At 60.1% G+C, this 230,686-nt stretch carries 189 protein-coding genes and 12 pseudogenes (1 of these 201 only partly in view); 90 read left to right on the top strand and 111 right to left on the bottom strand.

What is annotated here, in order from left to right; genetic code table 11:
- Positions 1-68: 68 nt before the first annotated feature.
- The 3 genes and pseudogenes from AB4O05_RS18295 to AB4O05_RS18285 form a co-directional block, all read right to left on the bottom strand.
- Positions 69-269: a hypothetical protein gene (locus AB4O05_RS18295; protein ID WP_460137760.1), complete on the bottom strand. Its 201-nt coding sequence runs from the start codon at positions 267-269 to the stop codon at positions 69-71.
- Positions 270-284: 15 nt separating this feature from the next.
- A pseudogene (locus AB4O05_RS18290) lies at positions 285-497 on the bottom strand (hypothetical protein); the annotation flags it as partial.
- On the bottom strand, positions 463-1,332 hold the full coding sequence (locus tag AB4O05_RS18285; RefSeq protein ID WP_460136150.1) for an SDR family oxidoreductase: 870 nt from the start codon (positions 1,330-1,332) through the stop codon (positions 463-465). The pseudogene AB4O05_RS18290 and the gene AB4O05_RS18285, both read right to left, overlap by 35 nt.
- 198 nt (positions 1,333-1,530) lie before the next feature.
- Here AB4O05_RS18285 and AB4O05_RS18280 point away from each other — a divergent pair, with 198 nt between their 5' ends.
- Complete coding sequence (locus tag AB4O05_RS18280; protein ID WP_460136151.1) at positions 1,531-2,424, top strand: LysR family transcriptional regulator; 894 nt, start codon at positions 1,531-1,533, stop codon at positions 2,422-2,424.
- A 44-nt stretch (positions 2,425-2,468) separates the two neighbouring features.
- Here the strand turns inward: AB4O05_RS18280 and AB4O05_RS18275 are convergent, their stop codons facing one another.
- Entirely contained in the window at positions 2,469-3,380 is a 912-nt protein-coding gene (locus tag AB4O05_RS18275; protein WP_460136152.1) for a LysR family transcriptional regulator, read from the bottom strand.
- A 90-nt stretch (positions 3,381-3,470) separates the two neighbouring features.
- On the opposite strand from AB4O05_RS18275, the gene AB4O05_RS18270 reads away from it, so the two are divergent.
- Entirely contained in the window at positions 3,471-3,908 is a 438-nt protein-coding gene (locus AB4O05_RS18270) for an ester cyclase (RefSeq protein ID WP_460136153.1), read from the top strand.
- A gap of 175 nt (positions 3,909-4,083) precedes the next feature.
- Here the strand turns inward: AB4O05_RS18270 and AB4O05_RS18265 are convergent, their stop codons facing one another.
- The 6 genes from AB4O05_RS18265 to pstS all read right to left on the bottom strand — a co-directional run bounded on the left by AB4O05_RS18265 (position 4,084) and on the right by pstS (position 9,170).
- Positions 4,084-4,674, bottom strand: coding sequence for a hypothetical protein (locus AB4O05_RS18265; protein WP_460136154.1), 591 nt, complete (start codon positions 4,672-4,674; stop codon positions 4,084-4,086).
- The gene (locus AB4O05_RS18260; protein WP_460136155.1) at positions 4,674-5,372 is read right to left on the bottom strand and encodes a hypothetical protein; all 699 of its coding nucleotides are present in this window, start codon (positions 5,370-5,372) and stop codon (positions 4,674-4,676) included. The genes AB4O05_RS18265 and AB4O05_RS18260 overlap by 1 nt, the downstream gene beginning before the upstream one ends.
- Positions 5,372-6,133 carry a phosphate ABC transporter ATP-binding protein PstB gene (gene pstB / locus AB4O05_RS18255; RefSeq protein ID WP_017847588.1) on the bottom strand — a complete coding sequence of 254 codons (762 nt, stop codon included), beginning with the start codon at positions 6,131-6,133 and terminating at the stop codon, positions 5,372-5,374. Before pstB ends, AB4O05_RS18260 begins: the two co-directional genes overlap by 1 nt.
- Before the next feature lie 76 nt (positions 6,134-6,209).
- A complete protein-coding gene (gene pstA, locus AB4O05_RS18250; RefSeq protein ID WP_460136156.1) occupies positions 6,210-7,103 on the bottom strand; it encodes a phosphate ABC transporter permease PstA in 894 nt (297 codons plus the stop codon).
- Positions 7,103-8,068 (bottom strand): phosphate ABC transporter permease subunit PstC, encoded by a 966-nt coding sequence (gene pstC / locus AB4O05_RS18245; protein WP_460136157.1) that lies wholly within the window; start codon positions 8,066-8,068, stop codon positions 7,103-7,105. Before pstC ends, pstA begins: the two co-directional genes overlap by 1 nt.
- Positions 8,069-8,141: 73 nt before the next feature.
- Entirely contained in the window at positions 8,142-9,170 is a 1,029-nt protein-coding gene (gene pstS, locus AB4O05_RS18240; protein WP_460136158.1) for a phosphate ABC transporter substrate-binding protein PstS, read from the bottom strand.
- A gap of 184 nt (positions 9,171-9,354) precedes the next feature.
- Between pstS and ppk2 the strand changes: the two genes are divergently transcribed.
- On the top strand, positions 9,355-10,275 hold the full coding sequence (gene ppk2 / locus AB4O05_RS18235) for a polyphosphate kinase 2 (protein WP_460136160.1): 921 nt from the start codon (positions 9,355-9,357) through the stop codon (positions 10,273-10,275).
- Positions 10,276-10,294: 19 nt separating this feature from the next.
- On the opposite strand, the pseudogene AB4O05_RS18230 reads toward ppk2, so the two are convergent.
- Positions 10,295-10,441 (bottom strand): annotated as a pseudogene (locus tag AB4O05_RS18230) (transporter); the annotation flags it as partial.
- 196 nt (positions 10,442-10,637) lie between these two features.
- Between AB4O05_RS18230 and AB4O05_RS18225 the strand changes: the two are divergent.
- From AB4O05_RS18225 to AB4O05_RS18215, 3 genes are all read left to right on the top strand, one after another.
- Positions 10,638-12,662: a methyl-accepting chemotaxis protein gene (locus tag AB4O05_RS18225; protein ID WP_460136161.1), complete on the top strand. Its 2,025-nt coding sequence runs from the start codon at positions 10,638-10,640 to the stop codon at positions 12,660-12,662.
- A 218-nt stretch (positions 12,663-12,880) separates the two neighbouring features.
- Entirely contained in the window at positions 12,881-14,374 is a 1,494-nt protein-coding gene (arcD, locus tag AB4O05_RS18220; protein WP_460164773.1) for an arginine-ornithine antiporter, read from the top strand.
- A gap of 81 nt (positions 14,375-14,455) precedes the next feature.
- The gene (locus tag AB4O05_RS18215; protein WP_460164772.1) at positions 14,456-14,998 is read left to right on the top strand and encodes an Hsp20/alpha crystallin family protein; all 543 of its coding nucleotides are present in this window, start codon (positions 14,456-14,458) and stop codon (positions 14,996-14,998) included.
- Between the two features lie 104 nt (positions 14,999-15,102).
- Here the strand turns inward: AB4O05_RS18215 and AB4O05_RS18210 are convergent, their stop codons facing one another.
- From AB4O05_RS18210 to AB4O05_RS18190, 5 genes are all read right to left on the bottom strand, one after another.
- On the bottom strand, positions 15,103-15,357 hold the full coding sequence (locus tag AB4O05_RS18210) for an Lpp/OprI family alanine-zipper lipoprotein (RefSeq protein WP_460136162.1): 255 nt from the start codon (positions 15,355-15,357) through the stop codon (positions 15,103-15,105).
- A 135-nt stretch (positions 15,358-15,492) separates the two neighbouring features.
- A complete protein-coding gene (locus tag AB4O05_RS18205) occupies positions 15,493-16,026 on the bottom strand; it encodes a c-type cytochrome (RefSeq protein ID WP_460136163.1) in 534 nt (177 codons plus the stop codon).
- A gap of 304 nt (positions 16,027-16,330) precedes the next feature.
- On the bottom strand, positions 16,331-17,038 hold the full coding sequence (locus tag AB4O05_RS18200) for a phosphoribosyltransferase (protein WP_460136164.1): 708 nt from the start codon (positions 17,036-17,038) through the stop codon (positions 16,331-16,333).
- A 43-nt stretch (positions 17,039-17,081) separates the two neighbouring features.
- Entirely contained in the window at positions 17,082-17,990 is a 909-nt protein-coding gene (locus tag AB4O05_RS18195) for a universal stress protein (RefSeq protein ID WP_460136165.1), read from the bottom strand.
- A gap of 199 nt (positions 17,991-18,189) precedes the next feature.
- Positions 18,190-18,750 carry a nitroreductase family protein gene (locus AB4O05_RS18190; RefSeq protein WP_460136166.1) on the bottom strand — a complete coding sequence of 187 codons (561 nt, stop codon included), beginning with the start codon at positions 18,748-18,750 and terminating at the stop codon, positions 18,190-18,192.
- 267 nt (positions 18,751-19,017) lie between these two features.
- On the opposite strand from AB4O05_RS18190, the gene AB4O05_RS18185 reads away from it, so the two are divergent.
- Together AB4O05_RS18185 and AB4O05_RS18180 are read left to right on the top strand one after the other, a co-directional pair.
- Positions 19,018-19,515 (top strand): BCAM0308 family protein, encoded by a 498-nt coding sequence (locus tag AB4O05_RS18185; RefSeq protein WP_460136167.1) that lies wholly within the window; start codon positions 19,018-19,020, stop codon positions 19,513-19,515.
- 48 nt (positions 19,516-19,563) lie between these two features.
- The gene (locus tag AB4O05_RS18180) at positions 19,564-20,133 is read left to right on the top strand and encodes an N-acetyltransferase family protein (RefSeq protein WP_460136168.1); all 570 of its coding nucleotides are present in this window, start codon (positions 19,564-19,566) and stop codon (positions 20,131-20,133) included.
- Between the two features lie 220 nt (positions 20,134-20,353).
- Here AB4O05_RS18180 and AB4O05_RS18175 read toward each other — a convergent pair whose 3' ends face one another.
- From AB4O05_RS18175 to AB4O05_RS18165, 3 genes are all read right to left on the bottom strand, one after another.
- Entirely contained in the window at positions 20,354-21,070 is a 717-nt protein-coding gene (locus AB4O05_RS18175) for a dienelactone hydrolase family protein (RefSeq protein ID WP_460136170.1), read from the bottom strand.
- A gap of 273 nt (positions 21,071-21,343) precedes the next feature.
- Complete coding sequence (locus AB4O05_RS18170) at positions 21,344-22,726, bottom strand: MBL fold metallo-hydrolase RNA specificity domain-containing protein (protein ID WP_460136171.1); 1,383 nt, start codon at positions 22,724-22,726, stop codon at positions 21,344-21,346.
- A gap of 35 nt (positions 22,727-22,761) precedes the next feature.
- On the bottom strand, positions 22,762-23,682 hold the full coding sequence (locus AB4O05_RS18165; RefSeq protein WP_460136172.1) for a universal stress protein: 921 nt from the start codon (positions 23,680-23,682) through the stop codon (positions 22,762-22,764).
- Positions 23,683-23,959: 277 nt separating this feature from the next.
- Between AB4O05_RS18165 and AB4O05_RS18160 the strand changes: the two genes are divergently transcribed.
- Both AB4O05_RS18160 and ftsH read left to right on the top strand, forming a co-directional pair.
- Entirely contained in the window at positions 23,960-24,607 is a 648-nt protein-coding gene (locus tag AB4O05_RS18160; RefSeq protein WP_460136173.1) for a BON domain-containing protein, read from the top strand.
- 61 nt (positions 24,608-24,668) lie between these two features.
- Positions 24,669-26,504, top strand: coding sequence for an ATP-dependent zinc metalloprotease FtsH (ftsH, locus tag AB4O05_RS18155; protein WP_460136174.1), 1,836 nt, complete (start codon positions 24,669-24,671; stop codon positions 26,502-26,504).
- Here ftsH and AB4O05_RS18150 read toward each other — a convergent pair whose 3' ends face one another.
- Positions 26,505-28,874, bottom strand: coding sequence for a phosphoketolase family protein (locus AB4O05_RS18150; RefSeq protein ID WP_460136176.1), 2,370 nt, complete (start codon positions 28,872-28,874; stop codon positions 26,505-26,507).
- Positions 28,875-29,075: 201 nt separating this feature from the next.
- On the opposite strand from AB4O05_RS18150, the gene fnr reads away from it, so the two are divergent.
- Both fnr and AB4O05_RS18140 read left to right on the top strand, forming a co-directional pair.
- Entirely contained in the window at positions 29,076-29,855 is a 780-nt protein-coding gene (gene fnr, locus AB4O05_RS18145) for a fumarate/nitrate reduction transcriptional regulator Fnr (protein ID WP_460164771.1), read from the top strand.
- A 30-nt stretch (positions 29,856-29,885) separates the two neighbouring features.
- Complete coding sequence (locus tag AB4O05_RS18140) at positions 29,886-30,869, top strand: zinc-dependent alcohol dehydrogenase family protein (RefSeq protein WP_460136178.1); 984 nt, start codon at positions 29,886-29,888, stop codon at positions 30,867-30,869.
- 1 nt (position 30,870) lies between these two features.
- Here AB4O05_RS18140 and AB4O05_RS18135 read toward each other — a convergent pair whose 3' ends face one another.
- Positions 30,871-31,791 (bottom strand): universal stress protein, encoded by a 921-nt coding sequence (locus AB4O05_RS18135; RefSeq protein ID WP_460136180.1) that lies wholly within the window; start codon positions 31,789-31,791, stop codon positions 30,871-30,873.
- A 51-nt stretch (positions 31,792-31,842) separates the two neighbouring features.
- On the bottom strand, positions 31,843-32,757 hold the full coding sequence (locus AB4O05_RS18130; protein WP_460136181.1) for a universal stress protein: 915 nt from the start codon (positions 32,755-32,757) through the stop codon (positions 31,843-31,845).
- Between the two features lie 188 nt (positions 32,758-32,945).
- Here AB4O05_RS18130 and AB4O05_RS18125 point away from each other — a divergent pair, with 188 nt between their 5' ends.
- On the top strand, positions 32,946-33,848 hold the full coding sequence (locus AB4O05_RS18125; RefSeq protein WP_460136183.1) for a diguanylate cyclase domain-containing protein: 903 nt from the start codon (positions 32,946-32,948) through the stop codon (positions 33,846-33,848).
- Between the two features lie 153 nt (positions 33,849-34,001).
- Positions 34,002-34,871 carry an isocitrate lyase/PEP mutase family protein gene (locus AB4O05_RS18120; RefSeq protein WP_460136184.1) on the top strand — a complete coding sequence of 290 codons (870 nt, stop codon included), beginning with the start codon at positions 34,002-34,004 and terminating at the stop codon, positions 34,869-34,871.
- 58 nt (positions 34,872-34,929) lie between these two features.
- Here AB4O05_RS18120 and AB4O05_RS18115 read toward each other — a convergent pair.
- Both AB4O05_RS18115 and AB4O05_RS18110 read right to left on the bottom strand, forming a co-directional pair.
- A pseudogene (locus tag AB4O05_RS18115) lies at positions 34,930-35,406 on the bottom strand (methyl-accepting chemotaxis protein); the annotation flags it as partial.
- 111 nt (positions 35,407-35,517) lie between these two features.
- Positions 35,518-36,285, bottom strand: a pseudogene (locus AB4O05_RS18110) (PAS domain-containing protein); the annotation flags it as partial.
- Positions 36,286-36,465: 180 nt separating this feature from the next.
- On the opposite strand from AB4O05_RS18110, the gene AB4O05_RS18105 reads away from it, so the two are divergent.
- Positions 36,466-36,846, top strand: a complete 381-nt coding sequence (locus tag AB4O05_RS18105) for a RidA family protein (RefSeq protein ID WP_460136185.1) — start codon at positions 36,466-36,468, stop codon at positions 36,844-36,846.
- 70 nt (positions 36,847-36,916) lie between these two features.
- Positions 36,917-38,896 (top strand): peptidase U32 family protein, encoded by a 1,980-nt coding sequence (locus AB4O05_RS18100; RefSeq protein WP_460136186.1) that lies wholly within the window; start codon positions 36,917-36,919, stop codon positions 38,894-38,896.
- Here AB4O05_RS18100 and AB4O05_RS18095 read toward each other — a convergent pair.
- Positions 38,874-39,776, bottom strand: coding sequence for a DMT family transporter (locus AB4O05_RS18095; protein ID WP_460136187.1), 903 nt, complete (start codon positions 39,774-39,776; stop codon positions 38,874-38,876). The two genes, AB4O05_RS18100 and AB4O05_RS18095, sit on opposite strands and share 23 nt — an antisense overlap.
- A gap of 109 nt (positions 39,777-39,885) precedes the next feature.
- Here AB4O05_RS18095 and AB4O05_RS18090 point away from each other — a divergent pair, with 109 nt between their 5' ends.
- A complete protein-coding gene (locus tag AB4O05_RS18090; RefSeq protein WP_460136188.1) occupies positions 39,886-40,326 on the top strand; it encodes an Lrp/AsnC family transcriptional regulator in 441 nt (146 codons plus the stop codon).
- A gap of 106 nt (positions 40,327-40,432) precedes the next feature.
- On the opposite strand, the gene AB4O05_RS18085 is transcribed toward AB4O05_RS18090, so the two are convergent.
- Entirely contained in the window at positions 40,433-40,693 is a 261-nt protein-coding gene (locus AB4O05_RS18085; RefSeq protein ID WP_460136190.1) for a hypothetical protein, read from the bottom strand.
- A 70-nt stretch (positions 40,694-40,763) separates the two neighbouring features.
- Between AB4O05_RS18085 and AB4O05_RS18080 the strand changes: the two genes are divergently transcribed.
- The gene (locus tag AB4O05_RS18080; RefSeq protein WP_460136191.1) at positions 40,764-41,222 is read left to right on the top strand and encodes an REP-associated tyrosine transposase; all 459 of its coding nucleotides are present in this window, start codon (positions 40,764-40,766) and stop codon (positions 41,220-41,222) included.
- A gap of 29 nt (positions 41,223-41,251) precedes the next feature.
- Here the strand turns inward: AB4O05_RS18080 and xylB are convergent, their stop codons facing one another.
- From xylB to AB4O05_RS18050, 6 genes are all read right to left on the bottom strand, one after another.
- The gene (gene xylB / locus AB4O05_RS18075; RefSeq protein WP_460136192.1) at positions 41,252-42,706 is read right to left on the bottom strand and encodes a xylulokinase; all 1,455 of its coding nucleotides are present in this window, start codon (positions 42,704-42,706) and stop codon (positions 41,252-41,254) included.
- 16 nt (positions 42,707-42,722) lie between these two features.
- Positions 42,723-43,715 (bottom strand): LacI family DNA-binding transcriptional regulator, encoded by a 993-nt coding sequence (locus AB4O05_RS18070; RefSeq protein WP_460136193.1) that lies wholly within the window; start codon positions 43,713-43,715, stop codon positions 42,723-42,725.
- A gap of 31 nt (positions 43,716-43,746) precedes the next feature.
- A complete protein-coding gene (locus tag AB4O05_RS18065; protein WP_460136194.1) occupies positions 43,747-44,679 on the bottom strand; it encodes an ABC transporter substrate-binding protein in 933 nt (310 codons plus the stop codon).
- Positions 44,680-44,713: 34 nt separating this feature from the next.
- Positions 44,714-45,691 carry an ABC transporter permease subunit gene (locus tag AB4O05_RS18060; protein ID WP_460136195.1) on the bottom strand — a complete coding sequence of 326 codons (978 nt, stop codon included), beginning with the start codon at positions 45,689-45,691 and terminating at the stop codon, positions 44,714-44,716.
- A complete protein-coding gene (locus AB4O05_RS18055) occupies positions 45,684-47,216 on the bottom strand; it encodes a sugar ABC transporter ATP-binding protein (RefSeq protein ID WP_460136196.1) in 1,533 nt (510 codons plus the stop codon). Before AB4O05_RS18055 ends, AB4O05_RS18060 begins: the two co-directional genes overlap by 8 nt.
- 164 nt (positions 47,217-47,380) lie before the next feature.
- Positions 47,381-47,923: a cytochrome b gene (locus AB4O05_RS18050; protein WP_460164770.1), complete on the bottom strand. Its 543-nt coding sequence runs from the start codon at positions 47,921-47,923 to the stop codon at positions 47,381-47,383.
- 178 nt (positions 47,924-48,101) lie between these two features.
- On the opposite strand from AB4O05_RS18050, the gene AB4O05_RS18045 reads away from it, so the two are divergent.
- The 7 genes from AB4O05_RS18045 to AB4O05_RS18015 are packed head-to-tail and all read left to right on the top strand — an operon-like array spanning position 48,102 to position 54,390.
- A complete protein-coding gene (locus AB4O05_RS18045; RefSeq protein WP_460136197.1) occupies positions 48,102-48,779 on the top strand; it encodes a thermostable hemolysin in 678 nt (225 codons plus the stop codon).
- On the top strand, positions 48,769-50,247 hold the full coding sequence (locus tag AB4O05_RS18040) for an AMP-binding protein (protein ID WP_460136198.1): 1,479 nt from the start codon (positions 48,769-48,771) through the stop codon (positions 50,245-50,247). Before AB4O05_RS18045 ends, AB4O05_RS18040 begins: the two co-directional genes overlap by 11 nt.
- Positions 50,244-50,918 carry a TenA family transcriptional regulator gene (locus AB4O05_RS18035; RefSeq protein WP_460136199.1) on the top strand — a complete coding sequence of 225 codons (675 nt, stop codon included), beginning with the start codon at positions 50,244-50,246 and terminating at the stop codon, positions 50,916-50,918. The genes AB4O05_RS18040 and AB4O05_RS18035 overlap by 4 nt, the downstream gene beginning before the upstream one ends.
- On the top strand, positions 50,905-51,714 hold the full coding sequence (locus AB4O05_RS18030) for an SDR family oxidoreductase (protein WP_460136200.1): 810 nt from the start codon (positions 50,905-50,907) through the stop codon (positions 51,712-51,714). Before AB4O05_RS18035 ends, AB4O05_RS18030 begins: the two co-directional genes overlap by 14 nt.
- The gene (locus AB4O05_RS18025; RefSeq protein WP_460136202.1) at positions 51,711-52,355 is read left to right on the top strand and encodes a tetratricopeptide repeat protein; all 645 of its coding nucleotides are present in this window, start codon (positions 51,711-51,713) and stop codon (positions 52,353-52,355) included. The genes AB4O05_RS18030 and AB4O05_RS18025 overlap by 4 nt, the downstream gene beginning before the upstream one ends.
- An 11-nt stretch (positions 52,356-52,366) precedes the next feature.
- A complete protein-coding gene (locus AB4O05_RS18020; RefSeq protein WP_460136203.1) occupies positions 52,367-53,029 on the top strand; it encodes a response regulator in 663 nt (220 codons plus the stop codon).
- A complete protein-coding gene (locus AB4O05_RS18015; RefSeq protein WP_460136205.1) occupies positions 53,026-54,390 on the top strand; it encodes a sensor histidine kinase in 1,365 nt (454 codons plus the stop codon). Before AB4O05_RS18020 ends, AB4O05_RS18015 begins: the two co-directional genes overlap by 4 nt.
- Before the next feature lie 76 nt (positions 54,391-54,466).
- Here the strand turns inward: AB4O05_RS18015 and AB4O05_RS18010 are convergent, their stop codons facing one another.
- The 3 genes from AB4O05_RS18010 to AB4O05_RS18000 are packed head-to-tail and all read right to left on the bottom strand — an operon-like array spanning position 54,467 to position 57,026.
- Positions 54,467-55,708 carry an MgtC/SapB family protein gene (locus AB4O05_RS18010; RefSeq protein WP_460136206.1) on the bottom strand — a complete coding sequence of 414 codons (1,242 nt, stop codon included), beginning with the start codon at positions 55,706-55,708 and terminating at the stop codon, positions 54,467-54,469.
- Positions 55,705-55,920: a hypothetical protein gene (locus AB4O05_RS18005; RefSeq protein WP_460136208.1), complete on the bottom strand. Its 216-nt coding sequence runs from the start codon at positions 55,918-55,920 to the stop codon at positions 55,705-55,707. The genes AB4O05_RS18010 and AB4O05_RS18005 overlap by 4 nt, the downstream gene beginning before the upstream one ends.
- A 32-nt stretch (positions 55,921-55,952) precedes the next feature.
- Complete coding sequence (locus AB4O05_RS18000) at positions 55,953-57,026, bottom strand: NAD(P)-dependent alcohol dehydrogenase (protein WP_460136210.1); 1,074 nt, start codon at positions 57,024-57,026, stop codon at positions 55,953-55,955.
- Positions 57,027-57,266: 240 nt separating this feature from the next.
- On the opposite strand from AB4O05_RS18000, the gene AB4O05_RS17995 reads away from it, so the two are divergent.
- The 4 genes from AB4O05_RS17995 to AB4O05_RS17980 all read left to right on the top strand — a co-directional run bounded on the left by AB4O05_RS17995 (position 57,267) and on the right by AB4O05_RS17980 (position 64,864).
- A complete protein-coding gene (locus AB4O05_RS17995; protein WP_460136212.1) occupies positions 57,267-58,190 on the top strand; it encodes a universal stress protein in 924 nt (307 codons plus the stop codon).
- A gap of 212 nt (positions 58,191-58,402) precedes the next feature.
- A complete protein-coding gene (locus AB4O05_RS17990) occupies positions 58,403-59,152 on the top strand; it encodes a helix-turn-helix domain-containing protein (protein ID WP_460137549.1) in 750 nt (249 codons plus the stop codon).
- 100 nt (positions 59,153-59,252) lie between these two features.
- The gene (locus AB4O05_RS17985; protein WP_460136214.1) at positions 59,253-59,816 is read left to right on the top strand and encodes an N-acetyltransferase family protein; all 564 of its coding nucleotides are present in this window, start codon (positions 59,253-59,255) and stop codon (positions 59,814-59,816) included.
- 212 nt (positions 59,817-60,028) lie between these two features.
- Complete coding sequence (locus AB4O05_RS17980) at positions 60,029-64,864, top strand: hypothetical protein (RefSeq protein ID WP_460136216.1); 4,836 nt, start codon at positions 60,029-60,031, stop codon at positions 64,862-64,864.
- A 75-nt stretch (positions 64,865-64,939) separates the two neighbouring features.
- On the opposite strand, the gene AB4O05_RS17975 is transcribed toward AB4O05_RS17980, so the two are convergent.
- The 3 genes from AB4O05_RS17975 to AB4O05_RS17965 all read right to left on the bottom strand — a co-directional run bounded on the left by AB4O05_RS17975 (position 64,940) and on the right by AB4O05_RS17965 (position 65,940).
- A complete protein-coding gene (locus AB4O05_RS17975) occupies positions 64,940-65,086 on the bottom strand; it encodes a hypothetical protein (protein ID WP_460136218.1) in 147 nt (48 codons plus the stop codon).
- A gap of 11 nt (positions 65,087-65,097) precedes the next feature.
- Positions 65,098-65,310, bottom strand: a complete 213-nt coding sequence (locus AB4O05_RS17970; RefSeq protein WP_460136220.1) for a hypothetical protein — start codon at positions 65,308-65,310, stop codon at positions 65,098-65,100.
- Positions 65,311-65,394: 84 nt separating this feature from the next.
- Positions 65,395-65,940, bottom strand: coding sequence for a hypothetical protein (locus AB4O05_RS17965; protein ID WP_460136222.1), 546 nt, complete (start codon positions 65,938-65,940; stop codon positions 65,395-65,397).
- 397 nt (positions 65,941-66,337) lie between these two features.
- Here AB4O05_RS17965 and AB4O05_RS17960 point away from each other — a divergent pair, with 397 nt between their 5' ends.
- From AB4O05_RS17960 to AB4O05_RS17950, 3 genes are all read left to right on the top strand, one after another.
- Positions 66,338-67,747 (top strand): circularly permuted type 2 ATP-grasp protein, encoded by a 1,410-nt coding sequence (locus tag AB4O05_RS17960; protein WP_460136224.1) that lies wholly within the window; start codon positions 66,338-66,340, stop codon positions 67,745-67,747.
- A 3-nt stretch (positions 67,748-67,750) separates the two neighbouring features.
- Positions 67,751-68,701, top strand: a complete 951-nt coding sequence (locus AB4O05_RS17955) for an alpha-E domain-containing protein (protein ID WP_460136226.1) — start codon at positions 67,751-67,753, stop codon at positions 68,699-68,701.
- A gap of 108 nt (positions 68,702-68,809) precedes the next feature.
- Positions 68,810-69,238, top strand: a complete 429-nt coding sequence (locus tag AB4O05_RS17950) for a nuclear transport factor 2 family protein (RefSeq protein WP_460136228.1) — start codon at positions 68,810-68,812, stop codon at positions 69,236-69,238.
- Positions 69,239-69,414: 176 nt separating this feature from the next.
- Here the strand turns inward: AB4O05_RS17950 and AB4O05_RS17945 are convergent, their stop codons facing one another.
- Together AB4O05_RS17945 and AB4O05_RS17940 are read right to left on the bottom strand one after the other, a co-directional pair.
- Positions 69,415-71,670, bottom strand: a complete 2,256-nt coding sequence (locus AB4O05_RS17945; protein ID WP_460136230.1) for an ATP-dependent DNA helicase — start codon at positions 71,668-71,670, stop codon at positions 69,415-69,417.
- On the bottom strand, positions 71,667-73,310 hold the full coding sequence (locus AB4O05_RS17940) for a VRR-NUC domain-containing protein (protein WP_460136232.1): 1,644 nt from the start codon (positions 73,308-73,310) through the stop codon (positions 71,667-71,669). Before AB4O05_RS17940 ends, AB4O05_RS17945 begins: the two co-directional genes overlap by 4 nt.
- Positions 73,311-73,496: 186 nt before the next feature.
- On the opposite strand from AB4O05_RS17940, the gene AB4O05_RS17935 reads away from it, so the two are divergent.
- The gene (locus AB4O05_RS17935; protein ID WP_460136233.1) at positions 73,497-73,721 is read left to right on the top strand and encodes a YgdI/YgdR family lipoprotein; all 225 of its coding nucleotides are present in this window, start codon (positions 73,497-73,499) and stop codon (positions 73,719-73,721) included.
- 59 nt (positions 73,722-73,780) lie between these two features.
- Here AB4O05_RS17935 and AB4O05_RS17930 read toward each other — a convergent pair whose 3' ends face one another.
- The 11 genes from AB4O05_RS17930 to AB4O05_RS17880 all read right to left on the bottom strand — a co-directional run bounded on the left by AB4O05_RS17930 (position 73,781) and on the right by AB4O05_RS17880 (position 91,249).
- On the bottom strand, positions 73,781-73,945 hold the full coding sequence (locus AB4O05_RS17930; protein WP_460136235.1) for a hypothetical protein: 165 nt from the start codon (positions 73,943-73,945) through the stop codon (positions 73,781-73,783).
- A gap of 214 nt (positions 73,946-74,159) precedes the next feature.
- On the bottom strand, positions 74,160-75,590 hold the full coding sequence (locus AB4O05_RS17925; RefSeq protein WP_460136236.1) for a polyurethane esterase: 1,431 nt from the start codon (positions 75,588-75,590) through the stop codon (positions 74,160-74,162).
- A 192-nt stretch (positions 75,591-75,782) separates the two neighbouring features.
- Positions 75,783-78,890 (bottom strand): autotransporter outer membrane beta-barrel domain-containing protein, encoded by a 3,108-nt coding sequence (locus AB4O05_RS17920; RefSeq protein ID WP_460136237.1) that lies wholly within the window; start codon positions 78,888-78,890, stop codon positions 75,783-75,785.
- Positions 78,891-79,064: 174 nt separating this feature from the next.
- Positions 79,065-82,022 (bottom strand): autotransporter serine peptidase EprS, encoded by a 2,958-nt coding sequence (gene eprS, locus AB4O05_RS17915; RefSeq protein WP_460136239.1) that lies wholly within the window; start codon positions 82,020-82,022, stop codon positions 79,065-79,067.
- A 30-nt stretch (positions 82,023-82,052) separates the two neighbouring features.
- Entirely contained in the window at positions 82,053-83,387 is a 1,335-nt protein-coding gene (locus AB4O05_RS17910) for a TolC family outer membrane protein (RefSeq protein ID WP_460136241.1), read from the bottom strand.
- A gap of 2 nt (positions 83,388-83,389) precedes the next feature.
- On the bottom strand, positions 83,390-84,703 hold the full coding sequence (locus tag AB4O05_RS17905; RefSeq protein WP_460136243.1) for an HlyD family type I secretion periplasmic adaptor subunit: 1,314 nt from the start codon (positions 84,701-84,703) through the stop codon (positions 83,390-83,392).
- On the bottom strand, positions 84,700-86,451 hold the full coding sequence (locus AB4O05_RS17900) for a type I secretion system permease/ATPase (protein WP_460136245.1): 1,752 nt from the start codon (positions 86,449-86,451) through the stop codon (positions 84,700-84,702). Before AB4O05_RS17900 ends, AB4O05_RS17905 begins: the two co-directional genes overlap by 4 nt.
- A 102-nt stretch (positions 86,452-86,553) precedes the next feature.
- Positions 86,554-86,922: a protease inhibitor Inh/omp19 family protein gene (locus tag AB4O05_RS17895; RefSeq protein ID WP_460136247.1), complete on the bottom strand. Its 369-nt coding sequence runs from the start codon at positions 86,920-86,922 to the stop codon at positions 86,554-86,556.
- A gap of 49 nt (positions 86,923-86,971) precedes the next feature.
- Positions 86,972-88,405: a serralysin family metalloprotease gene (locus AB4O05_RS17890; RefSeq protein WP_460136249.1), complete on the bottom strand. Its 1,434-nt coding sequence runs from the start codon at positions 88,403-88,405 to the stop codon at positions 86,972-86,974.
- 366 nt (positions 88,406-88,771) lie between these two features.
- The gene (locus AB4O05_RS17885; RefSeq protein WP_460136251.1) at positions 88,772-89,875 is read right to left on the bottom strand and encodes a DmpA family aminopeptidase; all 1,104 of its coding nucleotides are present in this window, start codon (positions 89,873-89,875) and stop codon (positions 88,772-88,774) included.
- A 9-nt stretch (positions 89,876-89,884) separates the two neighbouring features.
- A complete protein-coding gene (locus tag AB4O05_RS17880) occupies positions 89,885-91,249 on the bottom strand; it encodes an APC family permease (protein ID WP_460136253.1) in 1,365 nt (454 codons plus the stop codon).
- 199 nt (positions 91,250-91,448) lie between these two features.
- On the opposite strand from AB4O05_RS17880, the gene AB4O05_RS17875 reads away from it, so the two are divergent.
- Complete coding sequence (locus AB4O05_RS17875) at positions 91,449-92,234, top strand: helix-turn-helix transcriptional regulator (RefSeq protein ID WP_460136255.1); 786 nt, start codon at positions 91,449-91,451, stop codon at positions 92,232-92,234.
- Positions 92,235-92,309: 75 nt separating this feature from the next.
- Here the strand turns inward: AB4O05_RS17875 and AB4O05_RS17870 are convergent, their stop codons facing one another.
- On the bottom strand, positions 92,310-93,716 hold the full coding sequence (locus AB4O05_RS17870; RefSeq protein WP_460136257.1) for an NAD(P)/FAD-dependent oxidoreductase: 1,407 nt from the start codon (positions 93,714-93,716) through the stop codon (positions 92,310-92,312).
- 234 nt (positions 93,717-93,950) lie between these two features.
- Here AB4O05_RS17870 and AB4O05_RS17865 point away from each other — a divergent pair, with 234 nt between their 5' ends.
- The gene (locus AB4O05_RS17865; RefSeq protein ID WP_460136258.1) at positions 93,951-94,223 is read left to right on the top strand and encodes a DUF1652 domain-containing protein; all 273 of its coding nucleotides are present in this window, start codon (positions 93,951-93,953) and stop codon (positions 94,221-94,223) included.
- Between the two features lie 39 nt (positions 94,224-94,262).
- Here the strand turns inward: AB4O05_RS17865 and AB4O05_RS17860 are convergent, their stop codons facing one another.
- Positions 94,263-96,710 (bottom strand): UvrD-helicase domain-containing protein, encoded by a 2,448-nt coding sequence (locus tag AB4O05_RS17860; protein WP_460136259.1) that lies wholly within the window; start codon positions 96,708-96,710, stop codon positions 94,263-94,265.
- 219 nt (positions 96,711-96,929) lie between these two features.
- Here AB4O05_RS17860 and AB4O05_RS17855 point away from each other — a divergent pair, with 219 nt between their 5' ends.
- Complete coding sequence (locus tag AB4O05_RS17855; protein ID WP_460136260.1) at positions 96,930-97,625, top strand: pirin family protein; 696 nt, start codon at positions 96,930-96,932, stop codon at positions 97,623-97,625.
- 51 nt (positions 97,626-97,676) lie between these two features.
- On the opposite strand, the gene pgm is transcribed toward AB4O05_RS17855, so the two are convergent.
- The 4 genes from pgm to AB4O05_RS17835 all read right to left on the bottom strand — a co-directional run bounded on the left by pgm (position 97,677) and on the right by AB4O05_RS17835 (position 103,972).
- A complete protein-coding gene (pgm, locus tag AB4O05_RS17850) occupies positions 97,677-99,320 on the bottom strand; it encodes a phosphoglucomutase (alpha-D-glucose-1,6-bisphosphate-dependent) (protein WP_460136261.1) in 1,644 nt (547 codons plus the stop codon).
- A 99-nt stretch (positions 99,321-99,419) separates the two neighbouring features.
- A complete protein-coding gene (locus AB4O05_RS17845; RefSeq protein WP_460136262.1) occupies positions 99,420-100,826 on the bottom strand; it encodes an aminotransferase-like domain-containing protein in 1,407 nt (468 codons plus the stop codon).
- Positions 100,823-102,241, bottom strand: a complete 1,419-nt coding sequence (locus AB4O05_RS17840) for a hypothetical protein (protein WP_460136263.1) — start codon at positions 102,239-102,241, stop codon at positions 100,823-100,825. The genes AB4O05_RS17845 and AB4O05_RS17840 overlap by 4 nt, the downstream gene beginning before the upstream one ends.
- A 708-nt stretch (positions 102,242-102,949) precedes the next feature.
- On the bottom strand, positions 102,950-103,972 hold the full coding sequence (locus AB4O05_RS17835) for a zinc-dependent alcohol dehydrogenase family protein (protein ID WP_460136265.1): 1,023 nt from the start codon (positions 103,970-103,972) through the stop codon (positions 102,950-102,952).
- 268 nt (positions 103,973-104,240) lie between these two features.
- On the opposite strand from AB4O05_RS17835, the gene AB4O05_RS17830 reads away from it, so the two are divergent.
- Both AB4O05_RS17830 and AB4O05_RS17825 read left to right on the top strand, forming a co-directional pair.
- Positions 104,241-105,155, top strand: coding sequence for a LysR family transcriptional regulator (locus tag AB4O05_RS17830; protein ID WP_460136267.1), 915 nt, complete (start codon positions 104,241-104,243; stop codon positions 105,153-105,155).
- Positions 105,156-105,308: 153 nt separating this feature from the next.
- A pseudogene (locus AB4O05_RS17825) lies at positions 105,309-105,991 on the top strand (Arm DNA-binding domain-containing protein); the annotation flags it as partial.
- A gap of 160 nt (positions 105,992-106,151) precedes the next feature.
- Here AB4O05_RS17825 and AB4O05_RS17820 read toward each other — a convergent pair.
- Positions 106,152-107,807 carry a methyl-accepting chemotaxis protein gene (locus AB4O05_RS17820; RefSeq protein WP_460136269.1) on the bottom strand — a complete coding sequence of 552 codons (1,656 nt, stop codon included), beginning with the start codon at positions 107,805-107,807 and terminating at the stop codon, positions 106,152-106,154.
- 1,291 nt (positions 107,808-109,098) lie between these two features.
- Here AB4O05_RS17820 and AB4O05_RS17815 point away from each other — a divergent pair.
- Positions 109,099-109,401: pseudogene (locus tag AB4O05_RS17815) on the top strand (cupin); the annotation flags it as partial.
- Here the strand turns inward: AB4O05_RS17815 and AB4O05_RS17810 are convergent.
- The gene (locus AB4O05_RS17810; RefSeq protein ID WP_460164769.1) at positions 109,398-109,898 is read right to left on the bottom strand and encodes a CinA family protein; all 501 of its coding nucleotides are present in this window, start codon (positions 109,896-109,898) and stop codon (positions 109,398-109,400) included. The pseudogene AB4O05_RS17815 and the gene AB4O05_RS17810 sit on opposite strands and share 4 nt — an antisense overlap.
- A gap of 187 nt (positions 109,899-110,085) precedes the next feature.
- On the opposite strand from AB4O05_RS17810, the gene AB4O05_RS17805 reads away from it, so the two are divergent.
- The gene (locus AB4O05_RS17805) at positions 110,086-110,847 is read left to right on the top strand and encodes an OBAP family protein (RefSeq protein WP_460136271.1); all 762 of its coding nucleotides are present in this window, start codon (positions 110,086-110,088) and stop codon (positions 110,845-110,847) included.
- A 78-nt stretch (positions 110,848-110,925) separates the two neighbouring features.
- The gene (locus AB4O05_RS17800; protein ID WP_460136272.1) at positions 110,926-111,057 is read left to right on the top strand and encodes a hypothetical protein; all 132 of its coding nucleotides are present in this window, start codon (positions 110,926-110,928) and stop codon (positions 111,055-111,057) included.
- Positions 111,058-111,398: 341 nt separating this feature from the next.
- Here AB4O05_RS17800 and AB4O05_RS17795 read toward each other — a convergent pair.
- From AB4O05_RS17795 to AB4O05_RS17740, 12 genes and pseudogenes are all read right to left on the bottom strand, one after another.
- A pseudogene (locus AB4O05_RS17795) lies at positions 111,399-111,879 on the bottom strand (IS3 family transposase); the annotation flags it as partial.
- Positions 111,880-111,959: 80 nt separating this feature from the next.
- Positions 111,960-113,483, bottom strand: coding sequence for a group II intron reverse transcriptase/maturase (gene ltrA / locus AB4O05_RS17790; protein ID WP_460135029.1), 1,524 nt, complete (start codon positions 113,481-113,483; stop codon positions 111,960-111,962).
- A gap of 657 nt (positions 113,484-114,140) precedes the next feature.
- Positions 114,141-114,922 (bottom strand): annotated as a pseudogene (locus AB4O05_RS17785) (transposase family protein); the annotation flags it as partial.
- Between the two features lie 81 nt (positions 114,923-115,003).
- Positions 115,004-115,204 carry a hypothetical protein gene (locus AB4O05_RS17780; RefSeq protein ID WP_460136274.1) on the bottom strand — a complete coding sequence of 67 codons (201 nt, stop codon included), beginning with the start codon at positions 115,202-115,204 and terminating at the stop codon, positions 115,004-115,006.
- A gap of 392 nt (positions 115,205-115,596) precedes the next feature.
- Positions 115,597-115,980 carry a cysteine peptidase family C39 domain-containing protein gene (locus AB4O05_RS17775; RefSeq protein ID WP_460136276.1) on the bottom strand — a complete coding sequence of 128 codons (384 nt, stop codon included), beginning with the start codon at positions 115,978-115,980 and terminating at the stop codon, positions 115,597-115,599.
- Between the two features lie 159 nt (positions 115,981-116,139).
- A complete protein-coding gene (locus tag AB4O05_RS17770; RefSeq protein ID WP_102594239.1) occupies positions 116,140-116,493 on the bottom strand; it encodes a DUF596 domain-containing protein in 354 nt (117 codons plus the stop codon).
- Positions 116,490-117,779, bottom strand: coding sequence for a VENN motif pre-toxin domain-containing protein (locus AB4O05_RS17765; protein WP_460164768.1), 1,290 nt, complete (start codon positions 117,777-117,779; stop codon positions 116,490-116,492). Before AB4O05_RS17765 ends, AB4O05_RS17770 begins: the two co-directional genes overlap by 4 nt.
- Before the next feature lie 350 nt (positions 117,780-118,129).
- Positions 118,130-118,234 (bottom strand): annotated as a pseudogene (locus AB4O05_RS17760) (serine/threonine protein kinase); the annotation flags it as partial.
- Positions 118,227-118,544: a helix-turn-helix domain-containing protein gene (locus AB4O05_RS17755; protein ID WP_460136279.1), complete on the bottom strand. Its 318-nt coding sequence runs from the start codon at positions 118,542-118,544 to the stop codon at positions 118,227-118,229. The gene AB4O05_RS17755 and the pseudogene AB4O05_RS17760, both read right to left, overlap by 8 nt.
- Before the next feature lie 34 nt (positions 118,545-118,578).
- The gene (locus AB4O05_RS17750) at positions 118,579-119,946 is read right to left on the bottom strand and encodes a glutamine synthetase family protein (RefSeq protein ID WP_460136280.1); all 1,368 of its coding nucleotides are present in this window, start codon (positions 119,944-119,946) and stop codon (positions 118,579-118,581) included.
- Positions 119,947-120,015: 69 nt separating this feature from the next.
- On the bottom strand, positions 120,016-121,416 hold the full coding sequence (locus AB4O05_RS17745) for an aspartate aminotransferase family protein (protein ID WP_460136281.1): 1,401 nt from the start codon (positions 121,414-121,416) through the stop codon (positions 120,016-120,018).
- 246 nt (positions 121,417-121,662) lie between these two features.
- Complete coding sequence (locus tag AB4O05_RS17740) at positions 121,663-122,448, bottom strand: SDR family NAD(P)-dependent oxidoreductase (RefSeq protein WP_460136282.1); 786 nt, start codon at positions 122,446-122,448, stop codon at positions 121,663-121,665.
- A gap of 97 nt (positions 122,449-122,545) precedes the next feature.
- Here AB4O05_RS17740 and AB4O05_RS17735 point away from each other — a divergent pair, with 97 nt between their 5' ends.
- The gene (locus AB4O05_RS17735; RefSeq protein ID WP_460136283.1) at positions 122,546-123,451 is read left to right on the top strand and encodes a LysR family transcriptional regulator; all 906 of its coding nucleotides are present in this window, start codon (positions 122,546-122,548) and stop codon (positions 123,449-123,451) included.
- A gap of 146 nt (positions 123,452-123,597) precedes the next feature.
- Here the strand turns inward: AB4O05_RS17735 and AB4O05_RS17730 are convergent, their stop codons facing one another.
- From AB4O05_RS17730 to AB4O05_RS17715, 4 genes and pseudogenes are all read right to left on the bottom strand, one after another.
- The gene (locus AB4O05_RS17730) at positions 123,598-123,891 is read right to left on the bottom strand and encodes an ATP-binding protein (RefSeq protein ID WP_460164916.1); all 294 of its coding nucleotides are present in this window, start codon (positions 123,889-123,891) and stop codon (positions 123,598-123,600) included.
- Between the two features lie 564 nt (positions 123,892-124,455).
- Positions 124,456-124,776 (bottom strand): annotated as a pseudogene (locus AB4O05_RS17725) (response regulator transcription factor); the annotation flags it as partial.
- A 140-nt stretch (positions 124,777-124,916) separates the two neighbouring features.
- Positions 124,917-127,310, bottom strand: a complete 2,394-nt coding sequence (locus AB4O05_RS17720) for an ATP-binding protein (RefSeq protein WP_460164767.1) — start codon at positions 127,308-127,310, stop codon at positions 124,917-124,919.
- A gap of 23 nt (positions 127,311-127,333) precedes the next feature.
- Positions 127,334-128,431, bottom strand: coding sequence for a substrate-binding domain-containing protein (locus AB4O05_RS17715; protein WP_460136285.1), 1,098 nt, complete (start codon positions 128,429-128,431; stop codon positions 127,334-127,336).
- A 365-nt stretch (positions 128,432-128,796) separates the two neighbouring features.
- Here AB4O05_RS17715 and AB4O05_RS17710 point away from each other — a divergent pair, with 365 nt between their 5' ends.
- The 4 genes from AB4O05_RS17710 to tcuC all read left to right on the top strand — a co-directional run bounded on the left by AB4O05_RS17710 (position 128,797) and on the right by tcuC (position 133,844).
- Positions 128,797-129,732, top strand: a complete 936-nt coding sequence (locus tag AB4O05_RS17710; RefSeq protein WP_460136286.1) for a LysR family transcriptional regulator — start codon at positions 128,797-128,799, stop codon at positions 129,730-129,732.
- Between the two features lie 170 nt (positions 129,733-129,902).
- A complete protein-coding gene (gene tcuA / locus AB4O05_RS17705) occupies positions 129,903-131,354 on the top strand; it encodes an FAD-dependent tricarballylate dehydrogenase TcuA (RefSeq protein WP_460136287.1) in 1,452 nt (483 codons plus the stop codon).
- A complete protein-coding gene (gene tcuB / locus AB4O05_RS17700; protein WP_460136288.1) occupies positions 131,341-132,498 on the top strand; it encodes a tricarballylate utilization 4Fe-4S protein TcuB in 1,158 nt (385 codons plus the stop codon). The genes tcuA and tcuB overlap by 14 nt, the downstream gene beginning before the upstream one ends.
- 47 nt (positions 132,499-132,545) lie before the next feature.
- Positions 132,546-133,844: a tricarballylate/proton symporter TcuC gene (gene tcuC, locus AB4O05_RS17695; RefSeq protein ID WP_460136289.1), complete on the top strand. Its 1,299-nt coding sequence runs from the start codon at positions 132,546-132,548 to the stop codon at positions 133,842-133,844.
- Positions 133,845-133,943: 99 nt separating this feature from the next.
- Here the strand turns inward: tcuC and AB4O05_RS17690 are convergent, their stop codons facing one another.
- From AB4O05_RS17690 to AB4O05_RS17665, 6 genes and pseudogenes are all read right to left on the bottom strand, one after another.
- The gene (locus tag AB4O05_RS17690) at positions 133,944-134,699 is read right to left on the bottom strand and encodes a methyl-accepting chemotaxis protein (RefSeq protein WP_460164915.1); all 756 of its coding nucleotides are present in this window, start codon (positions 134,697-134,699) and stop codon (positions 133,944-133,946) included.
- A 102-nt stretch (positions 134,700-134,801) separates the two neighbouring features.
- Positions 134,802-135,572, bottom strand: a pseudogene (locus AB4O05_RS17685) (cache domain-containing protein); the annotation flags it as partial.
- A 126-nt stretch (positions 135,573-135,698) separates the two neighbouring features.
- Complete coding sequence (locus AB4O05_RS17680) at positions 135,699-136,952, bottom strand: OprD family porin (RefSeq protein ID WP_460136290.1); 1,254 nt, start codon at positions 136,950-136,952, stop codon at positions 135,699-135,701.
- A 91-nt stretch (positions 136,953-137,043) separates the two neighbouring features.
- Complete coding sequence (locus AB4O05_RS17675) at positions 137,044-138,348, bottom strand: CitMHS family transporter (protein ID WP_460136291.1); 1,305 nt, start codon at positions 138,346-138,348, stop codon at positions 137,044-137,046.
- 141 nt (positions 138,349-138,489) lie between these two features.
- Positions 138,490-139,809 (bottom strand): dicarboxylate/amino acid:cation symporter, encoded by a 1,320-nt coding sequence (locus AB4O05_RS17670; protein WP_460136292.1) that lies wholly within the window; start codon positions 139,807-139,809, stop codon positions 138,490-138,492.
- A gap of 43 nt (positions 139,810-139,852) precedes the next feature.
- Positions 139,853-140,935: a 4-oxalomesaconate tautomerase gene (locus tag AB4O05_RS17665; protein ID WP_460136294.1), complete on the bottom strand. Its 1,083-nt coding sequence runs from the start codon at positions 140,933-140,935 to the stop codon at positions 139,853-139,855.
- 167 nt (positions 140,936-141,102) lie between these two features.
- On the opposite strand from AB4O05_RS17665, the gene AB4O05_RS17660 reads away from it, so the two are divergent.
- Both AB4O05_RS17660 and AB4O05_RS17655 read left to right on the top strand, forming a co-directional pair.
- Positions 141,103-141,993, top strand: coding sequence for a LysR family transcriptional regulator (locus AB4O05_RS17660; RefSeq protein ID WP_460136295.1), 891 nt, complete (start codon positions 141,103-141,105; stop codon positions 141,991-141,993).
- Positions 141,994-142,094: 101 nt separating this feature from the next.
- Positions 142,095-144,938 carry a cation-translocating P-type ATPase gene (locus AB4O05_RS17655; RefSeq protein WP_460136297.1) on the top strand — a complete coding sequence of 948 codons (2,844 nt, stop codon included), beginning with the start codon at positions 142,095-142,097 and terminating at the stop codon, positions 144,936-144,938.
- A 127-nt stretch (positions 144,939-145,065) separates the two neighbouring features.
- Here AB4O05_RS17655 and AB4O05_RS17650 read toward each other — a convergent pair whose 3' ends face one another.
- The 6 genes from AB4O05_RS17650 to AB4O05_RS17625 all read right to left on the bottom strand — a co-directional run bounded on the left by AB4O05_RS17650 (position 145,066) and on the right by AB4O05_RS17625 (position 149,989).
- Entirely contained in the window at positions 145,066-145,353 is a 288-nt protein-coding gene (locus AB4O05_RS17650; RefSeq protein WP_460136298.1) for a cyd operon YbgE family protein, read from the bottom strand.
- Complete coding sequence (gene cydX, locus AB4O05_RS17645; protein WP_460136300.1) at positions 145,350-145,472, bottom strand: cytochrome bd-I oxidase subunit CydX; 123 nt, start codon at positions 145,470-145,472, stop codon at positions 145,350-145,352. Before cydX ends, AB4O05_RS17650 begins: the two co-directional genes overlap by 4 nt.
- A 22-nt stretch (positions 145,473-145,494) precedes the next feature.
- On the bottom strand, positions 145,495-146,631 hold the full coding sequence (cydB, locus tag AB4O05_RS17640) for a cytochrome d ubiquinol oxidase subunit II (protein ID WP_460136301.1): 1,137 nt from the start codon (positions 146,629-146,631) through the stop codon (positions 145,495-145,497).
- Positions 146,624-148,195, bottom strand: a complete 1,572-nt coding sequence (locus AB4O05_RS17635) for a cytochrome ubiquinol oxidase subunit I (protein WP_460136302.1) — start codon at positions 148,193-148,195, stop codon at positions 146,624-146,626. The genes cydB and AB4O05_RS17635 overlap by 8 nt, the downstream gene beginning before the upstream one ends.
- Positions 148,192-148,368, bottom strand: coding sequence for a cytochrome oxidase putative small subunit CydP (cydP, locus tag AB4O05_RS17630; RefSeq protein WP_460136304.1), 177 nt, complete (start codon positions 148,366-148,368; stop codon positions 148,192-148,194). Before cydP ends, AB4O05_RS17635 begins: the two co-directional genes overlap by 4 nt.
- A gap of 271 nt (positions 148,369-148,639) precedes the next feature.
- The gene (locus tag AB4O05_RS17625; RefSeq protein ID WP_460136306.1) at positions 148,640-149,989 is read right to left on the bottom strand and encodes a sigma-54 interaction domain-containing protein; all 1,350 of its coding nucleotides are present in this window, start codon (positions 149,987-149,989) and stop codon (positions 148,640-148,642) included.
- A 241-nt stretch (positions 149,990-150,230) separates the two neighbouring features.
- Here AB4O05_RS17625 and AB4O05_RS17620 point away from each other — a divergent pair, with 241 nt between their 5' ends.
- The 6 genes from AB4O05_RS17620 to AB4O05_RS17595 are packed head-to-tail and all read left to right on the top strand — an operon-like array spanning position 150,231 to position 154,776.
- Positions 150,231-151,109 (top strand): MBL fold metallo-hydrolase, encoded by an 879-nt coding sequence (locus AB4O05_RS17620; protein WP_460136307.1) that lies wholly within the window; start codon positions 150,231-150,233, stop codon positions 151,107-151,109.
- A gap of 52 nt (positions 151,110-151,161) precedes the next feature.
- Positions 151,162-152,832 (top strand): bifunctional protein tyrosine phosphatase family protein/NAD(P)/FAD-dependent oxidoreductase, encoded by a 1,671-nt coding sequence (locus AB4O05_RS17615; protein WP_460136309.1) that lies wholly within the window; start codon positions 151,162-151,164, stop codon positions 152,830-152,832.
- A 28-nt stretch (positions 152,833-152,860) separates the two neighbouring features.
- The gene (locus AB4O05_RS17610; protein WP_460136311.1) at positions 152,861-153,661 is read left to right on the top strand and encodes a sulfite exporter TauE/SafE family protein; all 801 of its coding nucleotides are present in this window, start codon (positions 152,861-152,863) and stop codon (positions 153,659-153,661) included.
- A gap of 56 nt (positions 153,662-153,717) precedes the next feature.
- Positions 153,718-154,152: a YeeE/YedE family protein gene (locus tag AB4O05_RS17605; protein WP_460136313.1), complete on the top strand. Its 435-nt coding sequence runs from the start codon at positions 153,718-153,720 to the stop codon at positions 154,150-154,152.
- A gap of 2 nt (positions 154,153-154,154) precedes the next feature.
- Positions 154,155-154,574 (top strand): DUF6691 family protein, encoded by a 420-nt coding sequence (locus AB4O05_RS17600; protein WP_460136314.1) that lies wholly within the window; start codon positions 154,155-154,157, stop codon positions 154,572-154,574.
- Between the two features lie 13 nt (positions 154,575-154,587).
- Positions 154,588-154,776 (top strand): YgaP family membrane protein, encoded by a 189-nt coding sequence (locus AB4O05_RS17595; RefSeq protein WP_460136315.1) that lies wholly within the window; start codon positions 154,588-154,590, stop codon positions 154,774-154,776.
- Positions 154,777-154,954: 178 nt separating this feature from the next.
- Here AB4O05_RS17595 and AB4O05_RS17590 read toward each other — a convergent pair.
- Together AB4O05_RS17590 and AB4O05_RS17585 are read right to left on the bottom strand one after the other, a co-directional pair.
- Positions 154,955-155,116, bottom strand: a pseudogene (locus AB4O05_RS17590) (OprD family outer membrane porin); the annotation flags it as partial.
- A gap of 156 nt (positions 155,117-155,272) precedes the next feature.
- Complete coding sequence (locus tag AB4O05_RS17585; RefSeq protein ID WP_460136316.1) at positions 155,273-155,791, bottom strand: SgcJ/EcaC family oxidoreductase; 519 nt, start codon at positions 155,789-155,791, stop codon at positions 155,273-155,275.
- A 167-nt stretch (positions 155,792-155,958) separates the two neighbouring features.
- Between AB4O05_RS17585 and AB4O05_RS17580 the strand changes: the two genes are divergently transcribed.
- From AB4O05_RS17580 to AB4O05_RS17525, 12 genes are all read left to right on the top strand, one after another.
- Positions 155,959-157,125: a sensor histidine kinase gene (locus AB4O05_RS17580; RefSeq protein ID WP_460136318.1), complete on the top strand. Its 1,167-nt coding sequence runs from the start codon at positions 155,959-155,961 to the stop codon at positions 157,123-157,125.
- Positions 157,122-157,772, top strand: coding sequence for a response regulator (locus tag AB4O05_RS17575; RefSeq protein ID WP_460136320.1), 651 nt, complete (start codon positions 157,122-157,124; stop codon positions 157,770-157,772). Before AB4O05_RS17580 ends, AB4O05_RS17575 begins: the two co-directional genes overlap by 4 nt.
- Positions 157,769-160,084 (top strand): ATP-binding protein, encoded by a 2,316-nt coding sequence (locus tag AB4O05_RS17570; RefSeq protein ID WP_460136322.1) that lies wholly within the window; start codon positions 157,769-157,771, stop codon positions 160,082-160,084. Before AB4O05_RS17575 ends, AB4O05_RS17570 begins: the two co-directional genes overlap by 4 nt.
- Positions 160,081-160,545 carry a response regulator gene (locus tag AB4O05_RS17565; protein WP_460136323.1) on the top strand — a complete coding sequence of 155 codons (465 nt, stop codon included), beginning with the start codon at positions 160,081-160,083 and terminating at the stop codon, positions 160,543-160,545. The genes AB4O05_RS17570 and AB4O05_RS17565 overlap by 4 nt, the downstream gene beginning before the upstream one ends.
- Positions 160,546-160,755: 210 nt before the next feature.
- On the top strand, positions 160,756-161,997 hold the full coding sequence (gene mexE, locus AB4O05_RS17560; RefSeq protein WP_460136325.1) for a multidrug efflux RND transporter periplasmic adaptor subunit MexE: 1,242 nt from the start codon (positions 160,756-160,758) through the stop codon (positions 161,995-161,997).
- A gap of 15 nt (positions 161,998-162,012) precedes the next feature.
- Entirely contained in the window at positions 162,013-165,192 is a 3,180-nt protein-coding gene (locus AB4O05_RS17555; protein WP_460136326.1) for an efflux RND transporter permease subunit, read from the top strand.
- Positions 165,189-166,604 carry an efflux transporter outer membrane subunit gene (locus AB4O05_RS17550; protein WP_460136327.1) on the top strand — a complete coding sequence of 472 codons (1,416 nt, stop codon included), beginning with the start codon at positions 165,189-165,191 and terminating at the stop codon, positions 166,602-166,604. Before AB4O05_RS17555 ends, AB4O05_RS17550 begins: the two co-directional genes overlap by 4 nt.
- A 585-nt stretch (positions 166,605-167,189) precedes the next feature.
- Positions 167,190-168,269 (top strand): SagB family peptide dehydrogenase, encoded by a 1,080-nt coding sequence (locus tag AB4O05_RS17545; protein WP_460136328.1) that lies wholly within the window; start codon positions 167,190-167,192, stop codon positions 168,267-168,269.
- 19 nt (positions 168,270-168,288) lie between these two features.
- A complete protein-coding gene (locus AB4O05_RS17540) occupies positions 168,289-169,116 on the top strand; it encodes a carbamoyltransferase N-terminal domain-containing protein (RefSeq protein ID WP_460164766.1) in 828 nt (275 codons plus the stop codon).
- Complete coding sequence (locus tag AB4O05_RS17535; RefSeq protein WP_460164765.1) at positions 169,089-169,877, top strand: carbamoyltransferase C-terminal domain-containing protein; 789 nt, start codon at positions 169,089-169,091, stop codon at positions 169,875-169,877. Before AB4O05_RS17540 ends, AB4O05_RS17535 begins: the two co-directional genes overlap by 28 nt.
- Entirely contained in the window at positions 169,877-171,091 is a 1,215-nt protein-coding gene (locus tag AB4O05_RS17530; RefSeq protein WP_460136331.1) for an MFS transporter, read from the top strand. Before AB4O05_RS17535 ends, AB4O05_RS17530 begins: the two co-directional genes overlap by 1 nt.
- Positions 171,092-171,377: 286 nt before the next feature.
- On the top strand, positions 171,378-172,562 hold the full coding sequence (locus AB4O05_RS17525) for an MFS transporter (protein WP_460136332.1): 1,185 nt from the start codon (positions 171,378-171,380) through the stop codon (positions 172,560-172,562).
- 12 nt (positions 172,563-172,574) lie between these two features.
- On the opposite strand, the gene AB4O05_RS17520 is transcribed toward AB4O05_RS17525, so the two are convergent.
- Positions 172,575-173,591 carry an AraC family transcriptional regulator gene (locus AB4O05_RS17520; protein WP_460137554.1) on the bottom strand — a complete coding sequence of 339 codons (1,017 nt, stop codon included), beginning with the start codon at positions 173,589-173,591 and terminating at the stop codon, positions 172,575-172,577.
- Positions 173,592-173,759: 168 nt separating this feature from the next.
- Here AB4O05_RS17520 and efeU point away from each other — a divergent pair, with 168 nt between their 5' ends.
- Genes efeU through efeO (AB4O05_RS17500) form a run of 4 tightly spaced genes read left to right on the top strand, consistent with a single transcriptional unit; the run spans position 173,760 to position 177,986 of the window.
- The gene (gene efeU / locus AB4O05_RS17515; RefSeq protein ID WP_460136334.1) at positions 173,760-174,605 is read left to right on the top strand and encodes an iron uptake transporter permease EfeU; all 846 of its coding nucleotides are present in this window, start codon (positions 173,760-173,762) and stop codon (positions 174,603-174,605) included.
- Positions 174,606-174,615: 10 nt separating this feature from the next.
- Entirely contained in the window at positions 174,616-175,818 is a 1,203-nt protein-coding gene (gene efeO, locus AB4O05_RS17510; protein ID WP_460136335.1) for an iron uptake system protein EfeO, read from the top strand.
- 14 nt (positions 175,819-175,832) lie between these two features.
- A complete protein-coding gene (gene efeB / locus AB4O05_RS17505; RefSeq protein WP_460136337.1) occupies positions 175,833-177,140 on the top strand; it encodes an iron uptake transporter deferrochelatase/peroxidase subunit in 1,308 nt (435 codons plus the stop codon).
- A 27-nt stretch (positions 177,141-177,167) separates the two neighbouring features.
- Positions 177,168-177,986, top strand: a complete 819-nt coding sequence (efeO, locus tag AB4O05_RS17500) for an iron uptake system protein EfeO (protein ID WP_460136338.1) — start codon at positions 177,168-177,170, stop codon at positions 177,984-177,986.
- Positions 177,987-178,027: 41 nt separating this feature from the next.
- Here the strand turns inward: efeO (AB4O05_RS17500) and AB4O05_RS17495 are convergent, their stop codons facing one another.
- Positions 178,028-181,471, bottom strand: coding sequence for a hypothetical protein (locus tag AB4O05_RS17495; protein ID WP_460164764.1), 3,444 nt, complete (start codon positions 181,469-181,471; stop codon positions 178,028-178,030).
- A gap of 147 nt (positions 181,472-181,618) precedes the next feature.
- A complete protein-coding gene (pssA, locus tag AB4O05_RS17490) occupies positions 181,619-182,962 on the bottom strand; it encodes a CDP-diacylglycerol--serine O-phosphatidyltransferase (RefSeq protein WP_460136341.1) in 1,344 nt (447 codons plus the stop codon).
- Positions 182,963-183,086: 124 nt separating this feature from the next.
- Here pssA and AB4O05_RS17485 point away from each other — a divergent pair, with 124 nt between their 5' ends.
- Together AB4O05_RS17485 and AB4O05_RS17480 are read left to right on the top strand one after the other, a co-directional pair.
- The gene (locus AB4O05_RS17485) at positions 183,087-183,689 is read left to right on the top strand and encodes a TetR/AcrR family transcriptional regulator (RefSeq protein WP_460137556.1); all 603 of its coding nucleotides are present in this window, start codon (positions 183,087-183,089) and stop codon (positions 183,687-183,689) included.
- A 1-nt stretch (position 183,690) separates the two neighbouring features.
- Positions 183,691-184,170, top strand: coding sequence for a nuclear transport factor 2 family protein (locus tag AB4O05_RS17480; protein ID WP_460136342.1), 480 nt, complete (start codon positions 183,691-183,693; stop codon positions 184,168-184,170).
- Positions 184,171-184,216: 46 nt separating this feature from the next.
- On the opposite strand, the gene AB4O05_RS17475 is transcribed toward AB4O05_RS17480, so the two are convergent.
- Entirely contained in the window at positions 184,217-185,365 is a 1,149-nt protein-coding gene (locus tag AB4O05_RS17475; protein WP_460136344.1) for a PQQ-dependent sugar dehydrogenase, read from the bottom strand.
- A gap of 11 nt (positions 185,366-185,376) precedes the next feature.
- Complete coding sequence (locus AB4O05_RS17470; RefSeq protein ID WP_460136345.1) at positions 185,377-185,691, bottom strand: hypothetical protein; 315 nt, start codon at positions 185,689-185,691, stop codon at positions 185,377-185,379.
- Positions 185,692-185,875: 184 nt separating this feature from the next.
- Here AB4O05_RS17470 and ku point away from each other — a divergent pair, with 184 nt between their 5' ends.
- A complete protein-coding gene (ku, locus tag AB4O05_RS17465) occupies positions 185,876-186,715 on the top strand; it encodes a non-homologous end joining protein Ku (RefSeq protein ID WP_460136346.1) in 840 nt (279 codons plus the stop codon).
- A gap of 24 nt (positions 186,716-186,739) precedes the next feature.
- On the top strand, positions 186,740-189,211 hold the full coding sequence (gene ligD / locus AB4O05_RS17460) for a DNA ligase D (RefSeq protein ID WP_460136348.1): 2,472 nt from the start codon (positions 186,740-186,742) through the stop codon (positions 189,209-189,211).
- 19 nt (positions 189,212-189,230) lie between these two features.
- Here ligD and lpxO read toward each other — a convergent pair whose 3' ends face one another.
- Positions 189,231-190,130, bottom strand: coding sequence for a lipid A hydroxylase LpxO (gene lpxO / locus AB4O05_RS17455; protein ID WP_460136349.1), 900 nt, complete (start codon positions 190,128-190,130; stop codon positions 189,231-189,233).
- Positions 190,131-190,378: 248 nt separating this feature from the next.
- The gene (locus AB4O05_RS17450) at positions 190,379-191,722 is read right to left on the bottom strand and encodes a Wzz/FepE/Etk N-terminal domain-containing protein (protein ID WP_460136351.1); all 1,344 of its coding nucleotides are present in this window, start codon (positions 191,720-191,722) and stop codon (positions 190,379-190,381) included.
- A gap of 365 nt (positions 191,723-192,087) precedes the next feature.
- Here AB4O05_RS17450 and AB4O05_RS17445 point away from each other — a divergent pair, with 365 nt between their 5' ends.
- Complete coding sequence (locus AB4O05_RS17445) at positions 192,088-192,471, top strand: TIGR03067 domain-containing protein (RefSeq protein ID WP_460136353.1); 384 nt, start codon at positions 192,088-192,090, stop codon at positions 192,469-192,471.
- Between the two features lie 53 nt (positions 192,472-192,524).
- Here AB4O05_RS17445 and AB4O05_RS17440 read toward each other — a convergent pair whose 3' ends face one another.
- Positions 192,525-193,337, bottom strand: a complete 813-nt coding sequence (locus tag AB4O05_RS17440) for a class I SAM-dependent methyltransferase (RefSeq protein ID WP_460136355.1) — start codon at positions 193,335-193,337, stop codon at positions 192,525-192,527.
- Positions 193,338-193,492: 155 nt separating this feature from the next.
- Between AB4O05_RS17440 and AB4O05_RS17435 the strand changes: the two genes are divergently transcribed.
- From AB4O05_RS17435 to AB4O05_RS17425, 3 genes are all read left to right on the top strand, one after another.
- Positions 193,493-194,731 carry an MFS transporter gene (locus AB4O05_RS17435; RefSeq protein WP_460137558.1) on the top strand — a complete coding sequence of 413 codons (1,239 nt, stop codon included), beginning with the start codon at positions 193,493-193,495 and terminating at the stop codon, positions 194,729-194,731.
- Positions 194,732-194,873: 142 nt separating this feature from the next.
- A complete protein-coding gene (locus tag AB4O05_RS17430) occupies positions 194,874-196,460 on the top strand; it encodes an ABC-F family ATPase (protein ID WP_460136357.1) in 1,587 nt (528 codons plus the stop codon).
- A gap of 255 nt (positions 196,461-196,715) precedes the next feature.
- Positions 196,716-197,891, top strand: a complete 1,176-nt coding sequence (locus AB4O05_RS17425; RefSeq protein ID WP_460136359.1) for an MFS transporter — start codon at positions 196,716-196,718, stop codon at positions 197,889-197,891.
- On the opposite strand, the gene AB4O05_RS17420 is transcribed toward AB4O05_RS17425, so the two are convergent.
- Positions 197,885-198,922 (bottom strand): alpha/beta hydrolase family protein, encoded by a 1,038-nt coding sequence (locus AB4O05_RS17420; RefSeq protein ID WP_460136361.1) that lies wholly within the window; start codon positions 198,920-198,922, stop codon positions 197,885-197,887. The two genes, AB4O05_RS17425 and AB4O05_RS17420, sit on opposite strands and share 7 nt — an antisense overlap.
- 211 nt (positions 198,923-199,133) lie before the next feature.
- Positions 199,134-199,745, bottom strand: coding sequence for an FMN-dependent NADH-azoreductase (locus tag AB4O05_RS17415; RefSeq protein ID WP_460136363.1), 612 nt, complete (start codon positions 199,743-199,745; stop codon positions 199,134-199,136).
- A 125-nt stretch (positions 199,746-199,870) separates the two neighbouring features.
- Here AB4O05_RS17415 and AB4O05_RS17410 point away from each other — a divergent pair, with 125 nt between their 5' ends.
- Positions 199,871-200,779, top strand: coding sequence for a LysR substrate-binding domain-containing protein (locus AB4O05_RS17410; RefSeq protein WP_460136364.1), 909 nt, complete (start codon positions 199,871-199,873; stop codon positions 200,777-200,779).
- Positions 200,776-201,132, top strand: a complete 357-nt coding sequence (locus AB4O05_RS17405) for an MmcQ/YjbR family DNA-binding protein (RefSeq protein ID WP_460136366.1) — start codon at positions 200,776-200,778, stop codon at positions 201,130-201,132. Before AB4O05_RS17410 ends, AB4O05_RS17405 begins: the two co-directional genes overlap by 4 nt.
- Here the strand turns inward: AB4O05_RS17405 and AB4O05_RS17400 are convergent.
- Entirely contained in the window at positions 201,121-201,504 is a 384-nt protein-coding gene (locus tag AB4O05_RS17400) for a DUF1294 domain-containing protein (protein WP_460136368.1), read from the bottom strand. The genes AB4O05_RS17405 and AB4O05_RS17400 overlap by 12 nt on opposite strands.
- Positions 201,501-202,331 (bottom strand): undecaprenyl-diphosphate phosphatase, encoded by an 831-nt coding sequence (locus AB4O05_RS17395; RefSeq protein WP_460136370.1) that lies wholly within the window; start codon positions 202,329-202,331, stop codon positions 201,501-201,503. The genes AB4O05_RS17400 and AB4O05_RS17395 overlap by 4 nt, the downstream gene beginning before the upstream one ends.
- 233 nt (positions 202,332-202,564) lie before the next feature.
- Here AB4O05_RS17395 and AB4O05_RS17390 point away from each other — a divergent pair, with 233 nt between their 5' ends.
- From AB4O05_RS17390 to AB4O05_RS17380, 3 genes are all read left to right on the top strand, one after another.
- On the top strand, positions 202,565-204,199 hold the full coding sequence (locus AB4O05_RS17390; RefSeq protein WP_460136372.1) for a methyl-accepting chemotaxis protein: 1,635 nt from the start codon (positions 202,565-202,567) through the stop codon (positions 204,197-204,199).
- A 253-nt stretch (positions 204,200-204,452) separates the two neighbouring features.
- Positions 204,453-205,016: a nicotinamide riboside transporter PnuC gene (gene pnuC / locus AB4O05_RS17385; protein WP_460164763.1), complete on the top strand. Its 564-nt coding sequence runs from the start codon at positions 204,453-204,455 to the stop codon at positions 205,014-205,016.
- Complete coding sequence (locus tag AB4O05_RS17380) at positions 205,013-205,534, top strand: AAA family ATPase (protein WP_460136374.1); 522 nt, start codon at positions 205,013-205,015, stop codon at positions 205,532-205,534. The genes pnuC and AB4O05_RS17380 overlap by 4 nt, the downstream gene beginning before the upstream one ends.
- Before the next feature lie 170 nt (positions 205,535-205,704).
- Here AB4O05_RS17380 and ggt read toward each other — a convergent pair whose 3' ends face one another.
- Entirely contained in the window at positions 205,705-207,429 is a 1,725-nt protein-coding gene (gene ggt / locus AB4O05_RS17375; RefSeq protein ID WP_460136376.1) for a gamma-glutamyltransferase, read from the bottom strand.
- Between the two features lie 224 nt (positions 207,430-207,653).
- On the opposite strand from ggt, the gene AB4O05_RS17370 reads away from it, so the two are divergent.
- Positions 207,654-208,799, top strand: a complete 1,146-nt coding sequence (locus tag AB4O05_RS17370) for a MalY/PatB family protein (RefSeq protein WP_460136378.1) — start codon at positions 207,654-207,656, stop codon at positions 208,797-208,799.
- A 77-nt stretch (positions 208,800-208,876) separates the two neighbouring features.
- Complete coding sequence (locus AB4O05_RS17365; protein ID WP_460136380.1) at positions 208,877-213,148, top strand: dermonecrotic toxin domain-containing protein; 4,272 nt, start codon at positions 208,877-208,879, stop codon at positions 213,146-213,148.
- 113 nt (positions 213,149-213,261) lie between these two features.
- Here the strand turns inward: AB4O05_RS17365 and AB4O05_RS17360 are convergent, their stop codons facing one another.
- The 4 genes from AB4O05_RS17360 to AB4O05_RS17345 all read right to left on the bottom strand — a co-directional run bounded on the left by AB4O05_RS17360 (position 213,262) and on the right by AB4O05_RS17345 (position 217,285).
- Positions 213,262-214,179, bottom strand: coding sequence for a FecR domain-containing protein (locus tag AB4O05_RS17360; protein WP_460136382.1), 918 nt, complete (start codon positions 214,177-214,179; stop codon positions 213,262-213,264).
- Positions 214,176-214,694, bottom strand: coding sequence for a sigma-70 family RNA polymerase sigma factor (locus AB4O05_RS17355; protein ID WP_460136384.1), 519 nt, complete (start codon positions 214,692-214,694; stop codon positions 214,176-214,178). Before AB4O05_RS17355 ends, AB4O05_RS17360 begins: the two co-directional genes overlap by 4 nt.
- A gap of 125 nt (positions 214,695-214,819) precedes the next feature.
- Complete coding sequence (locus tag AB4O05_RS17350) at positions 214,820-216,274, bottom strand: mechanosensitive ion channel domain-containing protein (RefSeq protein ID WP_460136386.1); 1,455 nt, start codon at positions 216,272-216,274, stop codon at positions 214,820-214,822.
- A gap of 144 nt (positions 216,275-216,418) precedes the next feature.
- Positions 216,419-217,285: a pirin family protein gene (locus tag AB4O05_RS17345; protein WP_460136388.1), complete on the bottom strand. Its 867-nt coding sequence runs from the start codon at positions 217,283-217,285 to the stop codon at positions 216,419-216,421.
- A gap of 300 nt (positions 217,286-217,585) precedes the next feature.
- On the opposite strand from AB4O05_RS17345, the gene AB4O05_RS17340 reads away from it, so the two are divergent.
- Together AB4O05_RS17340 and AB4O05_RS17335 are read left to right on the top strand one after the other, a co-directional pair.
- Positions 217,586-222,334, top strand: coding sequence for an RHS repeat-associated core domain-containing protein (locus AB4O05_RS17340; protein WP_460136389.1), 4,749 nt, complete (start codon positions 217,586-217,588; stop codon positions 222,332-222,334).
- Positions 222,331-222,687, top strand: coding sequence for a hypothetical protein (locus tag AB4O05_RS17335; RefSeq protein ID WP_460136391.1), 357 nt, complete (start codon positions 222,331-222,333; stop codon positions 222,685-222,687). Before AB4O05_RS17340 ends, AB4O05_RS17335 begins: the two co-directional genes overlap by 4 nt.
- Positions 222,688-222,885: 198 nt before the next feature.
- Here the strand turns inward: AB4O05_RS17335 and AB4O05_RS17330 are convergent, their stop codons facing one another.
- The 5 genes from AB4O05_RS17330 to AB4O05_RS17310 all read right to left on the bottom strand — a co-directional run bounded on the left by AB4O05_RS17330 (position 222,886) and on the right by AB4O05_RS17310 (position 227,091).
- On the bottom strand, positions 222,886-224,115 hold the full coding sequence (locus AB4O05_RS17330) for a M20/M25/M40 family metallo-hydrolase (RefSeq protein WP_460136393.1): 1,230 nt from the start codon (positions 224,113-224,115) through the stop codon (positions 222,886-222,888).
- Positions 224,116-224,161: 46 nt separating this feature from the next.
- Positions 224,162-225,220, bottom strand: coding sequence for a diguanylate cyclase (locus AB4O05_RS17325; RefSeq protein ID WP_460136395.1), 1,059 nt, complete (start codon positions 225,218-225,220; stop codon positions 224,162-224,164).
- 106 nt (positions 225,221-225,326) lie between these two features.
- A complete protein-coding gene (locus AB4O05_RS17320) occupies positions 225,327-225,959 on the bottom strand; it encodes a LysE family translocator (RefSeq protein WP_460136397.1) in 633 nt (210 codons plus the stop codon).
- Positions 225,960-226,029: 70 nt separating this feature from the next.
- Positions 226,030-226,899, bottom strand: coding sequence for a sugar phosphate isomerase/epimerase family protein (locus AB4O05_RS17315; RefSeq protein WP_460136399.1), 870 nt, complete (start codon positions 226,897-226,899; stop codon positions 226,030-226,032).
- Positions 226,900-226,926: 27 nt separating this feature from the next.
- Positions 226,927-227,091, bottom strand: coding sequence for a rubredoxin (locus AB4O05_RS17310; protein WP_460136401.1), 165 nt, complete (start codon positions 227,089-227,091; stop codon positions 226,927-226,929).
- 158 nt (positions 227,092-227,249) lie between these two features.
- On the opposite strand from AB4O05_RS17310, the gene AB4O05_RS17305 reads away from it, so the two are divergent.
- From AB4O05_RS17305 to AB4O05_RS17295, 3 genes are all read left to right on the top strand, one after another.
- Positions 227,250-228,662, top strand: a complete 1,413-nt coding sequence (locus AB4O05_RS17305) for an aminotransferase-like domain-containing protein (protein ID WP_460136403.1) — start codon at positions 227,250-227,252, stop codon at positions 228,660-228,662.
- Between the two features lie 233 nt (positions 228,663-228,895).
- Entirely contained in the window at positions 228,896-230,146 is a 1,251-nt protein-coding gene (locus tag AB4O05_RS17300) for a ribonucleotide-diphosphate reductase subunit beta (protein WP_150294091.1), read from the top strand.
- Between the two features lie 63 nt (positions 230,147-230,209).
- A protein-coding gene (locus tag AB4O05_RS17295) for a DUF1289 domain-containing protein (protein ID WP_460136405.1) crosses the window boundary here: on the top strand, positions 230,210-230,686 show its 5' portion. Its footprint extends 15 nt past the window's final position; 477 of the gene's 492 nt are visible here — the first part of the coding sequence; the start codon lies at positions 230,210-230,212; its stop codon lies off the right edge, out of view.

Raw genomic sequence — 230,686 nt, 5'->3', positions numbered from 1 at the left:
TGGATCAAATCAGGATTCAACTGCGCAACTGAATCTCCCCCCTGTCACGTGTGAAGCAATAAGCCCTCTTAAGCGGCTGATGACTGCTCATTGATCAACTCAACGGCGTCTGCGCCGGCGGCGATGCGCATCGGTGAATTCGCATCAACGGCCGCACGCCATACCGCCTCGGCGACGTCCTGGGCGTGTGTCACTACGGCAGACGTTGACCATTGGGCAAATACTTGCTGCGCGAGGGCCTCATAGGCGGGTGGAATGCTGTCCTGCATGCGAGGCTGCGCCTTTTTAGCGAAGTCGGTCCCAGGTGCACGGCCCGGCAAGACCAGTCTGGCCCGTATACCGAATGGCTCAAGTTCCAGCGCCAGGGATTCGGTGAACGCATTCACGGCCGCCTTGGTCGCGGTGGTCCCATAGGTAAGCCTGGGGTGCCGGGCGATGCATGACCGCCCTGTCCGTTCATGTTCAGATCGCGCCTGCCAGACGGGTGGCGAAGTCATGATAGCTATGCAGGTCGCGTCCAAGAAGCCTGGTCAGGCGCTCGACATCGCCCGCCTCGGGGATCATCCCGTCGCTGACATAACGCTCGGCCATCAGGCGCATTTCGTAGGCCATCCACTTGGGCATGAAATTGGCCACGGTCTGCTCAAAACCGCTCGGGTCGTCACCGCCGTAATTGACCGGGCGTCCCAGCACCTGGGTCCAGATCGCGGCAATGTCGGAACCGGTCAGCGTATCGGGGCCCACCAGGTTGATGGTTTCGAGCGCCAGCTTGCTCGGCGCCTGGTCGCGACGTACCAGCTCGATGGCCGCCACTTCGGCGATGTCACGGGCGTCGACCATGGCGATGCCCTTGCCGCCGATTGGCATCGGGTAGACGCCGTAGTCGAACATGGCCTCCTTGACCATCACTTCGTTGTCGATGAAGTAGGCCGGGCGCAGGATCGTGGCGCTGAAGCCCATCTGTTCGATCATTCGCTCGGCGCCCGACTTGACCGCAAAGTGCGGCACATTCACGAAGCGGTCGGCATGCAGTACCGAGAGGTACACGACCCGTTCCACGCCCGACTCTCGAGCGATGTTCAGCGCCAACAGCGCCTGGGTAAATTCGTCTGCGGCCACTGCATTGAGCAGGAAGAAGCTGGAAACACCTTTGAACGCACGGCGCAGCGAGTCGATGTCCAGCATTTCACCCTGCACAACTTCCACTTGCTCAGGAAAGTCAGCCTTCGATGGGTCGCGAACGAGGACGCGCACGTCCGCATGGCGTTTGAGAAGTTGCTCAACAACTTGGCTGCCGACTCGGCCGGTTGCGCCAGTAACGAGGATGGTCATGGTAGTTCTCCGTAGTGATTTGAATGACAGCCCCACTATCTCTGTTTACAAAATGCCGCGATAGTCGTCAGATTTGGACAGCTTGTTCCACCTGTGGAACACTCAGGAACAAGCCTTTATCATTCTGGGCGACGGGATAAACGGCTAGAACGTCTGTGCAATGCCCGCCGTCCTGCACGCCACCTCATAGGTGAAACCATGGATCTACTCGCGCTTGCCGATTTCAATCTTGTGGCCCGTCATGGGGGGATTGGCCGTGCCGCTCGTGCCAGCGGACGACCGAAGGCGACGTTGTCGCGCCGCGTGGCGGAGTTGGAGCGCAGCCTTGAACTGCGCCTGTTCGAACGCGGCACGCGAACACTCAAGCTCACCGAGGAAGGGCGAGCACTGTTCGACAGAACGGCCGCGCTGTTGACTGAACTGGACGAGAGCGTGGCCGCCATCGCTTCAGGTGGGGAGCGCCCACGGGGCACGCTTCGAATCAGTGCACCACTCTTTTTCGCCCAGGCGGCAATGGGCAAGCTCGCCGCAGGCTTCGCCCTCAAATACCCGGAGGTCCGCCTGGAAGTCACCACGGAGGACCGCATTGTGGACATGATCGAGGAAGGTTACGACTTGATCATTCGGGTCAATCCCGCGCCCGATGAGCATTTGATTGGTCGTGTTTTCCTGCGTGACAGGCTGGTAGTGGTGGCGAGCCCGGCGCTTGTTCGTCCAGAGGACGATGCGGCTGTACCCGCTGTGGTTCGAGGCAGCGGCGACCTGGGCCCGGTGTGGGCTATCACGACACAGAGTGGCAAGTCTCTGATCAATGTCGAACCGGTTCTGCGTCTATCGTCGCTGTTCATGGTCCGCGATGCGGTGCGGGCAGGGGTTGGGGTCGCGCGCCTGCCTGTTTCGCTGGTAAACCAAGACCTTCTCGACGGACAGTTGGTGCACTGGGGTGATATGGACGCACCGGAAGTTGCGCTTTGGACGCTCTATCCATCAAGGCGATTATTGAGCTCACGTGTTTCGGTATTTCTCGACCATTTGAGAGAAGCCTTCCCCACGGGGCACCCCGAGGAACTGACGGGCTTCATCACCACGTGATGTGTAGTAATAACCGGCATCGCGGCGATAGAGATCGGTGCCTCTTAGAGCCCCACCGCAACGGATTCGATCATCCCCCTGAACCACTCCTGAGCCGGATTCCCATCACTGCGACGATGCCAGATGAGATGAAAAATTATTTCCGGCAACGCCACCGGGGGTGGGAACAGAATCAGTTTTCCTGCAGTGGGCGAGCTGAGGGCGATGCGTTTCAGGACAGTGGCGGTCATCTGGGAAGAGGCGATGATCGCCGGCACCGCGAACATCTGCGGCAATGTGAGTGCCAGGGTGCGTTGCTTGCCTAGCTGCGCCAAGGCCTGATCCACAACCCCATACCGATCGCCTTCGGGAGAGACCAATACATGGGGCAGCGCGAGGTAGGTTGGCATGTCCATCCCGCGCCGGGCCGCCGGATGGTCGTGTGCGATGAGCGTGACGAAAACGTCGCGCAGTATCGGCCGCGAGAAAATGCGGCCGTCTTGATGGCTCGGCAATACGCCAATTGCGGCGTCAATCACCCCGGCATCGAGCAGGTCCACCACCTGGTCGCGGCCGTTGATGGCGTGAATGTTAATCGACAGGTTCGGCGCGTGTGTGCTCAACGTTTGCAACAGCTTGGGCAGCAGCACGAAGGCTGGGTAGTCCGACAGGCCAAGGTTTATCGTGACCACCGCATCAGCAGGAATGAAACCAGGCGTCGCCACCAGCACGGCCTTGATTTGGCTCAATGCCTGTGCAATGGGCTGGGCCAGCTCACGCGCCCGTGGCGTCGGTAAAAGTCCGTCAGGGCTGCGCAGGAAAAGCGGGTCGCCTAACAACTTGCGCAAGCGCGAAAGGGCTGCACTCATGGCGGGTTGGCTCACCCCGACCTGAGTCGCCGCACGTGTCACGTTACGTTCAGTCATCAGGGCGTTAAACGCCGCCAACAAGTTCAAGTCGATGCCATGAAAATCCATAAATCAAATAAACCTATATACAAGTCATTTGTTATACAGATGTTAGCCCTGCCCTCACACTCTCGCCATACCCACGACGAGAGCAACACAATGACTTGCGTAGAACTCGCAGCCCGCCTTCAAACCGAACGCCACGCCGTTGAGACGCTGTATCGCGCGTTCAGCGAAAACAATCCCGACCTCGTCGACAGCGTTCTTGCCGACGACTGGGACGACATTCCGCTGGCGCCTGGGCAAGGACCCGGTCCGGAGGGCATCAAACCCATTATCCGCAGCCTCGCCGAAGCGTTTCCGGACGTGCGCATCGTCATCGATGATATGGTCCAGGCGCCTGGCCAGATCGCGGTACGTGCGCAAATAACAGGCACCCATCTCGGCGAATTATTTGGCATCGCCGCCACCGGCAAAAACGTGAGCTTCCGCCTGCATGAGTTCCATGCACTGGAGAACGGACGCGTCGTGACCACTTGGCACATGGAGGACTGGTTTGGCTTGTTCCTGCAACTCGGTCAATTCCCTCAAGCCTGAGCAACCGCGAGAGACTTATCATGAAAGCAGTATCCATTTCTGCATGGGGCGGCCCAACATGACTTGCGATGTACAAAACATCTGCTCGCAGATGCAGCGCGCGTGCAGCCCTCTCCTCCCCCACTGGCTTGACTGGGCTGCGCCTGGATTGATCAAGCAGTCACGCCGCCCGCGTTCAGCCGTTAACGGATAACCCCGTATAGATGCGCACCGGCATCTTGTACCGCTGCGGCTGCTGACGCGCGAGTTGCGCCTGGACATGTGCGACGGCATCCAGCACGCGCTGGGCCCATTGCGCGTCCTGCGGGTCGACCACCACCACGCGAAAGCCGTGATCCAGGCCTTCAAGCTGTACGCCCTCGGAGTCATCGACATGCAAGTCGATGTCGAAGGCCGGTGGGAACTTCGAAGGCGTGATCGATAGACCACGCGCCACCAGGGCATGGTTGTGGCGGTCGCTGTTGACCACACCGTCCACATGGATGCCGTACAGCAACAACCAACGCCGGATGTAGGACGGTTTGCGACCGGATGAGGTGTAGACCCAGACACTGCACCCCTGGCGACGCAGTTCACGGGTCAGGGCGCGCGTGCCGCTGCGCAGCGGCTCACCCAGCCAGCGATGCAGACAGGCCGGCAAACGGCTGTGTTCGACGGCGCTGTGGTGAAGCTGGCAGGCAAGCGTGTCGTCGATATCGAACGAAATACGGATGCGCTGGCGCTTGAACGCACGTCTGATGGAACTGAGCATCGGATACCTTGCCATCAATGACCTCCCTGACGGACAGGCGCCGGTGTGTTGCTCAGGAAAAACGCCATGGGATCAGGTGCCTTATCTTCCAGGAATGCCGCATATTTTTTCTTGATCTTGGGCAACTCGTATAACGCCTTGACGCCGTGCTTGGCTGAATTGCGGATGACCGAGGACGGGTTGAAGTAGCCTTCGGCGTTATCCAGGGTCAGCACAAACGGCGACAGCCCATCGCGCATCAGCAGGTAGCTGACGATCAGCGACCCACTGCGGTGATTGCCTTCGATGAACAACTGCGGCTTGCTCAGGACTCGCACGTACACACCGGCCGCACGCTTCCACACCGATTCGCTGTGGTGCCTGCAGTACCAGTTGTACAAATCCTTGACGCCACCCTCGACGTTGTTGAAAAAGTGTTCTTCGGTGGCCGCCAGGTGTTGGGCATATTCCTGTCGGCGCGCCGGGTTTTTGCCGCAGAGCACGGTGGCATTGATCTCCAGCATCAGGTTCAGTTGCTGAAGATCGAACAGATCGACACCGCGCGCCACATAATCGTCAATCAGCGCATAACCATCAAGTACGTTCTGCAACACCTCGTCGGTCAACGGATCGCGAGGCTCGGTGAAATCCCGACTGAGCGCGGCGAAACGGCTCTGTACCTCACGCAGTGCGCGTTCAATGGCGAGCAAGTCCAGACGACGTGTCGCAGGCATTAACTGAACTTACCGCTGATGTAATCCCCGGTCATCTGCTCGCGCGGGTTGTCGAAGATCTGGGCGGTCGGACCCATCTCGACCAGATAACCGGTGCGCGTGCCCTGGGAAATATCCACCGAGAAAAACGCTGTGGTATCTGCCACGCGAATCGCCTGCTGCATGTTGTGAGTCACCAGCGCGATGGTGTAGTCCTTCTTCAACTCGACCATCAACTCCTCGACGCGGCGGGTGGCTATCGGGTCGAGCGCCGAACACGGCTCATCCAGCAACAGCACTTCCGGTTCGGTGGCGATGGCGCGGGCGATACACAAACGTTGCTGCTGGCCGCCGGAGAGCGACAGGCCGCTGACCTTGAGCTTGTCCTTCACCTCATCCCACAGCGCGGCACCTTGCAGGGCGTGTTTTACCCGGTCACCGAGGTCGCCCTTATAGCGATTGAGGCGCAGGCCAAAGGCGACGTTGTCGAAGATGCTCATCGAGAACGGGTTCGGCTGTTGGAACACCATGCCGATGTAACGGCGCACGACCACCGGGTCGACGCCCTTGCCATACACGTCCTGGCCGAGGAAGTGCACATGGCCCTCGAAACGGAACCCTTTCACCAGGTCGTTCATACGGTTCAGGCTGCGCAGCACGGTACTCTTGCCACAGCCGGAAGGACCGATGAAGCCGGTGATCTTGTTTTTTTCGATGGGCACATGGCTGTCACGTACCGCCATGAAGTTACCGTAGAAAATCTTGTCCAGTTTGCAGTCCATGACCACAGGTGCCTGGGTGACAAACGGGTCGGCAATGTGCGCAGTTGATACGTTCAAAATTCAGGTGCTCCCGTTCTTAGTACTTGGGCTTGCCGAAAATACGGCTCACGACATTCACAACCAGCACAATCATTACCAGCACCAGCGAGGCCGCCCATGCAAGCTCAAGCTGATTGTCGAAAGGCATGCCGGAGAAGTTGTAGATCAGCACGGCCAATGAGGCGGTCGGGTTCATGACGGCCAGGTTGCCGTCGTGGTAGATCCAGTAGTTGCTGAACAGCGCGGTGAACAGCAAGGGGGCGGTTTCACCGGCGGCACGTGCCACGGCCAGCATCACCCCGGTCAGGATCGCCGGCATGCCGGTAGGCAGCACGATTTTCCAGATGACCTGCGAACGGGTGCAGCCCATGCCATAGGCGGCATCCTTCATGATCTTGGGCACCATTTTCATCGACTCTTCAGCCGTGAGCACCACGATCGGCAGCATCAGCACAGCGAGGGCTACGCCGCCCGCCGGGGCCGAGTACGTCCCGGTGGTCATCACCACCAGGGCGTAGGCAAACACACCGGCCAGGATTGATGGCAACCCGGTGAGCATTTTCGCGGCAAAGCGCGCGGCATTCGCCAGTTTGCTGTCGGGCCCCAGCTCCGCCAGGAACACCGCCGCCAGGATGCCGACCGGCACCGCGATGGCCGCCGCGATCCCCACCATGACAAAGGTGCCTGCCATGGCGTTGCCGAAACCGCCGCCGGTCTCGAAGCCGGTGGGCGGCAGTTCGGTGAACACCTCCAGGCTCAGGCGTGCGCCACCCCGGGTGATCAGCATGTAGAGCACGGAAATCAGCGGCACGCTGGCCAACAGCGCGCCGAACCAGACCAGCGTGGTCAATACCAGACTGCGCAAGGCGCGGCCCTCGAACCGGCGTTGCAGGCTGGGCAGCGCGGCGGTCGGGGTGGTGAGATTGTTCATTATTTGGTCCCCCGCTGAGCGTAGAGCATGATCATCGAGCCAATGACGTTGACCAGCAGGGTGATGAACATCAGCACCAGTGCGGCGTACATCAGTACCTCGATCTCGTTCGGCCCGGCTTCGGGAAAGTTCAGCGCCAACAAGGCCGCCAGGGTATTGGCCGGTGCAAACAGGGAAAGGGAAATGTTGTTCGCGTTGCCCACCAGCATCGCCAGGGCCATGGTTTCACCCAGGGCGCGCCCCAGGCCCAGCACCAGCGATCCGAAGATACCGGTCGCGGCGGATGGCACCATCACCTTGAGGATCGCTTCCCAATGGGTGGTCCCCATGCCGTAGGCGGCCTGCTTGGTTTTCATCGGTACGCCGGTGAGGGCGTCCTGGGAAACGGCAGCGATGGTCGGCAGGATCATGATGGCCAGTACCAGCGCAGCCGGGAGTAACCCCGGCCCGCTCAGGGACGTGCCGAAAAACGGAATCCAGCCCAGCTCGGTGTTCAACCACGCGGTGAGCGGGCGAATGGCGGGAATCACGACATAGATGCCCCATAGGCCATAGACCACGCTGGGGATGGCCGCGAGCAATTCGACGATGGTGCGAAACACCGCCGCCAGCTTCGCGGGCAGGAAATCCTGGGTGAGAAAAATCGCCATGCTGACGCCGAAAAAGCCCGCGATCAGCAGCGCGATGAGCGCGCTGTAAAGCGTGCCCCAAATCGCCGGCAGAATGCCGTATTTACCTTGGTTAACGTCCCACACGCTGCCGAACAGCACGTCAAAGCCATGCTTTTCCATACCTGGAAGCGCCTTGCGGCCTACTTCGAACACCAGCGCAAAAACCAGTGCCAGCACCACCACCACGCCTATGCGTGCAAGCGCACGAAAGGTGCGATCCATCAGGAAATCCTTGGTGGACGGTGGCTGGCATGCTGAGTCCGGGTTAACCGGGACGACAAAAGGTGTGTTCATTGGCTAATTCCGAAACAGGGAGAGAGCGCTCCCGGCATGGTTGACACCCCATGCCGAGAGAGCCTGGCAAGCCTTACTGAATGTTGGCGGACGCTTTACGAACCTGATTGACAACCGAAGGTGGCAGCGGGATGTAGCCCATCGAGTCGGCGATTTTCTGACCTTCGGTCAGGCTGTACTCGACCATTTCACGCATGGCTTTGGCCTTGGCCGGGTTGCCGTTGTCCTTGCGGAAGATCATCCAGGTGTAGGACGTGATCGGGTAGGACTTGGCACCGTCCGGGTCCGGCAGCCAGGCCACCAGGCTTTCCGGCATCTTCACCGCAGCCAGTGCTTCTGCACCGCTTTCGGCGTTCGGCACCACGTAATGGCCGGACTTGTTCTGCAACTGGGCGAAGTCAACCTTGGCCAACTTGGCAAAGCCGTATTCGATGTAGCCAATTGCGCCCGGGGTCTGGCGTACGGTGGCGGTCACACCATCGTTCTTGGGCGATTTGATGAACTTGTCGCTGGCTGGCCAGTTGACGGTGTTGCCTTCACCCAAGTCTTTCTTGAAGTCCGGGTTGATGGCCGACAGGTGCTTGGTGAATACCGCAGTGGTGCCGCTGGAGTCCGCACGCACCACGACGGTGATCGGCGTATCGGTCAGTTTCAGTTCCGGGTTGGCGGCGACGATCTTCGGGTCGTTCCACTTGGTGATCTTGCCCAGGAAGATGTCGGAGTACACGTCGCGTGGCAGCTTCAGCCCTTTCGGATTGCCCGGCAGGTTGTAGGCCAGCACGATTTCACCGGCGGTCATCGGCAGCAATTGTGCGCCTTCGGCGACCTTGGCGATGTCTTCGTCTTTCATCGCGGAGTCACTGGCGGCAAAGTCGACGGTTTTGTTCAGGAAATCCTGTACACCCGCACCACTGCCCTTGGACTGGTAGTCAACCGTGACACCAGGGGTTTTCTTGCTGAAATCCTTGAACCACGTGAGGTAGATCGGGGCTGGGAAACTCGCGCCGGAACCGGTCAGGCGGATGCTTTCGGCAGCAAACACCGAGGTGGCACCAAGAGAAACCGCGACGGCGAGTGCAGCAGACTTCATCAGACGTTTCATTCAGGAAAATCCTAGTGATTTCGGGCTCGGCAACTTTGCAACATTCTTGTTACGGTTTCATGAATGCATAGTGGCAAAGCGCTGTTTTTTCCCTTTCCCCTCCTGCGTAACGAATTTTGCCGTCATTGATCAGTAACAAATTGAGTCTAAGACTCTGCCATCCCCCCACAACGCGAGCACGACCATGTCCTCACTGGAAGACACCTCGTTGATCCAGCGCATCCACCGCGAGCTGCTGGATCACAGTGACGAAGAGCTGGAACTGGAATTATCCGAAGATGGGCATGACCTCAATGCACTGTTCGACGAGCACATCAAGGACGGCAGCGAGAAGGAAGCGCGCAGGATCTATTTCAGCGAGCTGTTCCGCCTGCAGGGCGAGCTGGTCAAGCTGCAGAGTTGGGTCGTCAAGACGGGCCACAAGGTAGTGATCCTGTTCGAAGGGCGCGATGCCGCCGGCAAGGGCGGTGTAATCAAGCGCATTACCCAGCGCCTGAACCCCAGGGTCTGCAGGGTGGCGGCCCTGCCCGCACCGAATGACCGCGAACAGACCCAATGGTACTTCCAGCGCTACGTTTCGCACCTGCCCGCCGCCGGCGAAATCGTGCTGTTCGACCGCAGTTGGTACAACCGCGCAGGCGTCGAACAAGTGATGGGGTTTTGCAACGACGACCAGTACGAGGAGTTTTTCCGCACGGTGCCGGAGTTCGAGCGCATGCTGGCCCGTTCAGGCATCCAGTTGATCAAGTACTGGTTCTCCATCTCCGACCAGGAACAGCACCTGCGCTTTCTCAGTCGCATTCACGATCCGCTCAAGCAGTGGAAGCTCAGCCCCATGGACCTGGAGTCGCGTCGGCGTTGGGAGGCCTATACCAAGGCCAAGGAAATCATGCTGGAACGCACCCACATCGCCGAAGCACCGTGGTGGGTGGTACAAGCCGATGACAAGAAGAAAGCCCGCCTCAACTGCATCCACCACCTGCTGGGGCAAATGCCCTATGAAGAGGTGGCGGCGCCTGTGATCGAACTGCCGCAACGCGAGCGGCAGGAAGACTACTCGCGCAATCCGACGCCACCGGAACTCATCGTGCCTCAGCGCTATTGATACCCGGCAGCAGGCAAGGTTACTGCAACCCTCCTCCCATCACCTTGTACAAGGTCACCCGATGACTCTGCTCCGCCAGGCGCAGGGTCATCGGGTGCTGCTGCGCGCGGCACCACGAGCGCTGTGAATACAGTGCTTCGAGGCAGCTTTGTGAACCGCAAAAATAACTGTACAAAAAATAACTATATGTACAACTTTAACTAAAGTTCTCGATCTCAACGCCGACAGACTCACTGAAACGTTTAATCACACAAAAACGTAATTCGCCGAATGAGCCACGCAGAGCCAGGCACCCGAGAAAATGGAACGTTCTCAACTACAAACCCATTACAAACCGCCCCATTCCGGGCTGTGAGAACTCCATGAATATCCTTGCTCCTGCCGTGCACCTGGCGAACCGATTACGCTTTCCCACGAAATTCGGTGTACTGGCCATCATTGTCCTGATCCCTCTGGTTCTGCTCGGAACACGCGTCATTCATCAAATCAACGAAAGCCTTGAGGGCATTCGCTCGGAAGAATTGGGCCAGAGCTATCTATTGGACGTGACGCCCGTTCTGCGCTTATCGATGTTGCAACGCGCGCTCACCAACCGCTTGCTCAGCGGGGATAGAACCGCTCAAGCCGATCTATCAGCCAACCAGGTGAAGCTGGAGGACGCCTTTTCGAAACTGGCCGCCACCGACAGGCAATTGAACATGCAGCTGCAAACCGGTGATCGCGTGCAGCGCCTGCACACGGGGGCGCAGCGGTTGATCGAGCAGGCGAAGGCCCAGCCTAACCCCAGCGCGATGTTCGACGATTGGAACGACCAACTCACCGAGACGTTGAACTTCGTGTACTACATATCGGCCACGTCTGGCATGGTGTTGGATGAAGATTACGCATCGCTGTTCATGATCGACCAGAGCACCTTGAGACTGCCACGGCAAATCAACATCGTCGGGCAATTGCGCGGGCTGGCCAGCGGGCTGCATGACGGCCAAACGTTGAGTGCGGGTACGCGCAGCGTGATCAAGTCGATGCTCAAAACTGAGTTACTCATCCGCAAGGAACTTCAACAAAACCTGGCACTGTTGCGCCGCAGAGAACCCGCTCTGGCCGACCGTATTCAGGCACCGATCACCAATGCTTTCGCGGGGTTGGACAGCTTTCGCGCCGACCTTGAAGTATTGATCGGCGCGCCAGGCGACACCATCAGCGGCGTGCAGAACTTGCCGGCCAAGGGTAATGCCGTGGTGGCTGACTTGTACAAAGCGCAAGACACCCTGCAGGACGCACTGATGAATGCGCTCGAGCGCCGCGTTCAGGAAAAAATCTCGGAACGGTTATTCATCCTGGTGATGTTCGCTGTTCTTGGCCTGTTGCTGGTGTATGTATTCAGCGGCATCTACAGCGCCATGCGCCGAACCATCAACGACGTTTTGATTGCCACCCAACTGATCGCGCAGGGCGATGTGAGCGTGCGCATTCAAATCCGTGGCAAAGATGAAATGGCCGACATGAGCAATGGCCTTAACCATATGGTGCAAGCTTTTGGCTCCTCGCTGGCTCAGGTCGAACGGAGTTCACAATCAGTCTCCGATGCGGCTGAGCGCATAGGCGTGTCGATTGACCGGGCTAAACGCTCGATGAGCGCCCAGCAAAGCGAAACCGAACAAGTCGCCACAGCCATCAACGAGATGACCACCAGCGTTGCGGACGTGGCGCAAAACACCGAGGGTGCCGCCCATGCCGCCGAGCACGCCAGCCATTCCTCCAACGCCGGTCTGGCGAAGATGCAGGAAACCCGAGTGACTATTGAAGCCCTGGCCGATGAAGTGGAGCGCAGTGCGCAAAAGGTCTCGGCGCTTGCGCAACACAGCCAGCAGATCGGCGGCGTTATCGAGGTGATCCGCAACATCGCCGATCAAACGAACCTGCTGGCGTTGAACGCCGCCATCGAAGCGGCCCGCGCCGGTGAGCAGGGTCGAGGCTTCGCGGTGGTCGCAGACGAGGTAAGAACCCTCGCCTCGCGCACACAAAACTCCACCGAAGAAATCCGCCGGATAATCCAAGAGCTGCAATTGGCCACGGGCGACGCCGTCGAGCAAATGAAAGCGGGCAAACTACGCGCGCAAGAATGTATCGAGTCCGCTGACCAGGCCTCGACCAGCCTCGACGCTATCAATGACGGCGTAGATCAGATCGTCAGCATGAACACCCAGATCGCCAGCGCGGCGGTTCAGCAACACGCCGTCTCGGAAGATATCAATCGCAACGTGACCGAGATTCGTAGCGGCAGTATTGCGCTGATGGAGGGCATAGAAGACAACGCCGTGACAGCGAACGAGCTTTCTTCGCTGGCAGGGGAACTGCGTACTGTCGTTTCGCGCTTCAAGCTGTAAGGCGACACGGGGGCACTCCAATTTATTGGAGCCCCCAGCCTGATTACGCGCCTACCAATAGCCCATTCGCGATCTCCGAGCGACAGAGCCCCTGGATACTCTTTTCCCCCTTTCTGATTTAAATCAATCAGCCCTCGTACCTTCACGCAGACAGTAGACGCAGCAGTCGCACCCTCGCATTCGAGGTTGCAGAAACTCTCGTTTCGTGGAGGCTCGTTATGGCTACGCACCTGCAAGGCACTCAACCGATCGTCCCGCCATCCGCCCAACCTGTCGTTGCAGGCAGCCTGCACAAGGTAGAACCCAAGCGCCTGTCGCTGAGTCTGTTGATTGCCCTGGTAGTCGGTTCGATGATCGGCAGCGGTATTTTCAGCCTGCCGCAAAATATGGCCGCCAGCGCTGGCGCTGGCGCGATTCTGATTGGCTGGTTGATCACCGGCGTCGGCATGTTGTCGTTGGCCTTGGTCTATCAGATGTTGTCCAATCGCCAACCCGCGCTGGACAACGGGGTGTTCGCCTATGCCCGTGCGCTGGGCGGTGAATACTTGAGCTTCAATTCCGCCTGGGGTTACTGGATCAGCGCCTGGATCGGCAACGTCAGTTACCTGGTGATTCTGTTCGCGGCACTGAGTTACTTCTTTCCGGTGTTTGGCGAAGGCAACAACGAGGCGGCGATTGCCGGCGCGTCCGTGGTGTTGTGGTCGCTGCACTGGATGATCCTCAGGGGCATGCGCACCGCCGCGCGGGCCAATGCGTTGACGACCATTGCGAAGATCGTGCCGCTATTGCTGTTTATCGGCCTGGTGATTGCTGCGTTCCAGCGTGAGACCTTCAGTGTCGACTTTTGGGGCTCATCGACCTTGGGCAGCACCCTGGATCAAGTCAAAAGCACCATGCTGGTGACCGTATGGGTGTTTATCGGGATCGAAGGCGCCAACGTCTTTTCTGCCCGTGCCGCAAACCGCGCGGATGTCGGGCGCGCGACGGTGATCGGTTTTGTCGTCACGCTGTTGCTGTTGATCGCGGTGTCGCTGTTATCCCTGGGCATTCTCAAACAACCGGAGCTGGCGGTGTTGAAAAACCCGTCAATGGCCGGTGTGCTGCAGGCTGCGGCCGGGCCGTGGGGAGCGGTCTTGATCAGCATTGGCCTGATCGTCTCAGTGGGGGGCGCCCTGCTCGCCTGGACGCTGCTGGCCGCCGAGTCGGTGTTCACGCCCGCCAAGGAAAAAGTCATGCCCGGCTCGCTGGCGAAGGAAAACACCCGCGCCGTGCCAGCCAATGCGTTGTGGCTCACCAATGGTTGCATCCAGGTGTTCCTGCTGCTGACCCTGTATTCGAGCGCCAGCTACCTCGCGCTGATCTCCCTGGCCACCTCGATGATTCTGGTGCCGTACCTGTTCAGCGGTCTGTATGCGCTGAAGTTGACCTGGCGGGGCGAAACCTACGCCGGCCACCGCGCTGTGCAACTGCGCGACATGGCCATCGCCATTGTCGCCAGTGTGTATTGCCTGTGGCTGCTTTACGCCGCCGGGCCTAAATACCTGTTGCTCAGCGCCCTCCTCTACGCCCCGGGTTCCTTGATCTACCTGGGCACCATGCGAGCCCGCCAAGGCAAACCGCTGAACGGTCCTGAGACCGGGTTGTTGATCATTATCTGGGCTGCGGCGGCGTATGCCGGCTGGATGCTGTGGTCGGGAGCGCTGACCTTGTAACGATGGCTTCAGCCCCGTGTTCTGTCCTGGCAGGCCGCGCAATCCGCGGCCTGCCTTCAATCTGAAGAGGAGTACCGAAAGATGAGCAATTCCGTAAAAAAAATGCCGGTCACTACCGAACACAAATCAGACCAGCATCCAGTGATGACAGACCTGTGGCGGCCGCTGGAGAAACTGCGGCAACAGGTCGACCACCTGTTCGACGACTTCAATCTCGGTTCAAACCTGTCACCCTTCAGCCGCGGGCTGTTCGACGTTGAACCGTTCTGGCGTCGTGAGTTGGCCGGCCGTGGCATGCCCGCCGTGGACATCACCGAGAAAGAAAAAAGCTACGAAATCACCGCCGAAGTACCCGGCATGGATCAAAAAAACATCGAGATCAAACTGTCCAACGGCAGCCTGATCATCAAAGGCGAGAAACAGGAGGACAAGGAAGAAAAACGTAAGGGCTACCATCTCAGCGAGCGTCACTACGGTTCCTTCGAGCGGGTATTCAACCTGCCCAAAGGTATTGACGCGGACAAGATCGACGCGAGTTTCAGCAAGGGCGTACTGAGCATCTCGTTGCCGAAAAAGCCCGAAGCCATGAAAGCGGATAAAGTCGTGCCTATCAAAGGCGAGTAAATCCCAGGCTGCGCTGCCCCTTGGCGGGAAACCGACAAGGGGCTTTTTTTATCTGTGAGGGTTCAACGCTTGAGCGAATCAGAACCAATCGAACAGCGCATTGACTATTTACGGCTTGCTCTTTCGAGCATCCGGCTGGCGCGCTCATTGGCTTGATCGGCCGCTTGTTGCGCCTGATTGGCCGCTACCGCTGCCTGTTCCGCTTTCGAGTAGGCTTCATCCGCCCTGGCGCGTGCCGACAGCGCAGTGCTTTGGGCGGCCTCCAGGCGTGCATCCAGTTCTTTGGCGGGCTTGTTACTGCAGCCAGCCGACAACGCCAGGAGGGCACTGAGCAACACTACGGGTAAACGCATATTCATGGGATTCTCCTTGAGGGTCGCAGCAGGAAACGTCTGCTGCGGTTCAAGTATCCGGCGCCGCTGCCGCGGGGCTCTGATGTTTGTCAACTTTGCGCCAACAATCGGACCTTGACGCCTTGCGCACGCCCATACGCTTCATGGCTTCAGCGTCGCCATGTAATGGGCGACAGACTCGGCATCGGCATCCGACAGGGTATGCGCAATCTGACTCGTCAGGTCTCCCCGCTCACGCAGGTCGGCCTGTTGAAACGCCTTGAGCTGGCGCACCATGTAGGCCGCATGCTGGCCTGCCAGGCGTGGTGTCTGGCCATGGCCCTGCCCCTGCGCCCCGTGACAGGCGCTGCACTGCGCAATGCCTGCCTCGGGCACGCCATGGCGATAGATCAATTCGCCCCTCGCGTCAGGTGCTTCGGCTTCTGCCTGCATGGGTCGCTGGGTTGAAAAATACTCCGCCAGGTCAACGATCTGTGCATCGGTCAAATGGGTGAAGCCCCACATGTATTGAGTCGCGGCTTTATCCATGCGCACATGCGCTTTGAAGTCAACCAACTGCACCTTCAGGTAGTCTTTTTGCTGGCCGGCCAATTTGGGCGACAGCGGCGAAATCGACTCGCCCGTCAGCCCGTGGCACAGGGAACAGACGTCGTTTACCAGGGCCAGCGCAGGCATGGACGAGTGTTTTTGCGTGGCCCGATCAGATGGGCCGGTACACCCCGCAAGGGCCAGTACGCAGCAGGCAAGTGTCAAGCGCGAGCGATTGATAGAGCACCACATAGCACTTGCCTCCATGATCGGCATCGGTTACCGACGCGTACCGGTCCAGCCACGTTCGCGCAAGCGCGTGCTGGCTTTATTGATGAACCTCAATGATTAGCCTGGGCCTGGGTATAGGAATAGCTGAACACTCAAGGGGGAATCGCCATGACGACCGATGTCCAGGGACTGCGGGGTAAACGCGACGGCACCGCACGGCTCAGGTATCGAGCCGCCTCGACACCGCGCCGCCTTCAATCGACTCGCGCCGCCAGGCCCGCTGGAGTAACTCAATGACTTCTGCGTCGGTGGTCTGGGGGAAATTGGAGTACCAGTAACCGATGGACATCATCCTTTCCGGCATCAGCGGGCAGATCACTTCATTGACGATGCAACGCAGGGTCTCCACCGTATCCGGCGGCGCCACTGGAACCGCCACCACGATACGCGCGGGCGCCTGCAGCTGCACTGCCTGAATCGCGGCCATCATCGAGGCGCCGGTGGCCAGGCCGTCATCGATCAGGATGACCACCTGATCCTTCAACTGCACGGGCGCGCGGGCACCGCGGTACTCCTGCTCGCGGCGCGATAACTCGCGGGTTTCCCTGGCAACCACCGCGTCATACCGGTCTTGAGCGATCGAATGAGCTCCCAGCATCTCTTCATTGCGAATGTGGATACCGCCACTGGCGATGGCGCCCATGGCGAATTCCGGTTGGGACGGCACACCGAGCTTGCGCACCACGAGCAGGTCCAGACGCACCGCCAGGGCGGTGGCCACCTCGTATGCCACAGGCACGCCGCCACGGGGCAAGGCAAGGATGATCACATCGGCTCGACCGGCGTATTTGCGCAACGGCTCCACCAGCCCTTGGCCGGCCGCCGAGCGATCCTGCCAGAGGGTTTGCAGTGAGGGGCTATGCGTCATGAGTCACCTCATCAGGCGCTGAGACCTGTGGTTTGATTACACGTTAAACGGGGCTTCTGTTGTCGGCACGCACCGCCAACATGTCGCAGGGCACCTGGTAGAGGATGTGTTCAGTGGTACTGCCCAGTAGCTTTTCGATGCCGTGATATTGGACGCGGCCCATTACCACCACATCTACCTGGCGCTCCTTGGCAAACTGGCTCAACACCGAGACGGGATTGCCCAAAATGAAGTGAAGGCGGTCCGAAGGAACGCGGTAACGTCCGGCCAGTTCGCGCAACGCTGTTTCCTCCTTGCCCGCCAGTTCCTTGCTGAGAGTGGAAACGGCCATGCCGCCCACGTCGCCCATGTAGAGCGCGGTCAGGTCGCAGGCATACAGCAGGTGCAACTCGGCATCACATTGCAGCGCCAGGTCGGTAGCCTGCGCAATGATGCTCTCGTTCAACACGTCATTGGCATGTTGAACGTCCGACACGTCAACCGCCGCCACAATGATGCGCGGCAAGGCATGGCCACCGCCGCCGACCAGATACACTGGAACCGGGCACTCACGCAGCAACTTCCAGTCCAGTGGGGTGAAGAATGCGCGCTTGAACGCCGACTCGTGCTGCACTTGCTTGATCAGCAGGTCGGGCTGCATCTCCGCGACGTAATCCAGGATGTCTTGCTTGAGGTCGTTGGCCCACGCCACCTGCGCCGTTACGTCGAGGCCCAGCGCATGGAGATGCCTGGCCTGGTTGTCCAGCCAGGCGCGGTGATCCTCGAGGTAACTGGCGCGGGTCGTGTCCTGCACATCTTCGGCCAGTAACGACAAGATCTCCAAGGGGGTTGCCAGCCCGGCAATATGCAAGCGCGCGCCACTGGCCTTGGCCAGGGCGGCAGCGTGGCCGATTGCCGGGGAGTCGCGCAGGTCGGGGTTGATGATCAGCAACAAGCGGGTGTATTGGCTCATGATCTGACTCCAGAAAAGGAATGAAAAGCAGCCTGCACGACCGGTGCCGCGCGAACCTGCGCCGTGCCTCAGTTCCGTTACAGGATGGTGTGTTGCCGGGCGTCGAGGGTCAGCCCGAGCTTAGGCGCCGGCCTCGCGGCCGATCTGATCCACATCAGAAAACCGCAAAACCGGCCAAGCCTGGGATCAGCGTTAGCAATCAGTCTATCCAGTGGATCTCGGGGGCCTTGCGCGCGATGGGTTCCGGTACCGTTTTGGGGTGCCCCACGATAATCGGTGCCACGGGAGCCCAGTCGGCGGGCAGGCCCAGTGCGTGCTTACCCTGCGGCGTATTCAGAAAGCCCTGGGCGAAACCGATCCAGCACGTTCCAAGCCCCTCGGCATAGGCCGCGAGCATCAGGTTTTCGGCAGCCAAGGCGCAGTCTTCGACCACCCATTGGGTGGGGGCATTACCCGAAATCAGTACCAGTGCCGGTGCGTGGTAGAAAATCTGAAAATTCTCCTCACTGAGCAATGCCTGGAAATGGCTGGAATGCGTACCCGCAGGCGTGGTGGCGAGCAGCCAAGTCTTGGCTTCACGGGAAATTCGCTCCAGCAGCGCCTGGTCGCGGACCACCGTGAACGTCCACGGTTGTTGGTTCATCGCACTGGGTGCCTGGACAGCGGCATCGATCAAGCGACAGAGAAGTTTTTCATCGAGCGGTTCGGTCGTGTAGTCACGGGTCGAGCGCCGCCCGGAGATAGCCTTGGCTACATTCATGCGTGCAGGCCTCCAGGGAATTTCCTATCAGAACTCAGCGGTGGGTGTTGGGGCCGCTTCGCTGCCCCGGGGCAAGCCTGCTTCCCCACCCGCTCATTCTTCGTTGACCATGCTTCCCCGAAGTAGCGGTGGCCAGATTGACTTTTATCAACAAAGTCACACCCCTGCCGAACCCTCCCCGAGTTGACAAAAATCAATCTGCCCGGCTGTAAACGGCGTCCAAATCAACACGTGGCTCCCCCCTCTCGATACGCCAGGAGAAACACCATGGACAGCTATCAGCAAAGTCAGAAAAGCAAACTGTTCAAAACACCGCCCCATGACCCCTATTGCCAGCCACGGATGCAAGGTTCAGCCGTCTGCCCGCGGTGCGAGGCGGTGTATCAGGCCGGGAACTGGACCTGGAATCGTCCGGAAAACACCGTGGTGCACAACGCGCAGTCCGTGACCTGCCCCGCCTGCCGACGGATAGCGGACAACGTGCCCGCCGGCACGCTCACGCTGTCGGGCGGCTTCTTGCACCAGCACCATGATGAAATCATCCACCTGATCGAAAACACCGAAAAACAGGAAAAGGCCGAGCATGCACTGGAGCGCATCATCCACCTGACTGACGTGGCCGACGACCTGAAGGTGACCACCACCGGCATTCATCTCGCCAATCGCCTGGGGCATGCGCTGGAAGCCGCGTTCAAGGGCGAGGCGCGTTACTGCTACGACGATACTCAATACGGCGTGCAGGTCACGTGGGCACGTAATGAATAGCCCTGACCCAGGCCGCTCTCCGATTTCACCGTGCACTGGAGCCCTCCCATGCCCGACACCCCACACGCCGCTGCTCTGATTGCAGAACGGGATAAATCGTCGACCACCGAGCATTGGCTGGAGAAACTGCACGATGGAACCCATGTGCTTATTCGTCCCTTGTCGACTGACGATCACGCGGGCCTGTTGCGTTTTTTCCAACGGTTGTCGCCCTTGTCGCTGCGCTTTCGCTTTTTGGGTGAAGTGCCCCATGTCGATGCGCACACCCTCGATGCACTGCTGAGTGAACCTGGGGATGTTGGCCATGGCTACCTGGCATTGGTGCACCAGGATGGCGAGTTGCTGGTCATCGGTGTCAGCCGCTACAGGCGTGCCATGGATAACAGCGAGAACTGCGACTGCGCGGTCGCCGTGGCCGACACCTGGCAGCGCAAGGGCCTGGGTCGTTCATTGCTCGGGCATCTGATTGACGCCGCCCAGCGCAGGGGCTTTCGCAAAATGGTGTCGACGGACCTGTCGACCGATTATCCGATTCATGGCCTGTACAAGCAGTTTGGCTTTACCTCGGCGTATGTGGACCGGGATTTTGATCGCATCGTGCACGAGCGGGTGCTTTAGACGGTACCTCTGTGGCGAGCGGGCTTGTCGAATCGTCGCACCGCCCGCGTTGGGGTGCGAAGCGCCCCCTGATGAAGACGAATGCGGTGGATCAGGCACTTCTCTGCGCCTGGTTTTGGGGCTGCTGCGCAGCCCAACGCGGGACAAGCCCGCTCGCCACAGAAATGCGGTCGACTGAAATTGATCACCGCTTCCTCGAACGGATGCCAGGTGGCGGGGATCAAGCCCTGCCGTTTAATCCAGGCACTGGGCCAGTCGACGAAGGCTCCTTGTACAGGTACTTTTCGAACCAGTCCCTGCTCAGCCTGGCCACGTCCGCCAGCGCACCCGGCTCCTTGAAAAGATGCGTCGCGCCGTTGACGATCTCCAGGCTTTGCTTGCAGTGCAGCGCGAGACTGGTGCGCACATTCAGGCGCAGGATCATCGGGTCTTCCGAACCGACCACTTGTAATGTCGGTGCCTTGACCTGGCACAACGCCTCAGCGGCAAGGTCGGTGCGCCCTCCCCGGCTGACCACCGCACGCACCCCACTGGCGTGAGCGGCAGCGACCAGCACAGCGGCGGCGCCCGTACTGGCACCGAACAAGCCCATGGCCAGTGGGCGCAGCTCAACGTCCCGGCCGATCACTTCAATGACGCTGATCAGTCGTTCGGCAAGCAGCTCAATATCGAAACGCAGCGCGCCGGTCAGGGCATCCCAGCGCTGCTCCGTCCTGGTCAGCAGGTCGACCACCAAGGTGCCCATGCCCTGGCGCGCCAGGTACTCCGCAATAAACTGGTTACGCGGGTTGGGATGGCCACCGCCACTGCCATGCACGAGAATCACCAGGCATTCGGCGCCACGCGGCAATCGCAAATCACCGGCCAACTCATAGCCGACGAAGTTAAACTTTTTGTACTGAAGCTCAGATACTGCACCACCGCACTGAGAAGCCATTAGTTGAATACCTGTGTATGTAACCTTTTCGGGACGCAAGGTACTTCAAGAGTGGCTTCATCTTTCTTTTTGATTGTTCAATCAGCTCGATTGACAGGCATGAATGCCCATCCCGTTAAAACCGAAAAAAGCCCCGGCCTTCCCTGTTGAATCGACGACGCGGACCTGAAGCCTCTCGGGGGGTAAATTGCTCTTTTGCGGCGAGCCGTACTTGATAAAAATCAAACGCATGCCTATCCGGTGCCTCGAATCGGTCATTTGTCTTGGCGGGTACTAAGCGCTCAGGGACTGATCAACGGCCGGCAGTTCGACCTGGTCCCGATACTCCGGCACTGACACCGACCAACCCAGTTCCTGGCTGATGCGCCGCCGCAGTACATCCGAGGCATTCGGTTCGCCATGAACCACGTAGGTGTGTGTCGGCGCGTGCGTGAAGCCGCGCAGCCACTGCATGATTTCATCGGCGTCGGCGTGCGCGGACAGGGTGTCCATGGGCACCACCTCGGCGCGGATCGGCACGTCCTGGCCATGGATACGCACCGAGGGCGCGCCGGCGACGATCTGCGCACCGCGTGTGCCGCCCGCCTGAAAGCCCGGTACCAACAGGGTGTTGAGCGGGTTGGGCGCCAGCGCCTTGAGGTGGTGCAGCACGCGCCCGCCGGTGGCCATGCCGCTGGCGGCAATGATGATCGCGGGGCTGCGTTGCAGGTCCAGTGCAATCGACTGTTGCACGGACGTGATGAAATGCGTGCCGTCGCACATGCCCTGGCACTCTTCCAGCGACAGCCGATGCTCAGAGCGAAAGCGCTGGTACAGGCGGGTGACGTCGGTGGCCATCGGGCTGTTGAGGTAAATCGGCAGGTCAGGGATGGCGTGCTGTTGCTTGAGTCGATACAGGTGGTACATCAGCAATTGCGCGCGCCCCACGGCAAACGACGGCACCAGGGTGATGCCGTGGCGCAGCGCGGTGCGGTTGATCACCTCGGCCAGCGTCTGTTCGGGAGGCTCCACCACGTGGCGACGATCGCCGTAGGTGGATTCCACCAGCAGGTAATCGGTGTGCTCAATGGTCTGCGGGGCGAACATCAAGGGATCATTCGGCCGCCCCAAGTCACCGGAGCACACCAGCGTGACGCCATCGGCCACGATTTCAACCGTCGCCGCGCCGAGAATATGCCCGGCTTCGCGCAACAGAATGGTCAAGCCCAGGGCAATCGCCACGCGGTGGTGCAGTTCGATCGGCCGCAGCAGTTTCAACGCCCGCTCGGCATCCTGTTCGGTATACAGCGGCAGCGCCGGGTCGTGCTTGGAGAATCCATGGCGGTTGGCGAATTCGGCCTCTTCTTCCTGCAGGCGGCCGCTGTCACGCAGCAGGATTTTGGCCAGTTCACAGGTGGCCGGCGTGGCATAGACCGGCCCGCGATAACCGTTGCGTACCAGCAACGGCAGATAGCCGCTGTGGTCCAGGTGGGCGTGGGTCAACACGATAGCGTGAAGCTCGCGAACCGGCAGCTGGAAGGCATCCCAATTGTGCAGGCGCAATTGCTTGTAGCCCTGGAACAGGCCGCAATCGATCAGGACATGCAGGTCTCGATGCTCCAGCAGGTACTTGCTGCCGGTGACCGTGCCTGCCGCCCCCAGAAATGTCATGCGCATGGTTGCCTCCTTGAGAGGTCATGGACTCGCTGGTTTCAGTCAACCCAGGGCAGTGGCTTGACGATCATCAAACTGCTTGAAGTGCGGTTCAGCACGCTCTCGGCAGTGCTGCCAATCATCCGGTCAAGGCTTTGGCGATAGACCGTGCCAAGCACCACCACATCGAAGGCATTGCGCCGGGCGAACTGGCTGATCACCTTGTGGGGAATACCGCTCAGCACATGCTGGTGCTTGGGCTCGATGCCATAGCGTTCGGCGAGCGTGACAAAGGCTTCCGCCTGAGCGTCGTTGACCGCCTCACCCAAACTGCTATCCAGGCTCTGGGTCGGTACACTCCTTAATGCATCGCCCACTACCGACCAGTTGCAGACATTGAGCAGATGCAGTTGCGCATCGCACGCCTGAGCCAATGCCGTAGCCAGTTCGAGGACGCGCTCATTCGTTCCGTATGTCAGTTCTTCAAGGTGCGACAGGTCAATGGCGGCGAGTACCTTCAGCGGCTTCGGGTGCCGAGCGTCGGTAACCAGGTGCAGGCAGGCCGGACACTCACGCAACAGCAGCCAATCCAGGGGTTTGTGGAAGGTGCGGTCAAGGGCCGCGACATGCTGAACGTCCTTGATCACCAGGTCGGCATGAAAGTCGTTCACATAGGCCAACACGTGCGCCAGGCTGGGTTTGGCCCACACCACTTCACAGCTGATCTCCAGGCCCGCGCGCCGTTGAAAGCGAACGTGCTGCTCCAGCCAGTGGCGATGGATCTGAAGGTAACCCTCCCGCGCCTGGGCCATCGCGTCATGGTCGAACAGCCCGGCCAATGCCAGTGGCGTGACATAGTCGAACGCCACAATGTGCAACAGCGCGCCCGTGGCACAGGCCAACGCCTGCGCCCGGTCAAAGGCCGGGGTGAGCGTCATTTCGGAGGGTGCAATCAATAAGATACGTTTGAGTGCCAACATGGAATACCTCCGCCTGGACGCGCGTTGCCATTTGCCTGCGGCCCTTGTCTGTCCCGCTCATGCTCCTGCGTCTGGACTGAAGACCTTCAGTCAAGTATCTGGCGTCACAATGTGCACGCTCTGATCTTTATCAACTAATGGCTGGCTTTTATTCAACAGGCCAGTCACTCGAGCCTTATTGATATAGCTCAATGATTTTCCGTGGTTCGGGCGTAGAAACCAGTGACTGGCCATTCACGGCCTGTCGTAAGCCACGAATTCGACTGAGGACATCATCATGAGCGACTTGAGTTTGCGTAACGCCATTTTGGAAGAGCTTGAATTCCTCCCGCACATCGATGCAGCCAACATCGGTGTCGCGGTGGAAAACGGCGTGGTCACGCTGACCGGACATGTCGGCAGCTACGATCAGAAAGTCAGCGCCGAGCGCGCGGTTAAAGGCGTCAAGGGCGTGCGCGCGGTGGCCGAAGAGATTCAGGTCCGGCTGCACAAAGGCGCCGGAACGGCCGACGACACCATCGCCGCGCGCGCCCTGAGCATCATCAACTGGAGTGCCGACATTCCCCCGAACGCCGTTAAAGTCATCGTGCGCAACGGTTGGATCACCCTGGAAGGCGAAGTCGACTGGCAGTACCAGAAACAAACCGTGGAAAAAGCCGTGCGCAAGCTATCCGGCGTGATGGGGGTGGATAATCGCCTGACCCTCAGCCCCCGGGTGGACGTCGTCGATATCCGCAAGCGCATCGAAGAGGCGCTCACGCGCAATGCAGAAGTGGATGCCAAGGATATTCATGTCCGGGTCGACGGTGATGTGGTTCGGCTCGACGGCAAGGTTCATCTGTGGCGTGAGCGCAAGCTCGTAGAACGGGCGGCCTGGTCGGTGCCGGGTGTCATGCGGGTGGAAGATCACCTGCTGCTCGCGTGAGAGCAAGCATGCCCCGGCCGACGCGCCGGGGCTTCCAACGGTTGCGCGGGCGGTGCGGGTCATGAAAAAGAACCATCAATGGAACCTGTCGTACTTTTTGACCGCCTTTGTCGTGTTCACCGTGCTGCAATTTCTGTGGACGGAATACCGGGTGGTGCAAAACATCCCCTACAGTCAGTTCCTGCAACTGTTGAACGAGCACAAGGTCAGTGACCTGCGGGTCGAGAAAGACCAGATCAGCGGCAAACTGCAAGTGCCTATCGACGGCCACAGCCTGTTCACCACGGTGCGGGTCGAGCCGGCGTTGGCCGCAGACCTGGCGCAGGCGGGCGCCAGTTTCTCCGGCGTCAATGACAATACCTTCCTGAGCGGCCTGTTGGGCTGGCTGCTGCCGTTCATCCTGATCATGGTGATCTGGCACTTCATGTTTCGCGGCATCGCGCAAAAGCAGGGCCTCGGCGGGCTGATGAACATCGGCAAGTCCCGGGCCAAGGTGTTTGTACAACGGGACACGGGGGTGACCTTCGCGGATGTCGCCGGTATCGATGAAGCCAAGGCCGAACTGGTCGAGATCGTCTCGTTCCTCAAGGACAAGGCCAAGTACGCAAGGCTGGGGGCGCATATTCCCAAAGGCACGTTGCTGGTGGGGCCGCCGGGGACCGGCAAGACCCTGGTGGCCAAGGCCGTCGCAGGTGAGGCCGGGGTGCCGTTTTTCTCGATCTCGGGCTCCGAATTCGTCGAAATGTTCGTCGGCGTCGGCGCCGCCCGGGTGCACGACCTGTTCGAACAGGCGCGCGAGGCGGCGCCGTGCATCATTTTCATCGATGAACTGGACGCCCTGGGCAAGATGCGCGGCGTCGGCGTATTCGGTGGCAATGACGAAAAGGAGCAGACCCTCAACCAGCTCCTGGCCGAACTGGATGGCTTCGACCCTCGCGAAGGCGTGGTGCTGTTGGCCGCGACCAATCGCCCGGAAATTCTCGACCCGGCGCTGCTGCGCGCCGGGCGGATCGACCGCCAGGTGTTGATCGATCGCCCCGACCGCAAGGGGCGGCAGGCGATTCTCAACGTTCACCTGCAAAAGATCAGCGTGGATCCGGCCCTCGACAGCGCGCGCATTGCCGAGATCACCACCGGTTTCACCGGCGCCGACCTGGCGAACCTGGTTAACGAAGCGGCGATTGTCGCCACCCGGCGTGGCGCCGACGCGGTCAGCCTGGACGATTTCACCGCTGCCGTGGAGCGCCTGGTCGCGGGCATCGAACGCAAGAGCAGCGTGCTGCGCGCCGAAGAGCGCCAGGTGGTGGCATACCACGAGATGGGCCATGCCCTGGCAGCGAGTCACCTGCCGGCCATGGACCCGGTGCATAAGGTCTCCATCGTGCCGCGCGCCATTGGCGCCCTCGGCTACACCTTGCAGCGCCCGACCGAAGACCACTTCCTGATCAGTTGCCAGATGCTCAAGGACCGTATTGTCGTGCTGATGGCCGGCCGCGCCGCCGAGTTTCTGATGTACGGCCAGACCTCCACCGGCGCGGCGGATGACCTGGCTCACGCCACGGATATCGCCCGGCAGTTGATTACCCGTTTCGGCATGAGTGCCGAGTTGGGGCAGTCGGTGCTGGAACGCCAGAACACCACCTACCTGGGTGAGCAGATGCAGGTCACGGGGCAGAAAGATTATTCGGAGCAAACGGCCAGGGAAGTCGACCTGTGTATACGCGCCCTGCTCGACGAAGCCTACGCACGCGCCAAGACCTTGCTCCAGGCGCACCGTGCCGACCTGGAGGCCGGCGCGCGTCTGCTGATGGAAAAGGAGAGCCTGACGCCCGAGGAATTCGCGCCGCTGATGCCGATGAAGCCGCTGCCGGTCGCCGTGAATGGGGCGTCGCGCTGATCACTCGGCCGCGGTCCATTGCCAATCGAGCACTTCGGGCAGGTCTTCGCCATGCTCGATCAGGTACAGCTTGTGTTTCTCCATCATTGACCAGTACCGCGCCTGCGCAGCATGGCGTTGGTCGTGCAGGCGCGGTACGCGCTCAATGACGTCCAGCGCCAGCCGGTAGCGATCCAGGTTGTTGATCACCGCCATATCGAACGGCGTGGTGGTGGCGCCCTCCTCCATGAAGCCGCGCACATGGACGTTGGCGTGATTGGTGCGGCGGTACAGCAGCCGATGCACCAGCGCCGGGTAGCCATGGAAGGCAAAGATCACCGGTTTGTCAGTGGTGAACAACCCATCGAACGCGGCATCCGTAAGGCCATGGGGATGCTGCGAAGACGACTGCAGCACCATCAGGTCGACGACGTTGATCACCCTGACCCGTAGATCCGGTACGTACTCGCGCAACAACGTCACGGCGGCCAGGGTTTCCAGGGTCGGAACGTCACCGGCACAGGCCATGACCACGTCCGGGTCCTGGTCGTCCCGGCAGGCCCAGTCCCAGCGACCGATGCCCGCCAGGCAATGGCGCACGGCAGCGTCGATATCCAGCCACTGCCACTCCGGTTGCTTGCCCACCACGATCACATTGATGTAATTGCGGCTGCGCAGACAGTGGTCAGCCACCGACAGCAGGCAGTTGGCATCCGGTGGCAGGTAGATGCGCGCCACGTCGGACTTTTTGTTCGCCACCAGGTCGATGAAGCCAGGGTCCTGGTGAGAGAACCCATTGTGGTCCTGGCGCCAGACATGGGAAGTCAACAACAGGTTGAGCGACGCCACCGGCTTGCGCCAGGGCACGCTGGCGGCGGTTTTCAACCATTTGGCATGCTGGTTGACCATGGAGTCGACGATATGGATAAACGCTTCATAACACGACAACAGGCCATGGCGACCAGTGAGCAGATACCCTTCGAGCCAGCCCTCGCACACATGCTCGCTGAGGATCTCCATGACGCGACCGTCCGCCGCCAGGTTCAGGTCGTCGGCCTGCAGCGGGTCCAGCCAGGTTTTGGCGCTGACCTCATAGACGGCTTCCAGGCGATTGGAGGCGGTTTCATCCGGGCCGAACAGACGGAAGTTGGCGGCGCCCCGGGCGTTTTTCATCACGTCGCGCAAGAAGCCCCCCAGTACCCGGGTCGCCTCGGCGCGCCGGCAACCGGGGGCCGCCAGTGCCACCGCGTAGTCGGCGAACCGTGGCAGGTCCAGCACGCGCAGTAACTGCCCGCCATTGGCGTGGGGGTTGGCACTCATGCGGCGGTGCCCGGTGGGGGCCAGTGCTGCGATCTCCGGCAGCAAGGCACCGTCGGCATCGAACAGCTCCTCGGGGCGGTAGCTCTTGAGCCATTCCTCCAACTGCTGCACATGCCCCGGCGTCTGAAAGTTGGCCAGCGGCACTTGATGGGCGCGCCAGGTGCCTTCAACCCGACAGCCATCGACAAACTTCGGTCCGGTCCAGCCTTTGGGCGTACGCAGTACCAGCATCGGCCACAGTTGGCGCTCCGGCGTCTCGGCACGCCGGGGCTGGCGTGCCGCGCGCTGAATCTCGCGGATTTTCAGCAGCATGGTGTGCAGGGTCCGGGCCAGCGCCTGATGGACCTGCTCCGGCTCATCGCCTTCGACAAAATAGGCATCGTAGCCGTAGCCATACAACAGGGCGGACAACTCGTCCTCGCTGATCCTGGAGAGGAGCGTGGGGTTGGCGATCTTGTAGCCGTTAAGGTGCAGGATCGGCAGCACCGCGCCATCCCGCGCAGGGTTGATGAATTTGTTCGCGTGCCAGCTGGCGGCCAATGGGCCGGTCTCGGCTTCGCCGTCGCCGATCACACAGGCGACGATCAGGTCGGGGTTATCAAATGCCGCGCCATAGGCGTGGGCCAGGCAGTAACCCAGTTCACCACCTTCATGGATCGACCCGGGGATCTGCGCCGAGACATGGCTGGAAATTCCATAGGGCCAGGAAAACTGCCGAAACAGCCGCAGCAGGCCGTTGGTATTGCGCCCCACCGAGGGATAACACTCGGTGTAGGTGCCCTCCAGGTAAGTCTGGGCCACCACCGCCGGCCCGCCATGGCCGGGGCCGGCCACAAAGAGCATGTTCACATCGTACTGGTTGATCAGCCGATTGAGATGGGTATAGAGCAGGTTCAGCCCCGGCGTGGTGCCCCAGTGCCCCAGCAAGCGCGGCTTGATATGGGACGGCTCCAGCGGTGTCTGCAATAACGGGTTGTTCTTGAGGTAGATCTGCCCGACTGCCAGGTAATTGGCTGCGCGCCAATACGCATCCAGCCCCTCCAGTTCCTCTACCCCCAGAAAATCACTCATACACCCCTCCGCCAAGGTTGGACCTGTGGATTGTCATTCGTCGATTCTGGGTGCCTCAACTGCTCGGGACTTGATATACGTCAAGTCTTGAAGCCGACGCTTAAGTTCAAGTAGAAGCGGAGTCGGAACCGCCAAGTACCAGGGGAGCCGGCGCACTTTTCTTGCCCTTCCAAGAGCCAGGCCCATGCCTGGACGGAGCGCATGCATGAATGCCCCCTCCTGCGTCCAGCCGATCACTCGGTGGTGTTGCGGACCACACCGACTCCCGCCCTTAAAGCAGCCTGTTCCCGTTGCAGTGTGTCGGCATTCTGCCTGCCGACCGGTCTCGACGGGCCAGAGGTGATGCACCTGGACACGCTGGTGGCGCAACGTTTCAAGGTCAAAAAAGGCGCGGCCTTGTACCGTACGGGAGAACCCTTGCGTTCGCTGTATGCGGTGCGCACCGGTTCGTTCAAGACGTGCATCGTGTCGGTTGACGGCCGCGAGCAAGTCACCGGCTTTCAGCTCTGCGGCGATATGCTCGGCCTGGATGCCATCAGTGACGAAGCGTACGCCTGCACGGCGGTGGCCCTTGAGGACAGTGAGGTCTGCCCGATCCACTTCGCTCATCTGGAGAGCCTGGCGCGCAAGCTTCCGTCATTGCAGCACAACCTCAATCGGCTGCTGAGCCGTGAAATCGTGCAAGACCATACCCTGCTGATGCTGATGGGCAACATGAACTCGGATGAGCGCCTGGCGGCGTTTGTGCTGAACCTGTCGCAACGCTTCAGCCAGCGCGGGTATTCGGCCAGGCACTTTGTACTGAAAATGCGCCGCGAGGAAATCGGCTCTTACCTGGGCCTGCGTCTGGAAACCATCTGCCGCGGTATCGCGCACCTGCGCGACCAGGGGTTGGCGCAGATTGTCGGGCGTAACGTCACGATCCTGGACCCGGACGGGCTCAAGCGCCTGGTCGCGGGCTGCCGGCGGCCTATTATTTAGCGTGACTGCGCGAACACCTGGAGATGGGTTATGCGGGCGATGGTTTTGCACACCCCCGGCCAGCCGCTGCAATGCGAGGAGCGGCCGATCCCGACACCCGGCACCGGGCAGCTACTGATCAAGGTGCTGGCCTGCGGGGTGTGCCGCACCGACCTGCACCTGGTCGACGGTGAATTGCCCCAAGCGCTGTTGCCGCGTGTGCCGGGCCATGAAATCGTCGGTGAAGTGACGGCCGTGGGCGCCGCTGTCGCCGCTCACTGGCTCGGCCGCCGCGTCGGTGTGCCGTGGCTCGGTTGGACCTGCGGTGAGTGCGACTTCTGTCGATCGGGCCGGGAAAACCTCTGCGACCGGGCCCTGTTCACTGGCTGCCAGTTGGACGGCGGCTACGCTGACTACACAACGGCGGACTCGCGTTTTTGCCTGCCGATTCCCGACGAGTTATCGGACATTCAAGCCGCGCCTCTGCTGTGCGCCGGCCTGATCGGTTTTCGGGCCCTGCAAATGGCCGCCGGCGCCCGTCACCTTGGGCTTTATGGCTTCGGCGCGGCGGCCCATCTGGCGATTCAGGTGGCGCTGGGGCGCGGGCAACAGGTGTATGCGTTCACCCGCCCGGATGATCGCGAAGGCCAGGCGTATGCGCGTTCGTTGGGCGCCGTGTGGGCCGGCCCCTCGGATCAGCCGCCGCCCCACCCGCTGGATGCCAGCCTGATTTTTGCCCCCGTCGGCGCGCTTGTACCGCTGGCGCTGGCCGCCACCGCCAAAGGCGGCTGTGTGATTTGCGCCGGCATTCATATGAGCGATATTCCCGCCTTCCCCTATCGCCTGTTATGGGGCGAGCGCAGCGTGCGCTCAGTGGCCAACCTGACCCGGCAAGACGGTAGCGAGTTTTTCCAGATGCTGCGGCACACGCCCGTCCACTGCGACGTGACCCGCTTTGCCCTGGAAGAGGCCAACCAGGCGCTGGCGTACCTGCGCGGCGGGCAATTCAACGGGGCGATCGTGCTGACGCCCTAGCCTAGCGGTGGTCGCCGTTTTCGGGCTGCCGGATCGCCAGAATACTGCCCGGCACTGAATACAGCGCCCGTTCGGTGTTGCTGCCGATCATGCGCTCCAGCCCGACCCGGTGAACGGTGCCCATGACCACCACATCGGCGAGAAATTGCTCGACGAATTGCTGGATCACCGGCACGGGTTGGCCCATGACAAAGTGCCGGCGCTCCGCTGGCACCCCATAACGCTCGGCCAAGGTGACGAACGCCTGATGCAGCGACTGGCGCAACTCTTCAGCGAAGTCCAGGTTCCAGCCGCCCATCGTCATCGGCGCATCACCGTTGAATGCCGGCGACAGGTCATAGGCATACAGCAGGTGCAGCGGCGCGTCGCATTGCCGGGCCATGGAATAGGCACACTGAATAATGGTGTCATTCAGGCCGCTGATTTGCGTGGCAGCGTCGAACGGATCAACCGCCGCCACCACGCGATGGGGCAAACCGTAGCGCGCCTGGCTGACCAGGTGCAGGGGCGTCGCGCACTCGCGCAGCAGGTGGCAATCGAGCGGGGTCATGAACACTCGCTTGAGGAGGGGTTCGAGCTTCACGTCCTTGATCACCAGGTCGGGCTTCAGATCGGCAATCGTGCGCAGGATATCCAGCAACGGGTGGGTGGTGAACACCAGCTCAACCGACATTTTCAGCTCTACACCGCCCAGTCGCTGGACTTCTTCGACCAGCCAGTCGCAGTAACGGCGCAGGTAGTCGTTATGCGCCGACTCATCGAGATGCTCCTCCCACAAATGAATGATCGGCGCCGGTTCGATAAAGGCCCTGACGGCCAGGCTCGCGCGGCATGCCTTGGCCAGGGCCACGGCACGCTGCAGCGCCGGGGACTGATACAACGTACGGTCGGTGATCAGCAACAGGCGTTGGTATTGGCTCATTTCGCACCTCTTCAGGCACCGGGCGATCCCGGCGCCAGGTTCAATACGTAGTCAATTGCGTGTTGGTTTAATCGCCCACAGGCTGCAGGGTGCGTGGTGCAGGAGACTTTCAGCGGTGGTGCCCAGCAACTTGTTCAAGCCCCGGTGCTGCACGGTGCCCATGACGATGATGTCGCTGTGGTGATCGCGCGCAAAGTCGCAGATGTTGAGCAGCGGCACCCCTTCGATAAAGTGCCGATGTTCGACGGCAATCCCCTGGCGCTCGGCCAGAGACGCAAACGCCTCATGCTGTGCTTCATTGAGCGACTCATAGAGCCCGGCAGCCAGGGGCACGGCGCCGAAGCCCATGTCCTTGGCGTACACCGCGGCCCAGTCGTACACATGCAGCAACTCCAACTGCGCCTGGCATTGGGCGGCCAGCTTGACCGCCGCTTCGACAATCTGGTCGTTGAAGACCTGGTCCTGTTCCTCACTGCGCAACACATCGACAATCGCCAGCACCTTGCGTGGCAACGGGTGACGCGAGTCAGTGACCAGATGCACCGGCACCGGGCAATCGCGCAGCAGTTGCCAATCCAGCGGCGTGTAGAACACCCGCTTCAAGGCCGGTTCTTCCTCGGCGTCCTTGATGATCAGGGCGAGTGACATCTCATTGACGAAATGCAGGATCTCCTCGTAAGGATGGTGCACCCACACCACCTCGCTGGTGACCTCGACGCCGTGCTGGCGTATCACTTCTGCCTGCTCGGCGAGCCAATGGCGATGGGTATTGAGATACCCCTCCCGCGCTCGATTGATCTGTTCGGGGGCAAACAGCCCGGCGATCGCCAGGGCCTGCAGATAGTCGAATGCCACGATGTGCAAGGGCAGCTGCATCGCATGCGCCAGGGCGGCGGCACGCTCGAACGCCGGCGTGCGGGTCATGGGCGAAGGGGCAATCAACAGTAAACGCTGAGTCTGCAACATGGGGCACCTCGGCACGTGGCCATCTCACTCGGTGAATAGGCTTTCAGAGTGAGCGTTCCAGGCCGGCGGCCACTTGATCTTTATCAGCTGGTGCTGGCAAAAGTTGATTTTCATCAACAGCCGCCCAGCGCCTTGCCCCTAGCCTGCATCCAGGCTTTGCAGCGTCACCGGCTCTGTCGGAGGGCACCATGATCGAAGATGAGCAGCAAATATTGGTGAGGTCGCTGGACGCGGCGACAAACCCGGTGTTGATCACCGAGAGATCGGGTTGCATTGTGTGGATCAATAAGGCGTTTTGCCTGTTGAGCGGCTATTCCAAGTGGGAGCTGGTCGGTAAAACCCCGCACCTGCTGGCCTCGGGAAGGCAAACCACCACGTTTTATCGGGAGTTGTGGATGACCATCCTGGCGGGCCTGACCTGGCAGGGCGAGATGGTTGAGCGGCGCAAGGATGGCTCCAACTGTACGATCAATCAGGTCATTACCCCGGTGCTCGACACGCAGGGCGTGGTGACGCACTTCATCGCCATCCTGCACAATTTCAAGGTAATGGATGAAGAACGCGCGCGCATGCAACAACTGGCATTCCATGACGGCCTGACCGGCTTGCCCAATCGCAGCCTGTTCCTGAGCCTGCTCAACCAGGCAATGAATCACGCCATCCAGCAGCAACAGCCGCTGGCGTTAATGTTTATCGACCTGGACCGTTTCAAAGCAGTGAACGACACCCACGGGCATGCGTGTGGCGATAAGTTGCTGGTGGCGGTGGCCGAGCGTCTGAGCCAGTCGGTGCGCCGCTCCGATGTGGTGAGCCGCTTGAGCGGCGACGAGTTTGCGATCCTGGTGACCGGCATGGACCACGCCAGGCAAGTCGAGGTGCTGGCCGATAAACTGATCGGCGCGATCAACCAGCCCTTCATGATCGATGCCCACCGCCTGAGCACGCACATCAGCGTCGGCATCAGCCTGTACCCAGGGGATGGGGCGGATGTCGAACAACTGCTCGCGCGGGCCGATGACGCGATGTACCAGGCGAAAAAACGCGGTGGCAGCACCTGCCGTTTCAGCTGGGTCAGCCTGCCCGCCGACTGAAAGGCTCGCGCCTGGGCATACCTGCGAGGGTATGTGCCTTAGGCATGGCCCATTCTCAAACGTCATAATCCGCGGTTTTGCGTCGTGGTAATCTGCCACGACTATGAATAGGCATTGATCGTTAGTCGACAATGGCCCCAACCTGGAAAGATCATGCCAAAAAAGTCCCACTCAGCCCTGCGTCGTCATTTCCGTGAATTGCTGGCAACGCCTGTGTGCGTTGAAACTGCCTCTGTGTTCGACCCGATGTCGGCGCGTATCGCCGCCGACCTGGGGTTCGAAGTGGGCATTCTGGGCGGCTCGGTCGCCTCGTTGCAGGTACTGGCGGCACCCGATTTTGCGTTGATCACACTGAGTGAGTTCGTAGAGCAGGCCACGCGCATCGGTCGCGTTGCCCAGCTTCCGTTTATTGCCGACGCCGACCACGGCTACGGCAACGCCCTGAACGTAATGCGCACCGTCGAAGAGCTCGAGCGCGCCGGCGTCGCCGCGCTGACCATTGAAGACACGCTGCTGCCCGCGCAATTCGGGCGTAAGTCGACGGATTTGATTTGCATCGAGGAAGGCATCGGCAAAGTCCGCGCGGCCCTCAAAGCACGTGTCGACCCTGAGCTGTCGATCATCGCGCGCACCAACGCGGGGGTGTTGCCCACCGAAGCGGTGATCGAGCGCACCCTGGCGTATCAGCAAGCCGGCGCCGACGGGATTTGCATGGTGGGGATCAGCGACTTCGAGCACCTGGAACAGATCGCGCAGAACCTCAGCGTACCGCTGATGCTGGTGACCTACGGCAACCCCAAGCTCAATGATGCACAGCGCCTGGCAGACCTGGGCGTGCGCATTGTGGTTGCCGGTCATGGCGCTTACTTTGCCGCGATCAAGGCCACCTACGACAGCCTGCGCGCCCAGCGCCAGTTGACCCTCAGCACCTCGAACCTGAGCGCCACCGAGCTGACGCACACCTACACCCTGCCTGAGAATTACGTCGCCTGGGCCAAGGAATTCATGGACGTGCAAGAGTAATACCCGTGGGGATCGAGGGGGGCAATCCCCCCTCCTCCCGCGTGCAGTGACCGGCTGACTAGCCCACCCAGCCGACTGCGGTCTTGGGAATGACTTCCGACTCATCCAGCTTCGACGCAAACATGCTCACCGCTTTCACCGCATCGTTGGTGCTGGTGCGAATCTGCAAGATCACCGACCCCGCCTGATCGGCCAGATTGACACCGCGTTGCGCGCCCTCCTGGGTGGCACTCATGCTCGCCACCGCATCACGGGTTTCCGACAGGATCATGCCGATCATCTCGGCGATTTCCGCCGTGGAGCGGCTGGTTCGACCGGCCAATTGCCTGACCTCATCGGCCACCACCGCAAAACCACGCCCTTGATCGCCCGCGCGCGCCGCCTCGATGGCCGCGTTGAGCGCCAGCAGGTTGGTCTGGTCGGCAATGCCGCGAATGGTATTGACGATGGCGGTGATTTGCTCGGAGCGGTCACCCAGTTGCCCGACCAAACGCGCCGAGGCACCGATATTCTCGGCAATCCGACGCATCTCCGTGGCGGTTTCATGAATCACTTGGGTACCGTGCTCGGCAAACCGCTCGGTCTCGGACGAAATATGGTAAGCCCGCGAGGCACCGCGCGAGTCTTCCTCGAACTTTTCCACGCGTTCGGTGATGTCGCTGGCAAATTTGGCGATCTTGATCAACGTGCCGTCACCGTCGTAGACCGGGTTGTAACTGGCTTCCAGCCAGACCACGCGGCCATTTTTGCCGATGCGCTTGAATTGCCCGGTGAAGAATTCGCCGTTGTTCAGGCGGCGCCAGAAGTCCGCATACTCACTGCTGTTGACCAGCGCGGGTTCGCAGAACAGGCGGTGGTGTTTGCCTTTGAGCTCGGCCAGCGTGTAGCCCATCACGTTCAGGAAGTTCGCGTTGGCGTCCAGTATGTGGCCGCTCAAATCGAATTCGATCACCGCCATCGCTCGATCAACGGCCGCCAGCTTGCTGCGGGTAGCGGCGTCCTGCTCGACTTTACTGGTGACATCCAACGCGTACTTGACCACTTTCAACACCTGGCCACGTTCATCCAGCACCGGGTTGTAGCTGGCCTCAAGCCAGACCGTCTTGCCGCTTGAGTCCACCCGTTTGAAGGTGCCCGAGACGAATTTGCCAGCCTTGAGCTCATTCCAGAACTGCGCGTAGGCCGGGCTGTTGGTCAACGCTGGCAAGCAAAACTCGCGGTGGGACTTGCCAGCCAGTTGCTCGCGGCTGTAACCCAAGGTTTTGAGGAAGTTGTCATTGGCGCGAAGCACCTTGCCATTCAGATCGAATTCGACCACCGCCATGGAGCGTTCAAGTGCCGCAATCAGTCCTTTGTATTCGGTGGTTTCGGCCGTCCTGGCCGCCAGTTCTGTTTTAAGTGATGTGTTGAACATGACGTACCCTCGGCGGTGCGGAAAACATTGCATTAACATAGCTGTCGGCCGCGGAATCCGCGACTTTACGCGGCTGGAACATTTATTTTTTGGCGTCAAGAAACTGCTTGGCGATTTGCCCGTGCGGCGATTTTCAGGGACCATGGCGCCTCTCCAATCCAGCCCATAAACGAGGCGCCCATGGCCAACCACGATCTGTCCTATACCCCCGATCCCGATGCCGATTCCATCTCCTCCGACGTGGTCGGTTTCAATGGCATCCTGGTCTCTACCCAGATCCCGACCCGCGCCGACGGCAGCCTGGAACTGGGCGATATCACCGTGCAAAGCGAATGCACCCTGCAAGCGCTGAAAGTTGCCCTGGAAAAAGCCGGCAGCTCCCTGGACCGGGTCATGCACCTGACCATTTATCTGACCGATATGGCTGATCGCGCAGCCTTCAATGAGGTCTATAAACGCTTTTTCGCCAAGCCCTGGCCCGTGCGCGCGGCGGTTGGCGTCGCCGCGTTGGCGGTAGACGGCATGCGCGTGGAAGTCACCGCGATGGCCGCCAAGGCCTGAGGTGATGCCGCTCAGGCAATTCACGGCTACAATGCGCGCCTCAACCGTGACAAGCCTGACTAAAAAAACTATGTCCTTGCCCAAGCATCACCTGGAATTGCTCAGCCCCGCCCGCGATATTGCCATCGCGCGCGAGGCCATCCTGCACGGCGCCGACGCCATCTACATCGGCGGCCCGAGCTTCGGCGCCCGCCACAACGCCTGTAACGACGTGAGCGATATCGCTCAACTGGTCGAATTCGCCCGCCGTTACCACGCGCGCGTCTTCACCACGATCAATACCATCCTGCATGACAATGAACTGGAACCGGCACGCAAGCTGATCCATCAGCTCTACGACGCCGGCGTCGATGCGTTGATCGTGCAGGACCTGGGCGTGATGGAGCTGGATATTCCGCCCATCGAGCTGCACGCCAGCACCCAGACCGACATCCGCACCCTGGGCCGGGCCAAGTTTCTCGACCAGGCCGGGTTCTCCCAGCTGGTCCTGGCCCGTGAGCTGAACCTGCAAGAGATCCGCGCCATCGCCGACGAGACGGACGCCGCCATCGAGTTCTTTATCCATGGCGCCCTGTGCGTGGCGTTCTCCGGGCAGTGCAATATCTCCCACGCCCAGAATGGCCGCAGCGCCAACCGTGGCGACTGCTCCCAGGCGTGCCGCCTGCCGTACACCTTGAAAGACGACCAGGGCCGCGTCGTGGCCTTTGAAAAACACCTGCTGTCGATGAAAGACAACAACCAGAGCGCCAACCTGCGTGCCCTGGTCGAGGCCGGTGTGCGCTCGTTCAAGATCGAAGGCCGCTACAAGGACATGGGCTATGTGAAGAACATCACCGCCTATTACCGCCAGCGCCTCGACGAGATCCTGGAAGACCGCCCGGACCTGGCTCGCGCATCCAGCGGCCGTACCGCGCATTTCTTCCTGCCCGACCCGGAAAAAACCTTCCATCGTGGCAGCACCGACTACTTTGTCAGCGACCGCAAGATCGACATCGGCGCCTTCGACACCCCGACCTTTACCGGCCTGCCGGTGGGCGTGGTGGAAAAAGCCGGCAAGCGCGACCTGCAGGTGGTCACCCATGAGCCATTGTCCAACGGCGATGGCCTGAACGTGCTGGTCAAGCGTGAAGTGGTGGGCTTTCGCGCCAACATCGCCGAGCCCAAGGGCGAGTTCGAGGAAGACGGCCAGAAGCGCTACCGCTACCGCGTCGAACCGAACGAAATGCCGGCCGGCCTGCACCAGCTGCGCCCGAACCACCCGCTGAACCGCAACCTGGACCACAACTGGCAACAGGCGCTGCTCAAGACCTCCGCCGAGCGCCGTATCGGCCTGTCGTGGGTCGCGCGACTGCGTGAAGAACAGCTTGAAATCACCGCCACCAGCGAAGAAGGCATCAGCGCCGGCGTCACCCTGCCCGGCCCGTTCGGCGTGGCCAACAAGCCGGAACAGGCGCTGGATACCCTGCGCGACCTGCTCGGCCAACTGGGCACCACCGAGTACCACGCCACCGCCATCGAGCTGGATGCGCCACAGGCGTTCTTCATTCCCAACTCGCAGCTCAAGGCACTGCGCCGCGAAGTAATCGAAGCGCTGACCGCCGCCCGCATCAAGGCGCACCCGCGTGGCGGGCGCAAGGCCGAAACCACGCCGCCACCGGTGTATCCGGAAGCCCACCTGTCGTTCCTGGCCAACGTCTACAACCAGAAGGCCCGCGACTTCTACCACCGCCACGGCGTCAAACTGATCGACGCGGCCTTCGAAGCCCATGAAGAAACCGGCGAAGTGCCGGTGATGATCACCAAGCACTGCCTGCGTTTCTCGTTCAACCTGTGCCCTAAACAGGCCAAGGGCGTGACGGGGGTCAAGACCAAGGTCGCGCCGATGCAGTTGATCCATGGCGATGAAGTGCTGACGTTGAAGTTCGACTGCAAACCGTGCGAGATGCACGTGGTGGGCAAGATCAAGGGGCATATCCTTGGGTTGCCGCAACCTGGCAGTGCCGTGGAGCATTTCAACCCGGAAAACATCATCTATCAGGGGACGCACTGACCCTGTAGAAGCGGGGCCACCAGCCCCGCTGCAACCCCGCCGCCGCCAACAGAATCGCCGCCACGCCCAGCCACTGCAGCCAGCCGAGCTGATGCCCAAAGGCAACCCAGTCAACGAAAATCGCCGCGATCGGGTAGATAAACGACAGTGCGCCGGTGATCGCCGTGGGCAGTTTCTGGATCGCGCCATACAGCAACACATACATCAAGCCGGTGTGCACCACACCCAGCGTTACCAGGGCCGCCCAGGCATCGGTCGACGCTGGCAGGCTGTTCCAGGGCACCATCGGTGCCAGCAACAACGCCCCGGTGGTCACCTGGATCAAGGCCATCAGATGCGGCGGCACGTCTTTCAAGCGCTTGATAATCAACGCCGCCACCGCATACAAAAACGCCGCGCCCAATGCCAGTGCAATGCCTGTCAGATACGCCCCGCCACCGCTCTGCGACTCGCCATGGGCGCTGACAATCGCCAGCATCCCCAAAAACGCCACGCTCAACCACGCCAGCTTCTGCACGGTGATCTTCTCACCCAGAAACAACGCCGCCAGCATCACCAGGATGAATGGCTGCACGTTGTACACCGCGGTGCTGATGGCGATGGACGCCCGTGAATAGGATTCGAACAACAGCAGCCAGTTGCCGACAATGGCCACGCCGCTGAGTATCGCCAGGCCCAGCCCGGCCCAACTGAGCAGGTCCAGGCGCAGGTAACCGAGCAGCGCGCACACCAGCAGCAGCGTAAGGCCGCCAATCACACAACGCCAGAACACCACTTCGATCACCGATACGCCCGACACCAGTACAAACCAGCCAATGGTGCCCGAGATCAGCATGGCGGCGATCATTTCCCACGACCCGCGACGGATGGATGTGTCCATGATTGAAGCTCCTCAAGTGAGGCTCAATTATGGCAATCTGCTTATGCCCCGCTCCAGCGACTAAAAAAGGCCAAACCCTCGGATCACCTTTACTTATTAGGCAGACACCATGATTGACACCATCGACCAGCAACTCATCAGCGCTTTAATGGACGACTCGCGCCTGTCGCTCAAGGCCCTGGCGGGGATTACCGGGCTATCGTCGCCCAGCGTCGGTGAACGCCTGCGCCGCCTTGAGGAGCGCGGCGTGCTGACCCACTACACCGTCGACATCGACCCCAGGCATTTTGGCTACCTGTTGCAGGCCATCGTGCGTATCCGCCCCCTGCCGGGCAAATTGCAGGAGGTGGAGCGCCAGATCCAGGCGATCCCCGAGTTCACCGAGTGTGACAAGGTCACCGGCGAGGATTGCTTCATCGCACGCCTGCATGTACGCACCATGGACCACCTGGACAGCCTGCTCGACCGGATCAACGCCTATGCCGAAACCAATACCGCCATCGTCAAGAAAACCCCGGTGAAACGACGCTTGCCGCCATTGGCCGATTAATGATGCAGACCGCAAGGCAGCCTCCCGTGGCGAGCAGGATTGCCCTGCGTTGGGCTGCGCAGCAGCCCCAAAACAGCCACCGCGTTTTTCCAGGTGTATTACATCGTCAGCCACAATTTGCCGGCATTTCAAACCCCGCTGACAGACCGCAAAACAGCACCCCGTGGCGAGCAGGCTTGCCCTGCGTTGGGCTGCGCAGCAGCCCCAAAACAGTCACCGCGTTTTTCCAGGTGTATTGCAGCCTCAGGGGCAAGGGCCGCTTCGCGCCCCAACGCAGGGCAAGCCTGCTCACCACAGCAAGCCTGCTCACCACAAAAGGCCTGCTCACCACCACAGCCAATATGCCTTTATAGAAATATAGCGACACGCAAGTACCCTGGTGCGGTCCGTCTGCGCTGCTAGCGTCAAAGCTTTCTATCCATGCAGGGAGCAACGGATTGTCTCTTCAGCCTAATTCCCACCTATTGCGGCGTGGTCGATATTCAGAAACTGGTCGTGCTTATTTGGTGACTGCCGTGGTGCATCAACGACTGCCCCTATTCCGTGACTTTTACCTCGGTCGCTTATTGGTCGCCGAGTTCAAACGTGCTCATGAAGCAGGGCTGGTCAACTCATTGGCGTGGGTCGTGATGCCGGACCACTTTCATTGGTTGTTCGAGCTGAACCATTCAACGCTGCGGGATGTGATGCGCCAGACCAAGTCACGCAGCACGCTTAGCATCAACCGAGCGCGTGGCAGTCGAGAAAAGTTCTGGCAGCGTGGCTACCATGACCGCGCGGCTCGGGGCGATGAAAATCTTCTGAAAATGGCTCGCTACCTCATCGCCAACCCTCTACGAGCAGGGCTGGTGGAACACATTGGTGATTATCCATTATGGGACGCCGCCTGGTTATGAGGCCCTGCTCCGCTTATCACAGCAAGCGGTTAGTCGTGCAGCGCCTTAGCGGCCGTCAGCAAACCTTGAAACTTGCGATTACGCGCCTCCAGCACCGGTTGGAGCGTTGCATCAGGCATATAGCGCGTCTTGACCGGCATCCCTGCCGCCAGCAGGTCCTTGCCGATGGCCAAAAAGCCCAATTTCGCCGCGCCCATGCAGGCGCTCAGTTCACTGCCGTGCAGCGTAAAAACCTCCTTTTGCAGGATATTGGCCAGCAACTGCGCCCAATACTCACTGCGCGCGCCCCCTCCGACCAAGGCACAGGCACCGATATGGGCACCGCTCGACTGCACTGCATGCAACGCATCCAGCAAGCCGAACCCCACGCCTTCCATCACGGCATACCCCAGCATCGCCGGGGTGCAGTCATGGCCCAGGTTCATGAAACCACCGCGTAGCAAGGGATCGTTATGGGGAGTGCGTTCACCCGCCAGATACGGCAGGAACAGCGGAGTTCCCAGCGGCACCGGTTGCCCGATCGGCAACTGCGCCCGCACCTGGTCCAGCAGCGCCTGTTCGTCGGCCATGCCGGTCAACCGCGTGACCCAGCGCAGGCAACTGGCACCGGCGAGCATGGCGCCCATGGTGTACCAACGGCCGGGCAACGCGTGACAAAAACTGTGCACCGCGCTGGCCGGGTTGCCGGCGGCGTGATCGGTAATCGCCACAATCGCCGCGCTGGTGCCCAGGGTGATAAACCCGTCACCGGCGTTGATTGCACCGATGCCCACGGCCGCCACCGGGTTATCGCCGCCACCGCCGGCGATCACCACCTGCGTCGACAGGCCCAGCCCGCTTGCTGTGACCCGCGCACTTGCCGCCCCGCCCTCCACCAACCTGGGCATCTGCGCCAGCGTCAGGCCCGTTGCGCGCAGCATGGGGCTGAACCACTCGCGGCGCGCCACATCCAGCCACAAGGTGCCGGCGGCATCCGACATCTCGCTGATGCGTTCGCCACTGAGCCGCAAACGCAGGTAATCCTTGGGGGACAGCACGCAATCGATGGCGCTGAATACCTCCGGTTCGTGCCGTTGCAGCCACAGCAGCTTGGGCGCCGTGAGCCCGGCCATGGGCAGGCTGCCGGTCACTTCGGCAAAGCCTGGCCCCAAGTGCTCGGCCTCGGCGACAGCGCGGGAGTCGTCCCACAGGATCGCCGGGTACAGCACACGGTTGTCATCGCCCAGCAACACCGCGCCATGCATCTGCCCCGACAGGCCGATGCAGGCCACGCGGGCAAATGCCTCATGGGCGCGCAGTTGCTCAAGCGCCTGCACACAGGCCTGCCACCAATCCTGCGGCGCCTGTTCGGACCAGCCGGGCTGGCGCCGTGACACGCTCAAGCGCACTCCGGCATGGGCCAGCACGGCGCCGCTGGAGTCCATGAGAATGGCCTTGAGTTCGGAGGTGCCGAGGTCGATGCCGAGGGAAACGGGAGTGTTCATACGCAGGTCATTCCAATCAACGGCAGCCACAGGAGTTACGTAATTGCAGGGTCGGCGCCAGGCGCACGCTCTGCGGCGGTGCGTCGGGCGAAGCCATGCGTTGCAGCAATAGGTCGACGGCTCGCGCGCCCAGGGCTTGCACGGGCTGGGCGATCAACGTCAGGCGCGGGACGAAAAAGTCCGCCCAGTCAAAATCATCGAAACCCACCAGGGCCATGTGCTCCGGGACGTCGAGCCGCGCATCCCGCAGGGCGTGCATGGCGCCGAGGGTCATCAGGTTATTGCCGGCCATGATCGCCGTCGGCGGCGCGGCCAGGCCCAGCAACTGCTCCGTGGCCCGACGCGCAGGCTCAGTGTTGGAGCCGCCGTTGACCAGCAGTTGCGGATCAAACGTCAACGCCTGCGCCTGCAACCCCGCCTTGTACCCCGCCACGCGCTCATCCGTGGTACTGAACCCCGCGCGCCCGGCAATAAAGCCGATGCGGCGATGCCCGTGGGCAATCAGGTGTTCGATCAGCGCCTGGGTGGCGTGGGTATTCTCCACCCCGACCTGGTCAAACCGATCACTCATCATCCGGTCCACCAGCACCGCCGGAATCTGGTTGGCCTGCAGGTATTCCAGCGCCAGCGAACCGTTCGAGGGGGCCAGCACAATGCCGTCGACCCGCCGATGATGCAGCGCCGTGACCACCCGCAGCTCCTGCTCCGGGTCATCATGGGTGTCGACAAACAGCATCATGTAGCCATGTTTGGCGCACTCGGTTTCAATCGCGTGCACGGTTTCGCTGAAGTAGTGGTTGGACAGCGCCGAGATCGCCACGCCAATGGTGTTGGTACTGGAACGCGCCAGCGAGCGCGCCAGGGTATTGGGGATGTAGCCCAATTCCTGGATCGCGCGCTGTACCGCCTGCACCGTGGCCGGGCTGACTTTGCGGGTGCCGTTCAGCACATGGGACACGGTCGACGTCGACACCCCCGCCCGGCTTGCCACGTCGTCCATGGTGACCATGGCGCTGTTCCTCTCTATCAATGCAACTGAATCAACGCTTGCTCGACCAGCCGCTGTAGGTAGCGACGTTGTCGCGGGTGATCAGTTTCGGCGTGAGCAGGGTCACCGCTTCGGCCGGGGCTTTATCATTGAGCAGGTCATTGCCCACGTTCACGGCGGTCTGCGCCATGGCCCATGGGTCCTGGCTGGCGGAGGCCTGGATCTGCGTGTCGGTCTTCAGCGCGTGTTCGATATCCGGCGCACCGTCCACCGAAGTGATGATGATGCCGCTGCGCTTGAGCTGTTTGGCCGCCAGGTCACTGCCGATGGCTTGCGGGTCGTTGATCGCAAACAGGCCGTCGATTTTCGGGAAGCGCGTGAGGTAGCCCTGCATCACGTTCAGGCCGCCTTCGCGCGAGCCCTTGCCGTCCTGGTCGTCGGACAGCACCTTGATATCCGGTGCTCCCGCCAGCGCGGCTTTGCAACCTTTGACACGGTCGGTCACGGCGGTCACCTGCGGGCCGTTCTGGATAATCACGTTGCCCTTGCCTGCAAGTTTGTCTACCAGGAACTGGCAGGCCAGCTTGCCGGCTTCGACGTTGTCGGTCTGCACCGTGGCATTCACGCCTTTGGCGTCCACATCCACCGCCACCACCACGATCCCGGCGTCACGGGCTTTCTTGATCGCCGAGGCCATAGCCGACGGGTCGACGGCGTTGATCAGGATCAGGTCGACCTTGGACGAAATAAAGTTATCGATCTGCGAGAACTGCTTGCTCAGGTCATAGTCGGCCGACACCGAGGTGACCTTGACGTTGGGATTGAGCTCCTTGGCCCGGGCCGTAGCGCCGTCGGCCAGGGTCACGAAATACGGGTTGCCCAGCGAGCCCATGCTGATACCCAAGGCTTTAAGCTCTCGGGCTTCGACGGCTTGGGACATGAGGGCGGCCAAGGCCATGACGGGAAACATGCGTTTTAGGTTCATGCGGGTCTCTCTTGTGATTGTTGTATGAGTGAAATCAGGTGCGCGCACCGGACTGGCGATAACGATCCAGCGCCACCGCGCCAATGATCACGATGCCCTTGATGATGTACTGCCAGATGTCCGAGACGCCCAGCAGCACCAGGCCATTGGTGAGCACCGCGATGATCAGCGCGCCGATCAAGGTACCGCCGATGGTGCCGACGCCGCCGGTAAAGCTGGTACCACCGAGGATCACCGCGGCAATCGCATCCAGTTCATAGGATTGCCCCAGTTGCAGGCCATTGGCGGCGAACAGGCGCGAGGCGCTCATCACCGCGCCGAGCCCGGCCAAGGCTCCGGACATGGCGTAGACGAACAGCAACACCTTCCATACCTTGATGCCCGACAGCCGCGCCGCTTCCGGATTGCCGCCCACCGAATAGATCTGCACGCCCATCACCGTACGCCGCAGGATGAACCACGACAGCGCCACCACCGCCACGGCGATCACCACCAGCCACGGCACGCCGAGGATCGAGTCATTGCCGATAAAAGCAAATGGCAGGTCGGGGTTGAACACGGTTTTGTCGTCGGCCAGCAAACGTGCGAGGCCGCGCATGGCGGTCAGCGCACCCAGGGTGACGATAAACGGCGGCAGGCGCATAAAGGCGATCAACCCGCCGTTGACCAGGCCCAGCAACAGGCCGAAGCCGATGCCGGCGGCGATCCCGAACATGCCGAATTGCGGTGACATCGATGCCTGCAACGCCACCACCGCCGACGCCGCGAGGATCGCGCCGACGGACAGGTCGATGCCCGCCGTGAGGATCACAAAGGTCATGCCCGCCGCCAGCACCACGTTGACCGAAGCCTGTTGGGTAATGATCGACAGGTTCTGCATGGTCAGGAAGTTTTCGCTGGCCAGGGCAAAGCCCACCAGCAGCAACACCAGCACCGGCAACATGCCCACCGTGCGCATCAGCTCACGTACGCGCTCTGCCTTGCCTACTGTTGCAATCATCGAATCAGCCATTGGCAACCACCTGATCGCCACCGGTGGCGAGGTCAATAATACGTTCCTGGGAAATAGCGTGGCCCGAGGCCCCGCCGACTTCGGCCACCAACTGGCCTTCGCGCATGATCAACACGCGGTCGCAGGTGCCGAGAATCTCCGGCAGCTCGCTGGAGATCACCACAATGCCGACACCGGCCTGGGCCAACTGATTGATGATGCGGTAGATCTCGGACTTGGAACCGATGTCCACGCCCCGCGTGGGTTCGTCGAGGATCAGCACATGCGGCTTGACCTCCAGCAGCCGTGCCAGCAATACCTTCTGCTGGTTGCCGCCGGACAGCGCGCCCACATTGACCTTGCCCGACGCCACGCGGATCGACAGCGACTTGATCGCGTCATTCGAGCGTTGCGCGGCGTGAGCCCGGTCAAGCACACCACCGGCACGGGCATCCGGCACACAGGCGCAGACATTGATGTTGTCGGCCACGCTCATGTCCAGGAACAGGCCTTGGGCCTTGCGGTCTTCGGTGAGGTACACCACGCCGGCCCGAATCGCATCCGCCGGGTTGCGCAGTTGGGTGACGGTCTTGCCCACCACTTCCAGCGTGCCGCTGGTACGCGGGTCGGCGGCGAAGATCAGCCGCGCCAGCTCGGTGCGCCCTGCCCCGACCAGGCCGGCGATACCCAGCACTTCGCCGGCATGCAGGTCGAAACTGCAGTTGCGCACGCGCTTGCCGTCGGCCATGTCGCGCACGCGCATCACCACCGCGCCGGGGTCGTAGGCGGCATGCTCCTTCTTGTAGAAGCCTGACAGATCGCGGCCCACCATCATCTTTACCAGCACGTCGGCCGACAGCGCGTCGCGGCTCAACTCGCCAATGTACTGGCCATCGCGCAGCACCGACACACGGTCCGACAGCTCATAGATCTCGGCCATGCGATGGCTGATATAGATGATCGCCAGGCCCTGGCCGCGCAGCTGCTTGATCAGCGCAAACAGGCGGTCGGTCTCGCGCGAGGACAACGGTGTGGTGGGCTCATCCATCACCAGGACCTTGGCGTGGGCGTGCAGGGCACGAGCGATTTCCACCAGTTGGCGCTCGGCAATCGACAGGCTGCTGACCTTCGTGGCTGCCGTGAATTCGGCGCCCAGGCGTTGCAGCACGTCGATGCAGCCGTCGTGCATGGCCTTGCGGTCGATGGTCCAGCCACGGCGCAGTTCACGGCCCAGGTAGATGTTCTCGGCCACACTCAGGTTGGGGCACAGGCTCAGTTCCTGGTAGATCACGGCGATGCCGAGGGCTTTGGCGGTGGCGGGTGTGAAGGTGGCGACGGGCTGGCCGGCCATGCGGATTTCACCGCCGGGATCGGCCTGGTAAGCGCCGGAGAGAATTTTCATCAGGGTCGATTTGCCGGCGCCGTTCTCCCCCATCAAGGCATGGATTTCGCCGGGGTAGACCTTCAGGCCGACATTCTTGAGCACGCGCAAACCATTGAAGGTTTTGCTGATGCCCTGCATCTCAAGCAAGGGTTCAAGGCTCATGGCTGAGCTCCTGGTTTTATTATTTTTGTGATTCAGCCCCTTCTGATCAGAGCCGATTGCCACCGACTCTAGTCAGATACATTTACTTACGCAAGCGCTTGCGTTGCCCGTTTGTCGATTGAAGAAACGTTTCACCTAACGCAATAACAGTATTTTCGGCGTTTTTAACGTTTTGGCAGCATGCGCACCAAGGTGTTGTCGCCCACCCAGTAATGGTGGAACAGCCCAGCGGCGGCATGCAGGCCAATCAACCAGTAACCGGCACTGCCCAGCCACTCATGCCAGTGTTTGAATGACTTGGCCAGGTCGGGATCCACCGCCACCAGCGATGGCAATGCCCATTCGAAATACGGCACCGGCTTGCCCCCGGCGTTCAACATCAACCACGCCAACAGCGGCGTGATGATCATCAGGCCATACAGCGCCAGGTGCATCAGGTGCGCCACGGCGCTCTGCCAGGCCGGCGGGCGTGGCAGGATCGGCGGGCGCGGCGCCAGGCGCGCGAGCAGGCGCAGCCATACCAGTGCGAATATGCCGATGCCGAACACGGCATGGGCGCCCAGCAGCACCCCCTTCAATGCATGGCCGCGCGGCAGCAGGCCTTTGATTTCAATGCAGGCATACACACCGACAAACAACGCCAGCATCAGCCAGTGCAGGGTCATCGACAGCTTTGCGTACCGCTGTGTCATGGAGTGTTCAGTCATGGAAAGAGCCTTGTGCGCAAGTGATGGCCGGACTCGGCCGTGAAAAGACCCCGCCACCCTGCCCCTGAAGTCTTAAGGCAGTCTGAAGATCGCTGGAAGGCGCCTTTTTGCCACCTTCAGACTCCGTTAAGAAATGCCTCCGATACTCCTCCCAACTTCACTTGGGGGCCTTACGCCAATGCCCGATATTAATTGGAATATTTCCTTGCCCGTGCTGTTCGGCCAGGCCGACAGCACGCCGATGTGTCTGTCTCGTGCCCTGCCCCATGACCCTCAGCGCCCGGCGTTCGAGGCCTTCATCCAACAGCGTTTCCGCCTGGCCCACGGCGCCGATATCCGCCACTTCATGCCGCAGCTGTTTGGTGTCAGCCAGGGCAGCGGTGACCTGTGTGCCGTGGCGGGCGTGCGGCTGGCGAGCGCGGAACCGTTGTTCCTGGAGCGTTACCTGGACCACCCCATCGAGCCACTGATCAGCGCCGCCGCCGAACAATCGGTAACCCGCAGCGCCATCGCCGAAGTCGGCAACCTGGCCGCCAGCGATACCGGCAGTGCGCGCCTGAGCATCATCGCCATTACCTGGTTGCTGGCCATGGGCGGCCTGGAGTGGGTGGCGTTCACCGGCAATATCGGCCTGGTCAACAGCTTCCACCGCCTGGGCTTGAAGCCCGTCACCCTGTGCGCAGCCAACCCGGATCGTCTGGGAGATGAGCGTCAGCACTGGGGCAGTTACTACGAAAGCCAACCCTGGGTGCATGTCGGCAACATCCGCGCCGGCTTCATCCATTTGCGCAACATGGGCCTGTTTTCGCGCCTGGGGTTGCCTGCCACGATCGAGGACAGCAGCCATGTCGCCTGAAACCCGCCGTTTCCACGCAGTACTGCGCGGCCATGCCGAACGCAATGACGGCGCCGTCGCCCTGTGGGGCGACACACTGAGACTGGATTACGCCACGCTGTTCGCCGAGGTCGCCTTGCGCCGGGAACGCTTGCGCGATGAAGGGGTGAAGGTGATCGCCCTGGCCCTGGACAATGGCGTCGAGGCCATGCTGTGGGACCTGGCGGTGTTGTTCGAAGGCCTGACCTGCCTGACCCTGCCGCCCTTCTTCACGGCGGCCCAGCGTGCCCATTGCCTGGCGCAATGCCAGGCCGAACGGGTGATCGCCGAGCCTTACCTGGCAGATGAGCTGCACGCCAATGGTTACCGTCAAACCGGCGGCTTCTGGTGCCGCGCCTTCGAGGGGCGCCCGGCACTGCCGTTGGGGACGGCGAAGGTCACCTTCACCTCCGGCACCACTGGCACGCCCAAGGGCGTGTGCCTGAGCGCCGACAGCCTGCTGAGGGTCGCCCGCGAGTTACACCAGGCCAGCGACACCAGCGCCCCACGCCATCACCTGGCGCTGTTGCCCCTGGCCATTCTGCTGGAGAACCTGGGCTGCTATGCCGCGCTGTATGCCGGCGCCACCTTGAGCCTGCCCAGCCAGAAGACCCTGGGCATCCAGGGTGCCAGTGCGGTGGATACCGCGCAGTTGCTCGGCTGCCTGGCGGTGCGCCGGCCACACAGCCTGATCCTGGTGCCGCAGTTGTTGTTGATGCTGGTGATCGCGGCCGAGCAGAAGGCTTTCAACCCTCAGGGCCTGCGCTTTGCGGCAGTGGGCGGTGCGCGGGTGTCCAAAGCCTTGCTGCAGCGCGCCCAACAGCTGGGCTTGCCGGTGTACGAAGGCTACGGGCTGTCGGAGTGCGCCTCGGTGGTGTGCCTCAATCGCCCCGACGCCCAGCGCCCGGGCAGCGTCGGCAGACCGCTGCCCCACGTGGAGATTCGCCTTGCCGAGGACGGTGAAGTGCTGATCAAGGGCAGCGCCTTGCTCGGCTACCTCGGCCACACCGAGCAACCCGAAACCTGGTGGCCCAGCGGCGACCTGGGCGCCTTTGACGAGGACGGTTTTCTCTACCTCAAGGGCCGCAAGAAACATCAGTTCGTGACCAGCTACGGGCGCAACGTCAACCCGGACTGGGTCGAGGCCGAATTGACCCAGGGCGGTCACATCGCCCAGGCGTTCGTGTATGGCGAAGCCCTGCCGCAGAACCACGCCCTGCTCTGGCCCTATCGCGCCGATTGCACCGACGCTCAACTGGCCGCCGCCGTCGCCCAAGCCAATGCCGGCCTGCCGGACTACGCCCAGGTGCATCACTGGACACGCCTGGACGAACCCTTTACCGCCGCCAATGGCTTGCTCACCGCCAATGGCCGGCCACGGCGCGAGGCCATCGTCGCGCGTTATCACAGCCAATTCGCTCCTGTACTTAACGAGGAAATCCCATCGTGAACTTTTTCGACACTCTGCAAGACGCCACCCAACAGGAACGCCAGGCGCTGTTCAGCCTGCCGATCATTCGTGATGCGCTGGAAGGCAAGGTCAGCCTGGACAGCTATCGGGCCTTTCTCGCCCAGGCTTACTACCATGTGCGTCATACCGTGCCGCTGATGATGGCCTGCGGCGCGCGGTTGCCTTCGCACCTGGAATGGCTGCGCAAAGCAGTCTGCGAATACATCGAGGAGGAATATGGCCACGAGCAATGGGTGCTCAATGACATTGCCGCCTGCGGTGGCGATGCCGACGCCGTGCGTGACGGCCGTCCCGGCTTGCCCATCGAGCTGATGGTCAGCTACCTCTATGACCTGATCGCCCGTGGCAACCCCGTCGGCCTGTTCGGCATGGTCAATGTGCTGGAAGGCACCAGTATCGCCCTGGCCACCCACGCCGCCGGCAGCATCCGCGAGCGCCTGCGGTTGCCGGAAACCGCGTTCAGCTACCTGAGTTCCCACGGTTCACTGGACATTGGCCACATGCAAACCTATCGCGGTTTGATGAACCGCCTCGATGCCCCCGCCGACCAGGCCGCCGTGATCCATGCCTCCAAAGTGGTGTACGCGCTCTATACCGATATGTTCCGCGCCCTGCCGCGTATCGGGGAGGCCACCCATGCGCCTGTCTGATGCGCGTGTGGTGCTGACCGGCGCCAGCGGTGGCATTGGCCTGGCGATCGCCACCGCCTTGTGCGCCAGCGGTGCCCAGGTACTGGCGGTCGCACGCCATCGCGCGCCGTTGGAGGCCTTGCTCGAGAAGTACCCGCGCCAGGTCGGCTGGGTCAGTGCCGACCTGACCTTGCTCGCCGACCGTCGCAAGGTGCTGGCGGCCGCCGAAGCCCTGGGTGGCGTCAACCTGTTGATCAATGCCGCCGGGGTCAACCACTTCGCCATGCTCGAACAGCTGGACGACAGTGAAATCAACGGCATGCTGGCGTTGAACATCAGCGCGCCGATCTGCCTGACCAAGCTGCTGCTGCCCACCCTCAAGCAAGCGGCGAGCGCCATGGTGGTCAACGTCGGTTCCACCTACGGCTCCATCGGTTATCCCGGTTATGCCACCTACTGCGCCACCAAGTTCGCGCTGCGCGGTTTTTCCGAAGCCTTGCGTCGGGAACTGGCCGACACGCGCGTCGGCGTGCTGTACGTCGCGCCGCGCGCCACCCGCACACGCATGAACAGCCCGGCGGCGCAGGCACTGAACGATGCGCTCAAGTCCAATGTCGACGACCCGCAGACCGTGGCCTGGGCGGTGATCCAGGCCATTGCCGACGAGCGCCGCGATATGTACATGGGCTGGCCTGAGCGCTTCTTTGTACGCCTCAACAGCCTGCTGCCGAAGCTGGTCGACCGTGGCTTGCGTAAGCAACTGCCACTGGTGCGCCGCTTGAGCGAAAAACCTGTCAATAAGGACCTGAACCCATGAAACACCTCTTCGCCGCGCTGGTGCTCGCGCTCCTGAGCCCACTCACCTGGGCATTGGACGCCGCCGACCAGCAGCGCCTGAACGACATCCAACTGCGCTGGGCGCATATTCAGTACAACCTGCCCGAAGAGCAGCGCCCCCACGCGTTCGAGCTGCTCGCCAGCCAGGCCACGGCCTTTACCCAGGCGCGCCCGCAGGCGGCCGAGGCCTGGATCTGGTCCGGCATCGTCACCAGCAGCTGGGCCGGCGCCCAAGGCGGGCTGGGCGCGTTGAGCAAGGTCAAGGCGGCCAAGGCCGACCTGGAAAAAGCCCTCGCCCTCGACCCCAAGGCCCTGCAAGGTTCGGCCTATACCAGCCTGGCGGCGTTGTATGACCGGGTGCCCGGCTGGCCGATCGGCTTTGGTGACGCCGACAAGGCCGAAGCCCTGCTCAAACAGGCCTTGCAACTGAACCCGGCGGGCATTGATAGTCTGTACTTCTGGGGTGACCATCTCTATCGGCAAAAACGCTACGCCCAAGCGCGTGACGCGCTGCAAAAAGCCCTGCTCGCCGCCCCCCGGCCGGGTCGGGAAACCGCCGACGCGGGGCGACGTAAAGAGATCGAAAGCGAACTGGCCCAGATCAACCAGAAACTCAACTGACAGGAATCCGAGTGCGCCTATTACTGATCGAGGATGACGTCGCCCTGGGGGAAGGCATTCACCAGGCGCTGGTGCGCGAGGGCTATACCGTCGACTGGCTGCAGGACGGCAGCAGTGCCTTGCACGCACTGCTCAGTGAAACCTTTGACGTGGTGGTGCTCGACCTCGGCCTGCCGCGCATGGACGGCCTGGAGGTGCTGCGTCGCCTGCGCGACAGCGGCGCCACCGTGCCGGTGTTGATCCTCACCGCTCGCGACGCCACCGAAGACCGTATCGCCGGCCTGGACGCCGGTGCCGATGACTACTTGATCAAACCTTTCGACCTCGCCGAACTCAAGGCCCGCCTGCGCGCGCTGCTGCGCCGCAGCGCCGGCCGTGCACGGGTGTTGATCGAGCACGCGGGCATTTGCCTGGACCCGAGCACCCAACACGTCAGCTACCACGGCGAACCGGTGCTCCTGACCCCCAAGGAATATCAACTGCTGCACGAATTGCTCTCGCCGCCGGGCCGCGTGATGACCCGCGACCAGTTGATGCAGTTGCTCTACGGCTGGAACGAAGAAGCCGAAAGCAACACCCTGGAGGTGCACATCCATCACCTGCGCAAGAAGTTCTCCAGTGAACTGATCCGCACCGTGCGCGGCGTTGGCTACCTGGTGGAGGAACGTGGATGACCTCCATCCGCCGCCGCACCCTGACCCTGATCATCGGCCTGCTGCTCACCGGCCTGTTGGTAATCAGTGGGCTCAACCTGCATGACAGCAATCATGAAATCGCCGAAGTCTACGACGCCCAACTGGCGCAGAACGCCCGCCTGCTCCAGGGCGTAATGAGCATGCCGTTGGCCAGCAACGATCAGGCCGCCCTGTATCACGCGTTCAACAAAGCCCTGGGTGAAGCAATGCCCAAGGTGGACGGGCACCCGTATGAGAGCAAAATCGCCTTTCAGGTGTGGAACCCCCAGGGTGAACGCCTGGTGTTTACCAAAAGCGCACCGTCATTCACCACGCCACCGGCCCAGCCCGGCTACAGCAATGTCGAAGACGTCAGCGGCCGCCAATGGCGGGGTTTTGTGCTCAAGGACAAGGACAATGGCCTGCGCATCTGGGTGGGCGAGCGCGACGACGTACGCTCTGACCTGGTTGGCCGCATCGTGCGCCATACCCTGTGGCCGAATGTACTGGGCAGCCTGATCCTGGCAAGCATGGTCTGGCTGGCCATCGGCTGGGGGCTCAAGCCGCTGGCCGATATGGCCGCGACCCTGCGCGCACGCCATTCCGGCTCCCTGGAGCCGATGCAGCTCACGCCGTTGCCCACCGAGCTTGAGCCGATGCAGGCGGCGTTGAATCGCATGTTGGCGCAGATCCAGGAAATGGTCGGCCGCGAGCGGCGTTTCATTGCCGACGCGGCCCACGAAATGCGCACGCCCTTGGCGGTGCTGCGGGTACACGCGCAAAACCTGCTGGAGGCCGGCAGCGAAGCCGAGCGGCGCGAGTCCCTGGCGTTCCTGATCACCGGCGTCGACCGCACCAGCCGCCTGGTCAACCAGTTGCTGACCATGGCGCGCCTGGAGCCGTCCGCCGGGCAACGCCCGGTACAGGCCGTCGACCTCACCGCCACGGTGCGCGATACCTTGATTCAACTGACGCCCTGGCTCTTGAGCAAAGGCCTGGAGCTGGTGTTCGACGCCGACGACGCCCCCCATTGGCTGAACACCGACGCGGCAGCGATCAATATTGCCCTGACCAACCTGGTGACCAATGCGGCGAACTTCTCTCCGCAAAAGGGGGTTATCACCGTGGGCCTGGGTAAACATGCCGGGCGCTTCGAACTGACGGTTGACGACCAGGGGCCCGGCATCGACGAGAACGAACGCGAGCGCCTGTTCGAGCGTTTTTACAGTCGCGGCAACGCCCAGGGCGCCGGCCTTGGCTTGACCATCGTGCACACCATCGCCCAACGCCTGGGCGGCGAGGTCCGCCTGGAGAACCTGCCTGCAGGCGGGTTGAGGGCGACCCTCGATATTCCCGGCTAACCCGTCTATCCGATCAGCCTAGGTATCTACACAACTGTGTAGCAGCCAACGCTAACCACGATGCGAAACGCGCCGCTTATGATCCGATCAGGGTGCCCAGCCACAGTACCGCCATCAGCAACACCTGCCCGCCGATCACATACAGTGCAAAGCGACGGCCGCCGCTGACCCAGGCTACCAGGCACTTGCTCAGCGAGTTGCAACTGACCGCCAGCAGCACCGGCACCGACGCGGCCTCCATCGACAACTGGCCGCTGGTGGCCAAGGCAGCAATCGAGGCGATGGACGCATGGGCGTCGGCAAAACCACTCAGGGTGGCGGTCAATATCACGCCGGCCTGGCCGAAGTAATGCAGCATCAGCGACGACAGGAAGGTAATCGCGCTGAGGGTCAAGACCATGACCAACGCCAGCTTGAGGTCGAATGCGCCGCCCACCTCGAGGGGCTGGCTGGCCGCTGCCGTCGGCCTGCTCAACATCAGGCTCCCGCCGTACATGACGGTAATGGCAAAGCCGGCCACCAGCGGCCAGGCCATCTGCGCCAGCAATGCCGGTTCCACCGTGCCGAGGATCAGCGCCATCTGGGCCACTGTCGCAATATTCGAGAAAATGGCGGCCGCCGCGAGCGTACGCAGGTGTTCGGGTTCTTTGGCCGCAATATGGCCCATGGTGGCAACCGTCACGGTGCTGGAGGCAAACCCCGACGCAATGGCCCCCACGGCGTAGCCATAACGCGGCCCCAAGGTACGCACCGCCACATGGCCCACCGCGCCCACCGCCATCAACAACACCGTCAATGTGCAGATGGTGCGTGGGTTCAGGGCCCCATAAGGGCCCATAAAACGATCCGGCGCCAGCGGCAATACCACCAACGCAACGATCAGCAGCAACAGGCCGTCGCGCATTTCGGTATCGGTCAGTTGACTGCGGGCAAAGTTGTGCAGCTTGTCACGGTAGGCCAGCAGGCCGGCCGTGACCACGCCGATGGCCGTGGCCATTGCCGGGGCAGTTACACACCAGGCGCCCAGCACCAGTACCGTGAGCATCGCAACTTCACTGGTGATTCCCGGGTCTTTATCGCGACTCTTCCAGTAAGCGGTGCTGACGATCACGGCCAGGCAGCCGGCAAGCAGCCCAAGCAACAGGCCGCCGCCGACTTGCTGTGTCACGTAGCCGAGTAACGCGGTAATGGAGTAGGTGCGCAAGCCGGCAAATGCGCGCAGCTCGCCCTGGCCCTTATGGCGCTCGCGCTCAAGCCCGATCAGCATGCCGATGCCCAGCGCCGCTGCGGCGCCGGCCAGCCCGAGGGCTTGTGTCATCCGTACCTGCCGGTGCGAATCAATGCCGGGGCTGAAGCCTCGACGAGCCTTGGGGCGCTCACACTCGGCCATGGGTGAGGCGCGTCCAGGCGTGTGCGCAGGCGCTGCGCGAAGTCCTCGGCAGCGGCCAGGCTATTGAAGTGCGCGCACCAGCTGTCCATGTGTACGATCCAGCGCAGCGGCGCCGGTTGTTGCGTGATAGTGATCAGCATCCTTGACCTCGGTTGGCGCCCCACGGGCGCTTTCAAGGGGTGATCGCGACTTTCATGACGCCGTCGCGCTGATGGGCAAACAGCTCATAAGCCGCCTCGATATCGTCGAGTTTGAAGCGGTGCGTGACCAGCGGTGACAGATCCACCCCGCCGCTGGCCACCACCGCCATCAGGCGGCGCATGCGCTCCTTGCCACCAGGGCACAGGGTCGACACGATGCTGTAATCCCCCAGCCCCGCGCCAAACGCATCATAGGGAATGCGCAAGTCGCTGGAATACACGCCCAGGCTCGACACCCGGCCGCCAGGGCGCAGCACGCGCAAGGCCGACTCGAACGTACCTTGGGTGCCCAAGGCCTCGATGGCCACATCCACCCCGCGCCCATCGGTCAAGGCCAGGATCTGCTCGGCCACATTGCCTTTCTTGAAATCGACGATATGGGTGGCCCCCAGGCGGCGCGCGACGTTCATGCGTTCGCTGACGCCGTCGACGCCGATGATCATCGATGCGCCTTTGAGCCGCGCGCCCGCCACCGCGCACAGGCCGATCGGCCCCAGGGCGAATACCGCCACCGTATCGCCGATGCTCACCTCGCCACGTTCGGCGCCGGAAAAGCCGGTGGACATGATGTCCGGGCACATGAGCACTTGCTCGTCACTCAAACCATCGGGAATCGGGCACAGGTTGGCCAGGGCATCCGGGACCAGCACGTACTCGGCCTGGCAGCCGTCGAGGGTATTGCCGAATTTCCAGCCGCCCGCCGCACGGAAACCATGCCGGGTGTCGGGGCCGTCCTGGGAACCGCAGCCGCACAGGCAGGCATAACTTTGCCCGCTGGGCGTGATGGCGCCAGCGATCACCCGCTGGCCCTCGACGAAACCCGTCACCTGAGAGCCCAGCCGCTCGATCACCCCCACCGGTTCATGGCCCACGGTCAGCCCTTTGGCCACCGGGTACTCACCGCGCAGGATATGCACGTCGGTGCCGCAGATAGTTGTGGTGGTGATGCGCACCAAGGCGTCCAGCGGGCCGACTTCGGGGATGGGTTTGTCGTCAAGGACGATGCGGTTTTTTTCAACGAAGACAGCGGCTCTCATGGTTGCCATGGTGTGACCTCCTGCGTGTGGGAACCCGAATGAGCCCCAGCCTGCGCCGCGATAACCCCGTGCAAGTTGATCATGATCAACAATCCCCCGATTGATCGGGGCAGCCGACCGGATGTCGCCGATCGCGCCGTGGATCAAGCCGACTTGATGCAAGTCAAACCGGCGCTGGCGCCCGGCGCCATGATTTAAGGCAGGCATCACCGCCCGATGCTATCTGCTGGTTACCCAAGGAGGTTGCCCATGTCTGCCCAAGCCCGTTACCTGTTGCTGGTTTCGCCGCTGATGGAACACAGCCCGGCGTTTGAAAGAGCCGCCGCCCTGGCCAAGGCGCAAGGCGCCGCCTTGCACATCCTCGCCTTCGACTACCTGGAAGGCCTGGCCACCGCCGGTCTGGTCAATGAGCAGGCCCTGGAGCAGATGCGCATTGGCTACGTGGAGCGCCATCACCAATGGCTGGAAGCTCAGGCCATGCCCTTGCGTAAGCGCGGCCTGACCGTCACCACCGAAGTGGCCTGGGTGGAGCGCCCGTTGCAGGAGATCCTGATTCGCCTCAAGGAAGAGCCGATGGCGGTGGTGATCAAGGCACTGGAGCATGAGTCATTGCTGTCGCGCTTGATGTTTACCCCGATGGACGTGCACCTGATTCGAGAATGCCCGGTGCCGCTGCATTTTGTCAGTGCGGTGCAGCACGCTCTGCCGCGCAGGATCGTGGCAGCCGTCGACCCCTTCCATCACGATGAGCGCTACGACAGCCTTAACGATCGTATCCTGCATGAAGCCGCAAAACTGGCCACGGCCTGTGAGGCCGAGGTTGAGGTGGTCTACGCCCATGACTTGTCCGACCTGGGGGCCCGGGAGTACGGGTTGGGCAGCGGCGCCGGGTTCTTCTCTTCGGTGGCGGCAAAACGCCTGTTTGACGAACAGGGGCAGGCATTCAATGACCTGGCCGCGCGCAACGGGATTGCGCCGGCACAACGGCATATGATTCTGGGCAACCCGGCAAAGGTGCTGGCCAGCTATGCCGAAGCGTATAACGTGGATGTGATCGTCATGGGCCGGGTCGGCCATCGTGGCCTGTCGCGCCTGCTCGGCAGTACCGCCGAAACGCTGTTGTACAAAATGCCGTGCAGCGTCTGGATGGTGGCTCCGCAGATCCTCGACTGAACGTCATCGAGCGGCGGATACTCGCCAGTCCGCTCCTCGCCGCAGCGTTTGCAGCGAGGGGCTCCTGGATGGAATATTCATATGAATAGCTTTATCAGTGGCTGACATTCGAATACGGTCTAAGCATTTAACATATATCTCTTTTGCACCTATCTATTACTAGGGTTTCTATGTTTAGTTTAATGAATATAGAGGTGCAAGAGGCTTTTGAGATGAATTCAATACCGATTCTTGTACAAGTCCAACATTTAAAAACAACCTGTGCCAGTTGCAGCGTTTTAGAGTTGTGCTTGCCCCTTGGTCTGACCGATGTAGAAGTCGGTCGCCTGGATACACTGATTCCCCAACGCATCAAAGTCAAAAAAGGCGCTTCGTTGTATCGCACTGGCGATCCGCTGCGCTCGCTTTACGCAGTGCGTACTGGTTTTTTCAAGACCAGCATCCTGTCCGTGGATGGCCGCGAGCAAGTCACCGGCTTCCAAATGGCCGGGGAAATGCTCGGCCTCGATGGCATCAGCGGCGACGCCCATGCCTGCAATGCCTTTGCTCTGGAAGACAGCGAAGTGTGCCCTCTGCACTTCAACCAACTTAAGCGACTGGCCAGTCAAATACCGTCATTGCAACATAACCTGAATAAAATCATGAGCCGTGAAATAGTGCGTGATCACGGCATGTTGTTGCAGATGGGCAATATGAATGCCGATGAACGGCTGTGTGCATTTATATTGAATATAGCGATGCGTATGAGTACCCGTGGTTATTCATCGCGATCATTTATATTGCGCATGCGGCGCGAAGAAATCGGCTCTTATCTGGGCCTGCGCCTGGAGACGGTATGCCGCAGTATCGCGCACTTGCGCAACCTGGGCCTGGTGCATATCAGCGCGCGTAACGTCGAGATCCTCGACATGGCGCGACTCAAGACGTTTATCGCCGGCTGTCATCGACATGGCCCCGAGTAACAGGGCTTCATCTGATCCAAATCAGCTTTACCGGCCAGCAAAGGCGTAAAACCTGAGTCAACAGGGCGCCGTTCCATGCCCTCCCTTCGGAGGTCTTACCATGCCAACCATTGCAGAGCAAAACCGCCAGGCCGCTCCCCTCTATGCGGCAGTCGCGCATGAACATTGGATCGAAAAGCTCAATGACGGCCGCCACGTGCTGGTCCGCCCTTTGGGTGCCGATGACCGTGAACGGGAATACAACTTCATTAAGGGCCTGTCCCGGGAATCGCGGCATGCGCGTTTCCTGGGTGAAATCAACGAGCCCGGCAAGACCCTCATGGATCAGTTGATGAATGTCGATAATCAGCAACGTGTGGCCTTTATTGCCCTGGTGCACGACAACGGCAAGCTGATCGAGATCGGCGTGGCTCGCTACGCCGCCGCCAAGGAGCATGAATGCGAATGCGCGGTGACCGTGGCCGATAGCTGGCAACACCTGGGCCTGGGGCGCATCCTGATGCAGCACCTGATGACGGCGGCACGCGCCAACGGGTTCAAACGCATGTACACGGTCGACGCGGCAACCAATGCCCCGCTGCGCGACTTGAACCATGCCTTGGGGTTTCACAGCGTGATCGACCCGGATGACAGTACTCAGGTGATCAGCAGCATAACGCTTTAAACATTGCCCCCGGCACAGGGCGGCCTGCCGCCCTGTGCCGTAGCCTCGCGAACGCCTGGAGGGAGCGTGAGGCGTGCCAACCGGGCTGACACATGAAGTAAACATCCAGTCAGAGAGCAACGGAATCAAGTTGTTGGTGGTAGTTACTTAGGTGCAATGCTACGGGAGATGGATAGCCCGAGACGTCCCTAATCCATCAAGCGATCAAGCTCATGAACAGCCTATCCAGCTCTCTGTTTTCGCAACCTCGCATGCCCGCTCCACAGAACCTATCTGCCGCGCCCCACGTCGCCCGGCAAAAGCGTGAGGCGCCCTCCCCACCCGCACTGGCTGAAGCCCCCCGCACCCAGGGCGATCGAGAATTGGCAATGGAGTATCGCGCTGCACTGCTGCGCGCCGCCGATGGTGCGCGAGATATCAAACTCTCTATTGCGCCCGACTCCACCTTCGGCCAGTGGTGGGCACACCTGCGAAGCGCTTTCCAGTCGCCCGAGGTCCGTCAATGGATTCAAGATAAAGGGATCAACCCTCAATCGATCAAGCTCAATCCGCAAACAGGTCAGATCTCTTATACGCAAAAGCATGCGCTTGATCCCAAACATACGCTGCACACGGTTGGCCAGGACGACAAAGACTGGGCGGCGATCAGCGGGCCGATCCTCGAGGCCGCGCGCGTGATCTGCGCAGGTCGCGCCGATACCACGTTCACACCGCCTGCAACGGCTCTGGATGAGCCGGTTCCGTGGGCGTTGGTGGGGCAGTTCTACAATGAGCAGCTGGGCCTGACCGGCCCCGCGATGCGTACCCGTGCCGAACAAATCACCCGTGACCAAGGTTTCAGTCCACTCGATCCCATCACCTCGGCAGGGTTGATCGAATCGCGCAGCGACGATGCGCTTGAGGAACAAAAGGCGGTATTGGGCGATATTTCCGACCGCTATCAGATCATTGCGCAGCTGCGTCACCTGGCGGCGTCCGTAGAAAATGGCAGCGTGCCGCTCGAGCAGATCGAGGATGAATTAAAAAGCAGGATCGTTGACCTTTCCTCCGACAGCACCTATCAGGCGCCGAGTAAAGGCAAATGGAAGCAGGCCACCCTTCTACAACTGCTGCAGGATCATGGCTGGGATATCCCCACCAATCATGAACAACTGATGAACCTGGCAACCTCCCTGGCAATCCCACCCCCCAAGGCTGCCACGAATGGCAACCTGGCGGGCGCACTTGCCTGGCCCGAGCCGCTGGCCCAAGACAACATGGAACAACTGAGGGCGGACATACGCGCAGGTAAAATGGGTGGTATCCCCCTGAGCCCGTTTAGCAGTGTCCTGGAGTACCTGCTTAACAACAGGCCGATCTCACCCAAGGAGTACGCTGACCCGCGACACTTGATTGACACGCTGCTTCATTCACCCAGGGGCGTGACATTAGGCAATGCCATCCAAGCCGCGTTCGAGGCCCGCGGTGTCAAAGGCAGCCCCGCCGACTGGCTACTGGCGGCCTTGAACATTGAGTGTTCCCCTGGCGCTGGCAAATCAGCGAACACCACACCCGGCCACATTGAAGGTTATCGATTGGTTTCGGCGGACACGTTCGGTCAATCGCCTTCGGCAGTTATCAAGGCGCTGGAGAATCATCTGATCGCCAACGGCAGTGCACCATCGTGGCACAAAGCCGAAATCCGGGCTCATCTTCTGCTGGCCAGCCGAGCACCGGAGTTCCTGGTCAAGGACATTCCGGAGCAGCTTCGCGTCGGTACCCACAGCTGGGTCAGCTTCACCACGGCGGTCGCACGCATTGAAGCAAAAGCGCCAGGCGCGACGGCTGGGATGAGTTACGCACAAATCATGCTTGAAGCGGATAACGCGCCGATTTCCGAAGAGGAGCGCCAGCTCGAATACGCGGCACAGAACGAGGCGATCAAGGACTGGGGTGTCGCCAATGGCATGAGCTATCCGGTCACGGATGCGGCAATAAAGGCCGTGCGCGAGGCCTTCAGTGCGCAGATCCGCGAGCTCAAAGAGGCTGCCGAAACGCACGTCACAGAGATGCCCACCGCCAAAGCCCTGGCCTTGGCGCAACTGAAGACAGCCTTTCCAGACATGGACCCGGCACTGTTCGAGAAAAAATGCATCACGTTGCAGCCCTCCAACCGGTATTTTCCGGGGCCCTACTCCATATTGGATATGTATATCGATGGGCGAAGTCTGCTGGGTACACCAGATTCTGCCGATAATTGGGGCGCCGGCGGCCGTTTGTTTGTAGGAGCGATAACGCGTGGCCAGGTCATTATTGAGCCTGATGGGAAACCTGCGGCCTGGGTGTCTTCATCGAGCGAGATAAACGTTTCCGAGATGCTGGCAAAGCTCAAAGGCCTGCCGAGCCCGCTGGAAACACTTAAAGAACAATTCCCGGGTTTTGCCAGTGCCGTTAAAAAGGCAACGTCCGCGCAAATCAAACTGCTTATTTCGGCACTACCGCGCGAGGACCGAGAGAATCTGGAATTTGGCAAGTTAACCATCCGCCGGGAAGTTGATTACTACCTCGAAGACTATCCCCAGCGAGTGAAAGAGGGTGCGCTGTTGCTCGAAACACAGCGTAACGGCAAGGTCGTGACGTATGAAGTTGATCGGCTGAAGGGCACGATCACCAAGCTGCCGGAGAAGTCCAACGGGAAAGGAAGCGGCGAATCACCTCCGCCAGTGAGAAGGCTCGATGAGGTCACACCCGAAGGCCAGCACGCGCCAGGGATAACAGATGAAAGAAAAGGTGCGCAACGTGCATTTAATAGCTTCAGCAGCGCAAGGACCCAATACATTGTCGATGCGATGATTAAGGATTTGGACCTGCCTGCGGTAGAAAAATACGCCAAGGGCGTGACGACTTTCGATACGGAAGTCCCACTACATAAAGCACTGGCAGATTTCGCGCTGAATATGATCCCACTCCGGTCGGCCATCCAGAATTTCAAAGCGGGCAAAATTGGTAAAGGTGCCGTCGAGCTGGCCTTTGATATCTTCGGCTTTCTCTTGGTAGTCCCCGCAGCGGTCAGGGCCGCCAAAGCCTTGGCGGTTGGAGCATCTGTGCTGTCCAAAGCGCTTCATACGGGCAAGATTCTCGGGCGGGCCGCGATTGGCGCGCTTAATCCGGTTGGCGGCCTTGACGATCTGGGACGTGGGCTTTTGAATGCAGGCCATAAAGCCATCACCGCAGGCTACAAGGGTGTTAAACACTTACGCGGCTCTTACCGCACTATGAATTTGCTTGGCCTGGCAAAAAAGCCGGATATTGCCGAAGGGACCTACAAAGCGGCCAGTGGCACCTCTCAACGTAACGCCCTGGCCAAATACGATGAAGCCACGGGTAAGTGGCATGCCTTTGATCCGCGCACCCAACAAATGTACGGCAAGGCGCTGGATGATTTTGTCATCGCCCCGCCCGGCTCAAACCCTACCGATAATCTGCTGGGCATCGCCGGCAAGGACACTTTCTGGTCCAGAATGACCAAGGCCGTCGCGATGCTCAAGGGTACGGCCGGCAACTACGATCTGTTGAAAGCTGCCAGTAAGAATCATGACGTTGCCGCCATCGGCTCTATCAAAGTAGCGGGCCAGACCATCGACAGCGGTGCCGTGTTTCGAGACGGCAAATGGTACAAGTATGACCCCAGCACCCAACGCCCGTATGGCCCCGCGCTCAGCGACTTCAAGCCCAAGGTCGTCGCGTTCGAGGGGGAAATCAAAGGCTCGTTCGTCGATAGTTGGTTTGGAAAGATGATAGCGTCCGTCGTCGCACCGTCGGCGGATAACCCGAACTTCCGCCGGGACTACCTGGCTGCGATCGCCAAGGTCGAGAATGACTCCCCGGCCGCCTACCTCAAAGGGTTGAACAGCGGTAAGCCTGAGACAATCTATGGCTACTCCCCCGCCTTGAAAGTTGATGACCTCAAACGCCTGGCAGTGGCTGAACGTCGTACGGCCGAAGAACTCGGCAGCCTGGCCAGACGAATAAACGAGCTCGAGATTCTCCCCAAGCAATTGGAAAAAGCCATGGATAGCGCCAAACGCGGTGCTCAAGCGGCGGCCTATAAAAAGGGGTATGACAAAGGTAACCCGGATGGGTACAAGAAATCGGATGACGCGGTTGACTCTATTGTGTCCCAGGCTGGGGGGGCCGCGGATAACCCCGTCGGGATTAAAGGTTTCTCGGAGACCTTGACCCTCAACCAATTGGCCGAACTGGCGACAGCGCCAGGCCGTACCCCCGCCGAGCTAGGTCACTTGGTCAGGTATATGGAGAAACGCAGGATCAATATCAGCCTGGAAAACTACACCGTCTTCAACGCCGAAATAGCCGCCGCAGGTGGCAAGGCAACCCCCCTGCCCCAGGGTTTCTACCTCAGCCAGGCCGCACTGCTGTCGGAGGGCGAGTGCGCGGCCCTGTCGAACGTGATGGCTGCGGCCGTCAGACAGGGCAGGCAAGATACCTTCATCAAGAATCTGTACAACGCGATGGTGCCTACGCTCACCCCGGACGAAATTGCCGCGCTGAAAAAAATCAACCCGCAAAAAGCCGCAGTGGAACAACGCAGGGCAATCACTGTTCCCCGGTTCCGCAAGCAGCTGGATGAGCTACAAGACGTACTGGGCAGCAAATTTCATTTGGGCATGCAGTCAAAGCAAGTGCCCTACACCGAGATCATTGAGAAACTGAAAACGGCAAGCAGTTCGACCACGTTATTGATCAACGGCCCCGGCCATGGCATCACTTCCGGCGTGGTAGTGACCGGCGGCAAGAAGCAGTGGTTCTATTTCGACCCCAACTTCGGAAAAGCCACATTTGACTCGGCGGAAAAAATGAGTGCTGCGCTGGAAAGTACCTTGAAGTCTGGGCGCAGCAAAAACCTGTTGGCGCACTATGGCGATAACCCGAATCTGCCCGAGTATAAAATTTCAGTCTTCAATGAAGTGGAGCTCAACATTACCCTCAGAGCCAAGCTTTCGGCAGGCTCGTCCGAAGTGTCAAGCTTGTTCCTGGCGGAGTTGTGATGGCGCGCAGGCCAGGCTGCGTTGACGGTGTATCAGGCGTACCGTCGACGCGGCCTGGCTTGCGCTCGGCGGTCACTACGGGGTGGCAGACCCAGGTTTTCCGGTAGTGTCGGCATCTGCCGCTTCATCCGGTTCGTTCAGCGGCACTTCGGCATCGTCCATCAATGAACCCGGATCTTCGTTGCCGGGGTCGTTGAGTTCTTCGTCCAATTCTTTTGACATGACCGTCTCCTCTAACCGCCTTGGGTGTCGATATCGGCATCGGTTTCAGGCTTGGGCTCACGCTCGGGCTTGAAGTCTGGACTGTAGTCGTTTTCCCGAGCCTTGGGGTCGCCCTCGGCCTTAGGGTCTTTGGGGGCGTCGACACCGGTCGCCGGAGCCGGTTCGCCGCCGTCGATTGCCGGATCGTTGCGGCCACTGACTTGCGGATCGTTGCTTGTGCTCATGGGTCACCTCTTCGCAGACTTGGGGAAACCATTGCCCCGTAAGGTTCAGGCGCTGCGCCGAGGGTTGAAGTTCCGTCCGATTGCTCAGCGGATCGGATTATCCACCTGGATATAAAACGCATACACGCCCAGCAGCAGCCAGAACACCATGAACAGCCACGGCGCACGCATCGAGAACAGCAGCGACTTGCGATAGCCCTTGTGCGACGACTCCATCTCGGAGAACAGCGGCGATTCGTCGTAGGCCATGCCCATCAACGGCTCGCTGCGCAACAGTTCGCTCTGCTTGTAATGCCAGTGGTCGATGATCTCGTACGCGGCACGAATGCCCGGCCAGGCATTGAGCGAGCTCAGGATGCCCAGCGCCACCAGGAATATCGGCACCACCAGGGTAAACAGCTTGCCCCACTCGGGGTTGAGGTTGCCCATGCCGGAGACAAACGCGATCACCAGGAATGACTGCGCCGTGAGGTACGCGTCGGTACGGTTGGCCAGGATCGAGGTTTCGTACTGGATCTCGCGCCGATAGAAGTCCAGGCGATCCTTGGGCGAACCGAAGAGCTTCGCGTTATGTTCGCTGTGATCGGTGAGGGCCGCTTCGGGCGTCTGGGGGGAGATAATTCTAGGCACGGCGGTGTTCCACTGGGTTTGGAGTGCCATTAGAAGAATCAGGCCTGGGCGAAGTTCAAGTTTGTTGCGCACCAATTCGGGGCGCCTTGGCTGGGCAGATTTCTTCGTGGTGAGCGGGCTCTTCACAAGCAAGCATGCTCATCACCACAGGCAAACTCGATCCCCACTGGGATTAGCACGCAAAATCGCGTTTCGGCACACGCATTGCTTAAACCTTTCACTACCCACCTGCCAGGCCGCAATACAGGAGCATTCGTTACCCCCCGACCCAGAGCCGACTCCATAAGAAAATAAGGACCAGGCCTGTTGGCACCATCAGCCACGGGCTCATAAAAACATGCGTTTTTCAAAGCGGCAGTGCCACCCAGGCAACACTGGGCACTGACAAGGTACTGGAATGGCTCGATCTTTCTTCGATGAAATGAATGACGCGCAAGGCGTGTGCCGCGCGCACTATCAGGAATTCTCCCGCTGGCTGGCCAATACGCCACCGGAATTGCTGGCCCAGCGTCGCCGCGAAGCCGATTTGCTGTTTCACCGCGCGGGGATCACCTTCACCCTCTATGGCGACGAGCAAGACACCGAACGCCTGATCCCCTTCGACATCATCCCCCGCAGCATCCCCGCCAGTGAATGGAGCGTGATCGAACGCGGCTGTATCCAACGCGTCAACGCACTGAACATGTTCCTGGCCGACATTTATCACGACCAGCGCATCATCAAGGCCGGGATCATTCCGGCGGACCAGGTGCTGGGCAACGAGGGCTATCAGAAGGCCATGGTTGGCCTGGATCTGCATCGCGATATCTATTCACATATCTCCGGTGTCGACCTGGTGCGCGACGGTGATGGCACTTACTACGTGCTGGAAGACAACCTGCGTACCCCCAGCGGTGTGAGCTACATGCTCGAAGACCGCAAGATGATGATGCGCCTGTTCCCCGAAGTGTTCGCCAAACAGCGCATCGCGCCGGTGGACCACTACCCCAACCTGCTGCTCAAGACCCTGAAAAGCGCCAGCCGCCTGGACAACCCCAACGTGGTGGTGCTGACCCCAGGGCGTTTCAACAGTGCGTTCTTCGAACACGCGTTCCTCGCGCGGGAAATGGGTGTGGAACTGGTGGAAGGCGCCGACCTGTTCGTGCACGACCTCAAGGTCTTCATGCGCACCACCGATGGCCCCAAGGCCGTGGACGTGATCTACCGGCGTATCGACGACGCCTTCCTCGACCCGCAGGCGTTCAACCCCGAGTCGATGCTCGGTGTGCCCGGCCTGGTGGCGGCCTATTGCGCCGGCAATGTGGTGTTGGCCAACGCCATCGGCACCGGCGTCGCCGATGACAAGTCGATCTACCCCTATGTGCCGGAGATGATCCGCTTCTACCTGGACGAAGAACCGGTGCTGCAAAACGTGCCGACCTTCCAGTGTCGCAAGCCGGATGAGCTGTCTCATGTGCTGGCCCACCTGCCGGAACTGGTGGTCAAGGAAACCCAGGGCTCCGGCGGCTACGGCATGCTGGTGGGCCCGGCTGCCAGCGCCGCCGAGATCGAAGACTTCCGCCAGCGCATCAAGGCCCGGCCTCACGCGTACATCGCCCAGCCGACCTTGAGCCTGTCCACCTGCCCGACCTTTGTCGAAAACGGCATCGCGCCCCGGCATATCGACCTGCGGCCCTTCGTGCTGTCGGGCAAGGAAACCCGCCTGGTGCCCGGTGGCCTCACCCGCGTGGCCCTGCGTGAGGGCTCGCTGATCGTCAACTCGTCGCAAGGCGGCGGAACCAAGGACACCTGGGTGGTGGAGGGCTGAATCATGTTAAGTAGAACCGCCGCGGACCTGTACTGGATGTCCCGCTACCTGGAGCGCGCCGAGAACCTGGCGCGCATGCTGGAAGTCAGTTATTCGCTGTCGTTGATGCCCCAGGCCGGGCGCAGCGATGGCCTGGACGAACTGGCCATGTCGCTGCTCAGCAGCGGCACCCTGGACAGTTACCTCGAACGCCACGAAACGCTGGATGCCGAGCGCATGCTGCACTTCTTCGCCCTCGACGAAGAAAACCCGGCCAGCATCTACAATTGCCTGCGCGCCGCCCGGGGCAACGCCCATGCGGTACGCGGGCGCATCACCGCCGACATGTGGGAAAACCTCAACGCCACCTGGCTGGAAATGCGCAGCATCGCCGCCGGTGGCCTGGCTCGGCATGGCATCAGCCACTTCTGTGACTGGGTCAAGCAGCGTTCGCACCTGTTCCGTGGCGCAACCTCGGGCACCATCATGCGTAATGACGCCTACCGGTTCATTCGCCTGGGCACCTTTGTCGAACGCGCGGACAACACCCTGCGTTTGCTTGATGCGCGCTACGAGATGTTTGGCGAGGAGTCCGAGGAAGTCAGCGACCTGTCGGCCCGTGGTTATTACCAGTGGAGCGCCCTGCTCCGCGCACTCTCGTCGTTCGAGGCGTATACGGCGCTGTACCCCAATGCGCTGAACGCCCGCTCGGTGTCGGAGTTGCTGCTGTTACGCAGCGATGTGCCGCGGTCGTTGCATGCGTGCATCGAGGAGCTGAGCCATATCCTCGCTGACCTGCCCGGCAGTTATGGGCGCACGGCGCAGCGCTTGGCCGCCGAATTCGAAGCGCGCCTGCGCTATACCGGGATCGATGAGATTCTGGAGGACGGGCTGCACAGCCGTCTGACGGAATTTATCGACACCGTGCGCGAGCTGGCCCGGGCAATTCATAGCTCCTACCTGGAAGTGGTGTGAGTTCATTGCAGTCACTTAACTGTCAATTCGGGTGATTGACCCTGCTGTGTTACCGCTCTTATGTTGGCGAGGTGAAATACCTTTCCACCATAAGAACAGGTACACAGCATGTCCGAACTGAAACTGCACCCCGCCGCCGCCCACAGCCTGCAACGCTGGCATGCCATGCTGGCGGCTCACGACCTCAAGCCCCTTCCCGAATTGCTGGCGCCCGACGCCATCTTTCGCTCGCCCATGGCCCACACGCCCTACCCTGGCGCGCCTGTGGTGTCGATGATCCTCAACACTGTGTTCAAGGTGTTTGAAGACTTTGCCTATCATCGCGAACTGGCCACCGGTGACGGCTTGAGTGTGGTGCTGGAGTTCAGTGCGCGGGTCGGTGACAAACAGTTAAAGGGCATTGATTTGATCCGCTTTAACGAGCAAGGGCAGATTGTTGAGTTTGAAGTGATGGTGCGGCCGTTGAGTGGCTTGCAGGCGTTGGGTGAAGAGATGGGGCGGCGGTTGGCGCCTTACCTGGCAAAAGCCAAATCCTGAGCCGTAGTGGCGGCTAATCCAAACTCCCACAGCTGCACGCCGTGCGACTTTACGTTCTGCCTAGAAACGCGAGCATCAGCGCGTTGACCCGCTGCGCCTGCTCGTTCTGGATCCAGTGACCAGAATCGGCGGCGGGCATGCCAGTATCATTGATCGCGGGAATAAGCCGAACGTACTTAATCAACTGCCCACCAGCGCGGCAACAATTGCCGCACCCGCGCCTCGCCAAAACGGTCATCGATCAACATCACCACCCCCCGGTCGTGTTGACTGCGGATCACTCGGCCCGCCGCCTGCACCACTTTCTGGATGCCGGGATACAGATAAGTGTAATCGTAGCCAGCGCCGAAGATCGCGCCCATGCGCGCTTTCATTTGCTCGTTGATCGGGTTCAGTTGCGGCAAGCCCAAGGTGGCAACAAACGCCCCGATCAAGCGCGCGCCGGGCAAATCAATGCCCTCGCCAAACGCACCGCCCAACACTGCAAAGCCGACGCCCTGGCTGTGCAGGGTGAACTGCTCAAGAAATGCCTGCCGCTCGCCCTCAGCCATACCGCGTGATTGCAGCCACAGCGCGACCTGCGGGTGCCGTTCGGCCATCAGCTGCGCCACTTGCTGCAAGTAATCGAAACTGCTGAAAAACGCCAGGTAGTTGCCCGGTTGCGTCGCGAACTGCCGGGCAATCAACTCGACGATGGGTTCCAGTGAGGCTTGGCGATGCACAAACCGCGTAGAGATTTCATCGACGATACGCACCTGCAATTGCTCGGCCTTGAACGGCGATTCCACATCAATCCAGGCGGTATCCGCCGGCAGCCCCAACAAGTCGGTGTAATAGTGACGCGGGCTCAGCGTCGCGGAAAACAACACGCTGCTGCGCGCCGCCGTCAGCCTGGGACGGATGAATTCGGCGGGCACCACGTTACGCAGGCACAACGTTGACGCACTGCGCTTGCCGCCGAACTGACGCTTGCTGATATCGAAAATGAACTGTTCATTGAACAGCTCGGCCACTTTGGCAAATTGCAGCGCCTCGAAATAGAACGCTTGCAGGTCGTCGGAGAGGGCTTCGGGGTGGTCGTTGAAGTGGTCGCCCATGGCGCTGGTGCACAGGCTCAGGGCCTGGAGCAGTTTGTCCGGTTTGGTGGCATAGGCCTGGTACGGCGCGAGCTGCTCCTTGTGCAAGGCGTTCCATTCGCGGTTCAGACGCTGCAAGGGTTTCTTCAACGGCTCGGGGGCTGCGTCGCGCAGGGTTTTGAGGCTGTACTGGTCGAGGCTGGCGCTGTACATCGAGCGGGCGCGCTCCACCAGGTTGTGGGCTTCGTCCACCAACACAGCGGCGCGCCATTGGTTCAACTGGGCGAGGCCGAACAGCATCGCGCCAAAGTCGAAATAGTAGTTGTAGTCAGCGACCACCAGATCAGTCCAGCGCGCCATTTCCTGGCTGAGGTAATACGGGCACACACCCTGGGCCAGGGCGACGTCGCGCAGGTTGCGCTGGTCCAGCAGCCGCACCTTCGAGGCCGCCGTGCGCGCGGCTGGCAGGCGATCGTAAAAGCCCTTGGCCAAAGGGCAGGAATCACCGTGGCAGGCTTTGTCCAGGTGTTCACACGCCTTGTCCCGCGCCACCAGTTCAAGCACACGCAGCGGCAGACCGGGGCTGCTGTCGAACAGCACCTGGGCAGCGTCGAGTGCCAGCTTGCGGCCCGGGGTTTTGGCGGTGAGGAAGAACACCTTGTCCAATTGCTGCGGCGCCAGGGCCTTGAGCATCGGAAAGAGCGTGCCGACGGTTTTGCCGATGCCGGTGGGCGCCTGGGCCATCAGGCAGCGGCCGGTGCTGACCGCCTTGTAGACGGACTCGGCCAGCGCGCGCTGGCCGGGACGAAACTCGGCATGGGGGAAGGCCAGGCGTTGTGCAGCGCTGTTGCGCGCGTCGCGGTGTTGCATTTCCTCGCGCGCCCAGCCCAGGAACAGCGCACATTGCTGGTTGAAGAACCGCTCAAGGTCGGCCGCTTGAAAACGCTGGTTCAGCAAGGTCTCACCCTCACCGACGATGTCGAAGTACACCAGCGCGAGGTCGATTTCATGCAGGCCGAGTTTCTGGCACATCAACCAGCCGTACACTTTGACCTGGGCCCAATGCAGTTGCCGATGGTTGGCGGGCTGGGCGTCAAGGTCGCCGCGATAGGTTTTCACCTCTTCAAGGCGGTTGCTGTCCGGGTCATAGCCGTCCGCCCTGCCCCGCACCTTGAGCTGTTGGAACTCGCCTTCCAGGGCCACTTCGTGTTGATAATGCGCACTGCGTCGCGAGGCGACCGTGCGATGGCCGACAATACCTTCCTGGGCGCTGGGCGACGGCGTGAAGCGCAGGTCGAGGTCGCCGACCTTGGCCGTGAACTCACACAGCGCCCGCACCGCAACGCTGTAGCTCAAGCCGGTTCAGCCCAGCGGACATAGCAGACGGTCACCGGCATCTGGTACTCACCACAGAATTCCAGCCAGCGCAGTTGGTTGTCTTGCAGACGATCGCCGGGGCCTTTGACCTCGATCATGCGGTAGGTCTTTTGCGCCGGCCAGAACTGGATCAGATCCGGCATGCCGGTGCGGTTGGCGCGGATGTCCAGCAGCAGACGTTCAAACCAGTAGCGCAGGTGTTCGGCCGGCAAACACACCAGTGCCTGTTCGAGCAGTTCTTCGCTGAGCAGGTTCCAGAACACGAACGGTGACTGGATACCCCACTTGTCTGCGTAGCGCTGGCGGATGGTGGCCTTATAGCGCCCGTCCTCCAGTTGCTCGAAACAGGCCGCGAACAACGCGCTGCGGCGCTGGTGGAAGTCTTCACTGTGCAGGTCCACCGGCCCACGCTGGAACGGGTGGAAGAACGAACCTGGCAACGGCGCAAAAATCGCCTCCCAGCACAACAGTCCGAACAACGAATTGATCAGGCCATTTTCGACATAATGCACCGGCCCATCGGGCTCGCTGAGATGCGCCTGGACACAATACTCCACCGACATCAGCGGCTGCGGGGCCAGTGCCAGGTCCAGGCGTGTGACCTCGCGCGGCGTGGTCTTGGGCAATACCGGTTCGCCGAGTTTGCGGCGCAGGCGTGGCAGCACTCGCAGCAGGTGTTGTTGTTCGGCGGCACTTTCCGGGGCCTGTTGCGCGGCGCGCGCCAGGGCCATGGCTTGCGCGTAGTGTGCCTGACGCTCCAGCACGCGAATCAGCCGTGAGCGCGCGCCAGGGTAGGCGCAATCACGGTAGATCTGCGCCGCCAGTGCCAGTTCGGCGCTGCGCTCGCAAGACTGGCCGACCTGAAACAACAGCTTGGCCCGGCGTTTTTCCAGCCAGGGGTTGTCGGTGACAAGCGTAGCGATCCGTGGCAGCACCTCGTGCAGCGCTTGCCCCGCCTCAAAAGCCTGCTGGCATTGGTGCAGGAACAGAAAACCGACCACATCGTCACGGCTGCGCAGGCCACGGGACTCGGCGCAGAACTCGACTTTCTCGTAGGTGTAGATGCCCAGGTCGGCCAGCACGAACTCCGACCAGTCCTGATACAGATTGCCGAAGAACATCAGCCGCAGGCGATCGCACAAATCCATGATGGTCAGGCTGTAAAGCGCATCGCTCAGCTGCGGGCACCACTGGGCAAACCGGCGTTGTTCGGTGAACTGCTCCGCCAGTAACACCAGCCAGTCGGCCTTCCTGCCCTTGGGCTGCGCAATCCACGGTTTGAAGGCCGCGAGGATTTCGCCTTTTTGCAGCAACGCAAACAGCTCTTCCACGCACAGCAGCCCCTGATCCTCAACCCAACCCTGTTCCACCAGTGCCAGCACGGCCGTGCGGGTGCAGCCAATCTCCAGATAATTGAGTTTGCTCGCCCGAAAGTGCACGCCCTTGCGCATCACCATGCGCACCAACAAGGCTTGGGACGCTTGCGGCAACCTGTCAAATTGCTGAATGAAATGCTGTTCTTCCGGATCAAGTAAATCGGCATAGCGTTGCCCCAGCCAATGCAGCACTTGGCGGAAGTTATGCAGGTAATACAAGGGATCGTCGAGGGGATTGGCCATGTCGCGCGCCGGTCAAATACTGGTTATGCATACAGAGTGCCGCCAGCGGCGGGCTGTTGCAATCGGTAATAGATAAATGGCGCACGCAACTTTTTGTATAAAAGTGATCAGATAGGACAGTTGATGGCGTAACATTTGTGGCCCGCAGCCCATGGCGCGGGACTTTCAGGGTTAAAGGTAAGGGTTATGAACATGAAGAATTTGGGTCTTCCACTGGCTGCACTCACTTTTCTGCTGTTGGCTGGTTGCTCCACGCAAACCGTCGTGACATTGCAAAACGGCACGCAGTATTTGACCAAGGACACCCCCAAGACCAAAACAGCCGACGGCTTCTATGAATTCACCGATATCGCCGGTAAGCACATCCGCGTCAAGGCGGATGATGTAGCGACAGTGCGCAACGAAAAGTAAGCGCCTGAAAACCAAAAAGCCCCGCCAATGCGGGGCTTTTTGTTTGGGCTGCTACCCGATCAATACCGATAGTACGGGTGGTAATACGGGTGGTAGTAGGGATGGTAATAGTACGAGTGGTAGTACGGGCGGTAGCAGCATGGGCTCGGATAGGCCGGGTACACCGCGCACCCGCCCAGTCCCAGCAGTACCAGCGCGCACAGCATCAGTCGAAATCGGGACATGCTCAGCTCCTCACATAACGCGCGAAACATCTCGCAGGCAGTGATTAAACGCGTGAGGCCGACCCGATCCGTCGCAGTGTTACGCCGTTGATCCGTGAAGATTTATTTACCGAAGGATTTTCGCCCTGCCGGCGTTTAACCGATAAACGGTTACGGCTATGGCACCCCCAACCGGCCGTATTGGGGCGGCTGGCGAGGGCACCCTCGGCGTTGATCAGCCGATGCTGACGCCGTCCGCCCACAGGCCGCCATGCCCGACGCCAACCAGGGTCACCGAGTCGGCGCCAAACGTGAGCACCGTGTCCGCGCCGACCACTTTGGCATGGTCACGCAGGTCGGCGCTCCCCTGCACGTCCTGGAACACCAGCTTGTCGGTGGTCTGATAGCCAATCACGCGATCGTTGCCGAACTGGCCACTGAACAGGAAGGTGTTATGCCCACTGTTGTCGCGGATCGTGTCATTGCCTTTGCCGCCTTCGATAAAGTCCGCGCCCTTGCCACCCTGGATCAGGTCGTTGCCGTCGCTGCCGATAATGAAGGTATTGCCCTTGTGCGGCTCGGCATTGCGGTTGAGGTCCTGCACCCACGTAGTGGCCCGCGCCGGGTCGGACAGGTTGGCGACGATTACCGTGGAGTCACGGGTCATCTGCTCATAGAACCCGGAGTCGAGGATGCGCGTCATGCCGTCGCCATACGCGGTCGGCAGGTGCGAGACCCAGGTCGGCAGGTTGACGATAGAGAACGGCAGCACATTCCACAGGGTCGAGGCGTAGTGGTCGTTGAAGCTGACGATATTATCGGTGGTCGACTCGTGGGGCTTGTCGTGCACGCCCAGGGACGACAGATTGAAGGATGATCCGTCCAGCGCGCGAAACACCGGGTCGTTTTCATAGCCGATGTTGAGCACCTTGTCGCCGGCGCTTTGAGTCGGCGATGCATAAGCCACGTAGTTGGCGTCCTTGTAGAAGCCCGACCATTTGTTGGTGCTCAAATCCGCCATGCTGTTGACCGCCAGGCCGCCCAGGCTGTGGCCGCTGACCACCACGTCCTTGCCGGTCAGGCCATGGGCAGAGGCGTAATCGGCGACGTTTTTGAGCAGCCCGCCGAACGCTTCGCCGGTGTAGTTCTTTGCGTAATCCTTGGGGCCCAGGGCGGCGAGCAGGTCGCTGACCAGGTCGCCGATGGAGTCGCTGATCAAGGTTTCCCGCGGCCCCGACGTGCCACGAAAGCCGATGCCGACTTCCAGTAGTTTGCCGGCGTCATCGTACTTGCCCAACACCTCGACCTGCGCCGTGGTGTAGCCGGCTTTTTCGCCAAAGAACGTGCCGCGCGCATCGACTTTGCCGCCGTAGCCAAGGGCACTTGCGCTGATGGGCGTCCAACCGGCTTTTTGCACCGCCTCCAGCGCGGCTTTTTCCGAATCCGGGTTCCAGGGAATGCCCGGAATTACACCCTGAGAATCCGTGCTGCCGAGCAGTGCACCCACCAGCGTGGCCGGCAAACCAAGCCCCAAGCCATTGTGCTGGTAACCCACGGCAAAGCCGTTATCCAGGTTGTGGTAGGAGTACAACGTGATCGCCATGGCATCGGCGAACAGCGCTTTGGAGCCCTCGGCGCCGAGGTTTTTATAGTCAAAGATACCCATGGTAGTGCCTCTCTGTTGTTGGATTTGTAGAGAAAGCCAAAACACCCGTTGCCCCTGAGGGAACGGGCTTTATGTGGGAGAGGGCTTGCCTGCGATAGTATCGCCTCGGTGCAACCGACCTACCGAGGTGCCTGCATCGCGGGCAAGCCCGGCTTCCACACAAGCCCGGCACCCCGCAAGGGTATGAAACCCTTAGAACGCCCAGTCGAGGCTCAACCCCACCCCGTGGACTTTTTCCTTGCTGGCCAGCAGGCCGTTGTAATCAAAGTTCACCCGCGCGTCCTTGCTCAACGCCAGGCTGACCCGCGCGCCCACCAATGCCGCATCACGCACCAGCGGCGCACTTTCCACCGCAAACGACGGCCCGCCCGCGGCGAACGCCAGGTGCTGTTCGGAATCGGTGCTGCTCAGGTTGTGCTGCCAGCCCAGGGTGCCGGAGACCTCGAGTTGCTGGTGGTCATTGACATTGAAGGTCTTCAACGCACGCATGCCCAAGGTGCTCAACACCACGTCACGGCTGTCGTCGCGACCTTTCAGCGCAGCGGCATCACCCTTTTCGGTGAAACCGTCGGTGTCCAGGTGCACGTAAGCCAGGTTGGCGAACGGCTCCAGGGCCAAAGGTTGCAGGTTGACGCGGTACGCCGCCTCGCCGAATACCTGGGTGCTGCTCGCGTCCACTTTGACTTTTTGCTTGCCGGAGACGTCGCCGTATTGCAGGTCGCGCTTCACGTCGGCGCGATGCCAGCTGTAGGTCGCACCACCACTCAGACGCAAGGCACCGATTTCATGCCCGGCGTACGCGCCAAAGTGGTAGCTGTCGACCGACGCCCGTGAATGGGTGTCGTTGCCCATGTTCAACGAAGTGTCACTGTAGCCGGCGACCAAGCCGATACGGGTCGCTTCGTCCAACGCGCCATCCACACCGGCAAGCATGCCGCCCAGTGATGTGGTGTAGCCTGCCGTGTCGCTGCGGCTGTCAGTCTTGCCCCACGCGCCCAACGCCTTGACCCACACGTTGCCACGGCTATCGAGGGTCTGGCTGCTGGCGCCCATCTCGCCATTGCGCAGGCGCTCGCCCACGGCTTCACGGACGTAACGGTTGTCATTGATCAACGCACTTTGCAGCGCCGGATAGATTTCGCCGGAGAGCTGTTGGAACGCACCTTGCGCCGAGGCTGCATTCGGCGCCAGCAACAGGCTTTCATACACCGCATTGCCCGCGCCCAATTGGTCAGCAGCAGCCGCCACAGCACGCTGGTTTGGCGTCACGGCCACACTGGCGAAGCTGCTGGTGCGCGCCACGTCCAGTTGCACGCCAGAGGCGGCGTAGTTCAAGGCGCCACCGACAAACAGGTAGTTCGACACTACCGCGCCGAAACTGCCGGTCACGCCGCCTGCGGCTTGCAGGATGCTGTACTGGCGACCGATCAGGCTGCCAGCCTGCGCATGGGTCTGCAGCGTCGGGCTGTTTTCCAGGGCCAGGGTCATGGTGCCGCCATTGAGCGTGGCGGTCCCCCCGGCGACAATCCGGTCACTGCTGGTCGGCGACACCTCCACCGCGTAGGTCGACCCTGCGTCAAAGGTGACATTCCCCGCCACATTCAGCGTGCCGATGGAATTACCCGGAGCCACGGTGCCGCCGCTTTTTGCGCTCAGCGAGCCAATGCGCCCCGAGCCACCGAGCACACCGCTCTGGCCGACGGTCACGTCGGAAGTGACCGAGCCGTTGATCGCCAGCAAACCTTGATTGACCAGGGTCGGCCCGCTGTAGGTGTTAGCGCCGGTCAGCAACAGCGTGCCGATGCCCTGCTTGGTCAGGCCGCCATGACCCGAGATAGCGTTGCTCCACACGTCCAACCCGCAATGCACATCCGTGCACAGGCGCTGGGTCGGTTTACCGGCATCCACCACGGCGCCCACGCCTGGCAAATCCGCGACGAACTGCCCGCTGCCATACGCCCCGTCGATACGGAACTCAGCCGGGATATCTTCGGCGGTGATGAACATCCCCGGCCCGTTGACCGCCTGGCCCAGGTTGATCATGCCCCAGCCGTACAGCGCGTCGATGCCCGGCGCGCCGAGGTCGGTGGCGGTGGTTTTGAGCACGGTGGAGATCTGCTCGCCGCTCATGTACGGGAAGCGCTCCATCAGCACCGCCGCGGCGCCCGCCACATGGGGCGCGGCCATGGAGGTGCCGTTTTTGTTGGCCCAGTCGGTGGTGAGGTTGCCAAGGGTGGTGCCGTTGATGATCGAGCTGAAAATCTTCGTGCCCGGCGCCGACACACAGAAGCTCGCCGCATACCCGCAGCGCGACGAGAAGGTGCTGATCACGTACGGGTTGGGGCTCGCGGTATCCGGGTTTTGTTGCAAGGCGGCGACCGACAGCCAGTTCGGTGCAATCTCCGGCACAAAGTACGCCAGGCCCGACATCGCATCCGGGTTATTGCGGTTGTAGTCGTTACCGGCGGCAAAGATAGTCAGCACGCCGCTGCGGGCCGCATCGATTGCGCCTTGATAAGCGCCACCGGCCAGCGTGCCGAGGATCGGCCGGATGTTATTGAACTGCGCCTGCGCTTCATTGACGGTGAAATTCGGGAACGCCGGATCGCGGCCGCCCTTGGCGTATTGATCGCCAATGCCAATGCCCCAGCTGTTGTTGATGATGCGTGCGCCGCTGGCGACCAGCCCATCCCAGCCGGCCTTGTACACCGCGCCGTCGTTGCCGAGGATGATCCCGTCTTCCGGCCCCGGGTCGCCGTTTTCCGCGCTGAGAATTTGCGCATTGAACGCCACGCCATGCATTGGCCCGCCGTCACGGTTACCGGCGGCAATGCCGCCGACGTGGGTGCCGTGGTTACCCAGCTTGCCATTGGAGTCCTGGGACGGCGTGCCGTCATAACGGAACGCATCGCCCGCCTTCACCGGAATATACGGGTCGGTGTATTGGCGGATGCCTTCGGTGACAATCGTCACCACCTTGCCGGGGCTGGCGAATTCCGGGTGCTGGGCGTATACCGGCTGGTCGAAGATGCCCAGCTTGACGCCCTTACCGGTGTAGCCGGCGGCATACGCGGTGTCTGAATGGATGGCGCCCAGCCCCCAGTCGGCCTTGAACTCGTTGCTGCGCCAACTCGCCGCGTCGCCCAATTTGCCGGTTTCCACATAGGGTGCGGCCTGGGCGGTCCCCAGGCTTGCCAGACAGCACAGCAACGCGCCGTATGGCACGCAGCTCAAGGCCTTGAGCGGATAGCCCGGGCCGGTGTGAGTGGCGGTAATCAACCCTGACTTGCGTTTTTTCACGATGACCTTCCTTAGTTTTCTTATTGCACGTGTGTAAATCGCTGTCTCTGCAGCACCGATGATCAATGTGGGAGCTGGCGTGCCTGCGATGAGGCTGTATCAGCTAGCAACTGCCGCACTGCCCCACCGCTATCGCAGGCAAGCCCGCGCCCTCTTTCTGATCTGCGCTGTCCTCTAGAACTGCCAGTTCAGGCTCAGCCCCACGCCCTGGGTTTTCGCGCGGCCACCCAACTGGCCGTGGTAATCCAGGTTGACCCGTGTGGCCTTGCTCAGCGCGAGGCTGGCCTGCACACCGACCAGTGCGGCATCGCGCAGCAACGGCGAACTGCGCACGGCAAATGACGGCCCGCCGGCGACAAACGCCAAGTGTTCTTCGGAATCAACCGCCGTCAGGCTGTGCTGCCAGCCCAGGGAGCCAGACAGTTCTAGCTGCTGGTGATCATTCAGAGGCAGGGTTTTCAGCGCCCGCAGACCGAGGGTGCTGAGCACGGCATCGCGTCGATCGCTGCCACGCTCAAGCGCTGCGCCAGCGCCTTTTTCGTGGAAAGAGTCACTGTCCAGGTGCACATAGGCCAGGTTGGCGAACGGCTCCAGCGCCAGTGGTTGCAGGTGAATGCGGTACGCGGCTTCGGTGAACAGCTGGGCCGTGCGCGCGTCCAGCTTGGTCTTTTGCTTGCCGCTGACTTCGCCGTATTGCAGGTCGCGCTTCACATCGCCGCGATGCCAGCTGTAGGCACCGCCGACACTGACGCGCCAGTCGCCCAGTTCACGCCCGGCGTAAGCACCGAAGTGATAACTGTCGATGGACGCCGACGAATGCGTGCCACTGCCCATGTTCAGCGAGCTGTCGCTGTAACCAGCCACCACGCCCACTCGGGTCTGCTCATCCAGGGCGCCGTCCACACCGGCCAGCAAACCGCCAATCGAGGTGGTCGAGCCTGCCGTTTCGCTGCGGCTGTCGGTCTTGCCCCAGGCGCCAAGCGCCTTGAGCCACAGGTTGCTTTCGCCGCTCAGCGGTACATGGCGCAGGCGTTCGCCCACGGCATCGCGCAGTTGCAGGCTGTCGTTGATCAGCATCGCGCCAATCGCCGGATAGATCTCACCCGACAATTGCTGCAAGCCCTGACGGGCCGTGGCCACCGAGTCCGACTGCAACAGGCTTTCATACACCGGGTTGCCGGCGCCCAGTTGCTCGGCCGCCGCCGCGACGCTGCGTTGGTTACGCGTGGCGGCGACGCTGGCGAAAGAAGCGTTGTTGCGCTCCACATCCAACTGCACGCCGTTGGCGGCGTAATCGAGGGTGCCGCCGAGGAACAGGTAATTCGGCAGCACTTGGCCAAACTGGCCCTGAATGCCACCCGCCGCCTGGAGGATGGTGTATTGGCGGCCGATCAAGCTTTGCACTTGGCTCTGGTTGAGCAGTGTGGGACTGTTTTCCAGCACCAGGCTCACGGTGCCGCCGCCGAGCACGGCTTTGCCGCCCGCGACGATGCGGTCACTGCTGGTGGGGGTGAATTCCACGGTATAGGTGGAGCCCGCGCCCAGGTTCACATCACCGGCCACCTGCAAGGTGCCTACGGAATTGCCCGGTGCCACAGTGCCGCCGCGGTTGACGCTCAAGGCGCCGAGGCGCCCGGAACCGCCGAGGGTGCCGCTATTGTTGACGGTCACCGCCGAGGTCAACGAGCCGTTCACTGCCAGCAGGCCGCCATTGACGCTGGTCGCACCGCGATAAGTGCTGTCGCCGCTGAGTACCAGGCTGCCGGCGCCGGACTTGATCAGGCTGCCCTCGTACACGCGGTTCGCCGCTGCCTGATCACGAGCAGTACCAACGGCGTAATCGGTCTGGTCCTGTTGGCCGGCATTTGCGCCCACGCCGTTCTGCCAACCCTTGTCGATCAGGGTTTGCTGCCAGGCGGTGTGCTCGGCGCGGTCTTCGGCCTGGCGCTGAACCAACGCTTGGTCGGAAATACCGTTGCTCCACACATCGCCCTGCCCGGCCGCGAGGTTGACGTTCATGCTGCCAAGCAATTGCCCCGGCCCGTGCATGGCCCGGCCGAGGTCCGGCACGCCCCAGCCGACGATGGTATTCGGGGCTTGAGTGACAGAACCGTCGAGCTGGGTGGCAGTGGTCAACAGCACCTGCAACGCCTGCTCGTTGGTCATGTACGGGTAGCGCTCCATCACCAGCGCCAGCGCGCCCGTGGCATGGGGTGCCGACATCGAAGTGCCGGATTTGACCCCATAACCACCGTCGGGAATGGTGCTGTTGATCAGCGCGCCGGGGGTGGAAATGCACCAGTATTTGGCGATCCCGCACTTGTTGTATTTCTGGTTATTCGCCTTGTCCAACCCCGACACCGCCAACCAGTGCCCTTCCAGTTCCGGCTGGAAATACGGCAACGCCGAACGCACGCTCGCGTTCGCATAACCGCTGTTACCGGCACTGAACACGTTGATAACGCCGGCCTTTGCCACGTCCGCCGCTGCATCCAGCCACGTGCCCTGGTTGTAGTGCTGGGCGTAGGCCGCGTGCAGGTCACCGAGGGTTTGGTAGCTGACGTCCTTGGGCTGGCTGCCCCAGCTGTTGTTGATGGCCCGCACACCGGAATCCACCAACGCGCTGTACACCGTCTTGAAATACTTGGGGTCCGGTGTCGGGCCAAACAGGAAGCTGTCGTTGGCGTTGGTATTGCCTACATAGATTTGCGCGTTGTAGGCCACACCGTGCATGCCTGCGCCATCTCGGGCGGCGCCCATGGTGCCGGTGACATGGGTGCCGTGGGAGTCGTTATTGGGGTTGAGCGCACCGGTGGTGCTGAACGGGCGGCCATCGACGTAAGTGCCTGTGGCGGTGACGGCGTGATAACGGTCTTTGGAGGCCTCGGGGTGATTGGGATCGAAGCCTGAGTCCAGCGCGCCGACCTTGACGCCGCTGCCGGTGATGCCGGCGGCATAGGCTTCATCCGCCTTCATGCGCCCCAGGCCCCAGTCGCTCTGGAATTCGGCGGAGCGCCAACTGGCAGGGTTACCGGGTTGGCCGGTCTCGGTATAGGCCGCCTGTGCCGCAACGGACAACAGGAGCAAGGAGCCTGCGGTAAACGGTTTGAAACGCGGTGAATCGTTGATCATCTAAACCATCCCTATTGTTTTTATAAGTGCTCATTTCACAGGGCCGAAGGCCTCATCGACTTTCGCAAGGTCGGTGTCGCGCAAGTTGCCCGCGTAGTAGTGCAATTTGGTCCAGGCCATCAGGTAGTCATACCGGGCCTGGGCCAGGTCGCGACGGGTGCTGTACAACTGCTGCTCGGCGTTCAACGCGTCGAGGTTGACCCGCTCGCCGCCGAGGATGCTTTGCTGGGTCGACACCACCAGCGCCTCGGCCGACGCCAGGGCTTTTTGATAGGCGCGCAACTTGCTCACCCCCGACAGGCAGGCGCTGAACTGGCGACGCAGCTCGATCAGGGTTTCGCGGGTTTTGCCTTCCAACTCGTACTCGGCCTGCTCCATGCTGCGACTGGCCTGACGGGTGGAGGCCGAGACGGCGCCACCGGCATACAGCGGCATGCTCACTTCGACGCCGATGGTGTTGGTGTCGTAGCGCTGGTTGTAGGTGTTGCCGCTGTCGGACTCCTGCTGGCGTGTACTGGCAAACGCGGTGATCTTCGGCAGATGCCCGGCGCGGTTGCGCTCCACTTCATAGCGCGCGACTTCGACCGCCTGACGCTGGGAAGCCAGCGTGGGGTTATTGCTGATCGCCAGTGCATGCCAGGTGTCGTAGTTGGCCGGGGTCAACGTGAAGGCGGCAAAGCTTTGGTTCAGCGGTGCCAGGTCATTGATGTTGACGCTCTGCACGCCGATCAACGCGCCCAGCTCGCGTAACGACGCGTCTTGTTCATCCAGCGCCTGGATTTCTTCGGCGGTGGCCAGCTCGTAGCGGGATTCGGCTTCGAGGATATCGGTGCGGGTGCCCTCGCCCTGTTGGAACAGGTGCCGGTTCTGCTGGAACTGCTGCTCGAAGGCCTTCTTTTTGGCGCGGGCAATGTCGATCTGGTCCTGGGCAAACAGCGCCTGGGTGTAATAGCTCAGCACCCGCACCAGCAGCGCCTGGCTCTTGTCGCGAAAGCTTTCATCGGCAAACAGCGCCTGGGCCACGCCCTTGCGGTAGTTGGCATAAGCTTCGTAGTCAAACAGCGGCTGCTGCAAGCTGAGCGTCGAGCCATAGCTGTCGTAGTTGCGGTTGTCGTGATAATTACCGCCGCGCCCGTCGGGCAAGGTGGCTTTGGAGTTGTTGCGGCCCTTGTTGTAGTTGTACGACAGCCTCGGCAGCAGCCCGGCGCGGCCGATGGTGCGGTTTTCCAGGCCAGCGTCGCGCTCCTTGATGGCGCCCAGAAACACCGGGTCGTTACGCAGGGCCTGCTCGTAGACATCAAACGGGCCCATGGCGGCCTGGGCACTGGTGCAGCTCAATAGCAAGGCGAAGAACACAGGCTTCATGCTCATTCCTCGGTCAACGCGGAGCCGGCGCGATCGAGCAGCGGCTTGAACAGATAATTGAGCAACGAGCGTTCGCCGGTGCGCACGAACATCTCGGCGGGCATGCCGGGCTTGATCACCAGGCCATGGAGTGTTTCCAGCGCCGCCTGGCTCACTGTGGTGCGCAGCACGTAATAGGGCGTGCCGGTTTTTTCATCGAGCATCTGGTCGGCGGAGATCAGGCTGACCTCCCCTGGCACCCGTGGGGTGCGGCTCTGGTTGAAGGCAGTGAAGAGGATGTCCACTGGCAAGTGGGGGCCGACCTTGTCCACCAGGTGTACCGGCAAGTGCCCTTCCACTTCCAGGCGAGTGTCCTGGGGCACGATCTCCAGCAGGGTTTCACCCGCGCGCACCACGGCGCCCTCAGTGTGCACGCCGAGGTTGACCGCGATGCCGTCCGCCGGCGCATTGATCTCGCTGTGTTGCAGGTCGAACCCGGCCGAGGTGAGTTGCTGCTCCAGGGTCAGGCTGCGCAGCTGCGCGTCGGCCAGCTGGCTGCGCACTTCCTTTTGATATTCCTCGCTGTGTTGCTGCAACTTCAGGCGCGACTCAAGGATGCCCTGCTCTACACGCCCGCTTTCGCCGGTGTTCTGCGCCAGGTCTTGCTGCACCTGGGACAGTTGGCGCTGGTATTCCATGAGCCGGTTGCGCGGGATGTAGCCGTTGTCGGCCAAGGGTTGCAGGTTGCTTAGTTGGTCACGCAGCGATTGCGCCTGGGCGGTCAGGTCGCTGCGGGCACGACGCATGCCGCTCAACTGTGAGGTGGCGCCGTCAATGTTCGCGCGGATACCGGCTTGTTCACGGGCAAAGGCTTCGCGACGGCTGCTGAACAGTTGGCGCTGGCCTTCCAGCACCAACGCCAACGCCGGGGCGGGGTTGGTACTCAGTTCGGCGGGAAAGGTGATGCTCGACTGGTTATCGCGCTCACTCTGCCAGCGCGCCACACTGGCCCAGGCCATGCGGTACTGGGCTTGCAGGGATTGCACGTCGGCCTGGTTCTGGGTCTGGTCGAGGCGAAACAGCGGCTGGCCCTGCTTGACCAGCTCGCCCTCCTTCACCAGGATCCGGCTGACCACACCGGGGCTGAAGGTTTGCACCGCCTTGCGCTTGCCCGACACCACCACCGTGCCTTGCACCGGAATGCCCTGGTCCAGCGGGGCCAGGCTGGCCCAGAGGAAAAACCCACCGGCGCCGACCAGGGTCAGCAACCAGCCCATGCGGACAAAGAAACCGGCGTCACGCTGTTCAAAACGGGGTTCAACAATAAGGCTGCTCATGCGCCTGGATTCCTTCCGGCTTGGTACTGACGGCTGAGGCTCACGCCGGCCTTTTCTCGCGGTGCTTCCTGCTGGCCCGACAAGGCGCGCAGGACTTCCTGGCTCGGCCCGAACGCCTGCAGGCGCCCTTCGTTGAGCACCAGCAGCTTGTCGGCCTGGGCCAGCGCCGAGGAACGGTGCGTCACCAGCACAACGCTGCTGCCCTGGGCTTTCATCTGCACGATGGCGCTGGCCAGTGCCGCTTCGCCGACGGTGTCGAGGTTGGAGTTAGGTTCATCCAGCACGATCAAGCGCGGGCCGCCGTACAGCGCACGCGCCAGCGCCACGCGTTGTTTCTGGCCACCGGAGAGGCCGCCGCCGTTGTCTCCAAGCACCGTGTCGTAGCCTTGGGGCAGGCGCAGGATCAGCTCATGGACACCGGCTTGTTGCGCAGCCTTGACCACGAGCTCAGGGTCGGCATCGCGAAAGCGCGCAATGTTGTCAGCGATGCTGCCGCTGAACAGTTCGATGTCCTGGGGCAAGTAGCCGATATGTGGGCCGAGGTCGTCACGGTCCCAGCGATGAATATCCGCGCCGTCCAGGCGCACAGTGCCCGCCAGGGTTGGCCACACGCCGACCAGCACGCGGGCAAGGGTGGATTTGCCCGAACCCGACGCGCCGAGCACGCCCAGCACTTCGCCCGTGCCGAGGTTGAAGCTGACTTGATGCAAGGTCGCCAGGCGCCGCCCCGGCGGGCCTGCGCTGACTTGCTCGAAACTGACCTGGCCTTTGGGCGCCGGCAACGCCATTTGCTCGACTTCCGGTGGAAATTCGCGCAGCAACTCGTCGAGGCGCTGGTAGGCCAATTTGGCCGAACTCCACTGCTTCCACACTGCAATCAACTGGTCGATGGGGCTGAGCACACGGCCCATGAGGATGGAGCCGGCGATCATCATCCCGGCGGTCATCTCGCCCTTGATCACCAAAAATGCGCCCAGGCCCAGCACCAATGATTGCAGGCACAAACGCAGGGATTTGCTCAGCGAAGTGATCACCGAGCCGGTATCGCTGGCCGTGTTCTGATAGCCAAGAAATTGCGAGTGCACGGCAAACCAGCGTTTGCGCAACGCGCCGAGCATGCCCATGGCCTGGATCGTTTCGGCGTTGTGCAAATGGCTGGTCGCCAACTGCGTGGACTGCTGAGAGAACGCCCCCGCCTCGCCCAACGGTTTTTTGGTCAGGTATTCATTCAGGCACGCCAGCGCGATCAGCAGCACCGCGCCCGCAGTGGCCAACACGCCGAGCCACACGTTGAACAGGAAAATCACGAACAGGTAGATGGGAAACCACGGCGCATCGAAAAACGCGAACAACGCCGGCCCCGTGATGAATTGGCGGATATGGGTCAAGTCGCCCAGGGACTGCCCTGCATGTCCCTGGCCACGCTGCAGGTTGCGTTCAAATGCGGCCTTGTACACACGCAGGTTGAAACGCCGCTCCAACTGGCTGCCGATGCGGATCACGATAAAACTGCGGAAGGCTTCCAGTGTGCCAATAAAGGCAAAGAAACCCACGACCATCAGCGTCAACATCACCAGGGTGGTTTCGTTCTGGGAGGACAGCACACGGTCATACACTTGCAGCATGTAAATCGATGGCACCAGCATCAGCAGGTTAATCAACGCGGTGAAACAGCCAATACTGATCAAGATACGCTTGTATTCACCCAGCGCTTTGAATAAAGGCGCGACGGCATGGGAGCTGGCCATATGTTCTGATCTTCCTTGAAGCAAATTACGCGCATAAGTTGCCCTAACCCTTAATAAGGGCCAGCCAACTAATAAAATCGAGTTATAGGCTTATAACGATAACTACGGTATTCGTTTTAGTTCAATAAGGCCGCCGGATCGGGTACGGGTCTGGTATTCACCGTCTTTCTGGCGATTCAAGTGAGCGATCCCGCTGCCTTCGGCATTGAATAGCCAGATACCGTCCGGCGTGGGCGACCAGGTCAGGGGTTTGTCCCCCAGCCATCGCGCGGCACAGGCCACATCGCCGCCCAAGGCATTCGCCTGTTCCAGCAGGTCGAGGGCGCACACCTGATCCTGCTGGTGCAACTGCCAATGCCCGGCCAATTGGGCGCTGGAGGGTAAAACAAGACTGCTCGCCATCACCTGGGCTCCCGCCGACACACACATCACCTGCAACACGCAGGCGATCAAGTTGAGAAAACGCTGCATCTTCACGCTCCATCCTGGAGGCGCGGCGTCGAAACGCCGCGCCCGTGCATCACGCCACGATGTCGCTGACGGCTGCCTGGCCGACGGTGGTGACGAGGAAGTCCGCCACGCCGTGCCCGGAGAAGTCGACCGCCAGGGTACCCAGGTTGGTGCCTGCCGCGTAGCTCAACACCGCGTCGCCGGCATGCCCGGTGAACGCGTTGACGAAGCTCAGGCCCGCGCCCTTGGTGATGCCGCTGAGGTCGATCTTGTCCGAACCGGAGGTGAAGTCAAAGAGCTTGTCCGCCGCCCCTGGCTTGGAATCGGAACTGGCACCGAACACAAAGGTGTCGCGGCCCGCCCCGCCCCATAGTTGGTCCGCACCGCCGCCACCATAGATCAGGTCGTTGCCGGCTCCACCCTTGATCACATTGGCCGCGTTGTTGCCGATGATCAGGTCATTGCCGGCGCCGCCGAAAGCGTTCTCGACGGTCACGCCCTTGGCGACGGACACGTTGCCCACCAGGCCGCCCACGTCGGAGAACGCGGTTTCATTGAGGTTGATCTTCTGGTTCTGGGTAAAACCGGAGAAGTCCAGGGTGTCGTTGCCGCCACCGTCCCATACCGAGAACACCAGTTTGTCGGCGTTGGAGGTGGCGCTGAGGAAATCACGCCCGGTGTTGGAGTTGAACCCGTAGGTGGTATCACCGGCGCGGGTGTTGAAGTTGGCACCGTAGAGCTTCTGGATCGCGGCGATATCGTCGATCAGCGGGCCTGAAGCGTAAGCCTCGACCCCGCCTTTGCTGAAGTTCTGCTGGGTGTTGCTCTCGCTCCAGTAACTCATGAGGCTGTAGCCGCGCGTGTCCTGTCCATAGGTCGCGTCGTTGTAGGTCGGGTTGCCGTTCCCGGCGTTGTAGTCGCCAGGGTGGGCCAGGCCGAGGGTGTGGCCGATTTCGTGGGTGAGGGTCTGCCGGCCGTAGTTGTTCAGGTCCGGGCTTTTGTTCGGCGTGTAGCTGTTGTTGGTCAGGTACCACGAGGTGCCGTCGTAACCCGCGCCGGTGCCGGGCAGGTAGGCGAAGGCCGCGGCGCCGTCCTGGCCGCTGCTGTAGTTGCCGAAGGTCATGTGCCCGTCGCCACCGCTGGCTTTCTCGGTGAAGGTGACGTTGGCCACGTCCGCCCAGGATTGCATGGCCAATGCGGCCTGTGCTTTCTGCTGGGCGTTGAACTGGCTGAAACCCGAGATGCCATGTTTGTTCAGGGTGCTCGAGGAGGCCGAGGTCAGGAAGGTGTAGGTCAGGTCGATCTTGCCGTTGCCGTCAAAGTCCCGGTACGCAGCGCCGTCGCGCAACAGCTGGGTGGCGGCCTGGTCAACGGTGTAGGAAGGTTTGCCATTAACCGTGAGGTTGCCGCCACGGTCATACAGATGGCTGAAGCTATCGATTTGCGAGTAAGCGGTGCTGGCTTGCGCCGCCGACACGATAGCCTTGTCTTTTACTTTTGACATAAACGTACTTCCTTGTTTGCAAGTGCATCAGTCTTTGTTCGATAGGAACCCCGCGGGCGAGATCGTCCTATCACTCGCCTCTTTTGAAGGCGTCATGAAACTGACATAACTTGAAATCTTTCGTCTACATCTATTTACAGGGTAAAAAACAAGCATCCCGACAACTAGAAGAAGTAGGGCTCCGTATTTATTGGGGCGTTTCGATTTTTGTCCGACAAAAAACCCCTGGACGTATTTAAATATTAAATAGCACTGATGCCGTTCAACTTGAGCGGCATCGTTGATAAAGGGATCCAATATATTGCCACGGTGGCATTGCAACATTAAACAGCCACTACTTTAACTAAGCATACAACCTGCCGCCCATTACCGGGCCACACTCCAGCCCGTTCTATGCAGTGCCTGCAACAGCGTTTCGCCAGCCAGGCCGAGCACACGTACGCCGTCGTCGGTGGTCATGTCCTCCCCGGCCAGGATGGCATTGATGATCGCCTCTTCCACCGCCTCCGCCGCAGCACTGAACAGCGGCGAGATATGGTCGTTGTTGACCATCTGCAACGGGCTGCTGAACGGCAGGCCTTGGCGCCCATAATCGGCGGGTGGCAGGTCCTGGTTGCCGGTGGCGAATGCCAGGAACAGGTCGCCGCTGGAGTCCTCGGTACCACCGCCGGTCCGGGCGATACCGATGGAGGCGCGTTGTGCCAGGCGCTGGCATTGGTGCGGCAACAAAGGCGCATTCGTGGCGAGGACCACCACGATCGAGCCCATGCCCGGCGTGCCGCGCTCGGCGAAAGGCGAGGCAATCTCCATGAGTTGGCGGCCCACCGGATAGCCATCGACCCGCAGTTCCTGGCGCTTGCCGTGATTGGCCTGTACCAGCACGCCGACGGTCCAGCCGCCCTGCTCCGCCGGCAAGCGGCGCGACGCTGTGCCGATGCCGCCCTTGAATTCATGACAGATCATCCCGGTGCCGCCGCCCACCGCCCCCTCCTGCACCGGGCCGCTCTCGGCATTGTTCAGCGCCTCGCGCACATGTTGCGGGCCAACATGCTGGCCCCAGATATCGTTGAGCAGGCCGTCATAGGTCTCCATCACCACCGGCATGCACCAATACACCGCCGGGTCCGCCAGGCGCTCGCGCTCCAGGGCGATCAGGGTGTCACGCACAATGCCGAGGCTGTGGGTATTGGTGATCGCCAGTGGCGTGGTCAACAACCCGGCTTCGCTGATCCACTCAAGACCGGTGGCATCGCCATTGCCGTTGAGCACGTGGTACCCGGCAAAGCACGGCTGTTGCCGCGCCTCCCCGGCCCGTGGCTGGATCACGCTGACGCCGGTACGCACCTGCTTGCCGTTGACACGGGTCTTGAGCGTGCTGTGGCCGACCCGGACGCCCGGTACATCGGTGATGGCATTCAACTCACCGGGCGTGCCCAGCCCCAGCGTGATACCTAATTGACGTGCCCGCATAACCACTCCTTACAATTTTTGGAAAACCGGACTCGACCGTCCGCTGATGCAGTAGAAAGTCACCGACAAGGCCAGCAAACCGATGATAATCATGATGTCGCGCACCGATGCCGCATAGAGCAAGGTCACCAGCAAATAACCCGCGCCCAGCACGGCCAGCAGCGCCGGCAGCGGCCACAGCGGCATGCGATACGGATGCGCGCGGTCACGCAGCAGCACCCGGCTCATCAGCGCGCTCAACGCCACCACCAGGTACACCAGAATAATCAGCAATACGCTGAACGACGTAAGGTCGGCCAGGTTGGAGCTGAAACTCAGCAGCGCCGACGGGATCGCCAGGAACAACGTCGCCAGCCACGGCGAGTCCCAGCGCGGGTGAATGCGCGTGAACAGCGTGTTGATGGCCGGCGTCCACAGTGCATCGCGCCCACTGCTGAACACCACGCGGCCGATCTGGATGACGATGGCGACGATGGCATTGAACACCGAAAGGAAGATCCCCGCGCTGACCAGGCGTGACAGGGCTTCATTGCCGTGACTGGTGAGCAGATAGCCAATGGGGTCGGGGCTGCTGATCATTGCGCTCAGGGACGGCGCACCGATCAATAGCGCGGTGATCGGCATCAGTTCGATCACCACCACCAACCCCAATGACCACAGCACCGCCTTGTGCACGCCCTTGCCGCCACATTTCATGTCTTCGGCCAGCAACACGGCGGGGCCATAGCCGTTATAGGAAAACAGGCCGATGCCCACGGCGCCGATCACCAGAGCCCAAGGCGCCAGGTGCAGCACGCCGTTTTCAACAATCTGTGGCTGGAACAATACGCTGGCAGGCTGTACCGGATGACCGAAACCGATTAACACAATGACCAGCAAGGCCGCCACTTCCAGCAGCAGGCAGGTGCCAGTTATCCAGGCGTTGAGCTTGATATTGAGGATGCCCAGGGCGTAACTGCATACCACAATCACCAGGGCGACGGTTTGCGCGTCGAATGTCGTGCCCAACGCGTTATTGAGATAGGTCGCGGCGCCGGTGGCCAGTACCGGCGGGATAAACAACAACATCACCAGCACCGTCAGGAAGGTCGCATAGCCGGCCATGCCGCCGAACACACGCTTGGCATACACATACTCACCACCGGCGCTGTTATGGGCACGCCCCAGTTCGGCGTAGCAAAAGGCAAACATCAGCGCGAGCACCGCCGCCATCACAAAGGCCAGGAACACCCCGCTGCCGGCCTGCTGGATGGCAAACGGCGCGATCACGAACACGGAACTGGCGGGCGTCACCGCGGAAACGGTAATAGCGACTACGTCGAAGACACTCAGGGTGGGTTTCAGTACGCCGTCGGGCGTGGGGGAAATACTCATATCGTTATCCTCTGTCGTTTTTCTTGGTGTGAGGCAGAAACGAAAAGTCTGGCTTTCGAGGGATATATTTCCCACTGAATGATGGCGACGTTATCGGCTGAGAGCATGTCAGCCAATCCCCCTATTGGCGTACTCCCCTTGACGGCACGGGGCAAAAACAGAACCCTTGGCCGATCTTTTGCTGGCGGGAGCCTGCCACATGAGCCTGTTTCGAGAAGCCGGTCTGCACGCCGGCCTGGGCCGCACCGTCACGCATATCGGCAGTGAGCGTTTCTGGAAACAGCTGGTGCTATTGCTACACCAGTGCGTGCCCTGCGATAACGCGCTGGCGATCTTCTACCCACGGGAGGGCCCACCCCAGGCCCTGGAAGAGTATGACGCCCAGCCGAGCAGCAAACCGGCATCGATGCTGGTGTACCTCAATGGCCTGTATTTGCTCGACCCGTTTTACCAGGCGTGCCGCGAGGGCACTGCCAGCGGCGTGTATCGCCTGGAAGAAGTGGCGCCGGACCATTTTCGCCAGAGCGAGTACTTCCTCAACTATTTTCACGACAACGTGCTGGAAGACGAGGTGCAATTCATCCTGCAACTGCCGGGCGCGGGGACGCTGTCGTTATCGTTGGGGATGCAGCGGCGTTTCAGTTTCGAAGAAACCGGGCTGATGACGACGATGGCGGCCTGGGTGTTGCCGCTGATGCAGCAGCATTGGCAACAGAGCACACGGCGCGTACCGGCCATGAACAGTCAGATCAGGGATGCGTTGAGCCAATTCGGTTGCGGCGTGCTCTCGGAGCGCGAACTGGAAGTCGCCCGCCTGGTGCTGCGCGGGTTCTCCTCCAAGGCCATGGCCGAACGGCTGAACATTTCGCCGGACACGGTGAAAGTGCACCGCCGGCATTTGTACGCCAAGCTGGACATCTCGTCACAGCCGGAGCTGTTTTCGTTGTTTATCCAGTCGCTGGGGCATGACCTGGAAAACCCCTGAATCTGATGGCCCTGTGGTGAGCTGTTGGCCGGCAACATCAGGGCAGCGCCGGTGTGTAGATGAACGATGGACGTCTTAGTGCATGAAACTTTCCATGAACCCGGCCAGGCCGCTCGCCAGCTTGCGGCGCCAAGGGGCCGAATGGGGGTTGGCCAACACCTGATCCTCATGGACGAAACTGCGAATGATCGCGTTGTAGCCCAGCCAGCGGCACGGTTCGGGCTCCCAGGCCTTGAGCGCGCCCAGGCCACGTTCGCGGATGACCCAAGGCTGGTGGGTCCGTGGCGTGTCGTGCCCGAGGATCAGGTCGGCCAGGGTGCGGCCACCGAGATGGCTGGCGCCCACGCCCTCCCCGCCATAACCGCCGGACAGCGCGATGCCGGTGCGGTGATCGCAGAGCATGTGCGGTCGGAAGTTGCGCGACATGCCAAGGTTGCCGCCCCAGGAATGGGTAATCCGCACGTGCTTCAATTGCGGGAACAGTTCGCCGAACAGGTAGCGCCGCAGCGCCACTTCGCTGTCGGTCAAATCGAAGTTGTGGCGCAAGTTACCGGCGAACTGATAACCGCCGCGAGCACCGAACACCAGGCGGTTATCCGCCGTACGCTGGCCATAGGTGACCTGACGGCTGCTTTCGCCAAAGGCCTGGCCGTGGCTCAGGCCGATCGCGTCCCAGGTGCTGGCGGGCAGCGGTTCGGTGGCGACGATCAGGCTCTGTACCGGCAATTGGTAACGCCCCAGCGGCGGCAAGGTGGTGGCGTACCCTTCGACCGCCGGCACTACCCATGCCGCGCGTACGCTGGCGTTGGCAGTCCGCAGGCTGCCGGACTGCCAACGGGTGACTGGGCTGTTTTCGTAGATCGCCACGCCCATGCTCTCCACCACCCGCGCCAGGCCGCGTACCAGCTTGGCGGGGTTGATGGTCGCGACATGGGGCGCATAGATACCGCCATAAGGCTTGGCGATGCGGATTTGTTCGGTCAACTGTTGCGGGCTCAGCCAGCGGTAGTCGTCTTCGGTGAGGCCTTGGGCATGCAGTGTGTTCAAGTAACGGCGCAGGCTGCTTTCCTGTTCCGGGTAGCGCGCGGCGCAGTACAGCGCGCCACCCTTGCGGTAGTCACACTCGATGCCCTCGCGGGCCAGCACCTGTGCCACTTCATCCGGGATGCCATGCAGCAGGTCGAACGAGGCCCGCCGTTGTTGCGGGGAGAGGCCAGCCAGCAGGCGGTCTTCGCCCAGCAGGTTACCCATCAGCCAGCCGCCATTGCGGCCCGACGCACCGAAACCTGCGGTCTGTGCCTCGATGATCGCGATCTTCAGCTCCGGGGCCTGGCGTTTCAGATAATAGGCAGTCCATAGCCCCGTGTAACCGGCGCCGATAATGGCCACGTCGACGTCCAGGTCGTGCGCAAGTGACGGTCGCGCTACCAGCGGGTCGCCCAACTGGTCCATCCATAAACTGATCGTGCGCCATGCCGGCATGCCAAGCTCCTCAACCTGATTTCGATAGACTGGACGCTGGAGCACGGGCCATCGGCAATGGCCCTTTGCCCTGGAATCCGCAGAACATGACACACATCAAGCTTATGGAAAGCAACCGCCGAACGGGGCCAAAAAACCCACATTGCACCTGCGAACGAATGCTATTTTTAACTTCTTCAACGCCATGACCAGTGAAGGTCCTGGCCCCCTGCCGCGAGCTAAAGGAAGCGCTCAATGAACAAGGTGGGCAACATGAATAAAGTGACGTTCCCCAACGCCTGCCAAATGATGCGCTGGTATTTTCATCCGATGGGCTTCGAGGGCAGCATGGATGCTCCTGGCAGTATGGTGGCCCGTCTGTTCGACCGCGCCAGCGGCGAAACCCTGATTGCCATCGCCGGCATCCCCTGCGCCACGGTGATGAATGCCGCCGATGTGGAGCGGATCATCGAGGCGGTGGAAGATGAGCTCGAGTCCTTTGTGCCGCCCCTTTCGTTGCGGGCCTGATCCAAGCAACGACGCGGAACAAACTGGGGGAACGGGCCTTCAGCCGCGCTGATCGTCAAAAAACGCCTTTTTGCCATCGACCCGCTCCGAGGCCCTGGGCACATTGACCGCTTGGCCTTCGGGTTTTTCCACGTACCAGTAGCAGTGGCTTACCGCCCGGGTAATACCGACATAGGCCAGGCGCAGCACCTCGTCCTGCTGCGCGGTGTCATAGGGCTCGCTGTCGCCATCCTTGCCCAGGCCCGCCATGCGATACACCTGGTTCTTGTAGGGCGAACGGGTCACATGCTGGCAATCCCCCAGCAGGAATACCGCATCAGCCTGCAGGCCCTTGGCGCTGTGATAGGTCAGTTGTTTCAGCCTGCGTGCGGCCGGCGGCAAGCTAGAATCCACATTAACTACAGACTGAATATGCTCTTTAATCAGTAGCTTATCGCTGCTTTTTCGATAGAGCATTAATATCGACTCGCCCTTTTGATAGTGTTCCAGCAACCGACGCCCCAGCGCCACGTCATCACGTTCCAGCACCTTGACCGGCTCCAGCGCCTTGGGCAGGCCGCTGGCCTTGGCCTTCTTGCCGGGGATCGCCGGAGCGGCGCGCACGATGTGCTCGGCGGCATCGATGATGTGCTGGTGGCTACGGTAATTCTCGCCCAGCATCACGCGGGTGGTGCCCGGCGATGGAAATTCCTTGTTGAACGCCATGAAGTAATGAGGCGAACTGCCCCGCCAGCCGTAGATTGATTGCCAATCGTCGCCGACACACACCAGCGAGGAATGCTGTGCGCCACGGCCCACATGCATGGCCGGCCCACGGCTGCGGATTTCGCGCAGGCTCGCGCGAAGCCACGAGACGATCTGCGGCGAAACGTCTTGGAACTCGTCGATCATCAGGTGCGACATTGGCCGCAGCAGTGGATCGCTGAGCAGCTTGAGATTTTCCGGGGTATTTTCGCCGAACAGCGAGAACATGCGGTTGTAGGTCATGATCGGCGGCGACTGGTCGAGTAAGTGATCTTCCAGGGCCTTCCAGAAAATGCTCAGGGCTTCAAAGAAGCAACGGTCCGGATCGTCCTTGGCGAAGCTCATCTGGCCCACGGCGGTCGGTACGTCCAGGCCAAGGTTCTCGATAAAGCCGGCGGCCATGACGAAGCTGTCCAGCAGGGGCGCAGCGCTCAGCTCACCCTTGACCTTGTAATCAAAGCCAGGCCCGGCGCTGGCGTCACCGGCCAAACTGCTTAGAAGCCGCTTTGATGAGTCATAACTATCAAGCCATATCAACGGCTTACGACAGAAAGCTTGAAACAGGGTGCGTTTTACCGCCCATTCCGCGCGCACTGACAGCTTGGCGTTCGGCCGACTGACCTGGGGGTTTTCCCGTGAATCGAATCCCAGCACCACCCAGGCGTCCAGGTCGGGAATGTAGCCATGGCAATGGAACTGCGCGCCATTGATCTCGACGGTCTGGCGATTCGGCTCAATGCCCTTGATCGGCCAGGCACCGGCGCGAAACCACAGGTCCTCGATCACATCGCACAGTTCTTCATCGCGCTTGGCGGCCAATTCGGTCACCGCGATACGCTTCTGCACATCCGGATGGTCACGCTCCAGCTCCTTGAGCTGCAGGCCATGGCGGGCCAACGGCGCGATCAACTCGCGAAAGCGCGCATGCCGACCGTGCAGCCGGTGATAGCAGGCATTCAGCTGTTGGCGCTGCGCGTCGCTGATGCGCAGATCGAAGGGGTTGCTGTCAGCCTCGTCAAAACCGCTGCTGAGGTTTTCGAAGGCTTGCAGGCGTTCAAAGCCCGGCAGGCTGCGCACCATCGGCAGGATGCGTGAGTGAAAGGTGCGCACCACGGCCTGGGCTTCTTTCAGGTCAAGGGGTTGGCCCCATAAGCTGAGCACTTCCATCAGCTTGTTGATGAAGTCTTTGCGCGACTCTCGGGTAAAGGTCACCACCGTCATCGAGCTCAGTTCAAAACCCAGGTAATGGGTGAGCAGCAGGATGCGCAGTACCAGAGAAGTGGACTTGCCCGCGCCGGCGCCGGCAATGACCGAGGTGGACGGCGTATCGCTGAAGATCATCTTCCACTGCGCCGCGCTGGGTTGGGCCTGGGCCGGCAACAGGCGGGCTACATCGGCCTTGATGCGCTTCTTCACATCGGCGGTCAGGGGCAGGCGCCAATCATCGAACAGGCTGTCGTCGATACCCGGGGCGCGATGTTCGTCGGGGCGAAAGTCACGGATCAGCAAGACCTGTCGACCTTCCTCGAGACCCTCGGCCTTGCCCTCGCGATAACCGTATTCAACACCGGCTTCGTGCCCGCTGCGAAAACCATCGGCTTGCCCGTGCAACCAGGAAAACCGGTGTTGGGCGCGTAAACGCGTCAGGCCGTGCCCAAACAGGCGCGCCGCCAGGCGCTTGAGCAGTGGCATTTCGGCCAGAGGCAGCAGATCGGGGGGCAAATCAGGCTTTTGTTGCGACACGCGGACTCCGGCGGTGAGCTGGGTTTTGACAAGTGCGCCATGGTCGCTGGAATTGACGCTCAGTTCCAGCCAATTGCTGTGCTGTCATGCAGTTAGGTGATGAAGTGAAAGTCAAAGCGCCATTAATCAATCGGGTTAACTGATAGGAATCAGGCATTTTTTACGCTTTTTATCGATGATGACCTGACGGATGATAGGTGCCATCAACAGGAGGCAATCATGCTTGAACTTCGACCTTTCAGCGCCTTGGGCGGTGCCCATCATGGCTGGCTTGACGCTCATCACCATTTCTCGTTCGCCGAGTACCACGACCCCAGGCGCATGCATTGGGGCAACCTGCGGGTGTGGAACGACGACATCATCGCGCCAGGCACCGGTTTCCCGCAGCACCCGCACCGGGATATGGAAATCATCACCTATGTGCGTGAAGGTGCGATCAGCCATGCCGATAACCTCGGCAACCAGGGCCGCACCGAGGCTGGCGATGTACAGGTGATGAGCGCTGGCACCGGGATCGCCCACAGCGAATACAACCTGGAGGCCACGCCGACCAAGATTTTCCAGATATGGATCATCCCCAATGAAGCCGGCCTGCCACCTTCCTGGGGCGCCAAGCCGTTTCCCAAAGGTGAGCGCGAGGGTTTTGTGACCCTGGCCAGTGGCAAGGCCGGGGACAGCGAAAGCCTGCGCATTCGGGCCGATGCGCGCCTGGTGGCGGCCAACCTCAAAGCCGGGGAAAGTGCTGAATACCGACTCGATAACGGACGCCGTGCTTATCTGGTGCCCGCCACAGGCGTGATCGAAATCAATGGCTTGCGTGCGCAAGCTCGAGACGGTGTGGCGGTGGAGGATGAGCAGCTGTTGCGAGTGACGGCGATTGAAGACAGCGAGATCGTACTGGTCGACCTGGCCTGATATTTCCCGTCACCCTGTAGGAGCGAGGGGTGACGGGATTGCGGTTAGGGGTTACTGGCTGATTGCGCCATCCACCAATACCTGCGCCTCTTCTACCAGTTTTTGGAGGTGATCTTCGCCAATAAAGCTCTCGGCGTAGATTTTGTAGATGTCCTCGGTGCCCGATGGCCGCGCGGCGAACCAGCCGTTTTCGGTCATGACCTTCAAGCCGCCAATTGCCTGGTTATTGCCCGGAGCATGGCTGAGGATCTGCTGAATGCTCTCCCCGGCCAATTGAGTGGAGGTCACCTGCTCCGGCGACAGTTTGCCCAGCAAGGCTTTCTGCGCCGGAGTGGCCTTGGCGTCGACACGGATGGCGAACGGCTCACCCAACGCGTCCGTCAGGCCCCGGTAAATCTGGCTCGGGTCCTGGCCTTTGCGCGAAGTCATTTCCGCCGCCAGCAGCGCCGGAATCAAGCCGTCCTTGTCGGTGCTCCACACCGTACCGTCCTTACGCAGGAACGAGGCACCGGCACTTTCTTCACCGCCAAAACCCAGCGTGCCTTCGAACAGACCATCGGCAAACCACTTGAAGCCCACCGGCACCTCATACAGGCGGCGACCAATACGGGCCGCCACGCGGTCGATCAAGCCGCTGCTGACCACGGTTTTGCCCACGGCCGCATCGGCGCGCCAGTCCGGCCGGTTCTGGAACAGGTAGTCGATCGACACCGCCAGGTAGTTGTTCGGCGCCAGCAGGCCGCCGGACGGGGTGACAATGCCATGACGGTCGTGGTCCGGGTCGCAGGCGAAGGCCACGTCGAAGCGTTCCTTGAGGCCGATCAACCCCTGCATGGCGTAGCTGGAGGACGGGTCCATACGGATCTGGCCGTCCCAGTCGACGCTCATGAAGCGGAACGTGGCATCGACTTCAGTGTTCACCACGTCCAGGTTCAAGCGGTAGTGCTCGGCAATCGCCGACCAGTAGCGCACCCCTGCTCCGCCCAATGGGTCGACGCCCAGGCGCAGATCGGCGCTGCGGATCGCGTCCATGTCGATCACATTGATCAGATCAGCCACGTAGCTGTTGAGATAGTCGTGGCGGTGAGTGGTGTCGGCCTTGAGTGCCTGGGCGTGGGTGATGCGCTTGACCCCGGCCAGCTTGTTGGCCAGCAGTTCGTTGGCCTTGGCTTCGATCCACTTGGTGACGTGGGTGTCGGCCGGGCCACCGTTGGGCGGGTTGTATTTGTAGCCGCCACTTTGCGGCGGGTTGTGGGATGGCGTGATGACAATGCCGTCAGCCAGGCCGCTGGTGCGGCCCCGGTTGTAGCAGATGATGGCGTGGGAAATCGCCGGGGTCGGCGTGTATTCATCGCCTTCGGCCAGCATTACGTGCACACCGTTGGCTGCCAGGACTTCCAGCGCGCTGGCGCCGGCGGGGGTTGACAGTGCGTGGGTATCCAGGCCGACAAACAGCGGGCCGTTGATACCTTGGGCTTCACGGTACAGGCAGATGGCCTGGCTGATGGCGAGCACATGCCACTCGTTGAAGCTCAGTTCGAACGAGCTGCCGCGGTGCCCGGAGGTACCAAAGGCCACGCGCTGGGTGGAGATTGCTGCATCAGGCTGGCCGGTGTAATAGGCCGTGACCAGTCGCGGGATATCCACCAGCAACTGGGCTGGCGCCGGCTTGCCCGCAAAAGGACTGATTGTCATGCATAAACCTCGAAAAAGAAGGATTCGGAAAAAAATGGCAGTTTACTGAGAGTTCGACTACGACGCGACGTTATAAATCCTACGACACCAAGAGAAACTTCACGCAGTCTGCGCTTGTCGCAGGGCGTCGCTCAAGGCGGCCAGGGCAATATCCAGGTTAGGTTGCCCATGAAAGGTATGGCTCAGCCGCAAGTGCTGATGATGCAAGCCGCTGACGCTGAATAGCTCGCCGGGTGCAATCACCACCTGGCGGGCCAGCAGACGCTGGAATACCTGGCGCATGTCCACCGCATGACGCGAGCGCAGCCAGAACGCAGCCCCGGCGGCGGGCAGGCAATACGCGACCTGCCCGCCCAGGTGCTGCTCCAGGCGCTGACACATCTGCGCGGCCTGCTCGCTCAGTAGTTGGCGCAATGTACGCAGGTGCTGGTCGATCCGCCCGCTCTGGTACAAGCGCGCGATGGCGCGTTGGCGAATCGATGACAAGCGGAATGCGCGCAACAGGAACTGGCGTTGCAATTCATTGTTCATGCGCCGGGACAGCAGGTAACCGTAGGGGGCTTCCGAACCGAGTATTTTCTCGAACGAGGAGAACACGATCAGCCGCTCCGGGTTCACCAGTTCGCGTAACGCCGTGTGCCGGGCTTCAAAACCCAGCTCGCCGAAGGTGTCGTTCTCCAGCAGCCAGCAACCGTGTTGCCCGAGCAGCTGTGCCAGGTCCAGGCGGTCACGCAGCGGCATCGTCAGCCCCGACGGCAAGCTTACGGTTGACGAAAACAACACCAGGTGCACCGGTTCATCGCGCAACAGTCGATCCAGGGCGGCCCGGTCCAGTCCGCCCTCCGGCGTCCAGGGCAGCTCAAGGATGCGCACCCCGGCGTCCTGCAGCAGACGCAGGATCAGCCAATCGCAAGGCGACTCGACGATCACCGAGGTGCCCCTCAGGCCCAGCACCTCGATCAGGATATCCAGCACACCGCGCAAGTCGGCACCGATGTAGACGTCATCGGCATGCCAGCAACGCGTGGGCGACGAGGTATAGCGTGCCGCCAGCACTGCACGTAACTCCCACACGCCGCAGGGCTGGGACCAAGGCTGCAAATGCTGCGGATATTGGCGCACCAGCTCCCGCTCCAGGCGTAACAAGGCGCCATCCAACGAGGCCAGCAACGCCGGCTCATCGCCACTGAGCACCGCCATGGCGGGGCGTCGGGCCGCGGCGTAGAGGCGGTCGAGCAAATCCCCACCGGCCCAGGCCGAGGGGCTGGCCGACATCGGCCAGGCGTAATAACCCGACTTGGCCACCGAATACACCCTGCCCTCCTTCTCCAGCAACGCGTAGGCGTACTGGATGGTCGAGATCGACACGTTCAAGCGCGTGGCCAACTGCCGCAGCGACGGCAGCTTTACTCGCGCATCGGTACTGACTTCGTTGATCAGGTTGATGAGGTAGCGATAAACCGCCTGATAGGCGAAATCTGCCTGTCGTTCGCCGCGCAGCATCATCGGCCGGACAATTGCGCGGCCGTTGCGGCGCCGTGGGGTACAGGGGCACCCCGCATGCCGGTGGCGCTGACCGGCGGCCGTTTTTGGTAAAGGTGCTGCAACAAGGGCATCGGCAAGCCACTGGTGTCGGTGACCCACTGTTGCAACATCTCGGCGGACGGTTTGCCCTGCAGCACCTTGTGCAGCTCGGGCAGGGCCACCAGCATTCCCGGGTGGCATTGGCGCAAATACCCTTCCAGGCGTTCGCCATGGTGGATAAACGGCGAGCACAACAAACAGCTCAGTTGCGTGTCGTCCAGACCGAAGAACGCTTGGGCTGCGGTACTTGCGAGCGTGCGACCTTCCGGTGTCGCGGCCTGGGCCGGGAACGCTTCAGGCATATGCACGCGCCGCATGTACGCCTGGGCCTGCTGGAGGAAGCCTTCGACCCCGTCTTCATAGTCCAGCTCACGCAGGCATTCGGCCTGCAAGCCGCGCAGATGCGCCATCAATAAGGGATTGCAATAGGCCGGTTGGCTGAAGTGAAAACCCAAGGGGTCGGGGGTATAGGCCATGAACTCGGTCAACAGGGATGTCTTGCCCAGATCGACGTCCTGCAGCAGGTCGGCGACGTTGATATAGGCCAGGTGGCGATGGCTGGTCTTGCTGGGGTGCTGGCTGGCCACGTAATGTTCGCCGAACACATCGCGATAGTAATCGGCGCTCCATTTTTCCATGTGCGCGAACAGTTCGTTGAGCGAGGCGGGGCGTTCGTTGGAAACGGCGACGCCAGCGCCCTGTGCCGTTCTTTTCAACCAGGCCAGAAACCGGCCTTGCTTACGCGGCGAGTCACCGCTGACCAGCGCGTGAACGCCACCGTTGCAGGTCGTGACACGCTGGTAGAAATCCCCCAGGGCCAGGTAAGTGTCATTACACACCGCCGCGCGGCAATCCCCGGCGCTCAGGTGGCCCGCCATCAACCTATTGCGCTGGCTGATTTCCCGCCCGACCGCCGACGCCGGGCGCAGGTGATTGAAAGGCAGTACCTCCTGGTTTTCCACCATCAACAACTCGACACGTGAATCATCGTGAAGAAACAGTCGCCCATAGCCGCGATTGAGGGTGTCGAGCTGGTCCTGCGTCATGCCCGCGTGCCGCAGGGTCGCTACCCGCAGTTGAAAGGTGCGCGGCGCCCGACCGGCGAGGGTCAATTGCGCCGCACGCAGCAACGCCAGGGTGTAGCTGCTGACTTCACCGCCTCCATGGGCGACCAGCACCTTGAAATCACCCACTTGCTCGATGCCTCCCGCCGCCACGACTATGCGCTGGACCACCAACTGGAGTGCCGTACGTCCCGAGCGCGTAAAGTGCCCGATCAAACGCTGCAGAACCTGTTGGTAAACATGGTTCATAGCCTGTTCGTGAATAGTGCTCATAGTTCTACTACCTGAGTTTAAATATCAGTTTCAAGCAACTGCTGACAGTATTTGCTCGACCTATTGCATGTGCAGGAAAATCGCGCGCCACCGTTGTGCGCCGATGAATAGACACTAGCATCGCGCAACAAAATGACCTGAGTTACCCAGAGGGCGCCCGGCGCGACTCGTCCACCCGCAAGCCCCGGTATACAAGGGGTTGATCACATAAATCGATAGTCCTAGGACCGTTCCGACACGCTCCTACATATTTTTAATCGGCCCTTTAAAGAAGCTTCCGACAAACAAACCCATGCAACTTTCCCTGTTTCTGGAAAAACATTTTCCACAAAAGTATCTTTCCACCCAGCATCGCGCGGGTAACGCGCTTATAGTTCGAGCAACTATCGGCAGCCATTTCAGAGATTCAATCATTACTCAATCCTTGAGATGAAAGTGAGGACACAATTATCAGTGCTGGAATAATGATTAATAGATACAGATAGCCGGTCAAAACCAGTGCAGATCAACAACAGGCAACGCGTTGAAGGCGCACACACAGCGACGCCGCGCTGGGTTTCAGGGCGGCGTCAGGGAGGAAGGGCTGAATTCAGGGACTAAAGCGCCAGGTCGGCACCTTGCAGGGCGTGCGAGTTAAGCCCTGCCAAATGGCGCATTTGCCCCACTCACACAGAGGACGAAGTATTCATTTGCGAATACTCCTACAGCTCAAACAGCTGTAACCTGCAATGCAACCCGCTCGCGGCACGGGCATTCATCCATATAGCGGTGGGCTTCAACGAACTGGTTGAACGCAAACACCGTGGTTTTCAATGGGACGAGCACGCGGTCGGCGGTCAGCTGGTTGATATCACGCAGCGCACGCTGCAGCGCCACAGAGTCCTGGACGATGCCCAACTCCGGCTTGCCGGTGAAGTTGCCGATGCAGTGCACAAAGAACTGTATGTTCTTCTGGAACGCTGCACACGCCGGGAAGGGCGTCTGGTTACCACCTTGCAAGCCGTAAAGCACCAGGCTGCCACGTGGCGCCAGCACATCACCGAGCAACGACATCTGCGGCCCGCCCAAACCATCGAACACCACATCGACGCCACGATTGTCAGTGAACTTGTTGATTTGCATCAGCAGGTCCTGCTCTTCGGTGACGATGACCTTCTCTGCCCCCAGGGATAACAGGTACTCGCGCTCCGCGCTGTCCTTGGTGGCCGCAATCACTCGCACACCCAGGGCCTTGCCCAGCTGTACAAAGGATGGGCCCGCGCAATGGCTGGCGTCTGTCACCAGGGCGATCTGCCCCGGTTTGACCCGCGCCAGGTCTACGTAGGCAAAATAGGCAATCAACAGCGGCGTGTAGTGCACGCTGGCTTCAATCGGGCTCAAGACATCCGGGTAACGGGTCAAGGCCGAACGGGGCAGGACGATCTGTTCGCCATACACCGGATAATCATTGGGGCTCTCGGCCGGAAAACTGGCCACCTTATCGCCCACCGCCAAGTCATCCACGCCCTCGCCCAAGGCGACCACCACCCCGGCCATCTCATGGCCAAGGCCGGATGGAAGGCGTGCGTGGGAAGATGCCAGGTTCTGGCGCCACAAAATGTCATACCAGCTGATACCAATTGCCTCGACACGCACCTGCACTTCGCCCGGTGCGGGCAGCGCGGTTGCATGCTCTTCGCATTTGAGCACCTCGGCCGGACCAAACTTGTGAAAACGGATCGTGCGGGACATCGCAAACCTCGTCAAAGTAACCTCTATTGCCATGAACTCTATCTGGGCTTTCCAGCTAAGGCCACCGGTCGCCGTTAATAGTCGACATGTCTGTCATTGATTCCGCATCTGAGGAACAGCCCTCAAGTATCGTAGGAAAACTAAATTAGCCGGTGCAGAGTACCAGCCTTTCCCCGTAAGATTCATACCGGTCACGCGCCTGAATGGACCCTCAGGGCTCTCCCATGGACGCGCTCGTCAAGTAAAGCTGACTCTTCCAGGACACAAGATGAACCGTAACGACCTGCGTCGTGTCGACCTTAACCTCTTGATCGTATTCGAAACCTTGATGCATGAGCGCAGTGTGACCCGCGCCGCCGAAAAATTGTTCCTTGGCCAGCCGGCTATCAGTGCGGCACTGTCACGCCTGCGCGGGCTATTCGATGACCCGCTGTTCGTGCGCACCGGGCGCAGTATGGAACCCTCGGCCCGTGCCGTGGAAATCTTCGCCCTGCTCTCCCCGGCCCTGGACTCGATTTCCACCGCCGTCAGCCGCGCCGCCGAGTTCGACCCGGCGACCAGTAACGCGGTGTTCCGTATCGGCCTGTCCGACGACGTTGAATTCGCCCTGCTGCCCCAGTTGCTCAAACGCCTGCGCGCCGAAGCGCCCGGTATCGTACTGGTGGTGCGCCGCGTCAACTACATCCTGATGCCCGGCCTGCTGGCTTCCGGTGAAATCTCCATCGGCGTCAGCTACACCGCCGACCTGCCGGCCAATGCCAAGCGCAAAGTGCTGCGTCGCAGCCTGCCGAAACTGCTGCGCGCCGACAGCGTGCCGGGCTCCCTGAGCCTGGACGACTTCTGCGCCCGCCCCCACGCCCTGGTGTCGTTCGCTGGCGACTTGAGCGGGTTCATTGACGAAGAACTGGAAAAGCTCAACCGCAAACGTCATGTGGTGCTGGCCGTGCCGCAGTTCAACGGCCTGGGCACCTTGCTGGCAGGCACCGACATCCTGGCCACCGTCCCGGACTACGCCGCCGAAGCGCTGACCTCGGCCGGTGGCCTGCGCGCGGAAGACCCACCATTGCAGGTGCGCAGTTTTGAACTGCACATGGCATGGCGTGGGTCGCAGGACAATGATCCGGGGGAGCGGTGGTTGAGGTCGCGGATTCAGATGTTTTTTGGGGATCCCGATAGCCTGTAACAGAATTCCAAAAAAATCCAAAAAATCCTTTATTAACAGTAAGTTATTACGACCACCAGTCCAAGGTCATCCGTCTAATCCCAACGAGTCCCAGAGTACTTGGGGGGCATAATTGGGGCAAAATTTCGGTTTTAAAAAGTTATGCCCCCACCGATGGCAACCGCTAATGCAGCTGTTTTCAGACGAAAACTCAGTGATGCTTTCATCCGCACCTTGACCGAACCCGGCAAGCACGCCGAAGGCGAAGTCCCTGGCCTCTACTTGGAGGTAAGGGTGTCGAGCAAGCCAGGAAAAGCTCCTTCCAAGGTCTGGCGCTTAAAGTATCGGCTGCATGACAAGGAAAACCGGTTCTCCATCGGTGCTTATCCCGACATCGGATTGAAAGAGGCGCGCGACATTGCCCGCAGCGCACGCCGAGACGTAGCGGTTGGGTGGAGCGCAATGTGGCACTCAGCAACATTGAGGAGTTGAAGATCCGCCACGTCGTCACCAGCAAGCCGGCAATCGAAAGGCCAGCTGATCTGGGTAGGCTTCTTCTGCGCCTGGGTGAATGCAATGACGGCAGCGTTGCCACCGCCATGCGGCTGCTGGTTATGTTGCCAGTCCGCCCTGGCGAACTCGTGCAAATGCGCTGGGAAGACGTCGACCTGGTCGGCGCCGATTGGCGTTACGTAGTGAGCAAGCCCAAGCACATCGTGCCGTTGCCAGAGCAAGCCTTGGTTCTGTTACGCGAGCTACATAAAACCCGCGTGGTGGATGAAGACGGCAAAGGCTGGGGGTTCGTCTCGCCGGTTTATCCGGGACGTCCCATAAACCCGACCTCCATGCTCAATGCGAAATTGCACGCCACTTGACCACCTGATTGCATCGGTACTGACCACTCGTTTGCATTGCACTTGACCAGGCGTTTGCATTCGATCAGACCACCGATTGCCTGCGCCTAACCGGGGGCCATTTCTCGCAGCAACGCGACTCGCGATGAAACGGCAACAGATCCTAGAGCTGAAAGCGCGAGATGTTCTCTCGCAATGTCACGCTGGTGCGTGCCAGTCCTTCGCTTTCCTTCTGAGCGCTGCGGAAGGCTGCGGCGGATTGCTCGGCGCTTTCGCTGACGGTCACGATGCCCCGGCTGATCTGCTCGGCAACGGTACTCTGCTGCTCGGCGGCAGCGGCGATTTGGTGGTTCATGCCGTTGATCCGCTCAATCATGGTTACGATTGTGCTAACCGCGTCACCGGCCTCGGAAACGCCGGACACCGACTGCGCACTGGAGCGCTTGCAGCGTTGCATATGCTGCGAGGTCTCGTCGGCAATTTTCTGCAGACTGGCGATCAGCCCCTCAATCTCTGAGGTGGCCTTCTGGGTACGCTGTGCCAGGCTGCGCACCTCGTCGGCTACCACCGCGAAGCCGCGTCCGGCCTCGCCAGCACGGGCAGCTTCGATGGCTGCATTGAGGGCCAGCAGGTTGGTCTGGTCGGCGACCGACTTGATCACTTCAAGCACGCCACCGATATTGCCGGTTTCATTCTTCAGCCGGCCCATGGCCATGTTGGACTGTTCGATTGTCTCGGCCAGTTCGTCGATCATGTTGACGGCATCTTTGGCCTTCTGCTGGCTGTACAGGGCCGCGCTGTCGGCCTCGCTGGCGGCACTGGCGGCGGATTCGGCGTTGCGCGCGACATCCTGCACGGTGGCGGCCATTTGGTGAACGGCGGTGACGATCTGCTCGACCTCGCACTGTGCCATGGCCACGCTTTCGGCATTTCTCAGACTCGATTGGCTAAGCTCCTGGCTGGATTCGGCCACGGTCTGTGAGGACAGGTTTATGCCTTTGGTCATGTCCCGCAGGTTCTCCTGCATGCTCAGCAGGGCGGCCATGATGCTGGCTTGTGGTGGCTCAATCGTGCGCTCGCTAGCGCGCAAATCGCCGTTGGCAACCCGTTGGGCGAGCTGGTTGAGTTCACTCGGTTCGGCGCCCAGCGCGCGCAGCAGGTTGCGGCTGATGAAGTAGCCCAGTACCGCTGCTAGTAAGACGGCCAGCGCAGTAATGGCGAGCAGCAGGTTGCGTTGTGACAGATAGTGTTCGTCATTTTCGCTGACCTGCAGGTCTGCCCTCTGGTTGGTGTAGCGCAGGTATTCGCCAATTGCCTGTGTCAGCTCGGCCAGTAATGGTGTGCACTGCTCGCTGACCATGTGCAGAGCCTCATCGTTTTCACCCTTGAACAGGTGTTCGGCAATGGTGTGCGCTACCGGTTTGTAGCGGCTCTCGACTTGCTCGAAGGTTGAAAACAGCTCACGTTCTTTGGGCGACACATCATCATGGTTATCAATTGCCTGGCGTAGCGCTGCGAGGCTGCTGGCCACCATTTGTTCGTTGGCGGCAATCGCGCCCCGCTGCTGTCCTCTCGCGGTGACATTGCTGTTCAAGGCGATGTTACGCAGGGCAATCGCGCGCTGGGCGGCGGCGTCGTTCAGTGTGTTGGCCAGGCGGGTGCGTGCATCAACGCCATTAATGTAGAGGAAAAAGTCCTTATTGCTGTTAGCCAGGGCGTACAGCGAGATAGCGGCGATCAGCAACATAAACGCGAGCAGGCTGGCATAGCCGGCATAGAGACTGGTCCGTGTCGAGAGCCGGGGAGTGTGCGATGGCATACGATGTACCTGCGTAATGGGAGGAGCAATTAGAGGCACCTGCAAGGGTATCTATTTGCCCTTGGTCCGCATCCTGCGCAGGTATTCTTTGTTCGACAGCATTGGCGGTGCCCGTCTTAATACGGGACATGTACATTCTGATTAACCCACACCGGTCAGCAGATGCCTCCTGGCTGTTGATACTGCCCCCTAATTGACCCAGTTGCCGACGAAGGACTGTTTCATTTCCAAAACTGCAACAATCGAGCGCAGCAATGATTCAAGAGGAGTCAAAATGTGTCAGTGAAATCTCGGCGGCAGGGTCAGCTCGGCATCGGCGCCAACAGTCGTCACCGATGAATTTGAAGCTCGACGACTTGGCTGTAAGGATGGCCTAATGACACTACTGCTGCCATCAGAAGATCCCTATTCGATGGTAGGGATATAGGGAAACTAGATAGGAAAATTCCTACTGCAACAGGCTCCTCAGAAAAGCCCAAGGTCATGGCGAAACGAACAATACATGCCATAGAGCTATCGCCGGTACCAGAACGGCGCCAAGACGATGGAGAACGTATGGCACGCGGTGCGCGGCGGCAGTGTGCTCCGGTACGGCACCTTGTACTCTGGCGCGGCCGAGTTCACCTATCGGGAAGCTGTGCTGTTTCCCTAGCTGGCGGCCTCGGTTCGCACCTGGCCCCCTCCCAGGTGGATTCGACGCCCCCGAGATTGCCGGAATCGATGGCCGATTGCATGTAGTAGGCATTGCCGGATGACCGCTTCTGGCCGAAATCTGCCTGATCAGGCGTTGACCAGCTCCATGATGTGAGTGGCATGGACATCTTCTATTCGCATGAAACCGCAGCGCAGGTAAAACGCGTCGCCTCCAGAAGTGTCGGTGGCCGCTACCGACCCAGCCTGTGTGAAAACACATTTTTAGAACTTTAGAACGATTCGGCCATGGGGGCATTCGACCAGGTTTTGAGGCACCATATGGTCTCTAGGAATCCAGCAGCTCGACGCAGCTCGCAAACCAAATCAGGAAGAATGAATGCCTTCCCGTCGCCGCCTCAGTAGTGTCTGTCAAAGTATCTCGCACCACGCTGCGAGCAGTCTGTCGTACGTACACCCACATCTGTTGCAAGCCCTCAAAGCGACCGGGGAATCGATCGCGACGGTGGATCTACTGAGTGCGACCCCGTACCCGAAGGAGCTTCTCAGTCATCCCCACCTTCCCACCGCCCTCTCTTCAATAACCGGATTGCAAATGGCGCATCCCACATGAACGGCTCTGAGAATGATACAACTGCGCCAATACCTCTGTGTCGCAAGCGGCCATGCTCAGTTGATGCTAGGTGGCGAGCACGGGCAAGTTCTGAACGTAAGTACAGGCGATGTGTTGCTGTTGCCGGCAGGCACCGGGCATTGCAGTCTGGGCGCCAGTAAAGACTTTCTCGTAGTAGGCGCCTATCCGCCAGGCCAGCATGCGGATATCTGCCGCGAGGCACCTACCCCGGCACAGTTGAGGAATATCGAACAGCTACCATTTCCTGATGAGGGGCCAGTAACGGGTGATCAAGGTGCTTTTCGCAGGCTGTGGGTCAGAGATCGCTAAGCGCCCTCACCCGCCATGGCTAGCTGGTGAAAATGCGGCAGCGATTTCAGGGCATGGATGGACGCAGCCAATTGAACCTGCTCGCGCGAGCCCATGAATCGTTCCTTTCGACTGAATACGCTCAGACCTCGCCCTACTCGATAGGCCCAGGCAAAACAAACAGTTCCAGGAGGGATTCCATCGATCACATCTGGGCCCAATATGCCTGTGGTCGCGATGGCTACATTTGCCGGACTGTCGTCCAGCGCCCCGAGAACCATCTCCCGAGCAACCTCACAACTCGTGAGATTAAAAGTATTTATGGTGTACGCGCGTACTTTTAATAGTCGCTGTTTCGCTTCTGGCGAATAGACAACATAACCGCTCTCAATACATGCCCCCCCTCCGTCGACCTCCGAAAGCAATGTGATAATTTTTCCCGCCGTACAAGACTCGGCCGTCGTAATGACCAGTCGATTGCGTTTGAGGTACTCCACGATAGAAGCGGCGACTAACATGATAATTGCTCCTGCGCGCGAGCGATTGCGCTATCAACCTGTTCCAAAAAACGACCTTTCAAATCAATCAATGTTCAAGCGAAAGTGTTTTGAACGTGCACGGCGTCAGGTTTTCCAAGGTCTAGAGAGTTGAACCTGACTTTCCCCAATCAGCTTGAGAGAAGGCAAGAGGATGGAACCTACGACAATGATTACCAAGACAGCCACAATGGCCAAGTCATTTTCCTTGGCGGCAACCTTTACCCTGCTAAGCGCCTGCGCTGGCAATGATTCCCCCTCGAATGTAGGAGCACCCGGTAAACCCACTACTCCATCTACCCGAACCCTGGAAGCCGGGGCAGCCCTGCTACAATCTCGTCCGCCTGTTGATGCATTGAACGCCTATCTGGACGGCTTTCACTTCTACAACGGCCATCCTGATGTGCAGATGGAAGCGCATCACTACTGCGCGGTTCTCAACGAAGAGGTGATTCAATGCGTGATCTACGACGGCAATCGCAAGGATGCAAAGTTGATGGGCGTGGAATACATCATCAGCGAGCAGTTATTCAACACACTGCCTGACTCTGAAAAGGCGCTTTGGCACAGCCACGTGCATGAAGTGAAATCAGGACAACTGGTCGCACCGGGAATCCCCGAAGTAGCTGAGCACGCCTTGATGGAAAAGCTGGTACATACCTACGGTAAGACCTGGCATACCTGGCATACCGATCTCCACAAACGCCTGCCGCTGGGTGCTCCGCAACTTATGATGGGGTTTACCACCGATGGCCAGGCCGACCCTCGGATGGTCGCCGAGCGAGATCTGCGAATGGGTATCGACAGTACCGAAAAGAAGAAGACTCGCGTCGATATAGTTGCGCCACCCATCGCACCCGGTGCGGACGCATGGCAACAGGGTACCGTTATTCAGATCACTGATCCGACTATAAAGGCCCATCAGCACTGAACGCACCACTCAGTCATTTGGACTGAACGATCATTTGCTGGCCCTTCTCTATCGCAAGACCAGAGATAGGAGGATGTCATGATGATTGATTCAGCAACCGGAATGAACCCTGGCGAACGATATTGGTTGGTTGCAGCAAGCGCAGCGCTGTTACTCGGCGGTGTGTTCATTGCGCGCAGGCATTCAACAAACAACAAGCCACATAACTGAAATCGGGGGCAGCCGCCAATGTCAGTCAGTTAAGGAGGAACACTGTAACTGTGGCGAGCGGGCTTGCCCCGCGTTGGGCTGCGAAGCAGCCCCAAAACCAGGCGCAGATGAGTGCCTGATACACCGCATTCGTCTTCATCAGGGGCGCTTCGCACCCCAACGCGGGCGGTGCGACGATTCGACAAGCCCGCTCGCCACAGGTTACTGGTTGCCCGTTCTGTCCCTTAACTGACCGGCATTAGGGGCAGCCGCCCTGTTTAAATGAGGTAACTGAGCATGTCTTACGACTTCCAAGGTATTGCCAGTGTGGTTACTGCTTCGCGCCATCTGGGGACACCTGTCTAGTCCTGAAATAGGTTTACACCTGTTTCACCCTAACGCCCGATGCACAGCATCGGGCGTTTTGTACTTCAAAGACAGGTGCGGACGCTCGCGGTTGTAGATCGATATCGACTCACTCACCATCTTCTTCGCTTGCATTAAATCCTGAGGTCGCTGGAGCAAAAGCTCTGTCTTCAATATCCCGTTGACCCGCTCTGCCAAGGCGTTTTGGTAGCAGTCATAGCCGTCCGTCATCGAACACCGGATGCCGTGTTTCGCGTGCAGTTCCTGGTACATTCCCGAGCAATACTGGCTGCCTCTATCTGAGTGATGGATCAGCGGCTGCTCCGTTCGACGGTGTTTCACCGCCCGGCGCAGTGCATGCGCGACCGACTCGGCGTGCAGGCTTTCATGGACGTGATAGCCCACGATCTTTCGCGAAAAAGCATCCGTCACAAGGCTCAGATAGGCCACACCTTCCTGCGTTGGCAGTTGAGTAAGAGGCAGGGCGTAGTCGGACTATTTCCCTGCCTCTCCTCACCGAACCGGACGTGCACCTTTCAATGCATCCGGCTCTCCGTTTAAATGCCGGCGAACGCCATGGCCACTTCAGTGAAGCGCGAGGTCCATGTGTTCCTGGGTTCCGACCTCAGGTAAGGATTACCTTCGGGCAGACGCCATCGGAACAGCTTCTTGCCTTGCCCAACTAACCGATATAGTGTTTCACCACTGAGCTTGCCATTATTAGTCTTGCCAAATAAAACCCAGGTCTTACTTTGGCAGGGCTTAGGAGCTTTGCACCATTGACGCATCAGGGGTTTGATACGGGATCGGTATTTGTGAGCCAGCCAATGGGCCAGTTTCCAGAACACGACACGATCGATGTAACTGAACACTTTGGCCTTGAAATCAACGAATTGATAAAACGCGGCCCAGCCTTTCAGCTTTCGGTTGATCGATTCAACCATATCGATTTTGCTTTCACTGTAGTTACCTGATAACAGAGCCGTCAGGGATGCTGCGAAGCTTCTGGCTTTGTCTCGTGGTATCGTCGTTACCACGCGCATATCGCCGTAGCGGCTACACTTGCGGATAATCCGATGGCCCAGAAAGACAAACCCGTCGTTCACATGAGTGATCTTGGTCTTCTCCATGTTCAGCCTTAGTTTCAGGCTGTCTTCGAGCACACTCCGGCATTCTTCTCTGATGGCTTGCGCTTGTGCTTTAGTGCCTTTGACGATGATCACAAAGTCATCGGCGTATCGGCAGTAAGCAACGGCTGGCTTCCATTGCCAGTTCTCTCTGATCGCCGTGCTTCGACCAACCTGGATGCTATGGTTCCAGTACCACCGATCTTTTCGGGCCTTCTGGTTCAGGTAATGTTCATGCAGGTACTGATCGAATTCATTGAGCATGATATTCGACAGTAGCGGCGATATAACACCACCCTGCGGCACTCCTTCACTGGCAGCCCGGAAGAGTCCGACATCGATATGCCCAGCCTTGATTGTTTTCCACAGCAGCTCCATGAAACGAGTGTCTCTGATTCTACGGCGTACGGCTTTCATCAGCAGGCGATGATGCACGGTATCGAAGTAGCTGGATAAGTCACCCTCAATGACCCAGCGGCCCCTCGTTTCTGCATTGTCTGTGAGTTGGAGCTTCACAGTACGAATTGCATGGTGGACACTGCGTTCAGGCCGAAAACCATACGAGAGCGTGTGAAACTCGCTCTCCCAAATGGGCTCCATAGCCATCAGCATAGCCCGTTGAACAATACGATCTCGCAGAGTGGGGATGCCGAGAGGTCTTCGCTTGCCATTGGCCTTGGGGATGTAAATCCGTCTGGCCGGCAGAGGCTGGTAGTTACCTGAGAGAAGATCTTCCCTGAGCTTTTGCAATACATCCGCCAGTCTGGCTTGCAGCATTGGCTTATCCACTCCATCAACGCCAGGCGTACGGGCACCTTTTGATGACAGGGTGATTCGCGCAGCCTCTGCCAGCCAGTCCGGCTGTGCTATCAGGCGCAGCAACCGGTCAACCCGCTGGGGCGGATCTGTTGCTGCCCATGTGGCAAGCTTGCGTTGCATTTCGCTGATTATCAAAGGTCTTCACCTTGTTAGGTCAGTTAATTCGCTTGGCAAACACATTTAAACTGCTTCCCTTCGCCATGTAATGGGCTTTCCCCATCTCGAACTACTACGGAAGCTCCGCCAGTCAATGCGGCATCGGGGCCATGCCCCCTTGGCATCCGTCATTGACCTTCCCCGGTTTACCTATCTGGACTCAAGCATATTGAGGAGGCTGCCCATCGCACTCTTTACCCTTGCTTGCCGCAAGTTGACAGAAGGCAGCAGTCCGATCTGTGATGGATTCCGCTGTCCCAGAGTTCCGCTTACCTATCAGAGCTCCTTCGGTCGGCAGCGCCTATTTGTCACTGCCTGTTCCTTCTGTACGGCTTATCAGATCACGTAAGCCGTGGTGACATTTCAACCCTCAGAGGCGGATTAATGGATTCATGTTCTTCAGCCTTTCAACACTCAACCTTGAGGATCATCTTGGCTTAGTGATCTCGCCTCAATCCCCGTTGTCAGCGGGTTACATCACCCTGCAGGCATGCCACAGGTCACTGCCGCTCAGGTTCACCACCGTCACAGTCGGTGGGGTTGTTTGGTTCCTCATCATGAGTTTTCAGTTCAACATTCCAGATAGACTCGTGGTTCAATTGAGCGTCCATGCTCGCTCTGAACTCCGGGCACACAATAGGTGATGTCCGCGACCCAGACTTGTTCTGGGCCGCTTGGAACAACCTGATCGGGACCGGGCTTGAGCAGATTCGGATGGCGCCGGAAGCGATGATGGCTGTCGGTCGTCTTGTGGTAAGCCCGCTTGCGAGCTACCAATAGACGTCTTTCCCGCAGAATCGAAAACAGCCGATCTCGACCCACTTGCAGCTCAAGTTGAGGCTGGCAATGCAGCAAGTAATGCAGTTTTCGGGTGCCCAGCCGCGGCTGCCGCTGACGTTTTTGCTGAACAAAATCGGCAACTTTCTGATCCAGAACGAAACGAGCAACATCGGCGCGATTGCCTTTGTAGTAAGCCTGTCGGCTTATTCCCATGAACTGGCAAGCCCTGCTGATGCTCAGGTTTTGGATTCGTTTTTGCGCGAGGACTTGCCGGGACGCTTTTTTACGACAGACAGACCGTAGTCATTCTTCAAGACATCCACGACCGCCTCGAAAAACTGCGCTTTCTGATTGGATAGCGCCAACTGCTCTTCAAGCTCTTTGATACGTTGCTCTGGCGTTAATGGTCGGTTTTTGTCGGGCATAGACCCCATCCTCGGCGAGCCAATGTATGTGCCTGGGCTCCAATCCTGCCGGCCGTGCTTACGTAACCACGTCAGAACGGTCGTTTTGCCTTGAATCCCGTAGCGCTCCTGAGCCTCTTTATAACTCAGCTCGCCTTTTTCGACCTGGTCGACGACCGACAATTTAAAGGTCAGCGTGTAGTCTCGCTGACTACGCCTTTTTGCTGATTCCATTACATCCTCCTGAAAAACCGATCAGAAGGTGTAAACCTTATTCAGGACGGGACACGATTACGAAAAAGGGGACAGATTTATTTATTTTGTCCTCTTTCCGAAAAATAAATCTGTTCCCTTTTCTTCTTTTTTTCCTGAGCACGGATCAAGTTCGCGGCCTTCCTCCTTGCTTTTTAAAACCCTCAGAGCAACATCTACAAACGCATCAAATCTCTTATCATCATATTCTTCAAAAAAGACAAAATGATTGGATTCAGAATTCGACCCAGAGATTCCACTCATGCCATTGAATCCCCAGCCTAGCATTCATCAGAAAGTCTTTACTCTTCATCCCAAAAATCTCCGGGAGGTGCATACTCCCCACCCCGTAAGACAGCGCACCAGCCGTAACTTCTATAAAACATCTCAAGATCAAGGATCTTGTAAACGCCTTCATCAACTTTCTGCAACGTAATTAAACCATTAGCGAAATGCGTATATCGACCGCCCGCCCCTGCAACGGCTCTTAACTCCAGTTCTCTACGATCCCAGCCTGATACCCCCCCCCGATGACTCAGGGACAGTATTCGAAAATGAAATTTCAAACTCTTTTGAAACCTTGCAAAAGCAGGGAATTCGTTCCTGTCTGAGTAATTCATCCGTGATCATGTTTTTAGGGAAATCAATATTTAATTTCACTTAAGTGCACTCCGAGGAACAACAACCTCACCTGAAAAATTTCTTTGAAAGGTACTGACGGGACTAAAATATTGGGACCCATGCGGATCGCGAATAGCTACAACGGAGATTCCATTTCTAGTTGTAACCCCATCCACCACAACAAAATGGGAAAAGTCAGTACCTTTCGTGTTGTCAACAATGCGGACAACCACCGGAGCTCCATCACCGGTGTATCTAGCCAAATCAGCAACATTTCTGCTCCCAAAGGCACTTGCAGGAACACCTTCAGAAGTCATCAGGCTTGCAACATCTCGAGCGTAAATCCCACCCTCAGAAGGCGCAATCCTTTGGATAAGAGATCCTATATCAACCTCATTGCCCAACGTATCCAGAACCATACCGCAAGAGTTATGTCCGCAGGTAGGCACGGGCCCTTGGTCACGACCAGACGATCACCATCTCTCGGAATCGAATCATCAAGCAATGGATTTTTGGGAGGTGCGCCAGCAAGCTCCCCAGCAGTTGTCGTTCCTTTTGCACCAACTAACCTAGATAAATTATGTCCATATCTCCTGGCCAGCGGAGGTGAACCATACTACTCCAACCGGAACGGTAGTTAAAAACCAAAATCCAAAACCATCAAGTTCATCTTCCTCAGGGTGAACAGGCCACGCGAGTGCAATGATACTAATTTGCTCATCAATACTACCAGAGAGATAATTTCCATCTGACGCCAGCTTTAAATGCCCTTCGAGCATTAGACGCCTCAGTAATTCGAAAAAAATTTCCGCTCTTTCTTCATCACTTATTTTCAAGTGCGAAATTTCCACACTTAAGTGCTGCCAAATCGATCCAATTGATAGGCCGAAGGAGCTACTTAGAATAGCTGAGTACAAAAAATCTATATTCATTTAAATTTAATCTCGATTCGTTTTCCAGCATTAATAGACGGATTTATTACGTCTATGGTCCAAGTTGCGCCTGACTGTTGAGTTGAGTTCGAGAAATTCCTCAACGTAATTTTGCTACCTGCGTTAGCTCCAGAAGTAATCGTTGCAGCATAAACATCCCCTTTCCCGGGAATCGACTTTACGACTGGCATATATTCAGTTCCTGTCAACTGTCTAAAATAGCTCATTACATCTGATGTCGTAGTGCCAGAATAAACAGGCGCACCAACACTGAGATAAGGGTCAGCTTGGAGCGTCTTTCCTCCTATACTCAATTGAAAATCCTTTGGTTGAAGACTTGAATTATTGTACTGCGATGCAAGATCGCTAATTCGGTTATCAGATTGCTGCTGTAGAATTGCCCCGGGCTGCTTACCTGTTAAATCAGGGCCTTTGGGGTTCTGCGCTATTCGGTCTAGTGCATCTTTCTCAGCATCAACTATCGAGCTACCTTTTGCTCCAGCGCCACCAACAGCAGCCTTCAGCCCCACTATATTCAGAAGCGCTTGCGCAAACCAACCAATTCGCTCGCCAGTGGTCGCCTTGGCCTCTGTAACCGGGTTAGTGACACCAAATGCCATCGAAAGCTGGCATACGATACCGATTCCTAGCGACCCACCGCAGCCTTCATTGAATGAATCAACAGCAATCTGCTTAAGCGACGCTATCGTATCGCTCGTCATCTTCTCCTGATTCGCTCGTCCTTCCAATGCCTGTTCGACGGTCGCCGGCTTCAGATACCACTCGTTACCGTCAGCGGTTTTCACAGATTGATCTGTAACTACGCAGAACGAGGTATAGGACGTCTTGCACATGACGATGTCGCCAGGTTTGTGATCCTGCTTGGAGTCCCAGGTCGCATCACTTGCCAAGCTGATGGTTTCGTCTTTAAGTATGCTTTGGGCCTTCTTGAACAAAGCCTCAATATCAGCTTTCAGTTTTGTGCATTCATCTGACGAAACTCCCACGCACGACGAGTTGTACTCCTTTCGCATTACCTCCAGGGAGGCGTCTTCGATCGGGCTCAGATGGTTGTTCTCGACCGCGTTTTTAGCGGTCCCTGCAGCGGCAATCGCGTTGTTCAAACCTCCAGCGGCCAGCCCACCTGCCAGTCCTCCAGCCAATGTTGATAGAGCCGATATCGTCTGCTTTTCCGACTCGGTTAATTGATCAACAGGCTTATTCGGATACAACTGTTTGGCGATGTACTCACCAATACCTGGCTTCCAGGCTGTCGGCCTTGACATTGACTGCACCGGTGGCAGCGGTATCGACGACGCCCGGCGTGTTCTGCGGGGTAGCGCCTTGAGCTGTTCCAGCAAAGCCCAGGCAAAAAAAAGCGGACAGAAGGCAGAGCCTGGTCCGACGTACCGTACGCCACATCTCTAGATCCCTCTATATGGCACAGCGCCATCAATTGGCGGCGATCATAATAGTGGCAATTTAGTGGCGTCAATTAAATGTATGAATTTGTTTCAGAGCTGAAAATTTGAAATCTGATCTTGAGCAATTTAGTGCTTTTGCATCAATCACTTAATCGATAAATGGGTCAAATCCCACCTGGGCTTCGCATCAAGACATGAAACGCTGAACAGCCGAACACGATCAGCGGGCGACCGGTCAGGGCTGTCGTGGAGACGAGCGTGCCCCATTGCCATCTCTCATTCCAGCCCTCGTAGAAGACGTTCACCTGCTCAAGCATTGCCGGACTTCCTCTTTGTACGGAGACAATTGGCGCTGTTTTCGTAGCGCCGAATATCTTCGATGCTGTCCAGCTTTGGCAGGAACAGGCCTTCAAGCTCCTTGGTTAGGCCAAGAGCCATCGCCACCCGAACGACGTTTTCGAATCCGACATTGCGCCCGGCTTCAAGGTTGGACACGGTGTTGGTGCCGATGCCGGCACGCCCGGCCAATTCGGCTTGTGTCATGTCCATCGCCAAGCACTCTGTGCGCAAGCGACCGCAGAGGCGCTTGACGACCTCGCTGGGCTCACTGAAGCTTAAATCCAACATAGCGTGCACCAAACCAATGCTGACGGGCCAACACTCATGCGTGAGTCAGGTACCAGCGCCAGTCCTGCTCTCCGACCTCTGCATTGAATTGACGGAACTCACGCCACTTGATCGCCAGGAACACCTTCAGGAATTCAGCGCCCAGCGCCTCGCGTGCCCACGTTGAACGTTGCAGTGCCTGCAACGCTGTGAGCCAGTCGGTGGGTAGAAATTCAGTCGCCTGCTCATAGCCATTGCCCACAATCGCCGCGCCAGGATCGCTTTGATGCGTGATGCCGTGGTGAATGCCCGCAAGCACTGCGGCGGCGGCGAGATAGGGGTTGGCATCGGCCCCGCAAATGCGGTGTTCGATGTGCCGACTGATCGCAGGGCCGCCGGGCACGCGGAACGACACCGTGCGATTGTTGACGCCCCAGCTTTTGGCCAGCGGTGCGTAACTACCGGTCTGGAAGCGTCGATATGAATTGGCATGGGGGCAAAATATCGCCAGTGAGTCAAACAAGGTCGCCATCATCCCGCCGATGGAGTGACGCAACAGCGGCGTGCCCTGTGGGTCTTCACTCGCATACAGGTTGTGACCCTGCTCGTCGGCCAGGCTGACGTGCAAATGCATACCGCTACCGGCCTGATCGCTGAATGGCTTGGCCATGAAGCACGCTTGCAGCCCATGCTTGTTGGCCACGCCTTTGACCAAACGTTTGTAACGTACGCCTTCATCGATAGCTTGGAGTGCGTCGAAACGATGCTCCAGCGTCAACTCGAGCTGGCCCGGCGCGTACTCGGAGATCGCCGTACGTACCGGCAGCCCTTGCAGCGCGCAAGCAGCGTAGAGGTCATCAAGAAACGGTTGAACCTGCTCCAGTTCGTAGACGCCATACACCTGTGGTGCTTGAGGGCGTACACCATTGGTCTGCAACGCAGGTTGCGGCCGACCGTTGACGTCGCGTTGCTGGTCCAGCAGGTAAAACTCCAACTCAACCGCCATGACCGGATGGAATCCATCGGCTTTGAGCCGCTCGATGGTGTTCACCAGTACATGGCGCGGGTCGGCCGGCGCGGCAGGAAGACCTTGGGTGGGGTGCATGCTCACCTGCACCTGGCCTGTTGGGTTGGTGCGCCAGGGCTGCAAGGTCAGGCTGCCCGATAAGGGGTAGGTCCAGCAATCAGCGTCAGCGACATCCCAGACCAGGCCTGTCTCGTCTACGTCTTCACCCTGCACGGTCAAGGCGAGAATCGAACTTGGCAGCGGCCGACCATTTTCGTAGATCGCCAGCAGCTCGTCGCGATGCAACAGTTTGCCCCGTGGAACACCATTGGCGTCGATAAGAAACAACTCGATGCTCAGCACTTCAGGGTGGGCGGCCAGATAGTCTAAGGCCTCTTTTTTATCAGCAAATTGCATGTCAAACCTCTTAGCGCTCCTTCAAGCGACTTGGCAGGATGTGAGAAAAGTGGGACGTCAGACGTCAAGTTATGCAGAGATGACCCGAGCACCAGGCAGGGCAAGCAGTGTGGTCAGCGCGCTATCCAACTCACCGATCAGCCTGTCGATATCCGCCTCACTTGTTTGCGGACAGCAGAGGGTCATATTGTGAAAAGGCGTAATCAGGATGCCGCGATTGATCAGATAGAGGTGCAGCGCCATTTGAAGGCTGTCATGAAAAGCCGCCTCGGCTTGCGCACCGGTTCTGGGCGAAGTGGCACAGAATTGAAACTCACAACGGGCGCCCAACTCGGTGACAGACCAGTTCAGTTGGTGGCGCTTGAACAACGCTCGAAATCCCTGGGCCAGCCTTGAGGCGACAGACAGCATGTGCTGGTAGGCAGAGCCGGTCATGACCTCCTCAAGACTGGCGCGCATGCACCGCATCGCCAGGGCATTGGCGGACAGCGTCGTTCCCATCCCACTGTGGCCATGCCCGCCACTCTCTTCGCTGATGCTTTTCTGCGCCTCGTGCATGGCCAAGGCAACTTGCTCGGTAACGCCGAAAACAGCGCAAGGCACACCACCTGCGATGGGTTTACCCACCACGAAAAAGTCGGGTTTCAAATCCCACTGGCGAGTGCATCCACCGAGGCCGGTGGAAATAGTGTGGGTCTCATCAATGACCAACAGGCTGCCATATTTGAGGGTCAACTCTCGGCACTTTTGCATGAATCCCGGATCGGGCAGGACCATGCCGATGTTCGTCATCGCCGGCTCGCACATCAGCGCGCACACATCGCCCTGGGCTAACGCAGCCTCCAGTGCGGCGACATCGTTGAAGGGGATGGATCGACTGTACTGGCTCAAGTCGTAGGCTTGGCCCACAAGACCTGGACGGGGCACTGTTTTGCCGTCGCGGTAGCGCACCATCACGTCATCCACGGTGCCGTGATAGCAGCCGTCGAACACCAGCAAGACGTTGCGCTGGGTGATGGCGCGCGCCCAGCGCAGCACATAACGGTTGGCGTCAGTCGCATTGGCGGTCACCTGCCAGTAAGGCAGCCCGAATTGCTGAGCCAGCAGCTCGCCGCAGACCACCGCGTCTTCGCCAGGCAGCATCGTGGTCAAGCCGTTATTCGCCTGCTCGGCGATGGCGCGGGCGATAGGATCAGGTGAATGGCCAAACATCGTGCCGGTGTCGCCGAGGCAAAAGTCAATGTACTCATGATCGTCAACATCGGTGAAGCGTGCCCCTTTGGCACGCTTGACGAAGAGCGGCGAAGGCATCGACCAATCACTCATCCAGTGCATGGGAACACCGTTGAACAAATTCGCCTTGGCGCGCTTGGCCAGCGCCAGTGAGGTTGGGTTGTTTTCTATAAATCGGGCACGCTCGGAGGCGGTAAAAGCAGCAATCGCTGATTCACTGATTCCACTTTTCGACATGATAAAAACCCTATGTTAGTTATATAAAATTAATTAAAGATCTGTTCCTGAATGGCAGCCGAATACAGCTCAAAGAACTCAACTATTCTTTGATATATCGCGCTTTTTTAAATCACAGTTACAGCCCCCATCCAGAATCATTCATTGATCGCGCTGGACAGCATTAAAACTTGTTCGCCGGCTTAGTAGTTAACACGCGCTGTGTTACTTCTAGCCAAAAGAAAATACACCGCCTGCGTCTTGACCTCAGGCGTGAGAGGCTTTGTTCTCGACCAGACAGTTGCCGCCATCCACCACGAGGACTTCACCCGTGATGTAACTGGCGTCAGGCGATGCCAGAAATGCAACCGCCGCCGCCACTTCGCGGGGGCTGCCTGCCCGCCCAATCGGGGTAAAGCGCCCTGCCTCTGCTTCAACAGGCGTGGTGGACCCGGTGGTGATCCAGCCGGGAGCTACGCTGTTTACGGTAACCCCCTGCTTGGCGACTTCAAGTGCAAGGCCCATGTTCATGCCCACCATCGCGGCCTTGGCGGCGCTATAAGCGGCTTCGCCCGGATTGCTCCCCCGAGTGCCCGTGGTAGAACTGATATTGACAATGCGCCCGTAACTTCGCGCCCTCATACCGGGCAAAACGGCCCGAGTCAGAAGAAAAGCGGTGGTTAAGTTTCTGGCCAGTGAAAGATTCCACTCATGCAGTTCCATCGTTGCCAATTCCGAGAAAACCTCAGGGCTTCCTTGCATGGCCATACCGGCATTATTCACCAGAATATCGACCCGTCCCCAGACTGACTCTGCCCATAGGCCGAATTCACGCACTTGAACTTCATCGGTGAGGTCAGTTGGCCGGCCTTCAACTTCAAACCCTTCAAGGCGTAGCTCTTCAACCCGATCAGTAATGCGGTTGCTGCTGGCAGTGATGATCAACTTCGCCCCGGATGCACCTAGCCTGCGAGCAATAGCCATACCGATCCCGGATTCACTCCCTGCACCACTGACAAGTGCTACATGCCCCCTCAATTCTGTACCCAACATGGTGTGCCCCACGTATTTAATTTGAAAAGAGAGTAGAAACTAGACCAATAAACCTGATAAACAAAGACGACCATTATCAGAAAATCTGACGACGACTATGGCGTTTACCAGCGAGTCCCTTAAAGTCTTCCTCTGCGTCATGGACAGCGGCTCCTTTTCCGCCGCAGCACGAAAGTTAGGCCGGGTACCCTCGGCCATCAACATGGCGGTGTCGCAGCTTGAAGCAGAGCTGGATTTGTTGCTTTTTGACCGATCAACCCGCAAAGCCATTCCTACGGCAGCCGCCAAAGCACTGGAGCCCCAGGCACGACAGGTCGCCAGCCAGTTAAACCTGCTGGACGCGCATGCGCTCCAGCTTCATCAAGGGTTGGAGGGGCGCTTGGTCCTGGCAATGGCGCCAGAGTTGCAAACAGGCATATGGAATCGTCCGCTGTCGATTATCGCCAGTGAGTTTCCCACGCTTGAAATCGAGATTCGCTCCGCGTCCCATCCGGAGGCGATGCGCATGCTCCATGAAGGGCGTGTGCAATTGGCACTGGGCTTCGAACGACCAGGGCTTGACGAGCGCGAGACGTTTCTTGAAGCGGGGAGCCAGTTGCTGGTAGCAGTTGCTGCTCCAGATCACCCAGCGGCCGCCGGCAAGAAAAGCCCCTTAAGTGAGGAGCAACTGGTCAACGTTCGGCAGATCATCGTTGCGACTGGAGGACCTGCAGACTCAGACCCACGTGTTGTGCTGTCGCGGCGGATCTGGCACAGCGACAATTATCTGGCCACGCTGGACCTGGTGCAGCAAGGATTGGGTTGGGCTTATCTTCCACAACCGCTGGTACACCCGCTCATCACGTCGGGCGCATTGACGGAGGTGGTGTTTGACTACATGCCGAGTCAGATGCGGTTATGGGTCGATATCATCTGGGTAAAAAACCGACCTCTGGGGCTGGGAGCGCGTCGTTACCTGAGTCTGATGCGCGAAATTGCCGAGGGCGAGCCTCGTCGTGTTTGAGGAAAAAGTGGGCGGCATTCTTTCAGTAGTGGCCACCCACTGCTTCCTCCAATCTGGCCAGCGTTCGTTCGCTGGTCGACAGCTGGGCGGCCCACTGACCTAGAGGGGTACGCTCGCCCGGCAGGCTGTGCCTGTTTCAGCGCTCATCACTTACGCTGCGCAGCATCGATAGGAATATCGAGAGTGAAGGTAGCGCCCTGCCCGGCCCCGTCGCTGTGCACGGCCAAGCTGCCGCCCATCTCCTGAGCGGCGAGCGCGCAGCTGTGCAGGCCGAAACCATGACCGTCCTGGCGCGTCGTGAAGCCATGCGAAAAGATACGCGCCAGGTGCTCGGGTGTAATGCCATTGCCGTTGTCCGCCACCGTGATACGCAATACGGGCCCTTCAACGAGAGAGGCGCCGAAGGTAATGCACGGGCTACGATCGATCACGTCGTCCATCGCCTGCCTGGCATTGGTGATCAGGTTCACCAGAATCAGCAGCACCCGGTGCCGGTCCAGCGGCAGCAGGGGCAAGTCGGCAATGTCCTTGACCACTATCACCTCCTGGCGCGCCATTGAGCTGGCGCTCAGGCGCAAGGCATCGTCGATTAACTCCGGCACCGGCACTGTCTCGACCACACTGACCGTAACGGCATAGGACTGCTGGGCGGCGACAATGGTTTTGATGTGGTCAATGCCTTGGGTGAGTCGCCCGAGTTCTTCGATGATGCTCTGTTGCTCCGCCGTCACCACCTTGGCCAGATTGAGCAGGTAGTCGGGCAGCATCTTTCCTTTGTGGTCGGTCGTGAGGAATTCGCTCAGGTCATTGATGTGTTCGTTCATCAGCTGAGCCACTTTGCTCAGCCCCTGGGCTTTGGAAGCGCGCATCTGGGTGCTGACCAGTTCTGCCGAGACGTTCACGCTGTTGAGGACGTTGCCGACGTTGTGCAGCACCGTCGTGGCGATTTCGGCCATGCCCGCCTGACGGGATTTGGCATGCAGTTCGGTTTGCACCTGGCTCATGCGCAACGCCGCGCGTACGCGAGCCTTGAGCTCCAGCGGCGAGAAGGGTTTGGCGATATAGTCATCGGCGCCACTCTCCAGCCCGGAGACGCAGGCATCGCTGCCGCCGCGGGCGGTCACCAGGATCACGGGTAAATGGGCAAAACCGGCGCTGGCCTTGATTCTGGCGGTCAGGCCAAAGCCGTCGAGTTTCGGCATCATCACATCCGAGACGACGACATCGATGGGCCGACGCTGCAGGAGTGCCCAGGCCTGCTCTCCATCCGCCGCGGTGGCGACGAGGTAATCGCTTTGCAGAAGTTCGCTGAGATAGCTCAGCATTTCCGGGCTGTCGTCTACCACCAGTACCCTGGATCGCAAGGCGTGATCCGGGTGCGGCTCGTCGTCCGCGCCTGGCGTTGAAGCCGGGTCGCCGCGACCGCCTTGGCGGCCGTCGTCGAAACGCAGGTGGCGCTGCTCGGTTACGCTCGGTGATGAGCGCTCGTACATCCTATCGCCGGCTTCGATCGGCACGCTGGTGTGCTCAGCCCCGAGCGGAAGTCGTACAAAAAGCACGACCCCGTTCCGGGCTCGCTGTTTACGCCGACTTCGCCGCCCATCAGTTCGGCCAGATATTTGACCAGCGCCAGACCGATGCCTGTGCCGCTGTAATGGCGCGTGGCGGAGTTGTCGATTTGGGAAAAGCGCTGGAACAGCAACGGCAGTTTGTCTGGCGCAATGCCAATTCCCGAGTCTTGCACCGCCAGTTCAAATCGCTCGCCATCGATCGGCGTCACTGCCAGGTGCACGGTGCCGCCAGCGGGCGTGAACTTGATAGCATTGCTCACCAGGTTGAGCAGAATCTTCTCGAAGTGTCGGGGGTCCAGGAACACCGTGCCAAGCGTGGGATCGATGCTGCAGGTCAAGGTGCAGCCTTTGCCCTGCGCCACCAGGGCGGCATCCTCGGCCAGCACACCCACCGCCTTGTTCAAGTCAACGGGCGTTGGAAACAACTCCACCTTGCCCGCTTCGGCCTTGGAGAAGTCGAGGATCTCGTTCACCCGGCTCATCAAGCGCAGCGCGTTGCGTTGGGCGCGCTCGATTTGCACGCGCCAGTCCGCTGGCGGGGTGGTCGCCGCCGAGAGCTGCTCCAGGGGGGCGAGAATAAGGGTCAGGGGGGTGCGCAGTTCGTGACTGACCGTGGCCACGAAATCGCTCTTTGCCTGGTTAGCCGTCTCGGCCTGGTTGCGCGCCTGAATCAGTTCGACGGCCTGCGCCTCCAGCACCTCGGTCTGGTGGTGCAGCGTGTCGGTCCGTTCGGCGACCATTCTCTCCAACGAGGCCTGGACTTGCTGTCGTTCGGCTTCGGCCTCGGCCTCCAGCACCCGGATGCGCAGCGCATTCTCCTGGAACACCTGTACGGCGCGGGTCATGATGCCAATCTCGTCGCCGCGCCCGGCGCTGGCGATCTTGGCGTTCAGGTCGCCGGCCGCAAGCCGGCGCATGACCGAGGCCAGGGCCACGATGGGCCGCGCGACAAATCGCGATGTGCTCCAGGCGATGGCGCCGGCCAGCAGGAGGGCGACGGCCCCCGCCACTATCGTCGCAAGCATGCCGCGATCATTGTGGATCAAGGCGTCGGAGCGCGCTTCACCCGCGAAGCGCGCAACCAGCAGGCCGGCGCTGCGTGCCTCGTTGCGAACCTGGTCGCGTGCGCCGCTCAAGGCGGTGCTCGCCTGATCGAACCTGGCGAACGCGGTCCGGTAGCCGGCAATCTGATCGCTGACAGTCAGGGGCGTCGCCTTGGCTTGCAGCACCACGGACGAAGGGAGAACGCGCGCGAGACGGGAGAGCTCGTTCAGGATATCGCCGACAGCGCTGGCGATCTCGGGCGACGGCGACAGGCGAAACGACAAGGTCTGCGCCTCCAGGGTCGCCACACGCTCGGCGAAACGCTTGGATAACGCGGCGGCATTGTGCAGCAAACCGGTGGCGGCCTGAATGTCGCTTGCATCATGGGCAACACGCCTTTCCACGTCACCCAGCATTTCCTCGATGCGCTCGACCACATCCTCGACGGCGGCGAAATGCCGCAAAGCCTCGCCTGCCTGACGCTTGGGCGCCTCGCCAAGGTGCTCCAGCGCTGCGCTGGCAGCAGCGATCGCCGTCGCCAACTGGTCCACGGTCTCTTGCTCCTGCGGCGCCCCCATCACCTCGCGCAATTGCTCGAGCACAGGAGAGAGCGCCACGCTGGCGTCGCGTGCCGCGATGGCGGCCGCCCCGTCATCGGTTACCAGCATCCTGGCCACATGGGCGGTGATGATCCGTTCGCCGTTGCGCAGGATATCCAGGATGCGATGAGCGCTTTCGAGGTTGCTCACCCGCACCTGGTGCTCAGCGGCGCGGGCGTCCACGCCCTTCAGCCCATCGGCGATGCCCTGTTCAACGAGGATCGTCGCCTCTCGCATCCGCCCGTAGTGGGCGGTCATGTTCTCCGTTTCGCCATCCATGGTCAGGGTCGCCGCCCGCAAGGCAGTGATCGCCGAGGCGAGCCTTTCCAGGCTGCCCTTGAGCGATTGCGCCTCTGCCACCGGAATGGCAGAGAGGCCGGCGATAGCCGTCGCTACCATGCCTTCGGCCTGGTCCAGGCTTTCCTGGTCGCGGGTGGCGATGAAATTTTCCACCCGCCCGGTAGCACCGTTGACCGAAGCCAGAATTTCCGCGGAATGGCTGGCGGAATCCACCGCGCGCACCATGCCTCGCAGGCCGTAGAGGTTCACTAGCGATACCGCCAGCATCAGGAACACCAGTGCGGCGACCGCCAGGCCGATCCTGACGGCAATGGGCCTGTCTGTGGCAGGCTTGAATCTGAACATGGCGCCTCGCTCCCCGCCCGCCACTACTGTTTCGTAACCTCCGGCAAAGGCGCCGACGGCGCCGTATGGTTGATGGCCGCATCGATCATCGCCGCAACGGAAGCCTGGCTATAGGAAGGATTGGCGGCGCCTCCCACCGGCATCGTGGCGAGCCAGGTGTCCAGGTCTTTCGCATCGATACGCACCAGCGGCACTTCGACGAACTTGGGTACCTGCTTGCCCGCCAGAATCTGCTGAGCCACCCAGAAACCTACCTGGGACACGCTCGGGGACGCGGAGACGGAGACGGTCTCGTAGCCATTGGCATCGCGCTCCTGTTTCCACAGGGCGAGTTCGTCCTGGCGGTTCCCCATCACGATGATCGGCAACGGACGCCCCGCCGCCTTGAATGCCATGGCCGCGCCATAACCGTCGCCCCCCTGTGTAGCGACAGCATCAATGCGGGGCAGCGACGGCAGCGCCAGCGCCACCTCCTTGCGTGCGATGGAAGCCGTCCAGTTCCCGTACACGGTCTTGGCGAACCTCAGGCCCGGATAGTCGCTGGCAGCCTTGCGAATGCCGTCGCTGATGTTTTGATCGGTAGCATCGCCGGCAATGCCGCGGATCTCCAGCAGCGTTCCGTTGCCCTTGAGGCGCTCGGCGATGTAGTCCATCTCCACGCGGCCCATGGCAGACCAGTTGTAGTCCACGGTATACACACAACCTTCGGTGACCAGGCTGGCCATGACAACCACCACGATGCCGGCGTTGCAAGCATCACGGATCACCCCGTTGAGGGCCGTGTCGGATGCGGCCAGGATGACGATGGCGTTCACGCCGTTGACGATCATGTCCTGGATATGGGCCGCTTGTTCCGATGCCGAGTTATTGGCGCTGACCACCGGAGCCTCCCCGATCAAGCCGTCCTTTTGCGCCTGGGCCGCCATCTCCTGCCAGTTGCGCACCATCACCTTGCGAAAATCGCTGCCGGCGTAGGAGTTGCTGAAGGCAATGCTATAGCTTGCGGTAGGGCTGCCGGCGACACCGCTGTCGGCATGCGCCGGATTGGCGACAACCATTGCAAGCCCGGTCAAGCAGCTGGCGAGGCGCCACAAGATTGTGTGCAACGGTTCAGTGTTCATACTGTTCTCCATAATGCCTGGGATTGACCAACAGTAATCTGCCTGCACCTGCGGACAGCCTGTATCGATAGCTTGATCGGGTTGGAGAAGCCAGACACATACAGACTCCTTTCCTTGGTGGCCGACAATTGAGACGATTACATTGCCTGCAGTGGCCGTGAGCATAGTCTGAACGAGCCCGCTTCGCGCGCGGTCATGGAGGATTTCAGCCAACTGAGCAACCGGCAGGATCACGTCGGTTACCACACCTTACCGCCAATTCCAGCAACGGCACGTCACCTTTATCATCGCGCGGCGCGAGAGGTTGAATTGCTCATCCCCGCCGCCAGCTGGGCCGGTATCAATTTGAAGTGGAGCCGTAACGCTTGGAATTAAGACAACTGCGCTATTTCGTAAAAATAGTCGAGCACGGCAGCCTGGGGCGCGCCGCCCTTGAATTGGATGTGGGTGTATCGGCGCTGAGCCAGCAAATCGCGAAACTTGAAAGCGAACTCTCAACTCGCCTGCTGAACCGCTCGAGCACCGGCGTAACGCCGACCCCTGCCGGAATGGCATTCCTGCACCCTGCCCAGCTGTGCCTGAGGCAAGCAGACAATGCGATCCTGGCGGCACACCGTGGCCGAATGAGCGGGTATGTCACCGTTGGATTACCGCCCACGACGGCCACGGTGCTTGCCCTGCCACTGATCGGTGCGATGCGGGCGCGTTATCCGGATATTCAATTGCACCTGATCGAGATGCTGTCCGGGCATCTGGCCACGCAACTGAATGCCCGCCAAATCGATCTGGCCGTTTTGTTTCAACTTGAAGGAGGCAAGCGCTGGAGCGTGACGCCTTTGCTGGACGAGAAACTCTTCGTCATCTGCTCGCCACACCTCCCTGATGCGCCGCAAGGCTCCCATGTGCAAATGGCCGATCTGGGGCAACTTCCCCTGGTGATGCCCAGTGCGCGGCACGGTTTGCGCTCAACGCTGATGGCGGCCTTTGAACGGTCGGGGTTGACGCCCAACATCATCATGGAGGTGGATGGCCTGGCCGTGTTGATGAACGCTGTACGCGCAGGTCATGCCGCCACCATCCAGCCCGGCGCTGCGGTGGCGCTCAAAGGTGAAACGGGGCTTTCGGTGGTGGAAATTGCCGATGCTCACGTCGGTCGACGAAACCTGCTGGCGACGCTGCCGGATGATGAGCTGGCGCCCGCGGCCCTGGCCGCGCGACGGGTCATCATCGAGGTGGCGCGACAGCTGGTCCTTGATCAGCAGTGGCCCGGCGCCTCATGGATCGAGGACGTCACACCGTAATCTCAAGCGCACCGCACCGGCCTTCAAGGCACGCGGCAACCCGCGCAGCCTTTACGAAAACTAAACACCCCAACCGATAACGCGCCTTTCGACCCAACGCTTGCTGCCCTAAGGTCTCGCCACTCGCGAGGAGCCCTTTGTTCATGCCTCCTCGCGCTCGAGGAGTGATGATGATCGACGTATTAGTCATTGGCGGCGGCAATGCCGCCTTGTGCGCTGCGTTAATGGCTCGAGAGGCCGGCGCCAGCGTGATGTTGCTTGAAGGTGCACCCAAGGCCTGGCGCGGCGGCAACTCGCAACACACCCGCAACCTGCGCTGCATGCACGACGCACCGCAGGATGTCTTGGTCGAGACCTACCCCGAAGAGGAGTATTGGCAGGATCTGTTGAAGGTCACCGGCGGGATGACTCACGAAAAGCTCGCTCGCCTGGTCATCCGTGCCTCGTCGAACTGCCGGGACTGGATGCGCGCCCATGGTGTGCATTTTCAGCCGTCGCTGTCCGGCGCGCTGCACGTCGCGCGCACCAATGCGTTTTTCATGGGCGGCGGCAAGGCCTTGGTCAATGCGTATTACCGCAGCGCCGAGCAGTTGGGCGTGAGCATCCGCTACAACGCTCAAGTGACCGACATTGAATTAAAGGATGGAACATTCGTCGCGGCCCACCTGAGTGAACGTGAGGTTGATGGACAACGCTTGCCCGCCGAGCGCATCCAGGCCAGGACCTGCGTGCTGGCGGCGGGCGGATTCGAATCCAACCGCGAATGGCTGCGCGAAGCATGGGGGCAAAACGCGCGTGGAGAGTGGCCTTCGGAAAACTTTCTGATTCGCGGCACGCGCTTCAATACCGGCGTACTGCTTCGGCGCATGCAGCAACTGGGCGCCGACTTCATCGGTGACCCCACCCAAGCGCACATGGTGGCCATCGATGCCCGCGCCCCCTTGTATGACGGTGGGATCTGCACCCGTATCGACTGCGTATCGCTGGGCGTAGTGGTCAATCGCGACGGCGAACGTTTCTATGATGAAGGCGAGGATTTCTGGCCCAAGCGTTATGCGATCTGGGGGCGCCTGGTCGCGGGCCAACCCGGTCAACAAGCCTACTCGATCATCGACCAGCAAGCCCTCGGTCGGTTCATGCCGCCGGTGTTTCCGGGCACCAAAGCCAACTCGCTGGAAGACCTGGCCCGTCAGTTAAAGCTACCCGTGACGGCATTTGTCCGCACCATCGAGGCCTACAACGCGGCCTGCCGCGTCGGCACATTCGACCACACCGCCCTGGACGATTGCCGCACCGAGGGGCTGACACCCGCCAAAAGCCATTGGGCTCGCCCCTTGGTGAAGCCGCCTTTCTGCGCCTACCCCCTCAAGCCAGGCGTGACCTTCACCTATTTAGGCCTGGCCACCGACGAAACGGCCGCCGTTCACTTCAACGGCAAAGCGAGCCCGAACCTGTTCGTCGCCGGAGAAATGATGGCCGGCAACGTCTTGGGCAAGGGCTATACCGCCGGTATCGGCATGGCCATTGGTACCGCATTCGGTCGCATCGCCGGCGTGCAAGCCGCCGCCGCGGCCGGTTTCATGTCCCCTTCAGTCCAGGAGCCGCAACATGCAGCTGTTTGATCCCAAGGCGCCGGGCGAGTTGATTGCCGTCCTCAACCTTGATGAAAGCGAAGTCCAGCGACAAATGACCGTGTGTAATGCCTGCCGTTATTGCGAGGGCTTCTGCGCGGTATTCCCGGCCATGACCAGACGCCTGGAATTTTCCCAGGCGGATATCCATTACCTGGCGAACCTTTGCCATAACTGCGGTGCGTGCCTGCATGCCTGCCAATACGCGGCACCGCATGAATTTGCGATCAATGTGCCCAAGGCCATGGCCAAGGTCCGCCTCGACACGTACGCCGAGTACGCCTGGCCGCAGGTGATGGGCGCGTTATACCGGCGCAACGGGCTGACCCTGGCGCTGTCATCCGGTGCGGGACTCGCCCTGTTTCTCTGCCTGACGTTGCTGGTGATGGGCAATCTGTTCACGGCAATGCCCGGGGGGAATTTCTACGGGATCTTCCCGCATAACACCCTGGCCCTGATGTTCGGCGCCGTATTTGGTTTCGCGGTTCTCGCATTGACGATCGGCGTGCGGCGCTTTTGGCGCAATGTCTCGCCGGTCGATGCCTCGTGCCAGCAAACAAGATCCGCGGCCATGGAAGCGAGCGCCAATGTTGCCACGCTCAAGTACCTCGATGGCGGCCATGGCGAGGGCTGCAATAACGCGGATGATCAATTCACCTTGTGGCGGCGGCGCATGCACCACTTCACGTTCTACGGCTTCATGTTGTGCTTCGCCGCCACCGCTGTGGCCACGCTCTACCATTTCCTGCTGGGCTGGTCGGCCCCCTACCCGGTCCTGAGCGTGCCGGTGATGCTCGGCATCACGGGCGGGCTCGGGTTGCTGATCGGCCCGGCGGGGCTCTTGTGGTTGAACCTGCGTCGCAACGCCGAACAGGGTGACGAACAGCAAAAACCTATGGATCGCGGCTTTATCGCGCTGCTGTTTCTCATCAGCGCCAGCGGCCTGGCGCTCCTGGCGTTTCGCGAAACCTTTGCCCTGGGCCTGTTGCTGGCGATCCATCTCGGCCTGGTCATGGCTTTTTTCCTGACCATGCCCTACAGCAAATTCGCCCACGGCATCTTCCGCAGCGCCGCGCTGCTCAAATACTCCATCGAAAAACGTCAACCCAACCCGATTAACGCCGCAAGCGACTGATCGTTAAGACCGTCATTCCAAAAACAATATTGATCACCACGGTAGCCATGATGAAAACAACAACGCAAGAAACCCCGTCCAGGGGGTCGAAACTGGGCGCCATTCTGCGCGTCACCAGCGGCAACTTTCTCGAACAGTTCGACTTCTTTCTGTTCGGCTTCTACGCGGCCTACATCTCCCAGACGTTTTTTCCTGCCACCAGCGAGTTTGCTTCGCTGATGATGACCTTCGCCGTATTCGGGTCCGGGTTCCTGATGCGTCCGCTGGGCGCTATCGTGCTGGGGGCTTACATCGACAAGGTTGGACGGCGCAAGGGCCTGATTGTGACGCTCTCGATCATGGCGGCAGGCACGGTATTGATTGCACTGGTGCCCGGTTATGCCAGCATCGGTATCGCGGCGCCGATATTGGTGTTGCTGGGGCGGCTGTTGCAGGGCTTCTCCGCCGGCGCGGAAATGGGCGGCGTTTCAGTGTATCTGGCTGAAATCGCGACACCGGGCCGCTGCGGTTTCTACACCAGTTGGCAGTCGGCCAGCCAACAGGTGGCGATCATTCTTGCGGCCGCACTGGGTTACACCATCAACGCCTCCATGGAGGCTGCCGAGGTCGCGGCCTGGGGATGGCGGATCCCGTTCTTCATCGGCTGCGTGATTATTCCGTTCATCTTCATCATCCGCCGCTCCCTGCAGGAAACCGAAGCGTTCAAAGCGCGCCGGCATCACCCCAGCGCCAATGAAGTGTTTCGCTCCATGCGCGACAACTGGCGCACGGTACTGGCAGGCGGACTGTTGGCGTCGATGACCACCACTACGTTCTACCTGATTACGGTCTACACCCCCACCTACGGCCGCTCCGTACTGCACCTGAGCACCACCGACAGCCTGGTGGTCACGCTCTTAGTCGGCCTGAGCAACTTCATCTGGTTGCCCATCGGCGGCACGCTCTCCGACCGTATTGGCCGTCGCCCCTTATTGCTGGCCATTTCCCTGTTGTGCATATTCACGGCGTATCCGGCCATGCACTGGCTGGCCGCAGCGGCAAGTTTCGAACGACTGCTCACCGTACTGCTGTACTTCTCTTTCTTCTTTGGTATTTACAACGGCGCGATGGTCGCCGCACTGACAGAGGTGATGCCGCAAAACGTACGTGTTGTCGGGTTTTCCCTGGCATTCAGTCTGGCGACTGCGGTGTTTGGTGGGTTTACGCCTGCCGTGTCGACCCTGCTGGTGCAGGCGACAGGCGATAAAGCATCACCGGCCTACTGGCTGATGTTTGCTGCGCTGTGCGGGTTCACCGCGACGACAATCTTGTATCGCAAACAGAGGGCAGTGACCGTCAACGCGTGATGAACGAGCGCTTTCGTTTCCCCCTCGGATATGGCATGAAATAAATCACCGCCTTGGGCTGCATTGCCCCGTGCTTCGTGTCAATGCAGCCTCAGGGCATCAAATCTTGAATTGCCCCAGCAAACCTTGCATCCGACTACCGATGGTATACAGCTCATCGACGGTCTTGACCCCCAGTTGCGTCTGGTTGGCCACCGAGTCAATGGCGCGCGCGATCTGATGGACCCCCCGGTTGATTTCTTCAGCCACCGATGTCTGCTCCTCGGCGGCACTGGCGATCTGTGCGTTCATCGCATTGATCGTTGCGATCAGCTCGACCGCATTGCCCAGGAACTCACCCGCCTGATCAGCCTGCGCACTCGCGCCTTGAGCGGCTTCGGTAGAGTGGTGCATCGCCTTGACCACACTTCCGGTTGCGCTATTGAGACGCTCAACCATCACCTGGATTTCCTGGGTACTGCGTTGAGTACGACTGGCCAACGCGCGCACTTCGTCAGCAACCACGGCAAAACCGCGCCCCGCCTCACCGGCACGGGCCGCTTCAATTGCCGCATTCAGAGCAAGAAGATTGGTCTGCTCGGCAATCGAGCGAATAACATCCAGCACAGTGACGATCGACGTCACATCGTTTTGAAGGCTGGTCATGGAGACACCGCTCTCATCCAGCTCCACGGTGAGTGCCTGCATCCGAGTGATGCTGCCATTGACGATTTGCCTTGCGTGCTGGGACTGCTTGTCGGTCTCGACGGCGGCTTCTGCAGCATTTTGCGCGCTGAGCGACACCTCCTGCGCCGCCGATGACATCTCGTTTATGGCGGCCGCCACCTGGTCGGTTTCCTGGCGCTGCTGATCCATGGCACGATCAATGTGCCTGCTCTGCTCGGCCACACGACTGACCGACCCCGTCAACTGTTCGCTCATGGCAACGATCTGGCTGACCAGACTGTGGATCTTTTCGATAAAGGCATTGAACGAACCAGCCAATTGCCCCAGTTCGTCGCGACTGACCTGCGGTAACCGCCGCGTCAGATCGCCCTCCCCCGCAGCGATTTCGTCCAGGTGAGCCCGAATCAAGGTCAAGGGACGTAAACTGCGTTTGACCAGCACAAGCGCCAGGCCCCCGATAATGCCAATCAGCGCGACGGCGATCAGCACAATGCTGTACATCAGGTTATTTATGCGCAGGTCAACAGCGGCGCGCACCTTGGCCACCTGAACTTCAATGCTGTCCAGGTTGATCGCGGTGACCACGACCATGTCCCATTTGGGCAGATAAAAACTGTAAGCAAGCTTGGGCACGACCTTATCGGTGTTGACGACCCCACCTGAATACGTGACGAAGTGCGTGTCGTTTTTCGCCGCTTCGACCATTTCACGGTTCAAGAACTTACCGTTGATGTCTTTGCGGTCACTCATATTGGTGCCGACGCCTTCGCTGCTGTCACCGCGAAACAGGCGCACAACCTGGCTGTCATAGCCGATGAAATAGCCGTCTTCACCATATTTGACTTTTGCCAATCGGCTGATTGCCAGGGCTCGGCTGGCGAGGTCCCCGGCAGCCGCTTGATCATAGAGTTCGGTAATGGAAGTGCGAGCGATGCTCGCGTAGTCCTTGAGCCGAGTACGGCTTTCTTCGAGCAGACGCTCGCGAGTCTGCGCAACTTCCTGCTCGGCCTGGGACTGCAATGTACTACGGGCGCTCAAACCTAAAACAAGCGCAAACAACATCACCGGTAATAAGGTCAGCAACAGTATTTTAGTTTTGAACGACATCATTTAATTCCTTCGTCTCATCTTATGAAGCCGCCAATAAAAAAGCGGCCTGCAAACATCGCATGGCCGCAATCAGCGATTTCACCAGAGTGCGATGTCGTAGGTAAAGTAAATACGGTTGCTGTCCCGGCCACGCGAATAGTCGGCACGGTAAACGTAGTTACGCAACCGCACGCCCAGCCCCTTGAAGGTGCCTTGTTGCACGACGTAGGCCAGTTCGGCGTCCCGCTCCCACTCCTTGACCTTGGTCGTGGACTTGCCGTCGTTACCGCTCAAGTAGCGGGTGGAGAACGTCAGGCCCGGTACGCCGAGGGAGGCAAAATTATAGGCGTAGCTCAGCATCCAGGTTTTTTCATCTTCCTCGACGAACTTGCCTATGCCGGCATTGCTGAACGAATAAATGCTGGTGCCACTGATATACGGCAAACCGGCGTCGCCCCTGAGGGCCTGATACCCGCCGCCCAAGGTGTGGCCTGAGATGGCGTAGGACAGTTGGCCGCTGAGCATGTCGTTGTCGATCTTGCCTGCGTAGGCAGAGCCGGTATCGACACTGTTGAAGTAGCGCAGGTCGCTGGTCAGCACGCCGCCGCCCAGGGGCAGATCGTGTTGGATACCGGCAAAATTCTGGCGATAGAAGTTCTCCAACTCGCCATAGAAGTAGCTCAACCGCGTATTTTTCCCCAACTTGTAGTCGGCACCGGCGTAGTTGAAGTCCCCGGATTTATCTCCACTGTAACCATCGGGCACAATCGGCATGCTGTTGCTGGAGTCACGCAACTTGAATCGATCCAGGTGGCCCCCGGTGAGGGTCAGGTTCTGGATGTCGAGGCTGCTGATCTGTGCGCCCTGGAAGGTTTGCGGTACCAGGCGCGCGTCGTTGTAGATCAGCACCGGTGTCTTGGGTAACAAGGTGCCGTATTTGACGGTGGTTTTGGCCAGTTGGGCTTTGGCGGTCACACCCAGGCTTGCAAACTCGTCAGCCGCACGCCCGTCGTTATGCACGGGCAACAACCCGGTGCCGCTGCGACCACGGCCGGAGTCGAGCTTGACCCCGACCAGGCCCAGGGCATCGACCCCGAACCCGAGGGTGCCGGGGGTGTACCCCGACTGGTAATCCAACAGAAATCCCTGGGCCCACTCCGTGCGTTCGCTCTTCGCCGTCCTCGCGGCTCGGGCGCTCATGCCATGTTCGTCGCGGAAGTTTTCATTGAAATAGACGTTGCGTAATTGCAGCTTGAGTTTGCTGTCGTCGATAAATCCTTCTGCACTGGCAGTGGCCAGCGGCAACAAACCAATAACTGAAAACAGTGCCCGTCGGGAATGCAAAGTGCTCATGGCAAACTACTCATTGTTGTTATTTGAGGTGCAGGAAGTCGCGCGCCTCGCGAGTGAGGCGCGTCAGAAAAAGCCAGGTGGCTTGGTTGAATCAGGTAAAGAGACTGATCGCCCCGGTCAACAGGGCCAGCGCCGTGATGACCAATGAGGTGAGTACGGCCCATTTGACGGTGGCTTTCTGGAAGTCGCCGATATCGCGATCGACCATACCGACCAACAACAAGGTTGAAGCAACCAACGGGCTCATCAGGTGGACCGGTTGACCCAGAATCGATGCGCGGGCGATCTCCACCGGATCGATGCCATAGGCGGCGGCAGCGTTAGCCAGAATCGGCACGACCCCGAAGTAGTAAGCATCGTTGGACAGCACGAATGTCAGCGGCATGCTGGTAATCGCCACCACCAGCGGGAACAGATGCCCCCAGGATGGCGGAATCCAGTCAACCAGGGTCTGCGCAAGGGCATCGACCATTTTGGTGCCGGAGAAAATCCCGGCGAAAATGCCCGCGGCAAACACCAGCAGTACGACGGTCATGGCGTTGCCCGAATGGGCAAGGATGCGTTCCTTCTGAATGTCCAACTGCGGATAGTTGATCATCAATGCCAGCACGAACCCGATCAGGAACAGGATCGCCGAATGCATCAGGCCCATTACCAACGCAACCATCACCGCGATCACCAGCAGCAGGTTGACGTAGGCCAGTTTCGGGCGTTTGTGCGGCGTGTCCTCAAGGATTGCTTCGATGTAGCAGTTACCGCCGCCGCTCTGCAATTGAACGTTACCGATACGCTTGCGCTCGGCACGCCCGAGCAGAAACGCGGTGAACACCACCCACATTGCGCCGCCGATCATGGTCGGCAGCAACGGCACGAAGTAAGCACCGGCGTCCAGGCCCAACGCTGCGATCGCGCGGGTCGCGGGCCCTCCCCAAGGAGTCATGCCACTCATGATGCTCAGGGAAAGCATGGAAATGGTGGCCAGAATCATCGGGTTCATGCCGATACGCTTATACAGCGGAAGCATGGCCGCACAGGTAATCATGTAGGTGGTGGTGCCATCGCCGTCCAGTGCCACCACCAGCGACAGCAAGGCGGTGCCGATCGCGATTTTCATCGGGTCGCCGTTGACACGCTTGAGGATCTTGCGAATCAGCGGGTCAAACAAACCGGCGTCAATCATCAAGCCGAAAAACAGGATCGCGAACAGCAGCAGCGCGGCTGAAGGCGCGACCATTTTCAAGCCATCGAGCATCATCTTGCCGGTTGTACCACCGAACCCACCGATGACGGCGAACACGATAGGCACCACCGTCAGCGCCACAATCGGCGACAACCGTTTGGTCATTATCAGGAAGGTGAAGACCACCACCATGGCCAAGCCAAGCAATGCGAGCATAGGTAAGTTCTCTTGTTCTTATGAGTAGCGTGGTCAACGCGCAGGCGCGCGACCCCGTTCCCGCCAGATGGCACGACCAACGGTGCCTGGCGGGGGTATTCATTGATTTAACTAAGGGGGGCTGGCCTGGGCCGCGACCGCTCAGACGTGTTCGGGAGCCTTCACACCCTCCCAGCCTGGGGCCGGGGTCGCGACGGGCGAAGATTTGCCCTCCAGGGTCCGCATCAGCACTTCGCGGTCACAGGCTTTCTCCGAGAGGGAAATCACCACGGTCGCCACGGCGTTGCTGGCCAGGCTGGTCAGCGCTCGGGCTTCGGACATGAAGCGGTCGATACCGATCAGCAAGGCAAGGCCGGCCAGGGGAATGTCATGGATCACCGTCAGGGTCGACGCCAGTGCGACAAAGCCCGAGCCAGTGACACCGGCCGCGCCCTTCGAGGACAGCAACATGATTGCCAGCATGGTCACGATCTGTGTCAGGCTCAGGTCGATGTTACAGGCCTGGGCAATGAACACGGCGGCCAGCGAGAGGTAGATCGCCGTGCCGTCGAGGTTGAACGAATAGCCCGTGGGCAACACCAGCCCCACCACGCTTTTCTTGCAACCCAGGGCCTGGAGTTTTTCCAGCATCCGCGGCATCACCGGCTCGGTAGAGGACGTCCCGAGTACCACCAGGAATTCTTCGCGCAAGTAGCGCAGCAACTTCCAAAGACTGAAGCCATGGGCGCGACAAATGCTGCCCAGCACCACAAAGACAAAGAACGCGCAGGCGATATACAACGTCATGATCAGCTTGGCCAACGAGCCCAGCGAGGTAATGCCGTACTGCCCTACCGTGAACGCCAGGGCACCAAAGGCGCCGATTGGAGCGAAGCGCATCAGGTACGAGAAGATCTTGAACACCATGTGTGAAGCAGATTCCAGTACCTCCAGTACCGGCTTGCCCCGCTCGCCAATGGCCGAAAGCGCAAAACCGCACAGCACCGCAATGAACAACACCGGCAGCACTTCACCCTTGTTGAAAGCACCGATGAACGTCTCCGGGATGATGTGCATGAAAAACTCGACCACACCCAGCTTCGCGGCGGAGTCGGTGTACTGCGACAGTCCCTTGGTGCTCAATTGTGCAGGGTCGATGTTCATGCCCACACCGGGCTTGAACAGGTAGACCGACACCAGGCCGATGATCAGACTGATCACGGTCAGGCCCAGGAACAGCAGCATGGTCTTGCTCAACAAACGCCCGAGGGAGCGCTTGTCGCTCATGCCGGCGATACCGGTGACGATCGTGCAGAACACCACTGGCGCGATCATCATCTTGATCAGCTTGATGAAGGCATCACCCAGCGGCTTCAAGGCAACGGCCTGCTGCGACCAGAAATGTCCGACCAGCACGCCCAACAGCACGGCGAAGAGAATCTGGACGTAGAGCGATTTTACAAACTTCATGGCATCACCCATTTTTAGAATTGTTCTGATGCAGAAACGGTATGACTTGGGGGAGTTATCCGGCGAGTCGTCGGGAAGCCGCAGCGTATACATAACCGGAGAACAGCCTGCGCGATGTACGCACGACCGAAGCACGAATTGTCTCACCCTGGGCACCGGCGTAGGACAATACGACGTCTATTCCACCACTTGGATGTTCAATCCGCACGTGTTTCAAGCGCGGCTCGCTCACCCCACCAAGCAATTGCGCAATCACACTGCCGTCGGTCACGCACGCGGTAGCCAGGCCAATAGAGCCGGTAATCGCCAGTGCGCGGTGGCAATTGTGCGGCATGAAATAACGCACCTGAAGGGTTCCGCCCGCCTTGGCCGGTGACACCAGAACGGGCTTGGGAATCACTTTGTCACTCACATCGCCCAGGCCCATTGCCAGGCCGGCCTGCAGGCGCAGGGACTCCAGACGCCCCAGGAACTCCTTGTCGGCGTCCAGTTCAGCAGGGCTTTCGTCACCCCGCTTACCCAATTGGCCCGCCTCGATGATCATCATCGGCATGGCCATGTCGATGCAGGTCATCGGGATGCCGTCAATCACGTCCTGCGTCTGCCCCGTCGGGAAAAGCTTGCCGGTTTTGCTGCCCGCGGCATCCAGGAAGGTCAGTTGCACGGGAGCTGCAGTCCCCGGCACGCCGTCAATGGCGGTATCGCCCTCATAGCTGACCGTTCCTTCGGGGGTGTAGACCTCGGCGTTGACAAAGGTGCCGGTGTTGAGGTTGCGAATACGCACAAGCGTGCGGCCTTTGGAGGCCTTGACCAGCCCTTGCTCAACGGCAAACGGGCCTACGGCGCAGAGCATATTGCCGCAATTGGGCGCGGTATCGACTCGACGTTGGGACACCATGACCTGAACGAACAAATAGTCGACATCGGCATCCGGGTGCAGGGATGGGCTGACGATTGCGACCTTGCTTGTCTGTGGGCTTCCGCCGCCGATCCCGTCAATCTCCAATTCATGGCCAGAGCCCATCAGATTGAGCAACAGCTCATCACGCTGCTCGATCGAATCAGGGAGGTCCCAGGCGAGAAATACCGGCCCCTTGGACGTACCACCGCGCATAAGCACACAAGGAATTCGCTGCATGAAAACTAACTCTTATTGATCAATCGGGTTGATTAATGCTCTTGAAGCAAGAGTTGCAGGCTTTGAAAAATGTTTCCAATGCAAATATCAGCCCGATTATTGCGTTTGACGAATGAAAAAATTAGGATGAGCGAGCGCCGCCGCCCTCCCCGGTTGAGGTATAAAAAATGCAATATGAGCTGAATGACATTCGATCTTTCGTGAAAATCGCGGAACTTGGCAGCTTCCACGAGGCGGCCGAAGCCTTGCACCTGTCTCAGCCAGCACTGAGCAGACGAATGAAAAAACTTGAGGAAGGCTTGGGTACATCGCTACTCGATCGCACCACAAGAAGGGTGAGCCTCACGAGCGTGGGTCGGGACTTTCTACCCAAGGCCCGACGCCTGCTGGACGACTTCGACGACTCGATACTCAATATCCGCGAGCTGGCCGAGCGCCAGAGCGGCCGCGTCACCCTGGCCTGCATCCCCACCGCGGCCTTTTACTTCCTGCCCTCGGTCATACGCCTCTACAACGAGCGCTATCCACAGATCCGTATCCGCCTGCTCGATCTGAGCGCGAACGAAGGGCTGGAGGCGGTGCTGCGCGGCGAAGCCGACTTCGGCATCAATATGATGAGCGGCCAGCACCCCGACATAGAGTTCGTCCCCTTGGTCGACGAGCCTTTTGTCTTAGCGTGTCGACGCGATCATGAACTGGCCGAACGCAGTGCGGTGACCTGGTCTGAACTCAGCAATTACCGTCTGATCGGCGTCGGACGCCTGAGCGGCAACCGGATGTTGCTCGATCATGCCTTGTCGAGTTTGAGCTGGCGCCCGCAGTGGTTCTATGAGGTGCAACATCTTTCGACGTCGCTGGGCCTGGTGGAGGCTGGGCTCGGGGTATCAGCCGTACCCAGCCTGGCGATGCCGGCCGTGGATCATCCGACGTTGGTCAGCATCCCGTTGGTAGAGCCCATTGTGAACCGCTCACTGGGGCTGGTTTACCGACGAGGCGCCTCGTTATCTCCTGCAGCAGAAAAATTTGTTTCGATTTTGCTTGAGCAATGGGAGAAATGAGTTCGTCCTGCTGACGAGCCTTTTACCCTTTACTGAGCATGGCTCTTCTAATTTTCGGATAACTATAAACACCCGGCGCTTATTTCAGGAGCACGTTACCTATGGACGGCCACTCTGATTATTCCAAGGAAGTGAAACCAGAGCCTGCACCGGCCTACTTGCTGGATGTCGAGCGGCTGACCCATCAGTTTCAGTCCGACGCTGAACGCGGCTTATCCCGCGATGAGGCCCAACGACGCCTGACCCGAGATGGGCCGAACGAGCTGGTGACGCAAGCACCTCCCGCGGTATGGAAGCGCTTTGTGGTGCAGTTCCAGGACCCCTTGGTTTATCTACTGCTGGCTGCCGTGGGGATCACCCTGGGCGTTTGGGTGGTTGAAGGCAGCCGTGGCTGGCCACTGGATGCCGTGGTCATTCTCGCAATCGTACTGATCAATGCCTTTCTGGGGTTCCTGCAGGAGGCTCGTTCGCAACGCGCCGCGGCTGCCTTGGCCAAGCTCACCGAGTCCACATCCGCCGTCATCCGCGAGGGGTTGCTGACACGCATTCCCAGCAATCAATTGGTCATGGGCGACCTGTTGGTGCTGGGCGAAGGTGACTCGGTGGGAGCCGATGCTCGCCTGATCGAAGCCAGCGCCTTGCGGGTTCAGGAGGCGTCCCTGACGGGTGAGAGCCAGGCCGTAACGAAAACTGCCGAGCGCTTGAGTACAGAAGTGCCCCTGGCCGACCGGACCAACATGGTGTTCAAGGGCACCGCCATTGCCGAAGGCACCGGGCTCGGTTTGGTGACGAGTGTCGGCATGGCGACCGAGGTAGGCGCCATTGCTCACCTCCTGGATACCACTGGGGAAGACGCCACACCGCTGCAGCGAGAAGTGCGACAAATCGGGCGCATGCTTGGCGTCGGGGTATTGGTTATCGCCGCCGTCGTCGTGACCACGGTTCTGATGCTGACGGACATTCACAGCAGCGCCGATGTGGTCGCCGTGATGCTCCTGGGCGTGTCCCTGGCCGTCGCCGCCGTGCCGGAGGGGTTGCCGGCGATTCTTTCCCTGGTGCTGGCCATGGGCGTGCAACGCATGGCCAGCAAGAAGGCCATCGTCAAGAAACTCTCTTCTGTCGAGACGTTGGGCTCAGCCTCGGTGATCTGTTCGGACAAGACAGGCACCCTGACTCGCTCCGAAATGACCATCAAGCAAGCGGTGACGGCGTCTGGCAATACGCGCATCAGTGGCGTGGGCTACGCCCCTGAAGGGCAGATCCAGCACAATGACCAGGCACTTAGCCGCGGGCCGCTGCACAGTGAACATGTGCTGCTTCTGCAGGGCGGTAGCCTGGCCGGCAACGCCGAACTGCAACAGCAAGAGGATGGCACCTGGATCGTCCAGGGCGACCCCACAGAGGCGGCCTTTTTGGTGGCCGAACGCAAGCTCGATGCACCAGCGCGCAGCAAGGAACGTTTCGAGCGAGTGGCTCAGATCCCCTTTACCTCTGAACGCAAGATGATGTCGGTGCTGGTGATCGACCATGAGCGAGGTGATGAGCGGCTGCTGATCAGCAAGGGCGCGCCCGATGTATTGCTCGGGCACTGCACCCAGGTCCAGGTCGGCATGAATGTCGTGCCGCTGACGGACGAAATTCGCGCGCAGGCCCTTGCCGATGTGGATGAACTCTCAGGCGCAGCGCTGCGCACCCTCTCGGTGGCTTATCGCCCGCTGCTGGCGGATGAAGAGGCGACTGCCGGCGATGCCCTGGAAAACCGGCTGATCTTCATTGGCACGGTGGGGATCATTGACCCGCCACGTGAAGAAGTCGCACCGGCGATTGCCGATGCTCATCGGGCCGGTATCCGCATCGTCATGATCACCGGCGATCATCCACGCACCGCAGCGCGCATCGCTGAAGACCTGGGCATCATCGAGGCAGGTGCCGGCGCCTTGACCGGCGCCGACATCGATCTGCTCGATGATGCCGGTTTGGCGCAGGCCGTCAGGAACACCTCGGTGTATGCGCGCGTGGCGCCCGCGCACAAACTACGGATAGTGGACGCGCTGCAGGCACAAGGTCACGTGGTGGCGATGACCGGGGATGGTGTTAACGATGCCCCGGCCTTGAAGTCCGCCGACATTGGCATCGCCATGGGGATAACGGGAACCGAAGTCACCAAGCAGGCCGGAAAAATGATTCTGGCTGACGACAATTTCGCCACCATTGTCGTCGCCGTGCGCGAGGGCCGCGCGATTCTGGACAACATTCGCAAGTTCCTTCGCTACCTGCTTTCCTCGAACATGGGGGAAGTGCTGACGGTATTTCTGGCGATGATTTTCGCCCACTGGATTGGCTTGGTTGATGCCAATGGCGCAATAGTCCTGCCCCTGCTGGCGACCCAGATTCTTTGGATAAACCTGGTGACGGATGCCGCACCTGCGCTGGCCATGGGCATCGACCCTCAGAACGACGATGTGATGGCCCGACTCCCCCGCCGGCCCACCGAACGGTTGATCGATGCCCGCATGTGGCGCGGCGTGCTGCTGACCGGCCTGGTCATGGCGCTCGCCAGCCTGGCGACCCTTGACTTGATGCTGCCGGGCGGCTTCGTGCCGGGCAGTGCCTCACTTGAATCAGCGCGAACGGCGGCGTTCACCGTGTTGGTCCTGGCGCAGTTGTTCAACGCGCTGAACGCTCGCTCCGAAACCGTCAGTGCCTTCAGGGGGATATTCGCCAACCGCTGGCTCTGGGGAGCCATCGGCCTGGGCATTGGTCTGCAAGTTGCGGTTGTGCATTGGCCCCCGCTGAACCGCGCGTTCAGCACCACCGCGCTGACGCCCGCGCAGTGGATGATGTGCCTGGCGCTGAGCAGCGCCGTGCTGTGGACCAGCGAACTACGCAAGATTTTTCTGCGTGCGACCGATCGACGTCATCCCGGGCACAGTTCAACCGCATAGATGGAAGGCTACATCACAGGTCCTTTTGGATGACCCGTTCCTCTCCTATTCGACACGAGGTCACCCACCGCGTTGGAAGTGTGCAGTTGAAACAGGTCACTCCTTCGACCCGTCATGTCATCCGCGGTCAATTTATAAACTTTACCCAACCAGCCAATGCCAGTGCCGCGTAACAGGTCCAGCCAGAGAACAGCCAGCGCCAGACGACCATCCGCGGGACAAACCCCACGCCTCTTACAAAGGCCACGCTCATGGCGGCGAACAGCGCCGTCGCCAAGGCGTGATCAGCCTTGCCATCCGGGCCCGCCATCATCGGGGGATAGAGCGTACAGCCGAGCATGATTGCCACGGCGACAAGCAGGCTGAGTACATGAATATGCGAGGTGGGTACCGCGCCGGCGACCTTCGGCGTCATGGCTGTGCCTCGTCGTCAGGGCTCGCGGCGCGAGCGCCTTCGTTCTCGCCCCACATCGCATTTAATATGGCCAGCAGCAAGGCAAAACCGACTCCCAGCATCCAGGCGAAATACCACATAGTCTTTGCTCCTCCGATGGGGTTAGTAGGCCGAATGTTCGTTGGCTTTGATCTGTGCCACGGTGACCTTGCCGCGCATGACGCGATAGGCCCACGAGGTGTAGATCACGATCAGCGGCATGAAGATCAACGTGGCCCAGAACATGATGGCCAGGCTCAGGTGGCTGGACACGCTATCCCATACGGTCAGGCTGGCTGCGGGCACCGATGACGACGGCATGACGAAGGGAAACATGGAGACCCCGGCCGTGCTGATCACCCCGACCACCGCGAGCGACGATGCGACGAATGCAGCCAATGTCCGGCGCATCATCATCAACAATGCGGCCCCGGCGGCGCCCGCCAGGCCAAGCACGGGCAGCAGCCACAGCCAAGGGTAATGGCCATAATTGGCCATCCAGGCGCCCGCTTCGCGCACCACGGTTTTATTGAGAATGTCGGGCAGCCCGGCGGTATCGACCACCGAGGTGATGCGGTAGCCGTCGATCCCTTGCAACCACACGCCGGCAATCACGAACGTGCACATCAGCACCAGCGCCGCACCCACCCCGCCCTTGATCGCGCGGGCCTGGATAACGCCTTCAGTACGGTGCGCCAGATAAGTACCGCCCTGCAGGGTGATCATTGCACTGCTCACCACCCCGGTCAGCAGCGCAAAGGGATTGAGCAGTTGCCAGAAGCTGCCGGTATACGTCGAGACCAGCAGGTCGCTGAAGTGGAACGGTACGCCTTGCAGCAGGTTGCCGAACGCGATGCCGAACACCAGCGGCGGCACGGCCCCGCCGACGAACAGCCCCCAATCCCAGGTGCTGCGCCAGGTGGGGTTGTGGATCTTGCTGCGATAGTCAAACCCCACGGGGCGAAAGAACAGCGCCCAGAGGACCAGAATCATCGCCCAGTAGAACCCGCTGAATGCGGTGGCATACACCACTGGCCACGCCGCGAACAAGGCGCCACCCGCCGTGATGAACCACACCTGATTGCCATCCCAATGCGGACCGACGGTATTGATCGCCACGCGGCGCTCCAGGTCATTGCGGCCAACAAACGGCAGCAGCGTGCCGACGCCCATATCGTGCCCGTCCATGATGGCAAAGCCGATCAGCAAGACGCCGACCAGCGCCCACCAGATAATTTTCAGGGTGAAATAATCAAGCATGATGGACTTCCTTCAAATGGGCGTCGTGAACATAACGGCCGGTACCGAGGCTGCCAGGACCTTGACGGGCGAACTTGACCATCAGGAACATTTCAACCACCAGCAGTACGGTGTAAAAAGCGACGAATCCTGCCAGTGAGCCATAGAGATTGTTGACGCTCAGGGTGGAGACGCTCATGTGCGTGGGCAGCACGCCATAAATGGTCCAGGGCTGACGGCCGTATTCGGCAACGAACCAACCCAGCTCGCAGGCAATCCAGGGCGCGGGCAGCATGCACAGGGCCCAACGCAACAGCCAGCGGCTGCGCGTGCAGGTCGACTTCAAGGTGCTCCAGAAGGCCAGCCCGAAGAGCACCAGCATGGCAAAACCAAGGCCGACCATGATCCGGAACCCCCAGAACATCGGAGTCACGCGCGGTACGGTATCGTTCATCGCCTTGTCGATGATGGCCGGCGTGGCCTGGTTGACATCCTCGACGTATTTTTTAAGCAGCAGGCCAAAACCCAGGTCGGCCTTGTACGCCTCGAAGGTCTGGAACGCGGCCTTATCGGTGCGATCAGCTCGCAGCGCTTCGAGCGCATTGACAGCAGTAATGCCGCGCAGAATGCGCGCGCGGTTTTTCGCTTTGATGTCATGAATGCCTGGGATCTGCGTGCTGACCGAGCGCGTGCCGATCAAGCCCATCACCCACGGCACATCGAGTTCCCAGTTATTCCTGGACTCGGCTTCATTAATGCTGGCCACCAGGGTCAGGCCCGCCGGCGCGGGTTTGGTTTCCCACATCGCTTCCATGGCCGCCAGCTTGGTTTGCTGCGCCTCGCCCACGGTGTAACCCGACTCATCCCCCAGCACGATGACACTCAGCACCGAAGCCAGGCCGAAGGCGGCCGCCACCCGAAAACTGCGCTTGGCGAATTCGACATCACGCCCTTTGAGCAAGTACCAACTGGAGATCGACAACACAAACATCGCGCCGGTGACATAACCGGCAGACACCGTGTGGACAAACTTGGCCTGCGCCACCGGGTTGAATACCACGGCCCAGAAATCCACCATCTCCATGCGCATGGTGATGTAACTGAATTCCGAGCCCACCGGGTTCTGCATCCAGCCATTGGCGATCAGGATCCACAGCGCCGACAGGTTGGTACCGATGGCCATCAGCAGCGTGACCAGCAAGTGGTGCTCTTTCTTCAGCCGATCCCAGCCAAAAAAGAACAGGCCGATCATGGTCGATTCGAGAAAGAACGCCATCAAACCCTCGATGGCCAGCGGGGCACCGAAGATGTCACCTACGTAGTGCGAGTAGTACGCCCAGTTGGTGCCAAACTGAAATTCCAGGGTGATGCCGGTTGTCACCCCCAGGGCGAAGTTGATACCGAACAGCTTGCCCCAGAAGCGCGTCATGTCTTTCCAGATGACATTCCCGGTCATCACATAGACGCTTTCCATGATGACCAGCAGCCACACCATGCCAACCGTCAGCGGTACAAATAAAAAGTGGTACAGCGCGGTGGCTGCAAACTGCAGCCGTGACAAATCCACCAGTTGTTCTGAGATCACTTGCTTGCCCCTTGAGTCGAGGTGGGTACACCGAAACGGTTGCCGACAGTGGTCGGGTCGACGCTGACGTGCGAATCCCGGATGAACAGCCACCACAGCAGCGTCAGCACCAGTAGCTTGATCACTACGGCTGTGAGCAGGTGGCGTTGCAGTCTTTTGTCGGAAATGGTCATGCCTGTGCCGTTTGCACACGGCATGCCAAGCTCGGCTTGCCTGTTTTTATCTTTTAAAAACAATGGCTTGATGATGCGCCCAGGTGATAAGCGCAATGGCTTGGCAGGCCCGTGCGCTGCCAATCTGCCAGGGGCTGGCAGTCATTGGCAGTGCACGGCCAGCGCTAATGCCGTTCAGTTAAGCGAACGCAACGAAGATCAAATGTAGGAGCGAGCTTGCTCGCGAAGAACGTCAACGATAACGCGGGAAACCTGATCCTGCGCGGCGTTCTCAGGTTTTTCGCGAGCAAGAACTAGGGGCCAGCCCCTGCTCTTTCAGGCGTCTGTACAGCGTACGTTCGCTGATCCCCAAATGCTTGGCCAGCTCACGGCGCGACCCTTTGAAAGTGGCCAGTGCCTGCACCAGCGAGTCGCCATCGAACGCCAGGGAAGTGGAGGCCTGAGGCGCTGTCACCACGCGTGCCTGGGGGACATGGACGGCGCGGATCACGCCGTCGTCAGCGAACAGACTGGCTCTTTCCAGCACATTGCGCAGTTCGCGGATATTGCCGGGCCAGGCGTATTGCTGCAGTTGCCTCAGCGCATCGGGGTCTATTGTCAGCCGGCGCTTGCCGATACCGGCCCGTTGCAGAAACGAGTTCACCAGCAAACCGATGTCTTCAATGCGGTTGCGCAAGGGAGGGAGCTGAATGGGGAAGGCACTGATGCGATAGTACAGGTCCGCCCTGAACTCGCCGTTCTCCATCATTTTTTCCAATGGCTTGTGGGTGGCGGCGATTAACCTGAAGTTGGCGTGAAGGGTCTCGACACTCCCGACACGACGGAAGGTCCCCGATTCGATCAGGCGCAACAGCTTCACCTGCATGGCCAGTGGAACATCGCCGATTTCGTCGAGAAACAATGTACCGCCCTGAGCGGTTTCAACCAGGCCGGTCTTACGCGTGGTCGCCCCGGTGAATGCGCCCTTTTCATGGCCGAACAGTTCGCTCTCGAATAAGGTTTCGGTCAGCCCGGAGCAATCAACCACAACAAAAGGTCCGGTGGCCCGCTCGCTGGTTTCATGTACGGCCCGGGCGAACAGCTCTTTGCCCGTACCGGACTCGCCCAGCAGCAGCACCGGCAGCATCGAGGGCGCCACTCGCTGCAGCTCCGACAGGGCACGGTTGAACGCCGGTGAACTGCCGACAAGCCCGGCGTTGCTGGGCCGCGCCGATGCGCTTCGCACCAGGGTGAGCCGCTCCACATAGGCGGTAATCACACCGTGCTCGTTGAGAATCGGGCGCAACTCAACGTCGACATGTTCAGGACCGCGCGGCGTGTGGTGAATGTGCAGCACGCGGTCCGGCCCACGCATTTCCTGCGCCTTTCTCATCGGGCAGTTCTCACCCGCCTGGTCACAAGGTACGTCGTAATGGTGTGAGACTTGATAACACTTATGGCCGATAAACGGTTTATCAGCGCTGGCAAACTGGCGTTGATAGGCCGTGTTGGCGGCCAGGATGTTGTAGTCCGGATCGAGCACGATCATCGGCTGGGGTTCGTGCTCAAGAAACGAAACAAGTGACTGCACTTGATCCGCGCGCGGGAGTGTTCGGGCTGGGGTGGGCAGGATAGTCATCATCGAGGCTCCTAAGACTCCCTCCATGCTGTTGTGGCACTGCCACTTCTGTCAACCGGTACTGCCAATGGCAGTAGATCCCGGCCACCTTGCAAAAAACCAAACCCTTACAAAGTAATTAAACCCAATAAATTCATAGGGATAGGATTATTTATCGACGAACTTACGGCCTGGCAGACTTATTGCTATATCAGCCCTTAGTGTGAGCGGCTTGGCAAAAATCCCGCCCCTGAGGAGACAGGTCATGAGCGTAAAACTTCACGTCGAAGGATTCTTCGATTCTGCCACCCATACCGTCAGCTACCTTGTGCTGGACGAAGCGACCCACCACTGCGCGCTAATAGACAGCGTACTGGACTACGACCCAAAGTCCGGCCGCACGGGCACAACGTCCGCCGACACCTTGATCGCGAGGGTCAAGCAACTCGATGCAACGGTCGACTGGATTCTCGAGACCCACGTCCACGCCGATCACCTCACGGCAGCGCCCTACCTGCAGGAAAAGCTCGGTGGGAAAATAGGCATCGGCAGCCACATCTCCACGGTGCAGGAGGTGTTCGGCACCCTGTTCAATACCGGTGGTGATATGGCCCGCGATGGAAGCCAGTTCGATCACCTGTTCGTCAATGACGAGCCGTTCACCCTCGGTACGCTGCAATGCCACGCGTTGCATACACCCGGCCATACGCCAGCCTGTATGACCTATGTGATCAGCGATGGTGTCGAAACGGCTGCATTCGTTGGCGATACCCTGTTCATGCCTGACTACGGTACCGCGCGCTGTGACTTCCCCGGTGGCAGCGCGCGCACGCTGTTCCAGTCAATCAACAAGGTACTGAGCCTGCCGGCCAACACCTTGCTCTACATGTGCCACGACTATCAGCCGGGTGACCGCGAGGTGCAGTTCGTCAGCACCGTCGCCGACCAACGCGCGCATAACGTTCACGTACGTAACGGCATCAGTGAGGAGGCGTTCGTGGTAATGCGCACAAAACGTGATGCGGCGTTGGAAATGCCGACGCTGATCCTGCCATCGGTGCAAGTCAACATGCGCGCCGGTCACTTGCCTGAGCCTGAAGCGAACGGCACGCGCTACCTGAAAATCCCGCTCAACGTCCTCTGACGTTGCCTGGCTCAGAAAACCTATAAGAAAAAACCCCATAACGGAGACACTCATGGACATTCGCCACCTTGCGTCCGGGCTATCAGTATCAGAACAGATTTTCCCCCACCACTTGGTTGAACTCAAAGCCGCCGGTTTGCGTAGCATCGTGTGTAACCGCCCCGATGGAGAAGGCAGCGATCAACCCTTGTTTGCCGAAATCAAACGCGCCGCCGACGCGGTTGGCATCGAAGCCCACTACTTGCCCGCCGAATCCGGCAAGGTCACTGACGAGCAAGGTATTGCCTTCGGCAAGCTGCTTGAAACCCTGCCAAAACCCGTATTGGCCTATTGCCGTTCCGGCATGCGCTCAACCACGATGTGGGCCCTGTCACAAGCCAGTCAGCAACCACTGCCCCACATCGTCGAAAGCGCCAGGAAAGCCGGGTTCGATATGAAAGGCGTGATTCGCCGGATTGCCAATCAGGGCCGCACCCCGGTCGAAGTGGCTGAGGCGCGGCATGTCGTGGTCATCATTGGTGGCGGTGCGGCAGGTATTGCAACCGCCTCCAGTTTGCTGGCCCGGGCACCTGGGCTCGACGTTGCCATCATCGACCCGGCCGATGTGCACTACTATCAGCCTGGCTGGACCCTCGTCGGCGCTGGCGTCTTCGATGCGGCCCGAACCGCCCGCACCATGGGCACGACCCTGCCCCGCGGCGTGCACTGGATCAAGTCGGCGGTCGCCGCTTTCGAACCCGAGCGCAATGCCGTCATTCTGGATGGCTGCCGCGTGGTCAAATACGAGCAACTGATCGTGTGCCCTGGCCTGAAACTCGATTGGCATGCCATCGAAGGTTTGTCGGACACCCTGGGTCGCAACGGCGTGACGTCCAACTACCTGTATCACCTGGCCCCCTACACATGGGAACAGGTGCAGCAACTGCGTGGTGGCCGAGCCCTGTTCACGCAACCGCCCATGCCCATTAAATGCGCCGGGGCGCCGCAAAAGGCCATGTACCTGTCTGCCGATCATTGGAAACGCACCGGCGTACTGGACAAGGTCGAGATCGAGTTCTGCAGCGCGGGCGCGGTGCTGTTCGGCGTTCCCGAGTATGTGCCGGCGCTGATGCAATACATCACCGCTTATGGTATCGACCTGAATTTCGGCCACACACTTACCCAGGTGGATGGGCCGGCACGCACGGCAACGTTCAAACGTGTCAATGCCGATGGTAGTTGCCAGGTGGTCACGCGCGACTTCGATCTGCTGCATGTCGTCCCCCCGCAGGTTGCACCGGATTTCGTTCGCATCAGCCCTCTCGCCGACGCGGCCGGCTGGGTTGATGTCAACCCAGCCACGTTGCGCCATGCCACCTGGGCCAATATTCACGCGCTGGGAGACGTCGCCAACTCCAGCAACGCTAAAACCGCCGCGGCCGCGCGCAAGCAAGCGCCCGTCGTTGCGCACAATGTGCTGACGGCATTGGGTAAAGCCCAAGGCAGCGCGCATTACGACGGATACGGCTCCTGCCCGTTGACGGTTGAACGCGGCAAAATCGTCCTGGCTGAGTTCACCTACGGCGGCAAGGTCGCCCCCAGCTTTCCTGCCTGGCTGATTGACGGCACCCGCCCCTCGCGGCTGGCATGGCTGCTCAAGGAGCGGATTCTTCCACCGCTGTATTGGAAGGGCATGCTCAAGGGCCGTGAGTGGCTGGCCAAGCCCGAGCTGGCTGACGTATGAGCACAGGCCGCAATACAAGGAGGCTCAGATGATTGTCGTCTTACTGCTGGGGCTCGTCGTCGGCGTCATTCTGGCGCTGACCGGTGCCGGAGGGGGCATACTGGCTGTGCCCTTGCTGGTGTTCGGCGTGGGATTGAACATGGCTGAGGCCGGGCCCATCGGGTTACTGGCGGTCGGTCTGGCCGCCACCCTCGGGGCGATCATGGGGCTCAAAAACGGCACTGTCCGCTATAAAGCCGCGCTGCTCATTGCCGGCGCGGGGATCGTCTGTTCTCCACTGGGCCTGTGGCTGGCACAGCGCACGCCGAACCGCCCGTTGACGATCCTGTTTGCCCTGGTGCTGATGTACGTGGCGTGGCGGGTCTTTCAACGATCACGGCCCGCCAGCGCCACGTCCAGGCCCCGCTTCACGTCCAAACCACCGCCTTGTCTATTGGACGTGAACCGAGGAAAGTTGCACTGGACGGCACCGTGCGCATGGGCGCTTGCCATATCCGGAGTTGTCGCGGGCGGGCTTTCGGGCTTGCTCGGCGTGGGCGGTGGCTTTGTGATGGTGCCGGCACTCCAGCGCTATACCAATTTGACCGCACAATCAGTGCTTGCCACGTCTCTTGCGGTCATTGCCCTGGTGTCCATTTCCGGCGTTGCCGCCAGCTCGGCAACCGGGCACCTGCAGTGGGCAGTGGCGATTCCGTTTTCCCTTGGCGCGTTGGTCGGCATGGCCGGTGGTCGCCTGATCGCGGCGCGGCTGGCCGGGCCCCACTTACAACGCGGCTTCGCCGCTGTTTCCGTGGTGGTTGCGCTGGCGTTGCTGGTGAAAGCCATTTAACCCTGCCTGGCGGGCATCCAAATGTTTTATCAAGCCGTTAACGGAGCAGAAACCTGATGAGTGTCGATTGGCTCAACTTCACGCCTTGGTCATCCCTGGCAGGCGGCGCATTGATTGGTGCGGCGGCCAGCCTGTTCGTCGTCGCCAACGGGCGTATCGCCGGCATCAGCGGGCTGCTCGGCAGTCTTTTACAACGCGGCAGCGAAGGGACGGGTGAGAAAGCCCTGTTTCTCCTGGGCCTGCTCATCGCCCCGCTGCTCTGGGGCCTGTTCACCGCGCTGCCGCGCATCGAGTTCCAGACGGGCGGGTTCGGACTGATTGTCGCCGGTGTCCTGGTCGGCCTCGGGACCCGATACGGTTCAGGCTGCACCAGTGGCCATGGAGTGTGCGGCCTATCACGCCTTTCGCTGCGCTCGATGGTCGCTACGGTGTGCTTCATGTTCAGCGGTTTCTTCAGCGTGTTTGTCCTGCGTCATCTTCTGGGAGGGTAGACATGATCAAACTGACTGCATTCATGGCCGGCCTGCTGTTCGGCCTGGGCCTGCTCCTGGCCGGCATGGCCGACCCGAGCAAGGTACTCGCGTTCCTGGATATCACCGGGGCCTGGGACCCGTCCCTGGCGTTGGTCATGGTCGCAGCCATCGGCATCGCCATTGGCCCGATGACCTGGGCGCGGCAACACACCCGTTCGCTGCTGGAAAGGCCCATGCAGCTGCCGACCAAACGCGAGCTGGACCCACGCCTGATTGGCGGGAGCCTGCTGTTCGGCACCGGCTGGGGCATCGCAGGTATTTGCCCTGGACCTGCCGTGGCCATTCTGCTGACAGGGCACTGGCAAGTGATCGTATTCGTGCTGGCCATGCTGACCGGCATGTTGTTGTTTACCGCGCTGGAGAACCGACGCGGCCATTGATCGGGAGATCACCATGAAAACGAACATTGGAACCCTTGACCGTAGCCTGCGCATTGTTGTCGGCCTGCTTCTGATTGTCCTCAGCCTGACGGGTGTGATCGGCCTGTGGGGGTGGATTGGCCTGGTGCCGCTGGCGACTGGCATTTTCCGTTTCTGCCCGCTCTACACGTTGCTGGGGATCAAAACCTGCAAGCGTTGCTGAGCGCCCCTGGATTTTTGACCCAGCGTTTCATTGAGCAACACGGCGCTCAAGGCGCCGGGTTTTCATCGCCTCCCTACGGGTGGCGAACAGGCGCCCCCCTATGGCTGTGCACATCGCATTGGCGAGGGCGGGTTCAGAGCAGTTTCCAGGTATAGCTGAGGATCAGCCGATTCTCGTCGAGCAACTTGTCACCGTTCTCGCGGGCATTGTAGTAGCCCAGATTTGCGCCAAACACCCAAGTGCCCAGCGGCTGGCTGTGCTTGAGGCCGACAAAGTCCTGCGCGTAGATGTCTTGCAACTGACCGCGCCACAGCCAGCACTGGCAGGTTGGGTTGCCGTTCTCCGACCTTCAATATAGTTATTGGCCCTAGGCTGACGCCTGGGGTACGGGCGGTCCAATATGGATAAGGTCTTGATGGATACCCAGGAGGTATCGTGGCCCCCCACGCAAAAATGCCCACCCCGGCAGCGGGATGGGCATTTTTTTGATCAGGCCTTATTGCTTGGCGTGCTTGACCTGCGCTTCAGGCATCGCCGAAGAGTGATGATTAAGAATTTTCCACTGGCCACCCACCTGCTCGTAGACGAAAGTGTAGCGAGCCTGCACTTGACTCTTCTGGCCGGCGGCATCGGTGAGGGTAAAGGTATAGACGCCGCTGTCCATGGCCACGTTGCTGCCCAACTGGCGGATTTCGCGGTAGTTGATCTGGCCAACCGGCTTGAGCGCGAGGAAATGATCGAAGTAGTCCTTGATCTGGTCCGGTGTGGTACGCACCTGGTTGGACACGGTGGGCTGCAGCACCGCGCCCGGCGCATACAGGTCAACCACCGAGGTGACGTTACCGGTCTGCAAGGCGTTGTTCCAGCGGTCGAATAAACCGGCAATTTCCCGGTCTTTGACATTGGCTGGTGCCTGGGCCACCTCGCGGTAGAGATACGGGGCCGTCTCGGCGGCCTGAACAAACGGAACGCTCAAGGCAAACATCAGGGCGATTGCGGCGGGCTTGAAGGACATTGCGATTCTCCAGTGGTGTTCGTTGGGCTCACTTTGCCAAGCTGCCTGTCATCCGCCATCGGCCAACCGGAGTCATTGATCTATGCCATTTGGCAGATAGCGCCCAAGGTGTTCAACCCTGTTTAATAGGCGTGCCCCGCGCCCGCGCAACCCCAGGAGCATCTTGCATGCACAACACGCCCCATGACCCCGGCAGCGCCCTGGCCATGCGCGCGCATTTCCGGCAATCGCAAAGCCGCACGGCGCGCCTGCGCCTGTTGGTGGATACCGGGCAGGAATTGGCCCGCCTGACACCCGAGGCGATGCGCGAACGCGTGCTCGCCCGCGCCTGCGCGTTCCTGGCGACAGACCACGGGCTGCTGCAGGAATGGGACGCCGAGGGCACCGCCCACACCACCGCAGGTCATGGCAGCCCAGCCCACTTGACCCGCCTGGCCGCCCTCGCCGACCGCACCCTGCGCGCACCTCACTGGCAGGAGCACCCGCACTGCGTGCTGCAAGTGCCATTGCGCGGCAGTGACGGCCAGGCGTTTGGCGTGCTGGTTCTGGGCACTCGCGTCAGCCTGCGCGCACCGGAGCATGAAGACAGCGAATCCCTGCAATTGCTCGCCACGTTGCTGGCCACACACCTGGAAAATCATCGGCTGCTGGACACCCTCAAAACACGCGACAGAACGTTGTCCGACCTGGTCAGCCGACTGTTTCGCGCCCAGGAGGATGAACGCAAGCGCGTCGCCTACGACCTGCACGATGGCCTGGCGCAAACCCTCGCGGGGTTGCATCAGCGGCTGCAAGGGTTTGCCGGCCGCTGCCCGGTGTTGCCGGACGATTTAACCGCCGACTTACAGGCGATTCTCAACCTGGCCCAACATTCGGTCGGTGAAGGCCGGCAACTGATCGCGGGCCTGCGCCCCACCGTGCTGGATGATTTCGGCCTGTTCAAAGCCCTGGATAAAGAAGCCGATCGCCTGCGAGACGCCGGCATCAACGTGGTGTGGCGGGCGCATTGCGACGCGCGCTTGCCCAGCCAGGTGGAAATCGCCTTGTTCAGGATCGGCCAGGAGGCCATCAACAACGTGCTCAAACATGCGCGCGCAAGCCGGGTGCAATTGACCCTCCAACTGCGCGACGGCCACGCCTGCATGCAGGTGGACGACAACGGCCAAGGCTTCGCGTGCGACCTGCCACGGGATGACACGCAACATCTGGGCCTGGCCACCATGCAGGAGCGCGCCGGCCTGCTGGGCGGCAGCTGTACCTGCACCAGCTCGGCCAATAGCGGCACCCAACTGCACGCCCGCGTGCCGGCCCCACTCAATGGACCCCCTCAATGACCCACGTTTTACGCCTGGTACTGGCCGACGATCATGAAGTCACGCGCACCGGTTTCGTCTCCCTGCTGGCCGGCCTTGAACAGTTCGAGGTGGTCGGCCAGGCCAGCGATGGCCAGCAAGCGGTGGAACTGTGCGAACAACTGCTGCCGGATATCGTCATCCTCGACATCCGCATGCCGGGCCTTAACGGCTTGGGTGCCGCACGCGTGCTGCAGGAACGCCTGCCAGCGGTCAAAGTGGTGATGTTCACCATGGACGACAGCCCCGAGTATCTGGAGGCGGCGATGCATGCCGGTGCGGTGGGCTACCTGCTCAAGGACGCCAGCCGGGCCGAGGTGATCCACGCCTTGCAACAGGTGGCCGCCGGCGGCGAAGCGCTCAACACCGCCGTCAGCACGCGACTGTTGCGCCGCATGACCGAACGCCAGGCCAGCGGTGCCGCCACTGAACACCTCACCCCACGGGAACGCCAGGTACTCGGCCTGGTCGCCAACGGCATGAGTAACCGGGCCATCGGTGAGCACCTGGGCATTACCACCGGCACGGCCAAAGCCCATGTGGAACGGGTGATCGGCAAACTCGGCGCCGCCGACCGCACCCAGGCCGCCGTACGCGGCATCGCCTTGGGCCTGGTGACGCAACCATGAAACGGCGCTGGGTCGACCTGCCGCTGCGCGGCAAGGCGCTGGTGGTGATTTCGCTGCCCCTGGTGGTGCTGTTGCTGTCTTTGGTGCTGATCTACATCACCGAGCGCCAGACCGCCCGCGCGGAAGAAGATGTGCGCCGGGTGTTGCGGGTGCAGGGCGATATCCAGGCGGTGCACACCCTGCTCGCGGAAGCGGCAGCCAGTGTGCGCGGTTACCTGCTGACACGCCGTGAGGATTTTTTGCCGAGTTACCTCAACGCCAGGCCCCAGATCGACTCAGCCCTGCGGCGACTCGACGGCAACGTGCGCGATCAACGGGTGCGCGAGCAACTCAGCGCGATCAAACCGTTGATAGACGGCAAAATCGACGGCCTCGACGAGATGCTCAAGGACCGTGATGCAAACCCGGAATCGATCAGCGCGATCCTGATCAGCAACAAGCACATCCTCGACGCATTGCGTCAACACATCAGCACCATGCTCACGCTCGAGGAATCGTTGCTGGCCGAACGCAGTATCGCGGCGTCCGAAACCCGTCAGCGGCTGTTGCTGTCGACATGGCTGGCGGCGGTCTGCGGGCTGTTCGGGGCCATCGTCGCGGTGTTGTTCCTGTCCAAGGGCATTGTTGCGCGGGTGCAGAACGTGCAGCGCAATGCGCAGCGCCTGGCCCTGGGCGCGCCACTGCTGCCGCAACCGCCGGAGAACGATGAGATCGGTCAATTGGGCACGCGCCTGGTGGAGGCCGGCCTGCTGCTGGCCGAACGTGAACGTGCGTTGCGCGACAATGAAGAGCGCCTGCGGCTGATCATCGACGGGGTCAAGGACTACGGGATCTTCGCCCTCGACACGGCAGGCCACGTCACCAGTTGGAACAACGGCGCCGAACGGATCAAGGGCTACACCGAACAGGCAATCATCGGCCAGCATTTCTCGGTGTTCTACCTACCGCAGGAATGCCCGCAACACCCGGACATGGCGCTGCGCGAGGCCACCCGCAACGGCGATTACGCCGAAGAAGGCTGGCGCTGCCGCAAGGACGGCACGCGGTTCTGGGCCAGCGTGGTGATCACCGCGCAATACGACAGCACCGGGGCCCTGCGCGGTTTCTCGAAGATCACCCGCGACATCACCGACCGCCGCGCCGCCGAGATCGCCCTGCGCACCGCGCGCGAGGACGCCGAGCAAGCCAGCCGGGCAAAGAGTGAGTTTTTATCGCGCATGAGCCACGAACTGCGCACCCCGCTCAACTCGATCCTGGGCTTTGCGCAGTTGTTGGACATGGATGCGCCAACCGCGCAAAAGGCGCACGTGGAGCACATCCTGCGCGCCGGCCAACACTTGCTGACGCTGATCAACGAGGTGTTGGACATCGCCAAGATCGAGGCCGGGCGCTTGCCGTTGAACATCGAACCGATACCCCTGGCCGGCACGCTGCAGGAGGCGCTGGCGCTGGTTTCCCCCATGGCCGCCGCTGCGGGGATCCACCTGCAACCACTGCCAAGCCTGGCGGCGGATATCGGTATCGTCGCCGACCGCCAGCGCCTCACTCAGGTGCTGCTGAACCTGCTGTCCAATGCGATCAAATACAACCGCCCGCAGGGCCAGGTGAGCCTGGAGGTCAAGGTCGAGGGCCAGTGCATCAGCGTGTCGGTGTGCGACACCGGCAAGGGCATCGCCGCCGATCACCTCGGGCAACTGTTCAGGCCCTTCGAGCGCCTCGGGGCCGACCCGAAAGTCGAAGGCAGCGGCCTGGGCCTGGCGCTGAGCAAAAGCCTGCTGGAGAAGATGGGCGGCAACCTCGGCGTGCACAGCGAACCCGGTATCGGCTCACGCTTCACCCTGGCGTTGCCGTTCGTGCGTGTGCAACAGCCCCAGCGCCTTGCCGCGGCCGTCATTGAGTCACCGCCGATACGCCCCGCGCCCAGCGTCGTCACACCCCAGGGCAAAGTGCTGTATATCGAAGACAACCTCTCCAGCCTGGCGCTGATCGAAACCTTGCTGCAGCGCAGGCCAGGGATAAAGCTGCTGTCGAGCATGCAAGGCCAACTGGGCCTGGACCTGGCCGCCCAGCATGCGCCACGGCTGATCCTGCTGGACGTGGCACTGCCGGACATCGACGGTTTGAACGTACTGCAGCGCCTGCGCCAGTCGGCGATCACCCGCGACACCCCGGTGCTGATGCTCACCGCCGACGCCAGCGACCTCACCCGCGTGGCCCTGCACGATGCGGGTGCAACCGCGGTGTTGAACAAGCCGATCAACGTACCGGCGTTTCTCGCCTGCATCGCCCAGTACTTTCCGGAGCCCCTATGAACCTCGACCAGCGCATTCTGATCATCGACGACCAACGCCCCAATCTCGACCTGGTGGAGCAATTGCTGGCACGCGAGGGGCTGACCAACGTGCTGAGCAGCACCCAGCCACTGCGCACCCTGGAGCTGTTCAACAGTTTCGAGCCGGATCTGGTGATACTCGACCTGCACATGCCCGAATTCGACGGCTTCGCGGTGCTGGAACAACTCAATCGCCGTATCCCCCAGGGTGAATACCTGCCGATCCTGGTCCTCACCGCCGACGTCACTCGCGACACACGCCTGCGCGCCCTGGCCTTGGGCGCCCGGGACTTCATCAGTAAACCGCTGGACGCGCTGGAGACCATGCTGCGGGTGTGGAACCTGCTGGAAACGCGGGTGCTGTACAAAGCCTTGCGTACGTTGGTGCCGGCGGAGCAGATCGAGTTGTTGCGCGCTGCACCGGCCACCGATGACAGTTAAGAGCCACTGGCACCCCCGTCACCGCGGCATCTGCAACAGTCCTTTGTCATCACGGCCATTGATAGCCCCCTAACGAAACCCGCAGACTAGAGGGCTGACTTCCCGCTTATATCATTCCGAATGATAGTTACCTTTGCTTCATTCGATTCGTGACCTACCGCCTCGCCGCGCATGATCCGCCCATCTCAAATACATTGGCGGATGCACCTCATGGAACAGTCACTCAAACATTTGCGCTTGCCCCTGGCGATTTTGGCCGTGGTGGTGATGAGCGCATGCGGCAAGACCCCGGAACAAGCCGCCGCCATGCCTGCGGCGAAAGTCAGTGTGGCCAAGGTGCTGGAGCAGCCAGTCAACGAGTGGGATGAATTCACCGGCCGCCTGGAAGCCCCGGAAACCGTACAGATTCGCCCACGGGTCTCTGGCCAGATTGACCAAGTCGCTTTCACCGAAGGCGCTTTGGTCAAGAAAGGCGACCTGCTGTTCCAGATCGACCCGCGCCCGTTCCAGGCCGAAGTGCGCCGCCTTGAAGCTCAGTTGGCGCAAACCCGCGCCGCCGCCACCCGCAGCGATAACGAAGCCCAGCGCGGCGAACGCCTGCGCCAGAGCAATGCAATCTCCGCCGAACTGGCCGACTCGCGCACCACCGCCGCCCAGGAAGCCCGCGCCGCTGTCGCCGGGATCCAGGCACAGTTGGACCTGGCCAAGCTGAACCTGAGTTTTACCCGCGTGACCTCGCCGATCAGCGGCCGTGTCAGCCGCGCCGAAATCACCGCCGGCAACCTGGTGACCGCCGACGTCACCGCGTTGACCAGCGTGGTCTCCACCGACAAGGTCTACGCCTATTTCGACGCCGACGAGCGCGTCTACCTCAAGTACACCGAACTGGCCCGCGAAGGCCGCCGTGGCGCCACCACCCCGGTGTACCTGGGCCTGTCCAACGAAACCGGCAACCCGCACCTGGGCCAGATGAACTTCATCGACAACCAGGTCAACCCGGCCACCGGCACCATCCGTGGCCGTGCGGTGTTCGATAACAGCAAGGGCGAATACACCCCTGGCTTGTATGCGCGCCTGAAGCTGGTGGGCAGCGGCACCTACTCCGCCGTGCTGATCAACGACGAAGCCGTGGGCACCGACCTGGGCAAGAAGTTCGTACTGGTAATGGACGGCGACAAGCCGGCGTATCGCTCGGTGGAACTGGGGCCGAAGATCGAAGGCTTGCGCATCGTGCGCAGCGGCCTGAACAAGGACGACACCATTATCGTCAAGGGCCTGCAGCGTGTGCGTCCTGGCTCGCCGGTCGCCCCGGAAACCATTCCGATGGCCAGCAAGGAAACCCTCGCCGCCTTGGCCCAACAACGACAAGCGCTTGAAGCCAGCAACCTGGAGCAAGTGGCGCCGGAAAAACCTGCGCCCAAGCTCGCGGCCGTTGCGACTCCACGCGGTTAAGGGATACGACTCAAGATGAATTTTTCCAAGTTCTTCATTTCACGGCCGATCTTCGCCGCGGTGCTGTCGCTGTTGATCCTGATCGCCGGTGCGATCTCGCTGTTCCAGTTGCCGATCAGTGAATACCCGGAAGTGGTGCCGCCGACCGTGGTGGTCCGCGCCAACTTCCCCGGCGCCAACCCCAAGGTCATCGGTGAAACCGTGGCCGCGCCCCTGGAGCAAGCCATCACCGGCGTCGAGAACATGCTGTACATGTCCTCGCAATCCACCGCCGACGGCAAGCTGACCCTGACCATCACCTTCGCCCTGGGCACCGACCTGGACAACGCGCAGGTGCAGGTGCAAAACCGTGTGACCCGTACGCAGCCAAAACTGCCCGAGGAAGTGACACGCATCGGTATCACCGTGGACAAGGCCTCCCCCGACCTGACCATGGTGGTGCACTTGACCTCGCCGGATCAGCGCTACGACATGCTGTACCTGTCCAACTACGCGATCCTCAATATCAAGGATGAGTTGGCACGGCTCGGCGGTGTGGGTGACGTGCAGTTGTTTGGCATGGGCGATTACTCCCTGCGTGTCTGGCTGGATCCGAACAAGACCGCCTCGCGCAACCTGACCGCCACCGATGTCGTGACGGCGATCCGCGAGCAGAACCGCCAGGTGGCGGCCGGTGCCCTGGGTGCACAGCCTGCGCCGAGCGATACCAGCTTCCAATTGTCGGTCAATACCCAAGGGCGCCTGGTCACCGAGGAAGAGTTCGAGAACATTGTGATTCGCGCCGGTGCCAACGGTGAAATCACGCGGCTCAAGGACATCGCCCGGGTCGAGCTGGGCTCCAGCCAATACGCGCTGCGCTCGCTGATCGATAACCAGCCGGCCGTGGCCATTCCGATCTTCCAGCGCCCCGGCTCCAATGCCATCGACATCTCCAACGAGGTGCGCGCCAAGATGGCGGAGCTGAAAAAGAGCTTTCCGGCGGGCATGGATTACCGGATCGCCTATGACCCGACGATCTTTGTACGCGGCTCTATCGAAGCGGTGGTGCACACCCTGTTCGAAGCCCTGATCCTCGTGGTCCTGGTGGTCATCCTGTTCCTGCAGACCTGGCGCGCGTCGATCATTCCGCTGGTGGCGGTGCCGGTATCGTTGATCGGTACGTTTGCGGTGATGCACCTGTTCGGGTTCTCGCTCAATGCCCTGTCATTATTCGGCCTGGTACTGGCCATCGGCATCGTGGTGGACGACGCCATCGTGGTGGTGGAGAACGTCGAGCGCAATATCGAACTGGGCCTGGCGCCGTTCCCTGCCACCGAAAAAGCCATGAGTGAAGTGACCGGCCCGATCATCGCCACGGCGCTGGTGCTGTGTGCGGTGTTCATTCCGGCCGCCTTCATCAGTGGCTTGACCGGGCAGTTCTACAAACAGTTCGCCTTGACCATTGCGATCTCGACGGTGATTTCGGCGTTCAACTCGCTGACCCTGTCCCCTGCCCTGGCCGCGGTGTTGCTGCGCGGTCACGACGCGCCGAAGGATCGCTTCTCGAAGTTCCTCGACAAGATTTTCGGCGGCTGGCTGTTCCGCCCCTTCAACCGCTTTTTCGAAAAAGCCAGCCATGGCTACGTGGGTACCGTGCGCCGGGTGATTCGCGGCAGTGGTATCGCCCTGTTCGTTTACGCCGGCCTGATGGTGCTGACCTTCTTCGGGTTTGCCCACACGCCGACCGGTTTCGTACCGGCCCAGGACAAGCAATACCTGGTGGCCTTCGCTCAACTGCCCGACGCCGCGAGCCTGGACCGCACCGAAAGCGTGATGAAGCGCATGTCGGAGATCGCCCTGAAACAGCCCGGCGTGGAAGCCGCGATTGCCTTCCCTGGCCTGTCGATCAACGGGTTCACCAACAGCCCGAACAGCGGCATCGTGTTCGTGACCTTGAAGCCCTTCGACGAGCGCAAAGACGCAAGCATGTCCGCCGGGGCGATTGCCGGGGCGTTGAATGGCCAGTACAGCAACATTGAAGAAGCCTACATGGCGATCTTCCCACCGCCGCCGGTACAGGGCCTGGGCACGATCGGCGGGTTCCGCCTGCAAATCGAAGACCGGGGCAACCTCGGCTATGACGAACTGTACAAAGAAGTGCAGAACGTGATCGCCAAGAGCCACAGCGTGCCGGAGCTGTTCGGCCTGTTCACCAGCTACACGGTCAACGTGCCCCAGGTCGATGCCGCCATCGACCGCGAAAAGGCCAAGACCCATGGCGTGGCGATCAGCGACATCTTCGACACCCTGCAGGTCTACCTGGGCTCGTTGTATGCCAACGACTTCAACCGCTTTGGCCGCACCTACCAGGTCAACGTGCAGGCTGAACAGCAGTTCCGCCAGGACTCCGACCAGATCGGCCAACTGAAAGTGCGCAACAACAAAGGCGAGATGATCCCGCTGGCGACCTTTATCAAGGTCAGCGACACCTCGGGGCCGGACCGCGTGATGCACTACAACGGCTTTATCACCGCCGAAATCAACGGCAACGCCGCACCGGGCTACAGCTCCGGCCAGGCCCAGGCCGCCATTGAAAAACTGCTGAAGGATGAGCTGCCCAACGGCATGACCTACGAGTGGACCGACCTGACCTATCAGCAGATCCTCTCGGGCAATACCGCGCTGTTCGTGTTCCCGCTCTGCGTACTGCTGGCGTTCCTGGTACTGGCCGCCCAATACGAAAGCTGGAGCCTGCCGCTGGCGGTGATCCTGATCGTACCGATGACGCTGCTGTCGGCCATTACCGGGGTGATCATCTCGGGCGGCGACAACAACATCTTCACCCAGATCGGCCTGATCGTACTGGTGGGCCTGGCCTGTAAGAACGCGATTCTGATCGTCGAGTTCGCCAAGGACAAACAGCAGGAAGGCCTCGACCCGCTCGCCGCGGTACTGGAAGCCTGCCGCCTGCGTCTACGGCCGATCCTGATGACCTCGTTCGCCTTCATCATGGGCGTGGTGCCTCTGGTGCTGTCCAGCGGTGCCGGTGCCGAGATGCGCCATGCCATGGGTGTGGCGGTGTTCTCCGGGATGATCGGGGTGACCTTCTTCGGTCTGTTGCTGACCCCAGTGTTCTACGTATTGATCCGGCGCTATGTGGAGCGCAGCGAAGCGCGCAAAGCGGCCAAGGCCTTGAAGCTGGAGACACAGCAATGAGTGTGAAAGTCTTTCTGCCGAGCTTGCTGGTATTGGCGCTGAGCGCTTGTGCCGTGGGCCCGGACTACAAAACCCAGACCCCGGAGGCGGCGAACATCACCGCCGCCGCGGACGCCAAGCAGTATGACCACGCCAAGTTCGAAGGCATCTGGTGGCAGCAGTTCGACGATCCGACCCTCAACCAGTTGGTCACCCAGTCGCTGCAAGGCAACCGTGACCTGCGCGTCGCCTTTGCCCGCCTGCGGGCGGCGCGGGCGATCCGCGACGACGCCAGCAATGACGCCATGCCGACCATCACAAGCCGCGCCAGCAGCAACCAGGGCAAGGGCCAGGTGCCAGGCCAGACCACCCGCCGGGTGAAGACCGAGCGTTACGATCTGGGCCTGGACATGGCCTGGGAGCTGGACTTGTTCGGCCGCATCCAGCGCAACCTGGAAGCCACCGACGCCGACCAGCAGGCCGCCGAAGCCGACCTGTACCAACTGCAAGTCAGCATGATCGCTGAACTGGTGGACGCCTACGGTCAACTGCGCGGCGCGCAACTGCGTGAACGCATCGCCCTGGCCAACCTGAAGAACCAGCAGGAATCGCGCACCATCACCGTCAGCCTGCGTGATGCCGGTGTGGGTGACCAACTTGACGTGGAACGTGCCGACGCACGCCTGGCCGCGGTGGAAGCCAGCGTGCCGCAACTCCAAGCCGAACAGGTGCGCGAGCGCAACCGTATCGCCACCCTCCTCGGCCAGCGGCCCGACAAACTGACCGTGGACCTGAGCCCCAAAGACCTGCCGGCGATTGCCAAGGCATTGCCGATCGGCGACCCGGGGCAACTGCTGCAACGGCGCCCGGACATCCTCAGCGCCGAACGCAAACTGGCCGCCGCCACCGCCCGGATCGGCGTGGCCAAGGCCGACCTGTTCCCACGGGTCAGCCTCAGCGGCTTCCTCGGCTTTACCGCCGGGCGCGGCTCGCAGATCGGCTCATCGGCCGCCAACGCCTGGGCCCTGGGCCCGAGCATCACCTGGGCCGCATTCGACCTGGGCAGCGTGCGCGCCCGCCTGCGCGGCGCCGATGCCGAAGCCGATGGCGCCCTGGCGACCTACGAGCAACAAGTGCTGCTGGCACTGGAAGAATCGGAAAATGCCTTCAGTGACTACGGCAAACGCCAACAGCGCCTGGTCTCGTTGATTCGTCAGAGTGAATCCAGCCGCGCCGCCGCCGACCTTGCAGCGATCCGTTACCGCGAAGGTACCGTGGACTTCCTGGTGCTGCTCGACGCCCAACGCGAACGCCTGGCCGCCGAAGACTCACAGGCCCAGGCCGAAGTGGACCTGTATCGCGGGATCGTGGCGATCTACAAGGCGCTGGGAGGTGGCTGGAAACCCGACGCCGTCGTGGCGACTGCCAAGTAACGTAAAGAGCTCCTTTGGTTGGTCGCATCCAGCCAATTTTTAGCCCCGTGGTCCATTCGGTCACGGGGCTTTTTTTGTTTGTTGAGCCTTGAAATAAATTGATAAAAATTAACTGGAGACCTTATGCACGACACATACGCAACGATAGGGCTCAGCGATAAACATCGCAGATACAACCCCATAAAGCCGCGTAGGAAAAAACATCGAGCGATTTCCTACAAATTGAATTTAACCTTCACAAACTACAACACCAAAAAAACACAAGACATCAAGCTCTCCCTATTGACAGAAAAACTAGGCAATTTTACCGTTTTTTTGCGCCTAGTCATTTTGCGAAGGCGATAACTTTGAGGAACTCATCATGAAAAGAGCAATGATAGAACCGACCTTAAAGAATCAATCGAATGATGCTTACACCAACCCACACTTCACCATTAAGATGGTAACTACTCCGATTTATTCATTCACACCCAGACCGCACGTCGTTGAGATTTTAGAGCGTCGACCCTCAGTGATCAATCGTTGATTTAACGCCTGGGCTATGCCCAGGCATCATAAATCAACAATTACATGCGAGCACTCTCTATGTGCGCCAAAACAAAAAAATGGATTTCCAGCGAGATCTTTTTAATTATTAAAGAAGGATCCGCATATTTATGGGATTATAAAAATCACGCACAGTATGAAATAAATACAGCGGAGTTCAAGAGACTCATCAAATTCTCGATGGGTGATTGGTTAATGGATACGACCGCAGATAGATCTATCCATGAATCTGGTGTATTGCTAGACACCAAACCGGTTGATGATTGGGGCTGGGACGTGCTGTCCAAGATATTCCACATAGGCACATGTCATCCAAACCCTCCTTCCCCTGACAAGCCAGAAATGTACATTGAATATGCAAAAAGTTATTTAGAGTTTTGTGAGTCACTCCATAAAGACGAACCCGTAATGTCTTTGAAAAAAGGCGGACAGCAAACATTACTTCCGTCTCCCGATATTAACTTAATCCAAGAGGCAAGCCTTTGGAATACGCTCATGGCTCGTCGAACATGCAGAGAGTTTTATGATATTCCGTCGTCTCTGCTGGCATTGGCCACAATACTGTACGGGACGTTAGCTGACAAAAAAGAAATCGATTATGATGCACCAATTGGATCGCAAAAATTTGGCTACAGAAGAACTTCACCTTCCGCCGGTGGCCTCCAAGCGACAGAAGGATATGTATGGGTTCGCAATGTCGAAGGTTTAGCTCCCGGCCTTTATCATTACATAAGCGAGCAACATATTCTTGAGTACGTAAGGGATCTTCCTCCAGAGCCAATATCCTCTTATTTATGTGGCCAGCACTGGGCAAACAATTTAGGCTTCGCAATACTTTTCACCTCTCGGTTTGACAAACTTTGGTGGAAATACCCACACTCTCGTGCCTATCGCCCCATGCTTATTGACGTCGGACACCTCTCACAAACGGCAAACTTATTGATCACAGCGCTGGGTTTACAACCTTGGTTGACCGGCTACTTCCACGACAAAGAAATTAATGAACTCTTAGAACTGAACACCCCCGCCGAGCACATTATTTTTTTGGTTGGTGCGGGCCATGGAAGTGGGAGTTCCTATACAAAAGAAACAAGGTCGCTGATCGAAGGAACTCAATAAAATATAAAGAGGCATACTCATGGTGGGGTCTGAAAGTGAGGAATTGGCAATTCTTGGAATTAAAGATGGTCATGACGGAGCAATAGCCTTAATTCTGGGTAATCACTTAACGCTCTGTATTGAAGCAGAAAAAGATAACGGACTTCGTTTTTCAAGCTTAACGCCTGATATTTTGCTAAAAGCCATGAAAATGATCGATAAACCATTGGATGTTATAGCTCAAAGTGGATGGCGTAAAATCATAGACTCTGATTGTGATGACATCGGCGCAGGTTACTCTGGGCTGAATAAAATTATTTATCATCAACGTACAATGCTTGGACAAGATGTTGCGTACTTTTCCTCCTCACATGAGCGCTCCCATCTTTTATGCGCTTACGGACTTTCTCCATTTCCCCAAGGTCAACCCTGCTACGCGCTAATCTGGGAGGGACAATTCGGGGCATTTTACCGAATTGACAAAGATATAAATATTACTAATTTGGGTAAAGTAATTGACAATTCCGGCGACAGATTTGCGTTCTTATATGGGCTCGCGGACCCTACTTTCAACTTCGGGCCTGGACAGATACGCCTAAGCGACGCAGGCAAGCTAATGGCGCTTGCTGCGTACGGAGAGGCGAATGAAATTGATAAGGACGGCCAATACATTATTGATTCACTACTTGATGATAGTTCAGACTTTAGAAAATTCAGAAAGGATGATTTTAAAGATACCCCCTACTACAATATGGGGTTTGAAGATCCTAGATTCGCTACTCTTGCGTTCCATTTTTCAAATGCGATATTTGAAGTATTTCACCAGTTTGCAAAAAAAATGTGGTTATTGATGACGCTCCTTTATTGATTGCCGGCGGCTGCGGATTGAACTGCGATTGGAATACAAAGTGGATCGAGACAGGGCTTTTCTCTGATGTGTTTATCCCTCCCTGCCCAAACGATAGTGGGTCTGCGATAGGTACAGCTATTGATGCTTTGCTACACACCAAAGGGATAGCTAAGATTACATGGTCCGCCTATGCAGGCGAGTCCCCATGCGCTGACATTGAAACCCCGCGCGGTTTTACTCAAAAGCAGTACAACCCTCGACAAATAGCAGAATTGCTCAACAACGGTTATATATTGGGCTGGGTGCAAGGCAGGTGTGAAATGGGACCTAGAGCATTAGGAAATCGATCAATATTAGCGGCGCCGTATCCACGGGAAAATCTTGCACGCTTGAACAAAATCAAGAACAGGGAGGGATTTCGTCCCATTGCTCCCATATGTCTGGAGGAATATATGAGCGATTATTTTCAACCCGCCCACCCGTCACCCTATATGCTGGAGTTTCGAAAAGTGATTTCGAATGCCATACCGGCCGTGACACACGTTGATCACTCAGCACGCCCCCAATCAGTTAACGAATATCAAAATCCTCGCATGTATCAGTTGCTCAGTGAGTACAAAAAAGTGTCTGGCGTAGGAGTGCTCTGCAATACCTCGCTGAATTTCAACAGCCGCGGCTTTATAAACAGGTTAAGTGACCTCTCTCGTTTTGCTATTGAGCATGGGCTTGACGGGTTCGTATTCAACGACACAATTTTTTTAAAAACCGAGCCAAAGTAATGAAGGCTTCACACGAGCTCGTCGCTGTCCAGGCATTATCCAGCTTGGCATTATGGCTAGATATTTTTCTAATATTCACGGTGCCTGTATACTTGTGGAGCATTTCCCCACCTTCAGTAGCACTACTGGCTTTTTGTCTGGGTGCTCCTATGTTGTTTTTGGGGCCGATAGTTGGAACACTGATTGATCGGCAAGACATTAGAAAAACATTACTAGCTGGAGTCTTACTTCGTACGGTGTGTACCGCTGCGCTCGCCTACTCTCCAAATTTTTATGTTTTTTTAATTTTAGTTATTTTTAAAGGAATATCGAATTTAGTTTATTTCCCTTCAATTACTATAGCGGTGCGAAAATTGGTGAGCCAGGAAGAGCACAAGTCTTTTTTTAGCTATACCAGCCTGTTTGATCAGGTGTCGAAAATTACCGTGCCGTTATTAGCCGGACTGCTCACTATAGTATTGCCTCCTAAGGATGGCTTCTTTTTTTCCGCTGCAGCTGTGTTCCTCACACTGCCATTTCTAATATCCCTTTGCGCAAAAATTAAATTCACACCCGAGTCTTCAACATCGAAAATTTTATCATTATACCGTGACCTACTAAGGGGGCTCTCGATATTTAAGTCATTGCCATTTCAATTACGCATTGGCTTTCTATATTCCTTGCTCACCTCATTGGCTTTAGGCATCTACGATCCCCACCTGGCTTCTTTTCTGGCACATGAAGGTTACCCACCCATCGTATTTTCACAGATCGTCTCAGCAACTGCCGGCGGAGCTGTGTGCGCAGCCTTGTTGGTAAAATTTAAACTCAACAACATTGATGAGATTTTACTTCGGTCGTACGCGCTGATTTTTTTCGCATCCGCGTTAATAATGACTGCAACCATAGCACTCATTAGTGTACCTGGCAAAATAGTGCTTTACCCCGCCGCATGGTTTATCAATGGCTTTGGTTACGAACTATTGATTATTTCTTCAAATATAATTCTTCAACAGCTCTGCCCTCCTGAAAATATCGGAAGAGTGTCAACTTCTTTCAGAAGCGTTCAAATACTCTGCATTGTTACGGGCCCTGCCATAGGAACGCTACTTATAACACTATACGGTCGACCTGCACCTTTTATTACAGCCGCCTTTGCAGCTTTTTTCACAGCATCAACCTCACTTGCAATCTATTATTACCACTATAAAAAACCAGTCGATAACTGCAACTGAATTTTATTCGCCTTGCTACTTAGCATAGCAAAAGAAGCAGATTTAATAATTTGCTTTGCCGACGAGCCTAGAGGAGCTATTCAGGGTTATGTTGCTAACGCTTATGGCGTGGGAAGCTTTTCAGCATTTGGCAAAAATGGAGCCTTCAAAAGTAGAGACATGCACCTTAAGTTTAAATTTCAAATCTTTTGAACTTACAAAAAAACAGGTTTTTAAATAAAAAATGACTCTATTAAAGCCTTTAAAAAACAAAAACGACAATCTATATTATTCCTTGTCAATTTTCATGAACCTGGATGTCCAGAGAAGCTTGTTTGTACTTTACTTACTACAACTTGGCATCAGCCAAGGAGAAATAGGTGTTCTTCAATCTTTTTTATTCTTTTCTTGCGTAGCGTTAGAAATCCCCTCTGGTTTACTCGCAGATCGATATGGCCGTAAATTTTCTCTTATCATTGGCTTTTTAGGGTTATGCATAAGTGGCGTTGGTTTTTTACTATTTTCCTCGTTTATTCCTTTCGCCATTATATTTTGTCTGTTCGGTGCTAGTATTGCCATGGGCTCCGGCTCAGATAGGGCATTACTGTATGACAACTTACTGGCTGAACATCGAGCGCAAGAATATCCAAAAATATTATCACGCGCCCGTTCTGTTGGTGCGGTTTCATTAGGTTTATCCATGCTTCTGGGTGGTGTATTACAAGACACCTGGTCTTGGAACAGTGTTTATATTATTTTTGCGGCATCAAAGCTAATTGGAGCTTTTGTTGTAATATTAATTCCCGAATTCAAACTCCCTTCCATTTCACTGAGCTCCAATAAAAAAAACGGCACGAACGATAAAAAAACAGAACGGCTTTTCGCTTCGCTGATTAATTTTTTCCGTTCTAAAAAAGGTGCCTTTCTTATACCTTTATTTATTGGATATGCTTTATTCGAACTTGCAACGATTCCTTTATTTATCTATGGTCAGCCATTTTTTTCCATGCAAGGTTTAGAGGTACCTATAATTGCTGGCATTTATGCTGCGGTGGAAGCCATATCGGCAGTGATGTTCATGGCTGCTGGTTTTATTTGCTCCAGGTTCTCTCTCGGTATAATTGCTTTCACTACAACCGTCATTGTCACCTTTCTTCTTTTAATTCTGTCACTGAACATCGGCATAATCACTTCAATTGCAAGCTTTCTTCTAATCATGTCGCTACCTGCGGTATATGAGACCTCATATGAGACCTATATTCATGACAATGTCGAGTCACATATACGAGCATCCTGCCTATCTGTTGCAAACCTAGTCAACTCAGTTATTATCGGCATCTCCTATACTGTTTTTGGCGGGCTATTAGATGCATATGGTTTCTCGCTGACATTGATTATAGTTGCAGCTTCCTGCTTTGCAGGTTTATTTGGCGTAAGTGCAACATTGTTGTCAGGCGAACAAAAAATCCACTTAAAAAAACAACAAGCTTGATTCGTCTACACCTTACGTAGCGTCATTAAGAATCAAACTACGATAATGCCCCGGATTCGATCCGCTCCATTTACGAAACGCCTTATAGAACGAACTGGTGTCGGCAAACCCCAATCGCTCGGCAATCTGGGCAAAACTGATCTGCGGCTCGGCCAGCCAAACAATCGCCAATTCTCTGCGCACGCTGTCCTTGAGGCCCTGGTAGGTCTGCCCTTCTTCGGACAGTCGACGGCGCAGGGTCGAGGCGGAGATACAGTGAATAGCAGCAAGGCCCTCGGTCTCCGGCCAAGTGTCGGGAGGCATTTGTCGCAGGTCGTGCTTGATACGGGTAGCCAGGCTGTCCGGGTCGCGGTATTTGACCAGGATGTTGGCCGGCGCATGGGCGAGGAAACGCTGAAGTTCCTGGGGGCTGCGCTTGATTGGCAGGTCGAGGCAATCGGCGGAAAAGATCATGCGGGTGCGCGGCCGGTCGAAACGCAGGTTGTCGGAGAACATCACCCGGTAGTCGTCGCAGAAATCCGGCTGCGGGCAGCGCAGTTCAATGGCCAGGATCGGGATGCGCCGCCCCGCCAGCCAGCAGGCGACGCCGTGCACGATCATCCAGTAGGTGAAATAGGTGAAGGCGCGCTTGGGCTCGGGCTCGGGTTCGAGCAGCACGATTTCCGCCAGGCTCTGCTGGCGCACCAACTGGGCGGGCATGCGTTCGAGCATCAGCGAGAGAAAACCCAAGCCGGTTTCCAGACCCGCAGCCAGGCTGGGTTGCGCAATGGCCGCGCGGCACAGGAACGCCAGGCTGCCGGACTTGAGCTTGCGCGGGTCCATGCCGAAGAACTCATCGTCCGTGCGTCTGGCCAGCAATCGCCACAAACGTGCGTAGGCGGTGGCCGGCACGCGCGCGGCCGGTTGCTCGAGCAGGGCCGGATCGATCCCGGCTTTACTCAAGGCCTCGACGGTGGCCGTTCCTGGCGCGCAGCTCTGTAACAGGGCTTCGCGCACGAGGTGGAGGGAGATGGTGTCTTTTTCCGACATGGGAAGCTGGGTAATCCGGTCGCGCACTCGATGGCGTGCATCATAAGGGCGGTTGCGCTTAGCCACCACCGTTCAGCCAGCGTTCAGCAAAGGTCAATATTTCTTGTTTAGCAATGAGTATCATTATGTTACAACTTAGCCGCCTAACTAATTACCCTGCGGTGCCGAATGCTTGTTCCCTTTCTTATCATGCTGCGCGAAGGCATTGAAGCTGCACTGATCGTTGGCATCATTGCCAGTTACCTGCAGCAGACCGGCCGTGGCCAGTGGATGCCCGCTGTGTGGATCGGGGTGTTCCTCGCGGCTGCCTTGGCGCTGCTGGTGGGCGGTGGCCTGGAACTGGTCAGCGCCGAGTTTCCGCAAAAACAACAGGAACTGTTCGAGGGCGTGGTCGGCCTGGTCGCCGTGGGCATCCTCAGCTCCATGGTGTTCTGGATGCGCAAGGTCGCGCGCTCCATCAAGCATTCGTTGCACACCTCGCTGGATCAGGCCTTGACCGGCTCCAAACACCAGGTCACGGCGTTGATCCTGATGGTGTTTTTCGCCGTGGCCCGCGAAGGGCTGGAAACCGTATTTTTCCTGCTGGCGGTGTTCCAACAGAGCGAAGGCCCAGGCGCGCCGATTGGCGCCCTGCTCGGCCTGGTCCTGGCGATTATCGTCGGCTTTCTGATCTACAGCGGCAGTATGCGCCTGAACCTCGCCGCGTTTTTCCGCTGGACCGGGCTGTTTATCCTGGTGGTGGCCGCCGGCATCCTCGCCAATTCGGTACAGGCCCTGCACGAAGCGGGTGTGTGGAATCACCTGCAAACCGTGCTGTTCGACTTCAGCGCCGTCTTGCCGATGGACAGCCCGCTGGGCTCGGTACTCGCCGGTCTGTTCGGCTATCAGGAAGCGCCCACCCTCAGCACCCTCGGCGCCTATCTGATTTACCTGGTGGTAGCTCTGGTGATGTTTTTCCTGCCCGCCGCGCCGTCCAAGCCGGCCGCCGAACCTTCTTCCATTTCCAGTCAGTAAGGACCGCCCCTTGTCCAACCCAACTCCTCAACCGGCTTCGCCACCCCGTGCGCTGCGCTGGGCCGTGGCGGGCTCGGTGGTCTTAATGATCGCCGCCGGTGGCCTGTTCTATTACGCCTCGCAACTGGCGGCGAGCAAGCGCCAGGCCAACCACGACGAGGTCACGGTGACCATCCATGGCCACGCCTGCGAGCCGAACCAACTGACGGTGCCGGCCGGCCGCGCAAGTTTTCGCATCATCAACCGCTCCGACCGCGCGGTGGAATGGGAAATCCTCGACGGCGTGCTGGTGGTCGAAGAACGCGAGAACATCGCCCCAGGCCTGAGCCAGGTGATCAACGCCAACCTGTTGCCCGGCGACTATGCGATCACCTGTGGCCTGCTGAGCAACCCGCGCGGCGCCCTGCATGTCACGCCAACGGCGCAATCCGAGGCGCAGGCCAAGGCCAAGCCATCGATGGTGGCGTTTATCGGCCCGCTGTCGGAGTTTCGCGTGTACTTGAGCAGCCAGGGCAGCGCATTGGTCAAGGCCGTCACCGCCCTGCAACACGCCATTGACGCCGGCGACCTGGCTCAGGCCCAGGCGCTGTATGTGCCGGCCCGTGAGGCTTACCAGCGACTGGCACCAGCCTCCCAACGCCTGGCAGAGCTGGACAACGCGATCAACGCCCGCGCCGATTACTTTGAAAAACGTGAACAGGACCCGGCGTTCAGCGGCTTCCACCGCCTCGAATACAACCTGTTCGAGCAGCGCAGCCTCGATGGCCTGGCGCCGATTGCGCAGCGACTGGTGTCCGATGCCAGCCAGCTCAAGCAGCAATTGCTGGCCCAATCCCTGCCACCGGAGCAACTGGTGAGCATCGTGGTGCGCAACCTCAACAGCCTGGCCGATGTTCGCGCCCTCAGCGGTGAAGAGGAGCGTTACAGCCACGTCGACCTGAACGGTTTCGCCGCCAATCTGCAAGCCGCGCACAAAGTGGTCGAGCTGATGCGTCCGTTGCTGGCCAAATCCGCCGCCGAGCTGCTGCCGAAAGTCGACAGCGCCCTCTCCGCCTTCGATGCCCAACTCCAAGTTTTCAAAGTCGGGACAGGCTACGCCTCTTACGACAGCGTCACGGCGGATCAGCGCAAGCAGATCGCCGACAAGGCCAAGGCTCTGGCCGTTGCACTCGATGGAATCGACCCCGCCCTTGGCCTTTCCGGCCTGCAGTGAAGACGACCGCACACATGAGTGATTCAACATCTTTTGACCTACAACGCCGCCGTGTCCTGTTGGGCATGGCTGCAACCGGCGCGGCGATTGCCGGCAGCAGCCTCAGCTGCCCGGCCATGGCGGCCACCGCGCCAGAGCAAGTCACCACCGCCCCGAGCAGTGACAAGACCCACGACCACCACGACTTTTTCGGCCAGCACCAAAGCGGCATCGTCACCCCGCGCCCCGCCTGCGGCATGGTCGTGGCGTTCGACGTATTGGCCAGCGACCGCGTCGACCTGGAGCGGCTGTTTCGCACCTTGAACGAGCGCATCAGTTTCCTGATGACCGGCGGTCCCGTGGCTCAAATCGACCCCAAACTGCCGCCCACCGACTCCGGGATTCTCGGCCCGGTGGTCACGCCAGACAACCTGACCATCACCGTGTCCGTCGGCGAGTCGCTGTTCGATGAGCGCTTCGGCCTCGGCGCGGTCAAGCCCAAGCGCCTGATCCGCATGGTCGGCTTTCCCAACGATGCGTTGGAGCCGGCGCAATGCCACGGTGACCTGAGCCTGCAATTTTGCGCCAACACCTCGGACACCAATATCCACGCCCTGCGCGACATCGTGAAGAACCTGCCCGACCTGCTGCTGGTGCGCTGGAAACAGGAAGGCAGCGTGCCGCCCCAGGCCCCGGCCAAGCCCGGTACGCCGGCGCAGAGCGCGCGTAACTTCCTGGGTTTTCGTGATGGCTCAGCCAACCCTGACTCCAACGACAACAAGGCCATGGACCAGATCGTGTGGGTGCGGCCCGGCAGCGACGAACCGAGTTGGGCAGCCCATGGCAGTTACCAGGCGGTGCGAATTATCCGCAACTTCGTCGAGCGCTGGGACCGCACGCCCCTGCAAGAGCAGGAAAGCATCATTGGCCGCGTCAAGACCACCGGCGCGCCCATGGATGGCCAGAAAGAAAGCCAGGTTCCCGACTACAGCAAGGACCCGGAAGGCAAATTGACCAAGCTCGATGCCCATATCCGCCTGGCCAACCCACGCACCCCGCAGACCCAGGCCAACCTGATCCTGCGCCGGCCGTTCAACTACTCCAACGGCGTCAACAAGAACGGTCAGCTGGAAATGGGACTGTTGTTCATCTGCTACCAGGCCGACCTGGAGAAAGGCTTTATCAGTGTGCAAACCCGGCTCAACGGCGAGCCTCTGGAGGAATACCTCAAGCCGGTCGGCGGCGGGTACTTCTTCACCTTGCCGGGGGTCAGCGGGCCCAAGGACTTCATCGGACGCACGCTGCTGGCCGCTTCGCACCTTCACACCTCTGCCAACACCTGAAACCCACCCCACAGCGGAAACCGTCCCATGAAGAAGTCGACTCTCGCGTTGTCGTTGCTAATGACCCTTTCGCCCCTGGCCGCCTTCGCCGCCACAGCGCCGCTGGACCTGGTAGGCCCGGTGTCGGACTACAAGATCTACGTCACTGAAGAAATCGGTGAGCTGGTGACCCAGACCCAGGCGTTCACCGACGCCATCAATCAAGGCGACCTGGCCACCGCCAAGAAACTCTATGCGCCGACCCGTGTGCACTATGAGTCCATCGAGCCGATCGCCGAGTTGTTCAGCGACCTCGACGCCTCCATCGACTCGCGTGTGGACGACCACGAAAAAGGCGTGACCGCCGAGGACTTCACCGGTTTCCACCGCATCGAATACGCGCTGTTCTCGCAGAACTCGACCAAAGGCCTGGAAGCACTGACCGCCAAGCTCAACACCGATGTTCAGGACCTCAAGACCCGCGTCGATGGCCTGACCTTCCCGCCGGAGAAAGTCGTCGGCGGTGCCGCCGCGCTGCTTGAGGAAGTTGCCGCCACCAAGATATCCGGTGAAGAAGACCGTTACAGCCACACCGACCTGTATGACTTCCAGGGCAACATCGACGGCGCGAAGAAAATCGTCGACCTGTTCCGTGGCCAGATCGAGAAACAGGACAAGGCGTTCCTGGCCAAGGTCGACAAGAACTTCGCCAGCGTGGACAAGATCCTGGCCAAGTACAAGACCCCGGACGGTGGTTTCCAGACCTACGACAAGGTCAAGGAAAACGACCGCAAGGCCTTGGTGGGCCCGGTCAATACACTGGCTGAAGACCTGTCGACCCTGCGTGGCAAGTTGGGCCTGAACTGAGCAAGCGGCCCCATGCCTGAGCCGGTCAGGCATGGGACCTTCTACGCAGCACTGGACGGTTTGAAATCTTCCAGTGGCGTGCCGATCAACGTCCCGTTCTGCGGATTGATGGCATACCACTCGCCGTCAGACTGTACCGCGCGAACCGGTACCGCATGATTGTGACCGTCTTGAGCGGCGGCCTGTCCGGCGGCGTCCTGCTCGAGCTGAATTTGGTGCAACCCTCCCTGCAAGCCGAAATACGTGCGCAGTTTTTCCTCCGCCGCAACCAGAGTGGACACCGCCGACGCCTTGGGCAACTTGTTCACCGCCGTGGGTAGCGCAAATACGCCCTTCACGCCGCCACTCAACAGTTTCGCCGCACCGTCCAACGGATTCAAAAACGCACTGACAACAGTCACACCGTTCTCCAGTACGCGAAAAGCCTTGGCCCCAAACGGCGCAACGACCTTTGTCGATTTGACCAGAGGGCGCAGGGTCGAACCGGCCCCGCCCAGCAATGCGCCAAACGTGTCAATCATCAGGCCGCGCGTGCCTTCGATGATATTGCCCTTGGCCAGCTCCATGAAGGCCCCTACGAAGGGAATCAGGCTCAGCAGAAGGCGATCATTGAGCCGCGACACTTCACGCCGTTGCTCGACTGGCAACTCGCCCCTGGCGTTCTTCAATACCGTGTCGCGGTGATGAACAAAGTTACCCTGCATGATGCGCTCGACAATCGCCTCGGTTCGAGCCGAGGCAAAGCTGTCCGGAACCCGCTCCTGAGAGTCGCCCGCCGCGGGTGCTGGGGCAGCTGCCAAGGTGTCGCCGAGCTTGTCGATGATGATCCCCGAAGACGTCACGCCCGGCTGCGGTAGAGCGTTCGAGGTGTAGGCGGCGAAGTCAAACGGCTCCTGCGCACCGTTCTGCACCTGCACGGAGGTGGGTGCCCATGGGCCATAGGTTTTCTGAACGCTCTCAAGCGTGCCCCCCACCTTCAGCTGATCGGGCAGGTCCTCGCGTTTGACGATCAGCATCTTGTCGGCAAACACTTCGAAGTAGCTGACCTTACCGTCGTAGACGCAGCGTATCAGCGTGCCTTTGCGCCCCCGCCGCTCTTCGACCTGCCCTGCCGTCTGCTCCAGGACCAGCACCGCGTCGGTTTGCTCGCGCAGGGCGAACAGTTCGACGCTGCCGTATTCCAAGGCTTGTCGATCTGCCAGCGGCAGCTCGGCAATCATTCTGCGGGTCGTGGTGCCGAGTGCTTGTTTGAGGTCCGCCAGGTAGGTGTCCACTTCGCCGGGTAACAGGGCCTGCACATCCGGCAGCTCGGCGATTTTGCCATTCAACTCACGCACGTTCTGGTCAACAGCAGCTTGATCGGCCGGGCGCAGGCCGCGATTGAAATCAAATGGGCTTTTAGGCGGGGGACGTTGAGGTACTGTCGCCCCTGGTACCAGCAGCATCCATCGATCCTTGACCAGGTCGCCGGTCATGTAGGTCTCGATCAACGAACGGGTCATGGGCTCGGACTGTTTCATATTGCGACGCACGTCAGGGTCGGCGATATGGACCTTCAAGGCCTGCAATTGCTCGACGCTGAGGCCGGGAAACACGGTTTGCAGGTGCGCGATCGCCAAGTCACGACGTGTGGGTAGCGGTCGCTTGAATACCTGCAGCGCGATGAGCATTTGCTCGCGCCGGGCCTGGAAGGCTTCACTCGCTTGTTGATAATGCGGCGGTGTGTAGCGCTCATCGTCCGGCTTGGGATAGATACCTTGCATCAAGCCCCAGTCCAGTAACGCATCGACACCATGGTTATCCAGGACCGCCGCCTCTTCCACGGTGCTCGGGTCCAGCCGACTGAGGGCCATGATTTCATCGTGGTTCATGGCACGCGAACACCCTGCCCCGCCTTGGCGCTCGGCAAACGCGACACCCAGGCGCAAATCGGCCCATTGCATCGAGCCCATGCGCAATGTCGGGGGGACGTCACGCACGAGAAACTCAGGCGCCGCGCTCGCCAGCAGCAGGTGGGCAACCAGCGGCGCGGCCTTGGGGTTGAGCCGCTTGTTTTTGAGCAGATGAGCTTCGATATCCGCACGTACTGCGGCAAGACTTCGCCCGTTGTTGGCAGGCTGATAGATGTCGTAGCCGGCGATGGTCCCAGGACGCCCAGGCGCGTCAGGATCTATCTGCAACTTGATCGCCGCGATGATCCATTGCTTGCATTCGTCGGCTGACAATTGCGTGTTACCGGATGCCCCGCGAAATTTTCGGTTGAAGCCAAGGGCCTGCCCCCATACCAGCGCCACGTGAGTAATCAGCAGTTGATCCAGGTAATCATCGGCGTGGGCGCGCAGGTGCTCGGGTGTGCTTCGATTGACGATACCGCCAACGTCCAGCACAGCCAGGAGGTTGAACTCAGCCGCCGGGTCATCCCTCAGTTGGGCCAAAAAAGTTTTGTCTGCGCTGGATAAGCGTCCGGGTGCCCAGGTGCTCGCCAGTAGATGCGTGTAGTTTCCCTGGGGCGGTGGCGGCGGCAGTGCTGCCATGAGCCAGCGCACGAGATTTCGCAGCTCGCCCACCGTGGTGGGCAACGGTCGCCCGTGGGCTTGCAGGATGTCCTCAAGCCGCGCCTTGCCGGCGCTGTCGGTGGTCAGCGTGGAAGTGCTGCTGACCTGCACCGGCATGTCGGCCAGCGCGACGGCTTCGTCATCGGGCTTGTCTGCGATGCGTTCGGTCAGGATGTTGGCCAGGTGAGCACGCTCATCCAGGGTGCCAATCGCCTGCCTGGCAGCCTGTACCCGGTGTTGAAGGTCTGCTTTTTGAGCAGCAGGCAATGCCGACCAGTCCGCCTGCGCCAACGCATGCTCGACGTGCTGCGCGTCGCCTGAGCCGACGGGGGGCTGGACGCCATACCAGCGCAGCATCGCGTTGCGGGAAAACTGATCGCCGTCGCCACTGGCGTAGGGCAAGCCATTGCCCTGTGGATCAAGACCGCTCAAGGCGCTACGCAACCTCGCGCTCACTTGCCACCAACCGGATGAATCGCTGGTGGTAAAGGTTTGCACGCTCGAGACGCCATCACGCATGACACTGCCACTGACAGAGCCAGGCTTGATCACCAGCGTCGACAATACCAGGCCCTTGCTCAGGAACCAGGCCCGCAGCTCTGGTGTATTGAGCGCACGGCGGTAGGCATCGTAGAGCGGAAAAATCGTGGCGTCGGCCGGTACCTGGACTTTGCGGTCCGCCGCTTGGCGCAAGGTCGCGCCTCCCAGCGACGCCTGAAGCAGGCGATCAGCGGCAGCAGTGGCGTCAGGCGCGGCGGCGGGCAACGGTGGCAGCGTCCACGCGGATGTCTGCGGGGCAGGCGGTTGGGGGGCACTGCGCTTGGCGCGAACAGGCGTGTCGGGGTCAGGGTAGGGGTCGGCGGCGGGTGCGAACGGTAGCAGTGGTGGACCCAGCGTATGGGTTTGAAGGCCATGGGAGATGCTCGACATTTCTAGTTCCTCTTTACCAGTAGGCAAGAGTTCTTGTCCCTAAGAACCGTCGAGAGGAAATATACGAAGGCTGGTATTACGTGGCCGTAGGTAAACTCTCAAGAAGGCGAAGGCCGCTTGAGCGTTTGTTGTGCGACGGGCTCAGCTCTACAAGATGCGGTAGAGCAACCGCTCGATCCGTACCCGACTGACCCGGCGCAGGAACTTGCCGACCGCCTCCGGGTAATCCAGCAGCGTCTGCAATTGCTGGTACCGCTCGATACGCGTGGTGTGCTGGAAAATCTGCGCCAGCTCGACACTGCGCGGCTCCAGCCACTCGCCCTGGGGATCATCGATCAGCAAGGCGTTTTCCAGGTCGAGACGGAACGCGCGCGGGTTGAGGTTGTTGCCGGTGAGCAAGGTGTAGCGCTGGTCGATCCACATGCCCTTGAGGTGGTAGGTATTCTCGCCGTCACGCCACAGGTGCAGGTTGAGCTGGCCGGTGTCGATCATCGGCTGATGGCGCTTGGCAAAGCGGCGCAGGCTGATTTCGTACAGGTAGGGCAGTGCCGCGATGACCTTGAACGGCTCGCTGGGCGGGATGTAGAAGTCGTTGGCGGTCTTGTCGCCGACGATGATGTCGATCTTCACGCCCCGTGCCAGGGCACGATTGATTTCGCGGGTTACTGGCAGCGGCAGGTTGAAGTAAGGGGTGCAGATGGTCAGTTGCTGCCGCGCGCTGGCGATCAGCTCGAGGATCACCCGGCTCAGCGGATTGTTCTTGCCCACCCCCAACAGCGGGCTGACCGACAGCTGGCCGTTGGGCAACTGGCCCGCCGTGGTGTCATAAGCCGCGTGCTTGAGGCGGCTGCGCAAGTCGCCGATGTCGTTGCGCAGGCTACGGGTGGTCGGCGGGTTCGGCAGGTCGAGACGATGTACGGCCTTGGACGCCACCAGGCCATGTTCCACCAGATGCTGCATCGAGTCGGCCAAAGGTTTGTTGTGGATCAGGTGGTAACGGTCGAAGCGGTACTTGTCGAACTTGTGCAGGTACACATTGTTCAGGCTGGCGCCGCTGTACAGCACGCTGTCGTCGATCACGAACCCCTTGAGGTGCAGCACGCCAAACAGTTCGCGGGTTTGCACCGGTACGCCATACACCGGCACTTCGCTGGCATGGCGCTGGGTCATGGCCTGGTACCACGCGCTGTTGCCCGGCTGCTTGCCGGCGCCGATCAGCCCGCGTTGGGCACGCAGCCAGTCCACCACCACCACGATATCCAGCTCCGGGCGGGCGGCCTTGGCGGCGTGAAGGGCATCGTAGATCTCCTGCCCGGCTTCGTCCTGCTGCAAATACAGCGCAACGATGTAGATACGCCGGGTGGCCTGGGGGATTTGCTCCAGCAGGCAGCGGCGAAACGCATCCGCGCCGGACAGTACGTCAATGGCGTCAGGCGTCAGGGGGAAACCGCGCAATTTGGGCAACAGGGAACGCTTGAAGAACGACGGCATAAGGCTCGCAATGGGTCGAATCCGAAGAGGCCCAGAGCTTACACCATGGGGTTGCCCAGGTCTCGCTGCCGGGTATGGAAAAAATTCATTGACCAAGAAGAATGATCGTTCTACTTTACGCGACATGAACGATATGACTGGTAACGAAACCCGCGACATTATCCTCGATGTCACCGAGAAGTTGATCTATCGCCACGGCATCGCCGCCACAGGCATGGATTTTCTGGTGAAAACCGCCGGCGTCTCGAGAAAAAGTATCTACCGCTATTTCGCCAATAAAGATGAATTGGTGATCGCCGCCCTGCAACGCCGCGACGAACGTTGGCTGCAATGGCTGCGCGACGAAGTGGAACGCGTCGATGGCAGCGGCGAGCGCTTGCTCGCGCTGTTCAGCGCCTTGAAGACATGGTTTGGCTCGGCCGACTTTCGCGGCTGCGCCTTCATCAACACCAGCGGCGAAACCGGCGACCCGTGCGACCCGGTGCGCTTGCTGGCCAAGGCCCACAAACAGAAATTGTTCGAGTACGCACTTGAGCTGTGTCAAGCACATGGCACCCCCGACCCCGAGCGGCAGGCCGCGCAACTGCTGATCCTGATCGATGGCGCCATTACCGTTGCCCTGGTGATGGGCGACTCTACCGCCGCCGATAACGCGCAAGGCATGGCGCGAACATTATTGGGGCTGCCAACGCACTCCGGCGCAACTTCGTTAAAACAGGAGCCATGATATGTCCACTACCGTAGAAACACGCCCACCTTTGCCGCCCTTTACCCGCGAGTCGGCAATCGAGAAGGTCCGCCTGGCCGAAGATGGCTGGAACTCCCGCGACCCGCAACGGGTATCCCTGGCCTACACCTTGGACACCCAGTGGCGTAACCGCGCCGAATTCGCCCATAGCCGCGAAGAAGCCAAGGCCTTTCTCACCCGTAAATGGGCCAAGGAACTGGAGTACCGCTTGATCAAGGAGCTGTGGGCCTTTACCGACAATCGCATCGCGGTGCGCTACGCCTATGAATGGCGTGACGACTCCGGCAACTGGTTCCGTTCCTACGGCAACGAAAACTGGGAGTTTGACGCGCATGGCCTGATGGCCCACCGCTTTGCCTGCATCAACGACAAGCCCATCCAGGAAAGCGAGCGGTTGTTCCACTGGCCGTTGGGCCGGCGCCCGGATGATCATCCGGGCTTATCCGAACTCGGGCTGTAAGGCTTGCGCGGCCCACGGTGGGAGCTGGCTGACCGGCTCCCGCACATTAGTCCTGAGTCAGGCCTACCCGATACAGCACGCCGTCACGCTCATCGGTGAGCACATACAGAAAACCATCCGGCCCCTGCCGCACATCGCGGATACGCGCCTTCAGGCCACCGAGCAAGCGCTCCTCATGGATCACCTTGTCACCCTCGAACTGCAGCCGAATCAGTTCCTGGCTGGCCAGCGCGCCAATAAACAGGTTGTGCTGCCAGGCCTTGAAACGGTCGGCGTCATAGAACGCCATGCCACTGATGGCCGGTGACTTTTCCCATACATGGTGCGGCGCTACCGTGCCTTGCACCGTCTTGCCCTTGGCTTCGGGGATCGGTGTCAGCGAATAGTTGATGCCGTGGGTCGCCAACGGCCAGCCGTAGTTCTTGCCACGTTCGATGATATTCACCTCATCGCCGCCACGGGGGCCGTGTTCATTTTCCCAGATCGTGCCACTCCAAGGGTTCAGCGCCAGCCCCTGCGGGTTGCGCTGGCCGTAGGACCAGATCTCGGGGCGGACACCTGCCTGGCCCACAAACGGGTTGTCATCCGGCACGCGGCCATCCGGGTAAATGCGCACGATCTTGCCTTGCAGCTTGTCCAGGTCCTGGGCGGTGGGCCGATCGTTGTTCTCCCCGAGGGTCACGAACAGATAGCCATTGCGATCAAAGGCCAGGCGCGAACCAAAGTGGTTGCCGGTGGACAGTTTCGGTTCCTGGCGCAGGATCACCTTGAAATCACTCAAGCCACTGAGGTCGGCCGCCAGACGCCCACGACCCACGGCGGTGCCAGCCGTACCGCCCGTGCCGCCCCCTTCGGCGTACGACAGGTAAACCGTACGGTCCTGTTTGAAATCCGGCGACAGCACCACGTCGAGCAAGCCGCCCTGCCCCTTGGCCCACACCTCTGGCACGCCGCTCAACGGCGCGGACAGCTTGCCGTCCGGGCTGACAAAGCGCAGGTGGCCGGGGCGTTCCGTCACCAGGAAGCCTTGCTGATCGGGCAGAAACGCCACGGCCCACGGATGGTCCAGGCCCTTGGCGATCGGAGTGAGAGTGATACTGCCTTGCTCGCTTGGGAATGACTGCGAATCGGCAGCGTGAACAGCCGTCAGCGCGGTTGCACACAGGACGGCTAACAGGGTTTTGCGTAGCAACATAAGACAAGTCCTTACCGGCGATTGCCATTGGCGTCATAAGTGGGGGCTTTGGTGTCGGTGGCCGGGCGGCTGGGGGCCGCTTCGCGCTGGGGATAGCGGTTACCGATACCGCCGTTTTCCAGGGTCGGCGTGCGCGGTGTCGGCCCGGTTTGAATACCGCGAATCGCCGGCGCATTGGGCTGGGTGCCCTGCATGCTGTTTGGGTTGGCCCGGTGAACAGGGCCGTTGTCGGCGTTGTGGTTGCCAGGCAGGTCTTGCGCCTGCGCCAGTGACATCAGGGCAAGGCCCAGCGCTACCGCACCCAGGAAACGTAAACAGTTGTTCATGACAAAGCCTCTCGGAGACGAGCAGTACGTGTTTTCGATAACACGCAACGCCAGGGGTTCGGCCTGCTCACTAAATACTTCCTCATCGGTTGTAACACGATCTGTCCGCGTATCTGGCCGTCGAAACTTTTTCCATGGCTTTCGAGTCACCAGCACACTGCTTCTTCTTTAAGGAATCGCACTTATGCCACGGGCAATCTGGAAAGGCGCCATCAGTTTCGGACTGGTGCATATCCCGGTGTCGCTGGTCTCGGCCACTACCTCCCAAAGCGTGGACTTCGACTGGCTGGACAAGCGCAGCATGGACCCGGTGGGCTACAAGCGCATCAACAAGACCACCGGCAAGGAAGTCACCAAAGACAATATCGTCAAGGGCGTGGCCTTTGAGAAAGGCCGCTATGTGGTACTCAGCGAAGAAGACATTCGCGCGGCCCATCCCAAGTCCACCCAGACCATCGACATCATCGCCTTCGTTGCCAGCGACCAGATCCCGCTGCAGAACATCGACACACCCTACTTCCTGGCCCCGGATAAACGTGGCGGCAAGGTCTACGCTTTACTGCGCGAAACCCTGAAAAAAACCGGCAAGGTCGCCCTGGCCAATGTGGTGCTGCACACCAAGCAACACCTGGCGGCGCTGATGCCTCTGGAGTCGGCCCTGGTGCTGGTGATGCTGCGCTGGCCCGCCGAGGTGCGCGGCCTGGATGAACTGGAGCTGGGCAACGATGTGATCAAGCCCAGCCTGGCCAAGGGCGAACTGGACATGGCCAAGCGCCTGGTGGAAGACATGAGCGCCGACTGGCAGCCCGAGGAGTACCGCGATACCTTTCAGGAAAAGATCATGGCGTTGGTGGCGAAAAAGGCCAAGGCCGGCAAGATCGAAGACGTGGAATCCCAGCAGACGAGCGAAGAGCGCAAGTCGGCAGATGTGATCGACCTGACAGACCTGCTCAAACGCAGCCTGGCCGGTAAACCGGCGGCCAAAAAAACGGTCGCGAAAAAATCCTCGAAAAAGGCCTCTTGAGCCCGCCATCGGTTGGAGACAGACATGGCAAAGCCCCTGAGTGAATACACACGCAAGCGCGACTTCGAGATCACCGCGGAACCCTCCGGCAGCGCGCCCGCAGGTAAGCGCAAGGCCTCGGCGCTGGCGTTCGTGGTGCAGAAACACGACGCGCGCAACCTGCACTATGATTTTCGCCTTGAGCTCGACGGCGTGCTCAAAAGCTGGGCCGTGCCCAAAGGTCCCAGCCTGGACCCGACGCAGAAACGCCTGGCGGTACACGTTGAGGACCATCCCTTAGGTTATGGCAGCTTCGAAGGCAGCATCCCGGCCGGCCAATACGGCGCTGGCGATGTGATCGTCTGGGACCGTGGCATATGGCAACCCCACGAGGACCCACGCAAGGCCTACGCCGCCGGCAAACTCACTTTCACCCTGATCGGCGAAAAACTCTCCGGCGACTGGGCGCTTGTGCGTACCCGCTTGAAGGGCAGTGGCGACAAGGAACAATGGCTGTTGATCAAGGAGAAGGACCCGCAGGCACGCCCCGCCGCCGATTACGACATCGTGCAGGCCGAGCCGAACAGTGTGCTCAGTGATGCGTCGATTGGCACCCCCAAGCCCAAGGCGGCCAGGAAGAAAGCCAACGCCCGCACTGCCGCCCTCCCCGACCAATTCACCCCTCAGCTGGCAACCCTGGTGGACCGCGCCCCCGAGGGCGACTGGCAGTATGAAATCAAGTTCGACGGCTATCGCATGCTGGCGCGCATACGCGACGGCGAAGTGCGGCTTTTCACACGCAACGGTCACGACTGGACCGAGCGCTTGCCGCGCCAGGTCAAGGCGCTGCAGGCTCTCAAGCTCAAGGACAGCTGGCTGGATGGTGAAGTGGTCAGCCTCAACGGTGACGGTTTGCCGGATTTTCAGGCGCTGCAGAATGCGTTTGATATCGGCCGTAGCCTGGACATTGTCTATTACCTGTTCGACGCGCCATTCCTCAATGGCCAGGATCAGCGCCAGGTGCCCGTGGAGGATCGCCGCGCCGCGCTCAAGGCCGCGCTGGCCGGTAGCCGGAGTAAACTGCTGCGCTTTTCCGAAGCCTTCACTGCCAATCATCGGGATATCTTCGAAAGCGCCTGCGACCTGGCGTTGGAAGGCGTGATCGGCAAGCGCCTGGGCAGCCCGTATGTGTCCAGCCGCAACGCCGACTGGATCAAGCTCAAATGTCGCTTGCGCCAGGAGTTCGTGATCGTCGGTTATACCCGCCCCCAAGGTTCGCGCAGCGGTTTTGGCGCCTTGTTGCTGGCGGTCAATGCCGATGCCGGGCTGGTGTACGCCGGCCGCGTGGGCACCGGTTTTGACCAGGCGTCACTGAACAACATCTACGCGCAACTCCAGCCGCTGGAAAGCAAGCGCTCGCCACTGAGCACGCCATTGACCAGCGCCCAGGCGCGCGGCGTGCACTGGGTGGAGCCGACATTGGTGGGCGAAGTGCAATTTACCGAATGGACCCGTGAGGGTGTGGTGCGCCAGGCCGCATTTGTGGGGATGCGCACCGATAAGCCGGCTGCGCAGATCGTGCATGAACAACCGCGCGCCGCTAAAACACTGAAGGCCAAAAAAACCAGTGGCACGGTGAATATCACCCACCCCGAGCGGGTGATCGACGCACAAAGCGGCACGCAAAAACAACAATTGGCGCAGTTCTACCACGACATCAGCGAGTGGATCCTGCCCTTCCTGCGTCACCGCCCGGTGGCATTGCTGCGGGCGCCAGAGGGTGTAGAGGGAGAACAGTTCTTCCAGAAACACTCCGAACACCTGGCGATTCCACATATCAAGCAATTGGACCCGGCACTGGACCCCGGCCACGCGCGCCTGATGGAAATCGACAATGCCCAGGCCCTGATCGGCGCGGTGCAGATGGGCACTATTGAGCTGCATACCTGGGCCGCCACCTCGGACAAGATCGAAACCCCGGACCTGTTTGTGCTCGATCTAGACCCAGACCCGGCGCTGCCGTGGAAAAGCATGCTGGAGGCGGCACAGTTGACCTTATCGGTACTGGACGAGTTGGGCCTCGAGGCGTTCGTCAAAACCAGCGGCGGTAAAGGCTTGCACCTGATCGTACCGTTGGCGCGGCGTGATGGTTGGGACACGGTCAAAGCCTTTGCCAAGGCCATCGCGCAGTTCATGACCACGCAATTGCCCGAGCGTTTTACCGCCACCTCCGGGCCGAAAAACCGCGTGGGCAAGATCTTCATCGATTACCTGCGCAATGCCCGCGGTGCCAGTACCGTGGCGGCCTATTCGGTACGGGCACGGCCGGGGCTGCCGGTGTCAGTGCCGGTCAGTCGCGAGGAGTTGGCGGGGTTGCGCAGTGCCCAGCAATGGACGGTGGCCAACCTGCAGCAGCGCTTGCAGGGTCTAAAGGACAATCCGTGGGCCGGGTATGCCAATCGGCAGAAGATCAGCAAGAAAATGTGGGACAAACTGGGCGCCCAGCCCCCGCAGTGAAGGGGCGCCCGGCCAGGCCTCAGATCAGCAGGAAGATGGCCGCCAGTGCAGCGAAGATCGCCCATTTCTCGAGGTAGTAGCGCGTGCGTTTGCGTTTTTTCAGTTCCTTGCCGCGCAAACGTATCTTGTACAGACGGGTAAAGGCACGGTTGAGCCCGCCGGTCCTGTCGCCGGCATCGTTGGGCGAGCCTGCGGCGGCCATCACCGTGCGGCTGAACCAGCGATTGAAGGCGGCCGCCCAGCGGTATTTCATCGGCCGTTCGATGTCGCAAAACAGGATGATGCGGTTCTGCTGTGTGGTGTTTTCGGCGAAATGGATATAGGTCTCATCGAACATCACCGCCTCACCGTTGCGCCAGGAGTAGCTTTCACCGTCGACATTGATGTAGCAGCCCGGATCGTTCGGCGTGTCCAGGCCCAGATGATAACGATAGGAGCCGGCATACGGATCGCGGTGGCGCACCAGCTTGGAGCCTGGCGGCAGCTCGGCGAACATGGCCGCCTTGATCGAGCCGATGCCTTGCACCAACTGCGTGGTACGCGGGCATAATTTCATCGCCGAGGGGTGACTGTCGCCGTACCACTTGAGATAGAAACGCTTCCAGCCCGACTTGAAAAACGAGTTGAAGCCAACGTCGTTGTACTGGTTCGAGCGTTTGATCTCCCCTGCTCGCAGCAGGTTCTGGGCTTCCTGGCGAATCTCTTGCCAATGTTCCTGCAAGGGGCTCAGGTCGGGAAAATCGCTGGGCGATAGATAGGGGCGGCTGGGCTGTTTGGAGAACAGGTACAGAAAGCAGTTGATCGGCGCCAGGAAGGTCGAATGATCACTGAGCTGACGGCCCAGCTTGTGTCGTACCCTGCCACGCAGGTGTACATACGCAATACAGGCAACGTAGAGCACAACAATGATGAGTTTCAAAGGATTTCGTCACATGTCAGAAGAGAACAGGCTGCTCCTGCGTGCCCACAACGGCCGAGGATGGATGGCAGCACCTGAAATCACAATTCACACCGTCGGCACGACCGGCTGGGCTGCAGCCGGATCGTGACCATCAGTGGTTATTTAGCCACAATTTGTAACCAAAAGTTAACTAGCAATTGTGAAAAACTGTCTCTGACTGGACTGAAGAGGCACGAAGAGCTTGCCCTGACGCAAGCTCTTCTGTTCTAAAGCAGCGGATTATTATCCTTGTCCTGATCGCGAGACAAACGACCTTCATGCACTGACGAATAAGGAATGGCTTTACGTTGTGTGAGGACGAAGTGACGACCCAATGCGATCAGCAAGCCCAATACCAACCCTGCGACCATGCTCATGACAATCACTAACAGCTTTTTCGGTTTGATCGGGGCCAGCGGTTCCTGAGCGCGACGATCGATGGTGACCAGCTTGAGGTTGCTCATGTCGATGTTGAGATTGCGTAAGCGTGCAACCTCAGCCCGAAGCGGCTCGACATCCTGCAGGAAGATGTCCTCGTTGTCGCGCTTGCGCAACAACTCAACCTCGCGGTTCACCTCCAACAACTGAATTTCCTTGCCTATCTCGGCGATGCGAGGGTTGGTGAAGTCGTCGCTGGTGCGCTGCTGCAAGGCTACACGCTCGGCTTCAAGCGCTTCGGTCCCCAGGAAGAAAAGAGGGATCTTCTGATTATTGACCTCGGTGCGCATGACCTGGCCCGACCCACTTCGGCTTGCATCGGCCATGGAGGACGGCGTCGTAGGCGTCTTGATGCCCATGGACTTGGCAATACCAATGGCTTCCGTCAACTCTGCGAGACGGTTGGTACGCTCCATCTTCATTTGCAGGCGCAAGGCACTGAGCTCGTCCTGCAACTGCGCACGCTTGAGCCGGTCGGCCTCCAGCAGCTTGGCGATCTTCGACTCTTTTTCGGTTTCGTAGTTGGAGCGGGCCGCGTCAATCTTGCCTTTGAGCTCATTCAGGCGGTTATTGACGATCACTTTGAGGTCCGCGCCTACCTGTTCACGCTCGGTAGCAATTGCGTAATCAACGAAGCCGTTAAGAATGGCTACGCCATCCACATCGGCCGGGTAGCTCAACTCGAGGCGGATGTAGTTGCTCAAGGAGCCGGCCTTTTTTGGATCAGGCAGAATCAAATTGACCGAGTTGCGGTTGAAATCCTCAAAGCTCTGCTCAAGGCTCTGACCAGGCTTTTGGAAGGCTGCGAACAATTGCTCATGGGATTTGAAAAATCCGAGCCTCGCCTCATAGGATTCCAGTTGTGAACCTACCTTCGCCAGCGCATCCGCCGGAGGCAACTTGTAGACCTCGGAACGGTTCAACGCATCCAGTTCATTGATGGCCGCCGGACGCAATACGCTGCTGACTTCGTAGGTTTTGGGCGCTACAAACGCGTAGATCGTGCCGAGCGCCCCCGCGAGGATCATACAACCGGCCACCCACTTTCTTTGCCGCCAGATTGCGTAAAGCAGTTCAAAAAGGTCTATTTCGTCTGATGCTGAAGCATTGTTAAGCGGGGAAGTTCGATTCAAAATGCACGCCACCTTAAAAAATGCCACTAATAAGCCACTGCTCTCATGGCATCCGGGACAACGCCCTCGATACCCGACGAGCAGGCTCGTCAATGGCAGTCTGACCACTTAGCCTGAGGAAAAATCCACTGCTATTTAGTTTTATTTATGGTTCATTGAAATGAGTATTCCTATAGCAGAGTCGCTCATTGCCTACCCAAGTCGCACAAGAGTAGTCAAAAGTTTGTTAAATAACTGCTAGCGAAGGAAAAATTCTGTTACTCAGGCTAAAAATACGAAACCCCCTACAGATCATTTCAGACACCTCTGATTTTCCTCGCACATGTAACGTGCCCCTGGCACACGACGTTGAAAAATGGACTTTTATGCAATCGACCTCCGACACGGACTGGCAGGCGCTCCAAGGCACCTGGGAACAAATCTCTCTTGAGGACAACGGTGTCCTGAACCCGCCGGACGCTCACACCGCTCCCGGCGCGGTCACCACAATCAAAGGAGACCAATTTGAAGTGCGAACGGTGGATGGCGAGCTGTTATTGGCAGGCCGTTTTTTCCTCGACAGCAGCACCCACCCCAAAAGCATCACGTGGGTGGACGCCATGGGGGATGACGCGGGCAAACAACTCCCCGCCAGTTATCGGCTTGAAGGGCGTGAGTTCGCGTTTATTGCAGCCGATGAAGGCATGCCCAGACCCACGGTATTCCGTACAGGCCCAGGCCAAACGATGCGTACGTTCGTACGCAAGTGAATCCCTTGGCCCGCTGCCCCTCGCGGGCTTTTTGGGGCCCGGACAAAACCGGCTCAGGCCGGCCGCTTGGTGGCCGTCAAGGTAAAGCACAGCGGCAGTTGCGCGGGCTGGTGCTCATATAGATCGTAAAGTTCTTCGCGGTTGGAGTGCGCATACTCCTGCAGGTGGCCGATCTGTAAATCGGCGCAGATTGCGGCGTTTACCACATCCCCCAGGGTATGCACGAACCAATAGGAGGTCGGGCCTGCCACCTCGCCCTGGCCTTCATAGACGATCGCCTCGCGCAGCATGAAAGGCTCACTCTGGAAGTACGAATTGGCGGGCAACAGCGGGTTGTCGGCCCTGGGGTCGAACACCTCGAGGAACGGGTGGGTTTCATACATCACCAAGGTGCCGCCAGGCTTCAGGGTACTGGCGACATGGCGCATGAACAGCGCCACATCCGGCATCCAGCCGAGCACGCCGATGGTCACCAGCGCGATATCAAAGCGTTCGTGCAAGCGCGCGGGCAATTGGTGAATATCACTTTCGATAAATTCGGGGTTGTGGGGCGACATACCGGCAAGCTCATGCGCCTGCTCGAGAAAGGCCCGGGACTGGTCGACGCCCACCACCGAACGGGCGCCCAGGCCAAACAGCGACAGGCTTTCGCGGCCGTTGTTGCAACACAGTTGCACCACATCCTTGTCGGCGACACCGATGTCGTGCAACAGCCCCGTGAGGGTTGGGTCCAGGCAAGAAAAATCGGCACGGCCAACACTGCTCAACAATGCGGTCCAGGTGTCAGTGGCCTTATGCAGGCCGGCGGATTGGTCCCAGGCGTCCTTGTTACAGGCAATCGCCTGTTGAGCTGAGGGCATGTCCATTGCGTCTCCAATTAGTCGTTACAGCGGGATTCAGAAAATAAGCCAATCGTCTAAGGATTAAAACCCCGAGCCGCGTAGGAAACTTAATCCAGAGCCCGCAGGTCAGTAACGCCATGGGTGCTCAGCCGTTGACTGCCCTCTTCGAAGACCGCGCCGTGGCCAAACATTCCGACCTGCGTAATACCTTGTCCCTGGACAGCCTGAACTTCTTCCTGGCGGATGTCCGCGACGGTCTTGGACCCTACCTGGCGATTTACCTGCTGGCCGTACACAAGTGGGACCCGGCCAGCATCGGCGTCGTCATGACCCTCGCGGGCATCGCCGCCTTGATCACCCAGGGCCCGGCGGGCGCGCTGATCGATCGCACCCGTAGCAAGCGCGCGGTGATCGCGGTGGCGGCTGTGCTGGTCACCGCCAGTTGCCTGATGCTGCCCTTTGTCAGCTCATTTGGCTGGGTGGCGCTGACCCAGGCCGCCAGCGCCGTCGCCGCCTCCGTGTTCGCGCCGGCGATTTCCGCCATTTCCCTGGGCATCACCGGGCCACGGGCCTTTACTCGCCGTACCGGACGCAACGAAACCTTCAACCACGCCGGCAATGCCGTGGCCGCGCTCTTGGCCGGTGGCCTGGCGTACCTGTTCGGGCCGGTGGTGGTGTTCTACCTGATGGCCTTCATGGCAGTGGCCAGTGTCGTCGCGGTCTGTGGCGTCTCGGCCAAGGCCATCGACCACGATGTCGCCCGTGGCTTCGATCCTGCCCATCACACGGACCATGAACAGCCGTCCGGCATAAAAACCCTGCTGGCTAACCGCCCGCTGCTGTTGTTCGCCATCTGCTGCGCGCTGTTTCACCTGGCCAACGCCGCGATGCTGCCATTGGTGAGCCAGAAGCTTTCGCAGATCAACCTGCAGATGGCCACGCCGCTGACCTCGGCGTGCATCGTTGCCGCGCAATTGGTGATGGTGCCGATGGCCTGGCTGGTGGGCGCCAAGGCCGACGTGTGGGGGCGCAAGCCACTGTTGCTGCTCGGGTTCATGATCCTGCCGCTGCGCGGCGTGCTGTACACCGTGTACAACGACCCCTATTGGCTGGTGGCGGTGCAGATGCTCGACGGCATCGGCGCGGGCATTTTCGGCGCGCTGTTCCCGGTGATCGTCAAAGACCTCACCCAGGGCACCGGGCGATTCAACGTGAGCCTGGGCGCATTGTCCACGGTGTTTGGCCTGGGCGCGGCACTGAGCAGCAGCCTGGCCGGTTTCGTGGTGCAGCAGGCCGGCTACAACGCCGCGTTCCTGACCCTGGCCGGCGTAGCGGCCGTGGCGTTGGCGCTGTTATGGCTGGCGATGCCGGAGACCTTGGCCAAGCCATCTTTCGCGTGCCATACAACTGTCGCCTGACATATGCGACAATGCGCGCCAAATTCCAACACACATCCCCCATTTTTTGCTCAGCGACCGGGTTTCGCGCCTTGATGTCGCTGTTGATGCATGCCTGACGGCGCCTGCCGCCATGCTCGCAACCCATTGATAGGTAAAGTAATTGATCTCCACAGCTAACATCACCATGCAGTTCGGCGCCAAGCCTCTCTTCGAGAATGTCTCGGTCAAGTTCGGCGCCGGCAACCGTTATGGTTTGATCGGTGCCAACGGTTGCGGCAAGTCGACCTTCATGAAAATCCTCGGTGGCGACCTCGATCCGTCCGGCGGCCAGGTCATGCTGGAGCCGAATGTGCGCCTGGGTAAACTGCGCCAGGACCAGTTCGCCTACGAAGAATTCACCGTGCTCGACACGGTGATCATGGGCCACGAAGAGCTGTGGAAGGTCAAGGCCGAGCGCGACCGTATCTACTCGCTGCCGGAAATGAGCGAAGACGACGGCATGGCCGTCGCCGAGCTGGAAACCGAGTTCGCCGAGATGGACGGCTACACCGCCGAATCCCGTGCCGGCGAGCTGCTGCTGGGCCTGGGCATCCCCCTGGAACAGCACTTCGGCCCGATGAGCGAAGTGTCCCCAGGCTGGAAGCTGCGCGTATTGCTGGCCCAGGCGCTGTTCTCCGACCCGGAAGTGCTGCTGCTCGACGAACCGACCAACCACCTGGATATCAACACCATCCGCTGGCTGGAAAACATCCTGACCCAGCGTTCCAGCCTGATGATCATCATCTCTCACGACCGTCACTTCCTGAACAGCGTGTGCACCCACATGGCTGACCTGGACTACGGCGAGCTGCGCCTGTTCCCGGGCAACTACGACGAGTACATGACCGTGGCGACCCAGTCCCGCGAGCAACTGCTGTCGGACAACGCCAAGAAGAAGGCGCAGATCTCCGAACTGCAATCCTTCGTCAGCCGCTTCTCGGCCAACGCCTCGAAAGCCAAGCAGGCCACCTCCCGCGCCAAGGCGATCGACAAGATCCAGCTGGCCGAGGTCAAGCCTTCGAGCCGTGTGAGCCCGTTCATCCGTTTCGAGCAAACCAAAAAGCTGCACCGCCAGGCGGTCATCGTCGAGCGCATGGCCAAGGGCTTCGACGGCAAGCCGCTGTTCAAGGACTTCAGCTTCCAGGTAGAAGCCGGCGAGCGCGTAGCGATCATCGGCCCGAACGGTATCGGCAAGACCACCCTGCTGCGTACCCTGGTCAACGAACTGACGCCGGATGCCGGTAGCATCAAGTGGACCGACGCCGCCGAGCTGGGCTACTACGCCCAGGACCACGCCCACGACTTCGAAGACGACATGAGCCTGTTCGACTGGATGGGCCAATGGACTCAAGGCGAGCAAATGATCCGTGGCACCCTGGGCCGCATGCTGTTTTCCAACGACGAGATCCTCAAGTCGGTCAAGGTGATCTCCGGGGGTGAGCAAGGTCGCATGCTGTTCGGCAAGCTGATCCTGCAAAAGCCGAACGTGCTGATCATGGACGAACCGACCAACCACTTGGACATGGAGTCCATCGAGGCGCTGAACCTGGCGCTGGAGAACTACCCGGGCACGCTGATCTTCGTCAGCCACGACCGTGAGTTCGTTTCGTCCCTGGCCACCCGCATCATCGAGTTGAGCGCCAACGGCGTGATCGACTTCAGCGGCACCTACGACGACTACCTGCGCAGCCAGGGCGTCGTGTTCTAATCAGCGGTAGTGAGCAGGCTTGCCCTGCGCCGGGCTGCGCAACAGCCCTAAAACCAAACACCGCGTTGTGCCAGGCACAACGCGGTGTTTTTTATTGGAGCTGCTGTGCAGCCAAGCGCAGCCCAAGCCTGCTGCAAAAGTATCCGGCTCAATCACAACAGCGCGTTCAGCGCACCGACTAAGTAGTTAGGCTGCTTTCTTTTCTCCCACGCTCTTGCCATGATGCCCTCACCGCCCGCCCGCGAATGAGTGCCCATGCCTGTCGCCGCCCCCTCCTCCCTGTCGATCACCTTGCAGATCGTCTCCATCGTGTTCTATACCTTCATCGCCTTTATCTGCATCGGCCTGCCGATCGCGGTGATACCGGGCTATGTGCATGAGCAGCTGGGCTTCAGCGCCGTGGTGGCAGGGCTGGTCATCGGTTCGCAGTACCTGGCCACGTTGCTCAGCCGCCCCATGGCCGGGCGCATGTCGGACAACGTGGGCACCAAGCGTTCGATTGTGCTGGGGTTGGCCGGCATTCTGCTCAGCGGCGTATTGACGTTTTTCGCCACCCTGGTCGAGAGCGCACCCAGCTTGAGCCTGGCCATTCTGATCGCCGCGCGCCTGTTGCTGGGCGTGGCCCAAGGGCTGATCGGCGTGGGCACTATCAGCTGGTGCATGGGCCAGGTCGGCGCCGAACACACCGCGCGCTCGATCTCATGGAATGGCATCGCCTCCTATGGCGCCATCGCCATCGGCGCGCCGCTGGGAGTGGTGATGGTTGCCGACTATGGCTACCCCAGCCTTGGGCTTGCCTTGGCGCTATTGGCCGCGTTGGGGCTGGTGCTGATCCGCAACAAGCCATCGGTGCCGGTGGTGCGCGGCGAGCGGTTGCCGTTCTGGGCGGTATTCGGGCGCATCGCACCGTTTGGTGCCAGCCTGTGCCTGGCCTCGATTGGCTATGGCACGCTCACCACCTTTATTACCCTCTACTACGTCAATCGCGGCTGGAGCGGCGCGGCGTACTGTCTCACGGTGTTCGGGGTGTGCTTTATCCTGGCGCGCCTGGTGTTTATTTCTGCCATCAGCCGCCTTGGCGGTTTTCGCGCGGCCATTGCCTGCATGACCATCGAGACCGTGGGGCTGAGCCTGTTGTGGCTCGCGCCGTCCACCGGCGTGGCCCTGATCGGCGCAGGGCTGACCGGCGTTGGCTTGTCGCTGGTGTACCCGGCGCTGGGCGTGGAGGCGATCAAGCAGGTGCCCAACAGTAGCCGTGGCGCGGGCTTGAGTGCGTATGCGGTGTTCTTTGACCTGGCCCTGGCCATTGCCGGCCCACTGATGGGGTTCGTGGCGCTGAACCTCGGCTACGGCTGGATTTTCTTCTGCGCGGCGCTGTTGTCGATCATGGCCCTGGGCCTGACCCTGCTGCTCAAGCGCGGCGCTTACTGATCAGCGGTCTGCAAGCCGGCGCGGGTGGACTGGCCAAGGGTGTGGGTGAAAAAGCGCCCGGCCTCGGACACCAGGTCACGGTGGATGCCCTCGCGGTCGACGCCATCGGCGTCGGTGCAGATCGCCGGCATGCTCGCCAGCTGGTCGCTGTCGCACGGCGCCATGAACACGAAGTGACCGGCCCCGGCCAACAGCTTGAAGTCCGGCGGCTCCGGCAGCTTGCGCGCCAGGGCGGCGGCGTTTTTGTCCACCGCCACCAGCTTGTCGCCGTCGCCGCTGTAGAGCAACACCGGCACATGCACATCGGCCAGGGTGTGGCGACCAAACATCAGGCTCAGCGGCGCCATCAACATCAGCGCGTGGATGCGCGGGTCGGATTGCGGCTGCAAGTCGTCACGGTCCATCACCAGCTCGCCTTTGGTGGTGCAGGCGTCGCGGTCCTCCGGACGCTCCTGGCAGTAGCGCCGCAAACGATCGAAATCCGGCTTGGCGCCCGCCAGAATCAACGCGGTTTCACCGCCGGCCGAATAGCCGATAACCCCTATTTGGTCGATATTGACGAACGGCGACAGCATCGGGTCGCCCAGGGTGGCGGTGATGGCTTCGGATATCTGGATCGGCCGCCCATACAGGTTGCTCAGCGTGCCCAGGCGGCTGTGATCCCTGTAGTTGTCCCCCGGATGCAGCACCGCCACGACCACAAACCCTTTGCGCGCCAGCGACGTGGCCAGGTCATGCAAGGCCAGCGGCGTGCCGGTGTTGCCATGGGACAGCATCAGCATCGGGAAACGGCCAATGGCGATCTTCGCGTCTCGCGTGGCGGCGATGTGATATGGCCCGACCTGGCTGATGTGTTCAACGTCGGTGGACGGGTAGAACGCGATCGCCTTCATCGGCTGCAGATCCAGCGGGTCGAGAAAGGTCATGCGATGGAAGCCCACACTCCAATGCGGGTGCGGCGCGGGCGCAGCGTGCACTGAAATCAGGCCGCCAAGCAGGGAGAGAACCAGAACAGCACAAAGACGCATCATGGGACGTCCACCTTCGCTGCGTGAGAACCGACATGTCACCTGAAAAGTCCAGGGTGTTGAACCCATGCCTGCACAACCTGGGCCACTTTAAAAAAGACCGCGGGTAAACCAAAAAACTCCATACCCCGCTCGCGTTCAAGCAAGCAGAATACAGAGTTTAGGCGCTCGGTTTCAGATTGAAACCGAGCGAAGCTGAAAATTTACACAAGCCTTACGCGGCAGCGAACAATTGTTCGTTAATCAGTACATTGGCGTCGCTCATGGATTTGCTGCGTACTTCATCACCATAGGCCAAACCTTCGGCGCGCACGATTTCGATATCGGTGATACCGAGGAAGCCAAACAGCAGCTTCAGGTAGCCTTCATGGGCAGCGCCAGACGCTTGACCGGCATGCATGCCGCCGGCAGTCGACACGATGATGACTTTCTTGTTGCCGCACAGGCCTTCCGGACCGGCTTCGGTGTACTGGAAGGTCTGGCCGGCGACGGCGATGCGGTCGATCCAGGCTTTGAGCTGGGTCGGGATGGTGAAGTTGTACATCGGCGCGCCCACTACGATGGCGTCGGCAGCCAGGAACTCAGCCAGCGACGAAGCACTCAGCTCAGCCTCATGCTTTTGCGCGGCATCGCGCAGTTCCGCAGCAGTGCCCAGTGCCCCCAGGGTGGCGCCGGAGAAGTGATTGATACCCTCGCTGGCCAGATCGCGGTACGTCACTTCAATACCCGGCTCAGCCGCTTGCCAGGCCTTGACCACGCCAGCGCTGAGCTGACGCGAAGCCGAGTTGTCACCGAGGATGCTGGAATCGATATGCAACAGTTTCATGGTGGATCTCCGTGATGGGATCGACAGTGGCGATCAGATGGGGGTGATGCTACGCATGAAAGCAATAGTCGATAAGTCGCCTGCAATGCGATAGTTTGTCCCACTGACAGGACAATGGATTCACCATGCAAGACCTCAACGATCTCTACTATTTCGCCAAAGTCGTCGAAGCCGGCGGTTTCGCGGCCGCCGGGCGGCTGTTGGGCATTCCCAAGTCACGGCTGTCGCGGCGCATCGCCGAGCTCGAAGAACGCCTGGGCGCGCGCCTGCTGCAACGCACCACCCGCCAGTTGACCCTCACCGCCGTCGGCGAACGCTACCTGCGCCACTGCCAGGCAATGCTGCTGGAAGCGGAAATGGCCGATGAGGCCGTGGCCAGCATGTCCAGCGAGCCCCGTGGGCGGTTAAGGGTGACGTGCCCGGTGGGCCTGGCACAAAACATGATGCCGGACCTGATCGCCGGGTTTCTGGCCACTTACCCTCAGGTTCAATTGGAAATGACCCTGGTCAACCGCCGTGTCGACCTGGTCGCTGAGGGTATCGATGTGGCCCTGCGCGTGCGTGAGTCGGGCGATGAGGACCCACTGCTGGTGACCAAGCGCCTGCGCCCTGCCCAGACCGTGCTGGTTGCCAGCCCCAACTTTTTACACGGCCGGCAGGCCCGCACCCTCGATGACCTCAAGCAGCTGCCGATACTCGGCGCATTGGAGGCGGACCGGATGGTGCATCAGCGCATTCTCGACCCCGACGGCAACCCGCACGAGCTGGCAATGGAGGCACGCCTGGGCATTGATGACTTCAATGTGCGCAAGGCCTGCGCCATCATCGGCCTGGGCTTTACCGTGCTGCCGATGATGTATTGCGAAGAAGAGTTGGCCAACGGTCGCCTGGTGCAACTGCTGCCGCAATGGTCCTTGCCGGGTGGCTGGCTGCAGGCCGTGTACCCGCATCGCCGGGGTGTGCTGCCAGCCATTCGTGCCTGGATCGATTACCTGGAAGAAGGCTTCAAAAGCTGCGGGGAGCGTTTGCTATGAAGATGACGGAAGAACAAGTCGCCCAATTCTGCCTGAGCCTGCCGGGCGCGCGGGAAGACTATAAATGGGGCGGCGTGCGCGTGTTCTCGATTGCCGGCAACAAGATGTTCGCGTTGCAGAACCTGCGCGGCGACTCGCTGGCGTTCAAGGTCGATAAGGCCCTGTTCCTGGGCCATGTCGATCGCCCCGGCATTCACCCCGCGCCGTACCTGGCGCGCGCGCAGTGGATCATCATGCACACGCCCTACCCGCTGGGCGCCGAGGAGTTGCGTGGTTTGTTGCAGCGTTCCCACCAACTGGTGGTGAGCAAACTGCCCAAGCGCACGCAGATCGGCTTGCGGCTAGAACACTGACAACAAGGTGCCACCGAGGAACATCTGGTCCAGCCAGAACACCTGGTGCAGCAGCACGATCACCCAGAACAGCACCTGATAGGACACCTTGCGCGTCTTGTGCCGGAAGACCTGCTGGGCAATCAACGCCCCCGGCCAACCGCCCGCCAGTTCCACGGCGTGCAGGATGTTTTCCGGGATGCGCCAGGCGTCGGCACGCGCCTTGCGCTTGTCATTCCAGTACAGGAAAAACGCCAGCACGCTGACCACGCCATAGGCCGCCAGCGGGAGCACGGTTTCACCGCGCCACCACACCAACAGCGCCCCCAGTAACGGCGCCGCGCACAGCAGCATAAAAATCGCCGCCTTCAAGCGTGGGTGCTGGATCGTCATGCCTTGGCCGCAGCCCAGTCGATCCAGCCGAACTGCCAGGTCGCCAGGATCAGCAGGCCAAACCCGATGCGGTACCAGGCAAACGCTGCGTAACTGTGGCTGGCGATGAACTTGAGCAGGCCCTTGACCGCAATCATCGCGAAAATGAACGAGGTGACAAAACCGATGGCGAACACCGGCAAGTCGGCTGGCTGGAACAGGTCGCGGTACTTGTAGCCCGAGTACACCGCCGCGCCGACCATGGTGGGCATGGCCAGGAAGAATGAAAACTCGGTGGCGGTCTTGCGCGACAGGCCGAACAAGAGGCCGCCGATAATGGTCGAGCCGGAGCGCGATGTTCCGGGGATCATTGCCAGGCACTGGGCAAAGCCAACCTTGAGCGCATCTTTCCAGGTGATCTCATCAACGCTCTCGGCATGCACTTCATGCTCACGGCGCTCGGCCCACAACATGACGATGCCGCCCACCACCAGGGCCGTGGCCACGGTGATCGGGTTGAACAGGTAATGGTGGATCAAGTCGGCGAAGATCACTCCCAGCACCACTGCCGGCAGGAACGCGATCAGCAGGTTGACGGTAAACCGCTGAGCGTTGCGCTGGGTCGGCAAGCCCGTGACCACATCGAGGATCTTGCGCCGGAACTCCCATACCACCGCCAGGATCGCGCCGAGCTGGATGATGATGTTGAACGCCATGGCACGCTCGCCACCGAAGTCGAGCAAGTCGGCGACGATAATCTGGTGGCCGGTGCTTGAGATCGGCAGGAACTCCGTAAGCCCCTCCACTACGCCAAGAATAAATGCCTGTATGGCGGTCCAAAAATCCATGCTTCCCCCAAAGGTCATGCGCCATGGCATGCCTTGTTAGTCTTTTTTAGTGGTTCACTGACGACGAGCGCGCTCAAGGCCCGGACTTGACCATAATCAAGGCCGGTCTGCAAAAATTCTGTGAAAAATCAGGCAGTACTCAGGTTTTACGATGTCTGGCCGAAAGCCTATCAGACAAGGCGTAAAAGTCGATGCGACGCCCACAATTATAAAAAGCCCGGAGTGACAGGACGATGAACAGTTTGCGCAATATGTCGATCAGCCGCCGCCTCTGGCTGATCCTGATCGTCGCTGTGCTGATGCTGATAGCCTTGGGTTTGCTGATGCTCAAGCAGATCCACGACGACCTGTACCAGGGCAAACGCCAGCAGACGCAAAACGTGGTTCAGACCGCCAGTGGCATCCTGACGTTTTATCACAGCCTCGAAACCACCGGCGTGATGACCCGTGAAGCCGCGCAGAAACAGGCCCTGAGCGCCGTGCGCGGCTTGCGCTACGACCACAACGATTATTTCTGGATTAACGACCTCACCCCCGTGATGATCATGCACCCGGCCAACCCCAAGCTCGATGGCCAGAACCTTTCGGCCATCCGCGATCCGGACGGGTTTGCGGTGTTCAACGAGTTCGTGATCCTGGCCAAGGCCAAGGGCGCCGGGATCATCAACTATCGCTGGCCGAAACCGGGTGCCGAGGCGCCAGTGGCCAAGACCTCGTATATCCAGTTGTTCGAACCCTGGGGCTGGATTATCGGCTCCGGGGTGTACGTGGATGACGTGCAGGCCGAGTTCAATGCCCAAGTATGGAAAGCGTCGTTTATCGTTCTGGGCATTGCGCTGGTGATGGGCCTGCTGGTGGCGCTGATCGCCCGCAGCATCGTGCGCCCGTTGCAGGCCGCCGTGAATGCCATGGGCAATATCGCCAGCGGCGAAAGCGACCTGACCCGCAGCCTCGACACCCACGGCCAAGACGAAGTCACCCAGCTGTCCCACCACTTCAACAGCTTCACGGCCAAGCTGCGCCAGGTGGTCAGCCAGTTGCAGGTCTGCGCCAACGCGCTGGGCCAGTCGTCGACGGAGCTGGGTAACAGCGCCAGCCAGGCCCATGACCGCAGCCAGCAACAGTCTCAGCAGATGGAGCTGGTGGCCACTGCCATTAATCAAGTCACTTACGGCGTGCAGGACGTGGCGAAAAACGCCGAACACGCCGCCAGCGAAATGCGCGATGCCCAGGCCCAGGCGCAGCAGGGCCAAGTCAATATCGACGGCAGCCTGCAGCAGATCGATCAGCTTTCCACCACCATCAGCCAGGCCGTGGAAGTGATCCGTACTCTCTCCACCGAAAGCACCCAGATCGGTGGCGTACTGGAAGTGATCCGCTCCATCGCCGACCAGACCAACCTGCTGGCCTTGAACGCGGCCATTGAAGCGGCGCGCGCCGGTGAGCAAGGCCGCGGCTTTGCCGTGGTGGCCGATGAAGTGCGCCTGCTCGCCCAGCGCACGCAAAAATCCACCGCCGAAATCCAGGCGATGATCGAACGCCTGCAAGGTCACTCGGAAGCGGCGGTCAAGGTGATCAGCGACAGCCACAGCGCGTCGCAACTGACCATCGAACAAGCCGGCCAGGCCGGGGCCAGCCTGACTGCCGTAGGCCAGGCGTTGCACAACCTCAATGGCCTGAACGCCTCGATTGCCAGCGCCACGCTGCAACAGGCGCATGTGGTGGAAGACATCAACCAGAACGTCACCCAGGCGGCGGGGTTGTCCCACAGCACGGCGCTGGCGGCGGAACAGTCAAGCCTGGCCAGCGCGCAGTTGCGCGGGCTGAGTGAGCAGCTCGACGGCCTGTTGCGCCAGTTCAAGGTCTAAGCTCACAACGCTGGCCTGCTGGGTTGCGTAGCGGTCCCAAAACACAGCCACGGAGTGCCTGGCACACTGCAGCGTTCTTATTGGGGCCGCTGCGCAGCCCAACGCGGGGCAAGCCCGCTCGCCACAGGTTATACCGATACACCGAGGCGCTTGCATCGCAGGCACGCCAGCACACATTCAAGAGCCAACAGTTTGAAGATTAAGTACCTCTGGTTACAATCACCGCCCTTTCCCACTCTCCCAAGGATCCGCCATGTCCGGGCTTGAACTGTTCGCCGCCGCCCTGGGGGTGATCGCTGTCTGGCTGACGGTCAAGCAAAACCCCTGGTGCTGGCCCATCGGCCTGGTGATGGTGTTGCTGTACACCTGGGTGTTCTATGACGTGAAACTCTATTCCGACATGTTGTTGCAGGTGGTCTACGCCGGCCTGCAACTGTATGGCTGGTGGCAATGGACCCGCGCCGGCGAGGTCAAGCAAGGCCGCCAGGTCACCCGCCTGGGCGTGCCTGCGATCATGATCAGCCTGGCCATCGGCGCCGTGTTCAGCCTGATGCTCGGCGCGGCCATGGCCCACTGGACCGATGCCGCGCAACCGTGGCTCGACGCCGCCCTCACCGGTTTCAGCCTCGTGGCACAACTGTGGATGGCGCAGAAACGCGTGCAGTGCTGGCCGCTGTGGATTGCCCTGGATGTGATCTTTGTCGGCCTGTTTCTCTATAAAGGCCTGTACCTCACCGCCGCGCTCTATGCGTTGTTCACCGTGATTGCCGTGCAAGGCTGGCGCGAATGGCGTGCCGATCCGGTCTTGCAAGCATGAAGGTGGTGGTGCTGGCCGGGCCCGAATCAAGTGGCAAGAGCTGGCTCGCGGCGCAATTGCAGGCGCACTTCGGCGGGTTGATGGTTGGCGAATACGTGCGGTACTTCATCGACCGCCATCAGCGCGACACCTGTCTGGCGGACATTCCCGACATCGCCCACGGCCAACTGGCCTGGGAAGACGCCGCCCGCGCAGCGCAACCCCACCTGCTGATTCTCGACACTCACCTGCTCACCAACAAACTCTGGAGCCAGACCCTGTTCGGCGATTACCCGGCGTGGCTCGACGATGAGCTGTTGGCACGGCATTACGACCTGCACCTGCTGCTATCGCCCGAAGATGTGGAGTGGACCGCCGACGGCCAACGCTGCCAACCGGAGCTGGCGGATCGCCGCGCATTTTTCCAGGGCAGCCTGGACTGGATGCAGCAGCATCAGCAGCCGATGCGGGTGATTCGTGGCGATTGGGAAGCCCGCCACGCCGCCGCGATTACCGCCGTAGAACAGCTGTTGCAGTGAGCGGGCAAGCCCTAAGCGCAGATCCTCTGTAGGAGCGAGGGGGGACGCCTAGTTCTTGCTCGCGAAAAACGCCCAGGCAACGCGGTCATTCTCGATAAGCGCGGTGGCCCTGAGCTCTTCGCGAGCAAGCTCGCTCCTACAGATTTCATTGCTTTAAGCATTGCGTTCGCTTAGTAACCCAACGACAGGCCGGTATTACGACGCGGGTCGTTAGCCCCATAGAAGCGGTTGTTGCCCACCGGTTTGCCCTCCAATGAGGGCGCGCCCACCAGGATCGCCGCCAAGTGGTTGGCGTCCTGAGGGGCGGCGAACTTATGGCCCCAGCTTTCGAGGATTTTCTGGGTGTCGGGGCTGACCGCGAAGGTCTCAAGGTTGGTGGTGTCCGGCATCCACTGCTGGTGAAAACGCGGTGCGTCCACGGCTTCCTGGATGTTCATCTTGTAGTCGATCACGTTCAGGATGGTCAGCAAGGTTGCCGTGATGATACGGCTGCCACCTGGCGTGCCGACCACCATTACCGCTTTGCCATCCTTGGTCACGATAGTCGGGCTCATCGATGACAATGGCGCCTTGCCCGGTGCGATGGCGTTGGCTTCGCCCTGCACCAGACCGTACATGTTCGGCACGCCGACCTTGACGGTGAAGTCGTCCATTTCATCGTTGAGGATCACCCCGGTCTTGCTCGCCATCACGCCCGCGCCGAACCAGTCGTTAAGGGTGTAGGTGACGGAGACCGCGTTGCCCCATTTGTCGACGATCGAATAGTGAGTGGTGTTGTTGCCTTCATGGGGCGCCACGCCCGGCTTGATCGCCTGGGAATCACCGGCCTTTTGCGGCTCGATGGCGGCACGTAGCTGGGTCGCGTAGTGTTTGTCGAGCAAATGCTCGATCGGGTTCGTCACGAAGTCCGGGTCGCCGAGGTAGCTGTTACGGTCCACGTAGGCGTGGCGCATGGCTTCGATCTGGTAGTGCAGGCCTTGGGCCGAGTGATAGCCCAGCTCGGCCATCGGGTAGCCTTCGAGGATGTTCATGATCTGGCAGATCACCACGCCGCCGGAGCTCGGTGGCGGCGCCGAGACCACGTGGTAGCCACGGTAATCACATTCGATGGGCGCCAGTTCACGGGTCTTGTATCTGTCGAGGTCAGCCTGGGTGATGATGCCCTTGCCGGCCTGGCTGGAATCTACCAGCGCCTTGGCCACCCAACCTTTATAGAAGCCATCGGTGCCCTTGGCGGAGATTTCCTTGAGGGTCTTGGCCAGGTCTTTCTGCACCAGTTTCTGGCCCACCTGCAGCGGTTGGCCGTTGCGCAGGAAGATGCCGCGCAGGTCCTGGTCTTTTTCGAACTCGCCGGTGGCGGTGTGCAGCAGATCGACATCACCCTGCTGCAATTCGAAGCCGTTTTCCGCCAGTTTGATCGCCGGGGCAATCACCTGGGCACGCTTGAGGGTGCCGTATTTGCTCAGGGCCAATTCCATGCCGGAGACCGTGCCGGGTACACCGACGGCCAGGTGGCCCTTGGCGCTCAGGCCTTCGATAACGTTGCCGTCCTTGTCCAGGTACATATTCGCGGTGGCCGCCAGCGGGGCTTTTTCGCGGAAGTCGAGGAAGGTCTTGCGCCCGTCCGCCAGTTGCACGGTCATGAAACCGCCGCCACCGAGGTTGCCCGCCGCCGGGTACACCACCGCCAGCGCATACCCCACGGCCACGGCCGCATCCACTGCATTACCACCAGCCTTGAGTACATCCACGCCCACATGAGTGGCCAAATGCTGGGCCGTGACCACCATGCCATTTTCACCGGCCACCGGCGCCTGTGAAGCGGCTTGCACACCACTGACCGTCAATACCAGTGCAGTGGCAATCAAGGTGCGGCTGAAGGGTTGGTATTTCATCCTTGGCTACTCTAATTATTGAGACGCACCAAAATAGCCCGTCACGGGTTTAATCCCCAGCGCAATGGCGTTTTTATTACAGAACCTGTCGGTCACGGAACGGCGGCAAATCATCGGGATGGTAAGTACTCCTTGACGGGGGTGGCGAATCAGCACTGGCCTATACAACGAATGGCGCTAAAATCAGCGCCATTCTTCGTTTGCCTCCCTGACACGAGCCGCCCATGAGTTTTGATTTCGATACCCTTCACCCCCGCCTTGGCACCGGCAGTACCAAGTGGAACCGCTACCCGCCGGACGTATTGCCAATGTGGATCGCCGACATGGACATCGCCGCGCCGCCCGCCGTGCTGCAAGCCCTGCATGAGCGTCTCGATCAGCAGGTCCTCGGCTACAGCGTGGCAGGCCCGCAAGTGCGCGCGGCGATCATCGACGACCTGTGGGCCAAGTACGCCTGGCGCGTGCAGCCTGAAGAGCTGCTGTTTCTGCCCGGCGTCGAGCCCGGTTTCAATATGGCCCTGCACGCTTTCGTGCAACCCGGCCAGCCCGTGGTGCTGCAAACCCCCAACTATCGCCCCCTGCGCCTGGCGCCGGGTAACTGGAACCTGCCGCGTATCGAAGTGCCCTTCGAGCAGGTCGACGATGAATACCTGACGCCCCTGCCGGCCCTGCGCCAGGCCCTGACGGGCGCCGGCGCGCTGCTGTTGAGCAACCCGCACAACCCCATCGGCAAGGTGTTCCCGCGCGACGAATTGCTGGCCGTGGCCAACGCCTGCCTGGAACACGGCGCGCTGATCATCAGTGACGAGATCCACGCCGAACTGTGCTTCGACGGCCGCCGCCACATCCCCACCGCCAGCCTCAGCCCCGAAATTGCCCAGCGCACCATCACCCTGATGTCGGCGAGCAAGGCTTACAACATCGCCGGCTTGAAGACCTGCTTTGCCGTGGTACAGAACGCCGAGATCCGCGAGCGTTTCAACAATGCTCGTTGCGGCATGGTCGACAGCGTCAGCCCCCTGGGCCTGGAAGCCACCCGCGCCGCCTACAGTCAGTGCGGCGAATGGCTGGATGCACTGAAGCACTACCTGCAAGCCAACCGCGACTACCTGCTCGATGCCGTGCACAACCGCTTGCCCGGTGTGGTGATGCATGCGCCGCAAGGCACGTTCCTGGCCTGGCTCGACTGCAGCGCCCTGGGCCTGGACGATCCGCAGCAGTTCTTCCTGGAACACGCCAAGGTCGGCTTGAGCGCGGGGATCGAGTTCGGCGATGACTGCCAGCAGTTCGTACGCCTGAACTTCGGCTGCCCGCGGGTGATGCTGGAAGAGGGCTTGCAGCGCATGGAGCGCAGTTTACAAAACCGCTGAAAGCCACTGGAACCGTAGCGGGCGCTATCGACACCCATCACCGTGTTGTTGAAGCCCTCTCGGAGCCAGTACTTACCATGACCGTAGCGACGCGCCCCACCGTTGTACCGCCTGTGAACGTTTTCGAACCCATCACTGGCAGCTGGCCCTCTCCACCCGCGCATCCGGCGCACGACACTGAACGTTTACAGGCTGACAGCGAACTGGCCAAGCGCCTCGGCCCCCACCCCTTCGATCACCCGAGAGTCGGCCCCGCATCGCTGCTCAACATCCCGCCGAAGGCGACCTTGGGGCTTTGGTTGAACCAGTTGGACAAAGCCTTGCGTACGCCAGACTTTCGCCGCTGGATGAAAGTCAACAACATCTCACCCGACAATGTTCAGTTGCATCCCGACCGCAAAGGTGTGGACGTGATCATCCAGGGCAAACCCAAAGCCTTCTACCTGGGCGACAACTCAGGGTTTGCCGAGGTTGCCGGCCCCTTGCTGCAAGCCGTGGAAACCCTCGGATTCTGGCCCCCCTCAAGCGGCCATTTCCTCCATTACCCGTCCAAGCCCTACCACGTCGCAAGCGCCGCGCAGGTGCTGCAATTTTATGGCGTCCGCCAGGATGATCCGCATGCCGTGGCGCAAATGGTGAGCCAGCAGCGTTTTCCAGATATTCCCAGCACAGACGAGCTGCGTGGCGACGCGGCGCTGGCCGAGCACCAACGCGCCCTGGACGACAGCACCCGCTGGTTCGCGGCGCCCATCGTGCTCCCGGCAACCCGCGAGCGAGATGACTACACACGCCGCTTGCATGCCTTGCACAAAGCGCTGCCGAGTGTGCGGGATGAAGCCAAGCAGTGGGCCGAAACCATGATTTTCAAACTGACCGGGCTCAGGGTGGATGCCGACACACTCTATTTAAATCGCTTCGAGCAAGCACAAAGCGCCAACACAGTGACCGGCTGGGAACACCTGGCAGAGGAACCGACGCTCTCGCAGAAACTGCCGGATGCCCTATTGAGCAACTTCAACGAGCACGACTGGCTGCCTGGGGCCCTTGACCAGCAAGCAGGCTTGTATACGGCAGGCCCGGGGCAACGTACAAAAGGCGGCTATGGCGCCCACAATCAGTTTGCGCTGGCACCTTCGCGGCTGATGCATGACAGCTGGAAGACCGACTTTCAGGGACGCATCACCCAGAAACTGGAGAGCTTCTGGCGTGACCATGGCGATGATTACCGCACCTTGCTCAAAGGTGAATTCGTCTACCAGGCCCGCCAGCAGCTCAAGGCCTATGAACGCGCATCACCGGCAGAGCGCGAGAAGATGCCGGCCTCGCAGCGCTTCACCGAGCAAGATTATCGCCTGGTCATGGCGGCGGCCAACGTGCCGCTCGACGTCAACCAGCCGCTGACGGTCAAGCAGTTGCAGGCGTGTTCAGCCGCGAAGGGTGTCGTGCACGCGCATGCCTTCGACATCAATGGCTACCTGTCGAACGACATCCTGCGCTTTAGCGCCGTCGACGGCCCCCACTCGCAGTTGCGCGACCGACGCGATGGTGTGCAGATCCTCTATGTACCGGGGCATCAGCCGGCCTTTTTGCGCTTCGATTCGCTGTCCGGTATGGACCAGTGGGTGGCCGAGCAAGGCCGCGAGCCGCAGAAGCGCAAGGCCTTGGAATCGCACTTCTCACTCAGGGACCGACAAGACAACGATGTCGGGTTCTGGAGCGATGTAAAGGCGTTCATCACTGGCGATTCCCAGTCCGGCAAAGGCGTGGACACTGCCGTCAAGTACCTGGGCAGTGGCTATTGGGACAAGATTGAAGGGACCGTCATTGACAGCACCAACGTGGCCATCCATGGCGACGTATTCAGCGCTGTCAGGGACGCTACGCGCAAGCGCATGACCAGCGATGCGGATGTGCTGATCAAGTCCAACAGCGAGACCACGCGGGACACTTGGCTCAACGATGTCACCACGGCAGCGGGCTTGCTGAGCAAATTTGCACTCACCGGTGAGCCGATCGTCATTGCCGCGGCAGGAGCCGCCGGCCTTGCAGAAGCTGCGCTAGGCACTGAAAAGGCGCTAACCGGCGACACCCAGGCCGAACGGCAGCAAGGTACCTCGGCGGCCTTGGATGGCGTGCTCAATATCCTCTTTTCGATGGGCGGTGGTGCCACGACGCAAGGCCCGTTGAAATGGCCGGCAAAGATCCCATTGCGCCGCGAGACCTTCGCCGATGGCCAGCAAGCACTGGTCGCTGACCACCCCTTGCCGGCCACCGCCTACACCTTGCGTCGCACCGATGGCTATGACCTGGTGGCAAAGGACAAGGTGTATCGCTACCGGGATAGCAAGCCAGGAGAACTGACCAACCTGGAGTCGATGGACCATACGCGGCCGCTCGAAAATGTCGAGCCGCTTTGTCCTGCGCCCAGTGTGGGTGGGCGCGTCCGACGCGGCGTCAATGATGACTGTTTCGTCAAAATCATCGAAGACCTGCCCGCTTCCCAAGCACCGCTACAGGCGATGGAGCACGTGCGGTTGTTTCCTTCGAAAGCCGGGCTGTTCAACAAGGAGCGCACGGTGGTCTACCAAAAACGCCTGCACAAGCGGCTGGACACTGAAACCGGTCCTCAGCTGGTTCCAGTGGCCGATGGCAAGCGCATCCTCTACAAGCAGCAAGTGCGTGGCAGGATCATTATCGAACCTGGGTTTGGTTTCCGCTCCGCTGACTCGGCCGGCGTCCTTGCCAAAGAGACGCGCGTGGTCAAGCTCAACAGCATCAGCGCCGTCAGTGATGACCAACGCCAGGTCCGCAGTGTGGTCGTCACCAGCGGCGACCGGCAGTACCTGGTGCTGGAAGCAGATACCGCCGAGTTCTATTACGCACCGCTGAATAAGGTACAAAGCGGGGATATCACCTTCAATAAGTGCGGCCCTTTTCAACTGAGCCTGGTGCAAGGCTACCGAAAATTCCTGAACGCACACCCAGGCGCAAACGCACTGGATGCCGACTTCATCGTGCTGCCGAGCCTGCAGGAGGCCTACGCGCAACTCAAGCGTTCAGGCTGGCGCAAAGCCGATGTCAACGAGCTCAAGGCACTGTGCAAGGGCATGAGCAATGAACAGCAACGCGAGGTGGCTTACCAATTACAGCGGGCCAATGCCATCGTCCAGCCGGACGTTGCCCTGCGCGCCCGGCGCGTAGCGGCGCTGGAAACACCTGCCGATTTCACCCAGTGGCCAACAAAGCAGAAAAACCAGTTTTATGCGCAACAGGCCAAGGCCCATGTCAACCAGGCCCTTAAAGCGAGCGGGCTGGGGCCTGGCAACCCACTACGTTCAGCCGCCGACCTGGCCAGGTCCGATGCAGCGGCGATGACGGTTGGATGGTTGCGCCGTACCGCCAGCCTGGGTGCACCGAATGCAGATGACATGATCATCAAAACGGGAGCCGGCAATTGCGGGGAGATGGCGCTGTTATCCCGGGACATTGTCAACAAGAGCGGCGGGATCGCCACCGAATGGCATGCCGGCGATGTGCACAGCTTTACCGTGGTGGGCGGGCCGACAGGGCCGGTCCGTCCGACCGTGGACTTTTCCGAACCGGACTGGGCCGATGCCTGGGTCATCGACCCCTGGGCCGACATCGCCTGCCCCGCTCGCGATTACACCCAGCAATTGCAAGCGACCATGACCCAGTGGGACAGGCTCGGCTGGAAAATCCGCGCAGGCAAAAAGCCAGATATGAGCCCCTTGGAACCGGACTGGATGGACGCACTCGTCAAGCAACCAAAGCGCCCCTATGCCTTGCAGCAAGCAGATGAACAGCCACTGCCGATCCCTTCTCGGCTGCCACTCAAGACTGCCAATAAGGTGCATGTCGACATGGGCGAGTCGAAAACCCTGAACAAGGGCGGCGAGGTCCTGGCCACCCGTGGCTTGACCGACTGTTCGGCCATCGCCGTGCTCACCGACTGGAACGGCACCACCTACCAGAAGCGAACCCTGATGCACCTGACCGGCAGCAATCTGGAGCTGGGCTTGCGCGGCGGCAATACCCAGGCCCTGCTGGACAGTCTGCAAGCCTCTTTAAACAACGGCGGGAAGGTCATACTGGTAGGCGGTGTGAACTCGGACTCCATCCAGGGCCTGGCCACGACTCTCGGGCAAACCTTCAACGGTCGGCAACCGTTGAGGGACTTATTCCGTGAACGACCTGGCGTCACCCTGACACTGGCCGGCTCGCTCGGCATCACGATCAACGCCGATGGCACCTTTGAGCTGATCGAAGACACCGGTAAGGGCGTGCTGCCTGCCGATAAGGTCAGGCAGGTTTTCGAGCGTGTCGACTGAACAGCACCCGCTCTAAAGCTTGGCGGTTGCGCACGCTGGTCGCTTAAATGGCCACAAATGAATATATGGAAATTTTTTATTCCGTTAAGACATATAAGGTTTGCCCAGCAACCCTACGCGATCTTGCGCAGCGTGACCCAATACCGCGTCCGCGCCTGCACCTCCAGCCCCAGGGTGGAGGCCAGCAGGTCAAGGATGCGGTCGGTGTCATCCAGGCGAAAACTCCCCGTCACGCGCAACGATTCCAGGCTTGGCTCCCAGCGCAATACGCCGAGGCGATAGCGTTCCAGTTCCCGCAGAAAATCTCCCAACCCCTGGTTCTGTGCAGTGAGCACGCCGTCGCGCCAGCCCAATTGCAGCACGTCGAAGGGTAGCCTGGCGCCAAGCCCGGCGGCCTTGAGCGGCATTTGCTCGCCACTCTGCACAGTCGTTGCCTGGCCGTTGAGGTCACGTACCGACACCGTCCCCTTGAGCACCGACACCAGGCAGCCGGACGCCAGTTGCCGCACGCACACCTCAGCCTGGCTGACCAGCAGTTGGCCATAACGGGTTTGCACGGTCAGCGCCGCCCTGCCGGGCACGTTCAGTGCCAGTTCGCCGTCGACCAGGGTGATGCGCTGCTGCGCCGGGTTCACGTCCACCGCCGTGGCGGTATTGAGTTGCAGGCTGGCGCCGTCAGCCAGTGGCAGGCGCTTGCGCTCGCCGGTGGCGGTCTGCAGGTCGGCACGCCAGGCGTCGATGGGCAACTGGCGGCTGACCAGCCAGGCCGACGGCAGCAGCGCCGCTACGCCCAGCGCACGCTTGAGCAGCGCGCGCCGGCCGGGCTGCGGGCGATCAAGGCTGGCCATGGCCACGGCGTGGGGCAACGCGCTGAAACGCTGGCGCAAGGTTTGGGCCTTTTGCCAGGTCTGTTCATGCTGGGGATGGCTGTCTCGCCAGCGCTGCAACGCGGCATGGTCACCCTCAGTGGCCGCGCCGGACTCCAGCAGTGCCAGCCATTGCGCGGCGGCGCGGGCAATGTCACGGTTCACAGATCCACCAGCAGGCAATGCTCGTAAGCTTGAGCCATATAGCGCTTCACGGTGCGCTCGGAAACCTCCAGGCGCTCGGCGATCTGGCGGTAGCCCAGGCCCTCCAGCTGGCTCCACAGAAACGCGCGGCGCACCACGGCCGGCAAACCCTCGAGCAACTCATCCAGGGCATGCAGGGTTTCCAGCACCAGCCAGCGCTGCTCGGGCGAAGGCACACTGGCTTCGGGCAAGCTGGCCAAGGCATTCAGGTAGGCCTGTTCAAGGCTGCGGCGCTGATGAAAATTGACCAGCAGGCGCTTGCCGACCGTCACCAGATAAGCCCGTGGCTCCTGCATCTGTGCGATCGGCTGCGCACTGGCGAGCACGCGCACAAAGGTGTCCTGGCTCAGGTCCGCCGCATCCCAGGCATTGCCCAGGCGCCGCCGCAGCCAGCCCTCCAGCCAACCGCGGTGGTCGCGGTACAGGCTCGAAAGTGTCAGTTCAGGGGCGTGCAGCGGGACAACAGCATCATTCATGGCAAGCAACCTGCGCGGCGCGAGTGAGTCTCAAATGAGATTCATTCTATTTAATATCGTGGCGCCGCACCATGCTCTTTTCAACATTGCGTATAGAGGCAGACATTTCTGCCGCCGCGAGTGCTCTATACAATCCTCCGGCCGCGCTGGCGCAGCCACTGCAGGAAGCCTTTCTTGACCGGCACCACCGGCGCCTCCTCGGTCAACACCTGCGCCGTGTGCAGGCGGAAATCCAACAGCGCTTTCATCGACTCGCTGATGTCGCGCCGTGCATCCAGGCAAGGTTTCAGGTATTCGTTTTCGATGCGGTAAAGCGTGCAAACAGTCTTTGCCGAAAAGTCTGCCAGCGCGGCCTGATCCGACAGGACCCCCGCCTCGCCAATCACCTCCCCCGGCCCCATCCGCCCCGCCTCGAATTTGTGGCCACCCTTGGTGAGCATCACCGAGACCACCCCGGACTCGACGATAAACAAGTGATCGCTGACTTCCCCCGCCGGCAGGATCATCTCGCCGGCCCGGTAGGTGTGCGGGGTCATGTTCTGGCTGAAGGTGTCTTTTTCTTCCTGGCGTAACGTGGAGAAAATCGATGAGCGCTCCAGCAGCGCCCGCGCGGCGGACATGGCCGGCGGCGCACTGCTTTCGGTGGCCGACAGCAAACCGACACCCGCCGCCTGCAGGTGCCGGAATGCCAGGTCGTAGAGCTGGTTGCGCACTTCACGCTTGAGGCTCATGGCGGGCACGAACCCGATGATCTCATAGTCCACGCCGCCACTGGCGGAGGTCTTGAACGCCACGCTGGGCGCGGGTTTGGCCAGCAGCGGGCGGCAACCTTGCATGGCGCGCTCGAGCGCTTCGATCACGGTTTGCGGGCGCGCATGGGGGCTGACCTGCAGGCTCACCGCCAGGCCGAACATATCCGCCGGGCGCGAAAAGTTGATGATCTTGGCCTTGGCCGCCAGGGAGTTGGGGATCACCGCCATGCTGCCCTGGGAGGTTTGCAGACGCGTGGCGCGCCAGTCGATATCGGTGACCTTGCCTTCGGTGCCGTCGATGGAAATCCAATCATCCAGCTGGTAGGGCTTGGTGGTGTTGAGCACGATTCCGGAAAACACATCGCTCAAGGTGCTTTGCAACGCCAGGCCGACGATGATCGCCACCGCGCCGGAGGTGGCGAGCACGCCCTTGACCGGCAAGTCGAGCACATACGCCATGGCCGCGATGATCGCAATCAGGAAAATCACCGCGCCCATCAGGTCCTGCAACAAGCGCCCGGTGTGCCCGACCCGCTGCATCATCAGCGTACCGAGCAGCACCGTGAGGGTGCGCGCGGCGAACAGCCACCAGCCGATCTGCAGGGCCGTGGCGGCCAGGTGCAAGGCGGTGTTGTCGGCATAGGGCGCGACCAGCATGGGGTTCATGCCGTCGTTGAACAGCACGGCGCTGAACACCGCAAAAATCACCAGGCGCGCCGCCAGTTTCCAGTTGGCGAAGTTGGCGGAGATAAGGCGCCACACGGCGATGTCGATCAGGATCAGCGCCAACGCGCAGAGCATCGGGTGATCAGCGATAAATGAGGGCATCCAGGCGACTCCAAGGCGAATGGCGTGAAGATCGCATGAATCGAGAACGCTGGAAAATAAAATCTGGGCGCAGGGGTTGGGGCTTGCCTTAGGGCAAGCCCGCTCACCACAAAAAAGCACATGCAGCGGGTTGTGTGACAGCCCTCAGGCGTGCATCCGCCCGAACGCTCCCGCGTGAAAATCGGCAAACGCCTGATGGATTTCCTGCTCGGTGTTCATCACAAACGGTCCATGCCCGACGATGGGTTCGTCGATAGGCTCGCCGCTGAGCAGCAGCACCATGGCGTCGTCACTGGACTCCAGGGACAACTGGGTGCCATCGCGCTCGAACAAGGCCAACTGCCCTTGGCGCGCAATGTCCTCGCCATTGACCAACACAGTGCCACGCAGGACCACCAGGGCGGTGTTGCGCCCGGCGTACAGGCTCAGCGTGACCGGTTTACCGGGGTTAAGGCGCAGGTCCCACACGTCAATCGGTGTGAAGGTGCGTGCGGGGCCTTGCGCCCCGCCGAACTCGCCGGCAATCAGGCGCAGGTGCCCGGCGTCATTGGCCAGCGGCAGCACGGGGATGTCGCCGTCGACAATGGTCTGGTACCCGGCGTCGGCCATTTTATGCTTGGCCGGCAGGTTGACCCACAGTTGCACCATCTCCAGCGCGCCCCCTTTACGGGCGAAGGCTTCGGAGTGGAACTCTTCATGGAGAATGCCTTTTGCAGCCGTCATCCATTGCACGTCGCCAGGCCCGATGGTACCGCCGGCGCCGGTAGAGTCGCGGTGCTCGACTTCGCCGTCGTAGACGATGGTCACGGTTTCGAAGCCACGATGGGGATGCTGGCCGACGCCACGACGTTGCTTGGTCGGGGTGAAATCAGCCGGGCCGGCGTGGTCCAGCAGCAGGAATGGGCTGATGTGCTTGCCCAGGCTGTCGTAGGAAAACAGCGTGCGTACCGGGAAACCGTCGCCGACCCAATGGGCGCGGGGGCTGGTGTAGATGCCGATGAGTTTTTTCATGATGGTCCTCCAAAGTGACTACACCATAAAGCCGCTGGCCCTTGGGTACTAGCCGGCGGCCACGGCCCTGAATGTCCCATGTATAGGACAATGCCCACAGCGGGTGCCGGAGCAAGAGAAGACAACGGCTGTCGAAACGTCCCACATTGCCGCCGGATAAGCTCTACTCCCCGCCCCTGAAAACCGCTGCAAAGTCCCTCGCCTGACTACACAGTGCGAGGGATTGCAGATGGTTGTTCTTTTTTGTGTGTTGGCTCGTTCGGCGATTTCAGGCGCCCCATGCGTGGGGAGTCGTCACGGATGACCCACGCAGCCCACATTGCCGCTATCGAACACGAACTGGATGGCTTTCATCAGAGCCTGGTGATTTATCGCCAGCAGATGGACGCTTGGTATTCGCGTGCGCTGGATTCGGTGAGCCATGCGACGGATATGCCGTCGTTGTTGGGGATGGATCGAGTCGTCCGGGTTGGGGATACACAACGCTCCGTGAGCATATCCGATGCTGACTTTGCGACCGTGGCCCGCTGTCCGGTGGGCGGTGAGCTGAAGATCGAGAGCACGTTCGAATCGGTGTACGACGTGCCGATTGGCAATATCCCGGTCGAGGTCATCGGACTGGATGACGGCAGTTCCACCGTGATCATGCTGGATGAACACGGCAAAGGCTCGCACTACTGCGCGGCGGGCGAGCGCTATCAAGTGCGGGTGCAAGGCGTCGTTTCTGCGGAGCAAGTTCACGCGCTGTTTGCTTCTTACGCCGGGCTGACAGGCGATCTGGAACAGTGGCTTCGCAAGCAGTGGTCTGGCTTTAAGCCGCATTGGCAGCAATCCACCGCCAGTGCGATTGGCAGCGGTGTGTTGGCGGGCAGTTGGGCCGCGATCATGGACGTGTGGGACAGCATCAAGCGGGTGCAGGCGATTCTTGAAGATCCGTTGAAGTTCGTCGAACAGCTCGGTGATCAGGCTGCCAAGTTGGCGCAAATCGCCACCGACGCGCCCAAGGTCATGGAGCGGGCGATGTTGCTGGCCAGCGATGAGGCGGCGCTGTTTCTGTTGGTGCGTACGGCGATGATCTGGTTAGACGCAATGCCTCCCAGTGAAGTGGCCGAGGTGGCCGCCGGATTTGTGGTGTCGTTGCTGATTGACCTGGTGATCGGCGTGGTGCTGACCATCGCGTTGCCGGCGGCCGGCGTGGCGTATTTGAGTTTGCGGTTGGTCAAGTATGGCGCGCGGATTCTTCAAACTGCGGTGAGCTTTGTTCAGGGGCTTTTGGCGATTCTGACGAAGTTTATGCAGACGGTGGATCGCTACAAGGCGGTGGCGATTCGCGGGGTGGTCGGCGGGCTGAAGCAAGGCACGATGCAGATGCGCTGGCGGGCGCGGCAGAACGCGGTGCTGAAGCAAAAAGAGCCTGTAGATGATGTGCCTGCTGTATCGACGAATCCGAAGGGCGATGCGGCTGCCTCTTCGGATAAGACCGTCACCAACGGCTGCCCGGTGTCGATGGTTAGCGGGGAGGAATTGCTCACCCTGACCGATGGCACGCTGGACGGGATCTTGCCGTTTGAGTGGACGCGGTTGTATCGCACCAGTGCGGTGGAACTGGATGTTGGGTTGGGGTTTGGCTGGAGTCATTCGCTGGCGCAGCGGTTGGTGGTTTCAGGCGATTCGGTGGTGTGGACCGACCATGAAAACCGCTCGACCGAGTTTCCGCTGCCTACCGCTGCTCGGCCGGCGATTACCAATAGCCTGGCCGAGGCGGCGATTTACTTGGGGACTTCGCCGGACGAGTTGGTGCTGGCCCAGGCGTCGCGGTTTTATCACTTTCGCGACGGTGTGCTGGTCTCGATCAGCGATGCGTATGACAACCGCCTGCGGATTTCCCGGGATTTTTCCGGGCGCATCGAGCGGCTGGACAACGGCGTGGGGCGTTCGCTGTGTTTGCGTTATGAACTGGGCCGCATCGTCGCGGTGGATTACCAGGTTCAGCGGGCCGAAGGCCGTGAAGAGTATGCCTGGATTACCGAGCAGAACGTCGTTTCCTATGCCTATGACGACGCAGGCCGACTGGTTGGTGCGACCAATGCTGTAGGTGAGCGCGAGGTTTATCGCTACGACGATCAGCACGTCATTCTGGAGCGCGGGCTGGCCGGTGGGGCGAGTTTCTTTTGGGAGTGGGGAAGGTCCGGCAAGGCGGCGCGATGCGTGCGGCACTGGGCCAGTTTTTCGCAGATGGACACGCGGTATGCCTGGGGTGATGACGGCAGCGTTGTCGTTCACAACGCCGATGGCAGTCAGGAGCTGTATGTCCATGACGACCGGGCGCGCTTGGTGCAGCGTGTCGATCCGGACGGTGCTCAGCATTTCAAATCCTACGATGAAAAAGGTCGGCTGACGGTCGAGCAGGATCCGCTGGGCGCAGTAACGGCCTATCAATACGACGATGCCGGACGCTTGGTGGCGGTGTTTCCGGGGGACGATGAGCCAACGTCCTACGAACATGACAATGGCTTCATACGGGTTGTGCGTCGGGGTGAGGCGGTTTGGAAGTATGCGCGTAACGATCAGGGCGACGTAACGCGTAAGACCGATCCCGATGGTCAGGTTACCGACTACAGCTACAACAAGTACGGGCAACTGACAGGGGTTTGGTACCCGGATCGCGGCTGTCAGCGGTTGGTGTGGAATGAGCGCGGCCAGCTCATTGAAGAGCAGCTGCCGAACGGCGCTATCACGCGCTATCGCTATGACGACCTGGGAAGGCAGATTGCCCGCGAGGATGAACAAGGCGCGCTGACCCAGTATCAGTGGGACGCAGCCGGCCGCTTGCTGAAACTCACTCAGCCCGGCGGCACGTATCGGGAATACGCCTACAACCCCTACGGCAAAATCACCGCCGAACGCGACGAACTCGGCCACGTCACCCGCTACGAATACGCCGACGGCCTGCACCTGATCAGCCGCCGTATCAACGCCGATGGCACCCAGGTCAACTACCGCTACGACAACGCTCGTTTACTGCTGACTGAAATCGAAAACGAAGTCGGCGAAACCTACCGCCTGGACTACCACGCCAACGGCCTGATCCAGCAGGAAATCGGCTTCGACGGCCAGCGCACCGCCTACGTCTACGACCTCAACGGCAACCTCCAGGAAAAAACCGAACACGGCGACGATGGCAGTCAGCTGATGACCCGCTACGAGCGCGACCATGCCGGCCGCCTCGTACGAAAAACCCTGCCAGACGGCAGCAAAGTTGATTACGCCTACGACCGCCAGGGCAATCTCCTCAGCGTCAACGACGGCCATTGGGCGTTGGCCTACGAGTACGACAGCCAAAACCGCCTCACCGCCGAACACCAGGGCTGGGGCACCTTGCGTTATGGCTATGACGCCTGCGGTCAACTGAAACACCTGCGCCTGCCGGACAACAACCGCCTCAGCTTCAACCACGACAAAGGCGGCGACCTCGCCACCGTCGAGCTGAATGGAACGCTGCTAACGTCCCATCTATTCAACGCCGGCCAGGAGCGCCAACGCCAGCAAGGCCAGCTCCTCAGCCACTACCACTACGACGATCAGCAGCGCCTGCACGCCCACACCATCACCCAGCAGGAAAACCACCTCTACCAACGTCACTACGACTACGACAAAACCGGCAACCTCACCCGCCTCCACGACACCCGCAAAAGCGAACACCGCTACCACTACGACCCCTTAGGCCGCCTCACCCGCGCCGACCACTCCCAAGACCTGCAGGAACGTTTCGGCCACACCCCCGCCGGCACCCTGCTCATGCAAGACCGCCCCGGCCCCGACATCCTAGCCGGCAACCGCCTGATGATCCAGGGCGACCGGCATTACGACTACGACGCCTTCGGCAACCTCATCCGCGAACGGCGCGGCAAAGGTCAGCAACTCGTCACGGAATACCGCTACGACTGCCAACACCGCCTGATCGGCATCACCCAACCCAATGGCCAAACCGCCAGCTACCGCTACGATCCATTTGGACGGCGCATCAGCAAAACCGTCGATGGCATCACCACCGAGTTTTTCTGGCAAGGCGACAAACTCATCGCCGAACACCATGCGGAGCGCCACCGCAGTTACCTCTACGAACCCGACAGCTTTCGCCCGTTGGCACTGCTGGAAGGCTTCGGTCCAAATGAAACCCAGCCCTATCACTACCAACTCGACCACCTCGGCACGCCGCAGGAACTGACCACCCCCGACGGCGAAATCGTCTGGTCCGCGCACTACCGCGCCTACGGCCAGATCAGCCGCCTAGACGTCGGAAAAGTCGACAACCCGCTGCGCTTCCAAGGCCAATACTTCGACCCGGAAAGTGGGCTGCACTACAACCGCCATCGCTACTACAATCCGGATATTGGTGGTTACCTGACGCCGGACCCGGTGAAGTTGGCGGGCGGGATCAACGCCTACCAGTACGTGCCTAATCCTACGGGGTGGGTGGATCCGCTGGGGTTGAATTCGTGTCCAGGTGGGGATGGATGCAAACCTGGTACAACCGCTCCCGCCAAAACGCAAAGCGTTGATCACGGAGAACCCGCTTTACCGCAACTAACCCGTGCGGAGCGACAGGCAAGGATTGATGAGCTTGCAGAGGTAAACTCTCACCGTCGATTAGCTGAGCTTGAACGATCAATTCCAGGCGCTCACTTTCTGGAAAAACATGGGGCTCAGACTTCACTAGAGTCCCAACTTGAGCGCGTTATGACCGCGAAAAACCCGACGACTGGGCAAATCGAAAGACACATAAGAGGGCCATACCGAGGAGAGCCGAGACCGCCAAGTGCGGCCACTCACTTTCTAAGCCATAGAGATCAGTTAAATGCTATTTATCGTGCACAGCTCATTTTCAAGCAGGTTAATTTATCGGCATCCAGGCAACCTATGCACATGGGAAAACTAATTGGAGAAGGGTATAAAAGAGATGGTTACGAATATGACCAAACCAAGAAGGCGAGAGTTTTCTTAAACGAAGATGGACAACCTATTACAGCGTTTACGGATCTAGAATGAAACTCAAACCAAGTCTCCCGATAATCCAAGGTCTGCTTTTCACATACTGCATCGAAAACACGAAAAACCCAGACAGAGAAGCGTTAATCGCCTCTATAAACGTGAATGACCAGAAAGAATTAACGCTATTGTTTAACGCACTAACCAAGCCAGAATTTATCAAGTACAAACGAGACGAAAGAGAGTGGCATATCAACACGCTTAAATACTTTTTAAATACGGACGAAAATTTCGATTCTGTATTTTATCTTTTCGACACTTACTTTAACGATGAAATAATTAATAAACGATATTTTATGACAACACTGTTAGCCTGCCTTGAAAAATTTAACAGTGAAATTATCGAAAACTAAAAAACAAAAAACCTGAGGAAACAAATCCAAAAAGCCGGCCTCGAAGCCCCCGCGACCTGGTAGCAACACCACCGACCCTCTGTGGCGAGCGAGCTTACTCGCGCTGGGCCGCGAAGCGACCCCTCTCAGGGAGATCGGTGGTGTCAGATGTTCACCACAAGGGCCCACTCCGCCGAGTGAGCACTGTGTGCCGTCAGATCACCGCTTGGCCAACTCCATCATCATCCGGCTAAGCAGGTAAACCCGCGGCACCACACTCTCCACCTCCGCATACTCATCCGCCGTATGAATATTGCCCCCCACAATCCCAAACCCATCCAATGTCGGCGTGCCTACCCCGGCCGACAAACTCGCATCCGCCGCCCCGCCGCTGCCTTCAATCGTCAGTTTCTTACCCAACTCCCCATAGATCCCCTGGGCAATCGTCACCAACTTATCCGACTCCGCCGTCTGCGGCATCGGCGGCAGGCCGCGCTTGAGGCTGGTGGTCACTTCGGTTTCCGGGATCAGCTTATTCGCTGAAACGCGCACCAAGTCCTTCTCGATCCGATCGAACTCTTCCGGCAACGCCGCGCGTACGTCGGCCTTGGCGGTGGCTTGATCGGGGATGACATTGGTGCGATCGCCGGCCTTGATCACGGTGAAGTTGATGGTGGTTTTCTTCGCTTCGTCCCCCAGCTTGCCCAGTTGCAGGATCTGGTGCGCGGCCTCCATGGCGGCGTTGCGCCCCAGTTCCGGAGCGACGCCGGCGTGGGCGGCTTTGCCTTTGACTTCGACCACGGCGGTAGCGCTGCCTTTGCGCCATACCACCAGGCCATCGGCTGGACGCCCGGGCTCCAGGTTAAGCGTAACGTCGTGGGCTTTGGCGGTGTTGCGGATCAGTTCTGAGGCAATGTCGGAACCGGTTTCTTCGCTGGCGTCGAGCAGGAAGGTAATCTGCGCGTAGTCCTTGAAGCCCTGGTTTTTCAAGACTTTGAGCGCGTAGATACCGGCGACGATGCCGCCCTTGTCATCCATCACGCCTGGGCCGTACGCACGGCCGTCCTTGATGTGAAAGGGGCGCTCGGCGGCCGAGCCTTCCTTGAACACCGTGTCCATATGCGCCATCAGCAAAATTTTCGCTTTGCCGCTGCCCTTGAGGGTGGCGATCACATGGCTGCTGTTGGCGGCGGCATCCGGCACCCGTTCAATCTCGAAACCCAGCTGTTTCAGTTCATCGACAGCGACGTCGCTGACCTGGGTCAGGCCCGGCCCGTAGCCGGAACCCGAATCGATATTCACCAGGCGCTCCAGCAGTTTCAGGGCGTCGGCCTTGTATTGCTGGGCATCCGCCTGGATCTGTTTATGGGGTTCGGCGCTGTAGGCCGGAAGGACGAAGGACAAGGCCAGGGTGGCGGCCAGCAGGGTGCGGGGGAAGGTGAAGAGCATGAACCGATCCTTGTGTTTTGTTGGGGGGCCACCACACCCTACCCCACTAAACGGAGCGTAACCAAGCGCCCTTCACCGCGCTGACGCGGTTGCGCCCGCTGCTCTTGGCGTCATACAACGCCAGGTCGGCGTCGTTGAGCCAACTGGTGGCGTCGGCATGTCCGGGTTGATACAGCGCCAGACCGATGCTCAAGCTGGCGCGCAAGGCGGGGTCCTGGGCGTAGGCCAACGTGTTGAAGCCGTCACGCAGTGCATCCATCACTTCGGTGGCGCGGTTGAGTGGCATACCCGGCAGGATCACGCAGAACTCATCGCCGCCGTAGCGCCCGGCCAGGTCGGTGATGCGCAGGTTCTGGCGCAGGACTGTGCTGAGCTGACGCAGCACGACGTCACCCATGACATGCCCGTAGGTATCGTTGATCAGCTTGAAGTGGTCAATATCGATCAGCGCGATCGCCGCCCCCTGCTGCTCGCGGCGGCAGCGTTGGAACTCGACTTCCAGGTCGTCTTTCCACGCGCCATGGTTGAGCAGGCCGGACAAGCTGTCGGTGCGGCTCAGGGCCAGAAATTCGCGTTTGTGTCGAGCCAGGGTCACGGCCTGGCGATAGCAAATCCAGCCCAGGGCCAGCGGGTACAACATCAGGATCGGCAGGCAGGCATAGAGTTGCGCCTGGGTGGTGGTGGCCATGAACGCCGGGGCAAACAGCAAAAGCGACGTGCCGATACCCAGCGCCTGCGCCACCCATCCGGCAAGCATGAAGCGCAGGCCGCCGATGGCCACGTTGTTCATGGTCATCATCGACAGGGTCGTCACACCAGGCAGTGGGTTGAAGTGCATGGCGCCGACCCAGAACCCACCGCAGAAGGAGTCGAACAACAGGTTGCGGCGTTCACTGCGCAGTGCATGGGCACTGCGCAACGACAGTTGCAAGGCAAGAAGTGGCCACAGGAACGCATTAGTGACCATCCAGACCCACACCCAGAGGGGCGGATCAAGAGGGTACATGCCAAACACCACGCACACAAAGCCGAGCGTTAGCCCCAGCGTGCGGGATCTGTACAATCGGGTAGCGAGCGGAAGTCCTTTTCCTCCGGCGGCTGGCATGGTCGGGTGTAATCCTGGATGAATGCCTGGAGTCTATCAGGGTGCCGGCAGTTCGCCACTACCACTCATAAGCTCATTACCCACGCAAATACCCGATCCAAAGCGCTTAGTGGGAAAAACCGCGCGCCAGCATCATCGCTACCCCCAACAGCAGCACCGCCGTGATCCGCTGCAGCAACACGCGCCGCCTGGGGTTTTCCAGCACATGCTTGATGCGCTGGCCGAAGTAGCAATACAGGCAACCACTGGCAAATTGCAGCAGCAGGAAGGTCAGCCCCAGAATGACGATATCCGTCGCCGAACTGTGCTCCCCTGCCCCGGCGAACTGCGGGAACACGGCGCTGAACATAATGATGGTCTTGGGGTTGGAAAACCCGGTCAACAGCCCTTTGCCAAACAGGCTGCGCGAGCCCTCGGCGGCATCCGCCTTGCCTATCGCCACGCCGCTGCTGGTCCACTGTTTATAGGCCAGGTAGAGAATGTAGGCGACGCCGACGAACTGAATGCCCTGGGTAATGGCGAGGTTGCCCTTGATCAGTTCCGAGAACCCCACGGCAAAGATCAGGATGGAAATCAGGTACGACACACTGGCGCCGATCTGCGCCGGGATCGAACTGCGCAGGCCGTCCTTCAAGCCCAGGCTCAACAGCAGCAAGGTCATTGGGCCGGGGCTGAAAGTCATGGTGGCGCAAAACAGCAGAAAGTAGAGAAACGAAGACAGCGTTAATGCACTGGTCATGGGCCTGAACCTTGGGTAGATAAAAACAACAGCGATGGGACGGGCTATGCCAGCGCCCGTCCCAGGCACGTCAGGCCACGGCGATTTCGGTGGTCAGAGACTTGCGGTACATCACTGCCAGCTCACCCAGGGCTGCCTTGGCGCTCTGGTTGCGGGTTTCGAACGCTACCAGGCCTTTCCAGTTGGTTTCGACGATGGCCTGCACCACATCGGCGTAGTCGCAGTTGCCGTCATGAATACCGAAGTGCTGGTCCTGCACGCCATTGTTATTGCTGAAGGAAATGCCTTTGATCAGGTGGTGATATTTGCGCACCACCTCGGCCGGCAGGCCGTTTTCGATGTTGGCGTGACCGGCATCGAGGAAGAAATACACATTGCGGTGTTGCTGCAGGCGCTCGAACACAAAAGCGTATTCGGCTTCGTGGGTAAAGATGTAGTGGAAGGGTCGGTAGTTGACGTAGTTGGACAGGTTTTCCAGGTAGATATCCACGCCCTTGGCCTCGGCGTAACGCGCCAGTTCCTGCACCGACTGGAGGTAATGCTCCAGGGCGACCTTCTTGGCCATCAGCACCATTTTCGGTTCGACGATGCAGCCACCGTGGATGATCAACGGAGCGCCCAGGCGGCTGGCGATATCGACCTCTTTTTTCACGTAGTCCACGGCCGCCGCGCGGAACGCTTCCACGTCGCTGCCCAACGGCGCCTTGAAGTTGCCGTGGTATACCGGCTTCACCCCAGTGTCCGCGATTTGTGCCTGCAGGCTGGCGATGCGTGCGTCAGTCCAGTCATCGACCATTTCGCCGAACAGGCTGCCATCGATATACCAATGGGTGCAGCGCTCTTCGACGGCTATCTGCAGCCCCTTCTCAGCGGCCAGGTATTTCTGGTGGGCAACCCCGGTGCAGAATGGCACGGCAGGTGTGATCAGTTTGCTTTCCATGGAGCGAGTCCTTTCGTTGATGGCGCGTTACAGTTCGATGGCCATGAAATCGGCCTTGGTCACGCCGCAATCCGGGCATGTCCAGTCTTCGGGCACCTCTTCCCAAGGGGTGCCTGGCGGGATTCCGTCCTCAGGAATACCCAATTCTTCTACGTACATAAATCCGCAGGGTGCACACATATAAGTCTTCATGAGAATGCAGAATCCATTGCTCGCTTGTAGGAAAGTTCGCCACATCCAGGCGAGATGGCGCGCAGTCTAGGGGAGCGGCATTGCTCAAGGCAGGTAAAGTGTTGCCTAATTCGGCCTAACTTCACCGGTAAAATAACCGGCAAACATAAGGAAGGTTTATGTTGGTATCCGCTATTGCCTTTGTGGAAGGCACGCCGAAGGTGCAGCAGATCGTCGAAGCGTTCAGCCAGGCCATCGAGAACGGCGAATGGGCACACGGCAGCAAATTGCCCTCGGTGCGTGAGTTGACCCAGACCCTGGGCGTGAGCAAGTTCACCCTCAACGAAGCACTGGACCGCCTGCGCGGGCGCAACCTGCTCACCTCCAGCCAGGGCCGTGGCTACTTTGTGGCGGCGGACAGCGCGCGCCCGGCCTCGGTGGCCTGGGTCGACCTGCTGCCCCAGGACCTGCTCAGCGTATTGCGTCGCCCCCTGGTCACCGCCGGCGGCGAGTTGCGTCCGGGTGGTGGCCACTTGCCGGAAGACTGGTTGAACGCCGAGGCGATCCGCCAAGCCATGCGCAGCGTGGTGCGCTCGCCGTCGTTGCGCATTGCCGGGCTGGGCACGCCGGCCGGGTTGCTGCCGTTACGTCAGGCGCTGCAACAGAAACTGCACGGCGAAGGCTTGTCGGTGCCGGTGGAGCAGATCATCACCACCCCCAACACCGTGCAGGGCCTGGACATGCTCATGCGCCTGCTCGCACGCCCCGGCGACACGGTGATGCTCGATGCGCCATGCTACTTCAACTTCCACGCCAACCTGGCCCTGCACGGCGTCAAGGTGGTGACCATCCAGCGCCGGCCCGACGGTTTCGACTTTGCCGCGCTCGAACACCTGCTGGCCGAACACCGTCCCAGCCTGTACCTGACCACCAGCGTGCTCCATAACCCGACCGGCCACTCCTTCAGCCCGGGCCAGGCTTTCCGGCTGTTGCAACTGACCCAGCAATACCAGTGCCATATCGTCGAGGATGACCTCTACGGCGACCTGCACCCCAACCCACCACCACGACTGGCGGCCGTTGCCGGCCTTGACCAGGTCACCTACCTGTCGGGCTTCTCCAAGATACTCAGCGCCAATACCCGGGTCAGCTTTGTGGTGGCCGCGCCGCAACTGGCGGCCAACCTGACCAATATGAAGTTGATGAGCGGCGGCGTGACCTCGGAGCTGTCCGAACAGATCGTCTACCGCATGCTCAGCGAAGGCAGCTACGCCAAGCACCGCAAGCGCATGATCCAGCGCCTGATGGAAGCCGGCGGGCGCGTCGAACAATGGCTCAAGCGTTGTGGTTGCGAACTGCCGATGGCCTATGAAGGCGGGATGTTTATCTGGGCGCGGCTACCGCCCGGCGTCGACGGCGAACTGATGGCCCAGGAGGCGCTGAAACGCAGCATGGTGCTCGCGCCAGGTGCGCTGTTCGGCTACGACCCGGCCCATCGCGATTCGATGCGTTTCAACGTGGCCCACAGTGACGAACCACGGCTGCAGCGGGTGTTTGAAGCGCTGTTGCTCAACGCCGTGCGCGCTTCTTGAGCGGTCACGGCCGCTGGGTCGAACCTGCGACGTTCGATCCGCTCTTGTTCGTTGACCGTCGGTGTTACACACCATATAGTGTGCCCACAAATTAAACTGACCACTACATAGTGTGCAGTATCGGTATTTACCGACCACACTCCGCGCAGTATTTCAATGCCTAGCAGCCTGCAAACCCCATATTTTTGGACGGGTTCACACACCGTCAGAACAGACCAGGAAGGAGTATTTCAATGCTGAGTTGGGATGAAGTCGACAACGAGGACACCGGTGCAGCGGTGATCAAAGGCGCCAACGCCGGCCACGCCACCGAAGCCAACATGGACCGCCTCGACGGTGCCGGCGCCGCTGCCGCCATCGAAGCCCGCGCCGTCACTGCCAGTGACTCCGCCGCCATCGTGCGCGCCAAGGCCGCCCTCGACAAACTCGACGTCGCCGAAGGCCTCGCCGAGCTCGAAGGCGCCTCCGCCCGCGTCGCCGTTGACGAAAAGCGCATGATCAACTGCCGCGCCGACCTCAACCAACTCGTGCCCTTCAAGTACGACTGGGCCTGGCAGAAGTACCTCGACGGCTGTGCCAACCACTGGATGCCGCAAGAGGTCAACATGACCGCCGACATCGCCCTGTGGAAAAACCCCGAAGGCCTGACCGACGACGAACGCCGCATCGTCATGCGCAACCTCGGCTTCTTCTCCACCGCCGACTCCCTGGTCGCCAACAACCTGGTCCTGGCCGTGTACCGCCTGATCACCAACCCGGAGTGCCGCCAGTACATCCTGCGCCAGGCCTTCGAAGAAGCGATCCACACCCACGCCTACCAGTACTGCATCGAATCGCTGGCCATGGATGAAGGCGAGATCTTCAACATGTACCACGAGATCCCATCGGTGGCTAAAAAAGCCGCCTGGGGCCTCAAATACACCCGTTCGATCTCCGATCCCAAGTTCGAAACCGGCACCGTCGACACCGACAAAGAGTTGCTGCGCAACCTGGTCGCCTACTACTGCGTACTGGAAGGCATCTTCTTCTATTGCGGCTTCACCCAAATTCTCTCCATGGGCCGCCGCAACAAAATGACCGGCGTGGCCGAACAGTTTCAGTACATCCTGCGCGACGAGTCGATGCACCTGAACTTCGGTATCGACGTGATCAACCAGATCAAGATCGAAAACCCGCATTTGTGGGATGCCGAGATGAAGGAAGAAGCGACCCAGATGATCCTGCAGGGGACGCAGCTGGAGATCGAATACGCGCGGGATACCATGCCGCGTGGGGTGCTGGGGATGAATGCGGCGATGATGGAGGATTATCTGAAGTTTATTGCTAATCGTCGGTTGTCGCAGATCGGCCTCAAAGAAGAGTATCCAGGAACGACTAACCCGTTCCCGTGGATGAGCGAAATCATGGACTTGAAGAAAGAGAAAAACTTCTTCGAAACGCGCGTGATCGAGTACCAGACCGGCGGCGCGCTGAGCTGGGACTGATTGACAATACAGACCGCTCCCACATGGGCTATCTGAGTTTTCTACACGTGCGTACCAACCTTTATGCCCAACCACACCATCAAGACACCCTGCGTAGGCCTGTGTTCCACCGTTTACGGTGACCTGGTCTGCCGTGGGTGCAAGCGTTATCACCATGAAGTCATCCAGTGGAATGGCTACAACGCCGAGGAAAAACAAGCGGTGTGGCTGCGCCTTGAGCAATTGCTGGTGCAGGTGATGGCCAGCAAGCTGGAAGTGTTCGACCCGCAGCGCCTGCGCCAGCAGTTGGAAGACCGCAAGGTTCGCTTTATGCCACATCAATCGCCCTATTGCTGGGCATACCAACTCATCGCGCGAGGCGCACGGATGATTTCCAGGCTGGATGCGTATGGGCTGGCGCTGTTGCCGGAGTTTCGCGAGCGCACGCTTGCGGAGCTGAGGGATGCGATTGACCGCGAGTTTTTCCTGCTGTCCGAGGCGCATTACCAACGCTATATCGCGCCGAGGTTTATCCGCGACATGTTTGGCCAGCCCCTCATC

The organism is Pseudomonas sp. S1_G07 (genome assembly GCF_054668565.1).
Note: the sequence above shows the minus strand (reverse complement) of the source record. Positions and strands in the feature narration are given on the sequence as shown.

What these genes read in the sequence shown, in the direction of transcription:
- AB4O05_RS18295 (WP_460137760.1), bottom strand. Translation starts at nt 269, where the DNA reads ATGCAGGACAGCATTCCACCCGCCTATGAGGCCCTCGCGCAGCAAGTA.
- AB4O05_RS18285 (WP_460136150.1), bottom strand. Translation starts at nt 1,332, where the DNA reads ATGACCATCCTCGTTACTGGCGCAACCGGCCGAGTCGGCAGCCAAGTT.
- AB4O05_RS18280 (WP_460136151.1), top strand. Translation starts at nt 1,531, where the DNA reads ATGGATCTACTCGCGCTTGCCGATTTCAATCTTGTGGCCCGTCATGGG.
- AB4O05_RS18275 (WP_460136152.1), bottom strand. Translation starts at nt 3,380, where the DNA reads ATGGATTTTCATGGCATCGACTTGAACTTGTTGGCGGCGTTTAACGCC.
- AB4O05_RS18270 (WP_460136153.1), top strand. Translation starts at nt 3,471, where the DNA reads ATGACTTGCGTAGAACTCGCAGCCCGCCTTCAAACCGAACGCCACGCC.
- AB4O05_RS18265 (WP_460136154.1), bottom strand. Translation starts at nt 4,674, where the DNA reads ATGGCAAGGTATCCGATGCTCAGTTCCATCAGACGTGCGTTCAAGCGC.
- AB4O05_RS18260 (WP_460136155.1), bottom strand. Translation starts at nt 5,372, where the DNA reads ATGCCTGCGACACGTCGTCTGGACTTGCTCGCCATTGAACGCGCACTG.
- pstB (WP_017847588.1), bottom strand. Translation starts at nt 6,133, where the DNA reads ATGGACTGCAAACTGGACAAGATTTTCTACGGTAACTTCATGGCGGTA.
- pstA (WP_460136156.1), bottom strand. Translation starts at nt 7,103, where the DNA reads ATGAACAATCTCACCACCCCGACCGCCGCGCTGCCCAGCCTGCAACGC.
- pstC (WP_460136157.1), bottom strand. Translation starts at nt 8,068, where the DNA reads ATGAACACACCTTTTGTCGTCCCGGTTAACCCGGACTCAGCATGCCAG.
- pstS (WP_460136158.1), bottom strand. Translation starts at nt 9,170, where the DNA reads ATGAAACGTCTGATGAAGTCTGCTGCACTCGCCGTCGCGGTTTCTCTT.
- ppk2 (WP_460136160.1), top strand. Translation starts at nt 9,355, where the DNA reads ATGTCCTCACTGGAAGACACCTCGTTGATCCAGCGCATCCACCGCGAG.
- AB4O05_RS18225 (WP_460136161.1), top strand. Translation starts at nt 10,638, where the DNA reads ATGAATATCCTTGCTCCTGCCGTGCACCTGGCGAACCGATTACGCTTT.
- arcD (WP_460164773.1), top strand. Translation starts at nt 12,881, where the DNA reads ATGGCTACGCACCTGCAAGGCACTCAACCGATCGTCCCGCCATCCGCC.
- AB4O05_RS18215 (WP_460164772.1), top strand. Translation starts at nt 14,456, where the DNA reads ATGAGCAATTCCGTAAAAAAAATGCCGGTCACTACCGAACACAAATCA.
- AB4O05_RS18210 (WP_460136162.1), bottom strand. Translation starts at nt 15,357, where the DNA reads ATGAATATGCGTTTACCCGTAGTGTTGCTCAGTGCCCTCCTGGCGTTG.
- AB4O05_RS18205 (WP_460136163.1), bottom strand. Translation starts at nt 16,026, where the DNA reads ATGCCTGCGCTGGCCCTGGTAAACGACGTCTGTTCCCTGTGCCACGGG.
- AB4O05_RS18200 (WP_460136164.1), bottom strand. Translation starts at nt 17,038, where the DNA reads ATGACGCATAGCCCCTCACTGCAAACCCTCTGGCAGGATCGCTCGGCG.
- AB4O05_RS18195 (WP_460136165.1), bottom strand. Translation starts at nt 17,990, where the DNA reads ATGAGCCAATACACCCGCTTGTTGCTGATCATCAACCCCGACCTGCGC.
- AB4O05_RS18190 (WP_460136166.1), bottom strand. Translation starts at nt 18,750, where the DNA reads ATGAATGTAGCCAAGGCTATCTCCGGGCGGCGCTCGACCCGTGACTAC.
- AB4O05_RS18185 (WP_460136167.1), top strand. Translation starts at nt 19,018, where the DNA reads ATGGACAGCTATCAGCAAAGTCAGAAAAGCAAACTGTTCAAAACACCG.
- AB4O05_RS18180 (WP_460136168.1), top strand. Translation starts at nt 19,564, where the DNA reads ATGCCCGACACCCCACACGCCGCTGCTCTGATTGCAGAACGGGATAAA.
- AB4O05_RS18175 (WP_460136170.1), bottom strand. Translation starts at nt 21,070, where the DNA reads ATGGCTTCTCAGTGCGGTGGTGCAGTATCTGAGCTTCAGTACAAAAAG.
- AB4O05_RS18170 (WP_460136171.1), bottom strand. Translation starts at nt 22,726, where the DNA reads ATGCGCATGACATTTCTGGGGGCGGCAGGCACGGTCACCGGCAGCAAG.
- AB4O05_RS18165 (WP_460136172.1), bottom strand. Translation starts at nt 23,682, where the DNA reads ATGTTGGCACTCAAACGTATCTTATTGATTGCACCCTCCGAAATGACG.
- AB4O05_RS18160 (WP_460136173.1), top strand. Translation starts at nt 23,960, where the DNA reads ATGAGCGACTTGAGTTTGCGTAACGCCATTTTGGAAGAGCTTGAATTC.
- ftsH (WP_460136174.1), top strand. Translation starts at nt 24,669, where the DNA reads ATGAAAAAGAACCATCAATGGAACCTGTCGTACTTTTTGACCGCCTTT.
- AB4O05_RS18150 (WP_460136176.1), bottom strand. Translation starts at nt 28,874, where the DNA reads ATGAGTGATTTTCTGGGGGTAGAGGAACTGGAGGGGCTGGATGCGTAT.
- fnr (WP_460164771.1), top strand. Translation starts at nt 29,076, where the DNA reads ATGCATGAATGCCCCCTCCTGCGTCCAGCCGATCACTCGGTGGTGTTG.
- AB4O05_RS18140 (WP_460136178.1), top strand. Translation starts at nt 29,886, where the DNA reads ATGCGGGCGATGGTTTTGCACACCCCCGGCCAGCCGCTGCAATGCGAG.
- AB4O05_RS18135 (WP_460136180.1), bottom strand. Translation starts at nt 31,791, where the DNA reads ATGAGCCAATACCAACGCCTGTTGCTGATCACCGACCGTACGTTGTAT.
- AB4O05_RS18130 (WP_460136181.1), bottom strand. Translation starts at nt 32,757, where the DNA reads ATGTTGCAGACTCAGCGTTTACTGTTGATTGCCCCTTCGCCCATGACC.
- AB4O05_RS18125 (WP_460136183.1), top strand. Translation starts at nt 32,946, where the DNA reads ATGATCGAAGATGAGCAGCAAATATTGGTGAGGTCGCTGGACGCGGCG.
- AB4O05_RS18120 (WP_460136184.1), top strand. Translation starts at nt 34,002, where the DNA reads ATGCCAAAAAAGTCCCACTCAGCCCTGCGTCGTCATTTCCGTGAATTG.
- AB4O05_RS18105 (WP_460136185.1), top strand. Translation starts at nt 36,466, where the DNA reads ATGGCCAACCACGATCTGTCCTATACCCCCGATCCCGATGCCGATTCC.
- AB4O05_RS18100 (WP_460136186.1), top strand. Translation starts at nt 36,917, where the DNA reads ATGTCCTTGCCCAAGCATCACCTGGAATTGCTCAGCCCCGCCCGCGAT.
- AB4O05_RS18095 (WP_460136187.1), bottom strand. Translation starts at nt 39,776, where the DNA reads ATGGACACATCCATCCGTCGCGGGTCGTGGGAAATGATCGCCGCCATG.
- AB4O05_RS18090 (WP_460136188.1), top strand. Translation starts at nt 39,886, where the DNA reads ATGATTGACACCATCGACCAGCAACTCATCAGCGCTTTAATGGACGAC.
- xylB (WP_460136192.1), bottom strand. Translation starts at nt 42,706, where the DNA reads ATGAACACTCCCGTTTCCCTCGGCATCGACCTCGGCACCTCCGAACTC.
- AB4O05_RS18070 (WP_460136193.1), bottom strand. Translation starts at nt 43,715, where the DNA reads ATGGTCACCATGGACGACGTGGCAAGCCGGGCGGGGGTGTCGACGTCG.
- AB4O05_RS18065 (WP_460136194.1), bottom strand. Translation starts at nt 44,679, where the DNA reads ATGAACCTAAAACGCATGTTTCCCGTCATGGCCTTGGCCGCCCTCATG.
- AB4O05_RS18060 (WP_460136195.1), bottom strand. Translation starts at nt 45,691, where the DNA reads ATGGCTGATTCGATGATTGCAACAGTAGGCAAGGCAGAGCGCGTACGT.
- AB4O05_RS18055 (WP_460136196.1), bottom strand. Translation starts at nt 47,216, where the DNA reads ATGAGCCTTGAACCCTTGCTTGAGATGCAGGGCATCAGCAAAACCTTC.
- AB4O05_RS18050 (WP_460164770.1), bottom strand. Translation starts at nt 47,923, where the DNA reads ATGACTGAACACTCCATGACACAGCGGTACGCAAAGCTGTCGATGACC.
- AB4O05_RS18045 (WP_460136197.1), top strand. Translation starts at nt 48,102, where the DNA reads ATGCCCGATATTAATTGGAATATTTCCTTGCCCGTGCTGTTCGGCCAG.
- AB4O05_RS18040 (WP_460136198.1), top strand. Translation starts at nt 48,769, where the DNA reads ATGTCGCCTGAAACCCGCCGTTTCCACGCAGTACTGCGCGGCCATGCC.
- AB4O05_RS18030 (WP_460136200.1), top strand. Translation starts at nt 50,905, where the DNA reads ATGCGCCTGTCTGATGCGCGTGTGGTGCTGACCGGCGCCAGCGGTGGC.
- AB4O05_RS18025 (WP_460136202.1), top strand. Translation starts at nt 51,711, where the DNA reads ATGAAACACCTCTTCGCCGCGCTGGTGCTCGCGCTCCTGAGCCCACTC.
- AB4O05_RS18015 (WP_460136205.1), top strand. Translation starts at nt 53,026, where the DNA reads ATGACCTCCATCCGCCGCCGCACCCTGACCCTGATCATCGGCCTGCTG.
- AB4O05_RS18010 (WP_460136206.1), bottom strand. Translation starts at nt 55,708, where the DNA reads ATGACACAAGCCCTCGGGCTGGCCGGCGCCGCAGCGGCGCTGGGCATC.
- AB4O05_RS18005 (WP_460136208.1), bottom strand. Translation starts at nt 55,920, where the DNA reads ATGCTGATCACTATCACGCAACAACCGGCGCCGCTGCGCTGGATCGTA.
- AB4O05_RS18000 (WP_460136210.1), bottom strand. Translation starts at nt 57,026, where the DNA reads ATGGCAACCATGAGAGCCGCTGTCTTCGTTGAAAAAAACCGCATCGTC.
- AB4O05_RS17995 (WP_460136212.1), top strand. Translation starts at nt 57,267, where the DNA reads ATGTCTGCCCAAGCCCGTTACCTGTTGCTGGTTTCGCCGCTGATGGAA.
- AB4O05_RS17990 (WP_460137549.1), top strand. Translation starts at nt 58,403, where the DNA reads ATGAATTCAATACCGATTCTTGTACAAGTCCAACATTTAAAAACAACC.
- AB4O05_RS17985 (WP_460136214.1), top strand. Translation starts at nt 59,253, where the DNA reads ATGCCAACCATTGCAGAGCAAAACCGCCAGGCCGCTCCCCTCTATGCG.
- AB4O05_RS17980 (WP_460136216.1), top strand. Translation starts at nt 60,029, where the DNA reads ATGAACAGCCTATCCAGCTCTCTGTTTTCGCAACCTCGCATGCCCGCT.
- AB4O05_RS17975 (WP_460136218.1), bottom strand. Translation starts at nt 65,086, where the DNA reads ATGTCAAAAGAATTGGACGAAGAACTCAACGACCCCGGCAACGAAGAT.
- AB4O05_RS17970 (WP_460136220.1), bottom strand. Translation starts at nt 65,310, where the DNA reads ATGAGCACAAGCAACGATCCGCAAGTCAGTGGCCGCAACGATCCGGCA.
- AB4O05_RS17960 (WP_460136224.1), top strand. Translation starts at nt 66,338, where the DNA reads ATGGCTCGATCTTTCTTCGATGAAATGAATGACGCGCAAGGCGTGTGC.
- AB4O05_RS17955 (WP_460136226.1), top strand. Translation starts at nt 67,751, where the DNA reads ATGTTAAGTAGAACCGCCGCGGACCTGTACTGGATGTCCCGCTACCTG.
- AB4O05_RS17950 (WP_460136228.1), top strand. Translation starts at nt 68,810, where the DNA reads ATGTCCGAACTGAAACTGCACCCCGCCGCCGCCCACAGCCTGCAACGC.
- AB4O05_RS17940 (WP_460136232.1), bottom strand. Translation starts at nt 73,310, where the DNA reads ATGGCCAATCCCCTCGACGATCCCTTGTATTACCTGCATAACTTCCGC.
- AB4O05_RS17935 (WP_460136233.1), top strand. Translation starts at nt 73,497, where the DNA reads ATGAACATGAAGAATTTGGGTCTTCCACTGGCTGCACTCACTTTTCTG.
- AB4O05_RS17930 (WP_460136235.1), bottom strand. Translation starts at nt 73,945, where the DNA reads ATGTCCCGATTTCGACTGATGCTGTGCGCGCTGGTACTGCTGGGACTG.
- AB4O05_RS17925 (WP_460136236.1), bottom strand. Translation starts at nt 75,590, where the DNA reads ATGGGTATCTTTGACTATAAAAACCTCGGCGCCGAGGGCTCCAAAGCG.
- eprS (WP_460136239.1), bottom strand. Translation starts at nt 82,022, where the DNA reads ATGATCAACGATTCACCGCGTTTCAAACCGTTTACCGCAGGCTCCTTG.
- AB4O05_RS17910 (WP_460136241.1), bottom strand. Translation starts at nt 83,387, where the DNA reads ATGAAGCCTGTGTTCTTCGCCTTGCTATTGAGCTGCACCAGTGCCCAG.
- AB4O05_RS17905 (WP_460136243.1), bottom strand. Translation starts at nt 84,703, where the DNA reads ATGAGCAGCCTTATTGTTGAACCCCGTTTTGAACAGCGTGACGCCGGT.
- AB4O05_RS17900 (WP_460136245.1), bottom strand. Translation starts at nt 86,451, where the DNA reads ATGGCCAGCTCCCATGCCGTCGCGCCTTTATTCAAAGCGCTGGGTGAA.
- AB4O05_RS17895 (WP_460136247.1), bottom strand. Translation starts at nt 86,922, where the DNA reads ATGCAGCGTTTTCTCAACTTGATCGCCTGCGTGTTGCAGGTGATGTGT.
- AB4O05_RS17890 (WP_460136249.1), bottom strand. Translation starts at nt 88,405, where the DNA reads ATGTCAAAAGTAAAAGACAAGGCTATCGTGTCGGCGGCGCAAGCCAGC.
- AB4O05_RS17885 (WP_460136251.1), bottom strand. Translation starts at nt 89,875, where the DNA reads ATGCGGGCACGTCAATTAGGTATCACGCTGGGGCTGGGCACGCCCGGT.
- AB4O05_RS17880 (WP_460136253.1), bottom strand. Translation starts at nt 91,249, where the DNA reads ATGAGTATTTCCCCCACGCCCGACGGCGTACTGAAACCCACCCTGAGT.
- AB4O05_RS17875 (WP_460136255.1), top strand. Translation starts at nt 91,449, where the DNA reads ATGAGCCTGTTTCGAGAAGCCGGTCTGCACGCCGGCCTGGGCCGCACC.
- AB4O05_RS17870 (WP_460136257.1), bottom strand. Translation starts at nt 93,716, where the DNA reads ATGCCGGCATGGCGCACGATCAGTTTATGGATGGACCAGTTGGGCGAC.
- AB4O05_RS17865 (WP_460136258.1), top strand. Translation starts at nt 93,951, where the DNA reads ATGAACAAGGTGGGCAACATGAATAAAGTGACGTTCCCCAACGCCTGC.
- AB4O05_RS17855 (WP_460136260.1), top strand. Translation starts at nt 96,930, where the DNA reads ATGCTTGAACTTCGACCTTTCAGCGCCTTGGGCGGTGCCCATCATGGC.
- pgm (WP_460136261.1), bottom strand. Translation starts at nt 99,320, where the DNA reads ATGACAATCAGTCCTTTTGCGGGCAAGCCGGCGCCAGCCCAGTTGCTG.
- AB4O05_RS17845 (WP_460136262.1), bottom strand. Translation starts at nt 100,826, where the DNA reads ATGATGCTGCGCGGCGAACGACAGGCAGATTTCGCCTATCAGGCGGTT.
- AB4O05_RS17840 (WP_460136263.1), bottom strand. Translation starts at nt 102,241, where the DNA reads ATGAGCACTATTCACGAACAGGCTATGAACCATGTTTACCAACAGGTT.
- AB4O05_RS17835 (WP_460136265.1), bottom strand. Translation starts at nt 103,972, where the DNA reads ATGTCCCGCACGATCCGTTTTCACAAGTTTGGTCCGGCCGAGGTGCTC.
- AB4O05_RS17830 (WP_460136267.1), top strand. Translation starts at nt 104,241, where the DNA reads ATGAACCGTAACGACCTGCGTCGTGTCGACCTTAACCTCTTGATCGTA.
- AB4O05_RS17820 (WP_460136269.1), bottom strand. Translation starts at nt 107,807, where the DNA reads ATGCCATCGCACACTCCCCGGCTCTCGACACGGACCAGTCTCTATGCC.
- AB4O05_RS17810 (WP_460164769.1), bottom strand. Translation starts at nt 109,898, where the DNA reads ATGTTAGTCGCCGCTTCTATCGTGGAGTACCTCAAACGCAATCGACTG.
- AB4O05_RS17805 (WP_460136271.1), top strand. Translation starts at nt 110,086, where the DNA reads ATGATTACCAAGACAGCCACAATGGCCAAGTCATTTTCCTTGGCGGCA.
- AB4O05_RS17800 (WP_460136272.1), top strand. Translation starts at nt 110,926, where the DNA reads ATGATGATTGATTCAGCAACCGGAATGAACCCTGGCGAACGATATTGG.
- AB4O05_RS17780 (WP_460136274.1), bottom strand. Translation starts at nt 115,204, where the DNA reads ATGAGTGGAATCTCTGGGTCGAATTCTGAATCCAATCATTTTGTCTTT.
- AB4O05_RS17775 (WP_460136276.1), bottom strand. Translation starts at nt 115,980, where the DNA reads ATGGTTCTGGATACGTTGGGCAATGAGGTTGATATAGGATCTCTTATC.
- AB4O05_RS17770 (WP_102594239.1), bottom strand. Translation starts at nt 116,493, where the DNA reads ATGAATATAGATTTTTTGTACTCAGCTATTCTAAGTAGCTCCTTCGGC.
- AB4O05_RS17765 (WP_460164768.1), bottom strand. Translation starts at nt 117,779, where the DNA reads ATGTCAAGGCCGACAGCCTGGAAGCCAGGTATTGGTGAGTACATCGCC.
- AB4O05_RS17755 (WP_460136279.1), bottom strand. Translation starts at nt 118,544, where the DNA reads ATGTTGGATTTAAGCTTCAGTGAGCCCAGCGAGGTCGTCAAGCGCCTC.
- AB4O05_RS17750 (WP_460136280.1), bottom strand. Translation starts at nt 119,946, where the DNA reads ATGCAATTTGCTGATAAAAAAGAGGCCTTAGACTATCTGGCCGCCCAC.
- AB4O05_RS17745 (WP_460136281.1), bottom strand. Translation starts at nt 121,416, where the DNA reads ATGTCGAAAAGTGGAATCAGTGAATCAGCGATTGCTGCTTTTACCGCC.
- AB4O05_RS17740 (WP_460136282.1), bottom strand. Translation starts at nt 122,448, where the DNA reads ATGTTGGGTACAGAATTGAGGGGGCATGTAGCACTTGTCAGTGGTGCA.
- AB4O05_RS17735 (WP_460136283.1), top strand. Translation starts at nt 122,546, where the DNA reads ATGGCGTTTACCAGCGAGTCCCTTAAAGTCTTCCTCTGCGTCATGGAC.
- AB4O05_RS17730 (WP_460164916.1), bottom strand. Translation starts at nt 123,891, where the DNA reads ATGGACGACGTGATCGATCGTAGCCCGTGCATTACCTTCGGCGCCTCT.
- AB4O05_RS17720 (WP_460164767.1), bottom strand. Translation starts at nt 127,310, where the DNA reads ATGTTCAGATTCAAGCCTGCCACAGACAGGCCCATTGCCGTCAGGATC.
- AB4O05_RS17715 (WP_460136285.1), bottom strand. Translation starts at nt 128,431, where the DNA reads ATGAACACTGAACCGTTGCACACAATCTTGTGGCGCCTCGCCAGCTGC.
- tcuA (WP_460136287.1), top strand. Translation starts at nt 129,903, where the DNA reads ATGATCGACGTATTAGTCATTGGCGGCGGCAATGCCGCCTTGTGCGCT.
- tcuB (WP_460136288.1), top strand. Translation starts at nt 131,341, where the DNA reads ATGCAGCTGTTTGATCCCAAGGCGCCGGGCGAGTTGATTGCCGTCCTC.
- tcuC (WP_460136289.1), top strand. Translation starts at nt 132,546, where the DNA reads ATGATGAAAACAACAACGCAAGAAACCCCGTCCAGGGGGTCGAAACTG.
- AB4O05_RS17690 (WP_460164915.1), bottom strand. Translation starts at nt 134,699, where the DNA reads ATGGATCAGCAGCGCCAGGAAACCGACCAGGTGGCGGCCGCCATAAAC.
- AB4O05_RS17680 (WP_460136290.1), bottom strand. Translation starts at nt 136,952, where the DNA reads ATGAGCACTTTGCATTCCCGACGGGCACTGTTTTCAGTTATTGGTTTG.
- AB4O05_RS17675 (WP_460136291.1), bottom strand. Translation starts at nt 138,348, where the DNA reads ATGCTCGCATTGCTTGGCTTGGCCATGGTGGTGGTCTTCACCTTCCTG.
- AB4O05_RS17670 (WP_460136292.1), bottom strand. Translation starts at nt 139,809, where the DNA reads ATGGGTGATGCCATGAAGTTTGTAAAATCGCTCTACGTCCAGATTCTC.
- AB4O05_RS17665 (WP_460136294.1), bottom strand. Translation starts at nt 140,935, where the DNA reads ATGCAGCGAATTCCTTGTGTGCTTATGCGCGGTGGTACGTCCAAGGGG.
- AB4O05_RS17660 (WP_460136295.1), top strand. Translation starts at nt 141,103, where the DNA reads ATGCAATATGAGCTGAATGACATTCGATCTTTCGTGAAAATCGCGGAA.
- AB4O05_RS17655 (WP_460136297.1), top strand. Translation starts at nt 142,095, where the DNA reads ATGGACGGCCACTCTGATTATTCCAAGGAAGTGAAACCAGAGCCTGCA.
- AB4O05_RS17650 (WP_460136298.1), bottom strand. Translation starts at nt 145,353, where the DNA reads ATGACGCCGAAGGTCGCCGGCGCGGTACCCACCTCGCATATTCATGTA.
- cydX (WP_460136300.1), bottom strand. Translation starts at nt 145,472, where the DNA reads ATGTGGTATTTCGCCTGGATGCTGGGAGTCGGTTTTGCCTTGCTGCTG.
- cydB (WP_460136301.1), bottom strand. Translation starts at nt 146,631, where the DNA reads ATGCTTGATTATTTCACCCTGAAAATTATCTGGTGGGCGCTGGTCGGC.
- cydP (WP_460136304.1), bottom strand. Translation starts at nt 148,368, where the DNA reads ATGACCATTTCCGACAAAAGACTGCAACGCCACCTGCTCACAGCCGTA.
- AB4O05_RS17625 (WP_460136306.1), bottom strand. Translation starts at nt 149,989, where the DNA reads ATGATGACTATCCTGCCCACCCCAGCCCGAACACTCCCGCGCGCGGAT.
- AB4O05_RS17620 (WP_460136307.1), top strand. Translation starts at nt 150,231, where the DNA reads ATGAGCGTAAAACTTCACGTCGAAGGATTCTTCGATTCTGCCACCCAT.
- AB4O05_RS17615 (WP_460136309.1), top strand. Translation starts at nt 151,162, where the DNA reads ATGGACATTCGCCACCTTGCGTCCGGGCTATCAGTATCAGAACAGATT.
- AB4O05_RS17610 (WP_460136311.1), top strand. Translation starts at nt 152,861, where the DNA reads ATGATTGTCGTCTTACTGCTGGGGCTCGTCGTCGGCGTCATTCTGGCG.
- AB4O05_RS17605 (WP_460136313.1), top strand. Translation starts at nt 153,718, where the DNA reads ATGAGTGTCGATTGGCTCAACTTCACGCCTTGGTCATCCCTGGCAGGC.
- AB4O05_RS17600 (WP_460136314.1), top strand. Translation starts at nt 154,155, where the DNA reads ATGATCAAACTGACTGCATTCATGGCCGGCCTGCTGTTCGGCCTGGGC.
- AB4O05_RS17595 (WP_460136315.1), top strand. Translation starts at nt 154,588, where the DNA reads ATGAAAACGAACATTGGAACCCTTGACCGTAGCCTGCGCATTGTTGTC.
- AB4O05_RS17585 (WP_460136316.1), bottom strand. Translation starts at nt 155,791, where the DNA reads ATGTCCTTCAAGCCCGCCGCAATCGCCCTGATGTTTGCCTTGAGCGTT.
- AB4O05_RS17580 (WP_460136318.1), top strand. Translation starts at nt 155,959, where the DNA reads ATGCACAACACGCCCCATGACCCCGGCAGCGCCCTGGCCATGCGCGCG.
- AB4O05_RS17575 (WP_460136320.1), top strand. Translation starts at nt 157,122, where the DNA reads ATGACCCACGTTTTACGCCTGGTACTGGCCGACGATCATGAAGTCACG.
- AB4O05_RS17570 (WP_460136322.1), top strand. Translation starts at nt 157,769, where the DNA reads ATGAAACGGCGCTGGGTCGACCTGCCGCTGCGCGGCAAGGCGCTGGTG.
- AB4O05_RS17565 (WP_460136323.1), top strand. Translation starts at nt 160,081, where the DNA reads ATGAACCTCGACCAGCGCATTCTGATCATCGACGACCAACGCCCCAAT.
- mexE (WP_460136325.1), top strand. Translation starts at nt 160,756, where the DNA reads ATGGAACAGTCACTCAAACATTTGCGCTTGCCCCTGGCGATTTTGGCC.
- AB4O05_RS17555 (WP_460136326.1), top strand. Translation starts at nt 162,013, where the DNA reads ATGAATTTTTCCAAGTTCTTCATTTCACGGCCGATCTTCGCCGCGGTG.
- AB4O05_RS17550 (WP_460136327.1), top strand. Translation starts at nt 165,189, where the DNA reads ATGAGTGTGAAAGTCTTTCTGCCGAGCTTGCTGGTATTGGCGCTGAGC.
- AB4O05_RS17545 (WP_460136328.1), top strand. Translation starts at nt 167,190, where the DNA reads ATGTGCGCCAAAACAAAAAAATGGATTTCCAGCGAGATCTTTTTAATT.
- AB4O05_RS17540 (WP_460164766.1), top strand. Translation starts at nt 168,289, where the DNA reads ATGGTGGGGTCTGAAAGTGAGGAATTGGCAATTCTTGGAATTAAAGAT.
- AB4O05_RS17530 (WP_460136331.1), top strand. Translation starts at nt 169,877, where the DNA reads ATGAAGGCTTCACACGAGCTCGTCGCTGTCCAGGCATTATCCAGCTTG.
- AB4O05_RS17525 (WP_460136332.1), top strand. Translation starts at nt 171,378, where the DNA reads ATGAACCTGGATGTCCAGAGAAGCTTGTTTGTACTTTACTTACTACAA.
- AB4O05_RS17520 (WP_460137554.1), bottom strand. Translation starts at nt 173,591, where the DNA reads ATGTCGGAAAAAGACACCATCTCCCTCCACCTCGTGCGCGAAGCCCTG.
- efeU (WP_460136334.1), top strand. Translation starts at nt 173,760, where the DNA reads ATGCTTGTTCCCTTTCTTATCATGCTGCGCGAAGGCATTGAAGCTGCA.
- efeB (WP_460136337.1), top strand. Translation starts at nt 175,833, where the DNA reads ATGAGTGATTCAACATCTTTTGACCTACAACGCCGCCGTGTCCTGTTG.
- efeO (WP_460136338.1), top strand. Translation starts at nt 177,168, where the DNA reads ATGAAGAAGTCGACTCTCGCGTTGTCGTTGCTAATGACCCTTTCGCCC.
- AB4O05_RS17495 (WP_460164764.1), bottom strand. Translation starts at nt 181,471, where the DNA reads ATGTCGAGCATCTCCCATGGCCTTCAAACCCATACGCTGGGTCCACCA.
- pssA (WP_460136341.1), bottom strand. Translation starts at nt 182,962, where the DNA reads ATGCCGTCGTTCTTCAAGCGTTCCCTGTTGCCCAAATTGCGCGGTTTC.
- AB4O05_RS17485 (WP_460137556.1), top strand. Translation starts at nt 183,087, where the DNA reads ATGAACGATATGACTGGTAACGAAACCCGCGACATTATCCTCGATGTC.
- AB4O05_RS17480 (WP_460136342.1), top strand. Translation starts at nt 183,691, where the DNA reads ATGTCCACTACCGTAGAAACACGCCCACCTTTGCCGCCCTTTACCCGC.
- AB4O05_RS17475 (WP_460136344.1), bottom strand. Translation starts at nt 185,365, where the DNA reads ATGTTGCTACGCAAAACCCTGTTAGCCGTCCTGTGTGCAACCGCGCTG.
- AB4O05_RS17470 (WP_460136345.1), bottom strand. Translation starts at nt 185,691, where the DNA reads ATGAACAACTGTTTACGTTTCCTGGGTGCGGTAGCGCTGGGCCTTGCC.
- ku (WP_460136346.1), top strand. Translation starts at nt 185,876, where the DNA reads ATGCCACGGGCAATCTGGAAAGGCGCCATCAGTTTCGGACTGGTGCAT.
- ligD (WP_460136348.1), top strand. Translation starts at nt 186,740, where the DNA reads ATGGCAAAGCCCCTGAGTGAATACACACGCAAGCGCGACTTCGAGATC.
- AB4O05_RS17445 (WP_460136353.1), top strand. Translation starts at nt 192,088, where the DNA reads ATGCAATCGACCTCCGACACGGACTGGCAGGCGCTCCAAGGCACCTGG.
- AB4O05_RS17440 (WP_460136355.1), bottom strand. Translation starts at nt 193,337, where the DNA reads ATGGACATGCCCTCAGCTCAACAGGCGATTGCCTGTAACAAGGACGCC.
- AB4O05_RS17425 (WP_460136359.1), top strand. Translation starts at nt 196,716, where the DNA reads ATGCCTGTCGCCGCCCCCTCCTCCCTGTCGATCACCTTGCAGATCGTC.
- AB4O05_RS17420 (WP_460136361.1), bottom strand. Translation starts at nt 198,922, where the DNA reads ATGATGCGTCTTTGTGCTGTTCTGGTTCTCTCCCTGCTTGGCGGCCTG.
- AB4O05_RS17415 (WP_460136363.1), bottom strand. Translation starts at nt 199,745, where the DNA reads ATGAAACTGTTGCATATCGATTCCAGCATCCTCGGTGACAACTCGGCT.
- AB4O05_RS17410 (WP_460136364.1), top strand. Translation starts at nt 199,871, where the DNA reads ATGCAAGACCTCAACGATCTCTACTATTTCGCCAAAGTCGTCGAAGCC.
- AB4O05_RS17405 (WP_460136366.1), top strand. Translation starts at nt 200,776, where the DNA reads ATGAAGATGACGGAAGAACAAGTCGCCCAATTCTGCCTGAGCCTGCCG.
- AB4O05_RS17400 (WP_460136368.1), bottom strand. Translation starts at nt 201,504, where the DNA reads ATGACGATCCAGCACCCACGCTTGAAGGCGGCGATTTTTATGCTGCTG.
- AB4O05_RS17395 (WP_460136370.1), bottom strand. Translation starts at nt 202,331, where the DNA reads ATGGATTTTTGGACCGCCATACAGGCATTTATTCTTGGCGTAGTGGAG.
- AB4O05_RS17390 (WP_460136372.1), top strand. Translation starts at nt 202,565, where the DNA reads ATGAACAGTTTGCGCAATATGTCGATCAGCCGCCGCCTCTGGCTGATC.
- pnuC (WP_460164763.1), top strand. Translation starts at nt 204,453, where the DNA reads ATGTCCGGGCTTGAACTGTTCGCCGCCGCCCTGGGGGTGATCGCTGTC.
- AB4O05_RS17380 (WP_460136374.1), top strand. Translation starts at nt 205,013, where the DNA reads ATGAAGGTGGTGGTGCTGGCCGGGCCCGAATCAAGTGGCAAGAGCTGG.
- ggt (WP_460136376.1), bottom strand. Translation starts at nt 207,429, where the DNA reads ATGAAATACCAACCCTTCAGCCGCACCTTGATTGCCACTGCACTGGTA.
- AB4O05_RS17370 (WP_460136378.1), top strand. Translation starts at nt 207,654, where the DNA reads ATGAGTTTTGATTTCGATACCCTTCACCCCCGCCTTGGCACCGGCAGT.
- AB4O05_RS17365 (WP_460136380.1), top strand. Translation starts at nt 208,877, where the DNA reads ATGACCGTAGCGACGCGCCCCACCGTTGTACCGCCTGTGAACGTTTTC.
- AB4O05_RS17355 (WP_460136384.1), bottom strand. Translation starts at nt 214,694, where the DNA reads ATGAATGATGCTGTTGTCCCGCTGCACGCCCCTGAACTGACACTTTCG.
- AB4O05_RS17350 (WP_460136386.1), bottom strand. Translation starts at nt 216,274, where the DNA reads ATGCCCTCATTTATCGCTGATCACCCGATGCTCTGCGCGTTGGCGCTG.
- AB4O05_RS17345 (WP_460136388.1), bottom strand. Translation starts at nt 217,285, where the DNA reads ATGAAAAAACTCATCGGCATCTACACCAGCCCCCGCGCCCATTGGGTC.
- AB4O05_RS17340 (WP_460136389.1), top strand. Translation starts at nt 217,586, where the DNA reads ATGACCCACGCAGCCCACATTGCCGCTATCGAACACGAACTGGATGGC.
- AB4O05_RS17335 (WP_460136391.1), top strand. Translation starts at nt 222,331, where the DNA reads ATGAAACTCAAACCAAGTCTCCCGATAATCCAAGGTCTGCTTTTCACA.
- AB4O05_RS17330 (WP_460136393.1), bottom strand. Translation starts at nt 224,115, where the DNA reads ATGCTCTTCACCTTCCCCCGCACCCTGCTGGCCGCCACCCTGGCCTTG.
- AB4O05_RS17325 (WP_460136395.1), bottom strand. Translation starts at nt 225,220, where the DNA reads ATGCCAGCCGCCGGAGGAAAAGGACTTCCGCTCGCTACCCGATTGTAC.
- AB4O05_RS17320 (WP_460136397.1), bottom strand. Translation starts at nt 225,959, where the DNA reads ATGACCAGTGCATTAACGCTGTCTTCGTTTCTCTACTTTCTGCTGTTT.
- AB4O05_RS17315 (WP_460136399.1), bottom strand. Translation starts at nt 226,899, where the DNA reads ATGGAAAGCAAACTGATCACACCTGCCGTGCCATTCTGCACCGGGGTT.
- AB4O05_RS17310 (WP_460136401.1), bottom strand. Translation starts at nt 227,091, where the DNA reads ATGAAGACTTATATGTGTGCACCCTGCGGATTTATGTACGTAGAAGAA.
- AB4O05_RS17305 (WP_460136403.1), top strand. Translation starts at nt 227,250, where the DNA reads ATGTTGGTATCCGCTATTGCCTTTGTGGAAGGCACGCCGAAGGTGCAG.
- AB4O05_RS17300 (WP_150294091.1), top strand. Translation starts at nt 228,896, where the DNA reads ATGCTGAGTTGGGATGAAGTCGACAACGAGGACACCGGTGCAGCGGTG.